Annotated in this window: 210 protein-coding genes and 8 tRNA genes (2 of these 218 only partly in view); 76 read left to right on the top strand and 142 right to left on the bottom strand. The window is 55.5% G+C overall.

Translation table 11 applies throughout. The features are described from left to right. The 4 genes in view from WFK85_RS04330 to yejF are tightly spaced (at most 2 nt apart) and all read left to right on the top strand, a layout consistent with a single transcriptional unit that may run on beyond the window. A protein-coding gene (locus tag WFK85_RS04330; protein WP_442892229.1) for an extracellular solute-binding protein crosses the window boundary here: on the top strand, positions 1–896 show its end. It extends 904 nt beyond the left edge of the window; 896 of the gene's 1,800 nt are visible here — the last part of the coding sequence; its start codon lies beyond the left edge, outside the window; the stop codon is at positions 894–896. 1 nt (position 897) lies between these two features. Further along, the gene (locus tag WFK85_RS04325) at positions 898–1,995 is read left to right on the top strand and encodes a microcin C ABC transporter permease YejB (RefSeq protein WP_166872295.1); all 1,098 of its coding nucleotides are present in this window, start codon (positions 898–900) and stop codon (positions 1,993–1,995) included. Continuing rightward, entirely contained in the window at positions 1,992–3,017 is a 1,026-nt protein-coding gene (locus tag WFK85_RS04320; protein WP_166991018.1) for a microcin C ABC transporter permease, read from the top strand. Before WFK85_RS04325 ends, WFK85_RS04320 begins: the two co-directional genes overlap by 4 nt. Before the next feature lie 2 nt (positions 3,018–3,019). After that, a complete protein-coding gene (gene yejF, locus WFK85_RS04315) occupies positions 3,020–4,609 on the top strand; it encodes a microcin C ABC transporter ATP-binding protein YejF (protein WP_166991015.1) in 1,590 nt (529 codons plus the stop codon). Between the two features lie 3 nt (positions 4,610–4,612). On the opposite strand, the gene WFK85_RS04310 is transcribed toward yejF, so the two are convergent. From WFK85_RS04310 to rsuA, 3 genes are all read right to left on the bottom strand, one after another. Further along, positions 4,613–4,957 carry a YejG family protein gene (locus WFK85_RS04310; protein WP_008459886.1) on the bottom strand — a complete coding sequence of 115 codons (345 nt, stop codon included), beginning with the start codon at positions 4,955–4,957 and terminating at the stop codon, positions 4,613–4,615. Positions 4,958–5,293: 336 nt separating this feature from the next. Beyond that, a complete protein-coding gene (locus tag WFK85_RS04305; protein WP_166872287.1) occupies positions 5,294–6,490 on the bottom strand; it encodes a Bcr/CflA family multidrug efflux MFS transporter in 1,197 nt (398 codons plus the stop codon). A gap of 15 nt (positions 6,491–6,505) precedes the next feature. Continuing rightward, positions 6,506–7,207, bottom strand: a complete 702-nt coding sequence (rsuA, locus tag WFK85_RS04300) for a 16S rRNA pseudouridine(516) synthase RsuA (RefSeq protein WP_166872284.1) — start codon at positions 7,205–7,207, stop codon at positions 6,506–6,508. A gap of 198 nt (positions 7,208–7,405) precedes the next feature. On the opposite strand from rsuA, the gene WFK85_RS04295 reads away from it, so the two are divergent. The 3 genes from WFK85_RS04295 (at position 7,406) to WFK85_RS04285 (ending at position 10,128) form a co-directional block, all read left to right on the top strand. After that, complete coding sequence (locus WFK85_RS04295; RefSeq protein WP_336706952.1) at positions 7,406–9,166, top strand: DEAD/DEAH box helicase; 1,761 nt, start codon at positions 7,406–7,408, stop codon at positions 9,164–9,166. A gap of 127 nt (positions 9,167–9,293) precedes the next feature. Beyond that, positions 9,294–9,578, top strand: a complete 285-nt coding sequence (gene rplY / locus WFK85_RS04290) for a 50S ribosomal protein L25 (protein ID WP_008459879.1) — start codon at positions 9,294–9,296, stop codon at positions 9,576–9,578. Positions 9,579–9,672: 94 nt separating this feature from the next. Beyond that, positions 9,673–10,128, top strand: coding sequence for a DOPA 4,5-dioxygenase family protein (locus WFK85_RS04285; RefSeq protein ID WP_166991005.1), 456 nt, complete (start codon positions 9,673–9,675; stop codon positions 10,126–10,128). Between the two features lie 53 nt (positions 10,129–10,181). Here WFK85_RS04285 and yejK read toward each other — a convergent pair whose 3' ends face one another. Further along, a complete protein-coding gene (yejK, locus tag WFK85_RS04280; RefSeq protein WP_008459874.1) occupies positions 10,182–11,189 on the bottom strand; it encodes a nucleoid-associated protein YejK in 1,008 nt (335 codons plus the stop codon). Positions 11,190–11,325: 136 nt separating this feature from the next. On the opposite strand from yejK, the gene WFK85_RS04275 reads away from it, so the two are divergent. The 3 genes from WFK85_RS04275 to WFK85_RS04265 all read left to right on the top strand — a co-directional run bounded on the left by WFK85_RS04275 (position 11,326) and on the right by WFK85_RS04265 (position 13,489). Next, positions 11,326–11,553 carry a YejL family protein gene (locus WFK85_RS04275; RefSeq protein ID WP_008459871.1) on the top strand — a complete coding sequence of 76 codons (228 nt, stop codon included), beginning with the start codon at positions 11,326–11,328 and terminating at the stop codon, positions 11,551–11,553. A 19-nt stretch (positions 11,554–11,572) separates the two neighbouring features. Then, on the top strand, positions 11,573–13,336 hold the full coding sequence (gene yejM, locus WFK85_RS04270; protein ID WP_336706950.1) for an LPS biosynthesis-modulating metalloenzyme YejM: 1,764 nt from the start codon (positions 11,573–11,575) through the stop codon (positions 13,334–13,336). A 76-nt stretch (positions 13,337–13,412) separates the two neighbouring features. Continuing rightward, positions 13,413–13,489: transfer RNA gene (locus tag WFK85_RS04265), tRNA-Pro, on the top strand. A gap of 111 nt (positions 13,490–13,600) precedes the next feature. Here the strand turns inward: WFK85_RS04265 and mgtE are convergent. From mgtE to WFK85_RS04235, 6 genes are all read right to left on the bottom strand, one after another. Beyond that, positions 13,601–15,028 carry a magnesium transporter gene (gene mgtE, locus WFK85_RS04260; RefSeq protein WP_166872271.1) on the bottom strand — a complete coding sequence of 476 codons (1,428 nt, stop codon included), beginning with the start codon at positions 15,026–15,028 and terminating at the stop codon, positions 13,601–13,603. A 109-nt stretch (positions 15,029–15,137) separates the two neighbouring features. Beyond that, the gene (locus WFK85_RS04255) at positions 15,138–16,784 is read right to left on the bottom strand and encodes a multidrug ABC transporter permease/ATP-binding protein (RefSeq protein ID WP_166991002.1); all 1,647 of its coding nucleotides are present in this window, start codon (positions 16,782–16,784) and stop codon (positions 15,138–15,140) included. Positions 16,785–16,867: 83 nt separating this feature from the next. Beyond that, positions 16,868–17,509, bottom strand: a complete 642-nt coding sequence (gene alkB, locus WFK85_RS04250) for a DNA oxidative demethylase AlkB (RefSeq protein WP_008459855.1) — start codon at positions 17,507–17,509, stop codon at positions 16,868–16,870. Continuing rightward, positions 17,509–18,582 carry a bifunctional DNA-binding transcriptional regulator/O6-methylguanine-DNA methyltransferase Ada gene (gene ada / locus WFK85_RS04245; RefSeq protein WP_336706946.1) on the bottom strand — a complete coding sequence of 358 codons (1,074 nt, stop codon included), beginning with the start codon at positions 18,580–18,582 and terminating at the stop codon, positions 17,509–17,511. The genes alkB and ada overlap by 1 nt, the downstream gene beginning before the upstream one ends. 73 nt (positions 18,583–18,655) lie before the next feature. Then, positions 18,656–19,702, bottom strand: a complete 1,047-nt coding sequence (gene apbE / locus WFK85_RS04240) for an FAD:protein FMN transferase ApbE (protein ID WP_166990996.1) — start codon at positions 19,700–19,702, stop codon at positions 18,656–18,658. A gap of 130 nt (positions 19,703–19,832) precedes the next feature. Further along, positions 19,833–20,930, bottom strand: coding sequence for a porin OmpC (locus tag WFK85_RS04235; RefSeq protein ID WP_166990993.1), 1,098 nt, complete (start codon positions 20,928–20,930; stop codon positions 19,833–19,835). Positions 20,931–21,767: 837 nt separating this feature from the next. Between WFK85_RS04235 and rcsD the strand changes: the two genes are divergently transcribed. Both rcsD and rcsB read left to right on the top strand, forming a co-directional pair. Further along, positions 21,768–24,431: a phosphotransferase RcsD gene (gene rcsD / locus WFK85_RS04230; protein ID WP_166990990.1), complete on the top strand. Its 2,664-nt coding sequence runs from the start codon at positions 21,768–21,770 to the stop codon at positions 24,429–24,431. Positions 24,432–24,447: 16 nt separating this feature from the next. After that, positions 24,448–25,098, top strand: a complete 651-nt coding sequence (gene rcsB, locus WFK85_RS04225) for a response regulator transcription factor RcsB (RefSeq protein WP_008459849.1) — start codon at positions 24,448–24,450, stop codon at positions 25,096–25,098. Between the two features lie 64 nt (positions 25,099–25,162). On the opposite strand, the gene rcsC is transcribed toward rcsB, so the two are convergent. Then, positions 25,163–28,018 carry a two-component system sensor histidine kinase RcsC gene (gene rcsC / locus WFK85_RS04220; protein WP_008459848.1) on the bottom strand — a complete coding sequence of 952 codons (2,856 nt, stop codon included), beginning with the start codon at positions 28,016–28,018 and terminating at the stop codon, positions 25,163–25,165. A 124-nt stretch (positions 28,019–28,142) separates the two neighbouring features. Beyond that, positions 28,143–30,779: a DNA topoisomerase (ATP-hydrolyzing) subunit A gene (gene gyrA / locus WFK85_RS04215; protein WP_336706943.1), complete on the bottom strand. Its 2,637-nt coding sequence runs from the start codon at positions 30,777–30,779 to the stop codon at positions 28,143–28,145. A 160-nt stretch (positions 30,780–30,939) separates the two neighbouring features. Between gyrA and ubiG the strand changes: the two genes are divergently transcribed. The 4 genes from ubiG (at position 30,940) to yfaE (ending at position 35,744) form a co-directional block, all read left to right on the top strand. Next, complete coding sequence (gene ubiG, locus WFK85_RS04210; RefSeq protein ID WP_166872251.1) at positions 30,940–31,659, top strand: bifunctional 2-polyprenyl-6-hydroxyphenol methylase/3-demethylubiquinol 3-O-methyltransferase UbiG; 720 nt, start codon at positions 30,940–30,942, stop codon at positions 31,657–31,659. A 355-nt stretch (positions 31,660–32,014) separates the two neighbouring features. Then, positions 32,015–34,300 carry a class 1a ribonucleoside-diphosphate reductase subunit alpha gene (nrdA, locus tag WFK85_RS04205; RefSeq protein ID WP_166990987.1) on the top strand — a complete coding sequence of 762 codons (2,286 nt, stop codon included), beginning with the start codon at positions 32,015–32,017 and terminating at the stop codon, positions 34,298–34,300. Between the two features lie 55 nt (positions 34,301–34,355). After that, entirely contained in the window at positions 34,356–35,486 is a 1,131-nt protein-coding gene (nrdB, locus tag WFK85_RS04200) for a class Ia ribonucleoside-diphosphate reductase subunit beta (RefSeq protein ID WP_008459840.1), read from the top strand. Between the two features lie 3 nt (positions 35,487–35,489). Then, positions 35,490–35,744, top strand: coding sequence for a class I ribonucleotide reductase maintenance protein YfaE (gene yfaE / locus WFK85_RS04195; RefSeq protein ID WP_008459838.1), 255 nt, complete (start codon positions 35,490–35,492; stop codon positions 35,742–35,744). Between the two features lie 42 nt (positions 35,745–35,786). On the opposite strand, the gene glpQ is transcribed toward yfaE, so the two are convergent. Together glpQ and glpT are read right to left on the bottom strand one after the other, a co-directional pair. After that, a complete protein-coding gene (gene glpQ / locus WFK85_RS04190; protein WP_336706940.1) occupies positions 35,787–36,851 on the bottom strand; it encodes a glycerophosphodiester phosphodiesterase in 1,065 nt (354 codons plus the stop codon). A 10-nt stretch (positions 36,852–36,861) separates the two neighbouring features. After that, positions 36,862–38,214, bottom strand: coding sequence for a glycerol-3-phosphate transporter (glpT, locus tag WFK85_RS04185; protein ID WP_166990981.1), 1,353 nt, complete (start codon positions 38,212–38,214; stop codon positions 36,862–36,864). A 260-nt stretch (positions 38,215–38,474) separates the two neighbouring features. On the opposite strand from glpT, the gene glpA reads away from it, so the two are divergent. The 3 genes from glpA to glpC are packed head-to-tail and all read left to right on the top strand — an operon-like array spanning position 38,475 to position 42,536. Further along, positions 38,475–40,085 (top strand): anaerobic glycerol-3-phosphate dehydrogenase subunit A, encoded by a 1,611-nt coding sequence (gene glpA, locus WFK85_RS04180; RefSeq protein WP_336706938.1) that lies wholly within the window; start codon positions 38,475–38,477, stop codon positions 40,083–40,085. Further along, the gene (glpB, locus tag WFK85_RS04175) at positions 40,082–41,347 is read left to right on the top strand and encodes a glycerol-3-phosphate dehydrogenase subunit GlpB (protein ID WP_166990975.1); all 1,266 of its coding nucleotides are present in this window, start codon (positions 40,082–40,084) and stop codon (positions 41,345–41,347) included. Before glpA ends, glpB begins: the two co-directional genes overlap by 4 nt. Then, positions 41,334–42,536: an anaerobic glycerol-3-phosphate dehydrogenase subunit GlpC gene (gene glpC, locus WFK85_RS04170; RefSeq protein WP_336706936.1), complete on the top strand. Its 1,203-nt coding sequence runs from the start codon at positions 41,334–41,336 to the stop codon at positions 42,534–42,536. The genes glpB and glpC overlap by 14 nt, the downstream gene beginning before the upstream one ends. Positions 42,537–42,539: 3 nt before the next feature. On the opposite strand, the gene WFK85_RS04165 is transcribed toward glpC, so the two are convergent. Next, a complete protein-coding gene (locus WFK85_RS04165) occupies positions 42,540–43,736 on the bottom strand; it encodes a nicotinamide mononucleotide deamidase-related protein YfaY (protein WP_336706934.1) in 1,197 nt (398 codons plus the stop codon). Between the two features lie 250 nt (positions 43,737–43,986). Beyond that, positions 43,987–44,529, bottom strand: a complete 543-nt coding sequence (locus tag WFK85_RS04160) for a YfaZ family outer membrane protein (protein WP_008459823.1) — start codon at positions 44,527–44,529, stop codon at positions 43,987–43,989. A gap of 260 nt (positions 44,530–44,789) precedes the next feature. On the opposite strand from WFK85_RS04160, the gene katA reads away from it, so the two are divergent. Next, complete coding sequence (katA, locus tag WFK85_RS04155; protein ID WP_166990966.1) at positions 44,790–46,238, top strand: catalase KatA; 1,449 nt, start codon at positions 44,790–44,792, stop codon at positions 46,236–46,238. A gap of 13 nt (positions 46,239–46,251) precedes the next feature. Here the strand turns inward: katA and menE are convergent, their stop codons facing one another. The 9 genes from menE to WFK85_RS04110 all read right to left on the bottom strand — a co-directional run bounded on the left by menE (position 46,252) and on the right by WFK85_RS04110 (position 55,081). Continuing rightward, on the bottom strand, positions 46,252–47,607 hold the full coding sequence (gene menE / locus WFK85_RS04150) for an o-succinylbenzoate--CoA ligase (RefSeq protein ID WP_336706931.1): 1,356 nt from the start codon (positions 47,605–47,607) through the stop codon (positions 46,252–46,254). Then, a complete protein-coding gene (menC, locus tag WFK85_RS04145) occupies positions 47,604–48,569 on the bottom strand; it encodes an o-succinylbenzoate synthase (protein WP_336706930.1) in 966 nt (321 codons plus the stop codon). The genes menE and menC overlap by 4 nt, the downstream gene beginning before the upstream one ends. Beyond that, complete coding sequence (gene menB, locus WFK85_RS04140; protein WP_008459804.1) at positions 48,569–49,426, bottom strand: 1,4-dihydroxy-2-naphthoyl-CoA synthase; 858 nt, start codon at positions 49,424–49,426, stop codon at positions 48,569–48,571. The genes menC and menB overlap by 1 nt, the downstream gene beginning before the upstream one ends. A gap of 9 nt (positions 49,427–49,435) precedes the next feature. Continuing rightward, on the bottom strand, positions 49,436–50,209 hold the full coding sequence (gene menH / locus WFK85_RS04135) for a 2-succinyl-6-hydroxy-2,4-cyclohexadiene-1-carboxylate synthase (RefSeq protein ID WP_336706928.1): 774 nt from the start codon (positions 50,207–50,209) through the stop codon (positions 49,436–49,438). Continuing rightward, entirely contained in the window at positions 50,206–51,876 is a 1,671-nt protein-coding gene (gene menD / locus WFK85_RS04130) for a 2-succinyl-5-enolpyruvyl-6-hydroxy-3-cyclohexene-1-carboxylic-acid synthase (protein ID WP_008459800.1), read from the bottom strand. Before menD ends, menH begins: the two co-directional genes overlap by 4 nt. A gap of 82 nt (positions 51,877–51,958) precedes the next feature. Then, on the bottom strand, positions 51,959–53,260 hold the full coding sequence (menF, locus tag WFK85_RS04125; RefSeq protein ID WP_336706926.1) for an isochorismate synthase MenF: 1,302 nt from the start codon (positions 53,258–53,260) through the stop codon (positions 51,959–51,961). Between the two features lie 111 nt (positions 53,261–53,371). Next, complete coding sequence (gene elaB / locus WFK85_RS04120) at positions 53,372–53,668, bottom strand: stress response protein ElaB (RefSeq protein ID WP_166872207.1); 297 nt, start codon at positions 53,666–53,668, stop codon at positions 53,372–53,374. A 68-nt stretch (positions 53,669–53,736) separates the two neighbouring features. Then, the gene (locus WFK85_RS04115; protein ID WP_166990946.1) at positions 53,737–54,186 is read right to left on the bottom strand and encodes a GNAT family N-acetyltransferase; all 450 of its coding nucleotides are present in this window, start codon (positions 54,184–54,186) and stop codon (positions 53,737–53,739) included. Positions 54,187–54,223: 37 nt separating this feature from the next. Next, positions 54,224–55,081 carry an NmrA family NAD(P)-binding protein gene (locus WFK85_RS04110; RefSeq protein ID WP_336706923.1) on the bottom strand — a complete coding sequence of 286 codons (858 nt, stop codon included), beginning with the start codon at positions 55,079–55,081 and terminating at the stop codon, positions 54,224–54,226. Positions 55,082–55,193: 112 nt separating this feature from the next. On the opposite strand from WFK85_RS04110, the gene WFK85_RS04105 reads away from it, so the two are divergent. Then, positions 55,194–56,096 carry a LysR substrate-binding domain-containing protein gene (locus WFK85_RS04105; protein WP_166990940.1) on the top strand — a complete coding sequence of 301 codons (903 nt, stop codon included), beginning with the start codon at positions 55,194–55,196 and terminating at the stop codon, positions 56,094–56,096. 54 nt (positions 56,097–56,150) lie between these two features. Here WFK85_RS04105 and nuoN read toward each other — a convergent pair whose 3' ends face one another. From nuoN to lrhA, 14 genes are all read right to left on the bottom strand, one after another. After that, complete coding sequence (gene nuoN / locus WFK85_RS04100; protein ID WP_166990937.1) at positions 56,151–57,608, bottom strand: NADH-quinone oxidoreductase subunit NuoN; 1,458 nt, start codon at positions 57,606–57,608, stop codon at positions 56,151–56,153. 6 nt (positions 57,609–57,614) lie between these two features. Further along, complete coding sequence (nuoM, locus tag WFK85_RS04095) at positions 57,615–59,144, bottom strand: NADH-quinone oxidoreductase subunit M (RefSeq protein WP_166872195.1); 1,530 nt, start codon at positions 59,142–59,144, stop codon at positions 57,615–57,617. Positions 59,145–59,265: 121 nt separating this feature from the next. Next, a complete protein-coding gene (gene nuoL, locus WFK85_RS04090; protein ID WP_336706920.1) occupies positions 59,266–61,107 on the bottom strand; it encodes an NADH-quinone oxidoreductase subunit L in 1,842 nt (613 codons plus the stop codon). Next, positions 61,104–61,406, bottom strand: coding sequence for an NADH-quinone oxidoreductase subunit NuoK (nuoK, locus tag WFK85_RS04085; protein ID WP_008459783.1), 303 nt, complete (start codon positions 61,404–61,406; stop codon positions 61,104–61,106). Before nuoK ends, nuoL begins: the two co-directional genes overlap by 4 nt. Beyond that, on the bottom strand, positions 61,403–61,960 hold the full coding sequence (gene nuoJ, locus WFK85_RS04080; protein WP_008459782.1) for an NADH-quinone oxidoreductase subunit J: 558 nt from the start codon (positions 61,958–61,960) through the stop codon (positions 61,403–61,405). Before nuoJ ends, nuoK begins: the two co-directional genes overlap by 4 nt. A 10-nt stretch (positions 61,961–61,970) precedes the next feature. Continuing rightward, the gene (nuoI, locus tag WFK85_RS04075; RefSeq protein ID WP_008459780.1) at positions 61,971–62,513 is read right to left on the bottom strand and encodes an NADH-quinone oxidoreductase subunit NuoI; all 543 of its coding nucleotides are present in this window, start codon (positions 62,511–62,513) and stop codon (positions 61,971–61,973) included. Positions 62,514–62,527: 14 nt separating this feature from the next. Beyond that, the gene (gene nuoH / locus WFK85_RS04070; RefSeq protein WP_008459779.1) at positions 62,528–63,505 is read right to left on the bottom strand and encodes an NADH-quinone oxidoreductase subunit NuoH; all 978 of its coding nucleotides are present in this window, start codon (positions 63,503–63,505) and stop codon (positions 62,528–62,530) included. Beyond that, positions 63,502–66,225 (bottom strand): NADH-quinone oxidoreductase subunit NuoG, encoded by a 2,724-nt coding sequence (nuoG, locus tag WFK85_RS04065; protein ID WP_166990934.1) that lies wholly within the window; start codon positions 66,223–66,225, stop codon positions 63,502–63,504. Before nuoG ends, nuoH begins: the two co-directional genes overlap by 4 nt. Positions 66,226–66,394: 169 nt before the next feature. Continuing rightward, on the bottom strand, positions 66,395–67,741 hold the full coding sequence (nuoF, locus tag WFK85_RS04060) for an NADH-quinone oxidoreductase subunit NuoF (protein ID WP_039305072.1): 1,347 nt from the start codon (positions 67,739–67,741) through the stop codon (positions 66,395–66,397). Continuing rightward, the gene (gene nuoE / locus WFK85_RS04055) at positions 67,738–68,238 is read right to left on the bottom strand and encodes an NADH-quinone oxidoreductase subunit NuoE (RefSeq protein ID WP_008459776.1); all 501 of its coding nucleotides are present in this window, start codon (positions 68,236–68,238) and stop codon (positions 67,738–67,740) included. Before nuoE ends, nuoF begins: the two co-directional genes overlap by 4 nt. A 2-nt stretch (positions 68,239–68,240) precedes the next feature. Beyond that, positions 68,241–70,052 carry an NADH-quinone oxidoreductase subunit C/D gene (nuoC, locus tag WFK85_RS04050; protein ID WP_008459775.1) on the bottom strand — a complete coding sequence of 604 codons (1,812 nt, stop codon included), beginning with the start codon at positions 70,050–70,052 and terminating at the stop codon, positions 68,241–68,243. An 86-nt stretch (positions 70,053–70,138) separates the two neighbouring features. After that, positions 70,139–70,813: an NADH-quinone oxidoreductase subunit NuoB gene (gene nuoB, locus WFK85_RS04045; protein WP_008459774.1), complete on the bottom strand. Its 675-nt coding sequence runs from the start codon at positions 70,811–70,813 to the stop codon at positions 70,139–70,141. A gap of 15 nt (positions 70,814–70,828) precedes the next feature. Next, positions 70,829–71,275, bottom strand: coding sequence for an NADH-quinone oxidoreductase subunit NuoA (gene nuoA, locus WFK85_RS04040; RefSeq protein ID WP_008459773.1), 447 nt, complete (start codon positions 71,273–71,275; stop codon positions 70,829–70,831). A gap of 631 nt (positions 71,276–71,906) precedes the next feature. Continuing rightward, positions 71,907–72,842, bottom strand: a complete 936-nt coding sequence (gene lrhA / locus WFK85_RS04035; RefSeq protein WP_008459771.1) for a transcriptional regulator LrhA — start codon at positions 72,840–72,842, stop codon at positions 71,907–71,909. A gap of 1,002 nt (positions 72,843–73,844) precedes the next feature. On the opposite strand from lrhA, the gene alaA reads away from it, so the two are divergent. Then, positions 73,845–75,059, top strand: coding sequence for an alanine transaminase AlaA (gene alaA / locus WFK85_RS04030; protein ID WP_336706916.1), 1,215 nt, complete (start codon positions 73,845–73,847; stop codon positions 75,057–75,059). A 75-nt stretch (positions 75,060–75,134) separates the two neighbouring features. Beyond that, a complete protein-coding gene (gene yfbR, locus WFK85_RS04025; RefSeq protein ID WP_166990925.1) occupies positions 75,135–75,734 on the top strand; it encodes a 5'-deoxynucleotidase in 600 nt (199 codons plus the stop codon). 82 nt (positions 75,735–75,816) lie between these two features. Here the strand turns inward: yfbR and WFK85_RS04020 are convergent, their stop codons facing one another. From WFK85_RS04020 to WFK85_RS04000, 5 genes are all read right to left on the bottom strand, one after another. Further along, complete coding sequence (locus tag WFK85_RS04020; protein ID WP_166990922.1) at positions 75,817–77,649, bottom strand: SLC13 family permease; 1,833 nt, start codon at positions 77,647–77,649, stop codon at positions 75,817–75,819. A 91-nt stretch (positions 77,650–77,740) separates the two neighbouring features. Further along, a complete protein-coding gene (locus WFK85_RS04015) occupies positions 77,741–78,436 on the bottom strand; it encodes a sugar phosphatase (RefSeq protein ID WP_205246337.1) in 696 nt (231 codons plus the stop codon). Then, the gene (locus tag WFK85_RS04010; protein ID WP_166990919.1) at positions 78,414–78,908 is read right to left on the bottom strand and encodes a YfbU family protein; all 495 of its coding nucleotides are present in this window, start codon (positions 78,906–78,908) and stop codon (positions 78,414–78,416) included. Before WFK85_RS04010 ends, WFK85_RS04015 begins: the two co-directional genes overlap by 23 nt. 95 nt (positions 78,909–79,003) lie before the next feature. Beyond that, positions 79,004–79,459, bottom strand: coding sequence for a terminus macrodomain insulation protein YfbV (yfbV, locus tag WFK85_RS04005; RefSeq protein WP_008459760.1), 456 nt, complete (start codon positions 79,457–79,459; stop codon positions 79,004–79,006). Positions 79,460–79,515: 56 nt separating this feature from the next. Continuing rightward, positions 79,516–79,719, bottom strand: coding sequence for a hypothetical protein (locus WFK85_RS04000; protein ID WP_157141428.1), 204 nt, complete (start codon positions 79,717–79,719; stop codon positions 79,516–79,518). Between the two features lie 78 nt (positions 79,720–79,797). Here WFK85_RS04000 and ackA point away from each other — a divergent pair, with 78 nt between their 5' ends. Both ackA and pta read left to right on the top strand, forming a co-directional pair. Next, a complete protein-coding gene (gene ackA, locus WFK85_RS03995; RefSeq protein WP_008459758.1) occupies positions 79,798–81,000 on the top strand; it encodes an acetate kinase in 1,203 nt (400 codons plus the stop codon). 85 nt (positions 81,001–81,085) lie between these two features. After that, positions 81,086–83,227 (top strand): phosphate acetyltransferase, encoded by a 2,142-nt coding sequence (pta, locus tag WFK85_RS03990; RefSeq protein WP_166872182.1) that lies wholly within the window; start codon positions 81,086–81,088, stop codon positions 83,225–83,227. Positions 83,228–83,291: 64 nt separating this feature from the next. On the opposite strand, the gene WFK85_RS03985 is transcribed toward pta, so the two are convergent. The 5 genes from WFK85_RS03985 to WFK85_RS03965 form a co-directional block, all read right to left on the bottom strand. Further along, a complete protein-coding gene (locus tag WFK85_RS03985) occupies positions 83,292–84,245 on the bottom strand; it encodes a transketolase family protein (RefSeq protein ID WP_008459755.1) in 954 nt (317 codons plus the stop codon). Continuing rightward, positions 84,238–85,071, bottom strand: a complete 834-nt coding sequence (locus tag WFK85_RS03980; protein WP_336706914.1) for a transketolase — start codon at positions 85,069–85,071, stop codon at positions 84,238–84,240. The genes WFK85_RS03985 and WFK85_RS03980 overlap by 8 nt, the downstream gene beginning before the upstream one ends. Then, entirely contained in the window at positions 85,071–86,462 is a 1,392-nt protein-coding gene (locus WFK85_RS03975; RefSeq protein ID WP_008459752.1) for a PTS ascorbate transporter subunit IIC, read from the bottom strand. The genes WFK85_RS03980 and WFK85_RS03975 overlap by 1 nt, the downstream gene beginning before the upstream one ends. Before the next feature lie 24 nt (positions 86,463–86,486). Further along, entirely contained in the window at positions 86,487–86,759 is a 273-nt protein-coding gene (locus WFK85_RS03970; RefSeq protein ID WP_008459751.1) for a PTS sugar transporter subunit IIB, read from the bottom strand. An 85-nt stretch (positions 86,760–86,844) separates the two neighbouring features. Further along, complete coding sequence (locus WFK85_RS03965) at positions 86,845–87,288, bottom strand: PTS sugar transporter subunit IIA (protein ID WP_008459750.1); 444 nt, start codon at positions 87,286–87,288, stop codon at positions 86,845–86,847. A gap of 256 nt (positions 87,289–87,544) precedes the next feature. Here WFK85_RS03965 and WFK85_RS03960 point away from each other — a divergent pair, with 256 nt between their 5' ends. Next, positions 87,545–88,564, top strand: coding sequence for a LacI family DNA-binding transcriptional regulator (locus tag WFK85_RS03960; RefSeq protein WP_008459749.1), 1,020 nt, complete (start codon positions 87,545–87,547; stop codon positions 88,562–88,564). Positions 88,565–88,621: 57 nt separating this feature from the next. Here the strand turns inward: WFK85_RS03960 and yfcD are convergent, their stop codons facing one another. The 3 genes from yfcD to yfcF are packed head-to-tail and all read right to left on the bottom strand — an operon-like array spanning position 88,622 to position 90,476. Then, the gene (gene yfcD, locus WFK85_RS03955) at positions 88,622–89,164 is read right to left on the bottom strand and encodes an NUDIX hydrolase YfcD (protein WP_039305105.1); all 543 of its coding nucleotides are present in this window, start codon (positions 89,162–89,164) and stop codon (positions 88,622–88,624) included. 58 nt (positions 89,165–89,222) lie between these two features. Further along, positions 89,223–89,774 carry a phosphodiesterase gene (gene yfcE / locus WFK85_RS03950; protein ID WP_336706911.1) on the bottom strand — a complete coding sequence of 184 codons (552 nt, stop codon included), beginning with the start codon at positions 89,772–89,774 and terminating at the stop codon, positions 89,223–89,225. A gap of 57 nt (positions 89,775–89,831) precedes the next feature. Beyond that, the gene (gene yfcF / locus WFK85_RS03945) at positions 89,832–90,476 is read right to left on the bottom strand and encodes a glutathione transferase (RefSeq protein WP_166992878.1); all 645 of its coding nucleotides are present in this window, start codon (positions 90,474–90,476) and stop codon (positions 89,832–89,834) included. A gap of 151 nt (positions 90,477–90,627) precedes the next feature. Here yfcF and yfcG point away from each other — a divergent pair, with 151 nt between their 5' ends. The 3 genes from yfcG (at position 90,628) to WFK85_RS03930 (ending at position 92,611) form a co-directional block, all read left to right on the top strand. Beyond that, a complete protein-coding gene (yfcG, locus tag WFK85_RS03940; RefSeq protein ID WP_336706909.1) occupies positions 90,628–91,257 on the top strand; it encodes a GSH-dependent disulfide bond oxidoreductase in 630 nt (209 codons plus the stop codon). A gap of 77 nt (positions 91,258–91,334) precedes the next feature. Further along, complete coding sequence (gene folX / locus WFK85_RS03935; RefSeq protein WP_192810979.1) at positions 91,335–91,694, top strand: dihydroneopterin triphosphate 2'-epimerase; 360 nt, start codon at positions 91,335–91,337, stop codon at positions 91,692–91,694. A 23-nt stretch (positions 91,695–91,717) separates the two neighbouring features. Then, a complete protein-coding gene (locus WFK85_RS03930) occupies positions 91,718–92,611 on the top strand; it encodes a TIGR01777 family oxidoreductase (RefSeq protein ID WP_336706907.1) in 894 nt (297 codons plus the stop codon). A 36-nt stretch (positions 92,612–92,647) separates the two neighbouring features. Here WFK85_RS03930 and WFK85_RS03925 read toward each other — a convergent pair whose 3' ends face one another. The 3 genes from WFK85_RS03925 to dalD form a co-directional block, all read right to left on the bottom strand. Next, a complete protein-coding gene (locus WFK85_RS03925; protein WP_336706905.1) occupies positions 92,648–93,925 on the bottom strand; it encodes an MFS transporter in 1,278 nt (425 codons plus the stop codon). 63 nt (positions 93,926–93,988) lie between these two features. Beyond that, positions 93,989–95,455 (bottom strand): xylulokinase, encoded by a 1,467-nt coding sequence (gene xylB / locus WFK85_RS03920; RefSeq protein ID WP_336706904.1) that lies wholly within the window; start codon positions 95,453–95,455, stop codon positions 93,989–93,991. 9 nt (positions 95,456–95,464) lie between these two features. Further along, positions 95,465–96,859 (bottom strand): D-arabinitol 4-dehydrogenase, encoded by a 1,395-nt coding sequence (gene dalD, locus WFK85_RS03915; RefSeq protein WP_166990892.1) that lies wholly within the window; start codon positions 96,857–96,859, stop codon positions 95,465–95,467. Positions 96,860–97,053: 194 nt separating this feature from the next. Here dalD and WFK85_RS03910 point away from each other — a divergent pair, with 194 nt between their 5' ends. Beyond that, entirely contained in the window at positions 97,054–98,004 is a 951-nt protein-coding gene (locus WFK85_RS03910; RefSeq protein WP_166990889.1) for a sugar-binding domain-containing protein, read from the top strand. Positions 98,005–98,132: 128 nt separating this feature from the next. Here WFK85_RS03910 and hisP read toward each other — a convergent pair whose 3' ends face one another. The 17 genes from hisP to pdxB form a co-directional block, all read right to left on the bottom strand. Continuing rightward, positions 98,133–98,906 (bottom strand): histidine ABC transporter ATP-binding protein HisP, encoded by a 774-nt coding sequence (hisP, locus tag WFK85_RS03905; protein ID WP_008459737.1) that lies wholly within the window; start codon positions 98,904–98,906, stop codon positions 98,133–98,135. Positions 98,907–98,916: 10 nt separating this feature from the next. After that, positions 98,917–99,630, bottom strand: a complete 714-nt coding sequence (locus tag WFK85_RS03900; protein ID WP_039305135.1) for an ABC transporter permease — start codon at positions 99,628–99,630, stop codon at positions 98,917–98,919. After that, a complete protein-coding gene (locus WFK85_RS03895; RefSeq protein ID WP_008459735.1) occupies positions 99,627–100,313 on the bottom strand; it encodes a histidine ABC transporter permease HisQ in 687 nt (228 codons plus the stop codon). Before WFK85_RS03895 ends, WFK85_RS03900 begins: the two co-directional genes overlap by 4 nt. A 74-nt stretch (positions 100,314–100,387) precedes the next feature. Beyond that, complete coding sequence (gene hisJ, locus WFK85_RS03890; RefSeq protein WP_008459733.1) at positions 100,388–101,170, bottom strand: histidine ABC transporter substrate-binding protein HisJ; 783 nt, start codon at positions 101,168–101,170, stop codon at positions 100,388–100,390. A gap of 191 nt (positions 101,171–101,361) precedes the next feature. Then, positions 101,362–102,144, bottom strand: coding sequence for a lysine/arginine/ornithine ABC transporter substrate-binding protein ArgT (gene argT / locus WFK85_RS03885; protein ID WP_039295568.1), 783 nt, complete (start codon positions 102,142–102,144; stop codon positions 101,362–101,364). 287 nt (positions 102,145–102,431) lie between these two features. Next, positions 102,432–103,004 carry a UbiX family flavin prenyltransferase gene (locus WFK85_RS03880; RefSeq protein WP_336706898.1) on the bottom strand — a complete coding sequence of 191 codons (573 nt, stop codon included), beginning with the start codon at positions 103,002–103,004 and terminating at the stop codon, positions 102,432–102,434. A gap of 21 nt (positions 103,005–103,025) precedes the next feature. Then, positions 103,026–103,697 (bottom strand): ArsR/SmtB family transcription factor, encoded by a 672-nt coding sequence (locus WFK85_RS03875; RefSeq protein WP_336706897.1) that lies wholly within the window; start codon positions 103,695–103,697, stop codon positions 103,026–103,028. Between the two features lie 65 nt (positions 103,698–103,762). Further along, on the bottom strand, positions 103,763–105,175 hold the full coding sequence (locus WFK85_RS03870; RefSeq protein WP_336706895.1) for an MFS transporter: 1,413 nt from the start codon (positions 105,173–105,175) through the stop codon (positions 103,763–103,765). Between the two features lie 135 nt (positions 105,176–105,310). Next, a complete protein-coding gene (gene purF / locus WFK85_RS03865) occupies positions 105,311–106,828 on the bottom strand; it encodes an amidophosphoribosyltransferase (RefSeq protein ID WP_008459723.1) in 1,518 nt (505 codons plus the stop codon). Between the two features lie 37 nt (positions 106,829–106,865). After that, positions 106,866–107,351: a colicin V production protein gene (gene cvpA / locus WFK85_RS03860; protein ID WP_008459721.1), complete on the bottom strand. Its 486-nt coding sequence runs from the start codon at positions 107,349–107,351 to the stop codon at positions 106,866–106,868. 299 nt (positions 107,352–107,650) lie between these two features. After that, positions 107,651–108,367: a cell division protein DedD gene (gene dedD, locus WFK85_RS03855; protein ID WP_213712827.1), complete on the bottom strand. Its 717-nt coding sequence runs from the start codon at positions 108,365–108,367 to the stop codon at positions 107,651–107,653. After that, complete coding sequence (gene folC, locus WFK85_RS03850; RefSeq protein ID WP_336706890.1) at positions 108,357–109,625, bottom strand: bifunctional tetrahydrofolate synthase/dihydrofolate synthase; 1,269 nt, start codon at positions 109,623–109,625, stop codon at positions 108,357–108,359. The genes dedD and folC overlap by 11 nt, the downstream gene beginning before the upstream one ends. A 64-nt stretch (positions 109,626–109,689) precedes the next feature. Next, the gene (gene accD, locus WFK85_RS03845; protein WP_008459714.1) at positions 109,690–110,610 is read right to left on the bottom strand and encodes an acetyl-CoA carboxylase, carboxyltransferase subunit beta; all 921 of its coding nucleotides are present in this window, start codon (positions 110,608–110,610) and stop codon (positions 109,690–109,692) included. 138 nt (positions 110,611–110,748) lie between these two features. Further along, positions 110,749–111,408: a DedA family protein gene (locus tag WFK85_RS03840; RefSeq protein WP_008459711.1), complete on the bottom strand. Its 660-nt coding sequence runs from the start codon at positions 111,406–111,408 to the stop codon at positions 110,749–110,751. Between the two features lie 25 nt (positions 111,409–111,433). Then, positions 111,434–112,249: a tRNA pseudouridine(38-40) synthase TruA gene (gene truA / locus WFK85_RS03835; RefSeq protein WP_008459710.1), complete on the bottom strand. Its 816-nt coding sequence runs from the start codon at positions 112,247–112,249 to the stop codon at positions 111,434–111,436. Further along, on the bottom strand, positions 112,249–113,262 hold the full coding sequence (locus WFK85_RS03830; protein WP_039305160.1) for an aspartate-semialdehyde dehydrogenase: 1,014 nt from the start codon (positions 113,260–113,262) through the stop codon (positions 112,249–112,251). The genes truA and WFK85_RS03830 overlap by 1 nt, the downstream gene beginning before the upstream one ends. Positions 113,263–113,331: 69 nt before the next feature. Continuing rightward, positions 113,332–114,468, bottom strand: coding sequence for a 4-phosphoerythronate dehydrogenase PdxB (pdxB, locus tag WFK85_RS03825; RefSeq protein ID WP_166990874.1), 1,137 nt, complete (start codon positions 114,466–114,468; stop codon positions 113,332–113,334). 114 nt (positions 114,469–114,582) lie between these two features. On the opposite strand from pdxB, the gene flk reads away from it, so the two are divergent. After that, on the top strand, positions 114,583–115,587 hold the full coding sequence (gene flk / locus WFK85_RS03820; RefSeq protein WP_166990871.1) for a flagella biosynthesis regulator Flk: 1,005 nt from the start codon (positions 114,583–114,585) through the stop codon (positions 115,585–115,587). A 56-nt stretch (positions 115,588–115,643) separates the two neighbouring features. Here the strand turns inward: flk and WFK85_RS03815 are convergent, their stop codons facing one another. Continuing rightward, a complete protein-coding gene (locus WFK85_RS03815; protein WP_008459697.1) occupies positions 115,644–116,825 on the bottom strand; it encodes an MFS transporter in 1,182 nt (393 codons plus the stop codon). A gap of 225 nt (positions 116,826–117,050) precedes the next feature. Next, positions 117,051–118,268 carry a beta-ketoacyl-ACP synthase I gene (fabB, locus tag WFK85_RS03810; protein ID WP_008459695.1) on the bottom strand — a complete coding sequence of 406 codons (1,218 nt, stop codon included), beginning with the start codon at positions 118,266–118,268 and terminating at the stop codon, positions 117,051–117,053. 158 nt (positions 118,269–118,426) lie between these two features. On the opposite strand from fabB, the gene mnmC reads away from it, so the two are divergent. Beyond that, entirely contained in the window at positions 118,427–120,427 is a 2,001-nt protein-coding gene (mnmC, locus tag WFK85_RS03805; RefSeq protein WP_336706885.1) for a bifunctional tRNA (5-methylaminomethyl-2-thiouridine)(34)-methyltransferase MnmD/FAD-dependent 5-carboxymethylaminomethyl-2-thiouridine(34) oxidoreductase MnmC, read from the top strand. Positions 120,428–120,498: 71 nt separating this feature from the next. Here the strand turns inward: mnmC and WFK85_RS03800 are convergent, their stop codons facing one another. From WFK85_RS03800 to prmB, 6 genes are all read right to left on the bottom strand, one after another. Further along, positions 120,499–120,774, bottom strand: coding sequence for a YfcL family protein (locus WFK85_RS03800; RefSeq protein ID WP_008459691.1), 276 nt, complete (start codon positions 120,772–120,774; stop codon positions 120,499–120,501). A 27-nt stretch (positions 120,775–120,801) separates the two neighbouring features. After that, positions 120,802–121,350, bottom strand: a complete 549-nt coding sequence (locus WFK85_RS03795; RefSeq protein WP_008459689.1) for an elongation factor P hydroxylase — start codon at positions 121,348–121,350, stop codon at positions 120,802–120,804. A gap of 16 nt (positions 121,351–121,366) precedes the next feature. Then, entirely contained in the window at positions 121,367–122,164 is a 798-nt protein-coding gene (locus WFK85_RS03790) for a sulfite exporter TauE/SafE family protein (RefSeq protein ID WP_008459687.1), read from the bottom strand. Next, entirely contained in the window at positions 122,165–122,989 is an 825-nt protein-coding gene (gene mepA, locus WFK85_RS03785) for a penicillin-insensitive murein endopeptidase (protein ID WP_008459685.1), read from the bottom strand. A 4-nt stretch (positions 122,990–122,993) separates the two neighbouring features. Next, a complete protein-coding gene (gene aroC / locus WFK85_RS03780; RefSeq protein WP_008459684.1) occupies positions 122,994–124,079 on the bottom strand; it encodes a chorismate synthase in 1,086 nt (361 codons plus the stop codon). 82 nt (positions 124,080–124,161) lie between these two features. After that, positions 124,162–125,094 carry a 50S ribosomal protein L3 N(5)-glutamine methyltransferase gene (gene prmB, locus WFK85_RS03775; protein WP_008459683.1) on the bottom strand — a complete coding sequence of 311 codons (933 nt, stop codon included), beginning with the start codon at positions 125,092–125,094 and terminating at the stop codon, positions 124,162–124,164. Between the two features lie 173 nt (positions 125,095–125,267). On the opposite strand from prmB, the gene smrB reads away from it, so the two are divergent. Next, positions 125,268–125,819 carry an endonuclease SmrB gene (gene smrB / locus WFK85_RS03770; RefSeq protein ID WP_008459682.1) on the top strand — a complete coding sequence of 184 codons (552 nt, stop codon included), beginning with the start codon at positions 125,268–125,270 and terminating at the stop codon, positions 125,817–125,819. A gap of 176 nt (positions 125,820–125,995) precedes the next feature. On the opposite strand, the gene sixA is transcribed toward smrB, so the two are convergent. From sixA to WFK85_RS03750, 4 genes are all read right to left on the bottom strand, one after another. Next, on the bottom strand, positions 125,996–126,484 hold the full coding sequence (sixA, locus tag WFK85_RS03765) for a phosphohistidine phosphatase SixA (RefSeq protein WP_008459681.1): 489 nt from the start codon (positions 126,482–126,484) through the stop codon (positions 125,996–125,998). Between the two features lie 179 nt (positions 126,485–126,663). Beyond that, positions 126,664–128,829 carry a fatty acid oxidation complex subunit alpha FadJ gene (fadJ, locus tag WFK85_RS03760; protein ID WP_336706881.1) on the bottom strand — a complete coding sequence of 722 codons (2,166 nt, stop codon included), beginning with the start codon at positions 128,827–128,829 and terminating at the stop codon, positions 126,664–126,666. Beyond that, positions 128,829–130,139 carry an acetyl-CoA C-acyltransferase FadI gene (gene fadI, locus WFK85_RS03755; protein WP_008459679.1) on the bottom strand — a complete coding sequence of 437 codons (1,311 nt, stop codon included), beginning with the start codon at positions 130,137–130,139 and terminating at the stop codon, positions 128,829–128,831. Before fadI ends, fadJ begins: the two co-directional genes overlap by 1 nt. 179 nt (positions 130,140–130,318) lie before the next feature. Next, positions 130,319–130,603 carry a YfcZ/YiiS family protein gene (locus tag WFK85_RS03750; protein WP_008459678.1) on the bottom strand — a complete coding sequence of 95 codons (285 nt, stop codon included), beginning with the start codon at positions 130,601–130,603 and terminating at the stop codon, positions 130,319–130,321. A gap of 377 nt (positions 130,604–130,980) precedes the next feature. Between WFK85_RS03750 and fadL the strand changes: the two genes are divergently transcribed. After that, positions 130,981–132,321: a long-chain fatty acid transporter FadL gene (gene fadL / locus WFK85_RS03745; protein WP_166990856.1), complete on the top strand. Its 1,341-nt coding sequence runs from the start codon at positions 130,981–130,983 to the stop codon at positions 132,319–132,321. A gap of 46 nt (positions 132,322–132,367) precedes the next feature. Here the strand turns inward: fadL and WFK85_RS03740 are convergent, their stop codons facing one another. The 13 genes from WFK85_RS03740 to ccmA all read right to left on the bottom strand — a co-directional run bounded on the left by WFK85_RS03740 (position 132,368) and on the right by ccmA (position 145,526). Further along, positions 132,368–134,269 (bottom strand): heavy metal translocating P-type ATPase, encoded by a 1,902-nt coding sequence (locus tag WFK85_RS03740; RefSeq protein WP_166990852.1) that lies wholly within the window; start codon positions 134,267–134,269, stop codon positions 132,368–132,370. Then, entirely contained in the window at positions 134,266–135,318 is a 1,053-nt protein-coding gene (gene hflK, locus WFK85_RS03735) for a protease modulator HflK (protein WP_008459674.1), read from the bottom strand. Before hflK (WFK85_RS03735) ends, WFK85_RS03740 begins: the two co-directional genes overlap by 4 nt. Next, positions 135,315–136,328 carry a protease modulator HflC gene (hflC, locus tag WFK85_RS03730; RefSeq protein ID WP_336706878.1) on the bottom strand — a complete coding sequence of 338 codons (1,014 nt, stop codon included), beginning with the start codon at positions 136,326–136,328 and terminating at the stop codon, positions 135,315–135,317. The genes hflK (WFK85_RS03735) and hflC overlap by 4 nt, the downstream gene beginning before the upstream one ends. Further along, positions 136,325–138,289 carry a protease modulator HflK gene (gene hflK, locus WFK85_RS03725; RefSeq protein WP_336706876.1) on the bottom strand — a complete coding sequence of 655 codons (1,965 nt, stop codon included), beginning with the start codon at positions 138,287–138,289 and terminating at the stop codon, positions 136,325–136,327. The genes hflC and hflK (WFK85_RS03725) overlap by 4 nt, the downstream gene beginning before the upstream one ends. 166 nt (positions 138,290–138,455) lie before the next feature. Next, complete coding sequence (mlaA, locus tag WFK85_RS03720) at positions 138,456–139,214, bottom strand: phospholipid-binding lipoprotein MlaA (protein WP_008459669.1); 759 nt, start codon at positions 139,212–139,214, stop codon at positions 138,456–138,458. Between the two features lie 13 nt (positions 139,215–139,227). Next, the gene (locus WFK85_RS03715; protein WP_336707007.1) at positions 139,228–140,292 is read right to left on the bottom strand and encodes a cytochrome c-type biogenesis protein CcmH; all 1,065 of its coding nucleotides are present in this window, start codon (positions 140,290–140,292) and stop codon (positions 139,228–139,230) included. A gap of 8 nt (positions 140,293–140,300) precedes the next feature. Next, on the bottom strand, positions 140,301–140,858 hold the full coding sequence (locus tag WFK85_RS03710) for a DsbE family thiol:disulfide interchange protein (RefSeq protein WP_166872115.1): 558 nt from the start codon (positions 140,856–140,858) through the stop codon (positions 140,301–140,303). After that, positions 140,855–142,810: a heme lyase CcmF/NrfE family subunit gene (locus WFK85_RS03705; protein ID WP_166990843.1), complete on the bottom strand. Its 1,956-nt coding sequence runs from the start codon at positions 142,808–142,810 to the stop codon at positions 140,855–140,857. The genes WFK85_RS03710 and WFK85_RS03705 overlap by 4 nt, the downstream gene beginning before the upstream one ends. Then, positions 142,807–143,286 (bottom strand): cytochrome c maturation protein CcmE, encoded by a 480-nt coding sequence (gene ccmE / locus WFK85_RS03700; protein ID WP_008459665.1) that lies wholly within the window; start codon positions 143,284–143,286, stop codon positions 142,807–142,809. Before ccmE ends, WFK85_RS03705 begins: the two co-directional genes overlap by 4 nt. Then, entirely contained in the window at positions 143,287–143,499 is a 213-nt protein-coding gene (gene ccmD, locus WFK85_RS03695) for a heme exporter protein CcmD (RefSeq protein WP_008459664.1), read from the bottom strand. Next, positions 143,496–144,236, bottom strand: a complete 741-nt coding sequence (locus tag WFK85_RS03690; protein ID WP_039295647.1) for a heme ABC transporter permease — start codon at positions 144,234–144,236, stop codon at positions 143,496–143,498. The genes ccmD and WFK85_RS03690 overlap by 4 nt, the downstream gene beginning before the upstream one ends. A gap of 29 nt (positions 144,237–144,265) precedes the next feature. Beyond that, positions 144,266–144,925 (bottom strand): heme exporter protein CcmB, encoded by a 660-nt coding sequence (gene ccmB, locus WFK85_RS03685; RefSeq protein WP_166990840.1) that lies wholly within the window; start codon positions 144,923–144,925, stop codon positions 144,266–144,268. Then, positions 144,918–145,526 carry a cytochrome c biogenesis heme-transporting ATPase CcmA gene (gene ccmA, locus WFK85_RS03680; protein WP_336706872.1) on the bottom strand — a complete coding sequence of 203 codons (609 nt, stop codon included), beginning with the start codon at positions 145,524–145,526 and terminating at the stop codon, positions 144,918–144,920. The genes ccmB and ccmA overlap by 8 nt, the downstream gene beginning before the upstream one ends. A 203-nt stretch (positions 145,527–145,729) precedes the next feature. Between ccmA and WFK85_RS03675 the strand changes: the two genes are divergently transcribed. From WFK85_RS03675 to WFK85_RS03635, 9 genes are all read left to right on the top strand, one after another. Further along, complete coding sequence (locus WFK85_RS03675) at positions 145,730–146,671, top strand: formate/nitrite transporter family protein (RefSeq protein ID WP_336706870.1); 942 nt, start codon at positions 145,730–145,732, stop codon at positions 146,669–146,671. A 110-nt stretch (positions 146,672–146,781) separates the two neighbouring features. After that, positions 146,782–147,633 carry a MurR/RpiR family transcriptional regulator gene (locus WFK85_RS03670; protein WP_336706869.1) on the top strand — a complete coding sequence of 284 codons (852 nt, stop codon included), beginning with the start codon at positions 146,782–146,784 and terminating at the stop codon, positions 147,631–147,633. Positions 147,634–147,856: 223 nt separating this feature from the next. Next, positions 147,857–148,288, top strand: coding sequence for a PTS sugar transporter subunit IIA (locus tag WFK85_RS03665; protein WP_336706868.1), 432 nt, complete (start codon positions 147,857–147,859; stop codon positions 148,286–148,288). Positions 148,289–148,299: 11 nt separating this feature from the next. Then, a complete protein-coding gene (locus tag WFK85_RS03660) occupies positions 148,300–148,773 on the top strand; it encodes a PTS system mannose/fructose/N-acetylgalactosamine-transporter subunit IIB (RefSeq protein WP_336706867.1) in 474 nt (157 codons plus the stop codon). A 96-nt stretch (positions 148,774–148,869) separates the two neighbouring features. Then, on the top strand, positions 148,870–149,658 hold the full coding sequence (locus WFK85_RS03655; protein WP_336706866.1) for a PTS mannose/fructose/sorbose/N-acetylgalactosamine transporter subunit IIC: 789 nt from the start codon (positions 148,870–148,872) through the stop codon (positions 149,656–149,658). Then, complete coding sequence (locus WFK85_RS03650) at positions 149,655–150,506, top strand: PTS system mannose/fructose/sorbose family transporter subunit IID (protein ID WP_336706864.1); 852 nt, start codon at positions 149,655–149,657, stop codon at positions 150,504–150,506. The genes WFK85_RS03655 and WFK85_RS03650 overlap by 4 nt, the downstream gene beginning before the upstream one ends. Before the next feature lie 11 nt (positions 150,507–150,517). Beyond that, positions 150,518–151,579, top strand: a complete 1,062-nt coding sequence (locus WFK85_RS03645) for a tyrosine-protein phosphatase (protein ID WP_336706863.1) — start codon at positions 150,518–150,520, stop codon at positions 151,577–151,579. A 123-nt stretch (positions 151,580–151,702) separates the two neighbouring features. Next, positions 151,703–151,777 (top strand) — tRNA-Arg (locus WFK85_RS03640). 156 nt (positions 151,778–151,933) lie between these two features. Next, positions 151,934–152,473: a DUF2058 domain-containing protein gene (locus tag WFK85_RS03635; protein ID WP_166862509.1), complete on the top strand. Its 540-nt coding sequence runs from the start codon at positions 151,934–151,936 to the stop codon at positions 152,471–152,473. A gap of 43 nt (positions 152,474–152,516) precedes the next feature. Here the strand turns inward: WFK85_RS03635 and WFK85_RS03630 are convergent, their stop codons facing one another. From WFK85_RS03630 to WFK85_RS03615, 4 genes are all read right to left on the bottom strand, one after another. Continuing rightward, positions 152,517–152,960 carry an NUDIX domain-containing protein gene (locus WFK85_RS03630; RefSeq protein WP_166990821.1) on the bottom strand — a complete coding sequence of 148 codons (444 nt, stop codon included), beginning with the start codon at positions 152,958–152,960 and terminating at the stop codon, positions 152,517–152,519. A 261-nt stretch (positions 152,961–153,221) separates the two neighbouring features. After that, entirely contained in the window at positions 153,222–154,271 is a 1,050-nt protein-coding gene (locus WFK85_RS03625; protein ID WP_336706861.1) for an NAD(P)/FAD-dependent oxidoreductase, read from the bottom strand. Positions 154,272–154,393: 122 nt separating this feature from the next. Then, on the bottom strand, positions 154,394–154,621 hold the full coding sequence (locus WFK85_RS03620) for a hypothetical protein (RefSeq protein WP_166990815.1): 228 nt from the start codon (positions 154,619–154,621) through the stop codon (positions 154,394–154,396). Positions 154,622–154,860: 239 nt separating this feature from the next. Further along, the gene (locus WFK85_RS03615; RefSeq protein ID WP_166872092.1) at positions 154,861–155,337 is read right to left on the bottom strand and encodes a GNAT family N-acetyltransferase; all 477 of its coding nucleotides are present in this window, start codon (positions 155,335–155,337) and stop codon (positions 154,861–154,863) included. A gap of 92 nt (positions 155,338–155,429) precedes the next feature. Between WFK85_RS03615 and WFK85_RS03610 the strand changes: the two genes are divergently transcribed. Then, positions 155,430–156,362, top strand: coding sequence for a LysR family transcriptional regulator (locus WFK85_RS03610; RefSeq protein ID WP_336706860.1), 933 nt, complete (start codon positions 155,430–155,432; stop codon positions 156,360–156,362). A 19-nt stretch (positions 156,363–156,381) separates the two neighbouring features. Here the strand turns inward: WFK85_RS03610 and WFK85_RS03605 are convergent, their stop codons facing one another. Next, positions 156,382–157,257 (bottom strand): LysR family transcriptional regulator, encoded by an 876-nt coding sequence (locus WFK85_RS03605; protein ID WP_336706858.1) that lies wholly within the window; start codon positions 157,255–157,257, stop codon positions 156,382–156,384. Between the two features lie 129 nt (positions 157,258–157,386). Between WFK85_RS03605 and gstA the strand changes: the two genes are divergently transcribed. Next, a complete protein-coding gene (gene gstA / locus WFK85_RS03600; protein ID WP_166990805.1) occupies positions 157,387–157,992 on the top strand; it encodes a glutathione transferase GstA in 606 nt (201 codons plus the stop codon). 61 nt (positions 157,993–158,053) lie between these two features. After that, positions 158,054–158,299, top strand: coding sequence for a DUF2543 family protein (locus WFK85_RS03595; protein ID WP_008459646.1), 246 nt, complete (start codon positions 158,054–158,056; stop codon positions 158,297–158,299). 24 nt (positions 158,300–158,323) lie between these two features. On the opposite strand, the gene WFK85_RS03590 is transcribed toward WFK85_RS03595, so the two are convergent. The 5 genes from WFK85_RS03590 to WFK85_RS03570 all read right to left on the bottom strand — a co-directional run bounded on the left by WFK85_RS03590 (position 158,324) and on the right by WFK85_RS03570 (position 164,451). Next, entirely contained in the window at positions 158,324–159,022 is a 699-nt protein-coding gene (locus tag WFK85_RS03590) for a pseudouridine synthase (protein ID WP_166990803.1), read from the bottom strand. 115 nt (positions 159,023–159,137) lie between these two features. After that, entirely contained in the window at positions 159,138–160,340 is a 1,203-nt protein-coding gene (locus tag WFK85_RS03585; protein ID WP_166990800.1) for a c-type cytochrome, read from the bottom strand. Between the two features lie 7 nt (positions 160,341–160,347). Beyond that, entirely contained in the window at positions 160,348–162,252 is a 1,905-nt protein-coding gene (locus tag WFK85_RS03580; protein ID WP_166990797.1) for an NAD(P)-binding protein, read from the bottom strand. A 286-nt stretch (positions 162,253–162,538) separates the two neighbouring features. Next, positions 162,539–163,012, bottom strand: coding sequence for an ester cyclase (locus WFK85_RS03575; RefSeq protein WP_336706854.1), 474 nt, complete (start codon positions 163,010–163,012; stop codon positions 162,539–162,541). A gap of 11 nt (positions 163,013–163,023) precedes the next feature. Further along, entirely contained in the window at positions 163,024–164,451 is a 1,428-nt protein-coding gene (locus WFK85_RS03570) for an aminobutyraldehyde dehydrogenase (RefSeq protein ID WP_166990794.1), read from the bottom strand. A 236-nt stretch (positions 164,452–164,687) separates the two neighbouring features. Between WFK85_RS03570 and WFK85_RS03565 the strand changes: the two genes are divergently transcribed. Beyond that, a complete protein-coding gene (locus WFK85_RS03565) occupies positions 164,688–165,407 on the top strand; it encodes a FadR/GntR family transcriptional regulator (RefSeq protein WP_312739053.1) in 720 nt (239 codons plus the stop codon). Between the two features lie 27 nt (positions 165,408–165,434). Then, positions 165,435–166,142, top strand: coding sequence for a cache domain-containing protein (locus tag WFK85_RS03560; protein WP_336706850.1), 708 nt, complete (start codon positions 165,435–165,437; stop codon positions 166,140–166,142). Between the two features lie 57 nt (positions 166,143–166,199). Here the strand turns inward: WFK85_RS03560 and WFK85_RS03555 are convergent, their stop codons facing one another. The 4 genes from WFK85_RS03555 to WFK85_RS03540 form a co-directional block, all read right to left on the bottom strand. Then, complete coding sequence (locus tag WFK85_RS03555) at positions 166,200–167,681, bottom strand: APC family permease (RefSeq protein ID WP_336706848.1); 1,482 nt, start codon at positions 167,679–167,681, stop codon at positions 166,200–166,202. Positions 167,682–167,917: 236 nt separating this feature from the next. After that, positions 167,918–168,682, bottom strand: a complete 765-nt coding sequence (locus WFK85_RS03550) for a LamB/YcsF family protein (protein WP_336706846.1) — start codon at positions 168,680–168,682, stop codon at positions 167,918–167,920. Between the two features lie 2 nt (positions 168,683–168,684). Then, positions 168,685–170,184: an MDR family MFS transporter gene (locus WFK85_RS03545; protein WP_336706844.1), complete on the bottom strand. Its 1,500-nt coding sequence runs from the start codon at positions 170,182–170,184 to the stop codon at positions 168,685–168,687. A gap of 106 nt (positions 170,185–170,290) precedes the next feature. Beyond that, positions 170,291–170,641 carry a cupin domain-containing protein gene (locus WFK85_RS03540; RefSeq protein ID WP_008459634.1) on the bottom strand — a complete coding sequence of 117 codons (351 nt, stop codon included), beginning with the start codon at positions 170,639–170,641 and terminating at the stop codon, positions 170,291–170,293. 304 nt (positions 170,642–170,945) lie between these two features. Between WFK85_RS03540 and ypdK the strand changes: the two genes are divergently transcribed. Next, positions 170,946–171,047 (top strand): membrane protein YpdK, encoded by a 102-nt coding sequence (gene ypdK, locus WFK85_RS23600; protein WP_034809579.1) that lies wholly within the window; start codon positions 170,946–170,948, stop codon positions 171,045–171,047. Between the two features lie 59 nt (positions 171,048–171,106). Here ypdK and alaC read toward each other — a convergent pair whose 3' ends face one another. Then, positions 171,107–172,345, bottom strand: coding sequence for an alanine transaminase (alaC, locus tag WFK85_RS03535; RefSeq protein ID WP_008459632.1), 1,239 nt, complete (start codon positions 172,343–172,345; stop codon positions 171,107–171,109). A 241-nt stretch (positions 172,346–172,586) separates the two neighbouring features. Between alaC and WFK85_RS03530 the strand changes: the two genes are divergently transcribed. The 3 genes from WFK85_RS03530 (at position 172,587) to WFK85_RS03520 (ending at position 176,494) form a co-directional block, all read left to right on the top strand. Next, complete coding sequence (locus tag WFK85_RS03530; RefSeq protein ID WP_336706842.1) at positions 172,587–173,828, top strand: DUF1479 domain-containing protein; 1,242 nt, start codon at positions 172,587–172,589, stop codon at positions 173,826–173,828. 234 nt (positions 173,829–174,062) lie between these two features. Then, positions 174,063–175,766, top strand: a complete 1,704-nt coding sequence (locus WFK85_RS03525; RefSeq protein ID WP_034809573.1) for a sensor histidine kinase — start codon at positions 174,063–174,065, stop codon at positions 175,764–175,766. Continuing rightward, a complete protein-coding gene (locus WFK85_RS03520; protein ID WP_336706841.1) occupies positions 175,763–176,494 on the top strand; it encodes a LytR/AlgR family response regulator transcription factor in 732 nt (243 codons plus the stop codon). Before WFK85_RS03525 ends, WFK85_RS03520 begins: the two co-directional genes overlap by 4 nt. 44 nt (positions 176,495–176,538) lie before the next feature. Here the strand turns inward: WFK85_RS03520 and glk are convergent, their stop codons facing one another. Beyond that, the gene (gene glk, locus WFK85_RS03515) at positions 176,539–177,504 is read right to left on the bottom strand and encodes a glucokinase (protein WP_008459625.1); all 966 of its coding nucleotides are present in this window, start codon (positions 177,502–177,504) and stop codon (positions 176,539–176,541) included. A gap of 202 nt (positions 177,505–177,706) precedes the next feature. On the opposite strand from glk, the gene WFK85_RS03510 reads away from it, so the two are divergent. Beyond that, positions 177,707–178,939 (top strand): ion channel protein, encoded by a 1,233-nt coding sequence (locus tag WFK85_RS03510; protein ID WP_336706839.1) that lies wholly within the window; start codon positions 177,707–177,709, stop codon positions 178,937–178,939. On the opposite strand, the gene WFK85_RS03505 is transcribed toward WFK85_RS03510, so the two are convergent. Beyond that, a complete protein-coding gene (locus WFK85_RS03505; protein WP_336706837.1) occupies positions 178,940–180,601 on the bottom strand; it encodes an alpha-keto acid decarboxylase family protein in 1,662 nt (553 codons plus the stop codon). Positions 180,602–180,770: 169 nt separating this feature from the next. Here WFK85_RS03505 and mgrA point away from each other — a divergent pair, with 169 nt between their 5' ends. Together mgrA and WFK85_RS03495 are read left to right on the top strand one after the other, a co-directional pair. Next, positions 180,771–181,760: an L-glyceraldehyde 3-phosphate reductase gene (mgrA, locus tag WFK85_RS03500; protein WP_336706835.1), complete on the top strand. Its 990-nt coding sequence runs from the start codon at positions 180,771–180,773 to the stop codon at positions 181,758–181,760. A gap of 155 nt (positions 181,761–181,915) precedes the next feature. Further along, a complete protein-coding gene (locus tag WFK85_RS03495; RefSeq protein WP_008459618.1) occupies positions 181,916–182,236 on the top strand; it encodes a DUF2502 domain-containing protein in 321 nt (106 codons plus the stop codon). Positions 182,237–182,284: 48 nt separating this feature from the next. Here WFK85_RS03495 and WFK85_RS03490 read toward each other — a convergent pair whose 3' ends face one another. Next, positions 182,285–183,541: an Nramp family divalent metal transporter gene (locus WFK85_RS03490; protein WP_336707006.1), complete on the bottom strand. Its 1,257-nt coding sequence runs from the start codon at positions 183,539–183,541 to the stop codon at positions 182,285–182,287. A 345-nt stretch (positions 183,542–183,886) separates the two neighbouring features. On the opposite strand from WFK85_RS03490, the gene WFK85_RS03485 reads away from it, so the two are divergent. Next, entirely contained in the window at positions 183,887–185,074 is a 1,188-nt protein-coding gene (locus tag WFK85_RS03485) for a NupC/NupG family nucleoside CNT transporter (RefSeq protein ID WP_008459614.1), read from the top strand. A gap of 41 nt (positions 185,075–185,115) precedes the next feature. On the opposite strand, the gene WFK85_RS03480 is transcribed toward WFK85_RS03485, so the two are convergent. The 4 genes from WFK85_RS03480 to WFK85_RS03465 form a co-directional block, all read right to left on the bottom strand. Next, positions 185,116–186,759 (bottom strand): diguanylate cyclase, encoded by a 1,644-nt coding sequence (locus tag WFK85_RS03480; RefSeq protein WP_336706833.1) that lies wholly within the window; start codon positions 186,757–186,759, stop codon positions 185,116–185,118. 32 nt (positions 186,760–186,791) lie between these two features. Next, positions 186,792–188,960, bottom strand: coding sequence for an EAL domain-containing protein (locus WFK85_RS03475; RefSeq protein ID WP_442892222.1), 2,169 nt, complete (start codon positions 188,958–188,960; stop codon positions 186,792–186,794). Positions 188,961–189,208: 248 nt separating this feature from the next. Next, positions 189,209–189,284 (bottom strand) — tRNA-Ala (locus tag WFK85_RS03470). Positions 189,285–189,330: 46 nt separating this feature from the next. After that, a tRNA-Ala gene (locus tag WFK85_RS03465) sits at positions 189,331–189,406 on the bottom strand. A gap of 230 nt (positions 189,407–189,636) precedes the next feature. Here WFK85_RS03465 and WFK85_RS03460 point away from each other — a divergent pair. Both WFK85_RS03460 and WFK85_RS03455 read left to right on the top strand, forming a co-directional pair. Beyond that, positions 189,637–189,993: a YfeC-like transcriptional regulator gene (locus WFK85_RS03460; protein ID WP_166990751.1), complete on the top strand. Its 357-nt coding sequence runs from the start codon at positions 189,637–189,639 to the stop codon at positions 189,991–189,993. Between the two features lie 48 nt (positions 189,994–190,041). Further along, entirely contained in the window at positions 190,042–190,398 is a 357-nt protein-coding gene (locus WFK85_RS03455; protein WP_008459606.1) for a YfeC-like transcriptional regulator, read from the top strand. A gap of 52 nt (positions 190,399–190,450) precedes the next feature. Here the strand turns inward: WFK85_RS03455 and gltX are convergent, their stop codons facing one another. After that, positions 190,451–191,866 carry a glutamate--tRNA ligase gene (gene gltX, locus WFK85_RS03450; protein ID WP_008459604.1) on the bottom strand — a complete coding sequence of 472 codons (1,416 nt, stop codon included), beginning with the start codon at positions 191,864–191,866 and terminating at the stop codon, positions 190,451–190,453. Between the two features lie 259 nt (positions 191,867–192,125). On the opposite strand from gltX, the gene WFK85_RS03445 reads away from it, so the two are divergent. The 5 genes from WFK85_RS03445 (at position 192,126) to WFK85_RS03425 (ending at position 193,148) form a co-directional block, all read left to right on the top strand. Beyond that, a tRNA-Val gene (locus WFK85_RS03445) sits at positions 192,126–192,201 on the top strand. 43 nt (positions 192,202–192,244) lie between these two features. After that, positions 192,245–192,320, top strand: a tRNA-Val gene (locus WFK85_RS03440). 33 nt (positions 192,321–192,353) lie between these two features. Next, positions 192,354–192,429, top strand: a tRNA-Val gene (locus WFK85_RS03435). Positions 192,430–192,431: 2 nt separating this feature from the next. Next, a tRNA-Lys gene (locus WFK85_RS03430) sits at positions 192,432–192,507 on the top strand. Positions 192,508–192,782: 275 nt separating this feature from the next. Further along, positions 192,783–193,148 (top strand): FlxA-like family protein, encoded by a 366-nt coding sequence (locus tag WFK85_RS03425; RefSeq protein ID WP_008459602.1) that lies wholly within the window; start codon positions 192,783–192,785, stop codon positions 193,146–193,148. Here the strand turns inward: WFK85_RS03425 and WFK85_RS03420 are convergent. After that, on the bottom strand, positions 193,145–194,074 hold the full coding sequence (locus WFK85_RS03420; protein ID WP_166990748.1) for a LysR substrate-binding domain-containing protein: 930 nt from the start codon (positions 194,072–194,074) through the stop codon (positions 193,145–193,147). The genes WFK85_RS03425 and WFK85_RS03420 overlap by 4 nt on opposite strands. A gap of 90 nt (positions 194,075–194,164) precedes the next feature. Here WFK85_RS03420 and WFK85_RS03415 point away from each other — a divergent pair, with 90 nt between their 5' ends. After that, entirely contained in the window at positions 194,165–195,160 is a 996-nt protein-coding gene (locus tag WFK85_RS03415; RefSeq protein ID WP_166990745.1) for a bile acid:sodium symporter, read from the top strand. Here the strand turns inward: WFK85_RS03415 and WFK85_RS03410 are convergent. The 3 genes from WFK85_RS03410 to zipA all read right to left on the bottom strand — a co-directional run bounded on the left by WFK85_RS03410 (position 195,157) and on the right by zipA (position 198,414). Then, positions 195,157–195,372: a DUF3820 family protein gene (locus WFK85_RS03410; RefSeq protein ID WP_039295779.1), complete on the bottom strand. Its 216-nt coding sequence runs from the start codon at positions 195,370–195,372 to the stop codon at positions 195,157–195,159. The genes WFK85_RS03415 and WFK85_RS03410 overlap by 4 nt on opposite strands. Further along, a complete protein-coding gene (gene ligA / locus WFK85_RS03405; RefSeq protein WP_166990742.1) occupies positions 195,373–197,391 on the bottom strand; it encodes an NAD-dependent DNA ligase LigA in 2,019 nt (672 codons plus the stop codon). A gap of 66 nt (positions 197,392–197,457) precedes the next feature. Then, positions 197,458–198,414 carry a cell division protein ZipA gene (gene zipA / locus WFK85_RS03400; RefSeq protein WP_205246335.1) on the bottom strand — a complete coding sequence of 319 codons (957 nt, stop codon included), beginning with the start codon at positions 198,412–198,414 and terminating at the stop codon, positions 197,458–197,460. A 232-nt stretch (positions 198,415–198,646) separates the two neighbouring features. Here zipA and cysZ point away from each other — a divergent pair, with 232 nt between their 5' ends. The 5 genes from cysZ (at position 198,647) to crr (ending at position 203,487) form a co-directional block, all read left to right on the top strand. Next, complete coding sequence (cysZ, locus tag WFK85_RS03395) at positions 198,647–199,408, top strand: sulfate transporter CysZ (RefSeq protein ID WP_008459591.1); 762 nt, start codon at positions 198,647–198,649, stop codon at positions 199,406–199,408. A gap of 159 nt (positions 199,409–199,567) precedes the next feature. Continuing rightward, positions 199,568–200,539, top strand: coding sequence for a cysteine synthase A (gene cysK / locus WFK85_RS03390; protein WP_008459590.1), 972 nt, complete (start codon positions 199,568–199,570; stop codon positions 200,537–200,539). Positions 200,540–200,910: 371 nt separating this feature from the next. Then, the gene (ptsH, locus tag WFK85_RS03385) at positions 200,911–201,168 is read left to right on the top strand and encodes a phosphocarrier protein Hpr (RefSeq protein WP_002913505.1); all 258 of its coding nucleotides are present in this window, start codon (positions 200,911–200,913) and stop codon (positions 201,166–201,168) included. Between the two features lie 44 nt (positions 201,169–201,212). Further along, positions 201,213–202,940 (top strand): phosphoenolpyruvate-protein phosphotransferase PtsI, encoded by a 1,728-nt coding sequence (ptsI, locus tag WFK85_RS03380; protein ID WP_045783391.1) that lies wholly within the window; start codon positions 201,213–201,215, stop codon positions 202,938–202,940. Positions 202,941–202,983: 43 nt separating this feature from the next. Beyond that, positions 202,984–203,487, top strand: coding sequence for a PTS glucose transporter subunit IIA (crr, locus tag WFK85_RS03375; RefSeq protein ID WP_008459580.1), 504 nt, complete (start codon positions 202,984–202,986; stop codon positions 203,485–203,487). A gap of 52 nt (positions 203,488–203,539) precedes the next feature. On the opposite strand, the gene pdxK is transcribed toward crr, so the two are convergent. Next, the gene (gene pdxK, locus WFK85_RS03370) at positions 203,540–204,391 is read right to left on the bottom strand and encodes a pyridoxine/pyridoxal/pyridoxamine kinase (protein WP_166990736.1); all 852 of its coding nucleotides are present in this window, start codon (positions 204,389–204,391) and stop codon (positions 203,540–203,542) included. A gap of 447 nt (positions 204,392–204,838) precedes the next feature. On the opposite strand from pdxK, the gene WFK85_RS03365 reads away from it, so the two are divergent. Then, positions 204,839–206,050 (top strand): oxalate decarboxylase family bicupin, encoded by a 1,212-nt coding sequence (locus WFK85_RS03365; RefSeq protein WP_034809565.1) that lies wholly within the window; start codon positions 204,839–204,841, stop codon positions 206,048–206,050. Positions 206,051–206,102: 52 nt separating this feature from the next. Here the strand turns inward: WFK85_RS03365 and cysM are convergent, their stop codons facing one another. The 9 genes from cysM to WFK85_RS03320 all read right to left on the bottom strand — a co-directional run bounded on the left by cysM (position 206,103) and on the right by WFK85_RS03320 (position 213,595). Then, positions 206,103–207,014: a cysteine synthase CysM gene (gene cysM / locus WFK85_RS03360; protein WP_039295805.1), complete on the bottom strand. Its 912-nt coding sequence runs from the start codon at positions 207,012–207,014 to the stop codon at positions 206,103–206,105. A gap of 70 nt (positions 207,015–207,084) precedes the next feature. Next, complete coding sequence (gene cysA / locus WFK85_RS03355; protein WP_166990733.1) at positions 207,085–208,170, bottom strand: sulfate/thiosulfate ABC transporter ATP-binding protein CysA; 1,086 nt, start codon at positions 208,168–208,170, stop codon at positions 207,085–207,087. Further along, positions 208,160–209,035 (bottom strand): sulfate/thiosulfate ABC transporter permease CysW, encoded by an 876-nt coding sequence (gene cysW / locus WFK85_RS03350; RefSeq protein WP_008459574.1) that lies wholly within the window; start codon positions 209,033–209,035, stop codon positions 208,160–208,162. Before cysW ends, cysA begins: the two co-directional genes overlap by 11 nt. After that, positions 209,035–209,868, bottom strand: a complete 834-nt coding sequence (cysT, locus tag WFK85_RS03345; RefSeq protein ID WP_008459572.1) for a sulfate/thiosulfate ABC transporter permease CysT — start codon at positions 209,866–209,868, stop codon at positions 209,035–209,037. Before cysT ends, cysW begins: the two co-directional genes overlap by 1 nt. Next, on the bottom strand, positions 209,868–210,884 hold the full coding sequence (locus WFK85_RS03340) for a sulfate ABC transporter substrate-binding protein (RefSeq protein ID WP_008459570.1): 1,017 nt from the start codon (positions 210,882–210,884) through the stop codon (positions 209,868–209,870). The genes cysT and WFK85_RS03340 overlap by 1 nt, the downstream gene beginning before the upstream one ends. A gap of 157 nt (positions 210,885–211,041) precedes the next feature. Beyond that, on the bottom strand, positions 211,042–211,941 hold the full coding sequence (locus tag WFK85_RS03335) for a Dyp-type peroxidase (RefSeq protein WP_166871987.1): 900 nt from the start codon (positions 211,939–211,941) through the stop codon (positions 211,042–211,044). Between the two features lie 130 nt (positions 211,942–212,071). Then, positions 212,072–212,647, bottom strand: coding sequence for an RpoE-regulated lipoprotein (locus WFK85_RS03330; RefSeq protein ID WP_336706815.1), 576 nt, complete (start codon positions 212,645–212,647; stop codon positions 212,072–212,074). Between the two features lie 49 nt (positions 212,648–212,696). Then, positions 212,697–213,149, bottom strand: coding sequence for a DUF2919 family protein (locus tag WFK85_RS03325; RefSeq protein ID WP_166990720.1), 453 nt, complete (start codon positions 213,147–213,149; stop codon positions 212,697–212,699). 20 nt (positions 213,150–213,169) lie between these two features. Beyond that, positions 213,170–213,595 (bottom strand): GNAT family acetyltransferase, encoded by a 426-nt coding sequence (locus WFK85_RS03320; protein ID WP_008459564.1) that lies wholly within the window; start codon positions 213,593–213,595, stop codon positions 213,170–213,172. A 216-nt stretch (positions 213,596–213,811) separates the two neighbouring features. Here WFK85_RS03320 and amiA point away from each other — a divergent pair, with 216 nt between their 5' ends. Both amiA and hemF read left to right on the top strand, forming a co-directional pair. Further along, positions 213,812–214,684, top strand: a complete 873-nt coding sequence (gene amiA / locus WFK85_RS03315; RefSeq protein WP_008459562.1) for an N-acetylmuramoyl-L-alanine amidase AmiA — start codon at positions 213,812–213,814, stop codon at positions 214,682–214,684. 5 nt (positions 214,685–214,689) lie between these two features. Continuing rightward, positions 214,690–215,595: an oxygen-dependent coproporphyrinogen oxidase gene (gene hemF / locus WFK85_RS03310; RefSeq protein WP_336706813.1), complete on the top strand. Its 906-nt coding sequence runs from the start codon at positions 214,690–214,692 to the stop codon at positions 215,593–215,595. A 161-nt stretch (positions 215,596–215,756) separates the two neighbouring features. On the opposite strand, the gene maeB is transcribed toward hemF, so the two are convergent. After that, entirely contained in the window at positions 215,757–218,036 is a 2,280-nt protein-coding gene (gene maeB / locus WFK85_RS03305) for an NADP-dependent oxaloacetate-decarboxylating malate dehydrogenase (protein ID WP_008459558.1), read from the bottom strand. Positions 218,037–218,292: 256 nt separating this feature from the next. On the opposite strand from maeB, the gene tal reads away from it, so the two are divergent. Both tal and tkt read left to right on the top strand, forming a co-directional pair. Further along, complete coding sequence (gene tal, locus WFK85_RS03300) at positions 218,293–219,243, top strand: transaldolase (RefSeq protein ID WP_336706809.1); 951 nt, start codon at positions 218,293–218,295, stop codon at positions 219,241–219,243. 18 nt (positions 219,244–219,261) lie between these two features. Next, positions 219,262–221,262 (top strand): transketolase, encoded by a 2,001-nt coding sequence (gene tkt, locus WFK85_RS03295; RefSeq protein WP_336706807.1) that lies wholly within the window; start codon positions 219,262–219,264, stop codon positions 221,260–221,262. Positions 221,263–221,320: 58 nt separating this feature from the next. On the opposite strand, the gene WFK85_RS03290 is transcribed toward tkt, so the two are convergent. From WFK85_RS03290 to napF, 7 genes are all read right to left on the bottom strand, one after another. Continuing rightward, positions 221,321–222,364 carry a DUF1176 domain-containing protein gene (locus tag WFK85_RS03290; protein ID WP_166990711.1) on the bottom strand — a complete coding sequence of 348 codons (1,044 nt, stop codon included), beginning with the start codon at positions 222,362–222,364 and terminating at the stop codon, positions 221,321–221,323. A gap of 143 nt (positions 222,365–222,507) precedes the next feature. Then, positions 222,508–223,083, bottom strand: a complete 576-nt coding sequence (gene nudK / locus WFK85_RS03285) for a GDP-mannose pyrophosphatase NudK (RefSeq protein ID WP_336706805.1) — start codon at positions 223,081–223,083, stop codon at positions 222,508–222,510. Positions 223,084–223,830: 747 nt separating this feature from the next. Beyond that, on the bottom strand, positions 223,831–224,433 hold the full coding sequence (gene napC / locus WFK85_RS03280) for a cytochrome c-type protein NapC (RefSeq protein WP_008460173.1): 603 nt from the start codon (positions 224,431–224,433) through the stop codon (positions 223,831–223,833). A 3-nt stretch (positions 224,434–224,436) separates the two neighbouring features. Further along, entirely contained in the window at positions 224,437–224,886 is a 450-nt protein-coding gene (gene napB / locus WFK85_RS03275) for a nitrate reductase cytochrome c-type subunit (protein ID WP_336706804.1), read from the bottom strand. An 86-nt stretch (positions 224,887–224,972) separates the two neighbouring features. After that, the gene (napA, locus tag WFK85_RS03270) at positions 224,973–227,459 is read right to left on the bottom strand and encodes a nitrate reductase catalytic subunit NapA (RefSeq protein ID WP_336706803.1); all 2,487 of its coding nucleotides are present in this window, start codon (positions 227,457–227,459) and stop codon (positions 224,973–224,975) included. After that, positions 227,456–227,719: a chaperone NapD gene (napD, locus tag WFK85_RS03265; protein WP_039295845.1), complete on the bottom strand. Its 264-nt coding sequence runs from the start codon at positions 227,717–227,719 to the stop codon at positions 227,456–227,458. Before napD ends, napA begins: the two co-directional genes overlap by 4 nt. Further along, a complete protein-coding gene (gene napF / locus WFK85_RS03260) occupies positions 227,709–228,200 on the bottom strand; it encodes a ferredoxin-type protein NapF (RefSeq protein ID WP_008460180.1) in 492 nt (163 codons plus the stop codon). Before napF ends, napD begins: the two co-directional genes overlap by 11 nt. Before the next feature lie 351 nt (positions 228,201–228,551). Here napF and narQ point away from each other — a divergent pair, with 351 nt between their 5' ends. Both narQ and narP read left to right on the top strand, forming a co-directional pair. Continuing rightward, the gene (gene narQ, locus WFK85_RS03255) at positions 228,552–230,261 is read left to right on the top strand and encodes a nitrate/nitrite two-component system sensor histidine kinase NarQ (RefSeq protein ID WP_336706801.1); all 1,710 of its coding nucleotides are present in this window, start codon (positions 228,552–228,554) and stop codon (positions 230,259–230,261) included. A gap of 19 nt (positions 230,262–230,280) precedes the next feature. Further along, a protein-coding gene (gene narP / locus WFK85_RS03250) for a nitrate/nitrite response regulator protein NarP (protein WP_166871949.1) crosses the window boundary here: on the top strand, positions 230,281–230,686 show its 5' portion. The gene runs 236 nt beyond the window's last position; 406 of the gene's 642 nt are visible here — the first part of the coding sequence; its start codon is at positions 230,281–230,283; its stop codon lies beyond the right edge, outside the window.

Raw genomic sequence — 230,686 nt, 5'->3', positions numbered from 1 at the left:
CCCGCTGGCTGGCGTTTAACATCCAGCGCCCCCTTTTCAGCGACCGCCGGGTAAGGGAAGCCATCGGCCTGGCCTTTGATTTCGAATGGATGAACAAGGCGCTGTTTTATGGCGCATACAGCCGGGCCAACAGCTATTTCCAGAATACGGAATACGCCGCTCGCGGTTACCCGGACGCCGACGAACTGATGCTGCTGGCGCCGATGAAAAAGGATCTCCCGCCGGAGGTCTTCACCTCAATCTATAACCCGCCGAAATCAGACGGACGCGGGTTTGACCGCGAAAATCTGCTCAAGGCGCTCAGCCTGCTTAAAGACGCGGGCTGGGCGTTAAAAGACCAGAAGCTGGTGAATGTCAGCACCGGCCAGCCGTTTGTGTTCGAACTGCTGACCGGCACGGCCGGCAACACGCAATGGATCCTCCCCTTCCAGCGCAATTTGCAGCGCCTGGGCATCACCATGAATATCCGCCAGGTCGATAACTCGCAGCTTTCAAGCCGCCTGCGCAGCCGCGACTACGACATGATGCCAAGTTTATACCGCGCAATGCCTTACCCAAGCCCGGATTTGCAAATTATCTGGGCCTCGGAGTACATCAATTCCAGCTATAACGCGCCAGGGGTACAAAGCCCGGTGGTCGACAAGCTCATTGAGATGATTATCGCCAACCAGGGCGACAAGAAAAAACTGCTGCCGCTGGGCCGTGCCCTTGACCGCGTGCTGACCTGGAACAACTACATGCTGCCGATGTGGTATATGTCGGCCGACCGCCTGGCCTGGTGGAATAAGTTCTCCCGCCCCGCCATTCATCCGCTCTACAGCACCGGATTTGATAACTGGTGGTATGACGTCAACAAAGCGGCGAAGCTGCCCGCCGACCGGCGTCAGGGGGAATAACGTGGGCGCTTATATTCTGCGGCGTTTGCTGCTTATCATTCCCACGCTGTGGGCAATCATCACCATCAACTTTTTCATCGTGCAGATTGCCCCTGGTGGGCCGGTGGATCAGGCCATTGCCGCAATACAAATGGGCCACACAACCGGCATGCCGGGCATGAGCAACGACGCTATGGGCAGCGGTCATGCCCGAACGGGCGTGGGTGACGCCACCAGCAGCCAGTATCGTGGGGGCCGCGGCCTTGACCCGGAAGTCATTGCCGATATTGTGCATCGCTACGGGTTCGACAAACCGCTACACGAGCGCTATTTCACTATGCTCGGCGACTACTTGCGTTTCGACTTTGGCAACAGCCTGTTCCGTAGCTCCTCGGTGATTAAGCTGATAAAAGACAGCCTCCCCGTTTCCATTTCCATCGGACTGTGGAGCACGCTGATTATTTATCTGGTGTCGATTCCGCTGGGGATCCGTAAGGCGGTCAGCAACGGGAGCAGCTTTGATATCTGGAGCAGCATTTTCATTATTATCGGCTACGCCATTCCGGCATTTTTGTTTGCCATCCTGCTGATTGTGCTGTTTGCCGGCGGGACTTATCTCGACTGGTTCCCGCTGCGAGGACTAACGTCGGCCAATTTTGACGCCCTGCCCTGGTACAGCAAAATCACTGACTATCTGTGGCACATCACGCTGCCGGTGCTGGCGACGGTTATCGGCGGCTTTGCCACGTTAACCATGCTGACGAAAAACTCCTTTCTCGATGAAATTCGCAAGCAATACGTGGTGACGGCGCGAGCCAAAGGGCTGGATGAGAAAAAAATTCTGTATCGCCACGTCTTTCGTAACGCGATGCTGCTGGTGATTGCCGGTTTCCCGGCGACGTTTATCAGCATGTTCTTCACCGGCTCGCTGCTGATTGAGGTGATGTTCTCCCTTAACGGGCTGGGCCTGTTGGGCTACGAAGCCACAATTTCCCGCGACTACCCGGTAATTTTCGGCACCCTTTATATTTTTAGTCTGATTGGCCTGCTGACCAACATCATCAGCGATGTCACCTACACGCTGGTCGACCCCCGTATCGATTTTGAGGGACGCGGATGAGCCGATTAAGCCCGGTAAACCAGGCGCGCTGGGCGCGCTTTCGTCAGAACCGTCGCGGCTACTGGTCGCTGTGGATCTTTGCGCTGATTTTTGTCCTGAGCATGGGCGCAGAGCTGGTCGCCAATGAGCGCCCGCTGGTGGTGAACTACGAGGGCAAACTCTGGTTCCCGGCGCTGAAGAACTACAGCGAAAGTGATTTTGGCGGCCCGCTCTCAACCCCTGCGGACTACCAGGATCCCTGGCTAACGGAACGCCTGAATGAAAAAGGCTGGGTCCTCTGGGCGCCGATCCGTTTTAGTAGCAACACCATCAACTACGCCAGCAATGTCCCTTTTCCTTCGCCGCCCAGCGCACAAAACTGGCTTGGGACCGACGCCAACGGCAGCGATGTGCTGGCGAGGATCCTCTACGGCACGCGCATTTCCGTGCTCTTCGGCCTGTTACTGACCTTTTTCTCCAGCATCATTGGCGTGCTGGCCGGGGCGGTACAGGGCTACTACGGCGGACGCATTGATCTGTGGGGACAACGGTTGATTGAAGTCTGGTCCGGCATGCCGACGCTGTTTTTGATCATCATGCTCTCCAGCGTGGTACAGCCCAATTTTTGGTGGCTGCTGGGTATCACCGTTTTGTTTGGCTGGATGGGACTGGTGGGCGTTGTGCGGGCGGAGTTTTTGCGCACCCGCAACTTCGACTATATTCGCGCGGCGCGGGCGATGGGCGTCAGCGACTGGTCAATCATGACCCGGCATATGCTGCCCAACGCCATGGTGGCTACCCTGACCTTCCTGCCGTTCATTCTGTGTGCGTCGATAACGACATTGACCTCGCTCGATTTCCTCGGTTTTGGTCTGCCGCTGGGGTCGCCCTCTTTGGGGGAATTGGTGCTTCAGGGCAAAAATAATCTTCAGGCACCGTGGCTGGGCATCTCCGCGTTCTTATCTCTGGCCATTTTACTCTCCCTGTTAATTTTTATTGGCGAAGCGGTTCGTGACGCCTTTGATCCGGCTAAGGCGCGCTGACCATGACCACTCCGCTTCTCGCTATCAACGATCTTTCTATTGCTTTCCAGCAGGGCAAAAACCTGCGGCAGGTGGTGGACTCGGTTTCGCTTCGGGTGGAAGCGGGTGAAACCCTTGCGCTGGTCGGCGAGTCTGGCTCAGGCAAGAGCGTGACGGCGCTTTCAGTGCTGCGCCTGCTGCCGTCTCCGCCGGTGGTTTATCCCTCCGGGGAAATTTTGTTTCACGGCAAAGACCTGCTAAACGCACCGGAAAAGACGCTGCGTGGCGTGCGCGGCAACAAAATCGCAATGATATTTCAGGAACCGATGGTGTCGCTCAATCCTTTGCACACCCTCGAAAAACAGCTGTATGAAGTGCTCTCTCTCCACCGGGGAATGCGGCCTGAACCTGCTCGCGCGGAGATCCTCACCTGCCTCGATCGCGTGGGCATTCGCAACCCTGCGACCCGGCTCCAGGACTACCCTCACCTGTTGTCCGGCGGCGAACGCCAGCGCGTAATGATTGCGATGGCGCTGCTGACTCGCCCTGAATTGCTGATTGCCGATGAGCCGACGACGGCGCTGGATGTTTCGGTTCAGGCGCAGATCCTGCAGCTGCTGCAAGAGCTGAAGCAGGAACTGAATATGGGCCTGCTGTTTATCACCCACAACCTGGGTATCGTGAAAAAGCTGGCGGACAACGTGGCGGTGATGCGTCACGGCAAATGCGTGGAGCAACAGCCCACCACCGATCTGTTCAGTCATCCACAGCATCCCTATACCCAACAGCTGCTGAACGCTGAACCGTCCGGCGACCCGGTGCCGCTGGCAGCAGACGTTATTCCCCTGCTCAAAGTTGAGGATCTGCAGGTTGCGTTTCCCATTCGCCGGGGCCTGCTGAAAAGAACGGTGGGACACCACTACGGGCTTAAAAATCTTAGCTTTGAACTGCGGCCAGGAGAAAGCCTAGGGCTGGTTGGGGAATCAGGATCGGGCAAAAGCACCACCGGCCTGGCGCTGCTGCGATTGATTCATTCCACGGGCACTATTTGGTTTGACGGCCAGCCGCTCCACCAGCTCAACCGTAAGCAGCTGCTGCCGCTGCGCCGCCAGGTGCAGGTGGTGTTCCAGGATCCTAATTCGGCACTGAATCCACGCCTGGATGTGCTGCAAATTGTAGAGGAAGGCCTGCGGGTGCATCATCCGGCGTTAAACGCCGCAGAACGTAAGGCCAAAGTGGTTCAGGCGCTGGAAGAGGTCGGGCTACAGGCGGATATGCTCCACCGCTACCCGGCTGAGTTTTCCGGTGGCCAGCGCCAGCGCATCGCTATCGCCAGAGCGTTGATTTTGCAGCCGCGGCTTATCGTGTTGGATGAACCGACCTCTTCGCTCGATCGCTCGGTTCAGGCTCAGATTCTGACGCTGCTAAAATCTCTGCAGGAAAAACACCGCCTGGCTTATATCTTCATCAGCCATGATTTACAGGTAGTGAAAGCACTTTGCCATCAGATGGTGGTACTGCGTCAGGGAGAAGTGGTCGAACAGGGAGACTGCAGGCAGATCTTTAGCGCCCCACAAAGCGACTACACGCGTCAGCTTCTGGCGCTCGCCTGAGATTCAGAAAGGGTTATGGCTGGAAAAAGATTCAGCGATAGCAACGCCCACGTTTTTCAGGCGACAGGTTGCCGCCAGCTCGTCCTGCAGGTTAACGAACAGGCACGGCTCGCCTTCACACTCCACGACGGAGCTGTCCACTTCAATATCGCTTAATGCCTGGCTGAGCGTATCCATGATTGGCCACGCTTTTTCCCCGTCCGGGCTAAGCAGCTTCAGGCCAATCAGGCAATCGTCATCCTGTTGCGCATTTTGCGGAATCGGTTCAACTCTGGAGCCTGCAAAACCCGTCAACCAGCGGTAGCTCTGCGGCAAACGATGCACGATGGACAGTTGTATGGTGTTCAATTTCATTTCCCCGGAAGTTCCAATCGGCAATTTATCTCAAACTCTTTACACAAAGGTTAACACAATGTTGATAAATTGCGTTTAAACGAGCATTAAAACGGCTCACATCTCATGTAGAGATTTCAAAACTAACGCTTTATTTTTGTGCTATGGCACGCGTTTCGGCGCTATATGTATCGCTTTCTGAGATCTAACTCAACCTTTTTAACTACAAAGTTGTGACTTTTTACAGTTGAGCCTTTTACATATGCGAAACATATATCCTATATCAACAGAGATTATACGGGAATTTTCGGGAAGAGTACGGGCGTTTCTGAACAGAAACGCCCGCAGTTTTCAGGCTTTCGAGTGGCGGGCTTTGCTGGCGTAGAAGTAGAACAGCACGGAGGCCGTCGCACAAATAGCAATAGACCAGATCATCGGCCACGCGGTGTTAAAGGTGGCCACCGAGAGCAGCGCCCCGGTTAACGCGCCAATGCCAAAGCGGAATGTTCCGGCCAGCGAAGACGCCGTGCCGGCCATATGCGGGAATTCATCCAGAATGACCGCCATCGCATTGGATGACACCAGCGACACGCAGCTGATAAACACCGCCACGCCAAGCACCATCGCCCAGAAGCCAAAATCCAGCTGGCTGCTGACCACCAGCCATACCGCCATAGCAAACTGAATGCATAGCCCGGTACGGAACATGTTGATCGCCCCAACCCGACGCACAAAGCGGCTGTTGATCATGGTCATGAAGAACAGAAACACAACGTTCAGCGCAAAGTAGTAGCCAAAGTGCTGCGGTGATACATGGTTTAATTCGATGTAGACGAACGGCCCGGCGCTGAGGAACGAGAACATCCCGGCAAAGCTGAAGCCGCTGGCCAGCATATAGCTCAGCACCCGCTTATGGCGGAAAAGCGTGGCGAAATTGCCCGCCGTGGTGCGCAGATTAAACTTCTGCCGCATTTCTGGGGCGAGCGTTTCGTGAATAAAGAAGAAAATCATCGCCGATGCAAGCAGCGCGGCGGCAGCCAGAATCCAGAAGATCGTGTGCCAGCTATACCACACCAGCACTGCGCCCCCGATCATTGGCGCTACCAGCGGCGCAATGGTGGTAATCAACATCACGAAGGACATCATCCGGGAGAACTCTTCCTTCGGATAGATATCGCGCATCAGGGCGTTGATCACCACGCTCGCCGCCGCGGCCGCTAGGCCGTGCAGAAAACGCATCCAAATTAGCTGATCGATAGTCTGTGAAAGCGCACAAGCAATTGCCGCCAGCGCGAACACCAGCGTGCCGCCCAGCACCACCGGCTTGCGCCCAAGGCTATCGGCCATCGGCCCGTAGAAGATCTGCCCGATGGCAAAACCCAAAATATAGGTACTGAGGGTCATTTGTGCGCTGCCCGCCGGGACATTAAAGCCCTGGGCTATCATCGGCAGCGCCGGTAAATACATATCAATGGACAGCGGCATCAGCATCGCCAGCAGGCCAAGGATTACGATAATACCGACAGAAGAGTTCTGTTTACGGCTCAAAAGTGACTCCGGTGATTAGGGCATGCCGACGCTGGCAATTTCCTGTTCGGTTAACGGACGGTACTCCCCCGGCGCCAGTTCAGCATCCAGGGCGATGTCGCCAATCCGCTCACGGTGCAGGCCAACCACATGATTGCCCACGGCGGCAAACATGCGTTTTACCTGATGGTAACGGCCTTCGCTGATGGTCAGACGCACTTCCGTCGGCGTAATCACTTCCAGCACGGCAGGTTTGGTGAGGTCTTTCTCATTATGCAGTTGAACGCCTTTGGCGAAGTGTTCCGCCGTGCCTTCTTCAACCGGTGATTCCAGCGTCACCAGATAGGTTTTCTCGCAGTGATGGCGTGGAGAGGTAATGCGGTGTGACCACTGGCCGTCGTCCGTCATCAGTACCAGGCCGGTGGTGTCAATATCCAGACGACCTGCAGCATGTAACTTGTGCGCCACCGGCTCGTCGAGGAAGTAAAGCACCGTTGGGTGATCGGGATCGTCGGTAGAACAGACGTACCCCTGCGGCTTGTTCAGCATGAAGTAGCGAGGGCCGTGCTGCTGGGTCAGTGAATTACCGTCAAACGCGACCTGATGTTCCGGCAGCAGTTTAAAAGAGGCGTCGCGCACAACTTCACCGTCAATGGTGACGCGGTTAGCACGGATTTCACGGCCAGAAATAGCACGGCTGATGCCGAGCTGCTGAGAGATAAATTTGTCGAGTCGCATTAGTGTATTGCCTGTTTCATGAAGGTGCCGACAAGTGAGCGTGCGGCAGGGGCTGGAGCCCACATTCAGGTGGAAATTGGTTTGCCTGATAATTAGTTTGCCAGTATAGCGACATCAAAAACTCTCTCAAGGTAAAACGGTGCTTTATGGCATAATCGTTGCAGTCATTTGATAACAAGGTTGAAAAACCGCCCGGCCATGTCTTTTACTCTTCGTCCTTACCAGCAAGAAGCGGTGGATGCCACCCTCAGCTACTTCCGCAAGCACCCTGAACCTGCCGTCATCGTGTTGCCCACCGGTGCGGGCAAAAGCCTGGTGATTGCGGAGCTTGCAAAAGTGGCGCGCGGGCGCGTGCTGGTGCTGGCTCATGTGAAAGAGCTTGTGGCGCAAAACCATGCGAAGTATGTCTCTCTCGGGCTGGAGGCAGATATTTTCGCCGCTGGCCTGCAGCGCAAGGAAAGCCAGGGCAAAGTCGTGTTCGGCAGCGTTCAGTCCGTGGCCCGCAACCTCGAGCATTTCCACGGTGAGTTTTCCCTGCTGATTGTCGATGAGTGCCACCGCATCGGCGACAGTGACGAAAGCCAGTATCAGCAAATTCTGGCGCATCTGCGCGGCAACAATCCCCGGCTGCGGCTATTGGGGCTGACCGCCACGCCCTTCCGCCTCGGCAAAGGCTGGATTTATCAGTTTCATTACCACGGCATGGTTCGCGGCGATGAAAAGGCGCTGTTTCGCGACTGCATTTACGAGCTCCCGCTGCGCTATATGATTAAGCATGGTTACCTGACGCCGCCGGAACGGCTGGATATGCCGGTGGTGCAGTACGATTTTAGCCGTCTGCAGGCGCAGTCCAACGGGCTGTTCAGCGAGGCGGATCTGAACCGCGAGCTGAAACAACAAAAACGCATCACGCCGCATATCATTAGCCAGATCGTTGAATTTGCCGCAGACCGACGCGGCGTGATGATCTTTGCCGCCACGGTAGAGCACGCGAAAGAGATAACCGCCCTCTTGCCTGCAAACGATGCAGCCCTGATCACAGCCGACACGCCAGGCCCTGCCCGCGACACGCTCATCGACGCTTTTAAAAATCAGCAGTTCCGCTTTTTGGTGAACGTGGCGGTACTGACCACCGGCTTTGACGCGCCGCACGTGGATCTGATAGCCATTCTGCGCCCTACCGAGTCCGTGAGCCTTTACCAACAAATTGTTGGTCGCGGCCTGCGTCTCTCTCCGGGGAAAAAAGACTGTTTGATTCTCGACTATGCCGGAAACCCACACGATTTATTCACACCGGAAGTGGGCCACGCCAAAGGGAGGAGCGACAACGTGCCGGTGCAGGTTTTTTGCCCTGCCTGCGGGTTTGCCAATACCTTCTGGGGAAAAACCACCGCTGATGGCAAGGTGATTGAACACTTTGGCCGCCGCTGTCAGGGCTGGTTTGAAGACGATGACGGCCTGCGCGAGCAGTGCGATTACCGCTTCCGCTTCAAAAACTGCCCAAACTGCAATGCTGAAAACGATATCGCCGCCCGCCGCTGCCATCAGTGTGACCACGTCCTGGTCGACCCGGACGATATGCTTAAAGCGGCGCTGAAGCTGAAAGATGCCCTGGTGCTGCGCTGCAGCGGCATGACGCTTCAGTCCGGCGGAGACGCTAAAGGCGATTGGCTTAAAATCACCTATTACGACGAAGATGGCGCAGACGTCAGCGAGCGCTTCCGTCTCCAGACGCCGGCCCAGCGCATGGCGTTCGAACAGTTGTTTATCCGCCCGCACTCGCGCGCGCCCGGCGTGCCGTTACGCTGGATCACCGTCGCGGATGTTGTGGCTCAGCAGCCGCTGCTACGCCATCCAGATTTTGTGGTAGCCCGTAAAAATGGCCAGTTCTGGAACGTCCGTGAAAAGGTTTTTGACTACCAGGGGCGCTTCCGCCGGGCCAACGAATTACGCGGTTAACGGGTACTTTTCATTGCCGGCAGAGCCGGATACGGCTATAATGCCGCCCGCTTTTGCATCCGCAAAGCAGAAAACTTTACCTGCTGCTGGGTCGCCTGTAGCAGGCTTATTTAAAGAGAAACAGTCAATGTTTACTATCAATGCAGTAGAACGTAAAGAGCATGGCAAGGGTGCGAGCCGCCGCCTGCGTGCAGCAAACAAATTCCCAGCTATCGTTTACGGTGGCGCGGAAGCTCCTGTATCCATCGAACTGGATCACGACGCCGTAATGAACCAGCAGGCTAAACCTGGTTTCTACGAAGAAGTTCTGACCCTGTCTATCGACGGTAAAGAAGTAAAAGTGAAAGTTCAGGCTGTGCAGCGTCACCCGTTCAAGCCAAAACTGACTCACATCGACTTCGTTCGCGCTTAATCGCGAGTTAAGTTCGAAAAAAACCCCGCTTCGGCGGGGTTTTTTGTTATATAAGCATTTCCGACGCCACGCCTGGCCAAAAGAGACAAATTCCATGGTTGAAAAAATCCCTGCGGGTGCATCGCGGGTACCCGCCGTAGAGAAGGATATCCAGGCTATCAGGACGATACAAAGCTACCACGCCCATATCTATTTCGAGACGCCTGAACAAAGGCTGATTGCGGAACGGATTCGGGCAGAGATTGCGCTGCGTTTTTCAGTCCTGCTGGGGCGCTGGCACGATGTGCCCGTTGGCCCTCATGCGCTGCCAATGTATCAGGTTGCTTTTATGCCGGAGGCGTTTGCTCGATTTGCGCCGTGGTTGATGCTGAACCGCTGCGGGTTAACCGTACTGCTGCATCCCAACACCGGGCAACCCAGGGCCGATCATACCGATCACGCCGTCTGGATGGGGCAAAAGCTGGAGATCCGCCATTTGCAGCAACTGCCTGAAAACGAAGGACCGGAGCCAGACTACATCCCGAATACTGCCCCGACGGTGTCGCCTTAAGCATCAGCAGGATGATACGGCCCGGCTAAAAACAGGCGGGCCGTGTTGACAGGTTATTTACCAGAGGAACGGCGTTGAAGCTGATCGCGCAGATTCGGCGGCGTCCCCTTAATAGTTAGGGTGTCGGTTGCCGGATCCCAGAAAATACGCTCCCCCAGCAGCATGGCATCGAAGTTAATCGTCAGCCCGCCGCCGCTGCCAGCGTATTTGGTCAGCTGCCGCAGCGTGCCGCGATCCGCCGGGAAGCTCTCTTCCAGCTCATAGCCTTTTTCGGCGGTGAACTGCTGGAAGTTTTTGTCGTCAACCGCCCACGGCAGCTCATCCGCCAGCGAAGAAAGTTCAATCTCTTCCCCCGCCTGAAGCTGTTCGTTGCAGTAAGCGTAAACCTGCTGGCGCGCGGCCTGGCGTTCGTTTTTGTCCAGTTGAGCTTCGTTCGTGAAGTCGTCCAGCGCCTGCAGCAGACCTTTGTTCTGCGCTTTGGCGTTCAACCCTTCGCTGGCGCCCAGGAAATCCATAAAGAAATCGGCCACTTTGCGCCCCACTCTGCCCTTCAGGAAGGTCAGGTAGCGGGTAGATTCCGGGTTGGTTTCCCACTCGGTCAAATCAATACGCGCCACGATATCCGCATGGTTGATATCGAGATAGTGAGTCGCGCTGATATCCAGCTCTTCGTTAACGCGCATGCTGCTCAGATTGTTCAACACCGCCACCAGCAGATATTCGACCGCCAAATATCGATAATGGCAGAACAGCACGATACCGCCGTCGGCAAACGGGTATTTTGCCAGCTCATCGCGAAGACGACCGGTCGCCGCACGGGTAAAGGCAAGAAAATCCTCATCGCCATTTCGCTGCAGGCGCAGCGCTTCGGCCAGTTCGCTCTCTTCGCTGAACAGGCCGTAAGCTTTATTTTTAGCGCTATATACGCGATGCAGTTCCGCCATCATCTCTTCGACGGCACCGTCAGTTGCCAGCAGCGAGTCGCGCAGCACGACGTCCAGCGTCTGCTCATCGCGCTTAATCAATTGATGCAGGGCAATCTGGTTGATATCCAGACTCATGTTAAACTCTCCTTTAAGACCGGGCGGTATTCAACCACTGCCGCTCCCGGGACGCAAGTCGTGATAAAAAAGCGGAAAAATCGTCCCTGCTACGGTAAGATAATGCCCTTTCCCGAATACGAATGATTTTTAATTTATGCCACAAACATCCCGCTACAGTGACGAACAAGTTGAAGCGATGCTGACCGAACTGGCAGCCGTGCTGGAAAAACACCACGCGCCTACCGATCTTTCCCTGATGGTATTGGGAAATATGGTCACCAATCTGATAAACACCGACGTGGCGTCCGCTCAGCGTCGTCCTTTGGCTCGCTCCTTTGCTGAGGCGCTTCAAGCTTCGGTGAGCGAAGATAAAGCCCACTAAGGAACTATCGTAACAAGTTATGGTGACTAACCGTCAGCGCTACCGCGAAAAAGTTTCCCAAATGGTCAGTTGGGGGCACTGGTTCGCCCTGTTTAATATCCTGCTGGCCATGCTGCTGGGTAGCCGCTATCTGTTTATCGCCGACTGGCCAACGACGCTGACGGGGCGAATTTATTCGTACGTGAGCGTTGTTGGGCACTTCAGTTTTTTGGTGTTTGCCGCCTATTTACTGCTTATCTTTCCGCTGACGTTTATCGTCATGTCGCAGCGCCTGCTGCGCTTTATTAGCGCGGCCCTGGCCACTGCGGGCATGACGTTACTGCTGATAGACAGCGAAGTTTTCACGCGTTTCCACCTCCACCTGAATCCCACCGTCTGGGAACTGGTGATTAACCCTGACCAGGGGGAGATGGCCCGTGACTGGCAGCTGATGTTTATCAGCGTGCCGGTGATTTTGCTTATTGAGATGCTGTTTGCGACATGGAGCTGGCAAAAACTGCGCAGCCTCGGGCGTCGTCGGCAATACGCGCGTCCTTTAGTGATTCTGTTCTTTATTTCTTTCTTTAGTAGCCACCTGATGTACATCTGGGCGGATGCTAACTTCTATCGCCCGATTACCATGCAGCGGGCTAATCTGCCGCTCTCATACCCAATGACCGCCCGTCGTTTCCTTGAAAAACACGGCCTGCTGGATGCCAAGGAATACCAGCGCAGGCTGGTGGAGCAAGGTAGCCCGGCAGCGCTGTCGGTCCAGTATCCGCTGAGTAATCTGCAATTTCGCGATATGGGTCTTGGTAACAATGTGCTGCTGATTACCGTTGACGGGCTGAATGCCGCAAACATGAGCAAAGATATGCCGGCGTTGAAGGCATTTGCCCACGATAATATCCGCTTTACTCAGCACATGAGTTCCGGGAATAACACCGATAGCGGCATGTTCGGCCTGTTCTACGGTATCTCCCCGGCTTATATGGACGGTGTGCTGTCAAACCGCACCCCTGCCGCACTGATTACGGGTTTAAATCAGCAGGGCTACCAGCTTGGCCTGTTTGCATCCGACGGCTTTAACTCGGCGATGTACCGCCAGGCCCTGCTGTCTGATTTCTCGTTGCGCCCGGCCAAAAACCAGACCGACGGCCAGACGGCAACACAGTGGATCAGTTGGCTTAACCAGTATGCTTCCGAGGACAATCGCTGGTTCTCCTGGGTCGCCTTTAACGGCACCAGCATCGACGATAACGGAAATCAACAGGGCTTTGAGCAGCGCTATTCCCGCGCAGCCGGTAATGTTGATGAGCAAATTAAACGCGTACTGGATGCGCTGGAAGCGGCAGGCAAGCTGCAAAACACGGTGGTTATCATTACCGCAGGCCACGGGATTCCGCTCGGCGACCAGCGTGACTCTTTCGCCTGGTCACGTGCGCGGATTCAGGTGCCGCTGGTGATTCACTGGCCGGGCACACCTGCGCAGACCATCACCAAACTCACCGATCATCAGGACGTGATGACCACCCTGATGCAGCGTCTGCTGCACGTTAAAACGGCAGCCAATGAGTACTCTCAGGGGGAGGATTTATTTGCCGCGACGCGCCGTAACAATTGGGTGATTGGTGCCGACAATCAAACCCTGGCCGTGACAACGCCCGAGATGACGCTGGTGCTGAATAACAACGGCAACTATCGGATGTACGATCTGCAGGGCAAACGGATCAATGAAACCAAGCCGCAGCTTGATTTGCTGCTGCAGGTGCTGACTGACGAGAAGCGCTTCATCGCCAACTAATTGTTTATTTATAAGACAGTTAGCTGCGTATTCCCTTGCAATCAACGCGGAAAAATGTACTATGATTCTTCTGCGTCGGCACGTAGCGCAGCCTGGTAGCGCACCGTCATGGGGTGTCGGGGGTCGGAGGTTCAAATCCTCTCGTGCCGACCAAATAAACATTGAAAACCAGCCTCTTACGGCTGGTTTTTTTGTGCCTGGATTTTGCCTGAACAGCCAAAAGAAAAGCCGCCTGAACTGGCGGCTTTGTGCGGTGTTTTACACTTACAACAGGAACAGCGTAGCCAGCCCCAGGAAGATAAAGAATCCGCCGGTATCGGTAATCGCGGTGATCATCACACTTGAGCCGACGGCAGGATCTTTGCCCAGTTTGGTCATCGTCATTGGAATCACGACGCCCATCAGCGCCGCGACCAGAAGATTCAGGATCATCGCCAGCGTCATCACGCCGCCCATCGCCGCGTCGTTGTACAACAGCCAGGTAATGCCCCCCATCACGCCTCCCCAGACCAGCCCGTTGATCAACGCGACGCCAAGCTCACGCAGCATCAGGAAGGAGATGTTACCCGCCTGAATATGCTGCAACGCCAGCGCACGCACAATCATGGTGATCGTCTGGTTACCTGTGTTACCACCGATGCCCGCCACGATCGGCATCAGCGATGCCAGAGCCACTAGTTGCGAAATGGTATGTTCAAATAATCCAATCACGCGTGAGGCCACAAACGCCGTACAAAGGTTAATGGCAAGCCAGGCCCAGCGGGTGCGCACGGCTTTGCTGACGGGTGCAAAAACATCCTCTTCGGTGCTCAGGCCGCCCATGCGGCGCAGGTCGTTGTCGGTTTCCTCGTACACCACGTCAACAATCTCATCCACCGTTAAGCGCCCCATCAGCTTGCCGGTACTGTCAACCACTGCGGCGCTGATCAAGTCATCGCGTTCAAAGGTACGCGCGGCCTGCTCGTCATGATCTTCCGGCGCGAAGCAGGTGGGGTTGTCGTCCATCACCTTCAGCACCGGCGTTTGCGGCGAATGCAGTAGAATCGCGGTGAGGTCCAGCTCACCCAACAGCGTTTTGTCCCGGCTGGTGACAAACAGTTTGTCGGTGTTCTGCGGTACTTTGCCGCGAATACGAAGATAGCGCTGCACAACGGCAAGCGTGACATCTGGACGCACGGTGATCACTTCAAAATCCATGATTGCGCCAACGCTGTGCTTGTCATAATGCAGGATCTGGCGAACTTGCGTGCGCTCATTCTGCGGCAGCGTGGCCAGCAAACGCCCGACCAGATCGCGAGGAAGGTACTGCGCCAGATAGATCTGATCGTCGATATCCAGCGGGCGCAGCGCATTAAGCAGCGCTTTATCGCTCATATCTTCAATCAGGTCATCCCAGACCGTCTCTGAAGCCTCAACCAGCACGCTACCGCGTCGGTCTTCGGTGACGAGGCTCCATAGCGCTAAGCGCTCTTCCGTTGGCAAGGCTTCCAGGACATCGGCGAGATCCGGCGCGGGCAATCGCCCAACCAGCGTCACTATCTCGGCGATATCCTGCTCGGCGCTCTGTGTTTCAGCGAAAGGTTCTTTGGCCAGAATACCGCTGGCGACGGCTTTGTTGGTCAACAGAATCTGCAGAATACGCGCCCTGTCCTGGTCACGCTCTTTGGTGCTGTACTTCTGAATGGCGGTCATAAAATAATTCCCTGGAAACGACGAGTTAGTTTATAGCCTGACGGGATGAAGAAAACAAAAAACCAGCCTTAATTGGCTGGTTTTTTTACTTTGTTTAGGTGGCGCTGACTCAATGACCCGTTCTTGCCACGGCATCGCGTGAAGCTTGTGCCCGCTCGTCGCCGGTCAGCTCGCTGAGTTGGCCCTGGCGCATTTCCAGAAGCCGGTCAGCGTGAATAAAGTAGTGATCGTCATGGCTGATGGCAAAGACCGTTTTCCCCATTTGCTGCATTAACGGCAGCAATACCTGGTAGAATTCACGCCGGAAATGAGGATCCTGGTCTGCGGCCCATTCGTCGAGCAGGATGATATCTCGCTCTTCCGCTATCGCCAGCAGCAGCGCCACGCGCTTGCGCTGCCCTTTCGAAAGCTTGAGGTTGAGAATGGTACCGTTGTCCAGCTCTAGCTTACTGCTCATTTTCAGCCGCTCGAGCCAGCTGTTTACCAGCTCAGAATTAGCCGGTTTACCCTGTGCCCCCAGAAGGCGGTCAAACAGCCAAACGTCGGTGAATACCGCTGAGAATAGCCGACGGTAGTCATCCTGCGTCCGGGCCTCAACGCGCTGGCCATCAAGATAAATCGCCCCGCTGACCGGCTGATAAAGTCCTGTCAGCAACATCGCCAGGGTCGATTTTCCGCTGCCGTTACCGCCAATCAGAAACAGCAGTTCCCCGCGCTTGATAGTGAGGTTCAGCGGGCCAACGCTAAAGCTATTATCCCCGTATTGAAACACTACATCGCGCATTTCAATCTGCTGCCAGTTCCCGGCGGCCTTCGAACGGGGGAACGCAGCATCGTACGGGGCGAGCTGGAACTTATTCAGCTTATTGAAGGCAACCTGGGCGCTCAGCAGCGTCGGTAACGCCCCGACGGCGGAAAGGAGTGGCGTACGCAAAAATAGCAACGTTAAAGAAAAGGTTGCCGCTACGTTGGTGTCGGACCAGCCCAGGCTATTAGCCATATAAAACACCAGCCCAATCGCACCCAGCATCATAATGTTGGACCAGTTCACGGCGCTAAGGTGGTAGGTATCTGCGCGGATAATATTGTTTCGATAATCGGCAGCGTGAGGCGTGTAGGTGTCTTCGTACATCCGCTCCGCACGTTCGCGGTTCAGGGCCAGTTCCTTACGCCCTTCGATAACGGTTTGATAATCGTGATAAAGCTGGTCTTCAATTTCACGAAGCTGGGCCATGTGTTTGTATACCCGCGCCACCAGCAGATAACCGCCCACAATGGTGATAACCAGCCATACGGTGGTCACGCCCAGCATTTTAGGTGACAGCCAGGCAAGGTAAGCTGCGGAACCGATAGCCAGAATAATGCCTTGTACCAGTTCCGGCAGGCGAACAAAGGCAATCGTAATGTTGCGCACGTCGCTGGTTAGCCCCGCCAACAGCGCAGCACTGCCCAACTGCTCGACGCGCTCTACGTCGGTGTCCATCAGGCGCTTGATAAACTCGCTACGCAGACGAAAAACAAAATGGTGTCCAAGGGTGGTTAACGCCAGCTGCGAACCCAGCGTCACGGCCATCAGCAACAAGAGTAATCCCATGAACTCTGGCAGAACCGCGAAGGTAAGATCGGGTGTCTCAATCAGACGCTGGTTAATGAACGCAATCAAGCCAATGCCCAGCGCCGCACTGGCCAGGCTTAACGCCATGACCATTACAAAAGGCCAGCGATACTGGCGATAAACCACACGAAGTAGCTCCATAATTCCCTACCGGCAAAATAAAACAGCGAGCAGTTTAAACGGCTCGCCGCCCACATCAAGAATAATTCTTATTTTTATTCGCCTTACGAAGCACGACGAAAGGTCAGGTTGTAGCGGAATTGGTCGGTGAGAGGATGAAAACCGGGTTTGAGCGGCAGAATACCGTGATAAAAAAGCCGTGACGCGCCCCCCCATACCACAACGTCACCATGCTCCAGCATGATACGTTGCAAAGGGTCTCCGCGCTGCAGGCCACCAAACTGAAATATGGCAGGCAAGCCAAGCGAAACCGAAACAATGGGCTGGCGCAAATTAGGCTCGTCTTTATCCTGATGAAGAGAGAGTTTGGTGCCTGCGGCATAGCGGTTGATCAGGCAGGCGTCGGGTTCAAAATCCAGATAACCCGCCGCGCGCGAGGCTCGGTGGCAAATGGACAGAAATACTTCCGGAATCAATGGCCAGCCCTGCCCGGTCAGCGGATCCTGTGGCGAATAGAGGTAACCATTCTGATTTGTGCTCCAGCCTAATGCGCCGCAGTTGGTCATAGCCACCGACATGGTGTAGCCGCCAGGCGTCACCATATGGCGGAAAGGCGCCTGCTGAGAAACCTGCCCAACACCGGCCAGCAGCGCGGCGGCCTCTTCCCGGGCAAAGCGCCGCAGAATTGTCGCGCCCTCGGCAAGCGGCTCTTCCCACGGAGATTCATCAGCAAACAAATCCAGCATTATTCTTTCTGCCTTCTCGTTTCGTTTTCCAGCAGCCGACGCTTGCGCTCCACGCCCCAGCGATAGCCGGACAAACCACCGTCGCTGCGGATCACCCTGTGGCAGGGAATGGCGACTGCAAGCGTATTAGCCGCGCAGGCTCCAGCCACCGCCCGCACGGCAGCAGGTTTACCGATACGTTCCGCCAGTTCGCTATAGCTAACGGTAGTTCCTGGCGGAACGGATCGTAACGCCTGCCATACCTGTTGCTGAAATGCCGTCCCGCGAATGTCCAGCGGCAGCGAAAACTCAGCCGTAGGCGATTCGATAAAACCAATGACCTGTGCCACGCGTGAAGCGAATGCCTCATCGCCCGGAGTAAGTTGTGACGAAGGAAATTCAGTTTCCAGCTCACCGATAAGCGTTTCGGCGTTCTCACCCAACAGGATTGCACAAATACCGCGCTCGCTTTCCGCCACCAGGAATTCCCCCAGTTGGCAGGTGCCAACTACAAATTGGACATGAGCACGGGCACCACCTTTACGATACTGGCTTGCCGTCATGCCCAACGCAGCATCCGCCTGATGGTAATACGCGCTCCCTGACTGAAAACCCGCATCAAAAATGGCGTTTGTCACCCCTTTCCCTTGTGCCAGGCCAGCACGTAAACGACGAGCGCGATGCGCTTTTTGCCATGCGTTTGGCGTCAGGCCCGTGACGCTTTTAAAGAGGCGGTGGAAATGAAAGCTGCTCATGGCGACCCGCCCGGCTAGCTCATCCAGGGTCAGCGGCACTTCGCTGGATTCAATAATCCGGCAAGCTTCTTCAATGCGCGCCACTCGCTGGCGCTCAGGGGCAAGCTTATCCGGCTGACAGCGCTTGCAGGCGCGAAACCCGGCCTCTAGCGCCGCTTCGGGTGTGGCGTAGAAAGCGGTATTTTCACGTAGCGGACGGCGAGCGCTGCAGGAAGGCCGGCAGAAAATACCGGTGGTTTTGACGGCAAAAACGAATTGCCCGTCGGCCTGCGTGTCGCGCTGTTCCACCGCCTGCCAGCGCTGCTGCTCTGTAATATACCCGTTTGTCTGCTTCATCATCGCGACCTCATGCTTAATTTAACGATACCATCATGGCAGCACAGGCCGGATGAAAAACTCGGGTTCTTGCTTTTTAATTTTTTTCGTCAAGCAAGAAGGTTTTGAACTGAGGCGACATCCAGCTCCGGAATCCGTCCCCTTCTTTGCTGATAAGGTAAACGGCCAGGCCTTCTTTCTCCGCAACCTGTTTGGCTTTTTCTTCCCCTAAGACCATCAACCCCGTGTCCCAGCCATCGGCTTCCATCGCCGTTGGTGCAATGACGGTAGCGGAAACTAATTTATGTTCAATAGGCCGCCCGGTCTGTGGGTTAATGATGTGGGAAATACGCTTACCGTCCAGCTCGTAATAGTTGCGGTAACTGCCTGAGGTACTGATCCCGTGGCCGTTGATATCCACCATTGCCTGCACGGCATTCTCCCGATCGGTCGGTTTCTGAATAGCCACCCGCCAGGCTTTTCCCGCCGGATTAGTGCCGCGGGTGGTGACCGCGCCTCCGACAGAAACAAGATAGCGGCTAATGCCATTTTGCTCCATCAGGCGGGCCAGATGGTCGGCGGCGTAACCCTCCCCGATGGTCGACAGATCGACATACAGGCCGGGAAGATCTTTTTGCAGCCATTGCTTACCGGCAGCATTCACCACCTTCAGATGCTGCAAACCGGTTAAGGCTTTGGCGGCATCGATTTGTGCCTGATTCGGCGTGTGCAGCGGCTGTTTATCGGGCCCGAAGCCCCACAGATTGACCAAAGGCCCGACTGTAATGTCCATCGCCCCATCGGTTTTCGCACCGATGCGCAGCGACATCGTGACAATATCACTCATCGCCTCACTCACCGGATACGGCTCAGTGCTGGCGGACTGGTTAAAAAGGGAAAGCGCCGAGTCTTTTTTCCAGGTCGACATCAGCCGATCGTCGGCATCCAGCTGATCCTGAATTTTTTTCTGCAGTGAGGCTTTCTGTGCATCATCAACGTCCGCCAGGCTCACGCGCCAGTAAGTTCCCATGGTTTTCCCCTCAAGTACCATGGCCTTTGTGGCGTCAGGCTGAGCGTTATCGCAGCCTGAGAGAGCAAAAAGAGCGACGGCAAGCCAGCCGTGACGAATAATGCGTAAATCCATGGTGTCAGTCTCCAGTTTCGGGAGCGTAAGGGTACAGCAAAAGCGGCCGGGAGAGGGAGCAAGCGGCGAGCCATTGAGGTTTGAGACATAAAAAAGGCGCCTTGCGGCGCCTTTATCTGCTTTAACAGAATTAGAACTGGTAAACCAGGCCTACACCCACAACGTCATCGGTACCGATGCCCGCATTCTGAGTGAAGGTATTTTTGTCCAACAGGTTGATTTTGTAGTCAACGTAGGTGGACATGTTTTTGTTGAAGTAGTAGGTCGCGCCCACATCAACATATTTCAGCAGGTCCTGGTCGCCGTAGCCGTTTTCCAGGTCTTTGCCTTTAGACTGCAGGTAAGCCACGGATGGACGCAGACCGAAGTCGAACTGGTACTGAGCAACCACTTCGAAGTTCTGTGCTTTGTTAGCAAAGCCCAGGCTGCCAGCGCGGGTTGCGTTGTAGGTCTGGGTGTACTGAGTAGCCAGGTAGATGTTGTTCGCGTCGTATTTCAGGCCACCGGTGTAGGTGGTTGCATCGTCACCGTGACCCAGTACGCCAGCAGCATTCTGAGCGGTAGTACGTTTAGAGCTGGAGATCGCTGAACCAACGCTGAAACCTTCACCCAGGGCGTAAGTTACAGAACCACCGAAGCCGTCACCATTCTGACGCTGGTAGTCACGACCGTTGTTGGTTTGACCTTCGCCGCTGGCGCTGCCGTTTTTACCCTGATACTGCAGAGCAAAGTTCAGGCCATCAACCAGACCGAAGAAGTCAGTGTTACGGTAGGTTGCCACGCCGTTAGCACGAGACTGCATGAAGTTATCAGAACCGTAGGTATCGCCACCGAATTCTGGCAGAACGTCGGTCCAGGAAGTGACATCGTAAACAACGCCGTAGTTACGACCGTAGTCGAAAGAACCTGCATCACCGAACTTCAGACCAGCAAAGCCCAGACGAGTCCAGGATTGGTTGCTGGAGTTTTCAGTGTTGTTCGCCTGAACGTTGTATTCCCACTGGCCGTAACCGGTCAGCTGGTCGTTGATCTGGGTTTCGCCCTTGAAGCCAAAGCGAACGTAGGTCTGGTCGCCATCAGCGGTTTTATCGTTGGAGAAATAGTGCAGACCATCAACTTTACCGTACAGGTCTAATTTATTGCCGTCTTTGTTGTAAATTTCGGCTGCATTTGCAGCGCCTGCTACCAGCAGAGCCGGTACCAGAAGGGACAGTGCTTTAACTTTCATCTTATTAACCCTCTGTTATATGCCTTATTTTATTTACCACTGCTTACTGATTAACCCTCTAATCAGTCGGCAAATTCATTGTCCAAAACAAATACTGAATAATCCAACGAGAATATGATACGAAAACTATATAGATGTTTCATTTATCAATATAGATGTATCTAAATGTAAATTAGAGGGAACTTTTTTTAGCACGAATAGCTAAAAATATAAGCATTAATAATCAAAAAATAATAACAACACAATAAAATCAATGAGTTATATCTAAAATAAAAAAGTAGCACTCAATGATAATTTTTTTATTAACTTAGGCGATAGAATCATTATCGCTATCATCATTAACTTTATTTATTACCGTCATTCGAATCTGAATGTCCGTTTACCCCTATTAGTACCGGATGCTTGCATCCGGTTTTTTTTTACTCATCTTTACACAAATTTAATATCTGTGTGCTAGCTATGCAATTTGTAACGTCTGTTAATTAATCAGCCTGCTTTTTTTCTCCATATTTCATACAGAATGCGGATTTTTCTTAAACAATTCTATTTCCCACGCCCAACATACCCTCAGAAAATATTTGTACAAATCTCGCCCAGCTGTACAAATTACCAACAAGACTTAAGGTAAATTATTATTTAAGGATTTTTCCTAATAATCAGTCACCTGAAAAAAAACGGAGAACACCTTATACTGCGTCAGATTGCTGACGACACCGCCATATAAAGGTATTCTTAGCATCTGCAAGCGCTAAACCGCTAAGGCGAAACGGCTCACTCAAGCAGTTGGGCTACCTATCATCCAGGATTGGCGAGGCTTCGCCGGGTTGCATACATACAATGAGCCAGTCTGAAAATACGCCGCTAAATAAGTTTTCACTGTTCCCCGGCAACATTACCCGCTTCTTTTTGCTGCTGATCGTCGTTCTGCTCGTCTCGATGGGCGTCCTGGTGCAAAGCGCCGTTAATGCCTGGCTAAAGGACAAAAGCTACCAGATTGTCGATATCACCCATGCTCTGCATAAGCGTGTAGAAACCTACCGCTACGCCACATGGCAAATCTACGACAACATCGCGACGGCCCCGGCAGCCTCTGGCGAAAATCTCCAGGAAACCCGTCTGCGTCAGGACGTCTATTACCTCGATAAACCGCGAAGCAAAACCGAGGCGCTGATTTTTGGCTCCCATGACAGCTCCACGCTGGAAATGACGCAGCGAATATCCGGCTACCTGGACACGCTGTGGGGAGCGGAAAGTAGCCCCTGGTCGATGTACTACCTTAATGGCCAGGACAACAGCATGATTCTGGTCTCAACGCTGCCGCTCAAGGACCTGTCATCTGGTTTTAAAGACTCCGGCGTCGGTACCATCGTGGATTCACGCCGCGCGGAGATGCTGCAGCAGGCTAATGCCCTCGATGAGCGGGAAAGCTTCTCGCCTCTGCGCAAACTTAACTGGCAAAACGGCCATTATTTCACGCTGAGAACCACCTTTAACCAGCCTGGGCATCTGGCAACCGTGGTCGCATTCGATCTGCCGATTAACGATCTTATCCCGCCCACTATGTCCCTGGACAGCTTCCAGTTGGATCCTGACGAACGCCAGCGGACAGCCGCGACAACTTCAACGGATAAAGACGATCCGGACAGCGTCAGCATTAACTTTAATAGTGCACGAATTGAAATTACGGCTCCGGTAGCGACGACGCAGCTCCAGCTGGTGTGGCAAGTTCCGTTTGGGACGCTGATGATGGACACGCTGCAAAATATTCTTCTGCCGCTGTTGCTGAACATCGCGCTGCTCGGTCTGGCCGTTTTTGGCTTTGCAACCTTCCGCCAGCAGCCTCAGCGGCAGGCGGAAAGCAATTCGGGGAATGGCGAGCTGCAAATACTGCGTGCGCTAAATGAAGAGATTGTCGCGATCCTGCCCCTTGGCCTGCTGGTTCACGACCTCGACGCGAACCGTACCGTGATCAGCAATAAAATTGCCGATCACCTGCTCCCCCACCTGAATTTGCAAAATATTATTTCGATGGCGGACCAGCATCAGGGGGTCATTCAGGCCACGGTCAACAACGAGCTGTATGAGATTCGCCAGTTCCGCAGCCAGATAGCCCCGCGCACGCAGATTTTTGTGATCCGCGATCAGGATCGCGAAATTCTGGTGAACAAAAAACTCAAACAGGCCCAGCGTCTGTATGAGAAAAACCAGCAGGGCCGGGCCGCCTTCATGCAGCATATCGGCGAAGCCCTGCAGCTTCCGGTTAAGCAACTGGCGGAACATGCCGCAGAAATTAACGACAGCAAACATCTGCAGCTGGCAAATGATGCCCAGGTCATTGTCCGTCTGGTCGACGAGATCCAGCTCCTCAACATGCTGGAAGCCGACAGCTGGAAAACCAGCGTCAGCGAGTTTTCTATTCAGTCCCTGATTGATGAAGTTGCCCTGTCGATGCTGCCGATTATCAAGCGTAAAGGGCTGCAGCTACTCATCAACAATAACCTGCCGGCCGATGAAAAACGCCACGGCGACAAAGACGTGCTGCGCAAAATCCTTGAGCTGCTGCTGCACTATTCCGTGACCACTACGCAGATTGGCAAGATCACGCTTGATATTAGCGAGGAGGAAGCCGGGCCAGATCGCCTCTTGTTCCGCGTCCTGGATACCGGTAACGGTATCGGCGGCGGTGAAATTGATAACCTGCACTTCCCGTTCCTCAACGAAACCAGCGAAGACCGCTATGGGCAGGCCAACGGGCTGGCTTTCTACCTTTGCGATCGCCTTGCTCGTAAGCTCGGCGGGCATCTGAACATCAAAACGCGCCCGGACATCGGCACACGCTATAATTTACATATCAGGATGGCCGCAGAGTCACAGGCTGATTCTCGGGATGAGAGGCTGCTGGATGACGTTGTGGCGATGCTGGATATCACCTCCAACGAGGTCCGAACGATTGTGACCCGCATGCTGGAAAACTGGGGCGCGAACTGCATTTCCCCGGACGAAAGACTCGCGAGTCAAGACTTTGATATCTTCCTCACTGATAATCCGTCTAATCTTACTGCTTCGGGCTTGCTTTTAAGCGATGATGAAAACGGGATGCGGAAGATTGCACCTGGCCAGTTCCGGGTAAACTTTAATATCAGCAACGCGATGCAGGACGCCGTTCTGCAGCTGATTGAAAACCAACTGGCGGAGGAAGACACACCCGATTCGCCTCTGGGCGGCGACGAAAACGCTCAGCTGCACGCCAGCGGTTATTACGCGCTGTTTGTCGACACGGTACCGGAAGATGTCACCAGACTGTATACTGAATCTGCAGCGGGCGACTTTGCCGCTCTGGCGCAGACTGCGCACCGCCTGAAGGGCGTGTTTGCGATGCTGAATCTGGTGCCCGGCAAACAGTTATGTGAAACGTTGGAGCACCACATTCGTGAAAGTGATGCTTCAAACATACAAAAATATATCAGCGACATTGATGCTTACGTCAAAAGTCTGCTGTAGCAAGGTAGCCTATTACATGAACAACATGAACGTAATTATTGCTGACGACCATCCGATTGTTCTGTTCGGCATTCGCAAATCTCTTGAGCAGATCGAATGGGTGAATGTTGTCGGTGAATTCGAAGACTCCACGGCACTGATCAATAATTTACCAAAGCTTGAAGCCAACGTACTGATAACCGATCTGTCCATGCCAGGCGATAAATATGGCGATGGCATCACACTGATCAAATACATCAAGCGCCACTTCCCTAACCTGTCGATCATCGTGCTAACCATGAACAACAACCCGGCAATCCTCAGCGCGGTGTTGGATCTCGACATTGAGGGGATTGTGCTGAAACAGGGTGCGCCAACCGATCTGCCAAAAGCGCTCGCCGCGTTGCAGAAAGGCAAGAAATTCACCCCTGAGAGCGTTTCCCGCCTGCTGGAAAAAATCAGCGCAGGTGGCTATGGCGATAAGCGCCTGTCGCCGAAAGAAAGCGAAGTTCTGCGCCTGTTCGCCGAAGGTTTCCTGGTGACCGAGATAGCCCGTAAGCTGAACCGCAGCATCAAAACTATCAGTAGCCAAAAGAAATCAGCGATGATGAAGCTGGGCGTCGAGAACGACATTGCCCTGCTGAATTACCTTTCCTCAGTGAGCCTGACACCGGCGGACAAAGAGTAATCTCCGCCACGGCCACCAAGAAAAAGCCCCGCATTTTCATGCGGGGCTTTTTTATGAGCTTAGTTTACGAGGCATCGCGTGTACTTCGCACTCGGGCAGCATAAACCGCCAGCGTCTGTTTAATCACATCCAGCGTGACCGGTTTAGACAAGCAGCTGTCCATACCGGATTCCAGACAGCGCTGCTTCTCTTCCGCCAGCGCGTTTGCCGTCACGCCGATGACCGGCAGCGTCAGCCCCAGTTGGCGAATGCGCTGCGTCAGGCGATAGCCGTCCATGTTCGGCATGTTGACGTCACTGAGTACGATATCGATATGATTTTTGCTGAGCACGTTCAGCGCATCGATCCCGTCATTCGCCGTTTTGCACTGATAGCCGAGCGATCCGAGCTGATCGGCCAGCAAGCGACGGTTGATCGGATGGTCATCCACCACCAGGATCATCATGTCATCGTTTCGCTCGCTTATCTCACTGGCCGCCGTCAGCGCCGGAGAACTGCCAGGCACATCCACAGTAATGCTGTAAATCCGCCCCAGCAGCGGCAGCAACTCGTGCGGCGCTGCGACGCTGTGCACCCAACGGCCAGGTTCAAATTCAACGGGAATACCGATATGGCGGCGGCAGAAGACAATTGCCGCCCGGCCGCCCCACGGCGCCACCAGATTATCATCGGTAATCAGAATATCGTCGCTGCCCGGCGTTTCACCCGACCAGGACTGCGCCTGTAGCCCGTTTTTGATCAGCAAAGATTCCAGGTAGCTACTGAGATAATCATTGCGAATAGCCAGCCAGCAGCGCTTGTCCGCCAGCCCTTCAACATTATTCTTCGGCGCAAACTGCGCTTTATACAGCGGGATACGCACCGTAAACTGGCTGCCCATTCCCGACTCGGTATCCACCGAAATATCGCCATCCATCATGCTGATTAGCTTTTCGCAAATCGCCAGCCCCAGCCCGGTTCCCTGGAAATTACGCTGCACGCCGGTCCCCACCTGGAAGAACGGGTCAAAAAGCCGGGTCACTTCTTTGGTCGGGATCCCTACCCCGGTGTCGCGCACCCGGAAGCTCAGGTAATCGCCGTTGATAGAAACATGCAGGATAATACAGCCAATATCGGTGAACTTAATCGCATTACTCAGTAAGTTGGAGATAACCTGCTGCAAGCGCATAGGGTCACCCTGCAGCGTGAGCGGTACATCATCGTCGATAAAGCAGTACAGCCCCAGTTGCTTGCGAACCACCAGCGGCAGATAGTTGGCGGTAATGTGGCTCATCACCTCGCGCGGAGAAAACTCACGCGGCTCAATTTTCAACTGCTCTGACTCGATTTTCGAGAAGTCGAGAATGTCGCTGATGATTTTCAGCAGCAGGCTGGATGAGTTGTTCATCGCCGTGACCAGCCTGTCCACGCCCTTCGGCAGCTCTTTGGTCTGCAGGAGATCCAGGTTACCTATGATGCCGTACAGCGGCGTACGCAGTTCATGGCTGACAGTGGCGAGGAACATAGATTTAGACTGGCTCGCCTGCTCCGAGGCCTGAGCCATTTCCTGCAGGGACTCCTCCATCTTCACGCGGGCACTGACGTCAACCAACACGCAAATTGCCACGTTCTCATTGCGGTAGCGCGAATGCACAAAGCTGATCTGCAGATTGGTGTGGTTGCTGGTCATGACATCGACAAAGTTGACCTGCTGGCCACAAATAATCTGCGTCAGCCGCTGCCTGTCCTCGTGCGTCAGCATATTGAGGTAATTGTGCGCCAGTTCGTTACTCAGAATATTAGTGCCGTCCTGGGTGCGCAAAATACAGATACCCACGGGTGCAGACGCGACGATCTTCCGGTTGAACTGCTCGTGCTCCTCCAGCCGCTGGGCATCGCTCTCGGCCGGAATAAAGATCCGGCGCTCATACATTCGCGCCAGGGTAAACAGCACAATGCCTACCAGGACGTTGAGTAAAACCGCATTGAGGATAAGCATTCTGATGCTTTCCAGCACCAAATCGACAGGCACAGAGTAAATCACGCTCAGCGAGGACGGCGGCAGGTTTTTCTTTAGTACCAGCGCCTTAAAGCCAGAGGTATAGCCGAACCAGGAGCGATCCTGAATCCAGCGACTTTCCGGTTCAATGCGCGATTCCGGGCCGGTCAGCGATATCAGCGGGTGCCCGTTTTCATCCAGGATAGTGACGCCAATAGGCAGCGTGCCCGGCGTCAGGAAATTCTCCATACGCACCGTTTGCTCAATCCCCAGCAGCGCCTGGAGGCGGTTCGCCAGATAGACCGGCGTCAGCGTGTAGAAATAGCCAATGCCGGGGCGCGGCCCCTGCCCAATCCAGTAAATGCTGTTCGCCCGTTCATCCTGCGGCGCGGTACGATACTTCATGATGCGTTCATGCAGCGTTTTCAGCGCGTTTTCCCGTTCCAGCGGCATATCACGCAGCCCAAAATCTGCCATGCAGAGATTATCGCCGCCAATCAGGAACACCCGGTTGAGGTCGTACGCCGCGGAGAAGTTATCGCGCCAGTAGCGCAGGAACCAGGAGAGAGACTGCAGCGAGCTTCGCCAGGTCACGCTCACTGCCGAACAGTCAGAGTCCGGGAAAAGCGGCATAAACGTTGGCGCCTCGGTTTTATCCGCGCTTTGATCGAGCGGAGGAAGCACGCCATTGGGCGCCGTGAGACGGTTTTCAGCAATGTACTTCAGCTCTTTCACCACGTCCGAAGTGCGCTGGATGTAGCGCTGGGCCTGGTCAAAGCTGATGTTAAACTCCTGGCGAATCTCCGACTCTTTATCGTGCAGCGCGTTGACGATGTAAAACACGGAAAACAGCGCGATAAGCAGCCAGAGCAGAAGCGCCAGCGCCCTGAACAGGTAGCGCGAAATTTTAAGGGTGCTGCGAAAAGAGACGAAGTATTTCAAATTGGGCCTGAAAGTACGCGAGCGAGTGAACGGAGATGCGCTTAAGGTAGCCGCAAAACCTTTGTCCCGCAACGGCAAACAAAAAGGGCCGCCAAAGCGACCCTTTATTTACGACTATTCTGGATTATTCGTCCGCTTCATCGGCAACATCATCATCGGTATCCGCTTCAGGCGCGATATCATCGTCCCCTTCCGCCACGCTACCGTCGATGCTGTCCAGCTCTTCGTCATCCACAGGTTCGGCGACGCGCTGCAGGCCCACAACGCTTTCGTCTTCCGCAGTACGGATGAGAATAACGCCCTGGGTGTTACGCCCGACCACGCTGACTTCAGACACGCGGGTACGCACCAGCGTACCGGCATCGGTGATCATCATGATCTGGTGGGTATCTTCCACCTGCACCGCCCCAACGACGCTGCCGTTACGTTCGGTGACCTTGATAGAGATAACGCCCTGTGTTGCACGAGACTTGGTTGGATACTCGGCCGCCGCGGTGCGTTTACCGTAACCATTCTGGGTAACGGTCAGAATCGCGCCGTCACCGCGAGGAATGATCAGAGACACCACTTTGTCGTCACCGGCAAGCTTGATCCCGCGAACGCCCGTTGCGGTACGGCCCATGGTACGAACGGCGTCTTCTTTGAAGCGCACCACTTTACCTGCCGCCGAGAACAGCATGGCTTCGTCGCTACCGTTAGTTAAATCAACGCCAATCAGCTCGTCACCCTCGTTAAGGTTAACGGCGATGATGCCCGCTGAACGCGGACGGCTGAAGTCGGTCAGCGCAGTTTTCTTCACGGTACCGCTTGCGGTTGCCATGAACACGTTGATGCCTTCTGCGTACTCGCGCACCGGCAGAATCGCGGTAATACGCTCGTCCTGCTCAAGCGGCAGCAGGTTCACAATTGGACGGCCACGCGCGCCACGGCTCGCTTCCGGCAGCTGATAAACCTTCATCCAGTACAGGCGACCACGGCTGGAGAACAGCAGGATCGTGTCGTGGGTGTTGGCCACCAGCAGGCGGTCAATGAAGTCTTCTTCTTTAATACGGGCGGCCGACTTGCCTTTGCCACCGCGGCGCTGCGCTTCATAATCGGTCAGCGGCTGATACTTCACATAGCCCTGGTGAGACAGGGTGACCACCACATCTTCCTGGTTGATCAGATCTTCAATGTTGATATCTGCGGTGTTGGCGGTGATCTCGGTGCGACGGTTGTCGCCGAACTGATCGCGCATCGCTTCCAGCTCTTCGCGAATCACTTCCATCAGGCGCTCTGCGCTGCCCAGGATGTGCAGTAATTCAGCGATCTGCTCCAGCAGCTCTTTATACTCGTCGAGCAGTTTTTCGTGCTCAAGGCCGGTCAGTTTCTGCAGACGCAGATCCAGAATCGCCTGAGCCTGCTGCTCGGTGAGGAAATATTTACCGTCGCGGATGCCAAACTCTGGCTCCAGCCACTCAGGTCGCGCGGCATCGTCACCCGCACGCTCAAGCATTGCAGAAACGTTGCCCAGGTCCCAGGAACGGGCTACCAGGCTCGCTTTCGCTTCGGCAGCATTTGGCGAGTTACGGATAAGTTCAATGATCGGGTCGATATTCGCCAGGGCGATAGCCAACCCTTCAAGGATATGCGCGCGATCGCGGGCTTTGCGCAGTTCGAAGATGGTACGACGGGTCACCACTTCGCGGCGGTGGCGCACGAACGCAGACAGGATCTCTTTCAGGGTCATGATCTTCGGCTGACCATGGTGCAATGCCACCATGTTGATACCGAAGGAAACCTGCAGCTGAGTCTGGGAATACAGGTTATTGAGCACCACTTCGCCCACGGCGTCGCGTTTAATCTCAATAACAATACGCATACCGTCTTTATCAGACTCATCGCGCAGGGCGCTGATGCCTTCCACGCGTTTGTCTTTCACCAGCTCGGCGATTTTCTCGATCAGGCGAGCTTTGTTCACCTGATACGGAATTTCGTGAACGATGATGGTCTCGCGGCCGGTCTTCGCGTCCGCTTCTACTTCAGCACGGGCGCGAATATAAATTTTACCGCGGCCGGTGCGATACGCTTCTTCAATACCGCGGCGGCCGTTAATGATAGCGGCAGTCGGGAAATCCGGGCCTGGAATGTGTTCCATCAGCCCTTCAACGCTGATGTTCTCGTCTTCGATATAGGCGAGGCAGCCGTTGATCACTTCGGTAATGTTGTGCGGCGGAATGTTCGTCGCCATCCCGACTGCGATACCGGATGAACCGTTTACCAGCAGGTTAGGAATTTTGGTTGGCATGACGTCTGGAATTTTTTCGGTGCCGTCGTAGTTATCGACGAAATCAACCGTCTCTTTTTCCAGGTCTGCCATCAGCTCGTGGGCGATTTTCGACATACGGATTTCCGTATAACGCATCGCCGCGGCGGAGTCGCCGTCTACGGAACCGAAGTTACCCTGGCCGTCGACCAGCATGTAACGCAGGGAAAATGGCTGTGCCATACGGACGATGGTGTCATAAACCGCGGTATCACCATGAGGGTGATATTTACCGATAACGTCACCAACAACACGGGCGGATTTTTTGTATGCTTTGTTCCAGTCATTGCCCAATACGTTCATCGCGTAAAGCACGCGACGGTGTACCGGCTTAAGTCCATCGCGGACATCTGGCAGTGCGCGGCCGACAATAACCGACATCGCATAATCCAGATACGAGCTCTTTAGCTCTTCCTCAATGTTGACCGGCGTAATTTCTCTGGCAAGGTCGCTCATGTAACCGCTATCCCTCTACTGTTTTCCCGGATTCAAAGGTCGCAAATTATAACACATCCGGCCCTGTGTGGGGAAACCTCAACGCAATTGTCGGCGCTTTATTCACGCCGTTAGCCTGATATACTGCCAGCCTTAACATCTGCAAGGAGTCACCGCTGTAATGAATGCTGAAAACCAACCGGTTACGCAGAACGTCGACCACGAGGAAATCGCCAAATTTGAAGCTGTCGCTTCCCGCTGGTGGGATCTGGAAGGTGAATTTAAGCCGCTGCACCGCATCAACCCGCTGCGTTTAGGCTATATCAACCAGCGCGCCGGTGGGCTGTTCGGTAAAACCGTGCTCGACGTTGGCTGCGGCGGCGGCATTCTGGCGGAAAGCATGGCTCGTGAAGGCGCCAACGTCACCGGCCTGGATATGGGGTTTGAACCGCTGCAGGTGGCTCGCCTTCACGCACTGGAAAGCGGCGTTAAGGTGGACTATGTCCAGGAGACGGTCGAAGAACACGCGAGCAAACACGCCGGGCAGTACGACGTCGTAACCTGTATGGAAATGCTGGAGCACGTGCCTGACCCACAATCGGTGGTTCACGCCTGCGCGCGTTTAGTCAAACCCGGCGGCCACGTCTTCTTCTCTACCATTAACCGCAACGGCAAAGCCTGGCTGATGGCCGTCGTCGGCGCTGAGTATGTGATGCGCATGGTGCCGAAAGGCACGCACGATGTTAAAAAGTTTATCAAGCCCGCCGAACTCTTACGCTGGGTGGATGAAACCCCGCTGCGCGAGCGCCATATGACCGGATTACATTTCAACCCAATCACCAACGTATTCAAGCTGGGCCCAGGGGTAGATGTTAATTATATGCTGCATACTGAAGCATAAATCGGCATATCGTATAAGGATTGATTATCGATAATTGCGCCAGAACCGTTGCGCAATTATCGATGAAGTTTAAGAAATCAGCACCCGATCAAAATTTTCATTTTTTTTGCATCCCATTGACAATTCCCTCAAGCCTTATGTGACGTGGACTTACGAAAAAAGCGCTCCGCCGAACCTCATTTTATTGACGAAATCAATACTTGTACTGAACGGATTCCTTACTAGAATACTCACCATCTAGTGACCATTTTGTCACCCACCCCCTATATATAGTATTTATCCACAGAGTTAGTCACAGGCTGGCGGATGTGTATAAATCAGGGGAAAACTCATCTCACGGACAGGTAAAACTCACATGAATCAGAGTCTGCTGGTTACAAAACGCGATGGCAGCAAAGAGCGCATCAATCTGGATAAAATTCATCGGGTACTCGACTGGGCCGCTGAGGGTCTGAACAACGTCTCCGTTTCCCAGGTTGAACTGCGTTCCCATATCCAGTTTTACGACGGCATCAAGACCTCTGACATTCATGAAACCATCATCAAGGCCGCAGCTGACCTGATCTCCCGTGACGCACCGGATTATCAGTATCTCGCCGCTCGCCTGGCAATTTTCCACCTGCGTAAAAAAGCCTACGGTCAGTTTGAGCCGCCGAAGCTTTACGATCAGGTAGTGAAAATGGTTGAGATGGGTAAATACGATCGTCACCTGCTGGAAGACTACACGGAAGAAGAGTTCGAGCAGATGAACGATTTCATCGATCACTGGCGTGACATGAACTTCTCTTACGCGGCGGTGAAGCAGCTCGAAGGCAAATACCTCGTGCAGAATCGCGTTTCCGGTGAGATCTACGAAAGCGCGCAGTTCCTCTATATTCTGGTCGCCGCCTGCCTGTTCTCCGGCTACCCGCGTGAAACCCGCCTCAGCTACGTGAAACGTTTCTACGACGCGGTTTCCACCTTCAAGATTTCCCTGCCTACGCCAATCATGTCTGGCGTGCGCACCCCGACCCGTCAGTTCAGCTCCTGCGTACTGATCGAGTGCGGCGACAGCCTGGATTCCATCAACGCCACCTCCAGTGCGATCGTGAAATACGTTTCCCAGCGCGCAGGTATCGGCATCAACGCCGGCCGCATTCGTGCGCTGGGCAGCCCGATTCGCGGCGGTGAAGCGTTCCACACCGGCTGTATCCCGTTCTATAAGCACTTCCAGACGGCAGTGAAGTCCTGCTCCCAGGGCGGCGTGCGCGGCGGGGCTGCAACGCTGTTCTACCCGATGTGGCATCTGGAAGTGGAAAGCCTGCTGGTGCTAAAAAACAACCGTGGCGTGGAAGGTAACCGCGTGCGCCACATGGACTACGGCGTACAGATCAACAAGCTGATGTATACCCGCCTGCTGAAGGGCGAAGAGATCACCTTGTTCAGCCCGTCTGACGTGCCGGGGCTGTACGACGCTTTCTTCGCAGACCAGGACGAGTTTGAGCGCCTGTACACCAAATACGAGAAAGACGACAGCATCCGCAAACAGCGCGTCAAAGCGGTGGAACTGTTCTCCCTGATGATGCAGGAACGCGCCTCCACCGGCCGTATCTACATCCAGAACGTTGACCACTGCAACACCCACAGCCCGTTCGACCCGGCGATTGCCCCAGTGCGCCAGTCCAACCTGTGCCTGGAAATCGCCCTGCCGACCAAACCGCTGGACGACGTCAACGACGAGAACGGCGAAATCGCCCTGTGTACGCTGTCTGCGTTCAACCTTGGCGTGATTGAAAGCCTGGACGATCTGGAAGAGATGGCTGTGCTGGCTGTGCGCGCACTGGACGCTCTGCTCGACTACCAGGATTACCCAATTCTGGCGGCAAAACGCGGCGCAATGGGTCGTCGTACCCTGGGTATCGGCGTGATTAACTTTGCCTATTATCTGGCGAAGCACGGCGTGCGTTACTCCGACGGCAGCGCAAATAACCTGACGCACAAGACTTTCGAAGCCATTCAGTACTACCTGCTGAAAGCGTCAAACGAACTGGCGAAAGAGCAAGGTGCCTGCCCGTGGTTCAACGAAACCACCTACGCAAAAGGCATTCTGCCAATCGACACCTACAAGAAAGACCTGGATGCTATCAGCAACGAACCGCTGCATCTGGACTGGGAAGGTCTGCGTGAGTCCATCCAAACTCACGGCCTGCGCAACTCCACGCTTTCTGCCCTGATGCCGTCTGAGACCTCATCGCAGATCTCCAACGCCACCAACGGCATCGAGCCGCCGCGCGGTCACATCAGCATTAAAGCGTCGAAAGACGGGATCCTGCGTCAGGTTGTGCCGGATTATGAAGCGCTGAAAAACAACTACGAGCTGCTGTGGGAAATGCCGAGCAACGATGGCTATCTGCAGCTGGTTGGCCTGATGCAGAAGTTTATCGACCAGTCGATCTCTGCCAACACCAACTACGACCCAACGCGCTTCCCATCAGGCAAAGTGCCGATGCAGCAGTTGCTGAAGGATCTGCTCACCGCCTATAAATTCGGCGTGAAGACCCTGTACTATCAAAACACCCGTGACGGCGCGGAAGACTCTCAGGATGACCTGGCGCCTTCCATCCAGGACGATGGCTGCGAAAGCGGCGCATGTAAGATTTAACGCTTAATCCCCTCTTACGAGGGGATTTTTCCGACGTATTACAGGATTTAACCTCATGGCTTACACTACTTTTTCACAGACGAAAAACGATCAGCTCGCCGAGCCTATGTTCTTTGGCCAGTCGGTTAACGTGGCGCGCTACGACCAGCAGAAATACGACATCTTCGAAAAGCTGATTGAAAAGCAGCTCTCCTTCTTCTGGCGCCCGGAAGAAGTGGACGTCTCCCGCGACCGCATCGACTTCCAGGCGCTGCCGGAGCATGAGAAACACATCTTCATCAGCAACCTGAAGTACCAGACGCTGCTGGACTCCATCCAGGGCCGCAGCCCGAACGTCGCGCTGTTGCCGCTGATCTCCATTCCAGAACTGGAAACGTGGGTTGAAACCTGGGCGTTTAGCGAGACCATTCACTCTCGTTCTTACACCCACATCATCCGCAACATCGTGAACGATCCGGCGATCGTCTTTGACGACATCGTCACCAACCAGGAAATCCTCAAGCGCGCCAAAGACATCTCTGGCTACTATGACGACCTGATTGAGATGACCAGCTACTGGCACCTGCTGGGCGAAGGCACACACAACGTGAACGGCAAAACCGTCACCGTGAACCTGCGTGCGCTGAAGCGTCAGTTGTACCTCTGCCTGATGAGCGTTAACGCCCTGGAAGCGATTCGCTTCTATGTGAGCTTCGCCTGCTCCTTCGCCTTCGCCGAGCGCGAGCTGATGGAAGGTAACGCCAAAATCATCAAGCTGATCGCCCGTGACGAAGCCCTGCACCTGACCGGCACCCAGCATATGCTGAACCTGATGCGCAGCGGTGAAGACGATCCGGAAATGGCGGAAATCGCCGTTGAATGCCGCCAGGAATGCTACGACCTGTTCGTGCTGGCCGCCCAGCAGGAAAAAGAGTGGGCCGACTACCTGTTCCGCGACGGCTCGATGATTGGCCTGAACAAAGACATACTTTGCCAGTATGTGGAGTACATCACCAATATCCGCATGCAGGCCGTGGGCCTTGATCTGCCGTTCCAGACTCGCTCCAACCCGATTCCATGGATCAACGCATGGCTGGTGTCCGACAACGTCCAGGTTGCGCCGCAGGAAGTGGAAGTCAGCTCCTACCTGGTGGGCCAGATTGACTCGGAAGTCGATACCGACGATCTGAGCAACTTCCAGCTGTAAACAATGGGCCGCATTACGCTCAGCATTACCGGCGCGCAGTTGATGAGCGAAGAAGAACACCCTTCGCTACTGGCGGCGCTGGAGTCACACAAAGTCTGCGTAGAGTATCAGTGCCGGGAAGGCTATTGCGGTTCATGCCGCACTAAGCTGCTGGCGGGGGAAGTTCAGTGGCTGACCGAGCCGCTGGCGTTTATCCAGCCCGGTGAAATTCTTCCCTGCTGCTGCAAAGCACGGGGAGATATCGAACTCGAGATGTAGTGATGTAAAAAAGGCCGCAAATGCGGCCTTTTTCATTAGCGATTACGGCTTATTAAGAAACCGTACGGCTTTGTCCGGGAAGTCGGTAAACAGCCCATCTACGCCCGCCTGGTTATACAGCACGTCGTACAGCTGATTCACATCGCTCACGTAGTCCGGCAACGCGTCCGCCCTCACCGTATAAGGATGCACGGTCAATTTGCTGGCGTGTGCTTCGGTCACCATATCGGTGAGCCTCACGTTCCCTTTGGTTGACGCCTTCTCCACCAGCATATGGTAGTCCGGGCCAATGCCGTCGGCATACTCGGCAATCTGCTTCATCGCGCCCGGCTTAAACATCCAGTCGTAACTGTAGTTCACCCACTTGCCGTCCGGCTGTTTTTCCTGAGTCTCATTCCAGTCGGTATAGGCGATAAGCTGCACCAGGTTAAGGTTCATGCCCATCTTCGGCTCAAGCTCGTTTTTAATGCGCTTCAGCTCGGCGGCGTCAAAGCACTGAAGATAGATCTTGTCCTGCTTGCCGGTGTAGCCGTACTGCTTCAGTACCTCAAGGGTTTTTGCCGCGATATCTTTGCCTTCCTGATGGTGGAACCACGGCGCTTTTATCTCAGGATAGATACCGATGTTTTTTCCGGTGGAATGGTTCAGCCCCTGAACAAACTCGATCTCTTCTTCAAAGGTGTGCACGCGGAAGTCGGATTTGCCCATCGGGAAACGCCCCGGATAAGTTTGCACCTGCTTGCCGTTAACGATGTCGAAGCCCTCGGTGAACTTCAGGGACTTGATTTCCGCCAGCGTAAAGTCGATGGCGTAGTAGCGCCCGTCTTTGCGCGCCCGATCCGGGAAACGCTTCGCGACGTCGGTCACCCTGTCCAGATAGTGGTCATGCAGCACCACCAGCCTGTCGTCTTTAGTCATCACCAGGTCTTGCTCAAGGTAATCCGCGCCCTGGGCATAGGCCATCGCTTTTGCCGGTAACGTATGCTCAGGCAGATAGCCGCTGGCGCCCCGGTGGGCAATCACGATTTTGTCCGTGGTCTGGGCGAAGACGCTGCTGGTCGCCACCAGCACCACGCCCGCCAGTAAAGATTTTGCCATCAGTTTCATGATGCTCTCCTTAGCCGTTTTTCAGCATTTTTTCATCGTGGTGTTTGCGCTCGCCAATCATCACCACAATCAGCAACAGCACGGCCAAAATACTGCCGCCAATCATCACGATAAAGCCGCCGTCCCAGCCGAAGAAGTCCACGGTGTAGCCGACAATCGCGCTGGCCGCGACCGAGCCGCCCAGGTAACCAAACAGGCCGGTAAAGCCCGCTGCCGTCCCTGCCGCTTTCTTAGGTGCAAGCTCAAGCGCATGCAGGCCAATCAGCATTACCGGGCCGTAAATCAGGAAGCCGATAACAATCATACAGGCCATATCCACACCCGGATTACCCGGCGGGTTGAGCCAGTAAACCACGGTAGCAATCGTCACCAACACCATGAAGAACACGCCTGTCGCGCCACGGTTACCTTTAAACACCTTGTCCGACATCCAGCCGCACAGCAGCGTGCCTGGAATACCCGCGTATTCATAAAGGAAGTAGGCCCACGAGGATTTATCCAGCGCGAAGTGTTTTACTTCTTTCAGGTAAGTTGGCGACCAGTCCAGGATACCGTAACGCAGCAAATAGACAAACACGTTGGCAATGGCGATGTACCACAGCAGACGGTTGGGGAAGACGTACTTCATGAAGATCTGCTTAGCCGTCAGCTCTTCTTCCGCTTTCTCGCTGTAATCGTCCGGGTAGTCGTTTTTGTACTCTTCAATCGGCGGCAGGCCGCAGGATTGAGGCGTGTCGCGCATCAAGCCGAAGGCAATAATTGCCACAATAATGGCGGCGAAAGCGGGCATATACAGCGCCGCATGCCAGTCGTTAAACCACGCCATCCCCAGCAGGAACAGCAGCGGAGGAATACCACCGCCGACGTTATGGGCGCAGTTCCAGACTGAAACAATGCCTCCACGCTCCTTCTGCGACCACCAGTGCACCATGGTGCGCCCGCACGGCGGCCATCCCATGCCCTGGAACCAACCGCAGGCGAACAGCAGCACAAACATGACTGCGATGCTGGACGTTGCCCAGGGCACAAAGCCCATAAACAGCATCACGGCGGCGGCAAGAATCAGCCCGGCGGGTAGAAATACGCGCGGATTCGAGCGGTCAGAGACCGAGCCCATGATGAATTTCGAAAATCCATAGGCGATCGAAATCCCGGAAAGCGCAAAACCGAGATCGCCTCGAGAGAAGCCCTGCTCCACCAGATACGGCATCGCAAGGGTAAAGTTTTTCCTTACCAGATAGTAAGCGGCGTAACCGAAGAAGATACCCATGAAAATTTGCCAGCGCAGGCGGCGATAGGTCGGATCTATCTGCTCCTCTGGCAAACGCGTCTTATGCGCGGCGGGTTTGAAGATACTTAACATACGAGCCTCCGTGGCGTTGATGTTCAGCGGGAGCAAGCGGCTCCTGCCAAATGTTCTTTTGCGAGCGCATGGTAGTTATCCGGGCGCGTATTTACTGTGAAACATCGCACACAATGTTACATTTTTATTACAGAAAGGCGAAATGGTGCATATTTTCACTAATTATTTTCGTTTATTGCTCGAATTTGCTCGCAATCAAACATTCCACACTTTCTTTGTGGCTGAATAACGGTAAATAAAAAGGGATAAAGGAGCACCATGTGAGCAGAGAAGCGGACGTGATTATCATCGGTGGAGGGGCAACCGGTGCCGGCATAGCGCGAGACTGCGCCCGCCGCGGGCTGAAAGTACTGCTGCTTGAGCGTCACGACATCGCAACCGGTGCCACAGGCCGCAATCACGGCCTGCTTCACAGCGGCTCACGCTATGCGGTCACCGATGGGGAATCCGCCAAAGAGTGCATCGAAGAAAACCGCATTCTGCGGCGTATTGCCCGCCACTGTATCGAGCCCACGGATGGCCTGTTTATCACCCTGCCGGAAGATGATCTGGCGTTTCAAAGCGGGTTTATCGCCGCCTGCCGCCAGGCCGGTATTCCTGCAGAAGCGTTGGATCCCCGAGAGGCATTACGGCTTGAGCCGTCCGCCAACCCATCGCTTCTCGGCGCGGTTCGTGTCCCGGATGGCACGGTCGACCCATTCCGCCTCACCGCCGCTAACATGCTTGATGCCAAAGAACACGGCGCAGAAGTGCTGACGGGCTGCGAGATCACCGGGCTGATTCGCGAAGGCTCACGCGTTTGCGGCGTGCGAGTCTTCAACCACCTTACCCGCCAGGCAGGCGAGTTCCGTGCACCAATGGTGGTAAACGCCGCAGGGATCTGGGGGCAGCACATCGCAGAATACGCCGATCTAAGCGTAAAAATGTTCCCGGCCAAAGGGGCGTTACTGATCCTCGGGCACCGCATCAACAACATGGTCATCAACCGCTGCCGTAAACCAGCAGACGCCGATATTCTGGTCCCCGGCGATACCATTTCGCTTATTGGCACCACCTCCACGCATATCGACTACGACCAAATCAACAACATGTGCGTCACACCGGATGAAGTGGACACGCTGATTCGTGAAGGGGAAAAGCTGGCTCCGGTGCTTGGCCGAACCCGTATTCTTCGGGCCTACGCTGGCGTCAGGCCTCTGGTTGCCAGCGACAACGATCCCACCGGGCGCAGCGTCAGCCGTGGAATTGTGCTGCTGGACCACGGGAAACGCGACGGCATGGACGGCTTCATCACCATTACCGGCGGCAAACTGATGACCTATCGTCTGATGGCGGAGTGGGCAACGGATCTGGTTTGCGAGCGTTTAGGGAATACCACCCCCTGCTCCACCGCCTCGGCGTCGCTGCCGGGCTCCGAACATACGGCAGAACAAACGCTGGGGAAAGTTATCTCCTTGCCACCGACAATTCGCGGTTCCGCCGTCTGGCGGCACGGCGACCGCGCAACGCGGCTGCTGAATAACAGCCGACTCAGCAACAGCCTGGTGTGCGAATGCGAAGCCGTCACCACCGGCGAAGTGCGCTATGCCATTGATGCCCTCGGCGTAAAAAACCTGGGAGATTTGCGCCGCAGAACGCGCGTTGGCATGGGCACCTGTCAGGGCGAGCTGTGCGCCTGCCGGGCAGCCGGTCTCCTGCAACGCTTCCAGCTCACTACGCCTGCACAATCGCTGGAGCAACTCTCTCACTTCCTCAACGAACGCTGGAAGGGCGTTCGCCCTGTCGCCTGGGGAAATGCATTGCGAGAAAGCGAATTTACCGCCTGGATTTATCAGGGACTATGCGGTCTGGACAACGGAGAACAGGGATGAAATTTGACACGATTATCATCGGCAGCGGCCTGGCCGGGCTGACAGCCGGCATAAAACTGGCGGAAAGCGGCCAGCGCTGCGCCATCGTCAGCCGCGGGCAAAGCGCGCTGCACTTCTCTTCTGGTTCGTTGGATTTGCTTTCAACGTTACCGGACGGCACTCCCGTTCACCAGCCAGAGACGGCGCTGGAAAATCTGGCGGAGCAAGCGCCTCAGCATCCTTACAGCCTGATGGGCAAAGAGCGCGTGCTGGCGCTCGCTGCAGAGAGTGAGCAACTGCTGGCCAGGGCTGGCATTCCGCTGGTGGGTCATCATCGCCAAAATCACCTCAGAATCACGCCGCTGGGCAAGCAAAGGGCCAGCTGGCTCAGCCCGCCGGAAGTGCCGCAGGCGCCGTTGCCCTGGCAAAAAGTGACGGTGATTAATATTGCTGGCTTCCTGGATTTTCAGGCAGAGCTGGTGGCGGGTTCACTGTCTGCCGCCGGCTGTAACGTGCACGTCGCCGAGCTCACCCTGCCCGTACTGGATGTCTTACGTAACAACCCAAGCGAGTTTCGCGCCGTGAACATCGCCCGGGTGCTGGATCTGCCGGAAAACCTTCCGGCGCTGGTGGATGAACTCAGGCTGCTGCTGGGCAGCGGCGAGGCTATGATTCTGCCCGCTTGCCTGAACCTGGAAGCACGAACGGTAGCCGCCGTTGAGCAAGCCCTCGGCGTGCCGGTAAAACTCCTGCCAACGCTACCGCCTTCGGTGCTTGGGATGAGGCTACACAATGCGCTCCGCCGCCGTTTTCAGACCCTGGGCGGGCTTATTATGCCCGGAGATACCGTAACCGGCGCTCAGCTTGAACAAGGGCGTATCAATGCCCTGTTCACCAAAAATCATCGTGAAGTACCGCTGCGGACCCGGCATGTCATCCTGGCCAGCGGCAGCTTTTTCAGCGGCGGGCTGGAGGCTACCCGGCAACATGTCATCGAGCCCATCTTCGGGCTGGACGTGAACATCGAGGCCGAGCGAGCCGCCTGGAGCAAAACAGATTTCTTTACGCCGCAGCCCTGGCTGCAATTTGGGCTAACCGTGAATAACCACTTCCAGCCGTTCCATCACGGGGAATACACCAAAAATCTCTACGCTATTGGCTCGGTGCTGGGGGGTTTTGATCCTATTCATCAGGGATGCGGAGCCGGCGTATCGATGCTCACGGCGCTCTGTGTGGCCAATCAAATCCTTGTTGCCGCGGAGGCTTGCCATGAACCTGCTTGATGAAACCAGCTTTGAAAGCTGTATTAAATGCACGGTCTGCACCACGGCTTGCCCGGTAAGCCGCGTTCGCCCGGAATATCCGGGGCCAAAACAGGCCGGGCCCGACGGAGAAAGGTTGCGCCTGAAAGATCCCTCCCTGTACGACGACGCGCTGAAGTACTGCACCAACTGCAAGCGCTGCGAAGTCTCCTGCCCGTCCGAAGTCAACATTGGCGATATCATCCAGCGGGCGCGGGCCAGATATGGCGAACATAAACCTTCGCTGCGCGATGCTGTTCTCAGTCATACGGATTTACTCGGTACGCTCTCCACGCCTTTCGCCCCGCTGATCAACGCCACGACCGGTTTGAAGCCCGTACGCAAGCTGCTGGATAAAACCCTCAAAATTGATTCCCACCGCGAGTTGCCCAAATATTCCTTCGGCACATTTCGCCAGTGGTATCGGCGCCAGGCCGCGCACCAGGCCAGCTTCCCGCAGCAGGTTGCTTTCTTCCACGGCTGCTTCGTGAACTACAACCATCCGCAGCTCGGCAAAGACATGGTCAAAGTGCTTAACGCGATGGGCATCGGCGTCCAGCTGTTGCAAAGAGAAAAATGCTGCGGCGTGCCGCTTATTGCCAACGGCTTTATCGAAAAGGCAAAGAAACAGGCAAGGGTAAACGCCAGCTCGCTGGAAGAGGCCGTCATACAGCGCGGGCTGCCGGTCATTGCGACCTCGTCAACCTGTACCTTCACGCTGCGCGATGAATATCCGCATATTCTTGGTATCGACACGGCCCCGGTTCGCGAGCAGATTGAACTCGCCACGCGTTATATCTGGAAACTGCTGGAAGAGGATGGCAGAACGCTACCGTTAAAAAACACGCCGCTGCGTATCGCCTATCATACGCCTTGCCATATGGAGAAAATGGGCTGGACGCTCTATTCCATTGAGCTGTTGCGCCGCATTCCCGGCGTGGAACTGGTGATGCTGGACTCCCAGTGCTGCGGCATTGCCGGGACCTATGGGTTTAAAAAGGAAAATTACCCGACTTCCCAGCAAATTGGCGCCCCGCTGTTCCAGCAAATAGAAGAGAGTGGCGTAGACCTGGTGGTGACGGACTGCGAAACCTGTAAATGGCAGATAGAAATGTCGACCAGCAAACGCTGCGAGCACCCGATCACGCTACTTGCCCGGGCGCTCGCCTGAAGGTTAGAGGCTGGCTGACTCTACGACCTTAATCCAGCCGTGTTCGCTTTCCAGCGGCTGGCCGTTGAACCAGCGGCGCAGCACGTTCAGCGCCATCATGGCGCAAACTTCCTGGCGTATTGCCAGCGCGTGGCGGCTGGTGCCAAACTTCACGCCCAGGCCAAAAGTGCCGTCTGGCGTGGAGAGCGCAAAATTTATCTGCTGACCTTCTTCGCCAGAAATCACCAGGGCCAGATCGCTCTGTTGATTCAGGCGCCATTCTGCGCTGGACGCTAATGCTTCAGCCAATGTTTCAGGTGCCTGCGGTAAAACGCGGCTCGCCCGGAGCACGGCCTGCGCCCGGTTTAACTGCAGCGTCAGCAGGCCTCCGGTGAACTGTTCGCTCACGGCCAGAGTCAGGGAGCGTTCGCCCAGGCGGCGCGCTATTTGTGCTGGAAGCCCTTCGGTGCCCTCAAAAATCAGACTCTCACCTGCCACGCGGCGGACTTCCGGCCAGACGGCCTCCATCGCTTCACGCTGGCTCGCCGGGCCGGTAAGTTTAAGCTCAATGATCGGCATCGATGAGCGATAGCCCATCACCACGCCCTTCGGCAGCGCCAGCGGATCAAGCGATTGCGCCAGCTCGCTCTCTGAGCGTCCAAAAGTCGTTAAACGCAGGCATATCGGCGGTTCAGGGAGGGTAAAACGTTCACGCAGCCGGGGCATGATTTGTTTGTCCACCATAGCCTTAAACTCTGACGGTACGCCGGGAGTGAAAAACATCAGGCAGCGGTTTAAGGTCAATGCAAAGCCGCAGGCGGTGCCGACGGGATTGTCGATCATTTCACTGTTAGCCGGGATTTGCGCCTGCTTGCGGTTACTCGGCGCCATCACACGCCCGCGCTCGGCAAAAAACTGCTCCATATAGGTTAACCATTCCGCGTGCTCGACCAGCTCAACGCCCGCCGTCGTCGCCGCCGCCAGCGCGCTTAAATCATCGCTGGTTGGTCCCAGGCCGCCGTTAACAATCAGCACATCCGCTTCGTGGCTGCGCTCTTTCAGCACGGCAACCAGGTCAGGCAGACTGTCGCCGACCGTATTGCGGCGCGACATGGGTAAACCCTGGTGAAAGAAATAGTCGGCAAGCCAGGCCGCATTGGTATCGGTAATTTGCCCGTACAGCACTTCGTCGCCGGTGGACAGCATTTCTACTTTTAACATCTTTTACTCCGCAGCAGGGGAACGCCCCACTATAGCGCAGGCACCAAAGAACGGCAGACATAAAAAACGCGGCTAAAAGCCGCGCTTAGACTACTGACCAACCTCTGGGCATAGAAAAAACGCCAAAGGATTCGTCAAAAAACGGAAAATCAATTCATTGATTTTCGGCTGATAACCGCAAAGAGGGAAAAACCACGCTTTTTTCCTCTTTGTCTGCAACATTAACGCGGCTAAAAGCCGCGTTAAGGGATTAGAAGCTGGCGCTCACGCCCACATACGGACCGTCGGCCACGGTGTCGGTACGATCGCCGTCTTTGCCGCCAAGGCTAATATAGCGGTAACCCACTTGCGCTGAAAACGGACGCATAAAGTTCCAGCTTGCACCGGCGCTGGCCTCTTTGTAGTCCTTCACGCTGCTGGACAGAGAGTCCGGGGAATAGTAGTAATCGCCAAAAATGGCAATGTCAGAAGTGATTGGCCATCTCAAACCGCCACCCGCCGCAAGCGCATAACCTTCTTTGCGATCTTTTGCGTGCAGGTAAACGCCACGACCGCCTACGGTTGCCATCATCGGCCCCAGAGGAATATTAAAACCGAGGCCAAGGCCTACGGTATCACCGTTGTCGTCGTTATGCGCATAGTTACCGGTTACCGCGATGCCGCTGCTTTCGGTGCCAAAACCCACGCCGAGGTTAGTGTATTCTTTGCCGACTTCAGCACTCACGCCAATTGCGCTGGCGCCTGCGGAAACCAGCAGCAAACCCGCGCCGCCGGCTAAAAGTAATTTATTCATTCCTTGGTTCCTGAAAAAGAAAAAGGGCTGCCCTTAAAAATGCCATTGGATGGCGTGGCGCATTATCTTATTAACGCGCTAGAAAATGCCAATATTTCCTTGATTGTAAGAAAATGAAAAGACGCCTTTTTGTGTGACAAGATCAATGCAGCCGGGTAGCGCGAAATGACACATTGAGCAGGTGAATAATAAACACAGTAAAAAAGTGGATTTAAATAAACGCTTTTTTACTGTGAAACCTGGCTCCCAAGGAGGCATTAATGAGCAAGAAAGGACTAACAACCGGCGCAGGCGCTCCCGTTGTAAACAACAACAATGTTGCTACCGCAGGCCCGAGAGGCCCGATGCTACTTCAGGACGTCTGGTTCCTTGAAAAACTCGCCCACTTTGACCGCGAAGTAATCCCTGAGCGCCGCATGCACGCTAAAGGCTCCGGCGCGTTTGGTCATTTCACCGTGACGCATGACATCACCCGCTACACCCGGGCAAAATTATTCTCAGAAGTCGGCAAAAAAACTGAGCTGTTCCTGCGTTTTTCCACCGTGGCCGGTGAGCGCGGCGCGGCGGATGCCGAACGAGATATTCGCGGCTTTTCCATGAAATTCTATACCGAGGAGGGCAACTGGGACCTGGTGGGCAACAACACGCCGGTGTTCTATCTCCGTGACCCGCTGAAATTCCCCGACCTGAACCACGTCGTCAAACGCGATCCACGCACCAACCTGCGTAACCCTACGTATAAATGGGATTTCTTCTCGCACCTGCCGGAAGCCCTTCATCAGTTGACCATTGATTTCAGCGACCGTGGCTTACCGCGCTCTTATCGTCACATTCACGGTTTTGGCAGCCATACCTTCAGCTTTATCAATAGCGACAATCAGCGCTTCTGGGTGAAGTTCCACCTCAAATCCCAGCAGGGTATTGAGAACCTGATGGATGATGAAGCCAGCCGTCTGATTGCAGAGGACCGCGAAAGCTCCCAGCGCGATCTGTACGAATCCATTGAGGCCGGTGATTTCCCTCGCTGGACGTTGTTCGTGCAAATTATGCCGGAAGCCGAAGCGTCAAAAACGCCGTACAACCCGTTTGATCTGACCAAAGTCTGGCCACACGGCGACTATCCACTGATAGAAGTGGGCGTGCTGGAACTGAACCGCAATCCGGAAAACTACTTCTCTGACGTTGAACAGGTGGCGATGTCCCCGGCCAACGTCGTACCGGGCATTGGTTTCTCACCCGATCGCATGTTGCAGGGTCGCCTGTTCTCCTACGGTGACGCACACCGCTACCGCCTGGGCGTGAACCATCATCAAATTCCGGTGAACGCGCCAAAATGCCCGTTCCACAACTACCACCGCGACGGAGCCATGCGGGTGGACGGCAACAGCGGCAATGGCGCAACCTACGAGCCAAACAGCTTTAACGTTTTCCAGGAACAGCCAGATTTCAGCGAGCCGCCGTTGAGCCTGGAAGGCGCAGCCGACCACTGGAACCATCGCGAAGATAGCGACTACTTCAGCCAGCCGCGCGCGCTGTATAACCTGCTGAGCGATGAAGAGCATCAGCGTATGTTTGTGCGCATTGCGGGTGAGATGAAAGACGTCCCGGAAAGCATTCAGAACCGTCAGATTTGCCTGTTCAGCCAGGTACATCCTGAATACGGTGCCGGGGTAGCGAATGCACTTCAGGCACTGAAGAACAATAAGTAATACCTTGCAGGGGTTATGCCCCTGCAACCCACTCTATCAGCCTGCGGCGGGAGATTTTAATCCCGCCCTGTTTTAACTCCTGAGGCAGCGCCAGCCAGCGCACGGGCCGCTGAAAACGGGGCAGTTTTCCGTCAAGCCAGGCGGCAATATCGGTAAACTCACATCCTGCATTTATCTCAACCACGGCGACCGGTCGCTGGCCAAACTCAGCGTCGTCCACCGGTACAACAAACACCTGCTTAACTGAGGGATGCTCGGCGATAACCCGCTCAACCTCTTCCGGCTGGATGCCCTCCCCGCCGCTGAAAAACTGGTTATCAAGACGCCCGACAATCGTCAGGCGGCCCGAATGCAAAACGCCCCTATCGCGGGTAGCAAACCAGCCCTGTTCATTCACCAGAGGAATAAGTTGCCCGTCCCGCCAGTAGCCGCTGGCCAGGCTATTCGCCTGTATCCACACTTCTTCATCGACGATTTTTACCTTCCGGCCTGGCAATGGAGCCCCCACATCTGGCTGACCGTCGGCGCGTTTGGCGCAAACCGTAGAGGCCAGCTCGGTGAGCCCATAACCACACCAGCAACGCACTCCACGTGCTTCCGCCTGCTGCGTCAGTTCAACGGGGATAGCCGCCCCGCCAAGGAGCACTTCACGCAACGCCAGAGGTTCCTGTTTTTCCAGCAGCCGCCACAGTTGTGTGGGCACTAATGACGCGTGGGTACAGCCATGCAACGCCTCGTTTATCGATTGCGCGCTTGATATCGCCAACTGGCCGCCGGCATACAGCCAGCGCCAAAGGATCCCCTGCCCGGAAACGTGAAACAGCGGTAAAGATAAAAGCCAGCTATCGTCGGGGCCGTAATGCATCATAGCCAGGACACCCGCCGCGCTGGCAAGGTGGGCCGAGAATGTATGCACCGCTGCTTTGGGTAACCCGGTTGAACCAGAAGTCAGCGTCATGGAAGCCAGACGCATCGGCTGCCAGCTTTCGTGCCAGGAAAGTGCACTAGTCAGCGATAATGGAACCACATCCGGCAGAGGTTCGCTGTCGGTCAAAGTTAACCCGTAGCTCAGCGTCATCGACGGTAAAAGCTGCGCCAGCAAACTATCAGGCAACTGAGGATTTAACGGCAGAATGCGCGCCCCACACTGCCATAACGCCAGCCAGGCGAGCAGCGTTTGCGGGCCATTTTTCGCTTTAAGCGCAACGCCATCGCCTTCTTTTACTCCTTGCTGGCGAAAACCTCCCGCCAGCGTATCCACGCGCTGGCACAGCGTTTGCCAGGTTAATAGTTCATCGTCGAGACGGAGCGCAACACTTGTGCTCCTGGCATCGGCCCAGTGACGCCACGGCCAGTCGGGAAAGGTCATCGAATACGCTCGAGTCCGTCCACGGTAACACACGGCAGAGGGCTGCCGGGCCAGCTGCGCTCAAGCTGAGACTGCATCAGGGATAAAGTATCCAGCCCAGGCAGGGTTCCCGGCGTGAGCCAGGCGGCGATGCGGGCCAGTTGAGTCAAACCGAGGCTGGACTCAATGGAGGAACTGATCACCGCTTTCAGCCCCAGACAATGTGCCGCCGCAACCTGCTCACGCACTTTATCCAGGCTGCCGGTAAGCGTCGGTTTAATCACCACTGCTGAAACGCCCGGCTCAGCGGTGAAAGTAAAATCAGACTCCCGCAGGCTTTCGTCCCAGGCAATTGCAATCCCCGTTTCGCGGCAGAACTCTCGGGACTGCTCGCGGGTTTTGCACGGTTCTTCGATAAAATCGATGCGCGAGCGGTGATCCGGGTTGACGTATTTAGCGAACTGCTGCGCTTTGAGCGGGGTCCAGCTGCGGTTAGCATCCAGACGCAGACGAAGTTCAGGCACGGCTTCAAGCAATAAATTAACCACCATGCCATCGCGAACGGCCTCGTACAGCCCCACTTTCACCTTCGCGATTTTTTCGCCCGACATTTCTGCCAGTGCCAGGATCAGCTCGTCGGGGTCGCCGGTGCACAGCGGGGCGGCGCGGTAGTCAGCGGCCTGTGGCAGCGTACCTTCAGCCTCAGCCAGCGCACAACTCAAGCCAAAAGCGACCGACGGCAACTCGGGTAACGGAGTCGATTCATCTGCCAGCCATTGTTCAAGCCAGCGGTCGACCTGCGCCTGAGCCTCCGCGAGTGTTTCCTGGCTAAATCCCGGCAGAGGGGAAATTTCGCCCCATCCGCTGCGTTCGCCCACTGTCAGGCGCACCAGAAGCCCATCTCTAAATTTGAGACGCTGGTCGCGAAGCACTACGCCAGCCTCCATCGGGATTTGAAAGCGCCACAGCGCCGCGCTGCGCATCACGGATTCCGTTTAAATTTGCTGAAGTCCGGCTGACGCTTCTGGTTAAACGCGTTGCGCCCTTCCTGGCCTTCTTCGGTCATGTAGAACAGCATCGTGGCGTTCCCGGCCAGTTCTTGCAGCCCCGCCTGACCGTCGCAGTCAGCATTCAGCGCCGCTTTCAGGCAACGCAGCGCCATCGGACTGTTCTGCAGCATTTCACGGCACCAGCGAACCGTCTCTTTTTCCAGATCGGCAATCGGTACAACGGTATTCACCAGGCCCATATCCAGCGCTTCTTTCGCATCGTACTGGCGGCACAGGAACCAAATTTCGCGAGCTTTTTTCTGGCCGACAATACGCGCCATGTAGGAAGCGCCCCAGCCGCCGTCGAAAGAACCAACTTTCGGGCCAGTCTGGCCAAATACGGCGTTTTCCGCCGCGATAGTCAGGTCACACATCATGTGCAGCACATGGCCGCCGCCGATGGAGAAACCCGCCACCATCGCCACAACTGGCTTAGGGCAGGTGCGAATTTGGCGCTGGAAGTCGAGCACGTTCAGGTGATGTACGCCGCTTGCGTCCTGGTAGCCGCCGTAGTCACCACGCACTTTTTGGTCACCGCCCGCACAGAAGGCTTTTTCTCCTTCGCCGGTCAGAATAATGGTGCCAATGTTGTCGTCATAGCGCGCATCGGCCAGGGCATTGATCATCTCTTTGACGGTCAGCGGACGAAACGCATTACGCACTTCCGGGCGGTTGATGGTGATTTTGGCGATACCGTCGCTGGATTTGTGGTAGCGAATATCGGTGTAACCTTCGGAGCAATCCAGCCATTCAATCGGGGCATAAAGCATTTGTTCATCAGGATAAATCATGAAAGATCCTTACAGGTCATATTGACGAAAGAGGGTTAACAGAGCGGAACTAAACGCGGCGGGGGCTTCACGGTGGGCGTTGTGTCCTGCCCCGGAAATAAGAGCCAGGGAACAGTTAAGCTCGGCGGCAACTGCGCGAAACTTTTCGTCTCGTTCACCGCAAATAAAATGAAACGGCACGGCTAGCTGGCCAAGTGGCTCACGTAAATCGGGCTGTCGGGAAAGCGACGTTGCCTCAAGCATCCGGGCTAGCGTCTCGGGATTGTTTTGCGCACGCAGGGCGACTAAGTCAGTGCGTTGCGCGCGGCTGAGGGAACGGAAAACAGGCTGCTGATACCAGTCGTTCAACACGGTCTGGATATCTTCGTGCATCAAACGCTGCGCCCAGCGGGCATCGTTCAGCGCTCTCGCCTCGCGATCTGCCCCACTTATCAGGCCAGGATGACTGCCTTCTACCACCAGACCACGCAGCCCTTTCGACTCAGCCTGACTGACGTGATACATCGCGATGCGCCCGCCCAGGGAGTAGCCCACGAGCCAATAGTGATTTATACCGTGATGCTTGAGGGTATTTCGTAACGCGTTATCAACCTCGGCAAAACTCTGCACGTGAAGATCGGTGGAACCACCGTGGCCGGGCAGGTCCATGCACAGCTGCGGCCAGTCGGAAAAGTGCGGCTTAATCGCCTGCCACTCATGATGGCTACCAAGAAAACCGTGCAGCCAGACTATGTGTGGCAGAGTTGAACGGTGGCCCGAATGCGGCGCGGCATGAAGGATCATGCCTGGCTAACCAGGGCCAGCAAATGCTGCAGCGTCTGAGCGCCGGCGGTTTCCGGCACGCTAATTTCAATCACCGTCGCGCCAGGGCGCAACCAGGCCCGACGAACGGCCTCTTCAAGCGCCTGCCAGTTTTCAGGGTTCTGATACCCCAACTCAAACATGGCGGCTGCGTGGGAGAAGTTCACGTTTTGCGGCATACAGTAAAAACGCTCACGCTCTTCGGCAGGCGTCGGCAAAAGTGAGAAGATCTGGCCACCGTTATTGTTGACCACCAGCAGCACAAACGGTGCCGAGGCGTGACGCAGCAGTGCAAGGGCATTAAGATCATAGAGCGCCGAAATGTCGCCGACTATCGCGAGCGTGGAGCGCGCCGTTGCCCGCTGAACGCCTGCGGCGGTTGACAGCAGGCCATCAATGCCGCTCGCCCCTCGATTGCTGTACACCGGATACCCCACGGGAAGCTGGGCAAAAGCATCTATCAAACGCACAATTAAACTGTTGCCAACAAACAGCTGACCGCCTTCCGGCAGCAGCTGTGACAGGCGCTGGGCAACCTGTGCCTCACCAAATTCTCGGGTTCCTTGCTCAACCTTTTCCAGCGTCTGCCAGGCCAGAGACGTTAGCGCTTCGGCCCAGGGCAGGCGTTTTTCTGCCGGATGTTTTTCCAGCCAGGCTTCAACGCTGGCAACCAGACGGCGGCCACGGTGGTTGGCAGGATCGAGACGCCCGGGCTGCTTGTCCACCAGCCAGTACTCTTCCGGCCTGCAGGCGGCCTGCCACTGAAGAACCCGTTTTCCGGTCAGACTGCCGCCAAACTGGATGACAATTTGCGCCTGTTCAAGACAAGTCACGGCCTGGCTATTGCTCAGCCACAGATCCGCACACGGCAGAGGCTGTCCGGTCTGTGAAAGCACATCGCCGATAAGCGGCCAGCCAAGCATTTGCGCCCAGGCCGCGACCTGCTCACCTTCGCTGGCAGAAAGCCGTCCGGCCACTACCACGCCGCGTTTTTGCCGCCAGAAGAACCAGTCTCTTTGCTTCGGCACGGCATTGTCGTGCACTTCACGCAGCCAGGGCGTGTTGCCTTCCCACCAGCCTTCAAGCTGGTTTTGCCAGTCGACGCCGGTATCGTCCGGCGCGCCATAAAGTGGCTCAGCAAAGGGGCAATTGATATGCAGTGCGCCCCCGTTGAGCTGGCCGACGGCGCTGTCAATGGCAGAGACCAGCCAGCTGGCGTGAATATCATGCGTTGGGCGAGGCAGATTGAGTGCAGCGGAAGGATGGGAGTTAAACAGTCCCGGCTGGCGAATCGCCTGGTTCGCACCACAGTCGATAAGTTCGGGCGGGCGATCTGCCGTCAGCAAAATCAGCTTTTCGCCGGTCAATCCGGCTTCTATCACGGCGGGATAAAGATTGGCCACGGCGGTGCCGGAGGTGACAATGATTGCCACCGGCTCGCCGCTGGCCTTTGCCAGCCCAAGCGCCAGATGGCCCAGGCCCCGTTCATCAAAGTGAGTATGGCAAATGAAACTGCGGTTTTCCGCCGCGCTGAGCGTCAGCGGCGTGGAGCGGGAGCCGGGCGCGATACACACATGCCGCACCCCATGTCGGGTTAATGCTTCGAGTATGACGCCCGCCCAGCGGCGGTTAAATGAGCTTATCGACATAATATTGTCCGCAGTCAATTTCGACTTTCGATTATAAATACTATGGCAAGGGTTAAATTGATTTGCGTCGTGAATAGCTTATTCAGTTACCACTGCCGATCAGTAACGTCTTCAAACCGGCCGCTTTGTTTTCAATTTCCTGCCACTCTTCTGCGGCAACCGAGCCGGCGACAATGCCCGCCCCGGCATAAAGACGAACGCCGGTATGGCTCACTTTTGCCGAGCGCAGCGCCACACAAAACTCCGTTTGATGGCGGGACAGATAACCCGCCGAACCTGCGTACCATTCACGCGCAAAAGGCTCATTCGCGGCAATAAATGCCCGAGCCAGCTCACGCGGTAACCCCGCCACGGCGGCGGTAGGCTGCAGCTGTTTAAGGCAAAGCGCATCGTCCTGACGCTTCAGCTGCGTCCAGATGCAGCGACGCAAATGCTGCACTTTGCGCAGCCGCATAACCTGCGGCGGCAACACATCCAGTGCACCAACCGCAGCCTGTAAGCGCTGGCAGATGTCTTCGACCACCAGCATATTTTCACGCTGGTTTTTGTCATCTTTCAGCAGCCACTGGCCTAGTGTAGCGGCCTGAGCATCGTCCGGGTGGTTAGCTACCGTTCCGGCCAGGGCCTCCGTTCGCAGCGCATCGTCGATTCTTCGCCACAGGCGTTCCGGGCTGGAGCCAAGAAAGGCATTTTTCGCATCAAACGCCATCAGGAAATGGTAGCAGTTCAGGTTCACCCGGCGGCTGGCGGCCATGAATCCTGCGGCAGAAACCGGGGAAGAAAACGCCAGATCGGTGGCCCGGGCGAGCACGACTTTATCCAGCGCTTTCTGGCTGATGGCGCCGACGGCCTGATCCACCAGGCGGTTCCATTCGGGCTGCTCCGGCAGATGGCTTTCACCCAGGCATTTGAGATTGAGCTGCGGGAGAAGTTTCGCCGGCAGAAGCTGCTCAATAAAAGCCGCAGCCGCCAACGCATCCTGCTTCAAGGAAGTTTCGCTGTACAGATGCAGCCAAAGAAACGCCTCCCCCCCTACTCGCCGCCATTCCAGCCGCGAGAGAAAAAGAAAACCGTGGGACGGATCAAAGGCATTTAATCCCCAGACGCGCAGGAAAGGCTGTTCCGGGTGGGACTGCAGAAAAGCCTGGGCGTCTTCCAACGCAGAAAAACTCAGCAATGCCCCCAGGGCAGCCACTTCTTCGTTACCGTTACGCTGCTGCCAGTAAAATTGGGGATAACGTGACTGAGCCGTGAGCCAGGCGAGAGGATCGGAGGCGTCACTCAGCGTGACCGGCACGCACAGGCGCTGAAGGCCCGGCTTATCCGCAAATTCCCCTGCTAATTCCTGCTGCATTTGCTGCAGTGCGACGGCTACTGAATTCACGTTTACCTCACGCCCCGTAAAAACCCCTGATTATACGTGGTCGTTCCCACAAAAAAAAATCCTACCCAGGGGGTAAGATTTTTTATTTGCCATTTGCAGGCGCGGTCAAGATTATCGGCGGAGCAAAAGCCCAACCACCAACCCGACTGCAGCCCCGATGCCAATACCCTGCCAGGGCTTTTCATGCACGTAATCATCGGCGCGGTAGACTGCTTTTTTGGTGCGGTAATAGTAAGTGTCGGAAGCGTTGCTGATGCGTGCTTTGACGTCATTCAGCGCCTGCTCGGCCTTTTCCTTTAGCTCAATGTACTTCTGGTCAGCCGGGTCGCCGGAGGCGCGAAGCACTTCTTCAAGCGTGTCGCTTAAAAGTGCGAGGTCATCATCGAGACGAGATTCATACGGTTGCATCACTGTTCTCCGTGTTAAAAAATTCCTCGTCCGCTAACTATAGACAACCGGAGCTGATTTCGCCTGCGTTAGCCGTTGGCCATCCCGATATGCGGGATACCATCTTCGTCATACACTTCGGTGACCGGGTAGAAGCCGAACTGGGCATAAAACGCCTGTAAATGCGCCTGAGCGCCCAGGTAAATTACACGGTCAGGCCATTGGCGCTGGCAGGCGGCAAGCGCCTGAGTCATGAGCTGTTGCCCAAGCTTTTCGCCGCGCACCGACGCATCAACAATAACCCGGCCAATGACCACCGGCTCCAGCTCGTTGTCACTCTTTAGAATGCGGGCATAGGCAATCAGTTTGCCGTCCCGCCAGCCGAGGATATGGCGGTTCTCTCCCACCAAGTCTTCACCATCAACATCCAGATATGCACAACGCTGCTCAACAATAAAGACTTCGCAGCGCAGGGCCAAAAGGGCATAAAGGTCGGTGGCGCTCAGTTCAGAATGGTGTAAATCCTGCCAGTTAAGCATTGAAAAACTCCTTTTGATTCAGGCGCCACCTGACGGATTACTGGTGCCGCTCAAGCAACTGTTTTAGCACAGTTTCCAGAGGCGTGGCACCTTTCACCGTGTCGCCGGTGAAATCAATCCAGCCTTCGTTAAAGCCGTCCAGCATCTGCATGCGTGGGAGCGGGTTTTTCATGCCCTGAGCAAGGAAATCTGCCTCCCAGTTTTCCCGCGGCACGGCTTTTACCGTTACCGGCCGCCCCAAAACTTGAGAGAACGCTTCGGCTGCCAGCTGCGGGCTGTAGCGCTGCGGTCCTTCCAGTTCCACAATCCGGGTGCCTGATTCTGGCTGAGTCAATAATTCGGCGGCAAGCTGGCCGATATCGACTGTCGCAATCATTGGGATAACGCGCTCAAGCGGCTGCAGGTGGCTGTAGATAGTCCCGGTCTCTTTGGCACTTTCTACATCCCAGAGGAAGTTCTCCATAAACCAGCCCGCGCGGAGGAACGCGACGGAATCACAAACATCCGTCAGCTCTTTTTCCATCAGGCCCAGAGCATTCAGCAGATTTGGCTGCGTTGCCTGCGCCCCGATGGTGGAAAGGCAGACCACGTGCTGCGGGCGCGCAGCCAGCAGTGCGTGCCTGATGGCCGAGATGTGGGCTCTTGGTTCAGCCATATTCCCTGAAGGATCGAACACCGGCGGCAGCAGGATAAAGACCGCTTCGGCCCCGGTGAAGGCTTTTACCAGCGCTTCGCCATCGTGCATTTCAGCCAGCGCAACGTCTGCGCCCTGCTGTGCCCAGGGCTGTCCCTTAGCTTCAGAGCGGACGACGGCCCGAATCTCATGCCCTTGAGCAAGCAATGCTTCTGCCAGTGCACCGCCAACTTGTCCGGTAATACCTGTAATTGCGAACATAATGTTTCTCCAGTTTGAGATCCCCCGCAGGGTGTGGACGGCATTATGCGGATGCAGCTATGTTGTATCGATAGCACCTAAGACAATTCACTGATGACTGCGGAGCACTAATATGATTTTTAACGATCGGACCTTTGATGGTCTGTCCGTGTTTACCGCCGTAGTGGAAAGCGGCACATTTGCCGCCGCCGCGGAGGTGATCAATATGTCACCGCCGGGGGTCAGCCGGGCGATTGCCCGCCTGGAGAAACGCCTCGGCATCCGCCTTTTTGACCGCACCACCCGCGCAGTGGCATTGACCGTTGAAGGCAAAGCGTTTTATCGTCAGATCCTTCCGCTGCTGGCCGCGCTGGAGGACGTGACCAGCACCGCGTCGCTCTCCACTAAAGCCATTACCGGCAGACTTCGGGTCAACATCGATCCGTTCTTCTCTAGCCTGATCCTGGGGCCTCAACTGGAAACTTTTATGTCCCGCTATCCCGATCTTGAACTGGATCTGGTCACAAGCGATCGGCTGGGGGATATGATTGGCGATGGTTTCGACCTGGCTGTTCGTTTTGGCGTGCCTCGAAATAGCACGCTGGTGGCACGCAAGCTGCTGGAAACTCGCATCATGACGGTTGCCACCCCGGCCTATCTGGCGCGGCACGGCAGGCCTGAAACACCACAGGCGCTATTGGGGCATACCTGCATTCATTTCCGCGATCCGGAAACCGGCAGGCCGTTTGAATGGGAGTTTCATCGTAAAGGAGAAGTGATTAAAGTCCCGGTCAGCGGGCGCCTGACGCTAAACGACGCCCGCACTTTGCATGAGGCCTGCCTGAGCGGGCACGCGATTGCCCAGATGATGACGTTTGGCTCTGACGATCTTGTGAAACAGGGACTGTTGGTGGATTTATTTCCCGACTGGCCGGACGAGCGTTTTCCGCTTTATGCTTACTACCCTTCACGTATCAATCCCGCCGCACGCACCCGCTGTTTTCTGGATTTTATCCTCGAGCTAGCCAAAAACTAAGCCCATAAAAAAACCGCCAGCAAGTGGCGGTTTTGAACTGTCTTGTTAACCCGATTACATCAGCGGCTGCGCCAGCTGCACCAGGCTGATAAGCGGCTGCGGATAAATACCGAGCAACAGCACCAGCAGGGAGGAGATCAGCACCACCACGCCGCCCGCAGTCAACGCCCAGTTAGATGGGGTGTCGCGGTTAAGCTGCTGAGGTGCGCTCAGGTACAGACTCACGGTCACGCGCAGGTAGTAGTACAGGCCGATGGCGCTGCCCAGAACCACGGCGCCGGTCAGCCACCACAGGTGAGCCTGAACGCCCACGGCAATGATGTAGAACTTGCCGATGAAGCCCAGGGTCATTGGGATACCTGCCAGGGAAAGCATCATCACGGTCATCACCGCAGAAAGCACCGGCTTGTGCCAGAACAAACCGCGGTAGGAGAACAGCGAGTCGGCATCCGGGCCACGGTACGGGCTGGACATCAGGCTAACCACGCCGAATGCACCCAGGCTGCTGAACAGGTAACCCGCCAGGTAAACGCCTACCGCTTCCATCGACATATTGCCGGTTTGCAGCGCAATCAGTGCCACCAACAGGTAACCAAGGTGCGCGATGGAAGAGTAGCCCAGCAGACGCTTAATGTTGGACTGGTTCAGCGCCATCAGGTTACCGAACAGGATTGACGCGAAGGCGATAATACCCAGCACGACGCGAACCGCTTCGCTGTTGCCCACTGGGGCGTACAGGAACAGACGCATCACTACGCCAAAGATGGCGATTTTGCTGGCGGTTGCCAGGAAGGTGGAAACCGGGGCAGGCGCGCCCTGGTATACGTCAGGGGTCCACAGGTGGAACGGCACCAAAGAAAGCTTGAAGCCAAGACCGACGATCATCAGACCCAGGCCCGCCAGCAGCAGAGGTTCGTGCAGCATGTTGTCCGCCAGGCTCTTGCCGAGGCTAACAAACGACAGGCTACCGGAATCAGCGTATACCAGCGCCATACCGAACAGCAGGAAGGACGATGCCGCCGCTGACAGAATGGTGTACTTGATGCTCGCTTCCAGAGAACGCTTCTGGCGGAAGGCGTAGCCAACCAGGCCGAACAGCGGCAGAGAGATCAGCTCAATGCCGAGGAACAGCGCCGCGAGGTGGTTCGCATTAGCCAGCAGAATACCGCCCAGGGCAGCAATCAGGACCAGCAGATAGAACTCTTCGCGGTTGTCGGTGTAGCCCTGCAGCCACGGATAAGCAAAGGTACAGGTTGCCAGGCTCGCCAGCAGTACCAGCCCGGTGTAGAGCATGGCGTAGCCGTCAACGCGCATCAGCGGGGTGACATCCATCGCCCCTGCCTGACCGACAAACCACAGTGAAATCAGCGCGGCGTTAAGGCCGATAACCGACAGCGTAGCATTCAGAAAATGGTCGCGTCGCCACGCAATGGAGAGCATCACAACCACCACCGTCAATCCGACGATCAACAGCGGTAGCAGCGCGATCAAATGTTGAGGAGTTATTGTCATGGCGAATTACGGCCTTGTAGTAGAAAGTGAACTGGTAAACCACTGCTGAATATTGCTCATCGCAGAATGCGAGGTATCCAGAATCGGCTGCGGGAAGAAGCCCAGCAGAACTAACAGCACCACCAGCAACAGAATGATAAAGAACTCGCGCATGGACATGCCAGGCAGTTGTTTATCGCTGATTTCGCTCTTAGCTTTCCCGAAGTACGCGCGATGCAGCATCGCCAGAGAGTAAACAGAGGCAAAGACCAGACCGAAGGTTGAAATCACGGTAATGACCGGCACAACGTGGAAGCTGCCGAACAGGATCATGAATTCACCGACGAAGTTACCGGTCCCGGGCATACCCAGCGTGGCAACAGCGAAGAACATCGACAGACCCGGCAGCCATTTAATTTTGTTCCACAGGCCGCCCATCATGCGCATGTCACGCGTGTGCAGACGCTCGTAAAGCTGACCGCAGATGATGAACATACCCGCCGCGGACAGACCGTGAGCGATCATCTGAATTACCGCGCCCTGGTAAGCCAGCTGGTTGCCGGTGTAGATAGCAATCAGCACGAAGCCCATGTGGGAAACGGAGGTATAAGCTATCAGGCGTTTAATGTCGGTCTGGGCAAAGGCCATCCACGCGCCGTAGAAGATGCCGATGACACCCAGCCACATGGCGATTGGTGCAAATTCAGCAGACGCTTCAGGGAACAGCGGCAGAGAGAAACGCAGCAGGCCGTAAGCCGCAGTTTTGAGCAAGATACCTGCCAGGTCAACGGAACCCGCCGTTGGTGCCTGGGAGTGCGCATCCGGCAGCCAGCCGTGAAGAGGAACCACCGGCATTTTTACCGCAAAGGCGATAAAGAAGCCCAGCATCAGCAGCCACTGTACACCGTGGGACATCGGCGTTTTCAGCAGCAGCGCATAGTTAAAGGTCCACACGCCGGTCGCATTGTAGTGCACAAACACCAGACCCAGGATAGCAATCAGCATCACCAGGCCGCTCGCCTGGGTATAGATGAAGAACTTGGTCGCGGCGGTAATACGCGTCTTCCCGTCGGAGGCTTTGTGGCCCCACAGCGCAATCAGGAAGTACATCGGCACCAGCATCATTTCCCAGAAGAAGAAGAACAGGAACATGTCGATGGCAAGGAACACGCCGATAACGCCACCGAGGATCCACATCAGGTTTAGGTGGAAGAATCCCTGATATTTTTCGATTTCATTCCAGGAACAGAGCACTGCCAGCACGCCAAGCAGGCCGGTCAGCACCACCATCAGCAGCGACAGACCGTCGAGCGCCAGGTGAATATCAATGCCAAAACGTGGGATCCATTTCAGAATGTACTCTGACTGCCACTGCGGCAAACCCGCCGACTGCGTCAGAGAATAGCCACCCTGCAACCACAATTGCAGAGACAGTGCCAGTGTCAGCCCCATGGTGATCAGCGCAATCCAGCGAGGCACTTTCACGCCGAAGCGTTCGGTCTGCCAGCAGAAGAAGCCGCCGATAAAGGGGATTAGTATTAGCCAGGGTAATAGCATGGCGTTTGAGTCCCTAAGTCAAAATAATTCTTAAACATCGCTCACTTCCCAGCGCCAGAGGAGGTATTAAGCCCCACTCCGACCCTCTCTCAACAGAGAGAGGGGGATGGAAGAAATCCTGTTAACGCAGAACCAGCAGCAGGCCGAGAACTACAACGGCACCGATGCTCATGGACGCAACATACCAGCGCAGATAACCGTTCTCGCTCACCAGCAGGCCGCGGCCAGCAAAGCGGGAGAGAACTGCCGGAATGTTCATCAAAGCATTCAGCGGGTCACGGCGCAGCAGCCACGCAATACCGAGGAATGGCTTGACGAAAATCATGTCGTACAGCCAGTCGAAGCCCCAGGCATTGAACCACCAGGTACCGAAGAAACGCCCCAGTGCGCTGTTCGCAAGCGACGTCACCAGAGTACGTTTACCCAGCCACAGGAAGGCGGCAATCAGGATACCGGCAATGGCGACGACGCCGGAGATGATCTCCAGGGTCAGCACGCTGCCGTGCGCAAGTTCAGTGGTTTCCGGCAGTACGCCGCGCAGCGGTGGCACAATCATTGCGCCAACGAAGGTGGACAGCACCAGCAGAACAACCAGCGGCAGGTGGTGGGTAATCCCCTTCCCTGCGTGAGCGTGAATTTTTTCTTCACCGTGGAACGTAATGAAAATCATGCGGAAGGTGTAGAGCGAGGTCATAAACGCCCCGACCAGGCCCGCAACCATCAGGTTGATGTGGCCGTTCGCCATCGCACCGGCAAGAATTTCATCTTTACTGAAGAAGCCTGCGGTAATCAGCGGCAGAGCGGACAGCGCCGCGCCCCCAACCAGGAAGCAGACATACACCAGCGGAATAGACTTACGCAGCCCACCCATCTTGAAGATGTTTTGTTCGTGATGGCACGCCAGAATCACCGAACCGGATGACAGGAACAGCAACGCTTTAAAGAACGCGTGGGTCATCAGGTGGAAGATTGCCGCATCCCACGCCTGCACGCCCAGCGCCAGGAACATGTAGCCAATCTGGCTCATGGTGGAGTAAGCGAGTACGCGTTTGATGTCGGTCTGTACCAGCGCGGCAAAGCCTGCCAGCACCAGCGTAACGGCACCAACGATACCCACCAGATGCAGAATTTCCGGGGTCATCAGGAACAGGCCATGGGTACGGGCAATCAGGTAGACGCCCGCGGTAACCATGGTAGCCGCGTGAATCAGCGCAGAAACCGGGGTTGGACCCGCCATCGCATCCGCAAGCCATGTTTGCAGCGGAAGCTGTGCAGACTTACCGACCGCACCGCCTAACAGCATAAGGGTTGCCCAGGTCAGCATTTGGTTGCCGGCAGCGAAGTGCTGTGGTGCCAGCTCAACCATTTCGCGGAAGTTCAGCGTGCCCAGCTCGTTGTAGAGGATGAACAGGCCGAAGGCCAGGAACACGTCCCCGACGCGAGTCACCACGAACGCTTTCATTGCCGCCGCGTTGTTCTTCGGATCGGTGTAGTAGAAACCGATCAGCAGGTAAGAACAGAGGCCCACGCCTTCCCAGCCGAGATACATCAGCAGCAGGTTGTCGGCAAGGACCAGAACCACCATGCTGGCGATGAACAGGTTGGTGTAGGCGAAGAATCGGGAATAACCCTCTTCACCGCGCATGTACCAGGAAGCGAACATGTGGATCAGGAAGCCGACGCCGGTAACCACAGAAAGCATGGTCAGGGACAGGCCGTCCAGCACCAGGTTGAAGCCGATGTTAAAATCACCGACCGCCATCCAGGTCCACAGCGGCTGAGTGAACGCCTGCTGCCCGTTGTTAAAGAAATCAACCCCAGCAATGGCGGTGACTACCGCCGCCAGACCTACAGAGCCCATCCCGATGGTTGCGGACAGGTTTTCTGACCAGCGGCCGCGGGAAAATGCCAACAGTAAAAAGCCAATCAATGGCAGAACAATGGTTAACCAGAGAAGGTTCATCCACGCATCTCACTTACTGAATCGATATTCAGATTCTGGCGACGACGATGGAGCTGCAGTAACAGCGCGAGGCCAATACTGGCTTCGGCAGCAGCTAAGCTAATCGCGAGTATATACATCACCTGACCGTCAGCCTGGCCCCAGTAGCTGCCGGCAACCACGAAGGCCAGCGCGGCGGCGTTAATCATCACTTCCAGACTGATCAGCATGAACAGCAGGTTGCGGCGGATGACCAGCCCGGTCAGTCCCAGCACGAACAGAATGGCGGCGAGGATCAGTCCATGTTGCAGCGGGATCATACGTTCTCCTCCGTTTTTCTTCTCACGGCCATGTCAGCAGGGCGATTGCTCAGCACCTCACCGGCACGGTCTTCACGACCCAGGTGGAACGCAACGACCAGACCCGCCAGCAGCAGCATGGAGGCCAGCTCCACCGCCAGTACGTAAGGCCCGAACAGCGCGATACCGACCTGCTTCGCATCGATGGACGTGCCATCAATACCCTGGTCGTTAACGGTGCGGATGGCGTAAATCAGAACCACCAGCAGGACTGCAGACAGGACGCCAGGCCCAATCCACAGCTGCGGTTTCAGCCACTCGCGTTCCTGCTGCTGAACCGCGTTACCGAGGTTAAGCATCATCACCACGAAGACGAACAGCACCATGATAGCCCCGGCGTACACGATGATCTCCAGCGCACCGGCGAAGTAAGCTCCGAGGGAGAAAAACACCCCGGAGATCGCCAGCAGCGAGATGATCAGGTACAGCAGCGCATGCACTGGATTGGTGTGAGTGATCGTCCGAAGGGTCGTCAGGACGGCCACAATGGCGCAGATATAAAAAGCGAATTCCATTCCTGACTCCTTAAGGTAACAGGCCTTTGACGTCGATAGGCTTAGCTTCATTTTCCGCTTCGCCCTTATCTTTGCCGTCGATTGCCATACCTGCCATCCGATAGAAGTTATATTCCGGATATTTGCCCGGACCGGAGATCAGCAGATCCTCTTTCTCGTACACCAGATCCTGGCGCTTATACTCACCCAGCTCGAAGTCCGGGGTAAGCTGAATCGCGGTGGTTGGACAGGCTTCTTCGCACAGGCCACAGAAGATGCAGCGTGAGAAGTTGATGCGGAAGAACTCCGGATACCAACGACCGTCTTTCATCTCGGCTTTCTGCAGGGAAATACAGCCTACCGGGCAGGCTACCGCACACAGGTTACAGGCAACGCAGCGCTCTTCACCGTCCGGGTCGCGCGTCAGCACGATACGGCCACGGTAGCGCGGCGGCAGATACACTGGTTCTTCCGGATACATGCGGGTTTCGCGCTTGGCGAAAGCGTGCATGCCGATCATCCAGATACTGCGTACCTGGGTGCCGAAACCAACCACTAACTCTTTCAATGTCATGGTTTTTTCACCCCTTATGGTGCCTGGTAAAGAATGACCGCGGCGGTCACCAGCAAGTTGATTAGCGTCAGCGGCAGGCAAACTTTCCAGCCGAAGGACATCACCTGGTCATAACGTGGACGAGGCAGTGCGGCGCGAATCAAAATGAACATCATCATGAAGAACGCGGTTTTCAGCGCGAACCAGATGAACGGTGGTAACCACGGGCCATGCCAGCCACCAAAGAACAGCGTCACAATCAGCGCAGAAACGGTGACGATGCCGATGTATTCCCCGACGAAGAACAGACCGAACTTCATACCGGAATATTCGATGTGATAACCATCGGCCAGTTCCTGCTCGGCTTCCGGTTGGTCAAACGGGTGACGGTGGCAAACCGCAACGCCGGCAATCGCAAAGGTCACGAAGCCGAAGAACTGCGGGATGATGTTCCACAGATGTGCCTGGTTGTTGACGATGTCGGCCATATTAAAGGAACCGGCCTGCGCCACCACGCCCATCAGGGAAAGCCCCAGGAACACTTCATAACTCAGGGTCTGCGCGGAAGCACGCATCGCACCAAGCAGGGAGTATTTGTTGTTACTGGACCAGCCAGCGAACAGCACGGCGTACACCGCCAGGCCCGCCAGCATCAGGAAGAACAGGATCCCGATGTTCAAATCCGCCACCACCCAGCTTGGGCTGACCGGCACAATAGCAAAGGCCAGCAGCAGCGAGGTGAACGCGATCATGGGTGCAAGCGTAAAGATCACGCGGTCAGAAAACTTAGGGATCCAGTCCTCTTTAAAGAACATCTTGATCATGTCCGCAACCAGCTGGAGTGAACCACCCCAGCCTACGCGGTTCGGTCCGTAGCGGTTCTGGAACAGACCGAGCAGACGGCGTTCGCCGAAACTCATGAATGCCCCACAGGTCACCACGACCAGTAGAATGACAACCGCTTTGAGGATGCTCAGCAGAATGTCGATAACTTCCGGTGTCAGCCAGCTCATTGCGCAGCCTCCTGCAGATTTTCAAGACGAGCACCGGCAAGCACTGGCGCAATCCCCGGCATCCCCATCGGCAAACCAACCTGCCCTGCAACCAGACCTTCGGACAGCTGCAGCGGCAGACTCAGCGTCTGGCCTTCGTAGCTGAAGGAGATCAGGCTTCCGGCGTTAACGCCAAGCTTCGCGGCATCGGCCGGGTTCAGCTTGATGTAAGGCTCAACCATACGCTTCTGGAACACAGGAGAACGCTGGGACAGCTCGTCGCTACCAAACAGGTGGTAGTACGGCGCGATTCGCCATTTGCCCTCTTCCGCGTGGAAGGTATCCGGCACGGAAGTGAAGTAGTCCAGGCCCGTTTCAGAGGCTTCGATCAGGCGCACGCCCGGATCGCCGTGGCGCAGATGACCGCCCACTTCGGCCTGGAATTTGTTCCATGCTTGCGGGGAGTTCCAGCCTGGAGCCCAGGCAAACGGAATCTGCTGACGGTCGGCCAGCGGGCTGTTGTTCCCTTCCATTGAGAAGGCAAACATCGTGTCTTTATCCTGCGGCTGACGCGGTTCGTGCACGCTGATATTGGCGCGCATAGCGGTGCGTCCGCTCGAACGGATAGGAGAACGGGACAGTTTCTGACCTTTGATACGGAAGGAAGCATCCGGCGCGGCATCTTTAATACCGGCTAACTGAGGCAATACCTTCACGCAGGCGTCAATCACATGGTCAAGCTGCGTCCAGTCAACGTCACGGCTCTGCACGGTGCTGTGCAGCGAGTGCAGCCAGCGCCAGCTTTCGAACATCGTCACGCTGGTGTCGTAGTAAGCCGGGTCATAAACCTGGAAGAAACGCTGGGCGCGACCTTCGTTGTTGATCACCGTCCCGTCGCTTTCTGCAAAGCTCGCCGCGGAAAGTACCAGGTGTGCTTTGTCCATGATGGCCGTACGCTGATGGTCAATAACCATTACCAGAGGGGCTTTACTCAGCGCCGCATCTACACGGGCAGCGGAAGCATGGCGATGGAGGTCGTTTTCCAGCACCACTACCGCATCGGCAGCGCCGCTTTCCAGCTCGCTCAGGGCCTCTTCCAAAGAGCCACCGCCGATCATGCCGAGGCCAACGCTGTTAACCGCGCGAGCAATCATGGTGACGCCGACGTCTGCACCGCGGCCTTTCAGCGCTTTAGCCACATTGGCCGCAGCCTGAATCACAGCTTCGCTACCGGCGTTCGTCCCGGAAACAATCAGGGGCTTCTTCGCACCGGCCAACGCCTGCACGATAACGTCCACTTTGTTTTTCAGGTCACGATCCAGTTCAACCGCCGGAGAGTTGCTGTCCAGCGCATTGGCAATCGCAAAACCAAGGCGAGCCTGATCTTCAACCGGCGCACGGTAAGTCCATGCGGCGATATCATCCAGGCGAGTGCTATCCACGTTGGTGACAAACAGCGGATGCTTAGCGTTCTGACCGATGTTCAGGATTGCGGCGATCTGCCAGTCAGCCACTTTCTGAGCCGCTGCCATTTCACGCGCCTTGCCTTTGACCGCCTGACGGATAGCCAGGGCAGCACGAGCGCCGGTCTGGGTAACGTCTTCGCCCAGGATCAGCACCGCATCGTATGATTCGATTTCACGCAGCGCGGGGGTGTGAATACCGCTGTCACGCAGCACTTTCAGCATCAGCTGCAGGCGAGCCTGCTCACCTGCCGCAATACCGGTGTAGAAGTTTTCAGCGCCAACCAGCTCGCGCAGAGCAAAGTTGCTTTCCACGCTTGCGCGCGGAGAACCGATGCCGATCACTTTCTTCGACTGACGCAGGATATCCGCCGCACCCTGCATTGCCTGTTCGGCGTTCAGGGTAATGAGGTCATCACCACGGCGCTGAATTGGCTGACGCGGACGGTCTTTCAGGTTCACATAGCCATAACCGAAACGGCCGCGGTCGCACAGGAAGTAGTGGTTCACGGTGCCGTTGTAGCGGTTTTCGATACGACGAAGTTCGCCGTAACGTTCACCCGGGCTGGTGTTACAGCCCAGCGAGCACTGCTGGCAGATGCTCGGTGCGAACTGCATATCCCACTTACGGTTGTAGCGTTCGGAATGCGTTTTGTCGGTGAATACGCCGGTCGGGCAAATTTCTACCAGGTTACCGGAGAACTCGCTTTCCAGTGTGCCGTCTTCCGGACGACCGAAGTAGACGTTGTCGTGCGCGCCGTAAACGCCCAGGTCTTTACCGTCTGCGTAGTCTTTGTAGTAACGCACGCAGCGGTAGCAGGCGATACAGCGGTTCATTTCATGAGAGATGAACGGACCGAGATCCTGATTGCGGTGAGTACGCTTGGTAAAGCGGTAGCGACGGAAGCTATGACCGGTCATCACGGTCATATCCTGCAGGTGGCAGTTGCCGCCCTCTTCACAGACCGGACAGTCGTGCGGGTGGTTAGTCATCAACCATTCCACAACGCTTTCACGGAACTGTTTCGCTTCGCCATCATCAATAGAGATGAAGGTCCCGTCGGAGGCCGGTGTCATACAGGACATCACCAGGCGACCGCGAGTGTCTTCCGCGTTCTGATATTGCTTCACCGCACACTGGCGGCAAGCACCGACGCTGCCCAGCGCCGGATGCCAGCAAAAATAAGGAATATCAAGACCGAGGGAGAGACAAGCTTCCAGCAAGTTGTCTGCTCCGTTGACCTCGTATTCTTTGCCGTCTACATGAATCGTAGCCATAGTCAGCATGCTTCCAGTTGGCCTGAATAACTTCAGGCGTTAATCAAAAATTCTTGTGCGAACCACCTTCGCCCTCACCCCGGCCCTCTCCCCCAGGAGAGGGAGAAAATCACCGGTCTATCCCCTCTCCCTCAGGGAGAGGGTTAGGGTGAGGGTGAAAAGCTGTCTATCACCAGCGCGTTTTTAACAGGTTCGGCTGAATACCATTAATGGCACGCAGATTTCCGTAATCCTGTTTGGCAATGCCTGCTTCGAATTCGTCGCGGAAATATTTAATCGCACTCTGCAATGGCTCAACGGCACCCGGCGCGTGGGCACAGAAGGTTTTACCTGGACCCAGATGGCGGCAAAGCTGCTCCAGGGTTTCGATATCCCCCGGCTGTCCTTCGCCGCGCTCAAGCGCGCGCAGGATTTTTACGCTCCACGGCAGACCATCGCGGCACGGTGTACACCAGCCGCAGGATTCACGGGCAAAGAACTCTTCCAGGTTACGCACCAGCGGCACCATACCAATTTCATGGTCAACCGCCATTGCCAGCGCCGTACCGAGACGGCTGCCTGCTTTACCAATACTTTCAAATTCCATCGGCAGGTCGAGATGAGCTTCCGTCAGGAAGTCGGTCCCCGCCCCACCCGGCTGCCAGGCTTTAAACTTCAGGCCATCACGCATGCCGCCGGCGTATTCTTCCAGGATTTCGCGAGCGGTTGTGCCGAACGGCAATTCCCAGACGCCAGGGTTTTTCACGCGGCCAGAGAAGCCCATCAGCTTGGTGCCGGCATCTTTACTCATGCCGCCGCCAATGCCCTGATACCACTCCACGCCGTTAGCCAGAATAGCCGGGACGTTACACAGGGTTTCGACGTTGTTTACACAGGTCGGTTTACCCCAAACGCCGCTTGATGCCGGGAACGGTGGCTTAGAACGTGGGTTCGCACGACGGCCTTCCAGGGAGTTAATCAGCGCGGTTTCTTCCCCGCAGATATAACGCCCGGCTCCGGTGTGTACGAACAGTTCGAAATCGAAACCGGAACCCAGGATGTTCTTACCCAGCAGGCCCGCTTCGGTGGCTTCGGCAATCGCGCGACGCAGGTGGTCTGCCGCCTCGATGTACTCACCACGCAGGAAGATGTATCCACGGTATGCTTTCAGCGCAAAAGCGGAAATCAGCATGCCTTCCACCAGCAGGTGCGGCAGTTGCTCCATCAGCAGGCGGTCTTTATAGGTGCCTGGCTCCATTTCATCGGCGTTACACAGCAGGTAACGGATGTTCATGGACTCGTCTTTCGGCATCAGGCTCCACTTCAAACCGGTGGAAAAGCCCGCGCCGCCGCGCCCTTTCAGGCCAGCGTCTTTTACCGCAGTCACGATTTCATCTGGCGCCATGCCGGTCAGCGCTTTACGCGCGCCTTCATAGCCGTTTTTGCTACGGTATTCGTCAAGCCAGACCGGCTGTTTGTCATCGCGCAGACGCCAGGTCAGCGGATGGGTTTCGGCAGTACGAATAATCGTCTTCATTTATACTGCTCCAGCAAGTCAGGGATGGCTTCCGGCGTCAGATGGCTGTGAGTGTCCTCATCAATCATCATGGTCGGCCCCTTGTCGCAGTTCCCCAGGCAGCAGGTTGGTAACAGGGTAAAGCGGCCGTCAAACGTAGTCTGGCCCGGCTTGATGTTCAGTTTGGCTTCGATAGCCGACTGAATGCCCTGGTAACCGGTGATATGGCAAACCACGCTGTCGCAGTAGCGAATCACGTGGCGGCCAACCGGCTGGCGGAATATTTGGCTATAGAAAGTGGCCACACCTTCTACATCGCTCGCCGGGATACCCAGCACGTCAGCAATCGCGTAGATGGCACCATCTGGCACCCAACCGCGCTGTTTCTGAACGATTTTCAGCGCTTCGATAGAGGCCGCACGGGCATCTTCGTAATGGTGTTTCTCGTGCTCAATCGCCTCACGCTCTGCCGCACTCAGCTCAAAAGCTTCAGCCTGGTTTTGTTGGTTATCGTGCATAGTTAGCGATCCACATCAGACATTACAAAATCGATACTACCCAGATAGACAATCAGGTCAGAAACCAGGCTGCCGCGGATCGCCGCCGGAATTTGCTGCAGGTGCGCAAAGCTCGGGGTACGAATACGGGTACGATAGCTCATGGTGCTAGCGTCGCTGGTCAGGTAGTAACTGTTAATCCCTTTCGTTGCCTCAATCATCTGGAAGGATTCATTGGCCGGCATGACCGGGCCCCAGGAAACCTGCAGGAAGTGAGTGATCAGGGTTTCGATATGCTGCAGCGTGCGCTCTTTCGGCGGCGGCGTAGTCAGCGGATGATCCGCTTTGAACGGGCCGGCTGGCATATTTTTCAGACACTGCTCAAGGATGCGCAGACTCTGGCGCAGCTCTTCAACTTTCAGCATAACGCGGGTGTAGCAGTCGCTGATGCCACCGCCAACCGGGACTTCGAAATCGAAGTTCTGGTAGCCGGAGTAAGGACGAGCCTTACGCACGTCGAAGTCGATACCGGTGGCGCGCAGGCCAGCACCGGTGGTGCCCCACTCCAGCGCTTCTTTCGCGGTATAGGCTGCAACGCCCTGGGAACGGCCTTTCAGAATGGTGTTGCGCAGCGCGGCTTTCTCATAAGAATCCAGGCGCTTCGGCATCCACTCCAGGAACTCTTTCAGCAGGCGTTCCCAGCCCTTCGGCAGGTCGTGTGCAACGCCGCCAATACGGAACCAGGCCGGGTGCATACGGAAACCGGTAATCGCTTCCACCAGATCGTAGATTTTCTGACGATCGGTAAACGCGAAGAAGACCGGCGTCATGGCGCCCACGTCCTGAATAAAGGTGGAGATGTACAGCAGGTGGCTGTTGATACGGAACAGCTCAGAGAGCATAACGCGGATAACTTCAACACGTTCCGGCACGACGATGCCAGCCAGCTTTTCAACCGCCAGCACGTAAGGCATTTCGTTGACGCAACCGCCGAGGTACTCGATACGGTCAGTATACGGAATGTAGCTGTGCCAGGACTGACGCTCACCCATTTTCTCAGCACCACGATGGTGGTAGCCGATATCCGGCACGCAGTCGACGATCTCTTCGCCGTCCAGCTGCAGGATGATACGGAAAGCACCGTGCGCGGAGGGGTGGTTCGGCCCCAGGTTCAGGAACATGAAGTCTTCATGTTCGCTGCTGCGCTTCATGCCCCACTCTTCAGGCTTGAAGGTCAGCGCTTCCATTTCCAGATCTTCTTTCTGTTTAGTCAGGATAAACGGATCGAATTCGGTGGCGCGCGCCGGGTAGTCTTTACGCAGCGGGTGGCCTTCCCAGGTCGGCGGCATCATGATGCGCGTCAGGTGCGGGTGACCATTAAAGGTGATGCCAAACATCTCCCAGGTTTCACGCTCATACCAGTTGGCGTTCGGGAAGAGTTTGGTCAGCGTCGGCAGGTTGAGATCGTTTTCAGACAACGCCACCTTGAGCATGATATCGCGATTGCGTTCAATGGAAATCAGGTGGTAGAAAACGGAAAAATCCGCAGCCGGTAAACCGTTGCGGTGTGTGCGTAGACGCTCATCCATGCCATGCAGGTCGAACAGCATAACGTAGGGTTTTGGTGATTTCTTAAGGAAATCGACCACTTCCAGTAACTGTTCACGCTTAACCCAAACGACGGGCACCCCGGTGCGGGTTGGCTGAACGGTAAAGGCATCCGGCCCAAAACGGTTACGCAATTCGCCAATGACCGGATCATCCAGGTGATCCCTTGTCTGCCAGGCTGGCATAGCGGCGTCTTGCGCGGTTAAATCGGTCATAGTTCTCACCATTGCAAATGGTTCTGTGGTGACTGCGTTCAGTGTCTTTGTTTTTATATTATTGATATACAAAGACGCTCACTGACCGCAGGCGCTAATTAAATCTCGTCCGGCGTCCGCAGGTTGGTGACCGCGATACGCTCGCCGCGCTTACGCTCACGCTCAGACTGCATGTTGGCGCGGTAAACGCCCTGATCGCCAACGACCCACGACAGCGGGCGGCGCTCTTTACCGATAGACTCCTGCAACAGCATCAACGCCTGCATGTAAGCCTCCGGACGCGGCGGGCAACCTGGGATGTACACATCAACCGGGATAAATTTATCGACACCTTGCACAACGGAATAGATGTCGTACATGCCGCCAGAGTTAGCGCAGGCGCCCATGGAAATGACCCATTTCGGCTCCAGCATCTGATCGTAAAGGCGCTGGATTACCGGAGCCATTTTGGTGAAGCAGGTACCGGCCACCACCATCAGGTCAGCCTGACGAGGAGAAGCACGTAAAACTTCTGCACCGAAACGCGCCACGTCATGTACAGCGGTAAACGAGGTCACCATCTCTACATAGCAGCAGGAAAGGCCAAAGTTGTATGGCCAGATTGAGTTTTTGCGACCCCAGTTCACCACATCGTGCATAGCATGCTCGAGCTTGCCCATGTAAACGCTGCGGTTAATCTCTTGTTCGAGGGGATCGGTTACGATCTCCTGCTTTTGCAGGGGGTAACGGTCATTCTCACCGTTGGGGTCTATGCGGGTGAGCGTATAGTCCATCTTATTGCCTCGCTATTACTGCGTATGACGGTTAGTGAGACTGTCTGTTTCCGGGTTGATTTTCTCACGACGCGAACGCGCAGGAGTCCAATCCAGAGCGCCAACGCGCACCAGATAAACCAGACCAGCCAGTAGCACTAAAATGAAAATTGCGGCCTCGACGAAGCCAATCCAGCCGCTTTCACGGATAGAAGTTGACCACGCGTAGAGATACAAGGCTTCCACGTCAAAAATAACGAAGAACATGGCGACCAGGTAAAACTTGGCGGAGAGACGTAGACGCGCCGTACCAACGGAGTCGATGCCCGACTCGAAGGGGGTGTTTTTGTGCCGTGCCTTAGCTCGTCCGCCAAGGAACCAGCCCCCGACAAGCATCAAACAACACAGGCCAACGGCGACAATAAGAAAGACAGCGAACGCCCAGTGATGAGCGATAACTTCAGTGGATGTTGACATACTCATTGCTTACTCATCAAAAGTGGCGCCAAAGTCTCTGCTCTTGTTGGCAGATGAACGCCACATCGATTCATGGGGAGGAACAATCAACCGTACAATAACTACCGGAAATAATACGTAGGCAGCCAATTGATGGGGTTTTTTACTCCTTTCTATAACCTTTTGTCAACTTTAACAAAAGTATCCACACATTAATTTACACCGACAGCAATTCATTAACATTTAATGCGTTAAAACTCATCAACACTCGCGTAAAGACCAGATTTAGATGAGGGTGAATCGTGTCCGTTCCGTGTGAAAAAATAAACAGCCCCTATATTTTGGCAGGAAATTACAACTATTCCTCCCCCCAAGAGGGAGTATTTTCTTGATCTGAGACACGCTTTTGTTAATCCACTTCAAAAAGAAGCAACATTGTTATGCGTTTTTTAACATTACCTGGCCTTTGCATGAAGTTTTTGCGCATAAAACGAGCGAAAATAAACATGCAACCAATATATTGAATTTGTTAGAAAAGATGAGCACCCATGTGATTTAATGAAAATCAGGTATAAAAAATGGGCCGTTGGCGTAAAAAAAACCACCAACGACCCATTTTGTATCTTTAATATTTTGTTACTAACTAGTCGACCTGCAGCTACTCAAAATCCCCTTCAACCAGCAGCGTGTCGTCCCCTTCACTTCCCACGGTGTTATAACGGTATGGGTTTTCCGGCGTCGCCAGCGCACTGAAGATCGCTTGCGCCAGCTCATTACCACTTTCGGGGTTTTTACACAGCAGATATTGGGTTTCAGGTAAAATAGGCAGTCCTTCTGACGCCCCCAGCACACGAAGTTCCGGACTCATCATTTCAACCGGCCTGGCCGTTACGCCTAATCCCGCTTTTACGGCGGCCCTGACCGCGGCAAGCGTAGAGGCGACATAAGAAATACGCCATGGCGTCTGGCTGGCATCAAGATGTTCCAGCATCATATCGCGGTACGGGCTTGGATCGTCCAGCATCACCAGCGGCAGCGCTTCCCCACTTTGAAAAACATAATCAGCGGCGCAGTACCACAGCGTAGGCGAGGTTCGCAGGACAATGGCATCAAAGTTAGAAGGGTTTGATGTCGTCACCACCAAATCGACCTCATGCTGATTAAGCATTTCGATCATAAAGGGGTTGCGTTTGACCCTGACATCCAGCGCAAGCTTGGGGTAAACCGAACTGATGCGGTTTAACAGGAACGGCAGGATGGTGTCCGCCGTTTCATCGGAGGCGCCAAGGGTAAGCGACCCTTGCAGGTTGTTAAACATCAGCGAAGAGCACGCTTCATCATTAAAGCGTAGGATTTTACGCGCATAGCCCAGCAGTTGAATGCCGTGCTCGGTGAGCAGTTTATTGCGGCCATGTCGGGCAAAAAGCTCTTTTCCAACTAATTGCTCGAGGCGCTGCATCTGTTGGCTTACAGCGGATTGAGTACGGCACACTGCCGCCGCCGCTGCCGCAAAGGTATTGAGATCGGCGACCGCAACGAATGTCCTCAGCAGATCGAGGTCGAGGTTCAGTATCGGACGATTTGCGTTAATCATAATTTATTCACTAATAGGTTGCTCTTTCGAGTCTGCCCTGGTTGTATTGCTATGATTTATCAAAGAGATAAAGCAATTCCTTTTACCGAATGTCTCCGGTAGTCTTGGCCGCATACGTTAGCGACGGTTCTGTTTGTTATTTTTGTATTCCCCGGCATGTCCCAATAATCTAAAACACACCCAAACGGGATATTAAGCAGGTCAGGATAAGAAAAAAACCACTAACTCATCGTACCAGTCGACTATTTTAAAACTGCGTTAGAAAGGTAAGTCAGCTTCAAAAAACGACTTTTAATAAGCTTTTATATGATTATTTAACGGGCTGGAGTGCAGCGGCAGGCTTAAACCGGCCAAAACACACAACCAGCTGAATAATAATGGAAATATTTTAATTTTCCGGCAAAGCCATGTCGTTGGCACAGCTACTGGCATCCAAAACCTACCATTTTTCGTAGTGTATCTTACAGTAAAACATGATGTTTTATAACACTTATTGCGAATTATCTGATCTTATTCTCTTTTTGTGGTTTCCACTCTGTTGATTATTTACAACGTTTTTTGAAGTCAGCCACACACTATAATAAAAGACACTTAATTATTGCCGAGGTATTTATCTATTACATTGACCAATCTTTTGATATACATCTCTTTAACTACCTTTTCATTAATCCCTTAATGTTTCAGGCATGAATATTAATTTTTACTTATGTTTAGCGACAACGCATTTACGTCGGCAGCACCTCTCCCTCCGCAGTGATCAAGAAGCAGTGAATACCATTGCATCACGGCGATATAATTAGCCAATAAAACCACAATAACTAAAATTCATGGTTTTTTTAACCATCAGTATTTTTAAATCGCGTTCCGTGCTTATACATTGTGCTGTAAAGATAAATTGCATTTCTTCAAGCCCCATCCTTCAAATCTCGCTTAAGCAGGAGTACATTGTGGCGGTGCGCTTCCACGGCAGGACGCGAAATTAACAACAAAGGTCGAAGCTTCATGTCCCCCATCGAAAAATCCAGCAAACTTGATAATGTCTGTTATGACATCCGTGGCCCGGTACTCAAAGAGGCAAAACGCCTTGAAGAAGAAGGCAACAAAGTGCTTAAGCTCAACATCGGCAACCCCGCGCCGTTCGGTTTCGAAGCGCCGGATGAAATCCTTGTTGATGTGATCCGTAATCTTCCAACCGCCCAGGGATATTGCGACTCCAAAGGGCTTTTCTCTGCCCGTAAAGCCATCATGCAGCATTATCAGGCTCGTGGGATGCGGGATGTCACTACGGAAGATATTTATATCGGGAACGGCGTTTCCGAACTGATCGCCCAGTCGATGCAGGCGCTGCTAAACAGCGGTGACGAAATGCTGGTTCCCGCGCCGGACTACCCGCTTTGGACAGCTGCCGTTTCTTTGTCCAGCGGCAAAGCCGTGCATTATCTGTGTGATGAGAGTTCTGACTGGTTCCCGGACCTCGACGATATCCGCGCTAAAATCACCCCACGCACGCGCGGCATTGTGATTATTAACCCAAACAACCCTACCGGCGCCGTTTACTCCAAAGAGTTGCTGTTAGAGATTGTCGAGATTGCACGCCAGCACAATCTGATCATCTTTGCCGATGAGATTTACGACAAAATCCTTTATGACGATGCCGAGCATCACTCGATCGCAGCCCTGGCACCGGATCTGTTAACCATTACCTTCAACGGCCTGTCAAAAACCTATCGCGTGGCCGGTTTCCGTCAGGGTTGGATGGTGCTCAACGGGCCGAAGAAACACGCTAAAGGCTATATTGAAGGTCTGGAGATGTTAGCCTCTATGCGCCTGTGCGCCAACGTCCCTGCCCAGCATGCTATCCAGACAGCGCTGGGAGGATACCAAAGCATTAGCGAGTTTATCGTGCCTGGTGGCCGCCTGTACGAACAGCGTAACCGTGCCTGGGAATTGATCAACGAGATCCCCGGCGTCTCCTGTGTTAAGCCTCGTGGGGCGCTGTACATGTTCCCGAAAATTGACGCAAAACGCTTCAATATTCATGACGACCAGAAAATGGTGCTGGACTTCCTGCTGCAGGAAAAGGTTCTGCTGGTTCAGGGTTCGGCATTTAACTGGCCGTGGCCGGATCACGTGCGTATTGTCACTCTGCCGCGCATTGATGATCTGGAAATGTCGATAGCTAAGCTGGGACGTTTCCTCGGACACTACCATCAGTAAGCCGTTCGGGGGCATTTGCAATGCCCCCTTTCTCCCCTCACAATGACGTCACCAAGTTGTTACCGCGAGAACGTCATGAGTCAGAGCCATTTCTTTGCCCACCTCTCCCGCCTGAAACTGATTAGCCGCTGGCCACTAATGCGGAATGTCCGCACCGAGAACGTGTCTGAACACAGCCTGCAGGTCGCCATGGTTGCCCACGCCCTTGCCGCTATCAAAAATCGCAAGTTTAACGGCAACGTAAATGCCGAACGTATTGCGCTGCTGGCGATGTATCACGACGCCAGCGAGGTGCTGACCGGGGATCTCCCCACGCCGGTAAAATACTTCAACTCGCAAATCGCACACGAATACAAAGCCATTGAAAAGATTGCGCAGCAGAAGCTGATCGAAATGGTGCCGGAAGAGCTTCGTGATATCTGGGCGCCGTTGATTGATGAGCACAGCTACAGTGAAGAAGAGAAAGCGCTGGTGAAGCAGGCCGATGCGCTATGCGCTTATCTGAAATGCCTGGAGGAGCTGTCGGCCGGGAACAACGAGTTTCTGCTGGCGAAAAGTCGCCTGGAAAAAACGCTGGCCGACCGCCACAGCCCGGAAATGGATTATTTTATGCGGGTATTTGTGCCAAGCTTCCAGCTTTCGCTGGATGAAATCAGCCAGGATTCGCCGCTTTAAACACGTCCATCTGCCGAAGCGAAATCAGGATAATGTTTTCCCCTTCTCCCTTACAGGGAGGAGGCCGGGATGAGGATAAATATCAGAACGGGAATAACATCGGTACCATCACCACGCTCACGATCATCACAATGACGGTAAACGGCACGCCGAGCTTCACGAAGTCGCTGAACTTATAGTTTCCTGGCCCCAGCACCAGCGTGTTCACTGGCGAAGAGACTGGCGTCATAAACGCCGCAGAAGCCGCCATCGCCACAATCATCGCAAACGGATACGGCGACACCCCCATTGATTTAGCCGCAGCCAACGCAATAGGCGCCATCAATACTGCCGTGGCGGTATTAGAAATAAATAACCCGATAGCCGCACACATCACAAACAGGCACACCAGCATGATATATGGGCCGTAGCCACCACCAAACTCCATCAGCCCATGAACGATCAGATCCACCCCGCCGGTTTTCTGCAGCGCTAAAGCGAAAGGCATCATCCCGACAATCAGAATAATGCTCGGCCAGTGAATCGCCTTATAGGCACTTTCCATATCAATACAGCGGAATTTGCCCATCAACAAACAGGCGATAATCGCGGCGATTGGATTGGGTATTTCGTCGGTCAGCATCAGCGCCACCATCAGCGCCAGGCAGAAAATCGCATGAGGTGCCTGGCTGTGGGCCGGGGAGGCATCCTGCTCTTCCACAGGCAGACTCAGCACCAGGAAATCACGATTCTGCTGTGAAAGCTGGTTGATCAGCTTCCAGTCACCAACCACCAGCATAATGTCGCCCAACTGGATAGGTTCATCCACCAGCAATCCTGCCATGGCTTCACCCGCCCGCCGCAGGCCAACAACGTTAAGGCCGTAGCGGGTTCGGAAAGCCATTTCTCGCAAAGTCTGCCCGGTAAGCCCTGACTCTGGCAGCAGAGAAACTTCTGCCATCCCCACATCCAGCGCCTGATCGGAAAAATACTCTCCCCGCAGGATCATTGGCTCCAGCATTTGCTCCCCGCAAAACTCTCGCAAATCAACCTCTGAGGCCGACATGTCAATCAGCAGTACATCGCGGGCGCGGAATTCCGTACCGCCGGTCACGTTGACAATAACGCGCCGAAAGCGGCGCCAGCGCTCCAGGCCAATCACGTTCGCGCCGTAGCGTTCACGCAGCTTTAAATCGTCCAGACGATGGCCAACCATCGGTGAGCCAGGGCGAATAGCCAACCGGCGAGCCCGCCCGGTCAGGCGATATTCTTTTATCAGATCGCGAAATGAACGGCGCTTCCAGCTCTCTTTGCCTGCCTCTTCGCCCAGGCCTTTGAGCGCAAAACGCGCCACCAGCATATAAAGGATGCCCAGCACCAGCACCGCCAGGCCAATCGGCGTCACGCTAAAGAACTGGAACCCCTCCAGCCCTTCACGAAGCAGTTCGCTGTTGATCACCAGGTTAGGCGGCGTCGCAACCAGCGTCATCATGCCGCTTATCAGCCCGGCAAAACTGAGCGGCATCATCAGCCGGGAAGGTGAGATTTTCATGCGCATAGAAACGCTGAGCACCACCGGAATAAAAATCGCCACCACGCCGGTGGAGCTCATAAATGCCCCCAACCCGGCCACCGTCACCATCAGCAGGACCAGCATTTTGGTTTCGCTGCTGCCCGCCACGTCCACCAGCCAGCTTCCCATCTTGGTGGCTACACCGGTGCGCACCAGCCCGTCGCCAATAATGAACAGCGCGGCAATCAGAATCACGTTGGGATCGCTAAAGCCGGAAAATGCTTCGCTGAGGCTTAATGTTCCGCTGAGCACAAAAGCGACAATCACCAATAACGCCACCGCGTCCATACGCATTTTTCCTGTGGCGAACAGCAGAACGGCAACCGCCAGTAACGACAACACCCAAATGAGTTCCGAATTCAAAACGAGTCCCTGAATGGCTGAATATTGGTGAATTGAATGTAGACGAGAATGCCATAAAAAAACCCCGCAAATGCGGGGTTAAATCATGGGATTAGTGTTTTCTTAACACTTCGACGACTCCGTCCGGGGATTTCTGGACGAGCAGTTCGGTGAGGGACGTCAGAACGTAATCCACGTGCTCAAGCCGGGGTGTATCCGCCGGGGCATTAACGGCTATCACGTGGCAACCGGCAGCCAGCCCTGAAAGCACGCCTGCTGGCGCGTCTTCAACGACCACGCACTCTTCCGGCTCCAGGCCAAGCAGCTGCGCTCCCAGCAAATAGGCATCCGGCTCAGGCTTACCGCGTGCGACGCGTTCCGCCGTCACAAACACGTCCGGCTCTGGCAGCCCACCGGCCAGGCGACGAGCGGATGCCACCGGCACGGAACCTGAGGTGACTATGGCCCACGGAATACCCGCTTCGTTAAGATGAGCCAGCAGCTCCGCAGCTCCCGGCAGCGCGACAATGCCGTCGGTATCTTCAGACTCAAGCTTCTCCAGACGCAGGAACTCTTGCTGAATCTCTTCCTCAGAAGCACCAGCCATAAAGTGGCGCAGTGAAGTAATCGCCTGCTTGCCGTGGATGAAGCCTAATACTTCTTCCGGGGAAATATTAAAACGCTTTGCCCAGTTTACCCACGCGCGTTCAACGGCGGGAAGGGAGTCAACCAGCGTACCATCCAAATCAAACAAGAAACCTTTACACTTCACTCCGCGTCTCTCCTCAGGCGTTAATGATCTGCGCAATCTCGTTGGCGCTTAAGTGATACTGACGTGGGCAGGCGTGCCACACTTTCAGCATTCGTTGGTATTTGTCCCACATTGGGGTTTGGGCGTTGAAACCGTGGGTGCCGGCATCAAAATGGGTATAGCGGCCTTCAATATTCACCATAAAGCGAACATAGCCGAGGAAGCGGGCTTCGGTGGCGGCATCAAAGCCCATAAAGGTGACGCGGCGTTCATCGATTTCTTTGCCGTCTTTCAGGTTTGTCCAGGAGACATGCATCGCGTGATACATTTCCATGATGTCGATAACGATGCGGCATGTTTCTTCTTTTAGCTCGCCAAACTCGCGATCCAGCTCGCGCATTTGCAGGCCATAGCCGCGTTCGATGATGGTCTGCAGACGACGATAGCGTTCGGCGTTATCCGGGTCCATCATCGTCATCATCTTATACTGGTTAGATAAAATCAGACGTTGCGCGTGGGTCATTTCCATTTCCTGGCTCCTTTGGTACATGGAAAAATGCAGGTTACGACGAGGATAACCTGTAAGAAAGTGTGCCTTCCTTTATATGCGCAACCGTAGGGTAATTACAAATCATCCAGGAAAGTTTTATCCAACTGCTTAAACGCGCGCTTCAGCACGTCCGCCAGCGCCTGATAGTCTGGCTTACCTTCCACCGGTGCCAGCGCCTGCCCGGCTTCCTGAAGCTTCATGCGAACGTCATAAAACCACTGTAACGTCGACGGCGGTAATGGCGTGACCGAGCGCTTACCCAGCCACCACAGCCCCTGCATCGGCAGGCTACAGGCAAAGAGTGCCGTCGCCACCGCCGGGCCAAGCTGGCCACCCAACGCGATTTGCCACGTCAGGGTAAATACTGCCAGCGGCGGCATAAAGCGGATGGCATAGCGGGTGGCGCGTATCACGCGGTTTTCGATAAATACCGGCGCCAGACGCTTATCCAGCGGCCAGGTCTTCGAGTAGTGTTGCCCACGTCCGAACAGGCTAAACCAGCTTACATGGCTATTCTGGGGTGTCGACATGGCTCATACCTCAACTCTACGTATAAAAAATAAAATAATACTGTAACTCAACAACTCTAAATGACATCGTTCAAAAAATTTTGTCTTTCCGAGCCGCTATCTGCTACCCTGTGCCGGCCTTTGATGGCCGTAGTTGGGAAACCACAAGCTGTCAAACATTCTTTTACATCGCCGTGACCTGCAGCTTCAGGAATATGGCGTAAACTCTGAGTAATTTTATTCGCCATGCCGAAAAACGCTTCCGGCATGACGTTAATCATAAATGTCCGCGTCATCATGCGCTACGCTGATAGACTCACTGACGTTTTTTTAGCAACGTATCAAAAATAGGTACTTCCATGTCGAGTAAGCTAGTACTGGTTCTGAACTGCGGTAGCTCATCCCTGAAATTCGCAATTATCGATGCTGTAAACGGTGAAGAGTACCTTTCTGGTTTAGCAGAGTGTTTCCACCTTCCTGAAGCTCGTATCAAGTGGAAGCTGGACGGCGCTAAACAAGAAGCGGCTCTGGGTGCAGGTGCCGCTCACAGCGAAGCTCTTAACTTCATCGTTAATAAAATTCTGGCAGAAAAACCAGAATTGTCCGCTCAGCTGACCGCAATTGGTCACCGTATCGTACACGGCGGTGAAAAATACACCAGTTCCGTAGTTATCGATGATTCCGTGATTCAGGGTATCAAAGATTCAGCCTCTTTTGCACCGCTGCATAACCCGGCTCACCTGATCGGTATCGCTGAAGCCCTGAAATCCTTCCCTAACCTGGCTGATAAAAACGTTGCCGTGTTCGACACCGCGTTCCATCAGACCATGCCGGAAGAATCTTTCCTCTACGCTCTGCCGTACAAACTGTACAAAGAGCACGGCGTTCGTCGCTACGGCGCACACGGCACCAGCCACTTCTACGTGACTCAGGAAGCCGCAAAAATGCTGAACAAGCCGGTTGATGAACTGAACATCATCACCTGCCACCTGGGCAACGGCGGTTCCGTTTCTGCAATCCGTAACGGCAAATGCGTTGATACCTCCATGGGTCTGACCCCGCTGGAAGGTCTGGTGATGGGTACCCGCTCCGGCGACATCGACCCGGCTATCATCTTCCACCTGCACGATGCCCTGGGCATGAGCGTAGAAGACATCAACAAAATGCTGACCAAAGAGTCTGGCCTGCTGGGTCTGACCGAAGTGACCAGCGACTGCCGCTACGTTGAAGACAACTACGCAACTAAAGAAGACGCTAAACGCGCAATGGACGTTTACTGCCACCGTCTGGCGAAATACATCGGTTCCTACACCGCGCTGATGGATGGTCGTCTGGACGCCGTTGTCTTCACCGGCGGTATCGGTGAAAACGCCGCGATGGTGCGCGAACTGTCCCTGGGCAAACTGGGCGTACTGGGCTTCGATGTTGATCACGAGCGCAACCTGGCTGCACGTTTCGGCAAGTCTGGCTTCATCAACAAGGAAGGCACCCGCCCTGCGGTGGTTATCACCACCAACGAAGAGCTGGTCATCGCTCAGGATGCATCCCGCCTGACCGCCTGATTCCCTCACCGCCAGCCTTAGCTGGCGGTGTTGTTTTCTGAGTCGAGTGAGCATATCTGCTCGCGAAAACGAAAGAGGTTATACCGTGTCCCGTACTATTATGCTGATCCCTACCGGAACCAGCGTCGGCCTTACCAGCGTAAGCCTTGGCGTTATCCGTGCTATGGAACAAAAAGGCGTTCGCCTGAGCGTGTTCAAACCTATCGCCCAGCCGCGTACCGGTGGCGATACGCCGGACCAGACCACCAGCATCATCCGTGCTAACTCCACCATCCCGGCCGCTGAGCCGCTGCACATGAGCCACGTTGAGTCTCTGCTGTCCAGCAACCAGCAGGACGTGCTGATGGAAGAGATCATCGCCAACTACCACAACAGCAGCAAAGATGCTGAAGTTGTACTGGTTGAAGGCCTGGTCCCAACCCGCAAACACCAGTTTGCGCAGGCGCTGAACTATGAAATCGCCAAAACTCTGAACGCAGAAATCGTCTTCGTGATGTCTCTGGGCAATGATTCTCCGGAGCAGCTGAAAGAGCGTATCGAACTGACCCGCAGCAGCTTCGGCGGCAGCAAGAACACCAACATCACCGGCGTCATCATCAACAAGCTGAACGCCCCGGTTGATGAGCAAGGCCGCACCCGTCCCGACCTGTCTGAAATTTTCGACGACTCCAGCAAAGCAAGCATCGCTAACATCGATCCTAAGCTGCTGTTTGCCGACAGCCCACTGCCGGTTCTGGGCTGCGTGCCGTGGAGCTTCGAGCTGATTGCCACCCGCGCAATCGACATGGCTCGCCACCTGAACGCAACCATCGTTAACCAAGGCGACATCAACACCCGCCGCGTGAAGTCCGTTACCTTCTGTGCGCGCAGCATTCCGCACATGCTGGAACACTTCCGCCCTGGCTCTCTGCTGGTTACCTCCGCAGATCGCCCGGACGTGCTGGTTGCTGCCTGCCTGGCCGCCATGAATGGCGTGGAAATCGGCGCTATCCTGCTGACCGGTGGTTACGAAATGGACCCACGCATCAGCAAGCTGTGCGAACGTGCTTTTGCTACCGGCCTGCCGCTGTTCATGGTTGAAACCAACACCTGGCAGACCTCTCTGAGCCTGCAGAGCTTCAACCTGGAAGTCCCAACCGACGACCATCAGCGTATCGAAAAAGTGCAGGAATATGTGGCCAGCCACATCGATGCTAACTGGATAGAATCCCTGACCGCGACCTCCGAGCGCAGCCGTCGTCTGTCTCCTCCAGCTTTCCGTTACCAGCTGACCGAACTGGCTCGCAAAGCCGGTAAACGCGTCGTGCTGCCGGAAGGCGACGAACCGCGTACCGTTAAAGCGGCAGCCATCTGTGCTGAGCGCGGTATCGCTACCTGTGTTCTGTTGGGTAACCCGGATGAAATCACCCGTGTTGCTGCGGCGCAGGGCGTTGAGCTGGGTGCAGGCATCGAAATCGTTGATCCAGAAGTGGTTCGCGAAAGCTACGTTGCCCGCCTGGTTGAGCTGCGTAAGAGCAAAGGCATGACCGAAGCCGTTGCCCGCGAGCAGCTGGAAGACAACGTTGTGCTGGGCACCCTGATGCTCGAGCAGGACGAAGTTGACGGCCTGGTTTCCGGCGCGGTTCACACCACCGCCAACACCATCCGTCCACCGCTGCAGCTGATCAAAACCGCACCGGGCAGTTCTCTGGTCTCTTCCGTGTTCTTCATGCTGCTGCCTGAACAGGTTTACGTTTACGGCGACTGCGCGATCAACCCGGATCCAACCGCAGAACAGCTGGCAGAAATCGCGATTCAGTCAGCTGACTCCGCAGCCGCCTTCGGTATCGACCCACGCGTCGCAATGCTCTCCTACTCCACCGGTAACTCCGGCGCGGGTAGCGACGTTGAGAAAGTGCGTGAAGCCACCCGTATCGCTCAGGAAAAACGCCCTGATCTGGTCATCGACGGTCCACTGCAGTACGACGCTGCGGTTATGGCTGACGTGGCTAAGTCTAAGGCACCAAACTCTCCTGTTGCGGGCCGTGCGACCGTGTTCATCTTCCCTGACCTGAACACCGGGAACACCACCTACAAAGCGGTACAGCGTTCTGCAGACCTGATCTCCATCGGGCCAATGCTGCAGGGTATGCGCAAGCCGGTTAACGATCTGTCCCGTGGCGCGCTGGTGGACGATATCGTCTACACCATCGCGCTGACCGCGATTCAGTCCGCTCAGCAAGCGTAAGATCACTGAGACGCAAAAAAGGCAGCCATCTGGCTGCCTTTTCTTTTTCTGTCACCTTTAACCGCTACAGCAGCTCTTTCGCCGCCTGCACGATATCTGCCGCCGTCAGGCCATACTCCTGCTGCAGGAAGTCCTGAGTCCCGACCTGGCCGTAACGCTCCTTCACGCCCACTCTGCGCATCGGCACCGGGCAGGTTTCCACCAGCACTTCCGCCACCGCTGAGCCCAGCCCGTTGTGAATACTGTGGTTTTCACAGGTCACAATTCGGCCGGTTTTTTCGGCGTAGTTCTTCACCAGCATGCGGTCGATAGGCTTGAGGGTAAACATGTCGATGACCGCCGCGCTAACCCCTTCCTGCTCCAGCTGCTGAGCCGCTTTCAGCGCTTCCGCAACCATAATTCCGTTGGCGATTAGCGTGATATCCGTTCCCTCACGCAGCACATTACCTTTGCCGATGGTGAAGGTTGAACCTGCCTCATAAACCGTCGCCGCCTGCTTGCGAATAGTCCGCACCCAGTAGAAGCCTTCCAGCTCGATTAACTGACGCAGAATGTCTTTAAACATCACCGCATCAGTCACTTCCAGCACAACAGAATGCGCCAGCCCGCGAACAATGCCCATATCTTCAAACGACATATGGGTTCCACCGTTATGGCAGGCCGTCACCCCGGCGTCGGAAGCAATCACCTTGACGTTATTCCGCTGGTAATCCAGCGACATAAACAGCTGGTCAAAGCAGCGGCGGCTGGCGAAGGCGGTAAAGGTGTGGACGAACGGTTTGCGGCCGGTCAGCGACAGCCCGGCCGCCACGCCAATCACGTTGGCTTCCATGATGCCGCAGTTAATCACATGCTGCGGGTTATCTCGCTGCACGCCATCCATCGCCATCGAACTCATCAGGTCAGCTTCCAGCGCAATGATCCCGCTGCCTTCGCCAATCTGCTGCTGAACAAACCCGGCGTAGACTTTACGCATCTCAACGGCGTCCTGGCCGCCGCTCTGACTTACCTTAATCATGTGCCGCCTCCAGTTGCGCGATGGCCTGCTCCAGCGCCTGTTTTGACTGCTCCGTCAGGCGGAGATGGTGGGAGTTCCCCAGTTGCTCAAGGTACGGCACCCCCTGCCCTTTAATGCTGTCGAGGATCACCAGCAAAGGGCGCTGTTCGCCGCTGCGAACGGGTTTCACCGCCGCCAGCAAACCGGGAATGTCATCGCCTTTCACCTGCACCACGTCAAACCCGAAGGCGCTAAACTTCTCTGCCAGATCGAAAGCACAGATGATTTCGTCCAGCTCGCCGTCCAGCTGCTGTTTGTTCCAGTCCACAAACACCGTCAGATTGTTAAGACGGTGATGAGCAATAAACTGGAAAGCCTCCCAGCACTGCCCCTCGTTCAACTCGCCGTCGCCGACAATGCTGAAGACCCGGTTGCGACGCTGCGCCAGTTTGTGGGACAGCGCCATGCCGGCAGCAATCGAAATCCCTTGCCCTAACGAACCTGTGGTCGCATCCACACCGCGCGTTTTCAGGCGATCGGGGTGGCTGGGCAGGCTGGTACCGTTCTGGTTTAGCGTGGCCAACTGCTCCGCAGGAAAATACCCTTTCAGCGCCAGCGTGCTGTACAGCGCCGGGCCAGCATGCCCCTTCGACAGCACAAAGTAGTCGCGTTCAGCCCAGTCAGGGTCGCCCGGATCGATATTCATCACGTCGCCGTACAGCACCGCCAGCGTCTCGACCACCGACATGCTGCCGCCGTAATGGCCAAACCCCAGTTGGGTGAGCGCTTTCAGCGTCTCTACCCGGATGTCGCGCGCAAACCGCGTGACGTCAGCCAGTTCATTCATTATTTAGCCCCCGTCTTGTCTTCAGTATGTACGGCAGGAGTGCCTTTTCCTTTGCCCAGATAGTTGAACCCGACCAGTACCGCAAACACGGCGACCACTACTGCGGTAATCGCCGCAGGTGACAGGAAGCGTGCAAGGTTGCCGAGGATAATCCCCACCACGCCAAAATCGGCGTCGGAGAAGGTTGTGTTGGCGAAGCCCAGCGCGCCCAGAACAGGCAGCAGCAAGACCGGCAGGAAGGTGATCAGCAGCCCGTTGGCAAAAGCCCCCACCATCGCGCCGCGACGGCCGCCAGTAGCGTTACCAAACACGCCCGCTGTCGCCCCGGTAAAGAAGTGAGGCACCACGCCCGGCAAAATCAGCACCAGCTTCATCTGCCCTAAAAGGAACAAGCCCACCAGACCGCCGAGGAAGCTGAACAGGAAGCCCACCAGCACGGCATTCGGCGCATAAGGGTAAACCACCGGGCAGTCCAGCGCCGGACGTGCATTAGGTACCAGCTTCTCAGAGAAACCGGTAAACGCCGGGACGATTTCCGCCAGAATCAAGCGCACGCCCTGCAGGATGATGAACACCCCGGCCGCAAAGGTAATCGCCTGAATAATGGAGTAAACCAGGAAGTTCTGGCCGCCGCTGAGTTTCTCTTCTACATAAGCCTGGCCTGCACAAATCGCGAGGATCATGTAGATGACAATCATGGTCAGGGAGATGGAGATTGAACTGTCACGCAGGAAGCTGAGGTTCTTCGGCAGGTTCATCTCTTCCGTTGAGCGCGAACCTTTCCCGCACTTGCTGCCGATCCAGCCGGACAGGACGTAACCCAGCGTACCGAAGTGGCCAAAGCCGATATCATCGGTGCCGGTGATGCGGCGCATATAGCGCTGTGCAATGGCCGGGAAGAACGCCATTATCAGCCCGAGGATCAGCGACCCGGTGAACACCAGCGCCACGCCTTCAAAGCCCGCCACGGTCAGGATGACGCTTATCATGCACGCCATGTAGAATGTGTGGTGCCCGGTCAGGAAGATGTACTTCAGGCGGGTAAAGCGAGCCACAATGATGTTCGCCACCATCCCGAAGGCCATGATCAGCGCCGTGGATGCCCCGTATTTCTCCAGTGCGATAGAAACAATCGCTTCATTATTCGGAATAATACCCTGGATATTAAAGGCGTGCTCAAACATACCGCCCAGTGGATTCAAAGACCCCACTAATACGGTGGCACCGCCGCCCAAAACAATAAAACCTAATACGGTTTTAATTGAGCCTTTCACCACATCAGAAAATGACTTCTTTTGCGCTACCAGACCAATTAAGGCTATCAGCCCGACGAGAATGGCCGGGACCTTCAGAATATCAACAATAAAATTCAGCGTGCCAAGGATAAACATATCCGCCTCCGCTTATTATTATGATTAACGACCGGCGAAATAAGCGCTCAGCTTATTTTCCAGCTCATTGATATCGATGATGTTGTTGATCACCACCAGTTGGCTATCCGGCAGGCGCGCGCTGGCGGCAATATCTTTCGCCATCACAAACACATCCGCCGCGTCCGGCGTGGCGGAAGATAAATCCGAGTGTTCAACCTCTGCCTCAATATTGAGTTTTTTAAGCACCTTTTTAATATTCATTTCAACCATAAAACTACTGCCGAGGCCGGAACCGCAGATTGCCATTATCTTCATTTTGTGTACCTTATATTTTTAGTAGAGTAAGAGCGCATCGCATTTTTCAATGCAACGTAAAAACCTATGGTGTTAAATTAAAAAATTAGAATCGATTAATGATTTTTTGTATTTCCTCCAGGTTATTGGCCTGATGCAGTAACGCCATGTCCTCGTCGCTGGAAAATAGCTCAGCGAGCGCAGAAATCATTTCAATATGGCTATGGCTGTCCGGGGCCGCCAGCATAATAATGACGTCCACCGGGTCGTTTCCCTCAGAATGAAAGCTCACGCCCCGCTTCAGCTTCAGCAGCGACAGGCCAAGCCCGGTCGCGCCCTCTTCCGGACGCGCATGCGGCATCGCCAGGCCCGGTGCCAGCACATAGTACGGCCCAAGCTTTTGGTGCTGCTGCATAATGGCCGTCAGGTAATGGGGGGCAATAATCCCCGCGTCCAGCAGCGGCCGGGCGCTAATCTCCAGCGCCTGCTGCCAGTTTGCGACCTCGTCCTGAAGCTGAATAGTCTGCGGATGCAGCCATTGGTTGAGCACGATAACCTCTCGAAATCGACATTGATGATGGGCAAACTTTATTCAACGGCCCTGGGTTTAACTGTGATTGATATCACAAAGATAGCGCTACCAATAACTATCACTCGATTTTGTGATAGCGCTATCAAATTGCAATCATTGTGTTAAATCGCATTTAGGCGCACGATTTCAGGCGTATACTTGAACGATATTTCCCCTTCTTTTTCAGGGGCCAACGTCAGCCTGGCGTTTTTCAGGTCGAGAATCAGGAATCACAATGTCCATAACCCGAAAGCGGCGAAGTACCGGTAAGGTGACGCTTGCAGATGTGGCTCAGCTCGCCGGAGTCGGTACTATGACCGTTTCGCGAGCGCTAAGAACCCCGGAGCAGGTTTCCGACAAATTACGCGAAAAAATCGAAGCGGCGGTTTCCGAGCTGGGTTATATGCCCAACCTTGCGGCAAGCGCGCTGGCCTCCGCCTCCTCGTACACCATTGCAATGGTGGTCCCAAGCCTGGCAGAATCCGGCTGCAGTGAAATGTTTGCCGGCCTGCAGCAGGTGCTGCAGCCTGCAGGGTATCAGATAGTCCTGGCAGAATCCCAGCACCGGCTGGAGCAGGAAGAGAAGCTGCTGGAAACCCTACTGGCGTCCAATATCGCCGCGGCGATCCTACTGAGCGTGGAACACAGCGACACGGTGCGAGGCTGGCTGAAACACGCCAGCATTCCTGTGCTCGAAATCGGTGCCACCCGCGCCGATCCGCTGGACATGAACATCGGCATTGATAACGTCGCCGCCATGTTTGAACTGACGGAAATGCTCATCCACCGAGGCTATCAGAATATCGGGCTACTGTGCGCGAACCAGGAACAGTGGATTTTCCAGCAGCACCTTCAAGGCTGGTACAAAGCGATGCTGCGCCACCATATGTCGCCCAACAGGGTGATCAACGCTGCCGCGCCGCCGAATTTCTCCACCGGGGCCGCACAGCTACCCGAGTTTTTGCTGGCCTGGCCGGAGCTGGATGCGCTGGTTTGCGTGTCGGATGAGCTGGCCTGCGGCGCGCTGTACGAATGCCAGCGCAGGCGCATCAAAGTGCCTGACGACTTAGCCATCGTCGGGTTTGGCGACAGCGACGTGAGCCGCGTGTGCCAGCCAGCGCTGACCACCATTGCGGTACCGCATCGTAAGATTGGGATTGAAGCCGGGCGAGCGCTGTTGGCAAGAATTAACGAAGAAGAATGGGACAGAAGCCCGACTATCGCGTCATCGCTGTGTATGCGGGAGAGCTGCTGATTTTCCCTCACCCAGGTCCCCTTCTTGCTGGAAAAGGATCGGGGTGAGGGCCAACAATTACTCGCTTTCTTCGCTTTGTGACTCGTTTTTGGCGTTGCGGGTCATCCACAGCGCCAGCGCCTTCAGCGAATCAGGGGTAAATTCGTCACAGCGCGCGGTGATCTCTTCCGGGGACATCCAGCTCACTTCGCTGACTTCTTCTTCCTGCAGCGCGAAAGGCCCGTGGGACACGCAGCTAAAAAGCCCGCCCCAAACGCGGCAGCTATCGTCTTCGAAGTAGAACTGCCCGTGTTCCGCGAACGGCACGCCGGCAATACCCAGCTCTTCTTCCGCCTCGCGGCGAGCTGACTCGAGCATTTGTTCATCCGCCTGTACTACGCCGCCTGCGGTAGCATCCAGCATGCCCGGCATGAAGTCTTTAATTTCGGTGCGACGCTGCACCAGAATTTTGCCCATGCCATCGTGAACAACAATATAGGTCGCGCGATGACGCAGCCGCTGCGCACGCATTTGCTCGCGGCTTGCCTGCGCGATGACCTCATTGTCCTCATTAACAATATCTACCCATTCCGTGCCGACAAAATGACTCTGTTCCACCATCAGGGAAACCTTATTCAGGGGCGCTCTTACGGCGCGTTATTGGATTAACCTGTCAACGTTACGGGGTAATACGCACCTGTGCAATAACCCCATCACTCTCCAGCGTGCGAACGGTCAGAACACCATCATCCAGCATCCCGTAACTGGCCTCAAAACCGCCCTTCGGTATGCTGACAGAGCCTGGATTAAACAAATAGATCTGTTCGTGCTTTTCTGCAACCGGAAGATGCGTATGGCCGAAAATCAGAACATCGCCAGCGGACAGCGGCGGCAAATGCCCAGGATGATAAAGATGCCCGTGGGTCAGAAAAAGCCGCTGCTCCGCCAGCAAAACCTGCTGCCAGGGCGCGGTAATCGGAAACTGGAGCAGCATCTCGTCCACTTCGCTGTCGCAGTTTCCGCGCACCGCGATAATCTTATCGGCAACGCTATTCAGGCACTGCGCCACCGCCGAAGGATTATAGCCTTCGGGCAACGCGTTCCGAGGACCGTGATTCAGTAAGTCGCCCAGAATAACCAGCCATTTCGCGCCGCTGTGTGCAAAACGTTCCAGGACTTTTTTCGTAGCGGGTAGCGAACCGTGAAGGTCCGAAGCAAACATCAGTTTCATTTATCCCTGGCTCCAGTAATGACAATCCGCTAATGATAACGAATTCCCCGCCCGCTATCAGCCTGCGTTTTTGGCCGACTGTGCCAGCCAAAGCTGCACCGACGCGCGCTGCCACTGAAAGCTCGCATACTCTTTCAGCCGCTCAGGCACTTCATCCCCATTCAGGATCAGACGGTTGAGCATCAGCGCCAGGTCGGTGTCGGCGATAGACCATTCACCAAACAAATTCTGCTGCCCTTGCGGGAGCAAATGCTCTGCGGTAGCGATTAACTTCTCTGCAGCCTGTTGGCCCGCCGGGCTTAGCGCCGGTTTTTTCTCACCGGCAAAGACCACGGCCGTGGAGCGCTCTTCCCGAATGGGCATTAAGTCGCTGCGCAGCCACGCCTGCACCTGCCGCGCCCGGGCGCGTTTTTCAATGTCATGAGGATAAATGCGTTCCCACGTCGGCGGCGCAAAACGCTCTTCCAGATATTCATCAATGGCGGAGGATTCGCTGAGCACAAAATCGCCAACCGCCAGCACCGGCACGCGGCGAGTCAGATCAAACCCCTTCCAGCCAGGCTTTAAATTCTGGCCACTGGCGAGGTCGATGGTTTGCAGCGCAAAGGCGAGTCCTTTCTCTTTCAGCGCAACAAAAACGGAAAGCACATAGGGGCTGAAACACTGGCTATCGGTCCACAACGTAATGGCAGGCTGGCTCATCATATCCTCACTTATTCGCGCGACAGGTTATTGAACATAGAGCGAAAAAAGCGTTTTGTCATCCGCTTAAAACGCACCATTGCGGTGCAGAAATAGCAATAACTTCTATACTCGAAACATTTGCCAAAATGGACTAACCCCTGGAGTGACCATGATCGAACTTTATTATGCGCCTACCCCAAACGGCCATAAAATTACCCTGTTTCTGGAAGAGGCCGGCCTGGAGTACAAAATCCACCGGGTCGATATCGGCAAAGGCGAACAGTTTCGCCCGGATTTTTTGGCTATCTCGCCGAATAACAAAATTCCTGCCATCGTGGATAACAAACCGGCCGACGGCGGCGAGCCTTTAAGTCTCTTTGAGTCCGGCGAAATTTTGCTTTATCTGGCGGATAAAACCGGGTTACTCCTCAGCAAAGAACTGCGCGCCCGCCATGCCACGCTGCAGTGGCTTTTCTGGCAGGTCGGCGGCTTCGGCCCGATGCTGGGCCAGAATCACCATTTCAACCACTTTGCTCCGCAGCCCGTCCCTTATGCTATCGAGCGCTACCAGGTTGAAACCCAGCGTCTTTACGGCGTACTCAATAAACAGCTGGAGAAAGCCCCGTGGCTTGGCGGCCACGATTACAGCATTGCGGACATCGCGACTTATCCCTGGGTGGTGTCCCATGAGCGCCAGCGCGTTGACCTCGCCAATTTCCCGGCGGTAAGGAACTGGTTTGAGCGGATCCGCACCCGGCCTGCCACCGTGAAGGCTTATCAGCGGGCAGAGAAGGGATAATCCCCGGTTCAGGTTTTTTCCCGCGCTGGTGTATCCTGTGGCGGGAAAAGACTAATAAGGAACCTGCAATGTCATCCATGCAACCAGACGCCATTATTCGCATTAAAAACCTGCGCCTGCGGACTTTTATTGGTATCAAAGAAGAAGAGATCGCCAACCGGCAGGATGTCGTGATTAACGTCGCTCTCCACTACCCAGCGGGCAAAGCCAGGGAGAGTGAAGACATCAACGACGCGCTGAACTACCGCACCGTGACCAAAGACATCATCCAGCTGGTTGAGAATAACCGCTTCTCCCTGCTGGAAAAATTAACTCAGGATGTGCTGAACATCGCATGCGCCCACCCGTGGGTGACATATGCTGAAGTAGAGATCGATAAACTTCACGCGCTCCGCTACGCCGACTCGGTATCCATGACCCTGAGCTGGCGGCGATAAGCGCGTCCAGGTGGGAGGAAAGTATGGAGATCCTGATTACCGGCGGCAGCGGGCTGATTGGCCGCCACCTGACAGCTCGCCTGCTCGAGCTGGGCCATACTGTTTCGGTCGTCACGCGTGCGCCGGAAAAGGCCCGCAAGCGGCTGAATAATCGCGTCGTACTGCTCAAAGGGCTCGACGGCTTACAGAATCTCGACGCCTTTGACGCGGTCATCAACCTGGCCGGGGAGCCGATCGCCGATAAGCGCTGGAGCGAGGAGCAAAAGCAGCGCCTGTGCCAGAGCCGCTGGCAAATCACCGAGCGGCTGGTCGAGCTGTTTAAAGCCAGCCAGCAGCCGCCCAAAGTCTTCATTTCCGGGTCAGCCACCGGCTATTACGGCGACCTTGGCGAAGTGGTCGTTACCGAAGACGAACCTCCCCACAACGAATTTACCCACAAGCTTTGCGCCCGCTGGGAGCAAATCGCCTGTGGTGCGCAAAGTGAAAAGACGCGAGTTTGCCTGTTACGTACCGGCGTTGTTTTAGCCCCCAAAGGCGGAATTCTGGCCAAAATGCTGCCGCTGTTCCGGCTGGGGCTCGGCGGCCCCATCGGCAATGGCAGGCAGTATCTGGCGTGGATCCACGTCGACGATATGGTAAACGGCATTCTCTGGCTGCTGGATAACGACCTGCGCGGGCCGTTTAATCTGGTTTCCCCTTACCCGGTTCGTAACGAACAGTTTTCCCATGCTCTCGGCCATGCCCTCAAGCGCCCGGCGATACTTCGCGCCCCGGCCACGGCCATTCGTCTTCTGATGGGGGAATCTTCGGTGTTAGTGCTCGGCGGGCAGCGGGCGCTGCCTAAACGCCTTGAGGAATCCGGCTTTGGCTTCCGCTGGTTTGATTTAGATGAAGCTCTGGCGGATGTGATTCGCTAACGGCAAAAAGCCGGGTTTATCCCCGGCTTTTTCATTTTACTGCTCTACAGGGCTCATTTTCCCCGCGTCAGCTTTATCCTTCACCCTTTTCGGCTGCGGAACTTTGATGATAAACGTCAGCACGCCCGCGAACAGATACAGCCCGGTGTACGCCCAAACTACGCCCACAATGTCGAAAAACGGCAGGATCAGTGATGCAATAGCCGGTGCCACAAAGTTGCTCATCCCCGCCGACAGATTATAGATGGAAATGGCCGCCCCGCGATGATGCGGCTCCAGGGTTGGAAACACCGCCGTCATCGGCACAAACGCCGCGACAAAAGTGCCGAGCATGACCGCCGGGATCAGCGCCACCCAGAAGTTATGCCCCACCCACACCGGCAGGTAATAAAACGTCAGGCTGGAGATCGCCATACCTAAACAGCCGAACCAGCGAACCTGGCGGATCCAGCCGATGTACTCCCCCATGATTCCCCAAAAGATATTGGTGAAAATGGTGACGAAGAAGAACACCGCCCAGATTTGCAGCCATTCTGAAATCGTAAAACCGAGACGGTCAACAAACAACAGCGGCATCACTATCGCAAAGCCAAACAGCGACAGCGTGTTAATAATGCGGATAAGACAGGCGTAAAACACGTCACGGTTGCTGAACAGAATGGTCACGGCCCGCGACATCTCCGTCATTTTCTCTTTCAGCGGCAAATTAACCCGCGAACGGTCAACCGGTACATTACGCAGGCTGAAGAAGGCGATAAGCCCCCCGCCCGTGACCCAGGCAATGGCCATCCACAGCGTCCCCGTTTCGCCAAATGCCGGGATAGTCAGGCTGGGCAGATAGCTCCCTACCACGCCGATGCCGATAGAGTACATCGCCCAGAACCAGCCCGTTGCCGCCGCCAGCCTCTCACGCGGTACCACCTGCACCAACATCAGCATGAAGGAGTAGATAAACAGCGGATAAGCCAGGCCGCGAATGCCGTAAAACAGAAGCATCAGCGGGTAGTTACGCATCCCGAGGCCAAGCGTCATAAACAATGCATGCATCACGACCCAGGTCACAAAACCAATCAGCATTGCTTTTTGCGGGGTGATAAGCTCAGCGACTACGCCGGAAGCCCAGGCCGCCAGACCTGCCGCAAGGCCATACAGAGTAAACACCATCGCTGATTCCGCGGGCGTAAAGCCCATGTCGGTAATGTGTTTAGACAAAAACGCCATCTCGAAACCATCGCCGCTCATAAAAATAGCGATGGCGACAAATCCCCACAGCAGATGTTTAGGTAAACCAAACCAGTAGTGTTTAGATTGCATCACACTCTTCCTCGTTCACGGGTACAGGGGTTTCCGGCGGCAGAGAGGCCGCCGGAAGGGCCGTCAGGGCAGCAGCTTACAAGCGGCTTTTTGTTGTTGGTAAAGCAGATGGAACACGGACAACCGCTGCTGCAGCACACTTTGCAGTTTTTTACGCGGCGTGAAGCGCTGTTGAACAGGAGGCTTGCGGCAAACAACTTCTTCTACGCCGCCGTCGGCCAACCAGCCAAGGCGAGCAGCACCGAGCGCTCCGGAGGAACTCGCCGGATGGGTCACAATCGGCACATCCAGCACGTCGGCAATCAGCTGCGCCCAGATAGCGCTACGCGCCCCTCCGCCGGTCAGGCTGCATTGGGTAATCTGGCTGCGGGACGTCTCCAGCACCGCCATGCCGTCCGCCATGCCAAAAGTCACGCCCTCAATCACCGAATACCCCAGTAAGGCACGGCTGGTTTCATGGTTGAGTGCGAAGAAACTCCCCATGGCGTGAGCATCGTTATGCGGCGTGCGCTCCCCAGACAGATAAGGCAGGAAAACTGGCGCATGCTTTTTCTGCTCGTCGCTCAGATCTGCCATTTCCTCCATAAGCTGGCTTTCGGTGACCGACAGCAGATTGCACACCCAGCGCAGGCAGCTGGCGGCGCTGAGCATTACGCTCATCTGGTGCCAGCGCTGAGGTAGAGCGTGGCAAAAAGCATGCACGCCGGATTCAGGGCGGGTTTGCAGCTCGTCGTTTACCACGAAGATAACGCCAGACGTGCCGAGCGAAATAAACGCATCGCCGCTGTTCACCGCGCCAACGCCCACTGCCGAGGTAGCATTATCGCCACCGCCACCGGCGATGTTGACGCCGGAGCTAAGCCCCCACTCGGTCGCCAGGGCGGAACGTAAAACGGCGCTGACTTCGCTGCCCTCTACCAGGCGCGGCATCTGGCTGCGGGTTAGTCCGGTCGCCGCCAGCAGTTTGTCTGACCAGTCACGTTTTGCCACGTCCAGCCACAGCGTTCCGGCGGCGTCCGACGGGTCAGAAACGAACGCGCCGCTCAGCCGCCAGCGCAGGTAGTCTTTCGGCAACAGCACCTTATCCACGCGGGAAAAGATTTCCGGCTCGTGCTCCGCCACCCAGCGTAGCTTCGGGGCGGTAAAACCGGGCATCACCAGGTTGCCGCTGATGGTCAGAAATTCAGGGTGTTCTGCCGTGAGCCGAGCGCATTGTTCGGCGCTGCGCGTGTCGTTCCACAGAATGCAGGGACGCAGCACTTTTCCCTGGTCGTCCAGCAGCACCGCGCCGTGCATCTGCCCGGACAAGCCAATAGCGCGAATTTTCGCCCAGGCATCAGGTATTTGCTGGCGCAGCGTAGAGACCACCTGCTGCGTCGCCTGCCACCAGGCCTCAGGATCCTGCTCCGCCCAGTGCGGATGCGGGCGCTGAACGGTTAATGCCGCGTGAGCAGAGCCTAAAATTTCACCCTGCCCGTCAATCAGCAAAGCCTTTAGTTCAGAGGTGCCGATATCGATACCAAGATACATAGCGCCTCCTTAAGCTGCTGCCAAAGGCGATTGAGGAGACTTGATCCACGCCTCAAGGCGAGTGACCGTCCGCGCCATCAGCTCATGGAAAGCGGAGGAATGCGCGAGTTCAGCAAACAAAGTTTCGTCGCTGACAAAGGCTTTGAGCGGCTCAGGAGCGGCGAACAAGGCCCGAATCGCGTCGTCCTGCATGACGCCATCCTGGTACTCATAAGGCAGTTGACCTTGCACCCAGCGCTGCAGGAAGAGGAAGAACAGTGCGGGCAGAACCGCCGTGGCCGCAGGCTCCTCACCTCGCTGATAGCACTCCATCAGCGTCGGGGTAATAAAGCCAGGGATCTTGGACAGGCCGTCGGCCGCTACGCGCTGGTTGGTGTCTTTGATATAGGGATTACTAAAGCGGGCCAGCACCACATCCCGATACTCAGCCAGATCCAACGGGCTTGGCGACAGTGAAGGAATAACATCCTCCGTGACGTAGTCCCATGCCATCTGCCTAATCGGCTGCTGCACGGTACTTTCATCAATGTAGTTCAGCCCGGTCAGCGTCCCCGCCCAGGCTATGCAGCTGTGGCTGGCGTTCAGAATGCGAATTTTTGCCTCTTCATACGGCAGCACTGATTTCACCATTTCGACGCCAACGTTCTCAAGCGGCGGGCGACCGTTGATAAAGTCGTCCTCGATAACCCACTGAATAAAAGACTCCCCCATCACCGGCACCTTATCGTCGAACCCCGTCGCCGCTTTCACCCGTGGAGCAATGTCTGCCGTAGGGCGAGGGGTAATACGGTCAACCATGGTGTTAGGCGACACGGTGTGGGTGCTCACCCAGTCAAACAGCGCGTGGTCGCCCTTCGCCTTCAGGAACGACAGAAAGCCGTGGCGGAAGCGTTCGCCGTTGTGGCGCAGGTTATCGCAGTTGAGCAGCGTTACCGGCTCACCGCCGTTGCTCATACGCCGATGCAAAATGCGGCTGAGCGCGCCGTAAAGCGTGGTCATACCCCCGGCAAGATCGGCTTTGACATCCGGCTGATGAACGTCCAGCTCGTGCTGCGGCGTGAGATAATACCCGGCTTCGGTGACGGTGAAGGCGATCACGCGGGTCGACGCTCTGGCCCCCTCTTCAACCAGGGCTGTAATCTCTTTATCCCACGGCAGCACTTTTCGGATAGAGGCAATCTTTTCGTAGGCTCGGACACCTTCCGGCGTAACGGTTTCCAGCACGTATTCGCCGTGCTGCGCCGCCAGTTGACTCAGCAGCTCGCCGGCATCATCGCGGATGTTGCCCAGCGAAATACTCCAGCCGTCATCGCCCTGCTCGCGCAGCTGGTTGAGATACCACGCCTGATGGGCACGGTGGAAAGAACCTGCGCCAATATGCATCCATACCGATTTCGTCGTCATGATTCACCTCAGAATTAAGCATTTGTCATTTTCATGGGCATTTGCCCGATTGTTATAGTCTAGTTGCGGCAGGTGCCGTCTTTCTGAGATCAAACTCACACAGACAACATTTGCCCATCAAAATGACTTTTGCCCAATTACCAACGAAACGCGCGCGGAGTAGAATGTGTTTCAAAGAGTCATAAGGTGTCGCCATGAGCAGAGAAGAGAAAAAACAAGAGCAAGCCGCACGCGTTGCCTGGATGTATTACGTGGCAGGTATGACGCAGCAGGATATTGCCCGCGAACTGGGCATTTCCCGTCAGGTCGCTCAGCGGCTGGTTTCTTCCGCACGCGAGCAGGGTATGGTAACGGTGAAAATTGCCCATCCGGTCGCCCGCTGCCTGAAGCTGGCGCAGCAAGTCCAGGCGCGTTTCGGCCTGGAAATCTGCCGCGTGGTGCCTTCGGAAGGGCTGGATGACGAAGCTATCCAGCAGATGCTGGCGGTGGAAGGTGCCGAAGTGATGTCACAGTTTATCGCCGACGAGCAGCCGCAGGTTTTCGGCATCGGCTCCGGGAAAACGCTGCGCTCAATCATCGACGTGCTGCCGTGGATCGAACGCCCGCAGCACCACTGCGTCTCAATGATTGGGGCGATTGCGCGCGATGACTCGGGTACGCGCTATGACATGCCGCTAAAAATGGCGGAAAAAATGCAGGGCAAATATTATTTCATCCCCGCCCCTCTGTACGCCGACAGCGAAGAAGACAGAGACATGTGGTGCCGGCATAAAGTGTACCAGCGAGTAACAGACCGGGCGCTGGCGGCCAATGTCGCGTTCCTCGGTGTTGGCGAGGTGGACATCGGCTGCCCGCTGAACGCCGAGGGTTTTATTACCGACGAGCAGGTCAACATGCTGCACCGCCAGGGCGTTGCCGGTGAAATGCTGGGGCATTTCTTTGACCACGGTGGCCAGCGCGTTTACAGCGAGCTGGATGCTCTGCTGACCAGCGTGCCGCTGCAAAGCGATAACCCACGTAAGATCATCGCTTTTTCCGGTGGAGCGCGAAAATTTGCCGCCATCAAAGCAGCATTGACCGGTCGCTGGATGTCAGGCCTGGTAACGGATGAGAGTACGGCGGTAAGGTTGTTGGCTGAGAGGTGAGGCGTTATTCACCCTGACCCCGGCCCTCTCCCAGAGGGAGAGGGGGAAAACAATGAATGCCCACTCCGATTCGGAAGGGAGAAAACCATCAGTCCCCTCTCCCTTTGGGAGAGGGTTAGGGTGAGGGATTACTTCAACGAACCAGAAAGGAACTGCTGCAGGCGAGCGCTCTTAGGGCTGCCAAACAGCTCGGCTGGCGGGCCTTCTTCTTCAATGCGCCCTTGATGCAGGAAGATAACGTGGCTGGAAACATGCCGGGCAAAGTCCATCTCGTGGGTGACCACGACCATGGTTTTCCCCTCCTCCGCCAGCTTCTGCATAATGCGCAGGACTTCGCCCACCAGCTCCGGGTCAAGCGCCGAAGTAGGCTCGTCAAACAGCAGCACTTCCGGCTCCATCGCCAGCGCACGGGCAATGGAAACGCGCTGCTGCTGGCCACCGGACAGATGCACCGGGTATTTAACGTACTGACGCTCGTCGATGCCGACTTTGGCCAGGTACTTAATCGCCCGTTCTTTTGATTCCTGCTTGCTCAGCCCAAGCACCTGAATAGGCGCTTCCATCACGTTTTCCAGCACCGTCATGTGGCTCCACAGGTTGAAGTGCTGGAACACCATCGTCAGGCGAGTGCGCAGCAGGCGCAGCTGGTTTTTGTCGGCGACTTTGAGCTGACCGTCTTTATCCCGCACCAGATTGATGTTCTGGTTGCTGACCACAATCGTGCCTTCACTTGGTTTTTCAAGGAAATTAATGCAGCGCAAAAAGGTACTTTTGCCCGAGCCAGACGAACCGATGATGCTGATCACGTCCCCGGCGTTAGCCTTCAGAGACACTCCTTTGAGCACTTCATGTTCGCCGTAGCGTTTGTGCAGATCCGTTACGTTTAATTTAATTTCAGCCATCAGAAGTCACTCAGTGCGAAGCGGGTTTAACGTGCTGCAGCCAGCGTTTTTCCGCTTTGCGGAACAGGCTTATCAGCACATAAGAGATAATCAAATACAGCACGGCCGCGATGCCGAACGCGGTAAACGGCTGGTAGGTTGCGGAGTTGATATCACGGGCAATCTTGAGCAGATCCGGCACCGTGGCGGTAAACGCCAGCGCCGTAGAGTGCAGCATCAGGATCACTTCGTTGCTGTAGGCCGGCAGCGCAATACGCAGCGCGGAAGGCAGAATAATACAGCGGTACATTTTCACTTTTGAGAAGCCGTAAGCGCGCGCCGCTTCAATATCACCGTGCGGAACCGAGCGAATAGCACCGGCGAAAATCTCCGTGGTGTAGGCGCAGGTGTTGAGCGTCAGCGCCAGTACGGTACAGTTCAGGCCGCTGCGGAAGAACGCGTTCAGCAGCTCCGTCCCTTTGACTATCTCCAGCGTGTACATCCCGGAATAGAACACCAGCAACTGCACGTAGAGCGGCGTGCCGCGAAATACGTAGGTAAAGAGCCAGATGGGGAACGAAATAAATTTGTTGCTGGACACGCGCCCAATGGCGAGGAACAGCGCCAGAATCCCGCCCATCACCACCGACGTAATCAACAGCCACAGCGTAATGGCGACGCCCGTAAAGCGGTAACCGTCCGTCCACAGCAGCGACTGCCAGTAATCGTGAATAATATCGATCATAGCTCGGCCCTCTTGACGCCAACGGAATAGCGGCGTTCAAGCCAGAGCAGCACTCCGTTTGAAACCGTGGTAAAGACCAGGTAGATAATCCCGGCGACAATCGCAAAGTAGAACGGCTGCCAGGTGCTTTTCCCGGCGAGCTGCGTGGCTTTCACCACGTCTTCCAGGCCAAGCAGAGAAACCAGCGCGGTGGCTTTGAGGATCACCTGCCAGTTGTTACCTATCCCCGGCAGCGCGTAGCGCATCATGGCCGGGAACAGAATACGGCGGAAAGTTTGTGACCCGGTAAAGCCAAAGGCGGTGGCCGCCTCAATATGGCCCTTCGGCACGGCAAGATAGGCCCCACGGAAGGTTTCGGTGAAATAAGCCCCGTAGATAAAACCGAGCGTGATGATCCCGGCGATCATTGGGTCGATATCAAACTGCGCCATTCCCAGCGCATCTGTAATGCTGTTGAGCAGCATCTGCAGCCCGTAGAAAATTAACAGCATCAGCACCAGATCAGGCACGCCGCGAATCAGCGTGGTGTAGCCTTCAAATAGCAAAGCGAGTGGGCGATTTTTGGACAGTTTTGCACCAGCACCGGCAAGCCCAATCAGCACGGAAAGGACAACCGAGGCGAGCGCCAGCTCAAGCGTAACCAGAGCCCCTTTGAAAATTACTTCGGAAAAGCCATACAACATGGTGCGTATCCTGTCGTCAGTGTTTGCTGCTTATTGGGCCCCGTCTGACGCGGGGCCTTTGTCACCGGTAAGGCTTATTCACCATACACATTAAAATCAAAGTACGGCTTCGCTAATTTGTCGTAAGTGCCGTCTTTACGCATCTCCGCGAACGCCTTGTTCAGCGCCTCACGCAGTTCGTTATCTTCTTTACGCAGGCCCATGCCGGTGCCTACGCCAAACAGCTTGTCGTCTTTGATGGACGGGCCACCGAACTGATAGTTTTTGCCCACCGGCTGCTTCAGGAAGCCTTCGCTGGCGGCGACTTCATCCTGGAAGGCGGCGTCAATACGTCCGGCAGCCAGGTCGGCGTAAATGGAATCTTGTCCCTGATAGGAGACAATTTCGATGCCTTTTGGCGCCCAGTGTTCATTGCCGTAGGTTTCCTGCGTGGTGCCCTGCAGCACGCCGACGCGCTTGCCTTTCAGCGACTCAAGGGTCGGCTGAATCGGGGAACCTTTGGCCACCACCAGACGAGAATCTGCCGCGTACAGCTTGTCGGTAAAGGCGATTTCCTGCTGGCGTTTTTCGGTGATGGACAACGAAGACATGATGGCGTCGATCTTCTTCGCTTTCAGCGACGGGATCAGCGCATCCAATGGGTTTTCAACGAAGGTACATTGGGTGTTAATGCGCTTGCAGAGTTCTTTCGCCAAATCGATATCAAAGCCGATCAGCTGGCCCTGAGCATTTTTGGATTCAAATGGCGCATAGGTTGGGTCCGTGCCAATCCGCAGGGTTTTCGGAATGGCAGCGAATGCTGTGGTCACGCTGGAAAACGCCAGCACCAGAGAAAGAGACAAAACCAGCTTTTTCATAATTATCCTCAATAGACTGTCCGTTACTTAAGGCTCACACCCACTACAAACAGGGAAAACTTACGCAACACGTTGCGAACAAACCGTTTTCGCACCATAACGGTGCAGCCGGAACGGGACTGCACCACTGCATAGTTATCCTGCCCGGTTAAGAATATATTCAAAACCGGGCTACAGACTAAGGGATAAACTTATTCGCCGTAAACATTAAAGTCGAAGTACTTTTTCGCCAGTTTGTCGTAAGTCCCGTCTTTACGCATTTCAGCCAGCGCTTTGTCGAACGCGGCCTTCAGCTCGGTGTCATCTTTACGCAGGCCGATCCCGGTGCCATCGCCGAAGTATTTTTTGTCCTTCACGGACGGACCGGCAAAGGCATAGTCTTTCCCGGCAGGCTGTTTCAGGAAGCCTTCGCTCCCGGCAACTTCGTCCTGGAATGCCGCATCCAGGCGCCCTGCAGCGAGGTCAGAGTAAATCAAATCCTGGTTGGCGTAGGCCACCACATCAACGCCTTTCGGGCGCCATTCAGCGTTGCCGTAGGTCTCCTGAATGGAGCCCTGCAGCACCCCAACGTGCTTGCCTTTCAGCGATTCGAGCGTCGGCTGAATCGGGGAACCTTTGGCCGCGATCAGGCGGGAATCCGCCGCGTACAGTTTGTTGGAGAAAAGGATCTCCTGCTGGCGTTTTTCGGTGATCGACAGAGACGAGATAATGGCGTCAATTTTCTTCGCTTTCAGCGACGGGATCAGGGAATCAAAGTCGCTGCCAACCCAGGTACATTTGGTCTGAATGCGCTTGCAAAGCTCGTTACCCAGATCGATATCAAACCCAACAAAATCGCCTTTCGCGTCTTTCGAAGAGAATGGCGCGTAGGTCGCGTCGGTACCAATGCGGACGTTTTGCGGAATCGCTGCAAACACGCTGGCTGCGCTGGACAGGCCGAGCAGTAAAGACAGTGCAAGAACCGACTTCTTCATACGATACCCTCAAGTTTGGCTTTCTTATTTGTGATGTCTTGTTGTGTGGTAATGCCTTTGCATACGGAGAGTTGCAGTTCTCATGCCACTTTTCCCTGCGTGGAAAAAAGCCGCTGATTTATGTTAATAAAACGTTGCAACTTCGCGCTAGTTTGAAAGATAGCAGGTCTGGGAAGCGGGACTAGAGGGGAAGGCGGTTTTCGAGGATTAAATCTTCTAAAAGCGATCGGCGTTGCAGAATTGCCCCATAATGAGGCAATCATTTTGTGATGCACCGCAGCAGTGCATTACTTGTGTTCACCCCAGCGAACGAACAGATCTTTGGGCAGCTCAAGGTCAAACTGATCCAGCACCCGGTTGACCGTCTGGTCGACAATATCCTGCAGCGTTTGCGGGCGATGATAAAAAGCCGGCACTGGCGGCATGATCACCGCGCCCAGCTCAGACGCCTGGGTCATCAGGCGCAGGTGCCCGAGGTGCAACGGCGTTTCGCGAATGCAAAGCACCAGCGGGCGACGCTCTTTCAGCACCACGTCCGCCGCACGGGTCAGCAGCCCGTCAGTATAGCTGTGCACGATGCCGGACAGCGTTTTAATCGAGCACGGCAGCACCGCCATCCCCATGGTCTTAAACGAACCAGAGGAGATGCTGGCGGCGATATCCCGTGAGTCGTGCACAACATCCGCCAGGGCCTGCACATCACGCAGCGAGTAATCGGTTTCCAGCGCCAGCGTCTGGCGCGCCGCATTGCTCATCACCAGGTGGCTTTCCACCTCCGGCAGCTGCTGGAGGATCTGCAGTAAACGCACCCCGTAAATGGCGCCGCTTGCGCCGGAAATACCGACAATCAGTCGTTTCATTCATCACCTTTTCTCACCCTTTCAGGATGACCATTTCGACTCAACTCGCAACCCGGCCGCCTGCCAGCCAGGAAAACCATCATCCACGCGCTGCACCCTAAAGTCTTTCTGGCGCAGAAACGCCACTGCCTGTCTGGAAAGTACGCAGAAACGCCCGCCGCAGTAGGCCAGAATTTCCCTGTCGCGAGGTAAATCAGACAGGTGCTGCTCCAGCTTCTCCAGCGGAATATTCAGCGCACCGGGAATATGGCCGGCGGAATAATCTTCCGCGGAGCGAACATCCAGCAACAACGCGCCCTGCTCCAGCCTGGCCAGCAGCGCTTCAATGGAAACCCCCTCCAGCCGCTGCGGGTTGTAGAGACTCTCCGTCGCAACGCGCTGCATTTCGCTGTGCTGCCAGGTATTAAAATTGTGCAGAGCAGAAAGCACGTTTGCCACCGGCCCTTCCCCTTCGCGGTAAAAAACCTGCTTCCCGACGCGCCGCGACTGTACGAACCCGGCCCGCCTGAGCTGCTGTAAATGCTGGGAGGTATTGGTCACGGAAAGGCCGGTTGTCTCTGCCAGTTGCTCAACTGAACTTTCGTGCTGAAAAACGGCCTCCAGCAAGGCAAGACGATGGGGATGCGCCATCGCGCGAGCAAGACCTGCCAGTATTTCTAGTTGGCCCTGCGGGCTCCCCATCACTTTTTTCATCCACGCTGCCCGTTATCCGCCAAACGCCGCCGATGTTAGCATTGCCGCCCCTAAAGTGACAGATATCACCTGGCCTGCCGACTCAGACGTATTGCTAAAAGCGTCGCACCGGCCGGCGCCAAAGCGAAGGCGCCAAACAACGCCATACTGGCCGCGCTGGCCCCTTCAACCCCTCCGGGTGAGGTGATGCCGGCCCCGTTAGTAATAACCCCGGCCAGGGCGGCGGCGAGCGCCGTCGCGTAAAGCTGCACGGTGGTAATGGAGGCCGACGCCAGCGTTTCTTCCCCGGGCGATGCCGCCTGAAATACCTTCGTTAAAAGATGAGGCCAGGCAAGACCAATCCCGAACCCAACGCCCGCCAGCGCCGTACCGCAGGCAACCACGCCCGCCGGGCCGTTAAAAGGTGTCGGCATAATAATGGACAGCGTGACCAACGACACAAGCACCACCAGCGGCCCGACGCAGATTATCCGCTGCGACATTTTTGAACTGACTGAAGCGCTACAAAGCGCCGCCAGCGTCCAGCCACCGGCCATCATTGCCGTCAAATAACCGGCAGACAACGGGCTGAATAGATGGATGAGCTGCAGAAAGTATGGCACGTAAATTTCCGTCGTCAGGCCAATGACCAGCAGCGCCATCATCGCATAAAGCAGGCCAATACCGCGCGTCGGGGAATAAGCGCCGCGAGGCAGCAATTTTGCCGCGTCCGGCCTGCTGTCCAGGCGAGCGATGAGCCACCCTAGCCCCAGACCAACAGCTATTCCGGAGATATTCAGGGCCAAAGAACCGCCCAGCCCGGCGAGGGAAATGGCTAGCACAGACAGGACCAACAGCGAGATGGTGAGTACGGGCAATCGTGCCTCACCGGCTTCAGGCTTCGACATGCTTCTAAATTGCACCATCACAATCAGGGCAAGCACGGCGGCTATCGTCAGCAACGCCCAAAACGCAAGGCGCCATTCGCCGATCTCCGCGAAAACACCGCCGATCGCCGGGCCGCATAGGGTTGCGATGCCCCACATGCCGGAAACCAGCGCCATAGCCCGGGACCATAGCGGAGCCTCAAAGGCGACGCGGATCAGCGCGTAGCTCAGCGCAAACAACACACCACCTCCGAGTCCCTGCACCACTCTCCCCAGGAGCATGACCGGCATGGAGGGTGCCAGCGCGCAGATTACCGCCCCGCAGGAAAACAGCAGCAGGGCCGACAGGTAGGCCATCGCCGCGCCCTGCCGCGCAATCAGCTTCGCAGAGATGGCGGAGCCTACAATCGACGCGGCGACAAAGAGCGTGGTGTTCCACGCATACCAGGCCAGGCCGCCAATCTCCTGAATGACGGTCGGCAAAATCGTGGTGACGATATAAATATTAATGGCATGCAGCGCCACACCGCCGGCGAGGGCCAGGGATCGCAGCCCGTTATGGCCGCTAAGCAGCGTGGCCCAGGAGGCATTTTGACTCGTAATGTCTGACATTCACTCTTCCATCTATCATTCCATAAAGTAATGGAATGATAGAATGAAAAACCAACCACAATTTGTCTCTCTGTGCATCGGGCATAAAAAAGCCCACGGGGTAAACCGTGGGCCTGTAAACGAGGGCGGCTTAGCTTAGCCTTCGTTGTGCATCTCTAAGTTTTCCACTTCGTTCTGACGCGCCAGCGCTTTGGAGTCGTCGTTACGCAAGGATTCGAGATACTGCAGGTATTTGTGGTCAACGTCTTTCGTCACGTAGATGCCGTTAAAGACGGAGCATTCGAACTGGGTGATGTCCGGGTTTTCCACGCGTACCGCCTCGATCAGATCGTCCAGATCCTGGAAAATCAGGCCGTCGGCGCCGATGATCTGGCGAATTTCATCCACTTCGCGGCCGTGAGCAATCAGCTCGTTGGCGCTCGGCATATCAATGCCGTACACGTTAGGGAAGCGAATTTCCGGCGCAGCGGATGCCAGGTAAACCTTTTTGGCACCGGCTTCACGTGCCATCTCGATAATCTGCTCAGAGGTGGTGCCACGCACGATGGAGTCATCCACCAGCAGCACGTTCTTGTCGCGGAATTCAGCGCGGTTGGCATTCAGCTTACGGCGCACGGATTTACGGCGCAGCTGCTGGCCTGGCATGATAAACGTGCGGCCCACGTAGCGGTTTTTCACAAACCCCTGGCGGTACGGCTTCTCAAGAATGCGGGCGATTTCCAGCGCGATGTCGCAGGAGGTTTCTGGAATCGGAATGACCACGTCGATATCCAGGTCTTCCCATTCACGGGCAATTTTTTCGCCAAGCTTTTTCCCCATCTCAACGCGCGCGCTGTAGACGGAAATCTTGTCGATGAAGGAGTCCGGGCGAGCAAAGTACACGTACTCGAACAGGCAAGGATTGCTGACCGGGTTGTCGGCGCACTGGCGGGTGAACAGCTGGCCTTTCTCAGTAATGTAAACTGCTTCGCCCGGCGCGATATCACGCAGGAATTCAAAGCCCAGAGTGTCCAGCGCCACGCTCTCGGAGGCCACCATGTATTCGGTGCGGCCATCGCCCAGATCGCGTTTGCCGATCACCAGCGGGCGGATGCCGTTCGGGTCGCGGAAGGCAACCATGCCGTGGCCGATAATCATCGCCACGCAGGCGTAAGCGCCGCGAATCTGGCGGTTAGTGGCGGCGATAGCAGCAAAAATGTTGTCTGCTTCCAGCGGATAATGGCGGAAGTTATCCAGCTCGCTGGCAAAGATATTGAGCAGGATTTCAGAATCAGAAGTGGTGTTAATGTGGCGGCGCTTTTCTTCGAACAGTTTTTTGCGCAGCTCGTGGGCATTGGTCAGATTACCGTTATGCGCCAGCGTAATCCCGTAAGGCGAGTTGACGTAGAAAGGCTGAGCTTCAGAAGCGCTGGAACTGCCGGCTGTGGGGTAACGCACGTGGCCAATACCCATATTCCCCTGCAGACGCTGCATGTGACGGGCTTCAAACACATCGCTCACCAGGCCATTCGCTTTACGCAGACGGAAGCAATTTAACGCGTCGATGGTGACGATGCCTGCGGCATCCTGGCCACGGTGCTGAAGCACCGTTAACGCATCATAAATCGACTGGTTTACCGGCATGAAACCGGCGATACCGACAATACCGCACATGTTGTCTTTTCCTCATTAAGCCACATCCCCACTACGATTAGCGGGGCAAGAAACTTGACGAGCTTTGCAGATAGTCAAAGAACCATCTGATGATGAAACTGAATTGTGGGATAAGCTGCGACTTTTGCCAGTCATCGCTTTTCGAAAAACCGGTAAAGGTATCCAGGAAGAACAGAATGGCGGAGACGATCAGTACGCCACGCAAGGCGCCAAAACAGATCCCCAACACCCTGTCTGTACCCGACAGGCCGGTTTTTTGCACCAGCGCGCTAATCACATAATTGACTATCGCACCAACAATCAGCGTCGCGATAAACAGCACCGCGATAGCTATCCCATTACGTACCAGTTCGTCTTCAAAGCCAGTGAACCAGACTGACAGATAAGTGTAGTAATGACTGGCGACAAAGAAAGCACATCCCCAGGTCACAAGCGATAACGCTTCCTTCACAAACCCACGTATTACGCTTACCAGACAAGAAAAACCGATAACCGCAATGATGGCGTAATCTATCCAGATCATGAAAAAATCTCGTGATAAATTGCCCTGACGTCCAGTTCGGGGCGAATTCTAACAGAAAAAGAAAACGTTTGCGTAGGGATTTCCTTCCCCCGCGTAAATAAATAATGGCGTTGAAAAAAGCATCAACGCCATTAAAAAAGTGCCTGTTTTGCCTTCACTCCGTTGGGGGGAAGCGACGATGTACCGTCGTTTTTCCCCTCACCCTAACCCTCTCCCCAAAGGGGCGAGGGAACAGTATGGTGCGATATTTTTCCCCCTCTCCCTTCCAGGGAGAGGGCCGGGGTGAGGGTCACCGGCGACTACCTTGGCGAATAATTCATCACCACGCCGTTCAGACCAGAAAGCGAATTCAGTTCGCCCAGCGAAGACTTCAGCTTATCTTTCGAGGCATCCGGCCCGACCAGAATACGGGTAATTTTCCCCTGCACAGGCGTGGTCGGCGAGGTGTAAACCTTGAACCCGGCCCCGCGCAGTTTACCAACAATTTCATTCACTTTGTCCGCATTTTTCAATGCGCCAAGCTGCACCACATAGGCTTGCCCGGTCGGGGCTTTGTCGGCAGTTTTTTCCGCCTTCGACGGCTGTTCGGAGGCCATCGCAAGCTGCTGACCAGTGTTATCATCAGCGGCAGGTTTAGGCTGCGGTTTTTCCACCGGCTTAGGCTTTGGTTTTTCCTGCACGGGCTGCGGCTTAGGCTGTTCGCGCGCGACAGGCACTTCGTCAACGCCCGCAGAGCCTTCGTTCGGGATAGCCCCGCTGTTCAGCCCCGGCGGTACGGAAGCGCCCGCCCTTACCTCTTCCGCCGCGCCTTCCGGCGGCTGCGCTGGCAAAGCCTGAGTAGCCGCCGGCAGCATATCGGGCTCGTCGCTGTCTCCAGGTTTTGGCACCAAAGGAATGGCCGCGAACTCATCCTGATAATGTTTTTTCTGCCCGTCCAGCAGACCCGGCAGCACAATCACGCCCAGTGCGACCAGAATAATGGTTCCGACTAATCGGTTTTGAAACTTACTCGCCACCTGCTCTCCCCGCGTCCAGTACTTCCATTACATGGGCCACCGTGTGGAACGAACCACACACCAGCACGGTATCTTCGGCCGTTGCTTCCGCCATGGCGGCATGCCATGCGTCCGCCACGGTTGCAAATGCTTTGCCGTGACCAAGATGGGCCATAAGCTGCTCTGCGCTTGCGCCTCGTGGCCCCTCCAGCGGAGCACAATACCAGCTATCGACCTGAGGCGACAAACAGGCAAGCGTTCCGGCTATGTCTTTATCGTGTAGCATGCCAATCACCGCCAGCACACAACCCTGTTTTGGTAGCGCCGCCAGGCGACCCGCAAGGTAAGCCGCCGCGTGAGGGTTATGGGCAACATCAAGAATCACGCGCGGTGCCTGAGACACAATCTGGAAACGCCCCGGCAGCGTGGCATGTTCGATGCCATAGCGTATCGCGTTTTCACTCACGTTCAGTTTGCTGGCACGTAAAGCGGCCAGCGCCGTGGCGGCATTGGGCTGTGGAACCAGCGGCAGCGGCAGATCTTTAAGCTCGCCGTTAGCGTCCCGGAACGTCCAGCCTGTGCCTTTAACTTCATAATCCCAGTCAACGCCGCGGCGCAGTAATTGCGCGCCCTTCTCCTGCGCCACATCGGCAATCGTCTGCGGCATATCTGGCTCGCCCACAACCGCAGGGTTATCTCTGCGGAAGACGCCGGCTTTTTCACGGCCAATGCTCTCACGGTCCGGGCCAAGCCAGTCGGTGTGATCGAGCGCAATGCTGGTGACCACAGCCACATCGGAATCCACAATATTGGTGGCATCCAGACGCCCGCCAAGGCCAACCTCAAGAATCACCACGTCTACCGCCTGCTGCTTAAACAATAGCAAGGCCGAGAGCGTTCCGTATTCAAAATAGGTTAAGGAAATATCTCCGCGAGCGGCCTCAATTTCGGCAAACGAGGCGGTATGCAGGGCTTCAGGCAACTCTTCACCCTGAATGCGCACGCGCTCGGTGTAACGCACCAGATGCGGAGAGCTATAAACCCCTACTCGATAGCCGTCGGCCATCAGCGCGGTTTCAAGCGTACGGCAGGTGGTGCCTTTCCCGTTCGTGCCGGCCACGGTAAAAACCGTTGGCGCAGGTTTCAGCACATCGAGCTTGCGCGCAACGTTGCTGATGCGCTCAAGGCCCATATCGATAGTGGTGGAATGAAGGTTTTCAAGATAGCAAAGCCACGTGGCCAGGGGCGACGTGGCTTGAGGAATAAGGTCTTTGTCCATGATGCCCACTTAACATGCACATAAAGAAAAGGGCAGAACCTGCTGGCCTGCCCTTAGTTGCGAATCAGGCCTCTTGACCCTGTTCCGGTGCTGGCGGAACCACGATGGGCTCACGCGGGGCTTCCGGGTTTGGCGCTGGCAGATTCATGAACTTCGCCAGGATGCTCGCCAGTTTCAGGCGCATTTCCGGACGACGAACGATCATGTCGATAGCGCCTTTTTCGATCAGGAACTCACTGCGCTGGAAGCCCGGCGGCAGTTTTTCACGAACGGTCTGCTCGATAACGCGTGGACCGGCAAAGCCAATCAGCGCTTTCGGCTCGGCAATGTTCAGGTCACCCAGCATCGCGAAGCTTGCGGAAACGCCGCCCATGGTTGGGTCAGTCAGCACGGAGATGTACGGCAGACCGCGTTCCTGCATTTTTGCCAGCGCAGCGCTGGTTTTCGCCATCTGCATCAGCGACATCAGCGCTTCCTGCATACGCGCCCCGCCGGAAGCGGAGAAGCACACCATTGGGCAGTTGTCTTCCAGCGCCTGCTCAACGGCACGAACAAAACGCGCGCCAACTACGGAGCCCATTGAGCCGCCCATAAAGGCGAACTCGAAGGCCGCAGCCACAACAGGCATACCGTGCAGGGTGCCTTTCATGACAACCAGCGCGTCTTTCTCGCCGGTCTCTTTCTGCGCGCTAACCAGACGATCTTTGTACTTCTTGGAGTCACGGAACTTCAGCAAATCTTTTGGCTCAAGCTCGCTCCCCAATTCCACCATTGTGCCTTCATCTAACAGGCTATGCAGGCGATCGCGGGCCGACATACGCATGTGGTGATCGCACTTAGGGCAGACACCAAGATTGCGTTCCAGCTCGGCGCGGTACAGGACCTGGCCGCAGCTGTCGCACTTGGTCCACACCCCTTCAGGGATGCTCGCCTTGCGGGTGGGAGTAATATTGCTCTTATTGAGAATTCGTTCAATCCAGCTCATTGATGACCTTTCTGCTTGAACCTGGTCGATACCAGCTTTTCTGCGGCAGTTTTCCCTGCCCCAGACCATAAATGGTGCTCATTAAAACACAACGGCCCGCTACTTTGGATAAAAAAGTGGTCGAACCGCTGCCACGTATTATTTTGACTGCCGCGACGCCGCGCGTTTGTGGCGAATAACTTCCACCACGCCAGGCAAAATCGACACCACGATAATTGCCACAATCAGCAGCTTCAGGTTTTCCTGTACCACCGGCAGGTTACCGAACAGGTAGCCCGCGTAGGTGAACAGCAAGACCCACAGCAGTGCGCCGACGACGTTATAGAACGCAAAATGGCGATAGGACATGTGCCCCATCCCGGCGACAAACGGTGCGAAGGTTCGCACAATCGGCACGAAGCGCGCGAGGATAATCGTTTTTCCGCCGTGACGCTCGTAAAAAGCGTGAGTTTTATCGAGATAACTGCGGCGGAAGATTTTTGAATTCGGATTACTGAACAACTTCTCACCAAACAGCCGCCCGATAGTGTAGTTCACCGCATCGCCGATGATGGCGGCAATCACCATCAAAATGACCATGTAATGCACGTTCAGGTCGTTGGTTTCCAGCGACGCCAGCGCGCCCGCCACAAACAGCAGTGAATCACCCGGTAAAAACGGCGTAACTACCAGCCCGGTTTCGCAGAACAAAATCAGGAACAGAATAGCGTAAACCCAGACACCGTATTGTGCCACTAGCTCGGCCAGATGCACGTCGATATGCAAAATGAAGTCGATGATAAAACGGATGAAATCCATCAAAGTATCCTTTCTTAAGCAGCAATCAATCGGCTAAAAAAAGCGGCCCCATCGGCAGACGCGGCAGCGCAAAGTGGTCGGGGTAATCCACCGACACCAGGTACAGCCCTTCCGCCTTCGCGGTGGCAGCGGCCTTAGTGCGGTCCTTCATTGCCAGCAGATCGGCCATCCAGGTTTCAGCCTGGTTGCCGCAGCCGACTTCCATCAGGCTACCGACGATGTTGCGCACCATGTGGTGCACAAAAGCGTTGGCCTTAATGTCCACCACGATGTAAGCGCCGTAGCGGTTTACCGTAATGTGCATCATATTGCGCCATGGGGTGCGGGACTGGCACTGCACCGCACGGAACGAGGTAAAGTCATTTTCCCCCAGCAGGCTCTGCGCGGCGCGGTGCATTTTATCCGCATCCAGAGGCAGATGAAAATGGGTTACGCCCTGCTGCAGAATGGCCGGACGCAGGCGGTGATTATAAATCACGTAGCGATAGCGGCGAGCCGTGGCGCTAAAGCGGGCATGGAACTCAGACGGCACATCTTTTACCCAGCGCACGGCGATGTCACCAGGCAAATTCGTATTGACGCCCATCGTCCAGGCCGCATCTTTGCGCACCGCGCTGGTTTCAAAATGCACTACCTGGCCCGTGGCGTGAACGCCCGCATCGGTACGCCCTGCGCAAAACACGTTAATCGGCTCATTGGCCACCTGAGACAGCGCTTTTTCCAGTTTTTCCTGCACGCTGCGCACTTCGTTTTGGCGCTGCCAGCCGTAATATTTACTGCCGTCGTACTCAATGCCGAGCGCGATTTTATGAAGCGGAATTTCGCTTAGCACTTCGGACATCAGTACATATACTCCTGCACCAGTTTCTCAGCGGTTTTTATCGCCATCAGCGCGCCGCCAAAGCGAACGTTATCGGCGACTGACCAGAACTGGATTTGCTCCGGCATACCGTAATCGTTGTGTACGCAGCCAATAGAAAGATGGCCGCTACCGGACGCATCCGCCACCTGAGTCGGGAATTCTCCCTCTTCAGACAGCTCAATATCTTCTGCCTGAGCAAACGCATCGCGGGCTTCTTCTGCCGCCAGCGGGCGCAGCGCTTCAAAGTTGACGATTTGGGCATGGCCATAGAACACCGGCGACTGCACAAGGCTGGCGGAGATCATTAAGCCATCGTCCTGCAGCACTTTACGCACTTCATTCACCAGGCGACGCTCTTCCCGCACGCTGCCTTCGGCGTCCGGCACCAGCGGCAGCATGTTGAACGCCAGCTGGCGGCCAAACAGGTCTTCTTCATCAATAGGAATGCCGTTCAGCAGACGGGCGCTTTGCCCGGCCAGCGCGTCTACGGCCACTTTGCCGCGCGCAGAAGCAGACAGCAGACTGGTCACCTGAATACGTGACAGGCCACCCTGCTCAATCAACGGTTTCAAAGCGCTCAGCAGTTGGCTGGTCAGGCTGTCCGCCACGGCCACCAGATTACGGTTACGGTAATCACTCAGCACGAACGGGTTCACATCCGGCACAACCAGCGGCACGTCCGGCTCCAACGAGAAAAGACCGCTTGAGTCAATCACCAGACAGCCCGCGTTGGTCGCTTCTTCCACATAGCGAGCGGAGGCTTCAACGCCCGCGACGAAGAACGCCAGCTGAGCCTGCGTCCAGTCAAACTCTGCCGCGTCCTGCACCAGGATAGTTTTGCCTTCATAACGCAGATTTTCACCGGCGCTCTCGCCGCGCGCCAGGGCATACAATTCACCAACCGGGAACTGACGTTCAGCAAGCAGTTCAAGCAAAGCTGAGCCTACGGCACCGGTGGCGCCTAAAATGGCAATATTCCAGCCTTCGGACATGTTGGTTTACTCCAGAAAATAGAACAGATGCTCCCCGGGACGTCGCCCCAGGGAGCCAGAAGATATTGCTTAGCGAAGCGGGTGATGTGCCGCGCTAAAGCCAAGTTTTTGCAGCATGCCTGCCGCGTCGGCATCGTCACACTGCACATACAGCGATGACCACTCGCGGCGCTCCAGGTAGTTCTTACGCAGCTTGTCGAATTCACCAGGCTGACCGGCTACCTTTCGCAGCGGCGCGTTGTCGCGGCGCACATCATACACCAGATGCACCAGTCTTTTGAGCGTGGGCTGATCGAGCGGGCCTGCCAGCGTGATGCGGCCAAACTCCGGCGGAGGCAGAAGTGAATCCAGCGCCACTTTTTGAGAATGGCCGATAAAATCGCTAAAGGCTTCAAAGACCTGAGTAGTACCGCGAGCCTTACCTTCAAGCGTATAGCCCGCAATGTGCGCCGTGCCAATGTCGACCTTGTCGAGCAACTCGACGTTGAGATCCGGCTCCGGCTCCCAGACGTCCAGCACAACGCTGAGATTCTGCCCTGCTTTTAAGCATTTCAGCAATGCGTTGTTGTCCACTACCGGGCCACGACAGGCATTAATCAGAATAGCGCCAGGCTTCAGGCGGCTAATCAGCGCCTCGTCCGCCAGATGCAGCGTTTTATACTCGCCGGATTTAAACAGTGGCGTATGGAAGGTGATGACGTCGGCTTCCTGCACCAGCGTTTCCAGCGAAACGAAATCGCCTTCATCACCGCGATTGGCTCGCGGCGGGTCGCACAGTAAGGTACGCACGCCCCAGGCTTCCAGACGCGCCTGAAGACGGGCACCAACGTTACCCACGCCGACGATGCCGACTGTCCGGTTTTTCAGCTCAAAACCATCACGTTCGGCCAGCATCAATAAGGAGGAGAACACATACTCAACCACGGCAATCGCGTTGCATCCAGGAGCGGCAGAGAAAGCCACCCCGGCACTTTGCAAATACGCTTCATCAACGTGATCGGTTCCGGCCGTGGCCGTCCCGACAAATTTGATCCCTTTACCGTCCAGCAGTTCGGCATTCACTTTGGTGACCGAACGAACCATCAACGCGTCAGCATCCGTTAACGCATCCACCGGAATCGGACGTCCCGGCACGGCAGTCACCTCGCCCAGGCGGCTGAAAAGTTCGCGGGCATAGGGCATATTTTCATCAACGAGGATTTTCACCTGAGTACCTGTCTGTTAATCGTCGAGATAAGGCCGGATAGTGTGCCATAATCTGACGTCCGGGCATAACGAACTACTTGCGAATGTTTTGTCGCACTTAAGGATCATTTAATAATGCAACCCATTCAGGGCGCCACGCCGCGTCCTCCGGGGGAACCTCCCTCCGCACCGTCTGCCGCCGGCGAACAGCCGCTTTCCACCCAGCAACGTACCGTGCTGGAGCGCCTGATCACCCGGATCATTGCGCTTAGCCAACAGCAGAGCGCTGAAGTGTGGGCGGGCCTTAAGCACGATCTGGGACTCAAAAGCGAGACGCCGCTGCTGTCTCGGCATTTCCCCGCCGCTGAGCAGAACCTGAATCAGCGCCTGACCAGTGCGCAAACCACGCTGGCAACGCGTCAGATCATTCAGCAACTGAGCGATTTGCTGCCCCAGGGCAATAACCGCCAGGCGGTGAGCGACTTTATCCGCCAGCAGTTTGGCCAGACGGCGCTGAGCCAGCTCACGCCGGACCAGCTCAAAACCGTGCTGACGCTGCTGCAAAACAACCAGCTCGCCATCCCTCAGCCGCAGCAGCGCCCGGCCACCGACCGCCCGCTGCTCCCCGCCGAGCACAACAGCCTGAACCAGCTTGTCACCAAACTCGCCGCGGCAACGGGCGAGTCCGGGAAACAAATCTGGCAGTCAATGCTGGAGCTGTCCGGCGTGAAAACCGGTGAACTCATTCCGGCTAAGCACTTTGCTTTGTTGACAACCTGGCTCCAGGCAAGGCAAACGCTGAGCCAGCAGTCTGCGCCTACTTTGCACAGCGTGCAGGCGGCCCTAAAGCAGCCGCTTGAGCCGCAGGAGTGGAAAGAGATGGTGGATTACAGCCAGCAGCGCTTCCAGGCCACGCCGCAAACGATACTGACGACCGCGCAGGTACAGGACATTCTCAATCAGGTGTTTTTAAAACGCGCCGAGCGACAGCCAGCTACGATTGAAGTGCGTGATATTCAGCCGATCTACAACCCGATGTTTAGCGCAATTATCGAGCCGATAAAGGCGCTGAGCGCGAGGCCTGGTCTGGCGTTGATCGCGCTGGTCGTGGTGGTGATTTTGCTCTGGCTGGTGATCTAGTTCCTCACCCCAACCCTCTCCCAAAAGGAGAGGGAAAAAACGGGCAACAAGCAAACCTACTTCCTGAACGCCACCAGCGTCACGGCAATCCCCAGCACCGCAGAAACGGCCCCGGCCATAAACACCGACGAATAGCCCATAGACGTTGCCAGAATTCCGGTCAGCGGCCCGGTGACACCGTATGAAATATCCTGGAAAGCAGCATAGCCGCCCAGCGCCGTGCCGCGCACCTGAGGCGGAACACGCTTAACCACTTCAACGCCAAGCGCGGGGAATATAAGCGAACAACCGCAGCCGGTCAGCGCCGCACCCAGCAGCGCGGTCCAGGCTCCAGGCGCGTGCCAGAGCAGCAGCAAGCCCACGGTTTCAACCGCAAGGGAAAACAGCGCCACGCGCACGCCGCCGTAGCGATCGGGCATCCAGCCAAACAGCACGCGCACCAGTACGAAAGCGCCGCCAAAAGCCGTCAACGTGAAGCCTGCATGGGCCCAGCCGTTTGCGGCAAAATAGAGCGAAACAAAGGTGCCGATAACCGCAAAGCCGACGCCCTGCAGCGCGAGACCCAGCCCCGGCTGCCAGATAAGTCCGATCACAGTCAATAACGAAGGCCGCTCGCCTTTATGGGCCGGGACAGGTTTCACGGTGCCGTTAAACAGCAGCCCAATCAGCGGCAAAGCAATGGTTGTCACGCCCAGCGCCACAAAACCCCACTGGCTGTTAAGCATCAACCCCAGCGGTGCACCGGCAGCCAGCGCGCCATAAATCGCCATCCCATTCCAGGACATCACCTTACCCGAACGCCCAGGGCCAACCAGCCCCAGTCCCCAGGTCAGGTTGCCGGTCAGCAGCTGGCTTTCGCCGAAGCCAAGAATCAACCGCCCAACGATCAGCAAGGCAAACTTCACCGCTGGCTCTACCGGCAATAGCGCGGCGAGCAGGTAGGCAGCGCCCGCCAGTCCGCAGGCAAACATCCCTTGCAGGACGGAGCGTTTAGCGCCCATCTGGTCGGCGAGTCGCCCCGCGTAACCCCGGGTCAATACGGTGGCGAGAAACTGAATGCCCACCGCCACGCCAACCATCATGTTGCCGTAGCCCAACTGCTGGTGAACAAAAAGCGGGATAACGGGCAGCGGCAGGCCCACCGTCATATAGGTCAGAAAGACCGCAAAAGTAATTCTGAAAAGCGACGTATTTGCCGATTTCGACGTTTTAAGAGTGGAATCAGGTACTGCAGACATACTGCTTACTCCATAAATTCAGAGCAAGGCGCAAGTTACCCCGCGCCCTTTCCTCTGAGTGTTCAGATGACAGGGTGCGTTGGTTAACGTTAAACGCTTACGCATTATCAATAATGATAATGGAGGGGAATGCATAGTGCCTTTCGGTTAACCGACTGTCAATGCTGAACAATGGGCAAAAAAATGGGGCCCCCGCAGGTGCCCCATTCCGAATGATTATGGCGATTAAGCGTTCAGCTTACGCATCACCAGCGTGGCGTTAGTGCCGCCGAAGCCGAAGCTGTTGGACATCACGGTGGTCAGCGCTGCATCCGTCGCTTTAGTGACGATGTTCAGGCCAGCAGCCTGTTCGTCCAGCTCTTCCACGTTAATGCTTGGCGCGATGAAGCCGTGTTCAAGCATCAGCAGAGAATAGATGGCTTCCTGTACGCCCGCGGCGCCCAGAGAGTGGCCGGTCATGGCTTTGGTCGCAGAGATCGCCGGGCTGCGATCGGCGAACACTTCACGAATCGCACCCAGCTCTTTCACGTCGCCTACCGGAGTAGAAGTACCGTGGGAGTTCAGGTAGTCGATTGGGGTATCAACGCCGTGCATCGCCATCTTCATGCAGCGCACCGCGCCTTCACCGGATGGGGCAACCATGTCCGCGCCGTCAGACGTTGCGCCGTAGCCAACGATTTCAGCATAGATGTGTGCGCCACGAGCCAGAGCGTGTTCCAGTTCTTCAACCACAACCATACCGCCGCCGCCTGCAATGACGAAGCCGTCGCGGTGCGCGTCATAGGTACGGGAAGCTTTTTCTGGCGTTTCGTTGTACTTGGTGGACAGCGCGCCCATCGCATCAAACTCACACGCCATTTCCCAGCCCAGCTCTTCGCCGCCGCCGGCAAAGACGATGTCTTGTTTACCGAGCTGAATCTGCTCTACCGCGTTACCGATACAGTGGGCGGAAGTTGCACAGGCGGAGCTGATGGAGTAGTTCACCCCATGAATTTTGAACGGCGTTGCAAGGCAAGCGGAAACCGCAGAGCCCATGGCTTTGGTCACCACGTAAGGACCCACGGCTTTCAGGCCACGCGGGCTACGCATGGCGTCAGCACCAAAGACCTGCGCTTTAGAAGAGCCGCCGGAACCGGCAATCAGACCAACGCGTGGGTTGTTCTGGTAAACCTCTTCGCTCAGGCCTGCATCGGCAATCGCTTCACGCATGGAGAGATAGGCATAGATAGAGGCATCGTTCATGAAACGAACCACTTTACGGTCAATCAAACCAGTGGTATCCAGCTTGACGTTACCCCAGATGTGGCTACGCATTCCCGCGTCTTTAAACTCTTCCGAGAAAGTGATCCCTGAGCGTCCTTCTCGCAGAGATGCCAGGACTTCCTGCTGGTTATTACCAATGCTGGAAACAATGCCCAGGCCAGTAATCACTGCACGTTTCATTCAAATACCTCGTTCACTGCACTATGTAGGATTTCGTGTCGCACAATAGCGTACAGTTGTAAGCCGAACAAGTCCGATCAGCCAAATTGTGCGGAAATTTGCGCCGCTCCGCTCACGCCGTTATGATCGTGCCACTGCCTGTCAGACGAGCAACTTACGTGAAACATTCCCCTATACAATCCGCCAACCTCGGTTTTAACGAAGAAGGTACACCTGTATCCCGAGATTTTGACGACGTTTACTTCTCTAACGATAACGGACTGGAAGAGACGCGATACGTCTTCCTCGGCGGAAACCATCTCCCTGAACGCTTTGCAACCCACGAAAGACCGCTTTTTGTGGTCGCAGAAAGTGGGTTTGGTACCGGCCTTAACTTTTTGACTTTATGGCAGGCGTTCGATGAATTTTGTGTGAAACGTGAAGATGCCTGCTTAAAACGGCTGCATTTTATCAGTTTTGAAAAATTTCCCCTGACCGCCGCCGATCTGGCGCTGGCCCATCAGCACTGGCCAGAGCTCAGTCGCTTCGCCACCGAGCTTCAGCAACAATGGCCGCTGCCGATTCCCGGCTGCCACCGCCTGCTGCTGGACAATGGCCGCATCACGCTTGACCTGTGGTTTGGCGATATTAACGAGCTGATATCTCAGTTAGATGACACCCTTAATCAGCAGGTCGATGCCTGGTTCCTGGATGGCTTCGCGCCCTCCAAAAACCCGGATATGTGGACGCAGCAGCTCTTCCAGGCCATGGTTCGCATGGCTCGCCCTGGGGGCACGCTGGCGACCTTTACTTCCGCAGGCTTTGTACGCCGTGGCTTAATTGAAGCGGGCTTCACCGTGACACGCAGCAAAGGGTTTGGCCGCAAACGCGAAATGCTAGTTGGATCTCTACAACAGCCCGTGGATACTCCTGCCCGCACCCCCTGGTACGCTCGCCCTGGCACAAGTGAACGTGAAACCGCGATTATTGGCGGCGGCATTGCCAGCGCCCTGCTCGCCCTGGCGCTGCTGCGTCGAGGCTGGAAGGTCACCCTGTATTGCGAGGATGAAGCCCCAGCCCAGGGCGCATCCGGCAACCGTCAGGGCGCACTTTACCCGCTGCTAACCGCGCATGATGCGGCGCTAACCACCTTTTTCCCGGCGGCCTTCACCTTCGCGCGCCGACTGTACGATGCCCTTCCGGTAACTTTTGATCATGCCTGGTGCGGCGTAACCCAGCTCGCCTGGGATGAAAAAAGCGCCCATAAAATCGAACAGATGCTCGGCCTGAACCTGCCAGACTTACTGGCGAAGGCGGTGGATGCTGAAACGGTGGCGGAAACCTGTGGCGTTGACACGCAGTGCGGTGGCATCAGCTATCCGCTGGGCGGCTGGCTCTACCCGGCACAGCTTACCGCCGGCGCTCTTGCGCTAGCCGAACAGCAAGGGTTGAAGATTCATTATGGATACCGGGTGACCGACTTAACGGCCGCGAAAGGCGGCTGGAAGATAGATTTTGCTCAGCAGGATACCGCCCAGCATGCCGCCGTCGTGCTGGCCAACGGACATCAAATAAGTCAGTTTTCTCAAACTCAGAACCTGCCTGTTTACTCGGTCGGCGGCCAGGTTAGCCATATTCCTACCACGCCGGGATTAAGCCAGCTCCGCCAGGTGCTGTGCTACGACGGCTATCTGACGCCGGTCAACCCGCACAACCAGCAGCATTGTATTGGCGCCAGCTATCACCGTGGCCAGGATGAAATGACCTGGAATGCAGAAGATCAGCAGCATAATCGCCAGCGCCTGCTCGACTGTCTGCCGAATGCAGAATGGGCAAAAGAAGTGGACGTTTCAGCCAACGAAGCCCGCTGCGGCGTGCGCTGCGCTTCACGCGACCACCTTCCAATGGTGGGCAGTGTGCCAGATTATGACGCCACGCTTGAGCAATATATCGGGCTGGCCGAGGATCGTGCAAACGCAGAGCCTGCACCGGTTTACGGCAATCTTTATATGCTGGGTGCATTGGGCTCACGCGGGCTGTGTAGCGCGCCGCTGGCTTCTGAGATTCTGGCAGCGCAGATGAGTGAAGAACCTATTCCGCTGGATGCAGTCACGCTCGCGGCGCTGAACCCGAATCGGCTTTGGGTAAGGAAGCTATTGAAAGGAAAAGCGGTGAAGTGATGTTCCCCTCATCAGCTTCTCTGTAACGCTTTTATCCCCTCTCCCTTTTAGGGAGAGGGTTAGGGTGAGGGTTAAAACTTCGCCTTCTCGAAAAGCGTTTCCCACATGCCCAACACCAGCGCCTGGTCGCGCGGGGAAAGCTCACCGGCCTGAATCGCCTTTTGCAGGCTATCGCTCACCACCACATGCAGCGCGTCTGGCGTATGGTCGTCGCCGTTTTCCAGTTCGGCTACCGCCAGAGTCAGGTGCCCACGCAGATAACCGCTGGCAAACAGGTCGTCGTCACTGGCGTGCTCCACCATCTCATCAATCAACGCCAAAATACGTGACTCAAATTCCGCGATCATCATACATCCTCTTCATACAGGTGATTTTTAGTTTAGGTCTTCTGGCCAGGCAAACTGCCCGGCTTCGAGCGCAGGGGTGCCATAATACGCCCTTAGCGCGTCAATCAAACGAGCCGGGCGCTCGGGGATCCCGTCTTTCAGATAAGTCATAACCTGGGCATGAACCCGGCGCTGAAACGCAATGCGGTCAGGCTCAAAATCGCCGCTCAGGTTGTCGCAGCTGACGTTAAACGGGAAGCCCGCGGCGGTGCTGAGCATCCACTCCAGCGCCTGCGGCTTCACTTCCACATCTTCGAACTTGCCCTGGGTTTCGGCGTCTCGCCCGTCCGGGCAATACCAGTAACCGAAGTCCACCAGCTTGCGGCGCTCTGCGCCCGCCACGCACCAGTGAGAAATCTCATGCATTCCGCTGGCGTAATAGCCGTGCGCGAAGACGATGCGGTTATACGGCAATTCGTCATCCGCAGGCAGATAAATAGGCTCGTCATCGCCCTTGATCAAGCGGGTATTAAACTCTGCCAGGAAGCAGCTATCGAACACGTCAATCAGTTCCTGGTAATGGTGTTGTTTGCTCATAGTGACATCATTCATTTCAGGCTATCCCTAACCAATGGAGAATTTCCGGTCCGTGGCTGTCATACAGCAGCTTGGCGCTCATTACCGCCGAAACAACGACAATCATTGGGCGAATCAGCTGCTGCCCTTTACTTAAGACGAGGCGCGAACCCGCCCTCGCCCCTAAAAATTGCCCGGCCATCATCACAAAGCCGGTGCCCCAAATCACCTTGCCGCCGATGATAAACAGCAGCAGCCCGCCAAGATTGGAGGTGGCGTTCAGGACTTTCGCGTGGGCGGTGGATTTGGCGAGGTTGAAGCCGCAAAGCGTCACAAAGGCCAGCGCGTAAAACGACCCGGCGCCGGGGCCAAAGAAGCCATCATAAAAACCGACGCAGCCCCCGGCAATTAACGCGAACGGCAAACCGTGCAGGCGGCGCTGCCGGTCTTCTTCTCCGAGCTTTGGCATCAGCAGGAAATAGAGCCCGATGCCGATAATCAGCAGCGGCAGGATCTGGCGCAAAATATCGGACTTCACGTGCTGCACCAGCAATGCGCCGCACGTAGAGCCGATAAAGGTCATCAGAATATTGAGCTTCTGATCGGCAAGGCTGACCACCTTGCGGCGAATGAAATAGAGAGAGGCTGAAACCGAGCCGCCGCAGGCCTGTAGCTTGTTGGTTGCCAGGGCCTGAGCCGGAGACATGCCTACCGCCAGCAAAGCAGGGACCGTCAGTAACCCGCCGCCGCCCGCAAGGGCATCAATAAACCCGGCCAGCATGGCGACAAAAAACAGCGCCAGCAGCAGCAGCGGGGAAACCATAAACCATTCCATTTACAGAGCGTGCTCATCCAGTAATGCCTGACAGGAGGCGGGTAGCGGCGGTGGCGTTGTCTTTTTCGGCGGCGTGCTGCCCGGTGCAGGCGGCGCGAACCAGCTTTGCAGCTCGGCCCCGCAGCCGTCTCCCGGAGGAGGCAGAGGCTGATCCTCACACTCAAGGCTGTTAGCCGGGCAGCGCAGGCGAACGTGCATGTGGGCGCGGTGGGCAAACCACGGGCGCACCTTACGCAGCCAGTCGCGGTCAGCGCCCGCATCTTCGCAAAGCCGCTGCTTAATAGCCGGGTTCACGAAGATGCGCGTCACCTCGTTATCTTTAGCCGCGAGCTTAATCAGGCTGTCGATTTCCGGTTTCCACAGCGAAGGCACCACGCGCTTGCCGTCGGCAGCAACCAAATCCAAAGCCTGAGGGCGCAGCAATTGCGCCGACGTCCAGCGAGTTTTTGGCAGTTGCAGGAAAATGTCGACATCAAGCCCGGTCTGATGGCTGGCGTGGCCGGAGCTAAAACGCCCGCCTGCCGCCATGCCCATGTCACCAATCAACACTGTCCCCAGGCCGAGCTGATTTACCTGATTACTCAGGCGCTGAATAAACATCACCAGATCGGGATGACCAAAGTAGCGACGCTGATCCGGGCGCATCACCTGGTAGCGGGCGTCCTCAAGCGGCAACGCGTGAGCCCCGACGATGCAGCCGTTGGAAAACGCGCCAATAGACTGCGCGCTACCGGCAATCGGGTGGTCGATTTTTTGCCACGGCGTCGCCGCTAGAGCCTGGGCGCTGGCGGCCAGCGCCAGCATCCCGATCAGGAGTTTGTTCATCGTCTTACCAGCGAGGCAGCGGGGAAGAAACGTCAGCGTTCTGAGCGCGCTGGCGCAGCAGGTGATCCATCAGCACGATAGCCAGCATTGCTTCTGCGATCGGCACAGCGCGGATCCCCACGCAAGGATCGTGACGCCCGCGGGTGATCATCTCCACTTCTTCGCCTTCGCGATTAATGGTTTTGCCCGGCACGGTAATGCTGGAAGTTGGTTTCAGGGCCATGTTAGCCACGATCTGCTGACCGCTGCTGATGCCGCCCAGAATGCCGCCCGCGTGGTTGCTCTGGAAGCCTTGCTGGGTGATTTCATCCCGGTTCTGGCTGCCGCGCAGGTTCACCACGCCGAAGCCTTCGCCAATTTCCACGCCTTTCACCGCGTTGATACTCATCAGCGCGTGGGCAATGTCTGCGTCCAGGCGGTCAAAGACCGGCTCACCGAGGCCCGGCGGCACGTTGTCAGCCACAACGGTCACTTTCGCGCCGATGGAGTCGCCCTCTTTTTTCAGGCCTCGCATCAGCTCGTCCAGCGCGTCGATTTTATCCGGGTCCGGGCAGAAGAACGGGTTCTGCTCAACCTGATCCCAGTCTTTGATTTCCAGCGGAATATCGCCCATCTGCGTCAGGCAGCCGCGAATTTTAATGCCGAATTTCTGCTCAAGGTATTTCTTGGCAATGGCGCCCGCTGCAACGCGCATGGCGGTTTCACGGGCAGAAGAACGGCCGCCGCCGCGGTAGTCGCGCAGGCCGTATTTTTGTTCGTAGGTGTAATCCGCGTGTCCCGGACGGAACACGTCTTTGATGGCGCTGTAATCCTGGGAACGCTGATCGGTATTTTCAATCAGCAGGCCAATGCTCGTGCCGGTCGTCACGCCTTCAAACACGCCGGAGAGAATTTTGACCTGGTCAGGCTCACGGCGTTGAGTGGTGTAGCGCGAGGTGCCCGGACGGCGGCGATCGAGATCGTGCTGCAGGTCGGCCTCCGTCAGCGGGATGCCCGGCGGGACGCCGTCAACAATGCAGCCCAGCGCGATGCCGTGAGATTCACCAAATGTCGTTACGCGAAAAACCTGTCCAATACTGTTACCAGCCATCACGGCTCCTTAATCACCGTTCTAGTTATTGTGTTGTGCGCGGGAAGTAAAACGAGCCCGAAGGCTCGTCTACGTTCGGCAATTAATCTTTGTAGATACTGAAGTACTCGCGAGCGTCAATCAGCTGCGCTTTAGTCAGCATAAATACGCCGTCGCCGCCGTTGTCGAACTCAAGCCAGGTGAACGGCACCTCCGGGTACTGTTCCATCAGGTGTACCATGCTGTTCCCCACTTCACAAATCAGGATCCCGCCGTCGGCCAGGTAATCCGGCGCGCAGCCAAGAATACGACGAGCCAGCTTCAGACCATCGCTGCCGGCCGCCAGGCCCAGCTCAGGTTCGAAGTGGTATTCGCCCGGCAGATCCGCCATGTCTTCTTCATCAACATACGGCGGGTTCGTCACAATCACGTCGTACTGCACTTTAGGCAGGTCGCGGAACAGGTCAGAGCGAATCGGCGTGACGTTGTGGTCCAGGCCGTGCTCGGCAATGTTCTGCTCGGCCACGGCGATAGCGTCAGGGGAAATATCAACAATATCCACTTCCGCATTCGGGAATTCATAGGCGCAGGCAATCCCGATGCAGCCGCTGCCGGTGCACATATCCAGAATGTGCTGCGGCTCGTGGTCGATCATCCCGGCAAAGCGGTTGTTAATCAGCTCTCCAATCGGCGAGCGCGGCACCAGTACACGTTCGTCCACGTAGAACTCGTGGCCGCAGAACCAGGCTTTATTGGTCAGGTAGGCAACCGGAATACGTTCGTTGACGCGGCGAATCACGCGTTCGACGATGCGGTGACGCTCGCTTGGGGTCAGACGCGCGGTGCGCATGTCTTCAGGAATATCCAGCGGCAGGTACAGACTTGGCAGAACCAGCTGAACGGCTTCATCCCATGGATTGTCGGTGCCGTGCCCATACCAGATGTTGGCGGCGCTAAAGCGGCTGACCGACCAGCGCAGCATGTCCTGAATGGTATGCAGCTCGTTTACTGCCTCATCGACGAAAATTTTATCCACGTGCCCTCCGCAGGCGACTCACGCTAGTTCAATAATAATCGGCTAGTTTGCCATGAAGGAGGCGACAAATCAGCATTCATCGACGCCGGGAAGCCGCGAAATTTGCGTTTTCTTTATTGCTGCCGGGTAAAGCAGGTAAACTGGCCGCAAAGCGAATGCGAGATGAGAGAAACATGAAAAAAAAATCACCGCTCAGTTCCGAAGATGAGGCGCTGTTTCGCGGCCTGATGGGCGGCACGAAAAAACTGGCTCAGGACACGATTGTCCACCGCCCGGTGCGCAAGAAAATAACGGAAGTGCCCGTGAAGCGTCTGCTGCAGGAGCAGGCTGATGCCAGCCACTATTTTTCCGATGAGTTTCAGCCACGCCTGGCGACCGAAGGGCCAATGCGCTACGTGCGCGAAGGCGTGAGTCATTTTGAACTGAAGAAACTGCGTCGCGGGGATTATTCTCCGGAGCTATTTCTTGATTTGCACGGTCTGACCCAGCTTCAGGCCAAACAGGAGCTGGGCGCGCTGATAGCCGCCTGCCGCCGCGAGCATGTTTTTTGTGCCTGCGTGATGCACGGCCACGGTAAACACGTCCTAAAGCAGCAAACGCCGCTCTGGCTGGCGCAGCATCCGCATATTGTGGCGTTTCATCAGGCACCGAAAGAGTACGGCGGCGATGCCGCGCTGCTGGTGCTGATTGAGATTGAGGAGTGGCAGCCGCCGGAGCTGCCATAAGCTCAGCGCAAGGGATTCCCCTCACCCCGGCCCTCTCCCATAGGGGGAGGGGGAAAACGATCGGGAGCAGTCCCCTCGCCCCTTTGGGGAGAGGGTTAGGGTGAGGGGGAAAATCCTGAGCACCTTAAAAGCAAAAAGAGCCGCGTTCGCGACTCTTTTTTTCATGCTCACAGCAATCAGATAGCCTTAGCCACCTTGAAGTTGCAGGGGCTCATCTGCCAGTTAAACACACCTTTACCGGAATCCGGGTCCAGCGTGACGTTGGCAATGGCCGAAGTCGTAAACATCGGCGGAGCCTCTTCCGGGCAAAGCTCGGAAACCAGATAACCCACGAGCGGCAGGTGGGAAACCACCAGCGCAGATTCAACACCTTGACTTGCCAGCGCCAGCAGGTAATCCCCCACCAGGCCTACATCACCGCAGGGCCGCAGCTCTGGCAGGATGTCTTCTTTTTCCGGGAGGTTCAGCGCTTCCCGCACCACGTCCAGGGTCTGTTCAGCTCGCAGGTAAGGGCTCACCAGAACACGTTCGATACTTGCCACTTGACCCGTTAACCAGGTCGCCATCAGACGGGATTCATCACACCCACATTGGGTTAAGGGACGAACCGAGTCGCTGGCAGCATCGAGTGCTGCGTCGCCGTGACGCATGATAAAAACTTGCATATTGCACCGCTTTTGTTAACCAGGAACGCCTGAACCCGCACGCTGAAAAAGTGGGGTTCACGGCAGCCGGGCATTGTGCCTTATCCGTACATCGAATGAAACGCTGTCTTTTACCTCAATGCTGCAAGTATAGTCAATATCTGTTTACAAAATGACCTTGCAGCGTACATTTACCGGTTTTAGCTCAGCGCTTCGTCAAGCTCGGTCACCGGCTGCGACGTCAACGCGGACCAGAAACTAAGGTGTTGTTCAGCCATAATAATCAGCCTTTCACAGGGGCTGAACCGCTCCCCGTACTGGCTCGCTAAACGCTGTAATTTTGCCACCACATCGGCGGCCCCCAGGCTGTCCATATACCTGAACGGCCCGCCTAAAAACGGCGGAAAACCAATGCCGAAAACGCCGCCAATATCGCCATCACGTGCGCTTCTGACCACACCTTCATCGAGGCAGCGAGCGGCCTCGTTGAGCATCATCATGACGCAGCGCTCGGCGATGTGTTCCGGGGTCTGACGCCCGTTCGGCGTCACGCCTAATAGCGTGTAAATCGCTGTGTCAGGCTGTTTCTTGCTTTTACGCCCTTTTGCAGGATAAAGATAGAAACCGCGACCATTTTTTCTTCCTTTGCGATCGTCCTTCAAGATTGCATCCACGGTATCAGGCGCGGCAAAGCGATCGCCGAAAGCCTGCTGCAGAATCGGGATAATCTTCGTGCCGACGTCTATCCCAACCTCATCCAGCAATTGTACCGGCCCCACCGGAAAACCGAACTTCACCAGCGCATCGTCAATACGCTCGATCGGCTCACCTTCCGTGAGGCAGCGCAGCGCTTCATTAACATAAGGCGCCAGAATGCGATTGACGTAAAACCCGGCGCTGTCGCCTACCACAATCGGCGTTTTGCCCTGTTTTTTCGCCAACTGCACGGTCGTGGAAATGGTTTCCGCGCTAGTCCCTGCATGAGGAATCACTTCGACCAGCGGCATTTTGTCTACAGGGCTGAAGAAATGCAGGCCAATAACCTGCTGCGGGCGCGCTGCCTGAGCGGCAATATCGGCAATCGGCAGCGAAGAAGTATTCGAGGCAAAAACGGTGTGCGGTGCGGCATACTGTTCAACCTCAGCCACCATTTTTTGCTTCAGCGCCAGATCTTCAAACACGGCTTCCACCACAATATCTCTCTGGCTAAAGCCGTGGTAATCGGTTCCACCGGAGATACGTGCCAGTTCGCGCTGGCGCTCAGCAGGCTTCATATGGCGACGACGAACTTTCTTCTCCAGCAGATCCCAGCTGTATTTCAGCGCGTGGTTAATGCCTTCGTTGTTAATGTCCTTAATGCGCACCGGAAGCTTGCCTTTGGTGGCCGTCACATAGGCGATCCCGCCGCCCATTAATCCCCCCCCCAGCACGCCGACAGAATTTAGTTTGCCGGGCTTTGCTTCACCGCCATACTCTTTTTTCAGCTCCGTACTGGCAAAGAACAGGCCGCGCAAAGCGGCAGATTCGGGAGACATGGCCAGCTCACCAAACGCTTTGGCTTCGGCCTCATAGCCGCTTTTGCTCCCTTGCTCCAGCCCGGTGCGGATAACCTGGATAATGCGGCCCGTTGCCGGGTAATTGCCCTGCGTCTTCTCTTCGGTCTTCTTGCTGACCATGCTGAACAAGAGCGAGCGCCCCAGCGGCCCGGCGAGTACGCGTTCTTTTACCGGCAGTTCACGCGAAGGTTTCCGCCCTTTAAGCGCCAGCTCAACAGCGGCCTCAAGCAAAATAGATTCGGGCACCACGTCATCCACCAGCCCCAGCTTCAGGGCCTGACGCGGGCGCAGCTGCTTGCCGGTCAAAATCATGTCCAGCGCATTGCTGACGCCTATCAGGCGAGGTAAACGCTGAGTGCCGCCCGAGCCCGGCAGCAGGCCCAGTTGCACTTCCGGCAGGCCAAGCAGCGTTTTAGGTGAATCGGTACAGATGCGGACATGGCAGGCAAGCGCCATCTCCAGGCCGCCGCCCAGGCAGGCGCCGTGAATCGCGGCCACCACCGGGATCGGCAGCGCGGCGATTTCTGCCATGATCTGCTGCCCCTGCCTCGCCAGCTCTTGGGCTTCTTCAGCCGTTTTGCAGCCGCCTATCATGTTGATGTCGGCCCCGGCGATAAAGTTGTCCGGTTTGCCGGAGATAAATACCAGCCCCTGCACGCTCGGGTTGTCGCGCAGCTTTTTAATAATGCTGTGTACCTGCGCCCCAAATTCGGCCTTCAGGGTATTCATTTTTTCGCCCGGAACGTCGATGGTCACTACGGCAACGTTATCCAGTCGGATGTGTAAATCGAATGCGCCTTGCTGTGCCATCACTCCACCTCCAGAACCATTGCCGCACCAAGCCCACCGGCCGCACACGCGGTAACGAGGCCAAAGCCTCCCCCGCGGCGACGCAGTTCATGCAGCGTCTGGGTAATCATCCTTGCGCCCGTCGCCGCAAACGGATGCCCGTAGGCGATCGACCCTCCCAGCACGTTAAATTTCGCGTCATCGACTTCGCCCGTGGCGTGAGCCCGGCCCAGCACATTGCGGGCAAAGTTTTCACTGGAAAGCATTTTCAGGTTGGCTAACGTCTGCGCGGCAAAGGCTTCGTGCATATCAAACAGGGTCAAATCATTCAGCGTAATGCCCGCGCGCTCAAGCGCCAGCGGCGTCGCCCACGCCGGGCCAAGCAGCATATCCTGCCAGACATCAATGGCGGTGAACGCGTAGCTGCGCAGGAAACCGAGCGGCTTGAGGCCAAGCTCTTTTGCCCGGGATTCGGTCATCAGGATCACGGCCGCAGCGCCGTCCGTCAGCGGCGTACTGTTAGCCGCGGTCACGGTGCCGTGCTTGCGGTCAAACGCCGGACGGAGTTTTGCATAATCGGCGAGGCTGGAGCCTTTACGCACGTTGTTATCTTCAGCGAACGGCTGACGATAGGGAGGAATAAACGCCGTCATCACTTCATCGGCCAGCTTTCCTTCCTGCCAGGCCTGGGCGGCACGCTCGTGGGAACGATGTGCCAGCGCGTCCTGCTGTTCGCGAGTGATGCCGTGAGTTTTCGCCATCTGCTCAGCGGTATCCCCCATACGCAGACCGGTAGAATATTCAGCCACGGCGGGAGGAACTGGCAAAAGATCGCGAGGACGTAATTTGGAAAACAGTTTCAGCCGCTGCCCAAGCGTGCGCGCTTTGTTCACGTCCACCAGCGTACGGCCCAGCTTTTTGCTGACGCCAATAGGCAGCACGGAAGAAGAATCTGCGCCACCTGCAATCCCGGCGCGAATGGTGCCGGCCATCAAACTTTCGGCTACGTTTGCAACGGCCTGGAAACTTGTGGCGCAGGCACGGCTGACGCTGTAGGCATCGGTATGGACGCTCATGCCGGTCGCCAGCACGATTTCACGGGCAATGTTTGGCGCTTCCGGCATTTGTACCACCTGGCCAAAGACCAGTTGCTCAATCGCCTCGGGCGGCACTTCGCTGCGGGCCATCAGCTCGCTCACCACCATATTGCCGAGATCGACGGCGGGAATACCATGAAAAGCCGTGGCCTGACGGGCAAACGGCGTGCGTAAACCACTGACAATGGCAATACGATCGCCCTGACGGGTAATCAACGGCAGTGCCTGACTCATAACGCTCCCCTGCTAAAAAAAGTGAATACAGACAAAAAGTGGTCTGACCTGATCACAGTCTTAACTAAAAATTCACATCCAGCCAACCAGCGGGCGAGAAAAATGGGAGAAGCGACACGAATTATTACATAACGAAATGAACGCCCCCGCTTTACACGGGGGAATTAGAGAGCGGGAATTTAACGCAGGCCGAGCTGGAAAATCATCGTTTCAGCCTGGCAGCTAAACTGGAAATCGATATCCAGCTGCACGCCGTCGGCGACTTCGGTGTAGCGCGGTGTAATCTGGCAAGGTTCAGACTCAACGTCACGGGCTTTAGCCGTTAACGCAGCCAGCACTTCATCGGCTTCTGTTTTGCTAGTAAATACACGGCTGTAGGAGGCGATGCAATCTGTGTTGTCGATAATAGAACCGACATCAATGCAGCAGCAAACCGGGGTTTCATCGGCGGTATTTTTACTCATCACGCTTTCCTCTGTAATGCGGCTTAAAATAGGAGAATGGTTAAAATAATTGTGGCTATTTTACGCCCGCCGTTGCATCTGCTCCAGTTGATAATCCTCACAAAACCGACAAGTGACGGAAATCACACTTAAAAATGATCTAAAACAAATAACATCCCCGCTTTGATGAGAAGTTCCCCCCAATTTTGCCACTCAGATCCCGTTTTCAAGATCAAACATGAAAAACTTTAGAAACAAACTTGCAACATCCTCGCTGGTCAGACCTATACTCTCGCCACTGGTCTGATTTCTCTGTACCCGATCAGTCCCTACTATTCGCGCTCCTGTTACGGTATGTAACATTGTTTGCATAAAAATAAATCAATGAGGTTTTGGTCATGAGCCAGAAAAACCTGTTTACAAAGTCAGCCCTCGCGGTTGCAGTGGCAATAGTCTCCTCCCAGGCGTACGCCGCCGGCTTTCAATTAAACGAGTTCTCTTCCTCTGGCCTTGGCCGAGCGTATTCGGGGGAAGGTGCAGTTGCGGATAATGCGGGTTCAGCAAGCCGCAACCCCGCTACCATCATGATGTTCGATCGCCCTTCTTTCTCCGCTGGTGCTATCTTCGTTGACCCGGACGTTGATATCTCTGGCCGTTCGCCGTCAGGCAAAAGCCTGGATGCGAAAAACATCGCGCCAACCGCATGGGTCCCTAACCTGCACTTTGTGGCGCCGATCAACGACCAGTTTGGCTGGGGTGCGTCCGTCACCTCCAACTACGGCCTGGCCACCGAGTATAATGACAGCTACGCAGCGGGCTCGATGGGCGGTACCACCGACCTGACGACCCTGAACATGAACCTGAGCGGCGCCTACCGCCTGAACAGCAACTGGAGCTTCGGCCTCGGTTTCGACGCGGTGTATGCTAAAGCGAAGATTGAGCGCTATGCGGGCGATCTGCCACAAATTCTGGCGGCAAATCCAAAAGTTCCAGCAGCTTATAAAGGTCTGCTCGGATCTATCCCTGCAGATACCCAAATCGCCCATCTGAAGGGTGACAAATGGGGCTTCGGCTGGAACGCTGGGATCCTGTATGAAATTGATAAAGACAACCGCTACGGCTTCACCTACCGCTCTGAAGTGAAAATTGACTTCGACGGCGACTATAAGAGCAGCCTGCCACCATCAAGTGCTTTGCCACCGGCACTCTCCGGTATCCTGTCCGCAAACAACATTCCTGTCGGCACGGGCGGTGCGACTATTCCAGGCTCTCTGAACCTGTATCTGCCTGAGATGTGGGAACTGTCCGGTTATAACAAAGTGGCGCCTAAATGGGCCATCCACTATAGCCTGACCTACACCAGCTGGAGCCAGTTCCAGGAGCTGAAAGCGAAAGACAGCAACGGCCAGAAGCTGTTCTATAAAGATGAAGGCTTCCGGGATGCTTACCGCATCGCGCTGGGTACCACCTACTATATGGACGACAACTGGACGTTCCGTACCGGTATCGCGTTCGATGACAGCCCGGTGCCGGCTAACAAGCGTTCTATCTCCATTCCGGACCAGGACCGCCTGTGGCTGAGCGCCGGTACCACCTATGCGTTCAACAAAGACGCGTCTGTGGACGTAGGCGTTTCCTACATGCACGGTCAGAAAGTGAACATTGAAGAGTACCCGTACTCCTTCAAATCTGAAGGTAAAGCCTGGCTGTACGGCGCTAACTTCAACTACGCGTTCTAAGTTACTGCCCCGAAAAGTAAAGCGCCTTCATCAGAAGGCGCTTTTTTTATGCCTGCTCGTTTAGCTTCTCTTCAAACCGCAGTAATCTTCCCGCATTGCCGAGCACCAGCAGCGTGCTGAGATTATGCAACAGCGCAGCGATAACTGCGCCAGAAGCGCCAAGCCAGCCAAAAGCCGCCATCGCGACAATGGCCAGCGTCCAGCCCAGGCCGATAAATACGTTGACCTGCAAAGTCCGGCGGCAGCGGCGGCTCAGGCGCACGCAGGTGCCCAGCCGGCGAAGATCGCTGCCGATCAAGACAATATCCGCCGAAGACATCGCGATGTCGGACCCACCGGCCCCCATTGCCACGCCCACCACGCCAGCCTTTAGTGCCAGCGAATCGTTGATACCATCGCCGATAACCATAGGCCGGTAGCCGCTGTCGATTTGCCGTTTCACCTGCGCCAGCTTGTCCGCGGGCAGCGCCCCGGCCACTACGTCAGCGATCCCCACCTGGTGCGCAATTTTGTCCGCAACCGACTGGCGATCGCCGGTCAGTAAAAGCTGTCGGTTTAGCCCAAGATCGCGCAGCTCGGCCATCGCCGTTGCCGCCTCACTTCGCAGACTATCGGCCAGCAGCAGCCAGCCAAGAAAACGGCCATCCAGCGCCAGCCCGACAATCGGGCCATCGTGCTCAGGGGCTGCAGGTAAGTCGCTCAGAGTGGAGGCTAACAGCTCACGCCTGCCAAGCACCGCTTCTCCCTGCGGTGTAGAGGCGGAAACGCCTAGCCCCTGATGCTCACGCACATTTTCGAGAGGCAGCCAGGCTTCCCGCGAAACAATCTCGCTTACCGCGCGGCTGACCGGGTGATTGCTGGTCGCGCCCAGGCTGGCCGCCAGGGTTTGCAGCAAAGTGGGATCGGTGTCGCCATAAGGCGCCACGGCCTGCAGGTGTAGCCTGCCGTGGGTTAGCGTACCGGTCTTGTCGACCACCACGGCGTTGATCTCCGCCAGCTCCTCAAGAAAGGCCGCGCCGCGAATTAAAATGCCGTGGCGGGCGGCCACCGTCAGCCCGGCAATAGATGATGCCGGGGCGGAAAGCACAAGCGCGCAGGGACAGGCTGCCACCAGGACGGCCAGCATCGCCTGGGCATCCTGCGTCAGGAACCAGGTGCTGGCGGCAATCATCAGCACCAAAAGCAAATAACGCGCCGCGTGGCGCTCGAGCAAACGCGTTATCGGCGGGCTTGCCTGTTCCGCGCTTTGCATCAGGGCGATCACGCGCCCCAGCGTCGAGGTCTCTCCGGTACGCGTAACCCGGATGCGCAGCAGACCATCCAGATTTATCGCCCCGCCAAAAACTTCCGCACCCGGCACAACTTCCTGCGGTACGGACTCCCCGGTAATCGGTGCCGTGTCCAGGCTGGCTTTGCCTTCCAGCACCAGGCCGTCGGCAGGAATATGGTCCCCGGCACGCACTTCAACCACATCGCCAGGTTCGAGATCGTGGTTGTCAATATCCTGTAATTCACCGTCCGCGCTTAAGCGCCGCGCCCGGCTGCGCGTGAGTTTGCTCAGCGCGGCAATAGCTTCCTGCGACCCAATCACGCTGCGCTCTTCGAGAATATGCCCGACGATCATGATCAGCGGCAGCAGCGCGGCGGTCAGAAGATCCCCGGTCGCCCAGGCACCCAGCAATGCCAGCGCGATAAGCTGGTCGGTCAATCCGTGCAGGCTGGGGTAGCGCAGGCTATGCAGCGCGTGACGCAGCACCGGAACAGCCACAACAACCGAGGCTGCGCCCAAAAGTAAATCGCCAACGGCAACCTGCTGAGGCGCCAGCCACCGCCAAAGCAGCCCCAGAATCAGCGCCCCGCTGGCCACCAGCGCCAGCATCAACTGGCGGGTAATATGCCGCTGCTCCTGGCGGGTCAGCGCCCCACCGGCTTGTACAGAAGAAGTCATGGTTTCGTCGCCTCTTGTTGCGCTACACCCTGCAGGATCAAATGCGCATCATCCTGCGGCGACACGGTGATTACCGACCCGGCCTGGGACAGGATCCCGGCTATTCTCTGGCGATAAATACGTCCCAGCAAATCAGGATCGTCATGGTTGCTGGCCAGACGGGCAATTGTCGCCGTGTCCGACTGCGCCTTCGCCACGCTCTCCTGCGCTTTTGCCTGGGCAGTTTGCAGCATCTGGTCGGCCTGTTGAACCGCCTTTTGCCGCGTTAATGAGGCATCGCTTTGCGCCGTCGCGATCGCTTTCGAGGCCTGCTGGCTGGCGGTTAAGACCGCATTGAATGCCGCCACGGTCGTCAGCGGTAAAGCAGACTGCACGGTCACCCGCTCAAGAGTAATCCCCGCATCGCTCCCCGACTGCTGAAGCCGCAGCAAATTCTGTTCGATATTCCGCTGCACGTCGCTCCGCAGCTGTTCGCGCTGCTGAGCCACGTTCATATCGTTGCCGGGCATTTCGGGCCGGGCAACCAGAATGGTATCCAGATCGCGGGAAGCACAAACCGCGACCGCCGCGCGCTCGACCAGCCGGTCCAGCAGCGGCAGGACATGCTTGTCCTGTAAGACGTAAGCAGTTGGCGTTCTGACCCGGTAAAATACGCTAATATCCAGTTGCACAACGCCCGCATCACCGGTGAGCAAGAAACCAGAGCCCGAAACAGCATCATTGCCGGGGCCACCGTTGATATCCAGGCTTTGCGCTTCGGACGAGCGCAGCAGCGCGGTCACCCGGTGTTCAATCACCCGATCCGGTCCTGGCACCATCACTACTTCATTTACCGGCGCGGGCCAGGCAAGCAGCAAGCCAGGCTCGGCCACGCGCTGCTCAGCGCCGAAGCGCAGCACCACGGCCCTGCTGCCCGGCGGAATTTGCCGGACATTCGACAGCAACCACGCCCCGGCGGCAAACAGCGTCAGCACAAAGATCGCGATAAACGCCAGCCGAATCGACTGCGTCCACGGCCCACCGGGCTCAAGTTTTTGCCGTTCAGTCATGGTTTTTTATCCGCCGCTTTATCCATTTGCGGCCCGTCAACCAGCAGGCTGAACGGTTTGGCATCGGTACGCAGCACCAGTCGGGTTTGCGCATTCACCATGCCGCTAAGCGCGTCAATCTGGCGCAGCAGGCTATAAAGCTGCGGGGCGCTGGCATAAGCTTTACCGTAAATGGACGCCGTTTGTACCTGGGCCTGGGCTTCGATATCCGCCGCTTTCACTGAGGCCTGAGCTTCGGTGATGCGAGCATCGCGATCGGCGGCGGAACGAATCTCTGCCGCCGCGCGCTTACCTTCCGCCGTGCGCTCAATCGCAATGGTTTCACGCTCTGCTCGCATACGGTCAACCGTGGCGTTGAGCGTCACGGCCGGCAACGTCAGGCGTTCGGTGCCCATCTGCACCAGCCTGATGCCGTAACTTTGCAGCAGCGGCTGGCTGATTTGCTGCTGAAGATGCGATTCAAACTCCGCCAGCTGAACCTGCTTGCCGTCGGTGTTCACCAGTTGAGAAAGCGTGAAGCCGCTGGCGGTGGTTTCCAGCGCTGAGCCTAAGTAGGTGCGAATTTGCCGGGCCGCTTCATCCGGCTGGTTTTGCACCGCCCGCATAAACCGCTGCACGTGTTCAGGCGTGCTGTCCACTTCCCATACCGCGTAGGACTGAACGATGATCCGCAGACCATCGCGCGTGCCGACATCCTGCAGCCCGCTGGACGTCGTCCGCAGGCGCAGATCCACCACCGTTGCCGTTTCAAAAGGGGCAGGCAGGCGCCAGGCAAGCCCCGGCTCCAGCAGCACGCGGACGGGTTTGCCGAAACGGGTGATCACCAGTGATTCACCGGATCTCACCTGCACGAGGCTCGCAGCCGCAAGCAGAATAACGACTAAAACAACGGCGGCGGTAATACGCTTCCAGGCGCCTTTTTTACCCCCTTCCGGGACGGAAGAGTGGCCATGACTGCAGCCGTGGCCGTGGTGGTGATCATGATGTCCATGAGAGTGGGAATGGCTCACCGGGAAAGCTCCTGTGCGGGTTTAGCGGGCGCGTCACGCCGCGCTGCATCGGTAGAAGTAGGGAAATCACGCAGATCGAGCGTGGGCGGCGAACCGGCACCAATTCGCTGGTCAATGACCAATAATGGGCGGCCGCTGAGGGCCTGCTGAAGCTGTTTAAACCAAAGCTCGTCGATAAAGACCTGCCCTGCCTGCTGGTAAGCATTCTTCTGCGCGGCAAAGCGGGTGGCCGTTGCCTGAGCTTCGCTTAGCGCTTCGGTAGCATTAACCTGCGCCGTGTTTTCGCGCACTGCAGCATTGGTCGCGGCAATCGCGGCTTTTTCTGCCGCACTTCCCTGCTCTCTCAGAATCAGAGACTGCGCGGCAATCTGCGCGGCCTGTACACCATGAAAAGCGTCGGCCGCCCCGGCAGGCGGATGAATCGCCTCCACGACGGTAGAAAGGATTTCCACGCCGCTGTGCAGGTTATCCAGTTGCTGCTGCACGGCCTGGTTAATCTGCCCGGCCAGGTCGTCACGCCGCTCGCTCAGGACATCATCCAGCGTTAAAGACGAGAACTGATGTACCAACACCTCATTTGCCGTGCTGCGCACCAGATCAGACAGGTTCACTGCCCGGTAGGTTGCCGCCAGCGCGGCGTTATCAGTCAAGCCAATACGCCACATAAAGCGCACGTCGCTGTTAACGATCTGCAGGCTTTGCCGATCCCCGCTCTGGCTGGCGATGATTTGTGCTTTGTCGAAGTTGTGGGTGGCATCCCAAAGCCTGTCGGCGCTGGCGGGCGCGGGGCCTTCGGCATCGGCGCGTTTTACAGGAGGTTGGCTGGCTGGATCTTCCCCGGCAGCCAGCTCATGCACCTGCCCATTTTCGGTCAACTGCACCCGACCAAACGGCCAGGGCAGCCCCAGATGCAGCCCCGGCTCAAGCACTGCCACAGAGCGGCCAAAGCGCTCATACACGCCTCGTTCGGTGGCTGAGATTTGCTGCAGCCCGGTCAACAACCAGCCGCAGATCACCATCAGGGTCACCATCGGGATAAACGCGCGCTTCAGAACGCTGAAGGCCCAGACCTGGCGAAGATCGATGCCAAACCGCTGGTGCAGCTCCTGCTGTAAAAATCCGAGCGGGCGCGGCGGCCAGGTTAGCTGGGCGGCAAGCTGGCTTTTGGGGATAAGCCTGGGCTCTGTCGTGCCGTCTCCGGGGGGTGCGAACAGAGAAAACAGCCCGCGCAGCATAAACTCGACGGCAACCAACAGTACCAGTGCAGCGGGCAAGTTTATCGCCAGTGCACTGCTGAGCTGTGGCCAGACAAGTCCCGGTAAACTCAGCACCTGTACCGCCATCACCAGGCGCAGCAGCGGCGCTATCGACCCGGCTTCCGGGGAAGCTTCTTTCGATACCGCACTGAGATGCCGTTCGGCCACCAGCAGCACAAAGACGGATCCTGCCAGGCACGCTACAGCTATCCAGCGGTTATTATTGTCCAGCAGCGGAACGTAGCGGCTACTCCAGCCAGAAAACGCAATATAGAACGCCAGCGCGGCAAGCGCCCCGGACCAGATGCCTTCTGCCTTAAACAAAGCTTCAGCCCGGGCAAAATTTAACGGCACCAGGCCCGTAAGCCAGCTTAAAAGAGGATTCCTGGGCGCTTCTTCCTCCTGAACCGAAGGCTCAATCGGTGGGGAAAACTTAAAGCTTCGCCACTGGCAAATACGCTGCGTCGCGTGCAGCGAAACAACCAATAACAAAAGCGCTGCGGCATTGCTGCAGAGTAAAGCGACCCAGCGGGAAGCTGGCTCCAGGATACTGACCGTCAGCGCCAGCAGGAGCATCATAAACAGCAAGAAGGTTAAGGCGAACACCGCACGCGCGGCGAATCGGGCCTGCGCGCCGGCCAGCGAATAGCGAGCGGGCAGCGCCTGAGGCAGCAGTTCAGCTTCGGGTAACCGGGTAGGTGGCATGATGTTTTAAGCGTGAGGTGCGCAAGAGTTGCGCAGTATTTTTAGATTGTTATTTTATAACATACCAACACAAAATGCTGGCGAGTAAAGATGTGTCATTTTATGTCAGTGTTATGACAATAAAAAAGCGAACATCAATGTTCGCTTTTTCACATCCAGGTAGCACTTACTGGGAGTCGATATCTTTCAGGTCATCCTGAATCGCCGCCGCGTTCGGGTTCGCCTCTGGCTTAAGCTGGCCGCCGTTAGCCAGGAAGTCATGGCGCTGGAAGTAGGCTTCACGCACGGTGATATAAGGATCGGCTGACTGGCGCAGCAGGCCGTCGGAATCCAGCAACTGGGCGCGCGTTTCGACACCTTCGACCGCCCATTTACCGATGGACATCGGCCAGGTCAGCCAAGAAAGCACCGGATACAGCGTATCGACAAAATCACCGCCGTCTTCGCGCAGCGTGAAGCTGCCATAGCCCGGTAACATCACATAAGGACCGTAGCCTACGTCGTAATGGCCCAGCGTGCTGCCGAAGCGGTGAGGCTCGACGCGCTGAAGTTTAGGGTTAGCCATCCCGGCCACGTCGATGAAGCCCCCCATCCCCAGCAAGGTGTTCAGGAAGAAGCGCGTAAAGTGCACCATCCCCTGGTACGGGTCGCCCTGCACGAAGTAGTTCACCATCGTGGCGGGCTCTTCGAGGTTGCTGGTGAAGTTGCTCAGGCCGTTGCGCGCGGGCACCGGCACATAGTCACGCCACGCTACGGCCACCGGACGTAATACATACGGGTCCAGCACGTTGTAGTTGAAGTTGAACATTGAACGGTTGAACCCTTCGAGCGGGTCCGAACGCCCCTGAGGCTGCTGGCTACCAGAACTGGCACATCCCACTAATACCGTTGTTGCCAGAGCAAGTCCGGTCAGGCGGAAATTCATTAGCGTCTCCCTATTATTGTTTGTCTGCGCTTTCAGTGGTGCCCGGTTCAAGCTGGGCCCTCGCCTGATCGATGCTGCGCTCAATGACGGCGCGGCGCTGGTCGTTTGCCGGTAAAATTTTCAGCATCATGTCCCACGCCCCAATCGCCTCACGGTAGTTCTGGCGCTCAAAAGCATTGAACGCCAGCAGGCTGAGCACGCGAATATTCGTGTGGTCATCTTTTAACATTTCGCGGAGCAGAAGCCCACCAAGCTGGTTATCCTGCGCGTCGGCAGAGCGGGTCAATACTTCAGCATAGCCCAGCTTTGCTTCGCCGTTTGTGGGCGCAAGTTTATAGGCGTGAGCAAAAGCCTGTGTCGCCGTTGTGGCGTTATTCAGCACCATGCCAATGCGCCCAAGCATCATCCAGCCTTCAAGATTATCAGGCTGTTGCTGCAATCGCGTGCGTAATCCTAACCCAAGACGCGCCATCTCTTCCATAGTCAGCGGCGCGGCCTGCGGGTCAAGAACACGTTTTAACAATGCTGGCGTCTCGGCCGTCGCCTGCCGCCAGGCCTGCACCTGCGCCAGCCCGGACGTTTTCAGATAACTGCCAGCGCTGACCGCCAGCAGCAGCACGCCCCCCGGCAAAAAGACCCATAGCGAGATTTTCCCTGCGGTTATCCCGCCGTTCAGCGCCGGATTTTCTTCCGTGAGCGAAATCTTTTGCCGCCTGCGGCTGCGCAAGACAATCACCGCCGCACCACCGACAATAAACAGCCCCGGCAACACCCAGAGGATCACCGTGGCTGGCGTCAGCGGCGGCTCATAGGTCACAAAATGGCCGTAACGCTCCACCATATAGTCCACAATCTGTTGCTTGCTTTTGCCCTGCTGCATCAGCTCGTAAACTTTAAGCTTCATGTCTGAGGCAATCATTGCGTTGGAATCCGCAATACTGTTGTTCTGGCATTTCGGGCAGCGCAGCGCCTCGGTTAGCTGACCGAACTGCTGCTCCTGCGCTTCATCTTTAAAAGTGAAGGTATCAATGGCCGCCGCCGCATTTAGGCTAAACAGCATCCCGAGCAAAAAGAACATTGCGCGCATCATGAGCCCGCCTCCTGGCTGTATTTCTCCCAAAGCGGCTTCAGCTCCTGCTGCCAGACGCGATCGTTCAGATCGCCCGCGTGGCGGTAGCGGATGATCCCCTTGCCGTCGATCAGGAAGGTTTCCGGCGCGCCGTACACGCCGAGATCCAGCCCCAGCATGCCGTTGCCGTCAAACAGGCTTAGCCTGTACGGGTTACCGAGATCGCGTAGCCAGGTAATCGCTTTATGGCGATCGTCTTTATAGTTCATGCCGACGACGCGGACGCCCTGCGCGGCAAGCCCGTTAAGAAACTTGTGCTCGGCGCGGCAGGTTGGGCACCAGGTCGCCCAGACATTCAGCAGCAGCGGCTTGCCGTCCGCCAGCACTTCCCGCCCCCACTCTTTACCCGGCTCATCGAGCGATTCCAGACGAAACACCGGCACAGGCTTACCAATCAGCGCCGACTCCAGATCCGTGGGCGCTTCGCCCTGGGCATTGCGCGCCAGCTGCCAGAGCAGCAGCGAGGCCAGCAGCAGAAACAGCGCCAGCGGAATAAACAGATAGCGGCGCTTCATGCTGCGGCCTCCGGCTTAACTTTACGGCTGCGATAACGCGGGTCACACAGGCAGCAAAGCCCGCCGAGGGCCATCAGCAGCCCGCCCGCCCAAATCCAGCGCACGAAAGGTTTGTAATACAGGCGTACCGCCCAGCTGCCATCGTCCAGCTCTTCGCCCAGCGCGGCATAAAGGTCACGAGTGAAACCGCCGTCGATGGCCGCCTCGGTCATCATCGCCCGGTTGCTGTTATAGAAACGCTTTTCGGCGTGCAGCGTGGCTTCCGGCTTGCCGTGGCGGGTGACGTCAATCACGCCCACACCGCCGCGGTAGTTAGGGCCGGTGATGTCCCGCACTTCCCGGAACACAAAGTGGTACTGATGAATATCAATGCTGTCGCCGGACTTCATACGCACATCGCGCTCGACGCTGTAGCTCTGGCTAAAGGCGATGCCAACCACCGTCACCGCCAGGCCCAAATGCGCGGAAACCATCCCCCAGTGGCTGGCAGGAATTTTGCGTACCCCATCCCAGAAGCCGTGGCGATGCGTGGCGCGCTGATAAACCTCCATCAGCGCCAGCACAAAGACCCAGATGGCCATCAGCAGGCCGACCACCGTCATCGCCTCTACGCGATCCTGCATCAGCCACGGTAAAAGCAGCGACAGCATCAGCGTGATAACCACCGCCGCCAGCAGATGCTTGCGCAGCTTGCCCGGCTCGTCGCGCCGCCAGCGAACCAGCGGCCCAATGCCGAGCATCAGCGCAAACGGGGCCATCAACGCAGTAAACATCGTATTGAAGAACGGCTCCCCGATGGAAATGCTGCCGAGGCCAAGCTGCTTATGCACCAGCGGCAGCAGCGTGCCCAGCAGAACCACCAGCATGGCGGCAATCAGCAGGACGTTGTTGCCGAGCAGGAAAGACTCGCGCGACCAGAGATCGTTGCTCACGCGGGAGCGGACTTTGCTGCCTTTGACCGCATACAGCAGCAGCGAACCGCCGATAACGACCACCAGGAAAGCCAGAATAAACATGCCGCGCGCCGGATCGGACGCAAAGGAATGCACCGACACCAGCACGCCGGAGCGAACCAGGAACGTCCCCAGCAGGCAAAGCGAGAAGGCGCTTATCGCCAGCAGCACCGTCCAGGCTTTAAAGCTGCCGCGTTTTTCGGTAACGGAAAGCGAGTGGATAAGCGCCGTGCCCGCCAGCCACGGCATAAACGAGGCGTTTTCTACCGGGTCCCAGAACCACCAGCCGCCCCAGCCCAGTTCGTAATAAGCCCACGCCGAACCCAGGACAATCCCCACGGTCAGGAAAGCCCATGCCGCCAGCGTCCACGGGCGAGTCCAGCGCGCCCAGGCGCTGTCCAGCCTGCCGCCCAGCAGCGCCGCAATCGAGAAAGCAAACGCCACAGAAAAACCTACATACCCCATATACAGCAGCGGCGGGTGCAGAATCAGGCCGATGTCCTGTAGCAGCGGGTTTAAATCTCGCCCTTCCAGCGGGTAGTCCGGCAGCGTGCGGATAAAAGGATTGGAGGTGAAAATAATAAACAGCAGGAAGCCGAAGTTAATCATCCCCATGACAGCCAGCACGCGGGCGTGATCTTCTTTAGGCATGCTGCGCCCGGTGAGAGCAACGGCAAACGTCCAGCCGCTCATCATCAGCACCCACAGCATCAATGACCCTTCGTGCGCCCCCCAGGTGGCCGCCACGCGATACCAGACCGGCAGCTCGGTATTCGAGTTGTTGGCGACGTAAAGCACGCTGAAGTCGTTCACCACGAAGGCGTTAACCAGTATCAGGAATGATGCGCAAAGGGTGATAAACAGCGCCCAGCTAAACGGCCGCGCGGAGGCCATCAGCCGCTGGTCACCGCGCGCCACGCCCCAGAGTGGATAAACGCTTAATAGCAAAGACCAGCCGAGCGCCAGGCTTAGCAGGAACCCACCGATTTCCGGCATCATGAGGCGTTATCCTTATACACTTCCGGAGCCTGCTGGTGATTTTGCTCCATCGCCGCTTTTACCTCCGGCGGCGTGTAGTTTTCATCGTGTTTCGCCAGCACTTCTTTGGCGTGAATAAGCGTGGCACCTTCCATCACGCCCTGGGCAACCACGCCCTGCCCCTCGCGGAACAAATCCGGCAGAATGCCCTCGTAGGTCACGTCCACCACACCGCGCGCGTCATACAGCTTGAAGCTGACCTTCAGGCTTTGGCTGTCGCGCTTCACGCTGCCCGGCATCACCATGCCGCCGATCCTCAGGCGCTGCCCGGTTTCCGGCATTAAATGACTTTCGCCTTTGCCGTAGATAATTTCGCCGGGGGTATAAAACAGGTCGATATTGCTGCGTAGGGCGTACAGCACGAGCGTTATTGTCAGCCCAAGACCGGCCAGCACCGCCACGGCCAGATAAAGCCGGTTTTTACGACGCGGATTCACTTAAACTTCCTCCTGGCGCTGACGAGCGACACGAATACGCTGCTCTCTGGCCTGCTGGCGCGCCACCGCCCGCAGAATGGCGCGGTGCTGGTAGCGGGTATGAAAAATCAGCCCAAGCAGCGGCAGAAGCGTAAAAGCCACCGCCAGCCAGACGTAAAAGGCGTAGCCGCCCATGGCGAAAAACTCGCCCCAGTGTGTGAACGCCCACGTCATGATTTTGCTCCTTTGCCGTTAGCAAGCGCTAACACCCACGGACGGCGGCTTTCCTGTAACAGCAGCAGGTTACGAAGGCGCATCAGGGTGAGCGTGATAAACAGCGCGAGGAAGCCGAAGATAGTCCAGCGCAGCGGCGTACGCATGGAAGGGTCGATGGACTGCTGCATATTGGTCGAGCCCTGATGCAGCGTGTTCCACCACTCCACCGAGAAGTGAATAATCGGCAGGTTCACCACGCCGACCAGCACCAGAATCCCGGCGGCACGGCCCGCAAGACGGCGATCGTCAAACGCGCTGTACAGCGCGATGGCTCCCACGTAGAGGAACAGCAGCACCAGTTCGGAGGTCAGCCTCGCGTCCCAAATCCACCATGTGCCCCACATTGGCTTCCCCCAGGCGGAGCCGGTGACCAGGGCGATAAAGGTAAACGCCGCCCCGACGGGAGCCATCGCCATCACCGCCAGATCGGCGGTTTTTATCTGCCACACCAGGCCAATAAAGGCGGCAATCGCCATGCTGGCGTAAATGCCCATCGACCACATCGCCGCCGGGACGTGAAGGTACATGATCCGGTAGCTTTGCCCCTGTTGGTAGTCCGCCGGGGCAATACCAAAGCCCCAGACGCAACCGACCACCAGCAGCACCGCGCTGAGGATAGCCAGCCAGGGCAGCAGGCGGCCACAAAAGTGGTAGAGCCGCTCGGGTTTAGCCAACTGATGTAATGTTTTCCACATAGGTTTTGCTCACAAAACAAAAAATAAAGTTATGCAACGCTTACCCGCAGCGCCGCCGCCGTAGCGAACGGGCTTAGCGTGGCGCTGCCGGCCAGCAGCGCGCCAAGAATTGCCATATAGCCCTCCACCGGCAGATGCATCGAGGCGGCATCCATCGCGGCGGTGGCAAAAATTAAAAGCGGGATGGTTAGCGGCAACACCAGCAGGCTGAGCAGCACCCCGCCCCGCTTCAGACCAACCGTTAACCCCACGCCGGGCGCGCCGAGAAAGCTCAGCGTCGGCGTCCCCAGCAGCAACGTGGTGGCCATCACCTGCCAGCCATAAAAATCCAGCCCGAGCAGCAGGGCCGCCAGCGGTGAAAGCAATAACAACGGCAGCCCGGTCACCACCCAGTGAGCGGTCACTTTCGCCAGTACCACCAGCGGCAAAGGCACCGGCAGCAGCATCAGCTGTTCCAGCGAGCCGTCCTGAAAGTCATCCCGGAACAGCCTGTCCATCGCCATTAAAGAGGCCAGCAGAGCCGCCACCCAGATAACCCCCGGCGCAATGCGCGCCAGGAGCTGCGGCTCCGGGCCAATGCCGAGCGGAAACAGGGTTATCACAATCAGGAAGAACCACAGCGGGTTGGCGATTTCAGCCCCGCGACGAAACACGACCTGCAGTTCGCGCCAGAAAATGCGCCTAATCATAAACAGCTTCCTGCAAATGAATCTGCCGTATAGCGCAACTTAGCGGCTGATGGCTGGTGAGAATTACTATCCCGCCAGCTTCGGCGTGCTGCTGCAGGCGCAGGGTCAAGCGCTCAATGCCGGCGGCGTCCAGGGCGGTAAACGGTTCATCCAGAAGCCAAAGCTTTGCCGTGGAAAGCCACAGACGAGCGAGCGCGGCGCGGCGCTGCTGCCCGGCGGAAAGCTGGTTGACGGATAAATCTTCGAAGCCGAGCAGCCCGGTTTGCCCGAGCGCAGCCCACAGCTGTTCTTCAGCTACATCGGCATGAAAAAAGGTGAGATTTTCAAAAGGGGTGAGAACGGATTTGATCCCCGGCTGATGGCCAATCCACAACAGGTCACCGTGGAAATTATCGCGTTGGCGGCGAAGTGGCTGATTTTGCCAGAAGACTTCGCCCTCATCGGCCTGCGCCAGTCCGGCCAGAATACGTAAAAGCGTGGTTTTCCCCGCGCCGTTTTTGCCCGCCACCTGCACCATTTCTCCCGGCTCAACGCTAAACGACAGCGCGTTGAACAGCGTGCGATCGTCACGCTGGCAGGTCAGTTGTCGGGCTTCTAGCATCAGGAGGCGCTCCTTGTCTCGGGTGACGCTAAGCATATCATATCGCCCTGTTTTCTTCAGGTTACCCCCGACGCCTTCGGCTACTCCATTAGGGTTAATTGGCTTATTCAGATCAAATCTTGGGCGATTATTCCCATTCGTCAAAAACGTGGGATAAAAACCGCTACGCTTAAGTGAACATTTTCCGACCTGGAACCGCCCTGATGGACAAGATCGAGCCCGATGAAATAGCTAAGAACGATGAGCTGGCAGTGGACAGCGATGAGAAATCGAGCGGCAAGAGAATAGAAGTGGACGAGGATCGCCTGCCCTCCGGCGCGATGGCGATTCACGAGCACATTCGCCAGGACGGGCAAAAAGAGCTGGAGCGCGACGGCATGGCGCTGTTCTGGTCTGCCGTGGCGGCGGGTTTGTCGATGGGCGCCTCGCTGCTGGCGAAAGGGATTTTTCACGTTAACCTGGTCGGCGTGCCCGGCAATTTTCTGCTGGAAAATATTGGCTACACCTTTGGTTTTATCATCGTCATTATGGCGCGCCAGCAGCTGTTTACTGAAAACACCGTCACCGCCGTGCTGCCGGTGATGCAGCACCCGACCACCAGCAATTTGGGGCTGCTGATGCGGCTGTGGGGCATTGTGCTGTTCGGGAATATTGTCGGCACCGCGATGGCGGCGCTGGCCTTTGAATTTATGCCGATATTCGACGAAACCACTCGCAAAGCCTTCGACGATATCGGCATGAAGGTGATGGCAAACCCGCCCGGTGAGATGTTCGCCAATGCCATTATCTCCGGCTGGATCATCGCCACCATGGTGTGGATGTTCCCTGCCGCGGGCTCGGCAAAAATCTTTGTTATCGTGCTGATGACGTGGCTGGTTGCGCTGGGTGATTTAACCCATATCGTGGTCGGCTCGGTCGAAATTCTTTATCTGGTGTTCAACGGCACGCTGCACTGGAGCGAGTTCTTCTGGCCGTTTGCCCTGCCCACCTTAGCCGGGAATATCTGCGGCGGAACGTTCATCTTCGCGCTGATCAGCCACGCGCAGATCCGCAACGACATGAGCAATAAGAAGAAGGCCGAGGCGAAGCGGAAGCAGGAGGAAATGAGCCGAAACTCAGCGAAGAGCGGAAAATGTGACGGGTAAATTGTTCATCTTCCAGGCAAACGGACTAAGCCAGTACGTATTTGATAACCCCAGTGCGAGATTGTACTATGAGCGACGAAATAACATTCTTATCCGATGAAAGGTGTTAGATGTTTGACCTAAAATTGCGCGAAGTTAATGACGGATTATCCGCTAAAGAGCGCGGCGTCGCGGCTTTCATTATTGCGAACAAGCAATCATTGAAAAATATGAGTATCCAGACGCTGGCGAAAGCCAATGAGGTCAGCACTACCACTATTCTGCGTCTGTGTCACAAATTAGGCTACCAGGGTTTTAGCGACCTTAAAATTGACTTAATGACGTCTTCAGCGACAAAACATCATGAGTCCGTTTTACAAGAAGATATTAATATTGATGATTCGCTGGAAGCCGTAAACGCAAAAATTCATCTGATAGAAAAATCATCCATCGATGAAACCCACGCGATGATGAATCCAGAGCAGCTCGAACGCGCCTGTCGGTTAATCAGGAAAAGCCAAAAAATTGCTATCTACGGAGCCGGAAGCAGTGGTCTGGTGGGCAAAGAGCTGGAATATCAGCTGATAAAAATAAAAAAAGATGTCAGTTGCCACCTCGATTACAGTATTCAATTCAATATCGTAAACACCTTAGATCAGGACGATCTGCTGATTATTATTTCGCACTCCGGTGATAATCATGAAGCAGTGAAACTCCTGACACTGGCTCAGCAACTCGGCGTGCCCTCTATTGCAATTACCCGCATGGGGCAAAGCCGTGTGTCCGCTCTGGCGGAGCTCATCCTGCATACCATATCTACTGAGAGCATTTCCCGACTCATTCCAATTCGCTCCAAAATGTCACAGCTTTCGGTGATCAATATGCTGGTGACTAACCTGTTTATTCAGCAATACGACAAACGCTTGCTAAAACAGATCCAAACCCGTGCTGAACGTTTTTACAATCTGAACAATAAACCCTAGTCCATTCACCCTAGTGCTTCATACCTCTCTCCTGTTCTCCCTCCATAGCACGATGCTCTGGCGGACTGGAAACGCTGTCGATATTTAAAAAGTGATCCGTTTCCCAAAACGAAGACGATGCGCTTCTCATTCCGCCCTTTTCTCGATAAAAGTAACAACATTACTTTAAATTAATAAAATTTAAGTAATATTGTAACTTACAATCAATTTCAGGGAGAAATTAATGCTAACCGAGATCCCCGTCATCTTAGTCAGTCACGGTCCCTTTGCTCAGGGGGCGCTGACCTGTGCCGAAATGCTTGTAGGCAAGCAAACCAGCGTTGCGGTGGTATCAATTCAGGAAGATACTCCAATTGATAACGCTCGCACCTCGCTACGAGAAACCTACCAGTCGCTTAATCAGGGTAATGGCGTACTTATTCTTGTCGATATGATGGGCGGGTCACCGTGTAATTTAGCCAGCGAACTTCTGTTAACTCAGGATGATATTTTTTTATTCTGCGGTTTCAATATTCCTACCCTGCTGGAGGTGTTTAACAATCGCAGTTTACCGCTTAATGAAATCGCAGCCCTCCTTGAAGAAATGTTTCCTGATAGCGGCTTCAACGTCGGAAATTTATTAAAAGCCGAACGGGAATCGTCAACCGAACTTTAAAAGGACATACCATGCCTATTAATCTCGCCAGAATCGATGACCGCCTTATTCACGGTCAGGTTATTACCACCTGGGTTAAAAATCACGATATTGAACAAATACTGATCGTCAACGATAAAGTGGCGAGCGACTCCGTGCAGCAGTCTGTTATCAGCATGTCGGCGCCTCCAGAATTAAAAGTCCAGATTTTTGGCGTGCAAAAGTTTATTGATATCATGAAAAAAACTGAGATTAAAAGACGGACAATGCTGCTGTTCACAAACAGTGTCGACGTTAATGCCCTGGTCGAAAATGGCCTGGATATTAAGAAATTAAACGTCGGCGGCATGAGAATGCATGAAGGGCGTAAAAGTCTGTCACGCGCCGTTGCCGTTACACCAGAAGAAGATCAGGCCTTTAAATCACTCATTGCCAGGAATATTGCAGTAGAAATACAAATGGTGCCCAAAGACACCATTGTTGAACTGAAATCATTATTGGATTAATAGCATCACGCAAAGCCCTGAAATCGTTCAATTGCAGCTAACAGCCCTGCAATTTTAAGTATGACAGGTATAACGCCATCACCGGGAAGTAACATTATGTTAATTGAAGCCATTCTGGTTGCCATCTGGGCAGGTATTTGCTCAATGGACGACGTGGGACCGCAAATGCTACGGCGTCCTCTGCTTACAGGAACCGTGGCCGGTATTATTATGGGCGATATGGTTCAGGGGCTTGCCATCAGCGCCACCCTTGAATTGGTCTGGATGGGCATTGGCAACGTGGGAGCCTACTCCGCGCCCGATATTATTGCCGGCTCAATCATTGGCGTTGCGCTGGGTATTGCCTCCAAAGGCGGGATTGCCGCCGGGATAGCCCTTGCCGTGCCGGTTTCGATTTTGTGCCAGCAGCTTTTGATTATCTGGCGCTCTTTTGCCAGCTTCTTAAACGTTTGGGCTGAAAGATCGATCCTCACCGGAGATTATCGGGGACTGGTTAAAATCCACTATTTATCTACCCCTCTTTGGTTCCTGATTAGAGCGGTTCCCTGCTTCCTGGCTATCTATTTTGGCAGCGGCCTGGTGAGCAAAGTGCTAGATGCCATTCCAGCCAGTATTTTAACCGGGATGGGTGTGGCATCTAAAATGATCCCCGCTATCGGCGTCTGCATTTTATTGCTGATGCTGCTGAAAGGAAGAATGTGGTTCTTTTTCCTACTCGGTTTTATGTTAACCACTTATTTAAAATTGCCAATTATTCCAATAACCTTTATCGCCCTGGCCTTCGCCGTACTTTACGACATGGCCTGGACCAATGGCATCAACAATAAACAGACTGACAATAATAAACCGGCTAAAATCGAAACCGAAGAGGAGTACGACCTGTGAGTGAAATAACATCCTACAATAACGTTGAGCGTACGACCTCGGATAAAAAGCTGACAAAAACCGATCTCAATCGTATTTTCTGGAATATACAGAGCATGTCCTTTTCATATAACTATGAAAAGCTACAAACTATCGGCTTTGCGCACTGCATGATCCCGGTACTCGATAAGCTCTATGAAAATGCCGATCCGGAAACCCGTGCTCGAGCTATGCAACGGCATTTAAAGTTCTATAACTCCCAGATCAATACCGGGGCACTGATCCTCGGCGTAACGGCCGCACTGGAAGAAAAAACCACGGAAGAAGAGAAAGAGGCCGTTATTTCCGTCAAGGCCGGGCTAATGGGCCCGCTGGCCGGACTAGGCGATAGCCTGCTGAAGTTTACCTGGCTGCCTATTTGCGGCAGCATCGGTGCGGCATTTGCACTTCAGGGAAATATCATAGGACCAATATTGATGTTCATTCTCTTTAATATCGTAAATGTCGGCTCAAAATACTTGTTTATCCATTACGGCTACAACAAAGGCGTTGATTTAATCGAACAGTCAAAGAACTCGAATATTATTCAACGTATATCAAATGTCGCCAACGTCGTCGGGGTAATGGTGCTTGGCTCGCTCATTGCCACTACGGTGAAGATCTCGACGCCGTTGGTTATCTCCGTAGGTGAGCAGTCAATTCCGGTACAGGAGATGTTCGATAAGGTTGCACCTAATCTGCTCACTCTGCTCTTTTCACTGGGTGTATTTTTCCTGGTGAGAAGGCTAAAAGGGAAATACACAGTGTCTCTCATCATTGCCATGATGGTCTTCGGTGTTATTTGCTCAACATTTGGCATATTAAGTTAAAGGGATGATGAATGAAGACTCAAAGACAACTTTCCGTAAGCAGAAAAAACCAGACGCAGCTTGAAATTCATTTTTCTGACGTCGAAGGGCCAATATCGTTGTACTGGACTCCCGAAAATGACGTTAATACATCTGCCCGAACTTTAATTTCCCGTAATGCCGTTAGCCCTTACCGGATTAATGATCCACTCAATGCCAGTCAACGCATCTACTTCATTATTGAATGCAATGGTCAATCCCAGCTTTTTGCCGAGAGAACGCTGCCGGTTTCTGGACTCAATAACTTCCGGGATTTCGGCGGCTACATCGGCGCAGGGGGGAAAAGAATAAAATGGGGGATGCTGTATCGCTCCAACCATTTGCATCAGCTTAATGCACAGGCTCAAGCCTATATTCAATCACTAAATATTCAGACGATCATTGACTACCGCAGCACGAGAGAAATAGCCAAAAGCCCCAATACCTTTGTCGGCGAAAAACAGACCGTTCATCTGGATGCCGTGGCGCAAACCGCAGAACTGGCGGCACAGTTTTCGGCGGACGCCAGCCACGAAGATCAAATGCTGATTGAGAGCGTGATACATGACATTCCCACCGAGCTGGTCAACGGCCACGGCGAGCAGGTGCTGGAGCAATACCGAAACTTTGTCACCAGCGAGAAGTCCAAACACGCCTTCACAGCAATGATCCGCACCGTACTGGATAAGAAAAATAGCCCACATATCCAGCACTGCCGAGGAGGCAAAGACCGAACCGGTTACGGCGTGGCGCTGATTTTGTTTATGCTCGGCGTCTCAGAAGAGGATGTTATTGCCGACTATATGCTCACCCAGGCCAACCGGCTAGAGCGAAACGAAATTAAAATGGCCGCCTACCGCCGTATCACCGACGACAATAAGGTGCTGGATTACCTGCACACACTGATTGATACCCGCGAAGCATTTATTATTGCGGCTATCAACGCCATGAAAGTGCAGTCGGGCAGCGTGACCGGCTACATTAAAGAGGCATTGGGCTTCACCGACGCCGACTTTGTGACGATGCAGAATAATTTTTTAACCAACCATCTCTGAGCCCTCAGGGTCGAATGCAGGCGCTTTCACAGGATAAAATCAGCGAAAACCGCTTAGATTCCAGGCAAACGGCCCGCCAACCCCTTAACCTGTCTCGAAAAGCGGGTATACTACGCCCGCCGCGTTCCCTTAGTTAAATGGATATAACGAGCCCCTCCTAAGGGCTAGTTGCAGGTTCGATTCCTGCAGGGAACGCCATTAGATTTCACCTTTCTGCTCTGCCTTTCTTTCAGACTCGTCATTAAAAATACCTTCTGCTATCAATGCGGTGAGCTTTGCATATCCACAGCATGGAATCACCGGAAGCATTAAGGATATAATCCCTTCAACGATCTCTCAGCCGTCGAAAAGAACATGACAAAACTTACGTTACAAGAGCAGATGCTCAAAGCAGGCCTGGTCAGCAGCAAAAAAGTGGCTAAAGTGCAGCGCACCGCGAAGAAATCACGCGTGCAGGCTCGTGAAGCTCGTGAAGCCGTGGAAGCCAACAAACAGGCTCAGGTTGAGCGCGATAAAGAACTCAGCGAACAGCAAAAGCAGGCCACTTTAGCCAAAGAATATAAAGCGCAGATCAAGCAGCTGATCGAAATGAACCGCATTGTTATTTCGAAGGGTGATATCGGCTATAACTTCACGGACAATAACTTAATTAAAAAAGTCTACGTCGATAAGGTAACCCAGACTCAGTTGATTAAAGGCCGCCTGGCCATCGCCCGCCTGATTTCAGATAAAAATCCCGAAGGTGAATACGCCATTATTCCCGCAGGCGTTGCCGATAAAATTAAACAGCGCGATGCCAGTTTTATTGTGCTGAGCAGCGACCTGGCGCCAGAAGACAAAGACGAAGACGATCCGTATGCGGACTTCGTGGTGCCTGATGATTTGATGTGGTAACGATTCATTGCGTTAAGTCGGCCTGGTTTTCTGGGCCGCCTGGTTAACTTTTTTCAATCATATTGAGGATCAAATCAAGCGGGAAGATGATTTCACTGGTCTGCCTGAGTTCTTCCGTTGTCCACCAGCGGTGCTCCCGAATGACTTTCTTTTCGTTGTCAGTCCACCTCGCACGGTCAATATCTGATTTATCCACATGAAGGGTAAAGAAACGCTCTGCCGCAAGAACCGTTTCACCGCTGGGCAGCATCATTTCGAAGTTTCTGGCTGCTACCTGCTGCCCTGCCGTGATTCTTGTTAACCCCGTTTCCTCAAAGAGTTCTCGCAAAGCGGCCTGTTCATATGATTCACCGTGTTCAAGTCCTCCGCCCGGCGTTGCCCAGTATGATTTTCCACGCAAAGCATCCTCTGTATGGCAGAAATTAAACAGCAAGACATGATTTTCTGGGGAAATAACTATCCAGCGAGAGGATGGTCGAATACGCACAAAACCCCCTGATACAGGTTATTCATCATTATTTGAAAGTGGACTTAGAATCGTGCATAGATTTACGGCAATATAATATCAGAAATGAGGAAGTTAGCCGGAAATCATCCCGCTCCCCCCGCCCTTACATATTTTTTATATCCAGTGATTTTACTGTTACGGCGGTCTGCTGACTGAATACCTCTTTCTGCATAAAGCGGGGGAAAGCACTGCCGGACGGAATCAAAGAGGCAGATCCGCACCCGGTCGTTTTAAAATTGACTACAAAACCTTATGGTTGAAGCGAGCAGGACGATAGCTTGCAGGAATCTCTTCGCGCCTGCCGTCGCGTATTTCTTCAGCAACCAGTCGTCCTATTGTCGCCGCGCAAGTCACCGCCGGATGCATAACAGCGACATACACTCCCCGGCTCTCGTCAGTAAAACCAAGCACTGGATTCCCATCCTGAGGCACAGGGCGCTCTCCCACCGAGTAATGCATCAAAGAGGCCGATTCTGCCCCCCGGAGATGCTTTCTGACTGAGGCCTGAGCGGCGCTCACGGTTTCTGTCACCAGGCCGCTTTCCGGATAATCCTCGGCGGCCAGGAGATCTCCGTTGTGGGCATGCCTGACTTCTATCTCGTCCCCGGCGATTAGCGTGTTGACTACCCGTTGAGGGACGGCAAACCGCAGCAATATAGCGGGGGATGTCAGAACGGGGACGGGAATTCCCACCCGCTGAGCCAGCGTGGGAATACCCGCTCCACAGGCCAGCACCACACAATCTGCCTCCCATTGTCCCTGACTGGTCTGAACGCCTGTGACTTTACCTTCGGTGGTGCAGATAGCCGTCACGGTCGTTTGCTTGTGCAGGACGACGCCCATCCTACAGGCATGTTCCAGTATGGCACGCGTCGCCTCGGCGGCATCCACGGTTCCGTCTTTTGCTGCATAGCGGGCTTCCGGGGGAGGACATACCATCGCAGGTTCAAGGCTGGCTATTTCAGACCTGTCGACCAGGCGTTCGCCCGGTAAGCAGGCCTGAGGGGCTGAGTCGTATTTCAACGAACCACTCCAGCTAATCTGCAGGTCAGGAATTTGGGCCTGCAGTCTGCACCAGTCGGCAAATGCGGCTCGCCGGAGAAACACATCCGCCGCATCATCACTGACCGCACCGGTCAGCCAGCCAAACGCGCTGCCTGTCGCCCCGGAGGCAGGCTCATTTTGTTCAATCAGAGTGACGTCAAATTCAAGACGGGCCAAATGCCATGCGATTGAAGTCCCGACGATCCCGGCTCCCACTACAACTATTCTTTTTTTGCTTCTGACCAAGCCGGCCTTCTCCTGGGGGTAAGTAATTCAGGCCATGATGCGAAATTTAGGGGGTACGGGCAAGCTACCAGAATTGCGGCCCGTTATCCTCGAGATAAACCGGGCCTGAAAACAACAGCAGATTAAAGATTCGCGCTACGTAAAGCGGTGCAAAAAGCGCAGTTGCAGCCCGCAATCGGGATGATTTTGGTGATGTCGTAGTTGGCTTCGGAGGGAATCGCATGCCCATTGGCGGCGCTATTGTTCACACTAGCCGTCTGTTCAGGGTGAACCGAGGAATTAGAAACGAATGCCGAGGCATGGAATGAGGTCGCTAACAATGTCGCCCCCACGATACTTAATACTTTCATTTTGTCACCCACGCTAAAAACCAGACCATCACTCTAACGTGGGCAGATTTTGAACACCAGATGCCACGACTTAAATAAAGTGTGCATATTTATGTCTAAACGCCCAGCCCTGCACCAGGCCTATTAATGTCATTAATATCAATTAATTACTATAAAAAACAGCCCATCACATTTCTGCAAATAAGCGCTGTCAGCTGCGTAAATCCCGCCGCAGCAGGAGTTTTAATATCATGCTGTTTTTATTCGGCAAATTTCAATAATGCCTCACCATCCAGGCGGTAGCGAACCCATTCCGATTGCGGCAACGCCCCGATGCTCAGATAAAAATCAATCGCGGGCTGGTTCCAGTCCAGGACAGACCATTCCAGGCGGCCACACTGCCGCTGCACCGCGCACTGCGCGATATATTTCAGTAACGACCTTCCCGCTCCCCTGCCGCGATACTCAGGAGAGATGTATAAATCCTCCATGTAGATACCGTTCCTCCCAAGCCAGGTCGAGTAGCTGGTGAAGAAAACGGCGTAACCGATAATTTTGCCTTCTGTCTCGCAGATCAACGCTTCAGTTTTACTGCCTGCGTCAAACAGCGTCGCCCGGATCTCCTCTGGCGTGGTGATCACTTCCTGGGGGGCTTTTTCATACACGGCCAGCTCATAGATCATGTCGTAAATAGCCTGAGCGTCTTCCGGGCGGGCCTGACGAATCGTCATACTCATTGGTTTTCCTGTTATTTCTGGATGGCGTTAACGTTGCTGGCCCCAAGCATAAAGGTTATTGTCAGGCGAATTAAGTGCAATGAAATCACCAGATGATGAATACTATGCATCCAACCTTAAGGCGTCTCGATTTAAACCTTTTGCCTGTTTTTGACGCGATTTATCGCCATCGTTCCGTCCGCCTGGCGGCCGATGAACTGGCGATGAGCACCTCGGCGCTTAGCCACGCGCTGTCGAGACTGAGAGCCTCGCTCAATGACCCGCTGTTTTACCGGGAAGGGCACCGGATGTGTCCCAGCGTGTATGCCACGCAGCTCGCCCCTTCTATTGCTTCGACGTTGAAATACCTGGATCAAGAGCTGACTCAGCAGCCGGAGTTTGACGCATCCCGGACGACAGAGCGCCTGCAGATAGCGATTACGGATTTTACCGCTTTTTGCATTTTCCCTGCCCTGATGCACAAACTGCAGCATGAAGCGCCCGGCCTGAGCTTCGAGTTACTTTACTTGCCTCATACACCGGCACTGACGGAGCTTCTGGCGGGCGAAGTGGATTTGGCGCTGGGGTTCAGTACCTCAGAAGATATCCGGCATCCGGAGCTGGAAGAAATTGGCTGGTTTACAGATGAGTATGTCGTCATCAGTCACCCAAGCTGGACACGGCTGACATTTGAGGATTATCTCGCCGCAAGGCACATCGTTGTCACGCCGTGGAATGAGAAGCAAGGTGTGTTGGACAGGCAGCTTGAGCAAATGGGTTACACGCGGCAAATAGCCATCAAGACGCCATCTATGCTTAGCGCGCCGTTTATTGTGGCAGAAAGCAACCTGCTAATGGCGCTGCCGCGCTTTGCCGCTGAAAAACTGATGCCGGCCACGAATATAAAGATTTTTTCATTACCGTTCGAAATACGTCCGTTTGAAATAAAAATTTATTCACACAAACGAAGCGGGAAGCGGAGCGCGACCAACTGGCTGAAATCGAGGCTGCAAACGCTGGCGAAGGAGATAAACACCGGGCAGTGAAAGCTGTTCGGCGTTTAGCTCATCCCGCTTTACGCAGTCGGGTTACCAGGGCCTGAACCGCCGGAGACGTTTTTCCTGCCGAAGAACACACCAGGCCAAACTCGCGATGAAGCCCCGGCGTCAGCGGCACCACGCACAGGCCGCGCATATCTTCAGGCAGCGTGGACGCAGGCACTATTGCCACACCCATGTCTTCGCGCACCAGCATACAGGCGCTGACCCAGTCCCGGACCGTGACGCGTACGTCAGACAAGCGCAAACCGGCCTCTGCCATTAAACTGCCGCCATTTACCACACAGCCTCCAGTCGCCAGCACGAAGGGCTGCCCCGCCAACGCTTCAAGGGTTATTCCCCGGGATCTGGCCCCACGCGCCATGGCGTGGCTGGCAGGCAACACCGCCATCCAGGCATCCTGCCCGAGAATAACGTCAGCCCGGCCGGGAACGGGGTTCATCACCACACCCAGTTCGACGGTATCTGCGGCAATCCACTGCTCGACTTCTTCATCAATGCCTTCGAGTACCACGACCTCAATGCCGGGATGCAAACGCCTGAAGTCACGCAGCAGGCCGGGCAGCAGCGTCGATGTCACCGACGGGAAGCTGCCGAGGCGAATACGGCTCCCGCTTAAGTCCCGACACGACTCGGTCAGCGAGCGGATCGCCTCGAGATGCAGCTGCATACTCCTGGCATGAGCGATAACCTGCTCCCCCAGCGCGGTAACGCCAATGTTCCTGCGCTCGCGGGTAAAAACCGGGAACCCCAGGGAAGCTTCCAGCTGCGCGATGGCCTGGCTGGCGCCTGACTGAGTCATGCCCACCTCCTCCGCCGCACGGGAAATGTTGCTGGCATCGGCCACCGCGACCAGCAATCGCCAGTGCAAAAGGTTCATCATCGTTATCAGTAGCTCAACTAATAGTTATTTAATGAATGATTAATTTTACAGAGATTCCGGGCTAAATCATAGTGCATCCAGGTGCCGGGTCGCGCACTGTACACCTGTTTCCCCATTTTTGGAGATGCCATGAAACTGTATTACGCCCCAAAAGCTTGTTCGCTCTCGCCTCACATTATCCTGCGTGAATTAGAGCTGGAATTCGAACTCATCAAAGTGGATAACAAAACTAAACTCACCGCCGACGGGCGAGACTTTTTCACCGTCACGCCCAAAGGCTATGTTGCCGCGCTGGAGCTGGACAACGGGGAGATCCTGACGGAAGGCACGGCTATCGTGCAATACCTGGCCGATCTCCAGCCGGAAAAAGGGCTAGCGCCTCTGGCAGGAAGCTGGGCGCGGGTGAGATTGCAGGAATGGCTGAACTTCATCACCAGCGAACTTCATACCGCGTCTGCCCCGCTGTTCAACGCCTCGCTGCCGGAAGAGGTTAAAACCATCTTCCGTGAAAAATTCTTCAAGCGGCTCGATTTTGTTCAGGATGCGCTCTCGAAAACTGTGTACCTGACCGGCTCTACTTTTAGCGTGGCTGATGCCTATCTTTATACCGTCCTGAGCTGGGGCAAAATGTTATCAATCGACCTTAACCAGTGGCCCGCTATTACCCGTTATATGACGGCGATAAACGCGCGGCCAGCGGTGCAGGAAGCGCTGCGTGTGGAAGAAACTCACTGATCCCTTTTGCCCGCTGAACAGTGTTATCATCCGGGCCAGGCTAACCAACCCAGAGATAACCATGAACAACGAAATCGACCTGAAATATTACGACATCGCGGACGAGTACTCGACGGAAGCGGCAAAGCCCGTTGCCGAGGATGAGCGTGATGCCGTGGCGCACTATTTCCAGCTGCTGATTACCCGCTTAATGAATAACGAGGAAATCAGCGAGGAAGCGCAGGGTGAGATGGCCGTTGAGGCTGGCCTTGCCGAACAGCGCATTGACGAAATCGCTGAGTTTCTGAATCAGTGGGGCAACGAGTAATGTCTGCCACAACACGTTTCCCCGTCAGAACGGGCTGTCGCACCTGGCCGCCACCGGTTCGCCGCTGACGGGGTGAACAAAATGCAGTTCGCTGGCATGCAGCATCAGCCGAGGCGCTCGTTCGGTGCACGGCAACGCCAGCCCGCCATACAGATCGCAGCCCAGAATCGGGTGGCCAAGATATTGCGCATGGATGCGCAGCTGGTGGGTCCGCCCGGTTTCAGGCGCAAGCTGTACCCTCGTTAACGGCAGCCGAGCACCATTTTCAAGTTCCCGATAAATCCGCTCAATCACCGTGTAACGCGAGCGAGCAGGTTTGCCGCTGACGGCGCAAATCGACATCAGTGGAAACAGCGCCGGATCTTTGGCAATCGCCGCGTCGATCATTCCTTCCTCTTTTTCAAGATGCCCGCACAGCAGCGCGGTATACACCTTGGCAACAGAACGCTGGCTGAACTGCTGGCAGAGCAACGCATTGATCGCCTTATTCAGCGCAATCACCATCAGCCCGGAGGTGCCGAAATCCAGGCGATGCACCAGCGTGCAGCCGGGGAATATCTTCACCAGCCGATGATGCACCGAGTCAAGATTCTGCGGGTTTTTCCCTGAAAGGCTGAGCAAGCCGGAAGGTTTATTGATCAACGCCAGATGCTCGTCCTGATAAAGAATTTCTATCTCATCAAAACAAGGCGGGGCAATAAACGTATCAATAATCGTAGACATTGGGCTGCCCGGCTGGAGAGTGGAGCCGGATGATAGCGAATTTCACGAGGCCAGGCGAATCTAACCCCGAAAAAGAGGGGCCATCAAGGCCCCTGTTTAAACTTATCTGGCTGAACTATTTGCCCTCGCCGGTTATCTTCTTCACCTCAGCTTCGGTTGCCGCAGGCGCACCGTTACCCCAGGAACCACGCACGTAGTTCACCACATCGGTCATCTCTTTGTCCGACAGCACGCCTTTATAGCCGGGCATCATGAACGGAATAGTGCCCTGGGTTTGCGGCGTGTGCGCCCCGTCGGCGATCACGCGGATAAGCGAGGACGGATCTTTCGCCATCACCGCCGAGTTGCCCACCAACGACGGCACGTTAAAGTCAGTCCCCTTCCCGTCCGGGCTGTGGCAGGTTGAGCAGTAGCGCATGTAGAGGGTTTTACCGTCGGACGGCTGAGAAACCACGGCAGCATTCACCGGCGTGGCGGCTGTTTTTTGCGGCTTGAAGTTGGCGATATACAGCGCGATAGCTTCCAGGTCGGCATCCGTCAGGTACTGGGTACTTTGGGTGACCACTTCCCCCATTGGCCCGGCAATAGCGTGATGCTGGCTGCGGCCTTTGCTCAGCAAGTCTTTCACTTCCTGGGTGGACATATTCATGCCGCGCAGGGAAGGCGCATACCAGCCGTCGATCATCGCCCCGCTCAGGAATTCCGGGCTGGAATCATCGTAGCCTTTCTCCTGCATCGCCATGCCGCGTGGAGTATGGCAGGCGCCGCAGTGGCCCGGCCCCTGCACCAGATAAGCCCCACGTTTAATTTTCTCCGCGTTATCGCCGCGGGCCTCAACCACCACGCCGCCGGATTTCACGTCATCCACGAACAGGCCGTTCCACACGCGCAGCGGCCAGCGGGCCGACAGCAGCAGCGGAATATCATTCTCTTTATTGGCGATCGCCGCCGGGGCAACGTCCTTCATAAAGTAGTCGTACAGCGCCTTCACGTCTTCATCGGTCATTTTGGCGTAGGAAGGATAAGGCATCGCCGGGTAAAGGGCGTGGCCATCTTTGGCTATCCCCTGGCGAACCGCCTTCTCGAAATCTTCGTAGCTGTAATCGCCAATGCCGTGGGTTTTGTCCGGCGTGATGTTGGTGGAGTAGATATCCCCCACCGGCGTAGAAAACTTTTTGCCTCCGGCCATCGGCTGGCCGCCGTCTACGGTGTGGCAGGCGACGCAGTCTGACGCGCGCGCCACATACTCACCTTGCGATACGGCAGCGTAGCCGCTGGCAGAAAAGAGGATCGAGATAGCCGCTAAAATACCTTTCATTTCCTGGTTACCCCATCGCCACAAGTTCGTTGACCGCACGCCATGCCTGGTCGATAGCCGCGTGGGCGTAAGCGCTCCAGTCTGAGTCAGAGTTAGCAATCGTGATGCGGCCTATCGGCTGGCGGGCACGGTTGATAAGTTCCGGCATTTTCTCCATGTCATCGCTCAGGGCGTTAGCATAGTAGGCATAGCCGTGCGCCCAGCGGTTGACCGTGATGGCCGCAATATCGCGTTCGTGGTCAAAGCCGGTGTGGCCCAGCATCTCCTGCAGCTGAGAGCGGATCATCTGCTCGTGGGCTTCAAAGGTAGATCCCAGCAGGAATGCACGGCCCCGGCGGAACTGCTCGCGCGGAGACATGTTGCTGCCCGGATAAGTCGGCACATACACCATGTGGATACACATCGGGTCGTCCGGCGTTTGCGGGTGATGGTAGTCGCCCATGCTGACCGGGTAATCAAGCTTCACGCGGCTGTACGGCGCTGCCGGGGAATAGAATTCATGCACGCCGGTGTTTTTGAAAGCACGCCAGTTGTTGACCACCACGTTGGTGTAGACCAGCGGCGCTTTGACGTTGAGGCGCAGATCTTCTTTCTGCTGCTCCGGTGCCTCCGGCACGATGTACGGGATCATCATGTTGTAGCCCGCCATAATGGCGTTGCGGCTCTTCACGCGGCGCAGCTTGCCGCTCTGATTGTTGATATAGCTCACCACCACGCCGTTATCGGCATTGGCGGCGTTAATCACGCTGCTGTTGAGCCGAATGCGGGTACCGTTTTCCGGCCTGTCCAGCAGCTCGTAGTGCAGCCTTGCGGTGACGGAATCTTCCATCGTACTGCCCGGCAGCGCGTCAGGAATCAGTTTTCGCACCATCAGGCGCGTCAGCCCGGCGTTGCCGTCCGGGAAGTGGTAGGTGTACGGCTCTTCAAGGTCGGCCAGCGCTTCGCCATCCAGCGGCGGCAACCCCATTGCCTCCATGCCCGGCAGCGCACAGGCGCGCGCGTCGCTGCAGCTCACGCCTTCAATCCCGATGGCAAAAAAGTCGTTGGTACGCTGCTGGAAGTACATCAGCGCCATTTTGCTTAAGCCGACTTTCTGCTCGAGGAACTCATGATAGCTGTGGACATCCAGCCATTCACTTTTCTGCTCGACCGTCATGCCCGGCAGGTAATCGGCAGGGTTGACGTGCAGATCCAGCAGCGCCTTGCGGTCTGCCTCGCTCAGCGGGAAGTCATTGATAAAGGCTTCGATGCTGCGGCCATTGAGCCTGTCTGGCGGAATATCGTCCGACACCGCGCGACCCGGGTCGCCGCTGACGATTTTGGTTTCACCGAAGTTCTTTTTGTCGAAGAACACGCCGCGGCTCAGGTTCTGGTCCGGGTAGAAAGTAGCGTCAAAGCTGCTTTTCATTCGCGTGATGCTGACGCCCAGGGAATCCATCAGGCCGTGAACCACCGGGCTGAAGTTGCTGTTCGGCGACTGGAATGATTCGCTGCCGCCGTAGCCCAGCAGCGTTTTGCCGCCGACGTTGAACTGGTTGCGCTTGGCGTGCCCGCCGAAGTCGTCATGGTTGTCGAGGATCAGGATTTTGGCCTTCTTCCCCATTTTTTCGCGCCAGAAGCAGGCTGCCGCCAGGCCGCTGATCCCGCCTCCAACCACCACCAGGTCGTACTCTTCTTCTACCGGCAGCTTACCGAAGTCGAATTTTTCGTGCTCGCGCCCAAGGGCGTGCGCCATTTCGAACGAGCCAGGGTGGTTGCCGCGCAGACCAGTTAGCCCCGGCGGGTAGTAATCTGCATTTATCACGGCGCTGCCGGGTGCTTTGCCGTTTGCCCTCACCAGTTCCAGAGGCGTTAAACCAGAGACAATTGCAATTGCCATCCCGTTAAGAAAGTCACGTCGGGTAATAGACATAGATAACCTTTTTTATCAGTCCTTTATACCCGTCATACTTCAAGTTGCATGTGCGTGACCTGCATCCGCTCACCTCAGTCACATAGTTATCTATGCGCCTGAGGATTCACGGCCTTGGTGCCTTCATGCAACTCGAATTATTTAGGGTATAGACATATTGTTAACCAAATGATAACAAACTCCCTGCCGCTTCGCTACGCGATAAGCCTGTTAACTATAGTGTCTTTTCTGGTAACGGGTTGCCGGTGCGGCCGCGGGTAACGACCAGTAAGCGGCGTGCTGCGGGCTATTGCCGAGGTTTGAGCTCTTCGTCGAGTTTCTTCGAGTCGTAGTAATCGCCCTGCCAGGTAATTTTGTCGTGGCTGACTTTGATAAAGCTCACGCCTTCAAACTTGATCGGGTTGTTGGTTGCCGGGCTGCCGCCCCACTCGCCGCTGTTGGTGCCGGTGAACGTCCAGCGGAAAGCGATAGTGTCGTGGTTATAAACCGGCTCGCTGGTCATCTGCCAGTGCAGGTCCGGCACCGCTTTAATAAACGCGCCAATCACCTCTTTCTCGGCTTTCTCTTTCCCTTCAACCGGTGTGCCGACGGCGGCGTCGTAATAAACCATATCGCTGGCAAGATACTGGGCCGCCTGCCCGGCCTGGTGGGCATTCCACGCAGCCATATAATTTTTCACGACGGAAAGCGGAGCGCTTTCGGCCAGCGCCAGGGTTGAAAAGAAAAACAGCGACAGCGCAACAGCATTAACTCTTTTCATCGCAGGGATCCTTATTCAGTGATATCGCACATAATGTGTTTGAGGCGGGTGTATTCGTCGAGGGAGTAAGACGAAAGGTCTTTGCCGTAGCCAGACTTTTTAAATCCGCCATGGGGCATTTCCGCGCACAGCGGGATATGGTTGTTGATCCACACGGTGCCGAAATCGAGACGGGTGCTAAAGCGCTGCGCCCGGCTGTGGCTGCTGGTCCAGACGCTTGCCGCCAGGCCGTATTCCACGTCGTTGGCTCTGCTGAGCGCCTCTTCTTCGCTGCTGAAAGACTGGATAGTCATCACCGGGCCAAAAACTTCATGCTGGATGGCCTCATCGCGCTGCTTCAGCCCGGAAATGATCGTCGGCTCAAAGTAGTAGCCGGGGCCCGCGCCCTTTTTGCCGCCGGTTTCAATTTTTGCATGGGCAGGCAGCCGTTCAATAAAGCCCGTCACCTGCTCCAGCTGGTTGCGGCTGTTGAGGGCGCCATACAAAGCCTCGCGATCGTCCGGCTCGCCGAAGGTGATTGATTTGGTTTTCTGAATCAGCTTTTCAAGGAAAGCGTCGTAGGCGGAGGCTTCAACGATGATACGCGTGGCAGCGGTGCAATCCTGCCCGGCATTAGAGAAACCGGCGGCGGTAATCACCTCGACCGCTTTGTTCATGTCCGCATCGGCAAACACCACCACCGGTGCCTTGCCGCCTAATTCGAGATGCGCTTTGGTCAGGTTGGCGGCAGCAGAGGCGGCAACCTGCAGCCCGGCGCGAACGGAACCGGTAATCGACACCAACGAGGCTTCCGGGTTGGATACCACCAGCGAGCCCGTCCCCGCTTTGCCCAGCACCACGTTGAATGCGCCCTGTGGGAACAAAGGTGCCGCAATTTCGGCCAGAATCAGCGTGCTGATAGGCGTCGTATCGCTCGGTTTCAGCACCACGGTGTTGCCCGCCGCAAGCGCCGGAGCGATTTTCCAAACGGCCATCATGAATGGGTAGTTCCACGGCGTCACCTGCCCGACAATCCCCAGCGGTTCACGGCGAATGGTTGAGGTAAACCCGGCGGCATATTCCCCGGAAGCTTTCCCCTCAAGGCAACGGGCCGCCCCGGCAAAAAAGCGGATAGCGTCGCAGGACGCCGCGATTTCATCGCGCTCGATAAAGTGTTTAAGCTGCCCCGTTTCCTGACTTTGCACCTCCACAATCCGCGCGGCATTACGTTCAATTTCATCGGCAAGTTTCAGCAAGGCACGCTGCCGCTCGGACGGCAGGGAATGTTTCCATACCGCGAACGCCGCTTTTGCCGCCGCGTAAGCCTGGTTAACTTCTTCCGCGCCGCCGTCAGGGGATTGCGCATAAACCTCGCCGTTGACCGGGCTGACCAGGTCAAACAATGTGGCTGGCTGGCCCGCCACATAGTGCCCGTTGATAAAATGCTTTAGGGTTTGCATCGCCTTTTCCTCAGATTAAACATAAACAATATTATGTAATATCTTTTGAGTGGCGACTTTTCAATCTGCGCTTGATAGCAACATGATCAACCCCACAATTTAACAATATTTTTACATTGCGATGCCGGGCAAGCGGTGAAAACCGCCGTTTCTGGTAGCCTGTCGATGCCTTTCTTAAAGGCCCGGGCTGTGCTATCAATAACCGTTGATTCAGGGAATTTTAATCAGAGAGCACTATGATTACTCACGCAGTAATATTCGCACCTATAGGACAGGCAAGTCGATCCGATCAAATTGTGCAGCGGCTTTCAAATGCAATTATTACTGGTTTGCTTGAGGCAAATGAGCAGCTTCCTAATGAAGCCGACCTTGCCAAAATGATGGGCGTTTCCCACATAACAATACGCGAAGCCTTAAATACTCTGCGGGCGAATAATTTAATCCACACCGTTCGTGGGCGAAATGGCGGCAGCTTTGTTTGCGAAAATAGCGGCGAATTTCAGACGCCGCTCCACCCTTTTAAGACCATCAGCTCAGACTATATTTCTGACCTCGGCGAAATGCATTGCGCCATAATTAGCCACAGCGCCAAACTGGCCTCCAGACGCATGACCAGCGCGGATATCACCCGGCTACGGGAGTTTGTTGAGGCGCTGAAATCGGCCAGCACGCCGGAGCTAAAAACTCAGGCAGATATGCGCTGCCTGCTGGCACTTTCCGCCAGTTCTCAGTCCGCAAGGCTTGCCAACCAGGAACTGCTGCTGCAGGCCGAATGGGCTTCACTGGTGGCCATTCTTTACCGTGATGAAGCCATTCATCGGGAAGTGATTGATGTTTATACCGAATTGATCGCCGCGCTAGAAACCCATCACGAGCAGGAGGCGGTGCGATTAGCCACGCAACTCATCGACACCTTCACCTTCTATCTCATTGAAAGCAAATTAAAATATAAATAAAACTGACACAACAACACGGGCATCGCCATGAATGTACCTGCAAGCCTCATCCCTTTTACCCGTAAGATTGACGACATCCTTACCACCACCATCCAGGCAACCATTGCGCTTGCCGGGCAGGTTGAGTCCACGCTGGCAGCGTTTCACGGCGGCGATCATAAATTGCTGCTGGATCCCGCGGTAAAGCGAGCCATCCAGGAACATATCAAAGAGACGCTGAACGAAACGCCTTATTGCTCAGGCTCTGGCTTTGCCAGCCACATTGCAGGCAGCACGGAAGAGAAAGAGTACTGGCTGCTGGAGTGGTGGTACAAAAAGGCCGACGGCGTGAAAAAGGTGAATCTCGACCTGGATCAGGCCACCCAGCAGCGGCTGGATTTCAGGACCTTTGAGTGGTTTAAAGATGCTCAGGAAAACGGCCAGGCGTATATTCACGGCCCTTATGTCGATTACGTTTGTAATACGTCTTATACCTTAACCTCTGCGATGCCGATTTATTTGCACCAGCGTTTTATTGGCGTGGCGGCAATTGATGTGCTGGTCAGCGAAGTAGAGGAAGAATTACTTCCGCTGTTCAATAACCACAGAGTTATGCTGACTAATTTAGATAAGCGGATTATTTTCTCTACTTATCCTAAATACCGCGTGGGTGAATTACTGAATACCGCTGAGGCAGTTGAAGTCTATAACACAGAATACTGCACGTTATATGAGCTGATTAAAAAAGGGTCATAAGACCCTTTAATATTGTGGATAAATGCATACAAAAAAAGGGCCATAAGGCCCTTTGGATTAATACTCGCGGGAAAGATTTAGCCGTTTGGCGTATTCAATGGCGTCATTTTCAGGCGCATCAGAATGGCCGAACGGTCTGGCAATCGTCATGTAAACCAGCCCCGAGCCGATGACCAACGCCAGGCCAATCAGCACCGTCCAGCGGTCAATAAAGGTTGCGCTGTCCGCAGGCTGGGCCAACAGCCAGATCCCGCCGATACCGTAGGCCAGCGCCAGCACATTCACCAGCGTGCCCCATGCCCCCAGCGTCCATTCTCCCGCAGGCTTCCAGCCCTTAAGGCGCTGGCGCAGCGCGGCCAGAATCACCATCTGGAAGGAGACGTATATCCCTATCACGGCAAACGCGGTGATGCGAGCAAGGTTATCCGGCTGGAAGTAGACCCAGACGCAAATCACCATCGGCAGCAGGCAGCTCACCAACATCGCGTTGTCCGGCACGCTATGCTTCGAGATCTTCGCCATCCACTCGCTGCCCGGCAGCATTTTGTCGCGGGAGAACGAGAAGATCAGGCGGCTCAGCGCGGCCTGAAGCGAAAGGATGCAGGAGAGCATCGCCACAATGGCAATCACGATAAACAGCGTGGCGCCCTTCTCGCCCAGCGCATCGTTCAGAATCGCCGGGATCGGATCGGCTATTTTGCCGTTCACAATGTTCATCAGGTCCGGGGATGACAGCAGGTAACCCAGAATGGAGATCACCGCAGAGATCGCGCCGAAAACGATACTGAGGATCATCGCCACCGGGATCTTACGCCCCGGGTTTTTCACCTCTTCCGCCACGTTGCCGCAGGCTTCGAAGCCGAAGAACATAAACAGCCCCATCAGCGACGCCGACATAAAGGCCGTGCCGTAGCTGCCGTCTTTTGCCAGCGCGCCCATGGCGTCAAACACCACGGAGAAAGGCTGATTGCGGTGGAAAATCAGCAGGTAAATGCCGAGCGCAATCACGCTGATAATTTCGCACCAGAAGCCGAAGCGGGCGACCCTCGCCAGGTTTTTCGTCCCGGACATGTTGACGCCCATCATGATGGTGAGCAGCACCACGGAAGTGAGCAGCATCGCAATTGGCGTATCGCCGTAATGGAAAAGCGAGGCGACGAAGGTGGAGGTGTATTCCACGATAGACGTAATGGTCACCACCAGCGCCCAGAGGTAAATCCACGCGGCAATCCAGGCGTATTTCTTCCCCCACAGCCTTCTGGCCCACGGATATAGCCCGCCGGTGATGGGATACTGCGAAGCCACCTCGCCAAACACCAGGGCAACCAGCAGCTGCCCGCAGGCGGCAATCAGGATCCACCAGATGGCTGGCGGCCCGGCGAGGGTTATCGCCAGCGCAAACAGGGAATACACGGCGGTCAACGGCGAGAGGTAGGTAAAACCGAGCGCAAAGTTAGACACCAGGCCGATGGAGCGGTTGAACTGCTGGCCCTTCTCCGGCTGGGAATCGATACTTTTTGTAGCAGATGTCTGTTCCATATGTCTTTCTCTTTAGGGGGCATAGTTGCAGGCAATGGCTACATTTTATAAAACATATTAAGTTATATGTATATTGTGCTTTGTCACAATTTTGTTAGATATAATGTTATTGTATTGTTAATAACAAAAAGCAAAAGAAGAGCGAATGAAAGCAATTTCAGAGGAGGAAAAAACGCCAGCCACACTGTTCGCGGAGAGCCGGTCACCCCGCACTCCGCCTGCAGCGCAAAACGCGTTTATCTGGCAAAAGCCTGTACCTCTATTTCCTGAGAAATAAACAGATTGCGGATTGCCTGCGCCATAGCAAGCGCCCCCGCGCTATCGCCGTGCACACAAATGGAGTCGGCCTGGATGGGGGTAAATGCGCCTTCGATTGACTCCACGCCACCCTCAGTAATCAGCTGCAGCATACGTGCGGCAACCTGCCCGGCATCGTGTAACACGGCACCAGGTTCACGTCTTGACACCAGAGAACCATCAGCGTGATAGGCCCGGTCGGCAAAGGCTTCGCTGACGGTCGCCACCCCTTTTTGCTGCGCCCATGCCAGCAGGGGCGAGCCCGCCAGCACCACCAGCGGCAAGGAGGCGTCAAACGCCAGAATGGCATCCAGCACCGCTTCGGCCTGGCGCTTGTCATGCGCGATGGTGTTATACAGCGCCCCATGCGGTTTCACATACCGGACGCGCGTTCCCACTGCCTGTGCCAGCCCCTGTAGCGCGCCAATCTGGTAAATGACGTCCGCCGTCAGTTCGTCGCTGGCAATATCCATATTGCGCCGGCCAAACCCGACGAGATCCGGATACGCCACGTGCGCGCCCACGGCAACGCCCTGAGCTTTTGCGGCGCGAAGTGTTTCGAGCATGCCCGCAGGCGATCCGGCGTGAAAACCACAGGCCACGTTGACACTGCTGACAATTTGCAGGATCGCGGCATCATCCCCCATTGTCCACTGCCCGAAGCTTTCACCTAAATCACTGTTTAAATCGATGTTTTTTTTCATAGTCAGCCTTTACGCAGCGGCTCATTTTTCATCAGCAGCGCGAGGACAAAGCCCAGCACCACAACGCCAGCCGAAATTATAAACACGGAATGAATCGCTGAGCCAAAAGCCTGCAGATAATCGTTACGGATCGCCACGGGCAGTTCGTGTACCGCCTGCGCGCCAGGCTGGCGCGGCAATTGAGTCCCCTCCGGGATCAGCGTCTCAAGATTACTGCGCAGCACGGAGGTAAAAACCGCGCCAAACGCAGCCACGCCAATTGAACCACCGATGGAGCGAAACAGCGTCGCGCTTGAGGTCGCTACCCCAATAAGTTTTATTTCCACGCTGTTCTGCACGGCCAGCACCAATACCTGCATCACCATGCCGAGTCCCAGCCCTAAAAGACCAACGTACAGATAAAGCGTGGTCAGCGGCGTCTCCAGCTTTAGCGTACCGAGCAGCGCCATCGCGATAAAACTTAACAGCGTTCCGATAATGGGAAAAATGCGGTAGCGGCCTATTTTACTGATGATGCGCCCGCTGATGATTGAGGTCAGGATAAGTCCACCCATCAGCGGCAGCATTTGCATCCCCGCCTGGGACGGCGTTGAGAACTTTACCACCTGCAGATAAAGGGGCAAAAAGGTCATCGAGCCAAACAGCGACATGCCGATAATAAACCCAATCAGGCAGCTCAATAAAAAAGTACGGTTGCGGAACAGGTGCAGCGGGATCATCGGCTCAATCGCCAGTCGCTCTTCATAAATAAAGCCAATGAGCGCCACGACAAAGAACGCAAAGATGCACCACAGCTGCGGATCAGTCCACGCCATGACCGTGCCGCCTTCGCTGGTGAATAAAATCAGGCAGGTCAGAGAAATTGTCAGGTAGCCCGCGCCAAGAAAATCAATTTGATGCCTAATTCGCGCCGTCTGGGATTTCAGCACCGCGCCGATAACCAGCAGGGCAAAAATCCCCAGCGGCAGGTTGATATAGAAAATCCAACGCCAGGAAAAATGTTCAACCAGAAAACCGCCAATCAGCGGGCCAATGACCGTCGCCAGGCCGAAAACACCGCCAAAAAGCCCCTGATATTTACCGCGTTCGGCGGGCGGGATCACGTCGCCCACCGCCGCCATGGTGACCACCAGCAGCCCGCCGCCGCCCAGTCCCTGCAGCGCGCGCATTAAAATAAGCTGCGTCATGTTTTGCGCGAGGCCGCACAGCGCGGAGCCAAGAAGAAAGACCACAATCGCCGTTTGCAATACAACTTTGCGCCCGAGCAGGTCGCCAAACTTGCCGTAGAGCGGCACGACTATAGTGGAAGCCAGTAGATACGCAGTGACAACCCAGGAAAGCCTGTCCAGGCCGCCCAGTTCACCCACGATAGTCGGCAAAGCCGTAGAAACGATGGTTTGATCCAGCGCGGCAAGCAGCATGACGAGCATAAGCGCCGCGAACAGCAGGCGGACGGAGGTTGTTTGCGGCGAGCCAGATGAAGCAGTTTCGGTCGTTGTCATGGTCGTTTTCATTAAGGGGAATAAGTTCGCCCTGGCGATTTGCTGAGAGTATAAAGATACCTGCTTAACCGCCGCCTGAATTGCATCCAAACTCTGAAAAGCGCGATTAATCCGTTACTGGCAAATTCACCCTGTCGCCTCGGGTCGTTGGCTGCGAGATAACAAGAAATTCAACCTCGTTATCGGAATCATTGCGAGCCTGATGTTTTGCCTGCGGCGGAATCGGGATCCCCTTCCCCGCGGGCACAACGTAGCGCTCTCCTTCCAGCTCCATCGTCAATGCCCCGGTTAACACAAAAAAGAATTGCTGCGCCACGGAATGGTAGTGCCTTTGTTCCGTCCGCCCCGGCGGCATACGTTCATGAATCACGCTCAAAGCAGGATCTTTTAACAGATGCCATCCATCACAGTCTGTTCCCCACAAATAGTGTTCCGCATTTTCTTTTGAAACGATCATCTTTCCCCCCTGTTCAGCGAAAAAAATTAATAAAATTTAGCGTAAGCAAAAATACTTATTTTTAGACCTAAAATATCACTAAAAATGCGATATATCTTAATGTTTTTAATGAAGTAAATAAGGGAGCACCCACACCTAATTAAAGTTCAAAAAACAGACAACTGTCACAATTTTGAGACACTTGTTTTCATTTTTAATTTGGGAGTACATTAGCGCCGTCCGGGTAAGGTTTTACCTCCGAATACCAGATGAAGCGGCACCCTAAAAGCAGTTTGCGGCTTCAGCTTATTATGTACCTGTTGAGATGCGCGTCAGCGCGGAGCGATGTGAAGTGAAATATTTTCTGATGGGTATTTCTGTGATTGTTGTGTTGTGGGCCGGCACCTTCTTCCTGATGGTTGAATAAGCCTTCACAAACAGCAGCGCAAAAAGAACAGGAGCCAAAGGGCTCCTGTTTTCGTTTCATTATTCGGCGTTTTCCGCCGCGTTTTTCGGCAGCGGTGGCAGCAGCCCGTCAGCCCTGAACATCGCCTTAATACCGCGCACGGCCTGACGGATACGATCCCGGTTTTCAATCAGCGCGAAGCGAACGTGAGTGTCACCGTAGTCGCCGAAGCCAATCCCCGGTGAAACGCAAACTTTCGCTTCCTGCAGCAGCTTTTTGGCGAACTCCAGCGAACCCATCGCCGCGTAATGTTCAGGAATTTTTGCCCAGACGTACATGGACGCTTTCGGGCATTCCACCATCCAGCCCGCTTCATGTAACCCTTTTACCAGTACGTCCCGACGGCGTTTGTATTGCTCTGCGATATCACGCACGCACTGCTGATCGCCTTCAAGGGCAGCAATCGCCGCTACCTGCAGCGGCGTAAAGGTGCCGTAATCGTGGTAGCTCTTGATACGCGCCAGCGCGCTGACCAGTTCCTGGTTACCGACCATAAAGCCGATCCGCCAGCCCGCCATGTTGTAGCTTTTTGACAGCGTGAAGAACTCAACGGCCACGTCGCGCGCGCCGGGCACTTCCATAATGGAAGGCGCTTTCCAGCCGTCATAGACAATATCGGCGTAGGCCAGATCATGAATCACCAGCACGTCGTACTGCTTCGCCAGGGCAACAACCTTCTCGAAAAACGCCAGCTCCACGCACTGGGCGGTTGGGTTAGACGGAAAGCCGAGGATCATCATCTTCGGTTTCGGGTAACTTTCGCGAATCGCCCTCTCCAGCTCGGCAAAGAAGTCCACGCCTTCCACCAGCGGCACGGAGCGAACCTGCGCCCCGGCGATCACCGCCCCGTAAATATGAATCGGGTAGCTTGGGTTCGGCACCAGCACGGTATCCCCGTGATCCAGCGTCGCCAGCATCAGGTGCGCCAGCCCCTCCTTCGAGCCAATGGTCACAATGGCTTCGCTTTCCGGGTCGATATCCACGTCGTAGCGATCTTTGTACCAGCGAGAAATGGCGCGGCGCAGACGAGGAATGCCTCGCGAAGTGGAATACCCGTGCGTGTCTTCACGCTGGGCCACGGTGCAAAGTTTCTCGACGATGTGCGGCGGCGTCGCCCCGTCCGGGTTGCCCATGCTGAAATCAATAATGTCTTCGCCGCGGCGTCGCGCAGCCATTTTCAGCTCGGCAGTGATGTTAAAAACGTAAGGGGGTAAGCGATCGATACGCGAAAAACGACGTTTTGGACTGGAGTCAGCCATAAATTCCTCAGAGTAACGTGAGCGCCCGGACCGTCCGAGCGACGCTGCCACGTGATGTGGCCTGTTTTGAAAATAGCCTGAATAAAAATCGCCTGTCGAGGGGGAAATGAAAATATTTTTTCCGCGGCACAAAACGGGAAGTTTCGAATGAAACACATCACTATTTCATTTAATAATTCAGGCATACATTAACCAGGTAGCAACAACTCAGTAACTTATTTTCTGAAAGAGGGCGTCACCTATGCACCTGGACATTAACGATCTGCCAAAAGCTATCCGCGAGATAAAACAAAAGCTGCGCCGCGATCTGCCCCACTATCAATCGGCGTTTACCGAACTTGAAGCCAATATTCGCCAGCAAATCGAAACGATCCGCGAAGAAATGGCGCGCGGCGAGAACCCTGTTCCGCAGCTCGACGCCGACGACATTCTTCAGGGCCACGTGAGCGAGCAACAAAAAGCGCTGATTCGCCAGCGCGGCTGCTGCACGATCCGGGGCGTTTTCCCGCAGGAACAAGCTCGTGGCTGGAATGAAGAGATCGGCAATTATCTGGCACGAAATCATTTTGTCGAACGCCTGAAAAATGCGGCGGAAGACAACTATTTCGGCACGCTTGCCGACAGTAAGCCGCAGATTTACGGCATTTACTGGTCTAAACCACAAACCGAAGCCCGCCAGCATGAGCGTATGAAAGCGGTGCAGGTGTTCCTCAATAATCTGTGGCAAACGGAAAGCCACGGCAGGCAACACTTCGATCCAAATCGCGTCGTTTCTTACGCGGATCGCACTCGCCGTCGCCCGCCCCGCTCAAGCTCGCTGGGGCTTTCTCCGCACGTTGACGGCGGATCGGTTGAGCGCTGGCTGGACGAAAACTTCCGCCACGTTTACCGCCACGTATTTTCCGGTAACTGGAAAGATTACGATCCGTTTGCCGCCGAAGGCAGAACGGAAGTAAGGGAGTTCCCGTCCCCTGCGGTCTGTTCGATGTTCCGTACTTTCCAGGGCTGGACGGCGCTCACGCCCCAGCGCAAACACGGCGGCACGCTGAATTTGCTGCCGGTGGCGAATGCCATGGCCTGGATCCTGCTGCGGGCGCTGCAGGACGATGTACCAGAGGAATCGTTGTGCGAAGCTAAGCCAGGCAGAGCATTATCCATTAACAAAGAGTGGCATCCCCTTTTACTGACTGGGATTTCCTCAATTCCCGATATGGAGCCGGGCGATACCGTTTTCTGGCACTGCGATGTGATTCATGCCGTAGAGAACGAGCACCTCGGTGAGTTCGATAGCAACGTGATGTACATCGCCGCCGCGCCGTGGTGCGAGAAGAATGCCGGGTACCTGCCGCGCCAGTGGGACGCATTTGTTGAGGGTAAAACGCCGCCGGATTTCGCCGCCGATGATTTTGAGGTGGATTTTGCTGGTCGTGCGACCACGCAGGATTTGACGCCTGCTGGGCGGGAACAGCTTGGCGGGAAGTAATGATCCTCACCCAGGCCCTCTCCCTGGAAGGGAGAGGCAATCAACCATGTTCCTCGTCACCTATTTTCCCCCTGCCCCTTTGCGGGGAGGGAGTAGACTGCATGCTGTTGTGACCTGGTATTTTCGCCCTCGCCCCCCAGGGGAGAGGGTCGGGGTGAGGGGTGTCCTCAACTGGAAACCCCCGCCAAATTTCCTTATCATTGGCGCTTCCCCTCTGAGCCACGCGAGTGACCCGTGCACGAAATTTTTACTATGCTGCTGGCGGTGTTCGATCGCGCGGCGCTGATGCTTATTTGCCTTTTCTTCCTGATTCGAATTCGTCTGTTCCGCGAATTGCTGCACAAAAGCGCCCATACGCCTAAAGAGCTGCTGGCGGTCACCGCTATTTTCTCAATGTTTGCGTTGTTCAGTACCTGGTCAGGCGTGCCGGTTGAAGGCTCGCTGGTCAACGTGCGTATTATCGCGGTGATGTCCGGTGGGATCCTGTTTGGCCCCTGGGTGGGGATTATTACCGGGCTTATCGCCGGGACACACCGCTACCTGATTGATATCGGCGGCATCACCGCTATCCCCTGCTTTATCACCAGCATCCTGGCCGGGATAATGTCCGGCTGGATCAACCGCAAAGTGCCGAAAGAGAAGCACTGGCGAGTCGGTATCATCGGCGGCATGCTCTGTGAAACGATGACCATGATTCTGGTGGTGCTCTGGGCGCCAAGCACCGCGCTGGGCCTTGATATCGTGTCCAAAATCGGCGTGCCGATGATCCTCGGCTCGGTGTCAATCGGCTTTATTATCCTGCTGGTGCAAAGCGTCGAGGGCGAGAAAGAGGCCAGCGCCGCCCGCCAGGCCAAGCTAGCGCTGGATATCGCCAACAAAACGCTGCCGCTGTTCCGCAAGGTTAACAGCGAGTCGCTACGCCAGGTTTGCCAGATTATTCGCCACGATATCGATGCGGATGCGGTGGCCATTACCGATACCGAAAAAGTGCTGGCCTACGTCGGGCTGGGGGAAAATAACTATCACGAGAACGACCAGGCTTTCAGCCCGCGCACCCGTCAGGCACTGAAAGAGGGGCGCATCATCATTCGCAACGATGACGAAGCCTGGCGAACGCCGGAAATTCACTCCTTAATCATCATCCCGCTGTGGGAAAAAGGCGTGGTGACCGGCACCCTGAAAATCTATTACCGCCATGCCCACCAGATCACCTCCACGCTGCAGGAAATGGCGGTTGGCCTGTCGCAGATTATTTCTACCCAGCTTGAGGTTTCCCGCGCGGAGCAGCTGCGCGAAATGGCCAACAAAGCCGAACTCCGGGCGCTGCAAAGCAAGATAAACCCGCATTTCCTGTTCAATGCGCTGAATGCGATATCCTCCTCAATCCGTATGAACCCGGACACTGCCCGCCAGCTTATCGTCAACCTGTCACGCTACCTGCGCTATAACATCGAGCTGAACGACGACGAGCAGATTGATATCCGCAAGGAGCTGTATCAAATCAAGGATTACATTGCCATTGAGCAGGCGCGCTTTGGCGACAAGCTGACGGTGATTTATAACATTGATGAAGAGGTCAACTGCCGCATTCCCAGCCTGCTTATCCAGCCTCTGGTGGAAAATGCCATTGTGCACGGCATTCAGCCCTGTAAAGGTAAGGGTGTGGTGACGATAAGCATTGAAGAGAGCGGCAACCGGGTGCGCATTGCCGTGCGCGATACCGGCCACGGGATCGATCCTAAAGTGGTCGAGCGCGTGGAGAATAACGAAATGCCGGGGAATAAAATTGGCCTGCTGAACGTGCATCACCGAGTGCAGTTGCTCTACGGCGAAGGGCTGATCATCCGCCGCCTGGAGCCGGGGACCGAAATCGCCTTTTACGTGCCGCGCTATGTCCCCACCGCCGCGCCGCGCCCACTGGAAGGGAGAGAAGCATGAAGGTCATTATCGTAGAGGATGAGTTTCTGGCGCAGCAGGAGCTGAGCTGGCTCATCAAAAACCACAGCGACATGGAGATTGCCGCCTCTTTCGACGATGGTATGGATGTGCTGAAGTATTTGCAGCATCATGAAGTGGACGCCATTTTCCTTGACATCAATATTCCGTCGCTGGACGGCGTGCTGCTGGCGCAGAACATCAGCAAATTTGCCCACAGGCCGTTCATCGTGTTTATTACCGCCTGGAAAGAGCATGCGGTGGAAGCTTTTGAGCTGGAAGCGTTTGACTACATTCTGAAGCCGTATCAGGAGTCACGCATTATTGGCATGCTGCAAAAACTCGAGGTGGCTTATCAGCAGCAAACCTCTCAGCCTGCCGCCAGCCATGAAAACCGCGACGCCACGACGATTAACCTGATCAAAGACGAGCGAATTATCGTCACCGACATCAACGATATTTACTACGCGGAAGCTCACGAGAAGATGACCTTCGTCTATACGCGCCGTGAGTCTTACGTCATGCCGATGAACATCACCGAATTCTGCAGCCGCCTGCCGGAGAGCCATTTCTTCCGCTGCCACCGCTCTTATGTGGTGAACCTGAGCAAAATCCGTGAAATAGAGCCGTGGTTTAACAATACCTATATTCTTCGCCTGCGAGATCTCGATTTTCAGGTGCCGGTGAGCCGCAGTAAGGTGAAAGAGTTCCGGCAGCTAATGCGCCTGTAGAGAAGGGAAACTGGCGGGCGCAATCGCAGTGCGCCCGCGCGGTATTACAGGACGTGGCCCAGCGTCTGACGCAGGTGAGCCCCGGCGCCCAGCAGCCCAGGCTGATCGTGCACGATGAGATAAACGGGAATATCCTTCACGAACGCTTTGAAGCGGCCTTTGTCTTCAAACCCGCCGCGGAAGCCCGAAGCCTTAAAGAACTCCAGGAAGCGCGGCACGATACCGCCGGCGATATACACGCCGCCAAACGTACTCATGTTCAGCGCAAGGTTGCCGCCGAAACGCCCCAGGATCACGCAGAACAGCGACAGCGCGCGGCGGCAGTCGGTGCAGGTATCGTCCACGGCTTTTTCGGTGATGTCCTTCGGCTGGTAGTTTTCCGGTTCACGGCCATCGGCCTTAACGATGGCGCGGTAGAGATTCAGCAGACCTGGCCCGGAGAGAATGCGCTCGTTGGAGACGTGCCCAAGTTCATTGCGCAGCTGCTCCAGGATAATGCCCTCTTCTTCGCTGTTCGCCGCGAAATCTGAGTGGCCGCCTTCGCCCGGCAGACTGATCCAGCGTTTGTCGACGTGCACCAGGTGAGAAACGCCCAGCCCGGTGCCCGCACCGTACACCACCACCGGTTTGCCTGCCACAGGCTCGCCACCGCCGAACTGAATCAGATGCTCTTTTTTCAGCGCCGGGATGGCCATGGAAACGCCGGTAAAGTCGTTGATAATTTCCAGATGATCGAAGCCCAGGTTTTGCTTCATTTCGGCGGTGGAAAATGCCCAGGTGTGGTTGGTCATTTCCACCCAGTCCCCGTTTATCGGGCAGGCAATCGCCACGCAACCTGACTGCACGCTGATGTTATGTTCTTTGAGGTAGTGCTGAATCACCGCTTCCAGGCTTGGAAAATCAAGACCGGAGTAAGTCTTTGCCTGTGAAATATCACCCGTGTTCAAATCGCATAGCGCCAGACGTGCATTGGTGCCGCCGACATCTCCCACCAAAGCATATTTTGTCATTCTCAAACAGCTCCGCTAAAGTCAGAATAAGTTCTGGCAACACTGTAAAATTAGCCAGCCGAAACAACAACGACCATCATCCAGGTGCGGCGCGATTGTTGAACCAGGTCACATTCTGGCTTTACCGTTTCAGCTCTATTTGCAATGCGGCTTAAGACTTTCCGTTTTTGCGCCGTGCGACTTCCTATTGTAAGGATTGACTATGCTCCATCCGCGAGCCAGAACCATGCTGGTACTTTCCATTCCGGCTCTGATTATCGGCGTCTTATCCAGCCTGGTATTAATTGTCGTTATGAAGGTTGCCGCTGCGCTGCAGGAATATCTGTGGGCCACGCTGCCAGCGGCGCGCGGGTACGATCCCCAGTCCCCGTTTTGGATACTGCTTATTTTGACCCTGACCGGCGTCGCGGTTGGGCTGGTTATCCGCTATTTGCCTGGCCACGGCGGGCCCGATCCCGCGACCGAACCGCTTATCGGGGCGCCCGTGCCAACGATGGCTATTCCGGGCCTGGTGATGGCGCTGGTGATTGGCCTTGCCGGTGGCGTGAGCCTGGGGCCGGAGCACCCGATTATGGCGGTGAATATTGCGCTCGCGGTGGCGCTTGGCGCCCGCGTTTTGCCGAAGGTCAGCCCGCTTGACTGGACTATTCTCGCCGCGGCGGGCACCGTCGGCGCTTTATTCGGCACGCCGGTGGCCGCGGCGCTGATCTTTTCGCAAACCCTGGGCGGAAATAATGAAGTCCCGCTGTGGGACAGACTGTTCGCGCCATTGATGGCCGCATCCGCCGGGGCGCTGACCACCAGCATTTTCTTTCAGCCGCACTTTGCACTGCCGGTTGCCAGCTACCCCGAAATGCACATTGAAGACCTGTTCAGCGGGGCGGTTGTCGCGGCTATCGCCATTGCGATGGGCATGGTGGGCGTCTGGTGTCTGCCAAGGCTGCACCGCCTGATGCACCAGCTCAAACATCCGGTGCTTATACTCGGTGCAGGCGGTTTTTTGCTAGGCCTGCTGGGGGTAATCGGCGGTGAGGTGACAATGTTTAAAGGCCTGGATGAGATGCAGCAGCTGGCTATCGCCGATTTCTCCGTGTCGTCGCTGCTGCTGTTTGCCGTGGTGAAGCTGGCCGCGCTGATTATCGCTGCCGCCAGCGGTTTCCGGGGCGGGCGTATTTTCCCGGCGGTGTTTGTGGGCGTGGCGTTAGGCATGATGCTGCACCAGCACGTTGAGGCGGTCCCTGCCGCGATTACCCTCTCCTGCGCCGTCCTTGGCATGGTGCTGGTGGTCACGCGCGACGGTTGGCTGAGCCTGTTTATGGCGATGGCCGTGATACCGGACGTCAAACTCCTGCCCTTGCTGTGCATCGTGATGTTGCCCGCCTGGCTCCTGCTGGCGGGTAAACCGTTGATGATGGCCGGGCGGCCAAACCGCTAATTAATGTTCCATTTCCGAGTTGCGTTTACCCAGCGAGGTGGTGACCGCTCTGAGCAGCTCGGGAATGTCCTGCTTAGGAAGCACCACTTCCACCAGCGCCAGCCTCTCCGGGCTGGCCAGCTTTTCCAGCACGGCAGCAAGCTGTGATGTTTCCGTGACACGCCAGCATTCGGCCAGGCTATCCACGTTCATTGCCTGCGGCAGGCGGGTCCAGTCCCACGCGGCAATGTCGTTGTAGCGCTGTTCCGGGCCATGGATCGCGCGCTCAACCGTGTAGCCATCGTTATTCAGCACCATGACCACCGGCTTCTGGCCGTCACGCTGCATGCTACCCAGTTCCTGAATAGTCAGCTGGGCGGAGCCGTCGCCTATCAGCAAAAGCACACGCCTGCTCGGCCATGCGGTTTGTGCGCCAAATGCAGCAGGCAGCGTAAAACCAATCGATCCCCACAGCGGCTGGACGATAAAGGTCACACCTGCGGGCAGCGTTAAGGCCGCGGCACCAAAGGCCGCCGTGCCCTGGTCGGCCAGAATGATATCGCCGGGCTGTAAGGCGTCCTGCAGGGTTTGCCAGAAAGCGTGCTGGTCCAGCCGGTCGCTGTCGCAAACGGGAAGCTGCGGTGGCCTTTGCGTGGCCTCCGGCCAGGACGCAGCCTGTTGAGCACACAGCGGCTGCAAAATGGCTATGGCCTGCGCCATCGGGATCCCGCTAAACCAACGCTCGCCTACCCGCACCGCCTCCGGCTGAACCTCAATTGTCTGCTGCTGACTTAGCTTCTGGCTGAAACCGGCGGTGATGGTATCGGTAAACTTCACACCCACGCAGATAACCAGCTCCGCGCTCTCAATCCCCTGCTTCACCTGCGGCAGGCTGGCCGCCCCGCTGTAGGTGCCCAGAAAACCAGGCTGGCTTTCATCGAACAACCCTTTCCCCATCAGCAGTGAAGCGTGAGGGATGGGCGTGCTCGCCATCCACTGCTGGAGCGTTTTTTGCTGCCCATAACGCAGGGCCAGAAAATCGGCCAGCAGCGCTACGCTTCGGCTTTCGGCAATTTTTGCCTGCGCACAATGACGAAATGCTTCCAGCGTTGCCGGTTCAGCCACCGTTTCAGAAGCCATTAGTCGTTTTGAAGGCCGCGTTGCTGGCGCCTCCGCCACATCGCTCGGCAATAACAGATAACCGGGGCGCTGCTGCTTGAGCGCTTCAAGAATTACGCGATCAATTTCGCTGCAGGCATTGGCGGGGGTGAGCGAAGCCTGTGCCACGGAAACTTCTTCGGCAATACGCAGGAAATGGCGGAAATCCCCGTCGCCTAATGTGTGATGAAGCAGTTCACCACGCTGCTGGGCGCGGCTATTGGGCGCGCCAACAATATGAATGACAGGAAGATGTTCGGCATAGCTGCCCGCTACGCCATTCAGCGCGCTCAGTTCGCCCACGCCAAACGTGGTCAGCAGCGCCGCCGCGCCTTTGCAGCGGGCATACCCGTCGGCGGCGTAGGCCGCGTTGAGTTCGTTGGCGCAGCCCACCCAGGCAAGCCTCGGATGCGCAATCACGTGATCCAGGAAAACAAGGTTGTAGTCACCGGGGACGCCGAAGAGGTGCTCGATCCCGCCTTCGTTAAGCCGGTCAACAAGATAGTCTGCCACACAGTAGCGCATAGGATTTTCCTTCTATGAGGGCTTGCTGTGAGTATTAAGTAACCGGGATCGGTGTCGAGAATATATCCGATTTAAGGGGTGGCACGTGGAATTTACAGTGAAATACGGCGTATTCTGGGCTGTGAAAGCGTATACACTGATTTCTCTGTTACCTGTAAGGATGACAATAATGACCTGGCAGCCCAACCCTGAACGCTATTCGTCTATGGAGTACCGTCGCTGCGGCCGCAGCGGCCTGAAACTGCCCGCCATCTCCCTTGGCCTTTGGCATAATTTTGGTGATGAAACGCTGCTGGAAACCAGCCGCCAGCTGCTGAGAAAGGCTTTCGATCTGGGCATTACCCATTTTGACCTTGCCAATAATTACGGGCCACCGCCTGGGTCAGCTGAAGCCAACTTTGGGCGCATTTTGCGGGAAGATTTCCAGGCCTGGCGCGACGAGCTGATTATCTCCACCAAAGCAGGTTACACCATGTGGGACGGGCCTTATGGCGACTGGGGTTCACGCAAATATCTGATTTCAAGTCTCGACCAGAGTCTGAAGCGCATGGGGCTGGAGTATGTCGATATCTTTTATCACCACCGCCCGGATCCTGACACGCCGCTGGAGGAGACCATGCGCGCCCTCGACCATGTGGTACGCCAGGGCAAAGCGCTGTATGTCGGGATCTCAAACTACCCGGCCGATCGGGCGGAGAAAGCTATTGATATCCTGAACGATCTCGGTACGCCTTGCCTGATCCACCAGCCGCGTTATTCCCTGTTTGAGCGCTGGGTCGAAGGTGGCCTGCTGGATCTGCTGCAGGAAAAAGGCGTAGGCAGCATCGCTTTTTCCCCGCTTGCCGGGGGCCAGCTAACCGACCGCTATCTGAGCGGCATCCCTGGGGATTCACGCGCTGCCAGCGGCAGCCGTTTCCTGAACCCCGATCAGATTACGGCAGAGAAGCTGGCAAAAGTACGGCAGCTCAACGCGCTGGCGGAGAAACGCGGGCAAAAGCTGTCGCAGATGGCGCTGGCCTGGGTACTCCGCGATGAAAAAGTGACTTCGGTGCTTATTGGCGCGAGTAAAACCAGCCAGATAGAGGACGCCGTGGGTATGCTAAGCCAGCGCCATTTCAGCGAACAGGAACGAGCAGAAATCGAGGCGATCTTAGTGTAAACGTTTAACTTTCCCTCCGGGTTCACGCCAGTGACTTGTGCAATAAGTGCTATGGCCGATGATTTAGGAATTGTGTAATTCATCAGCCCGGTTGTCGGTTTGTAAGATTGTGTTAACAAGCCGCAACACGGCTCTGAGAACCAGGGAGAGAAAGTATGTTCAGGTCACTAATGCTTGCCCTTGCCTTACTGGCCGCGGCGCCGATGGTCGCAAACGCGGGTGAAATCACCCTGCTGCCGTCGGTGAAATTACAGATTGGCGATCAAGATTATCGCGGTAATTACTGGGACGGCGGCAGATGGCGCGACCGTGATTATTGGCACCGCAATTATGAATGGCGCGATCGCGGCTGGCATCGCCACCGTGGCTGGGATCGAGGCTGGGACCGCGGACGGAATAGCTATGAACGCGGCTATCGCGAAGGCTGGAACGACCGCGACGACCATCGCGGCAGAGGCCACGGACACCGTCATTAAATAAAAAAGGGCTGGATAATCCAGCCCTTCGCACTTTCTTTGGCAAGATTAGTTGCCAAACAGCGAACTAAAAATTAACCACAGGTTGAGCGCCACCACCACCGCGACTATCGCCCAGCCAACCAGCTTAACCCAGCGCACGTTAACCAAATCACCCATCAGCTTTTTGTCGCTGGTAAACACCAGCAGCGGCACCAGCGCCAGCGCAATCCCGAAGCTCAACAGCACCTGGCTCATGACCAGAATACGCGTTGGGTCGAGCCCCATCATGATGACCACGAAGGACGGCGCCATGGTAATCGCCCGGCGAACCCACAGCGGAATATAAAAACGGACAAACCCCTGCATCACCACCTGCCCGGCAAGCGTGCCCACCACCGTGGATGACAAACCGGCCGCCACCAGGCTAAGCCCGAAAATCGTGGCTGCGGCATGGCTCAACAGCGGTTCCAGCGTTTTATAGGCATCTTCCAGCTCGGCAACGCCGGTATGCCCGGTGAAGTGAAACGCCGCTGCGGCGGTGGCCATCATCGCCAGGTTGACGAAGCCGGCAATCGTCATCGCTATCGCCACGTCCCATTTAGTGGCGGAATAGCGCTCTGCCCGGTTGCCCGCATGCAGGTGCTGAGTCAGAGAAGAGTGCAGGTAAATCACGTGCGGCATGATTGTCGCGCCCAGAACGCCAGCAGCAAGGTAGACCGCCTCGGACGTCGGCAGACTTGGGATCAGCATCCCTTTGCCCAGCTCAGCTACCTTCGGCTGGGAAAAAATAAGCTCAACGATGTAGGCCGCCGCCACAAACAGCAGCAGCCCGCCGATAACTTTTTCCAGCGGCTTTTGCCCGCGGCTTTGCAGCATCAAAATCAGGAAAGTGGCTATCCCTGTCAGCACCGCTCCCTGGAGCAAAGAGACGCCCAGAATCAGCTTGAAGCCAATGGCCGCCCCGATAAACTCCGCGAGGTCCGTCGCCATGGCAATAATTTCCGCCTGAACCCAGTAAATCCACACCAGCGGGCGCGGGTAATGATCGCGGATTTGCTCGGCGAGGTTCTTGCCGGTAGCGATCCCCAGCTTGGCGGAGAGTACCTGAATCAGCGCCGCCATCAGGTTTGCCCACACCACCACCCACAGCAGTTGATAGCCATAACTCGCCCCGGCCTGGATATTGGTCGCGAAGTTACCGGGGTCGATGTAGCCGATAGCGGCGATAAACGCTGGCCCCATCAACGCCAGCCGCAGCTTACGCGCGGTACGTCCGGTATTGCTGTCAATGCGACTGCTTGTCATCTTCTGCCTCTGAGATATAGCCTTTGCTATGTTTTATGCTATCAAAATGAGAATGGTTATCAAGTTCATTTAGTGCGGGGAAATTGATTTCTCTGATAGCTGAAAACGATGTGCAGGAGGCGTGAGATAGTGAATCTGGATGCCGGTTAACGGATTAACATTTGGCCAACGTGTAAACTGTCGATGAGCCATCTTAACGTAACTTTTAGCTTCTTTACTTAACATAGCAGAAATGTATGGTGGATCACTATTTTTGCGTTCCGTCACAGCTCATCACTATAGTGTGGAATTGATCTCGTTTTCTTATTGCTTGTTACATAGAATGTGCAACGAAATTAAACCTGCCTCATATTTGGAGCAAATATGTCCCGCGTTTTGCACTTTGTTTTAGCGCTTGCTGTGGTCGCGCTGCTGGCTTTGCTGGTTAGCCCTAACCGCAAGCAAATTCGTATTCGCTTTGTCATTCAGCTGTTGGTGATCGAAGTGTTACTGGCCTGGTTCTTCCTGACCTCCGACGTCGGCCTGGGCTTCGTAAAAGGTTTCTCCGAAATGTTCGAGAAACTGCTCGGTTTCGCTAACGAAGGGACAAACTTTGTCTTCGGCAAAATGAACGATGAAGGCCTGGCTTTCTTCTTCCTGAAGGTGCTGTGCCCTATCGTGTTCATTTCTGCGCTGATCGGTATTCTGCAGCACATTCGCATTCTGCCGATTGTTATCCGCGCTATCGGTACCGTGCTTTCTAAAGTCAACGGTATGGGTAAGCTGGAATCCTTTAACGCCGTAAGCTCGCTGATTCTGGGACAGTCAGAAAACTTCATCGCCTATAAGGATATTCTCGGCAAGATGTCGCGCAACCGCATGTACACCATGGCGGCGACCGCTATGTCTACCGTGTCCATGTCAATCGTAGGTGCGTACATGACGATGCTGCAGCCAAAATACGTGGTTGCCGCGCTGGTACTGAACATGTTCAGTACCTTTATCGTGTTATCGCTGATCAACCCGTACCGCGTGGATGAGAAAGAAGAAAATCTGCAGATGACTAACCTGCATGAAGGTCAAAGCTTCTTCGAAATGCTCGGCGAGTACATTCTGGCAGGTTTCAAAGTGGCGATTATCGTTGCCGCCATGCTGATCGGCTTCATCGCCCTGATTTCTGGCCTGAACGCGCTGTTCGCTGCCGTGCTGGGTATCTCCTTCCAGGGCATTCTGGGCTATATCTTCTACCCGGTTGCCTGGGTGATGGGCGTGCCGTCCGCAGAAGCGCTGCAGGTCGGCAGTATCATGGCGACTAAACTGGTGTCTAACGAATTCGTTGCGATGATGGATCTGCAGAAGATTGCCGGCAGCCTGTCGCCGCGCGCGGAAGGCATCCTGTCCGTGTTCCTGGTCTCCTTCGCTAACTTCTCTTCTATCGGTATTATCGCCGGGGCCATTAAAGGCCTGAACGAAGAGCAAGGCAACGTGGTTTCCCGCTTCGGCCTGAAGCTGGTTTACGGCTCTACGCTGGTGAGTATCCTGTCGGCATCTATCGCCGCGCTGGTTATCTAATTTTTGCGTATTAAAAAGCCGGTGCTGGTCACCGGCTTTTTTTATGCCTGCGATTCAGCCTCGCCGCCCCAACACACTCTGTTTCTCCCCTGCTGTTTCGCCCTATACAGGCGAATATCCGCCTGACTCTGGATGTGTTCCAGGTCACCGTCTGGGGCTTCTTCATGGGAAGCCACGCCCAGCGAGGCCGTCACCAGCAGTTCAGACTCGTCCTCCAGCCTGAGCGGCGTGTTCACCAGCATTTTGCGCACCCGCTGCGCCACGGCAATCGCCGCATGCAGACCGGTATTAGGCAGGTAGACACAAAACTCTTCGCCGCCGATACGCCCGACAATGTCCTGGCTGCGGATCGCCTGCTGGATGCAGCGCGTGGCGTGAATAAGCACCCGGTCGCCAACCTGATGCCCGAAGCGGTCATTCACTTTTTTGAAATGATCGAGATCCAGCTGAATCAGAGAGTAATCCACATACTGCGGGCTGATACGCCCGGTTGTTTCAAAGAAGCCACGGCGATTTAGAACGCCGGTCAGATCATCGTGCAGCGCATGCCGGTGCATTTCCTGCTGCAAATGGCCCATGTTGCGAATCAGCCGGCAAATCATGCGGTGTGAACCAAACAGAATAAGGATCACCGTCAGCCACATCACTACCAGCAGCACGCTAAAACGCCCAAAGTCCTCGTGTAGCCCCTGCCGGATGGTCTGGACGCTGACAAGGATTGCCCCCGTCCCCGTGACATGGCCGAAAGTGGCATAAGCATAGCCAAAACGTAAGGTGCCCCGGGATTCATCGACCAACTTTTCAAGAATTGCCTGTCGCTGCTTCTCGCTGAGGCGATAGCCATTCTGCGAGCCAACGGGGCGAGTCAGAGGGTTCATCTGCTCATCAAAAAGCAGATAGGCGCTTTGCGTGTCCTCCGGCAAAGCGCTGGAGAGAAACAGCCGAAGCGTTTCGGTGGTGACCGCGATACCAAACAGCCCAATCCACCGATCGTCAAAGTCCACCGGAAGAGAGCCATTAATCAGCGTTTTGCCGGAATCTGCGATATTTTGCCGGGTCCAGAACGGATCGCGGCGCGGGTTCAACAGCGGAGAGCCAAGCACAAACGATCCCTGCATCGCCAGAGGGTTAGCACTTTCGATAAGCAGTTTGTTCACATCGGGGGAGAGCGACGCAATAAATGCCCCGGAGCGCGACATGTAATAAATGTTCGAAGAGAGACGGTTGCTCCCGCCTGCCAGCGGAAAGAGATCCTGAATGTCGCGCAGGGCCTGATATTCCCGCTGCGTGAGTTTTTCCCTTTCTTCTTTCGGCTTGTTTTTAAAAGGTTGCACGCTATCGGGGATCGGCAGGCTCTGGATATGCAGCGGCGACAGCGTCTCTTTATTGCTGGCCCGGGAAGCCAGCTGCGAGATCGGCGTGAACTGCGGCTCATTCAGCGTTTCAATGAACATGCGGCGGAGATAGCGCAGGTTGTCCATCTGATATTCAGATTTGCTTTCAAGCCTGGCGATCACGCTTTCGAGGTGGCTAAGCTGGCTGGTGCGATAGCCGTGGTTGAACAGCTCCCCCTGCTGCCAGAAAAGAAAGGTGATCAGCAAAAAGAGCGACAGAAAGCACACATGGGTGATGCGCAGTGTTTTTACCATCGGCAGACGAATATGGCTAATCAGCGACGTGCTCACGGTGATTCCTTTTTAGGGTGCAAAGGAGAGCGTCAGTGCTTAAGCTGCTGCAAAGGCTTGGGGCTCCCCACCAGATACCCCTGCAGGTATTGGACGCCAAGCTGCAGCAGGATGTCGCGCTGCTCTTCCGTTTCGACATACTCTGCGACGACGCTGAGCTCTCTGGCCGCCGCCAGTTCGCAAATGGACTTCACGATAAGCTTATCCATCACATCGCCGGTGATATCGCGGACAAAGCAACCATCTATCTTAATGATATCCGCCTGCAGCTTCTTCAGGCGCTCATAGTTAGCGTAGCCTGTTCCAAAGTCATCAATAGCAATCTTAAAACCTTTCTCACGCAGCAGGGCAATATTTTGGTTAGAGGTTTCTGAGTTTGAAAATGCCTGCTCTTCCGTCACTTCAATGACGACCGCGCTGGTCGGCACCTTGTAAACGTCAAACTGGGCAATAATCTGCTGGGCAATCTCTTTTTGCATTAGCGTGAGCGGCATCAGATTGACCGAAAAGCGCGTCTGCTGCACGTTGCCTGGGTGCTTTGCAAGCCAGGTCAGCAGCATCTTCATCACCATCATGTCAAAACGGGTGCTGAGGTTAAATTCGGCAACAATCGGAATAAATTTATCCGGGGTGATGTGCTGCCCATCAATCACCAGGCGGCTGAGGATTTCGTGATAGCCCTTCCCTTCGCAGTCGACAATGGGCTGCGCGTAGAGCTGAAAGGCTTCTTCGTCTATTGCCTGCTTAATCTTTTGCAGCAGCAGCACCCGCTCGGTTGTTTGCCCGGAGACCGCCTGCAGCCTGGCATCAAGGCCAAGTACGCGCTGCGTGTCGCTGGCTTTTTCAGCCAGATAGCTTAATTGCCCGAGCATGCGCTGCAGCTCTTTCGGTGAATCCACAATGCCCCAGGAAGCCCCATATTCAATTTCAAGGGTAACATTGTGCCAGGGGATTTTCTTATTATTCAGGTGTTCAACAAAATAGGTAAGCCGGGCTTCTGTTTCGCCTTCCCGTAAAAACAGAAGCAGCTCACTGCCCGGCAGCTGAAATATTTTTTCCCCTTCCAGCAGCCAGGGTTGTAATTCTCTGGCAATGGTTTTCTTGCAGTAAACACGCATCATCATGCCATAATGTCGGCTAAGAAACTCAAAGTTCGCCATTCTCAGGCAGCAAAGTGCACCGGTTTGAAAGGTCTGAATATGTTCTTCAAGCGCGCGTAAATTAGGTAATTGCGTTAATGGATCTGTCTGCGCCTGGAGATGATAAACACGCTTCATCCATTCATTTTTATGGTATGAAGTGGCCATATACAACAGACATACGGTAAAGGAGATAAAAACTGACAGAATAAAGGAAAGAGCATATTGCGTATTTACGCCCTGCAAAAAACCCGTGTTGTAAGTCAATAATACCCATGCCGAAATCCCCCACAACAGAGAAACAGGCCTCGCACCAAGGCGACGGATCCCCAGGGTAAACAGCACAAAGACCAGCGGAACCAGATAGCCGGCAATCAGTTCGCTATGCCACGGCGAACACATCAGCAGCAAATACACCATCCAGACAACCAGCCAAAACGGCGTATAGAAACGGTTTTTATCCTGCCTGTAGTGCCGGACACAGCGCCGCCAGAAACCGACCGCAAAATGCGGGTTCAACAGCATACGCAGCGGGTAATAGAAAAGCGTGGTGAAGATAAGCGAGGCCACGACAAGGTTCAGCACATCAACAATCATGTAGATAACGGAACCGCCACCGAAGAATGGCGCCAGTTCAGGTGGGTACTCAATCAGATTGCCAGTGAGGTACATCAGCAGTTTGATGGTAAACGGGGCGACAAAACCAAGCCAAAAAATACGCTGCCCCATGCCTCTATTGGGCAGCCCAAAACGCCAGCGATGGCCTACGTAGTGGCGGGTAATTAAACTGGCAATCAATAAGGGGAATAGCAGACAGAAAATAAAAGCAACCAGCGGCACAACGGCTAAATCAAGCAGCCAGCTGTAAACAACCAGCGACCCTAGCGTGAGCGGAATAATCGCAGACCGGCCATAAATAATAATCATTGCCATTATAAAGCTGAGCGGCAGATAGGCGAGGTAGGTTTTATGTCCATCAACAACGGTTGTCGGTGAAATATAACGAGAAAAGGGAATGAGAAGTAAACACAGCGCCAGGGAAACCGCTATTTTTTTTATCATCTTGTAAATAATCATAGGCCCTGGTGTTAATTTTATGTGATTGCTTAAAAAGGGTTTTTCGCTGGCAAGGTTACGTTTATTTATTGAGCGAATCAAGTTTCAGGCCTGCACAAAAGCAGAACTTACCCTACAGCAGAAATAATAGAACAAGCGGACATAAGTTGAGGTTTTTTTACCGAGGGTAGCCAAAAGCAGGTGTGTTGGAGTCTGAAAAACAAAAACCCCCGCCGAAGCGAGGGTTCAAATTTTGGTGGAGCTAAGCGGGATCGAACCGCTGACCTCTTGCATGCCATGCAAGCGCTCTCCCAGCTGAGCTATAGCCCCACTGACAGGTGCTGATTTTACGGTACCAAATCTGCTGGTGAAGATTTGGTGGAGCTAAGCGGGATCGAACCGCTGACCTCTTGCATGCCATGCAAGCGCTCTCCCAGCTGAGCTATAGCCCCAAACCGTAAAGACCTTGTCGTGTTGACGGGCGGCATAATATGAAACCCCACATAGCGTGTCAACGGCAATTTGTTCTTCCGCGATCAATCGCCTAAAAAGCCATCGCCTTCGGCAATTCTCGGTTGCATATCATCCCGTTGTAGTTAATTCTGTCACAGTTTCGCGTTAGTCAGTTCAATAAAATGAACCACTAATAAAGCCGTTTCGGTCGCAATGAAAAGGAATCACTGTGCTCAAGGAAAGAATGACACCAGAAGAACTGGCCGTGATCACCGGCTACAGCCGCCAGACCATCAATAAGTGGGTGCGTAAAGAAAATTGGGAGACCTCACCTAAACCCGGCGTTCAGGGAGGAAAAGCGAGGCTTATCCATATAGATGAGCAGGTCAGGGAATTTATCAATAGCACCCGACGAGTGACGGAAAATACAGCCCGCTACAGCACAACGGACGCCACCCTGGAAAATCTACTGCTCAACTCAGTGCAGCAAATGTCCGACAGCGAACAGAAAAAGATGTCTGCCATGCTGCTGCGGGACGGGATTGCCGGTTTACTTGCGCGGTTGGGGATCAGCGATAACGAATAATTGCCCGGCTATTGTCCTGTCGGCGTCAGGAAAAATAAAGGATTACTGATGTTCAAGGAAAAAATGACCGCCGATGAACTGGCGGAGATGACGGGTTACACCCGCCAGACAATTAATAAATGGGTACTAAAACATAACTGGGAAACCAGTAAAAAACGAGGCGTACCGGGTGGTAAAGCAAGATTTGTTTATATCTCCGAGCCTGTGAAAACGTTTCTCTCCAACACCAGCAAAATGAGTGAGAGAGTGGCATCTTATAGCGTCCTTCGAACGCCGCTGGAACAGCTGATGCTAAACACCCTGCGTACCTTATCCGAAGAAGAACAGCATAAAATGACCGAGATCCTTGAGAGTGAAGGCAGCGAAGGTTTGCTCAAGCGACTCGGAATTCAAAAGAATAAGTAAATAAAAAAGCCGGTGACTGAGCACCGGCTTTTTGCATCTACATTTGCGATGTTTACTGCTGAGCTTCACGCTCGCTGATGAAATCGAGCGCTTTATTAATGCGCGCCACGGAGCGCTGTTTGCCAATGGCATGCACGGTGACATCAAGGCCAGGAGACTGACCAGCCCCGGTCACGGCGACACGCAGCGGCATCCCCACTTTCCCCATCCCAACTTCCAGTTCATCAGCAGTAGCCTGTATAGCGTGATGAACGTTTTCTGCAGTCCAGTCGCTCAGCGCTGCCAGCTTGTCTCGCACCACTTCCAGCGGCTGACGCGCTACCGGACGCAGGTGTTTCTTCGCCGCATCGGCATCAAACTCGCTGAAATCTTCGTAGAAGTAGCGGCAGGTCTGCGCCATCTCTTTCAGGGTTTTACAGCGTTCGCCCAGCAGTTTCACCAGCTCAGACAGCTGCGGGCCGTTACGGGTATCAATATTTTCCTGCTCGATGTGCCATTGCAGGTGCGTTGCCACGTACTCTGGCTCCAGCGTATTGATGTAATGGTGGTTCAGCCACTGCAGCTTTTCAGTATTGAAGGCGCTGGCAGACTTGCTTACCGCGTTCAGGCTGAACATCTCAATCATCTCTTCGCGAGAGAAGATTTCCTGGTCACCGTGGGACCAGCCCAGACGCACCAGATAATTGAGCAGCGCTTCCGGCAGATAGCCGTCGTCGCGGTACTGCATCACGCTCACCGCCCCGTGACGCTTAGACAGTTTTTTACCGTCGTCGCCGTTGATCATAGAAACGTGAGCATAAAGCGGAACCGGCGCGTTCAGCGCCTTCAGGATGTTGATCTGGCGCGGCGTGTTGTTGATATGGTCTTCACCACGGATCACGTGGGTGATCTCCATATCCCAGTCGTCCACCACTACGCAGAAGTTGTAAGTTGGGGAACCATCGGTACGGCGAATGATCAGGTCGTCCAGTTCCTGGTTACTGAATTCGATCGGGCCACGGATCTGATCATCAAAGATGACGGAACCTTCCTGCGGGTTGGCGAAACGCACAACGCAAGGTTCGTCATCAGCATGATGCTCATGGCTATGGCGGCAGCGACCGTCATAACGAGGTTTCTCGTTATTGGCCATTTGCTCTTCACGCAATGCCTCAAGGCGCTCTTTAGAGCAATAGCACTTATACGCCGTGCCCGCAGCAAGCATTTCGTCGATGGCCTGGTTGTAACGATCAAAACGCTTGGTCTGATAGTACGGGCCCTCATCCCACTGCAGGCTCAGCCAGTTCATCCCGTCCATAATCGCTTCGATGGCTTCCGGGGTTGAACGCTCGAGGTCGGTGTCTTCTATACGCAGCACGAACTCGCCTTTGTTATGACGAGCAAACAGCCAGGAGTAGAGAGCAGTACGGGCACCGCCAACGTGCAGATAGCCTGTTGGGCTTGGCGCAAAGCGAGTTTTGATTTTCATTAAACGGCCTTAGTTACACATATTTGCCGGCAAAGCGGCAATTGCCAGGGAAAATTAACAGGCAACATTCTATCACTGTGCGCTAATTCCTCAATGTTGATGCCTGTAGATAGCGGTAAAGCAGAGAATTTGATGATAAATCAAACGCCAATGCCTGTTTCTTGATCGCATCGTTTAATTTTAAGACGAACGAATAAAAACTTTAGAAAATGCGTTGACTCATTTTCAACTGTCCCTATAATGCGACTCCACAAACCGGGGGTGATTAGCTCAGTTGGTAGAGCATCTCCTTTACACGGAGGGGGTCGGCGGTTCGAGCCCGTCATCACCCACCACTCTTTAGAGTGACCCGGAATGTGAAGTAAGAGATTTAGAGATGGGTGATTAGCTCAGTTGGTAGAGCATCTCCTTTACACGGAGGGGGTCGGCGGTTCGAGCCCGTCATCACCCACCATCTCCTCTTATGAAATTAGCAGTACCGAAGTTTGGGTGATTAGCTCAGTTGGTAGAGCACCTCCTTTACACGGAGGGGGTCGGCGGTTCGAGCCCGTCATCACCCACCATCGGGTCGTTAGCTCAGTTGGTAGAGCAGTTGACTTTTAATCAATTGGTCGCAGGTTCGAATCCTGCACGACCCACCAATGTGGAAAGGCGCCCTAAAGGCGACTTTTTGCTATCTGCGATTCGGGCAGGGTTCGAGCCTGCAGCAGGTTCGACAAAATCGCTTTTGATTTTGCGCGTCGCTTGCGTCGAGCCCGAAGGGCAATACCATCCTGCACGACCCACCAATGTGGAAAGGCGCCCTAAAAGCGCCTTTTTGCTATCTGCAGTATCTGAGAATCCCATCGTCAAAAAATTATCAACTTCCTCGCCGCCAGGCCGATAACTCCCTTACCATTCCATCAAAGGAGTTATGATGACTACAATATCCAGTAATGCTCTTCAGGGCTCTCAGCTGACCACCGGCACAGCTACCGGGTCCTCTTCTGCCTCCGGCGGCACTGATAACAGCACAGCCTCGCAGATTGCCCAAATCAGCAAAAAAATTACCCAGCTGACGGAGAAACTGAGAGAAGTCTCCAGCACGCCGGATCGTCCAGCTGAAGAGAAAAAGAAACAGGTCGAGTTACTTCAGACCGAGATTAAAATGCTGCAGGCCCAGCTGGCTCAGCTTCAGCGCAAGCAGGCTGAGGAAGCCCAGCAGAAGCAGGAACAGCAGCAGATCAAGGCCACCGGCGTGAACAAACCTTCCGACGATCACCAGATTGATATTTATATCTAGTCGTCCATAAATAGCGGGTCGCCAATCCGGGCCAGGGTTAACAGCCTGGCCTGTTCCCGCACCTCCTGCCAGATAGCTTCAGCCGCACGGGAAAGCGATCGGTTCTTTCGCCTGACCAGCATCAGCTGTCGGTTTATGACCGGCGTTAACCGCTTCACCACCAGCGGTCTCCCTTGTGGCAAAGGCAGCGCCAACGCGGGCAACACGCTTAAACCAATCCCAGCTTCTACCATCGGGTACAGCGTTGCGGGGTGCCCAATCTGCTGAACAACGCTCACCTCTATCCCCTGCCGGACAAAAGCCTCATCAATCAACGGGCGGCTGCCCGAGGCATAATCTTGCAGCACCAGCTTTTGCCCCTGTAGCGCCAGCCAGTCAACCTGTTCCACTTTAGCAAACGGATGATCGCTGCGGCACAGCAGCAGAAAAGGCTCAGACAACACCGTTTCACACTCCAGATCGCTAGCCTGAACCGGATCGATAACTACGCCAAAATCAACTTCGCCCTGGCGGATACTCTGCAAAACCCACTGCTGGGAAGCATCATGCAGCATAAATCGAATATTCGGATAAGCCTCCGCACTGGCAGCGATAGATTGCGGCATCAGGTGCGCGGATAGCGTCTGGCTGGCGGCCACGCGAACCGTGCCGCTAAGCTGATGCCCAACCACGCGAGCATCCAGCAACGTTGTGGTCAGCTCTTCCAGCAGCCGCTCAAGGCGAGGAGCCAGCAACTCTCCCGCAGGCGTAAGCACCACTTCCCTGGTAGTACGGTCAAGCAGCTTCACGCCCAGCTCGGCTTCCAGCTCCTTCAGGCTGTGGCTTACGGCTGACTGGCTAAGACCAATACTCTCCCCTGCCCGACTGAAACTGCCGGCATGGGCTACGGCCACGAACACGCGAAGCTGACGCAGGGAATAATTCATCTATTTTCTTCATCAATGCATTTAATAAATCAATTTTATTTCTGAAATTAGCAGAAACACAATAGCGCCCTTCACCTTTGAGGAATGGCTATGAAATTGCTCCGCATTGTCGACCCCTTTACGTTAACGCTGGTTTGTACCGTCCTGCTGGCCTCTTTCTTCCCGGCACAAGGCAGTTTTGTCGGTTTCTTCGAGGGGCTGACCACCGCCGCCATTGCCTTATTGTTCTTTATGCATGGCGCCAAACTGTCTCGCGAGGCGGTGATCTCCGGCGGCGGCCACTGGCGGCTTCATCTGTGGGTGATGTGCAGCACATTCGTCCTGTTCCCGGTGCTTGGCGTGTTGTTTAGCTGGTGGAAACCGGTCAATGTCAGCCCCGAACTTTACAGCGGGTTCCTTTATCTTTGTATTTTGCCCGCCACGGTACAATCGGCCATCGCTTTTACCTCTATTGCCGGGGGCAACGTCGCGGCGGCTATTTGTTCAGCCTCGGCATCAAGCCTGCTGGGCATTTTTCTTTCGCCATTGCTGGTTGGCCTGGTGATGCACGTTCAGGGTGCAAGCGGCAGCCTGCATCAGGTGGGCAACATTATGCTACAACTCCTGGTGCCGTTCGTGGCCGGGCATCTGATGCGGCCCTGGATTGGTGCCTGGGTGGCAAAAAACAAGAAATGGATCGGCAAAACTGACCAGACTTCGATTCTTCTGGTGGTCTATTCCGCCTTTAGTGAAGCCGTGACGCACGGCATCTGGCATAAGGTTGGCGCGGGTTCGCTGCTGTTTATCGTAGCTTCCAGCCTCGTGCTGCTGGCCATTGTGATAGCGGTAAATATCTTTGTGGCGCGGCGCTTTGGCTTTAGCAAAGCGGATGAAATTACGATTGTTTTCTGCGGATCGAAAAAGAGCCTGGCCAACGGGATCCCGATGGCTAATATTCTATTTCCGGTTGCTGCCGTGGGAATGATGGTGCTGCCGCTGATGATCTTCCACCAGATCCAGCTGATGATCTGCGCCGGTATGGCCCGGCGTTACCAAAGAAAAGCGGCTGCAGCCGGTGAAAAACAGGCCGCAGCCATCAGAACCTAGTGCCGCTTGAGGGGCCGGACCAGGTTGTCCAGCCCTTCCACTTTAATCAGCAGCGTCAGGGCCATCAGCTCACCGAGATGGCCCGCGGGGAACTCCCCTTTGCGGGAAAACCACAGCAAATACTCTTCCGGTAAATCAATCAGCATCCGGCCTTTGTATTTACCAAAGGGCATGGCCGTGTTGGCTATCTCAATGAGCTGTTCTTTGTCCATTTAGTCCCCCAGCAAACGAATCATTTCCGCTTCGTCAATAACCTGAATGCCCAGCTCCTGCGCCTTGACAAGCTTGGAGCCGGCCGCTTCCCCGGCTATGACAAGATCGGTTTTTTTCGACACGCTTCCGGCCACTTTTGCACCGAGCGCGGTCAACCGGTCTTTGGCTTCGTCACGGGAAAGAATGCTCAGCGAGCCGGTGAGCACCACGGTTTTCCCGGCAAACGGGCTGTCGATCTCTTCCGCTTTGACGACCACTGGCGCAGGCCAGTGGACCCCGGCCTCTTCGGTAAGCTGACGGATAACATCCCGGTTGCTCTCTTCGGCAAAGAAGTTAAAGGTATGCGTCGCCACAACAATGCCGACATCCGGCACTTTTTGCAGCTCCTCAATGCTGGCCGAGATAAGCGCATCCAGCGTGCCGAAGTGCGCGGCCAGCCCTGCGGCGGTGGCTTCTCCGACTTCACGAATACCTAAGGCATACAGGAAGCGAGCAAAAGTTGTCTCTTTGGCTTTTTCCAGCGCATCCACAACGTTTTGTGCCGATTTAGGCCCCATGCGATCCAGCCCGGTAAGCTTACCCGCCGTCAGCTTGAACAGATCGGCTGGCGTGTGAACGTACTCTTTCTCCACCAGTTGATCGATGATTTTGTCGCCCATGCCGTCAACGTCCATCGCACGGCGGGACACAAAGTGCTTCAGCGCCTCTTTGCGTTGGGCACCACAAATCAGGCCCCCGGTACAGCGGGCAACAGCTTCGCCTTCCACACGCTCAACGTCTGAACCGCAAACCGGGCACTGCGTTGGGAAGACGATTGCCTGAGTGTCTTCCGGGCGTTCAGACTCCACCACGCCAACAACCTGTGGGATAACATCCCCAGCGCGACGGATCACAACTCTGTCACCAATGCGCAGGCCAAGACGCTCTATCTCATCGGCATTGTGCAACGTCGCGTTGCTTACCAGTACCCCAGCAACCTGCACCGGTTCCAGACGAGCGACGGGCGTAATTGCGCCGGTACGCCCTACCTGGAACTCCACGTCTCGCACGGTGGTCATCTGTTCCTGCGCCGGAAACTTAAACGCAACGGCCCAGCGCGGCGCTCTCGCCACAAAGCCCAGCGTTTCCTGCAGCGCAAGCGAGTCAACTTTGATAACCACGCCGTCAATATCAAAGCCCAGCGTTGGGCGATCGGCCTCTACCTGATGATAAAACGCCAGCACTTCTTCCGGTGTGCTGCACAGACGGATGCGGTCGCTGACCGGCAATCCCCAGGCCTTAAACTGTTGCAAACGCGCCATGTGGCTGCCTGGCAGCTCACCGCCTTCGAGCAGCCCAACACCGTAGCAGAAGAAGGTCAGCGGGCGTTTAGCGGTAATGCGCGGATCTAACTGGCGCAGCGAGCCTGCCGCCGCATTGCGAGGGTTGGCAAACACTTTCCCGCCAGTACGGCGAGCTTCTTCGTTGATTTTTTCGAATCCTGCCTGCGGCAAGAAAACTTCGCCACGCACCTCAACACGACGAGGAATATTATCCCCGTGAAGTTTAAGCGGTATCGCGCGAATGGTTCGGACGTTAGACGTGATATTTTCACCGGTTGTGCCGTCACCGCGCGTTGCAGCCCGCACAAGCACCCCATCTTCATACAGCAGGCTTACCGCCAGACCATCCAGTTTTAGTTCACAGCAAAACGTCAAAGCATCGCTGCTTTTGAGCCTGTCCAGAACCCGCTTGTTAAACGCCAGGTAGCTTGCTTCATCGAAAACGTTATCGAGGGACAGCATCGGCACTTCATGGCGTACCTGGGTGAACTCGCTCAGCGGCGCAGCACCGACACGCTGGGTCGGTGAATCCTGGGTAATCAATTCCGGATGCGCTTCTTCAAGCGCACGGAGTTCGCGCATCAGCCTGTCGTATTCCGCATCGGGAATTTCGGGATTATCCTGCACATGGTACAGATATTCATGATGGCGAAGCGTGGTTCGCAGGTGGTTAAGTTGTTGTTCGATTGAGTCCATATCGCACCATCAATGATAAAAAACCCCCGACAGGCGGGGGTTTAGGGGGAAGATTCAGGCCGGGATTCAGGCGTTGGCTTCAACAACCTCGCGGATCCTGTCCTGGTACTCGCGCAGCTTTTGCGGAGTCATCATGCGACGCTGATCGTCGAGCACCACGCCACCGACTTCATCGGCGATGTGCTGCGCAGACTGCAGCATCAGCTTAAAGTTTTGCGCTGCATTGCCGTAGGACGGCACCTGCATAAAGATGGTCACGCCTGGCGTGGCGAAATCCGCCATGTTCTCAGGGTCGAAAGACCCAGGTTTAACCATATTCGCCAGGCTAAACAGAACTGGACCGCTGCCATCAGGGCTAAGATGGCGGTGGAAAATATTCATTTCACCAAACTTGAAACCGGCCTGCTGAATGCTGTTCAACAGCAACTCGCCGTTTAACATCGTGCCCGCGTGGGCAGCGACGTTCATCACGATCACCGTCTCTTTTTTCACCGGTGCAGGCTGCGGCACTGGTTCAGCAGCCACAGGCTCTGGCGTTGGTTCCGCAGTGAGCTGTGGTGCAGGCTGAACGGGAGCGACCGGCTGTGGCTCAGGCACTGCCGCCGGAGCTGGCGCAGGAGGTGCGACAGGACGCACTGGTTCAACATGCTGAGGCGCGGGCTCAACGTGGTGCGGGGTAACCGGCTCAGGCTGGCGCGATTGCGGGGCAGGACGAGGTTCTGCTGACGCATACGGCGGCTCATAGTTGTGCTGAGGTGCCTGAGGCTGACGTGACGCATTCGCTTCACGAGAGGCAGATTCCGGCACGGGCGCAGTACGACGCACGCGCACTTCACCGACGCCTTCTTCTTCCTCATCATCCTCTTCTTCGTATTCGTCACGCTTCGACTTCATACGTTTCAAAGGGCGATCGCGGAACACGGACGAGCGTTCCTTACGACTGGTCCACAGACCGTGAACCAGTAAGGCTATTATGGCGATTGCGCCAACAATGATTAATATCAGACGCAAATCCTGCATCATTATATTCTCTGTTGTTCTAACACCTTGCCACCGCGGCAAACATTTACTCACTAAGAGTATTTGCCCATCTGCTCAAGTGCAAGTGCGAGCACGGTTTTCTCACCATAAAGATAGCGTAAGCGCACCTTTTAGCTGATTTTTCGACCAATTCCTGGCAAGTTTTTCTGAATGCAGTCAGTTATGATAGCGAAGCAGCTAACTGCATTGACCTGATAAGGAGTCTGCTCAGATTATGGTTTCATCTTCCGGAACCCCGCCGCGCAGTGGCGTGTATTATTTTTCCCAGGGCTGGAAACTGGTCCGCGAACCCGGCATCAAGCGTTTCGTCGTGCTGCCGCTGTTGGTCAATATCATCTTGCTTGGTGGCGCTTTTTGGTGGTTATTCACGCGTCTTGATGTCTGGATCCCGTCGATGATGAGCCACGTGCCAGACTGGCTACAATGGCTGAGTTACGTACTCTGGCCACTGGTAACGCTCTCGGTGTTATTGGTGTTTGGTTACTTCTTTTCGACAATCGCAAACTTGATTGCCGCGCCGTTTAGCGGCCTGCTGGCAGAGCAGCTTGAAGCTCGCCTTACGGGCGCAACGCCGCCGGATACGGGCGTGCTCGATATAATGAAAGATCTGCCACGCATCATGAAGCGTGAGTGGCAAAAGCTAGCCTGGTATCTGCCGCGCGCGCTAGTCCTGCTTCTGCTCTACTTTATTCCCGGCATTGGCCAAACTGTCGCCCCGGTCTTGTGGTTCTTATTCAGCGCATGGATGTTGGCGATTCAATACTGCGACTATCCTTTTGATAACCATAAAGTGCCGTTCAAACAGATGCGAGTGGCGCTTCGCGAGCAAAAGATCGTCAACATGCAGTTTGGCGCGCTGGTGAGCCTGTTCACGCTGATCCCGGTTCTGAACCTGTTTATCATGCCGGTTGCCGTCTGCGGCGCGACGGCCATGTGGGTGGACTGCTATCGGGCAAAACACGCCATGTGGAAATAATGCTCTCAGGAAGGGAAGCGGCTTATGCCATGGCTTATTCCATGTTGCATTGGCTTATTTCCCTTCCACATATAGATATGCTATTTCCTTACTTCCGCATATTTCCTGAGCGGGTATGCTGGACCGGTATCCCAAAATTCAGACAGTTAAGGACGAGCCATGAGCAAAATTTATGAAGACAACTCCCTGACAATCGGCCACACGCCGCTGGTTCGCCTGAACCGTATCGGCAACGGACGCATTCTGGCTAAGGTGGAGTCCCGTAACCCAAGCTTTAGCGTCAAATGTCGTATTGGTGCCAACATGATTTGGGATGCCGAAAAACGCGGCGTGCTGAAGCCTGGCGTGGAGTTAGTCGAACCTACCAGTGGCAACACCGGTATCGCTCTGGCCTATGTCGCGGCAGCGCGCGGCTACAAGCTGACGCTGACCATGCCGGAAACCATGAGCATCGAACGCCGTAAGCTGTTAAAAGCGCTGGGTGCAAACCTGGTGCTGACCGAAGGCGCTAAAGGCATGAAAGGTGCCATCCAGAAAGCCGAAGAAATCGTCGCCAGCGACCCGGCTAAATACTTACTGCTTCAGCAGTTCAGCAACCCGGCAAACCCGGAAATTCACGAAAAAACCACCGGCCCGGAAATCTGGGAAGATACCGATGGTGAAGTGGATGTGTTTATCGCCGGCGTCGGTACCGGCGGTACGCTGACGGGCGTCAGCCGCTACATCAAAAATACCAAAGGCAAAACCTCGCTCATTAGCGTGGCGGTAGAGCCAACGGATTCTCCGGTAATTACTCAAGCGCTGGCGGGTGAAGAACTGAAGCCTGGTCCGCATAAAATTCAGGGTATCGGGGCCGGATTTATCCCTGGTAACCTCGATCTGAAGCTTATCGACAAAGTGGTCACTATCAGCAACGACGACGCCATTGCGACCGCTCGCCGCCTGATGGATGAGGAAGGTATTCTCGCGGGTATCTCTTCCGGTGCCGCCGTGGCCGCCGCGCTGAAACTTCAGGAAGACGAAGCCTTTACCAATAAGAATATTGTGGTTATCCTTCCGTCCTCCGGGGAGCGCTATTTGAGTACTGCTTTGTTTGCCGATCTGTTCACTGAGAAAGAACTGCAACAGTAATGCCAGTATTTGATATATGCTTAAAAAAGCACCCGTGAGGGTGCTTTTTTGTGGCCTGCATCAAACTTTCACCCTCATCGGCATTGCGCTTACCCCCGCAGGTCTGGTATTTAACCAGCAATTATTTTGATGCGCGAAATTAATCAAGCTGTGAGATGCGCCTGCTGAATCGATTTAACGATTTGGTGCCTATCTGGTTTTCACGGCATAATGATGAAGAATCTGTGAAACGCTGTTGGCGTTTTTTTCACGATTCCCATGCATCCAGTGCCTCGTTCCTTTGACGATGGCGCTAACGATACAGGCTAAAGTGTGGCCGCCAGGCTAGACTTTAGTTCCACAACACTAAACCTATAAGTTGGGGAAATACAATGTTCCAGCAAGAAGTAACTATTACCGCTCCGAACGGTCTGCATACCCGCCCTGCTGCTCAGTTTGTTAAAGAAGCTAAAGGCTTCACTTCCGAAATCACTGTGACTTCCAACGGCAAAAGCGCCAGCGCTAAGAGCCTGTTCAAACTGCAAACTCTGGGCCTGACTCAGGGTACCGTAGTGACGCTCTCCGCCGAAGGTGAAGATGAGCAGAAAGCCGTTGAGCATTTAGTAAAACTGATGGCTGAACTCGAGTAAGTTCTGGGTTCTTCGTAAATATCAGTCACAAGTAAGGTAGGGTTATGATTTCAGGCATTTTAGCATCCCCGGGTATCGCTTTCGGCAAAGCACTTTTGCTGAAAGAAGATGAAATTGTCATCGACCGGAAGAAAATTTCTGCCGACAAAGTTGAGCAGGAAGTTGAACGTTTCCTCAGCGGGCGCGCCAAAGCATCCGAGCAGTTAGAAGCGATCAAAATTAAAGCTGGCGAGACCTTCGGTGAAGAAAAGGAAGCTATCTTCGAAGGCCACATTATGTTGCTGGAAGACGAAGAGCTCGAGCAGGAAATCATAGCCCTTATCAAAGACAAGCTGGTCACGGCGGACGCTGCGGCGTACGAAGTGATTGAAGGCCAGGCAACGGCTCTGGAAGAGCTGGATGACGAATACCTGAAAGAACGTGCGGCTGACGTACGTGACATCGGTAAGCGTCTGCTGCAGAACATTCTCGGCCTGAACATTATCGATTTAAGCGCAATTAAGGATGAAGTTATCCTGGTTGCCAAAGATCTGACCCCGTCTGAAACCGCACAGCTGAACCTGAAAAAGGTGCTGGGTTTCATCACCGACATCGGCGGCCGTACCTCCCACACTTCCATCATGGCGCGCTCCCTTGAGCTGCCAGCGATTGTGGGCACCGGTAGCGTCACCTCCGACGTGAAAAACGACGACTATCTGATCCTCGACGCGGTCAACAACAAAGTTTACGTTAACCCAACCAACGAGCAGATCGAAGAGCTGCGCGCCGTTCAACAGCAGGTTGCCTCTGAAAAAGCAGAGCTGGCTAAGCTGAAAGACCTGCCAGCCATCACCCTCGACGGCCACCAGGTCGAAGTGTGTGCCAACATTGGTACCGTGCGTGACATCGACGGTGCTGAGCGTAACGGCGCTGAAGGTGTGGGTCTGTATCGTACCGAATTCCTGTTCATGGACCGTGACTCACTGCCAACCGAAGAAGAGCAGTTTGCCGCGTACAAAGCCGTGGCTGAAGCCTGTGGCTCTCAGGCGGTTATCGTCCGTACCATGGACATCGGCGGCGACAAAGAGCTGCCGTACATGAACTTCCCTAAAGAAGAGAACCCGTTCCTGGGCTGGCGTGCTATTCGTATCGCCATGGATCGCAAAGAGATCCTGCGTGACCAGGTTCGCGCTATCCTGCGCGCCTCTGCTTTTGGCAAGCTGCGCATTATGTTCCCGATGATCATCTCTGTTGAAGAAGTGCGTGCCCTGAGAAAAGAGATTGAGATCTTCAAGCAGGAACTGCGTGACGAAGGCAAAGCATTCGATGAATCTATCGAAATCGGCGTGATGGTCGAAACCCCTGCGGCCGCGACGATTGCTCGTCATCTGGCCAAAGAAGTCGACTTCTTCAGCATCGGCACCAACGATTTAACTCAGTACACCCTGGCAGTTGACCGCGGTAATGATATGATTTCACATCTTTACCAGCCGATGTCACCGTCCGTACTGACTCTGATTAAGCAAGTTATTGATGCTTCTCATGCAGAAGGTAAATGGACCGGTATGTGTGGTGAGCTTGCGGGCGACGAACGTGCTACACTTCTGTTGCTTGGGATGGGCCTGGACGAATTCAGTATGAGCGCCATTTCTATCCCACGTATCAAGAAGATTATTCGTAACACGAACTTCGAAGATGCGAAAGTGTTAGCAGAGCAGGCTCTTGCTCAACCGACAACGGACGAGTTAATGACGCTGGTTAACAAGTTCATTGAAGAAAAAACAATCTGCTAATTCACGAGATGCTGCCCAAATTACTGCTTAGGAGAGAAGGCTAATGGGGTTATTTAGTAAACTGTTCGGTGACAAAGGCAATAGCGACACCGGAACCATTGAGATCGTTGCTCCACTGTCTGGCGAAATCGTTAACATTGAAGACGTGCCGGACGTCGTGTTTGCTGAAAAAATCGTTGGTGATGGCATCGCTATCAAACCAACCGGCAACAAAATGGTTGCTCCGGTTGACGGCACCATCGGTAAAATCTTTGAAACCAACCATGCCTTCTCTATCGAATCCGATAGCGGCATTGAGCTGTTTGTTCACTTTGGTATCGACACCGTTGAGCTGAAAGGCGAAGGCTTTAAGCGCATCGCTGAAGAAGGCCAGCGCGTGAAGAAAGGCGACGTGGTTATTGAGTTCGACCTGCCGCTGCTGGAAGAGAAAGCCAAGTCTACCCTGACACCGGTTGTTATCTCCAACATGGACGAAATCAAAGAGCTGATCAAACTGACAGGTAGCGTGACCGTGGGCGAAACCCCGGTTATCCGCATCAAGAAGTAAGATTCATGCAGAGAAAAAGGCACCCTGGGGTGCCTTTTTTATTGGCTGCGATTCAGCGAGGAAGAATCAGTTCATCTGAGCGCTGCCCCTGAGTCCAGGTCATCACTTCAAACACCCGATGCGCAGCTTCTCCTGCGGCAACCGCCACCTGCTTGCCTGCAAGTATTCGGCTTACCAGCTCGGCGCAGAACAAATCCCCGGTGCCTTTCAGGTCGGTCATCACGCGAGCGTGGCTGGTCACATCGGCTTCATCAGCGGTCACCGTCACCACGGAAATAGTATCCGCGCAGTTCCCCGGCGCACTGGTTATTACCACCCAGCGCAGCGTTTCAGAGAGAAGACTTCTGGCCGCCATCACCGCCTGCTCCAGCGTATCGCAGGGCATTCCGGTCAGAATATGCAGTTCAAAGAGATTAGGCGTGATCCCCTGTGCATGAGGCAGCAGCGCCGTGCGATAAGCTTCAGGAATACCCGCCTTGACGTAAACACCGCTGTCGGTGTCCCCCATTACCGGGTCGACAAGTATCAACAGCTCAGGATGGCTTTTGCGTCTTTGACGCAGCCACTCCGCCAGCAGATGGATTTGCTCCGCACTGCCCATGTAACCCGTCGTCACGGCCTTCAGTTCGCGCAACGCATCCCGTTCTTCGAGCGCTCGCAGATAGCCGCTAAACCAGTCCGCCGGGATCACGCCGCCATAAAACGTATCGTAATGCGGCGTGTTGCTGAATAACACCGTTGGCACCGCCATCACCCGCCACCCATGCTGCTGAATCGCCGGAACCGCGATACTGTTCCCGACGCTGCCGTAAACGACCTGAGATTGTACCGCCACAATATCGGCCTGCAGCGCCCGGCCTGCATCGTGAAACAGTACAGACTGTATATCGTTATCCTGACTCATATTTTCCCCTTGCCCGCCAGACAGCTAAGGTCTGAACTGCGAAGCGGCCATTATAGCCAGACCCGGGCGGTACAACCATGCTAAGAGCGCCCTCTTTATTCCGGCAATAGCAGAGATACAGCTACCATCCTTCAGATTTATCAAATCAACGACAAAAGTAATATTTTCTTTCAGCCGTTACACCTTGAAAATGTATCACCTGAATGATGAAGAAAACATTATTACCGATTAGTGCTGGATACCTGGAAATTAATAACTACCACTTAAACATCACATCAACAAAATATCCATTACATCATAAGGATATATCTTCTCCACCCGCTGTTTACATTGTCGACTCATGCCTGTCTTACAATTCCACAAGGTCAAACTCCATAATTTCACCTATAACAAAAGTTCCCTCCGGAGAATAAACCTCACTCTGCATGAATATAAGGAAGCTATTATATGAAAGATATATCCAGAAGAAGCTTCATGGCTTTTGCCGCAGGCGGTACCGTCGTATTAGCCGCCGGGCAGGCCCATGCCCACGATGACAAAGTAAAATCCTATCCGGCAAGCGTGCGCGATCCGGGCCCTCACGACCCCATCCGGGAAGCTGAAAACCCTGACATTGTTAACCCGCCCGCTACCGACAGCGGCACGTTGCCGAACCTGCGCTACTCCTTCAGCGATGCCCATGTCAGAAAAGGCACCGGCGGCTGGACCCGACAAGTCACCAAGCGGGAGCTGGGGATTTCAACCACCATCGCCGGGGTAGACATGCGCCTGAATGCCGGAGGCATCCGCGAACTTCACTGGCACAAAGAGGGTGAATGGGCCTACATGACCTACGGCAATGCGCGGGTAACGGCCTTCGATGCAAAAGGAGGCTGGTTTGTGGATGATATCGGCGTCGGTGATTTATGGTATTTCCCGCCGGGTATTCCTCACTCCATTCAGGGTATCGGGCCTGACGGCTGTGAGTTTCTTTTGGCCTTCGACGACGGCGGATTTGATGAAGACAGTACGTTCCTGTTATCCGACTGGTTTAAACATATCCCTCCGGAGATATTAGCAAAAAACTTCCAGGTGCCCGTGTCTACATTTTCTAAACTGCCTTCACCTGCTGATGAATATATTTTCGCGGGTACAGTACCCGGCAGCCTTGCCTCAGACAGTATTAATGGCGCAGCTAAATCAGAGATTAATTTCACCCACCATATGCTGGCTCAGGATCCGATCAAAGCCCCTGGCGGCACCGTCAGAATAACGGATTCATCTAATTTCCCGGTGTCGAAGACTATTGCGGCAGCCCTGGTGGAAATAGAGCCCGGCGGGCTGAGAGAACTTCACTGGCACCCAAATAACGATGAATGGCAGTACTATCTTGAAGGGGAAGGCAGAATGGGCGTTTTCGCCTCTTCGGGTCAGGCCAGAACCTTTGATTACCGCGCCGGGGATGTCGGCTACGTTCCCTTTGCGATGGGGCATTATATCGAGAATACCGGCACCACAACCCTGCGTTTCCTGGAACTGTTTAAAAGCGACTATTACGCGGATATTTCGCTTAACCAGTGGCTGGCCAGCACGCCGCCTGAGCTGGTGAAACAGCATTTACAGCTTGATGATACCTTTATGAAGGCGTTGAGCCTGCATAAAAACCCGGTTGTGAAGTAAGCCTGTTCTCAGGAAAAGATCGCCTCAGGCGACCTTTTCCTGGCTTACAGCGTCAGATGCCAGCGCCCTGAACGTAGCTCTCTTCCCCGAACACGCCGGTAGAAAGATAGCGATCGCCTCTGTCGCAAATAATAGCGACCACTACGGCCCCCGGATTTGCTTTGGCTACGCGCAACGCACCCGCCACTGCCCCGCCGGAACTTACGCCGCAGAAAATCCCCTCTTCCATCGCCAGGCGGCGCATCGTCTGCTCGGCTTCGGTCTGCGCCATGTCGATGACTTCATCCACCAGTGTCGGGTTGAAAATTTTCGGCAACCACTCTTCTGGCCAACGGCGGATCCCCGGGATGCTGCTGCCCTCTTCCGGCTGCAGCCCGACAATTCTCACCGGCTTGCTTTGCTCGCGCATAAAACGACTCACGCCGGTTATCGTGCCCGTCGTGCCCATGCTGGAGACAAAATGCGTGATTCGCCCTTCGGTCTGCCGCCAGATCTCCGGCCCGGTCGTCGTGTAATGCGCCAGCGGGTTATCCGGGTTATTAAACTGATCGAGGATCTTGCCTTCGCCACGGTCGGCCATTTGCTGAGCAAGCTCACGCGCGCCTTCCATGCCCTGAGCTTTGCTGACCAGAATCAGCTCGGCGCCGTAAGCCTGCATCGCCGCCTTGCGCTCCATGCTCATGTTGTCCGGCATCAGCAGCTTAATACGGTAGCCTTTGAGCGCAGAGATCATCGCCAGCGCAATGCCGGTATTGCCGCTGGTTGCCTCAATCAGCGTATCGCCGGGTTGTATTTCCCCTCGCTTTTCCGCCTGAACAATCATCGACAGCGCCGCGCGATCTTTAACCGACCCTGCCGGGTTATTCCCTTCGAGTTTGACCCAAATCTCGCTGCCGTTCGTCAGCCCGCTGCGCTGCAGCCGGACCAGAGGAGTATTACCAATAGTGCTTTCTAAAGTGATCACTTGCCTGCCCGCAATAAATGAAAAAGCGGCCTCGGTGGGCCGCTAGTGCGTGTCCTGTCGGGGTAAATTATCAGGCGGACTGCGCCAGGTCTACACCCTGAATACGGTTGGCACCTTCATACAGGCGCGCGTTTTGTAATCCCACAAACAGACGCTCACCGCGCTGCGGAATTTGCTGTTCCTTCAGAACCACCGTCAGCGGTTCGTCATACCAGCCCAGCGGCTGCACAACCAGCTGCATGTAATGCCCGCGAGGGCTTACTTCCAGCACCTGCACCGGCAGAGGTGAATCTAGATTCGTGCGGCGGCTGACGTCCACTTCCCACGGACGCAGGAACAAATCAACATCCCCCTGATAGGCCGGCGTGAACCCCAGCGGCCAACGATGCGCGCCGACGTGGAACTGGCTCCCACGGATCACGCCTTTCAGGCGGTTAACTTCGCCGAGGAACTCCAGCACGAAGCGGGTCGCGGGCTCACGCCAGACCTGCTCAGGCGTATCGACCTGCTCGATATTGCCCTGGCTCATCACCACCACGCGGTCGGCAACTTCCATCGCTTCTTCCTGATCGTGCGTCACAAACACGCTGGTGAACTTTAACTCTTCGTGCAGCTCGCGCAGCCAGCGGCGCAGCTCTTTACGAACCTGTGCGTCCAGAGCGCCAAACGGTTCATCCAGCAGCAGGATTTGCGGCTCCACCGCCAGCGCACGCGCCAGGGCAACGCGCTGCTTCTGCCCGCCGGACAACTGCGCCGGGTAGCGGTCGGCCAGATGGGAAAGCTGCACCATTTCCAGCAGTTTCGTCACTTTCTGTTTGATCGCAGAGGCGGAAGGCCGTTCGCGACGCGGCAGCACCGTTAAGCCAAAGGCGATATTGTCGAATACCGACATATGGCGGAACAGCGCATAGTGCTGAAACACAAAGCCGACTTTGCGATCGCGGGCATGCATCCGGCTGACGTCGGTGCCGTGGAAGCTGATGCGACCGCTGTTCTGGTGCTCCAGCCCGGCAATAATACGCAGCAGCGTAGTTTTACCAGAGCCGGACGGACCAAGCAGCGCCACCATCTGACCAGAAGGGATATCCAGCGAGATATCGTTCAGCACCTGGGTGCGTCCAAATGACTTCTTAATATTGGCAATATCAATGCTCATGATTTTCCTCCTGCTTCAGGCGTTTTTCCTGATTATTCAGACGCCACTGCACCGCACTCTTTAAGAACAAGGTCAGGACTGCCATCAGGGTCAACAACGCCGCGGCGGTAAACGAACCAACGGTGTTGTAATCCTGCTGCAGTAACTCAATCTGTAACGGCAACGAGAACGTCTCGCCGCGAATCGAACCGGACACCACCGACACCGCGCCAAATTCACCGATGGCGCGGGCGTTGGTCAGCACCACGCCATAAAGCAGGGCCCAGCGAATATTGGGCAGCGTCACGCGGCGGAACATCTGCCAGCCGGAAGCGCCCAGTAAAATCGCGGCTTCATCTTCCTGGCTGCCCTGGCTTAGCATCACCGGCACCAGCTCACGCACCACAAACGGGCAGGTGACGAAGATAGTCACCAGCACCATGCCCGGCCAGGCAAACATGATTTGCAGGTTGTGGGCATCGAGGAACCCCGCCAGCGGGCCGTTAGAACCATAAAACAGCAGGTAAACCAGGCCCGCAACCACCGGGGAAACGGCAAATGGGATATCCAGCAGCGTCAGCAACAATTGGCGGCCAGGGAAGTTAAAACGCGTCACCAGCCAGGCCAGCAGCGTGCCGAACACCAGGTTTACCGGCACGGTAATCAGGGCAATCATCACCGTCAGCCAGATGGCGTGCAGCATGTCCGGGTTAGCGATATTTTGCAGCGCGGGCATCAGCCCTTTGGAAAAGGCTTCTACAAAAATAGACGCGACCGGCACCACCAGAATCAGGAAAGAGACGAGCACACCGATGGCGATCAGCGCCCATTTTCCCCAGTTAATGCGGGAGCGGGTATAGTTTTTCAAAGCAGTGACGTCCGTCATCAGTGACCTACCACGCGTCGACCAAAGCGACTCTGCAACGTGTTAATGGTGAACAGCAGCAGCAGCGACGCCGCCAGAATCACTGACGCAATGGCGCTGGCCGCCGGGTAATCAAACTCCTGCAGGCGCACGAAGATCATCAGCGAGGTCACTTCCGTCTTCCAGGCGATGTTTCCGGCGATAAAGATAACCGCGCCAAACTCCCCCAGGCTGCGGGTGAAGGAAAGCGCTACGCCCGCCATCAGTGCCGGAGAAAGCTCCGGCAGCACTACGCGGCGGAAACTCTGCCAGCGAGTCGCGCCGAGCGTTTCAGCGGCTTCCTCGTATTCTGGCCCCAATTCTTCCAGCACGGGCTGAACGGTGCGCACCACAAACGGAATGCTGGTAAACGCCATCGCGACGGCAATACCCAGCCAGGTGTAAGTCACCTTAATGCCAAACTGCGCCAGCCACTCGCCGTACCAGCCGTTGACAGAAAACAGCCCGGCGAGGGTTAAACCTGCCACCGCGGTGGGCAGCGCAAAGGGTAAATCCATCAGCGCATCTAGCAGGCTGCGCCCCGGAAACTGATAACGCGTCAGGATCCACGCCATTAACAGGCCGAACACGCCGTTAAACACGGAAGCCAGCGCGGCGGAAAGCAGCGTGACTTTATAGGCGGCCACCACCTGCGGGTTGGTAATCACGTCCCAGTACTGGGAGAACGACATTTGCGCCAGCTGCATCACCAGCGCGCTCAGCGGCAGCAGCAGGATCAGGCAAACAAACAGCAGGCTGGTGCCGAGGCTAAGCGTAAACCCCGGCAATACGCGTTTTGAACGGCTGGCAAACATTAACTACGCCCCGTCGCTAACAGCTTGTCCAGCTCCCCGCCGGTAGCAAAATGCGTTTTCATCACTTCCGGCCAGCCGCCGAACGCATCTTCCACGCGGAACAGCTCGGTCTGTGGGAATTTATCTTTCAGCTTATCCATTACCTGCGGGTTATTCACGCGGTAGTAGTAATCGGTAATGATGGTCTGCGCCTGAGGGCTATAGAGATAGTTCAGGTAGGCTTTGGCCGCTTTTTCCGTGCCGTTGGCCTTCACGTTTTTATCCACCCAGGCAACCGGGAACTCGGCCAGAATGTTGACCTTCGGCACTACGACTTCATAACCGTCTTTGGCGTACTGGTTGCGGATATTGTTCACTTCTGATTCAAAAGAGATCAGCACGTCGCCCAGCCCACGCTCGACAAAGGAGGTTGTCGCCCCGCGGCCGCCGGTATCAAACACTTCGACGTTTTTCAGGAATTGCGTCATGAACTGCTCGGTTTTGGCTTTATCGCCGCCGTCAGCTTTGTCTGCCGCCCCCCAGGCTGCCAGATAGGTATAACGAGCGTTACCAGAAGTTTTCGGATTCGGGAAAATGAGCTTCACGTCCGGGCGCACAAGATCGCTCCAGTCGTGGATGTTCTTTGGGTTGCCTTTGCGCACCAGGAAAGCCATGGTGGAGTAGAAAGGCGAGCTGTTGTTGCCCAGACGGCTCTGCCAGTCCGCCGGGATCAGGTTGCCTTTGTCGTGCAGGATCTGCACATCGGTCACCTGGTTATAAGTTACAACGTCAGCTTTTAAGCCCTGCAAAATGGCCAGCGCCTGTTTTGATGACCCGGCATGAGATTGTTTTATCGTCAGCTTGTCGCCGTTATTCTCCTGCGCCCACTGTTTTTCAAACGGCGGGTTAAGCGCGGCAAACAGCTCGCGGGACACATCATAAGAGCTATTCAGCAGCTCGGTTGCATGGGCAGAGCCTGCCAGCAGCAAAGAGACAGCGAGCGCGTTCCATACTTTTTTAACTGACCTGATTGCCATGCTTCGCCCTTATAAATGTGATGAATGCCATAAAGTCATGACAGTCAGTGTATTTATAACGAGCGATAAAGCTGTAACGCTTTTATATACCGTTTGGCGATTTACAAGAAGAAAGGGATATAAGAAAGCGGCGTAGCAAACGCTACGCCGGAGGGGATTACAGGCTCAGTAATTTATCGAGCGACGGCGCAAAGTAGTAACCGCCGGTGACCGGCTTAGTGAAGCGCAGCATACCGTCACGCTTCCCGTCAGCGTCGCCAAACATGCTCAACAGCTGCTGTTCAATGTTATGCAAACGCGCGCAATAGGCGATGAAATAGAGACCGTGCACGCCGCTGGCGGTGCCGTAAGGCAGGCTCTGACGCACAATTTTCAGCCCCTTGCCGTCTTCTTTCAGATCGACCCGGCTCAGGTGAGAAGTGGCTGGCCGCGCGTCGCCGTCAATTTCTTCGTTTTCCTGTTTGGTACGGCCGAAGATCATCTCCTGGTCGTGCACGCTCAGGCGGTTAAGCTGCTTGAGGTTGTGTTCCCAGCGCTGAACCAGCACGTAGCTGCCCCCGGCATCCACGCCTTCGTTGATCACCGCCACCTGGCGACGATTCTCTTCGCCCTGTGGATTTTCGGTCCCGTCAACGAAGCCGCTGAGATCGCGCTCTTCTACCCAGCGGAAACCGTGAATCTCTTCTTCAATTTTCAGCGCATCGCCAAACGCGGCCAGCGCGGCCTGAGCCACGGAGAAGTTCACGTCATGGCGCAGAGAAAGAATGTGGATCATCACATCGTGCTGGGTCGCGGGCGCCAGGCCTTTGCCTAGTGGCGTAAAGTTTTTCAGCTCTGCGGCACCTTCGCCTTTGCTGAGGTCGCGCCACAGGTCGTGCCCGAAGCCAACGGTCGCCCCCAGCATCGCGTCAGGGAATTGTTCCTGGAAAGCATTCAACGCTTCAATAAAGGTTTTGCACCCTGCGCTCAGCGCGCTGAAGTCGCCCTGGACAGAAGCTTCCAGCCAAACGGCGGCACGACAATGTTCCGGCAGAATGCCGCTTTGAACCCGAGACATGATTCCTCCTGAAAAAAATGCCACCAAAGGTGGCACATAACTATGATGACTCCGAACGGAGGCATTTATCGGGCTATTCTAACCTGATTTATTCACGCCGACTTGCGACGGCGCAAACCCGGCGCAAATTTTATCGACGCCAGATAATTTTGTTAAGCGTCCATTTTTTCAGCGTATCATCCGACGGCATCAATCCTTCCGGCCCGTGCCACTCGCCTGTAAACAGATAGCTGATGTGCTGGCTGTTCGGCGCCTGGCAGAGAACGCCTGCCGCATCGTCGCCGGTCGCTTTTTCGCAGACCCCAAACGCTTTCTGATACAGATCGCTGAAAGGCGTGCCGATTTTCACGCCGCTGGCGGTTTTGATGTCAGCATCCATCACATCTACGCGACTCACGGTGCCTTTTTCGCCGTTCACCACCAGCTTAACGTCTTTGTCTTTCATCGCCTCAAAGTAGCGCACGATGGTGCCGTTTTCAGTTTTCATGCCGCTGCGCAGACGATAATTGTCATTCAACCCCTCGCTCACGGCCTTCTCATCCATCGCGGTGGCTGAAGTCAGTTTCCCCACGCCCTGCTCGCTCACCTCAACGGAAGAGCCAAACCAGTTCCACGGATAAGCCGCAGACCAGTTAACGGAGGACAGCGTGGAACACCCGCTCAGAACCAGCGGCAGGCCTAGCATCATCAGGCGCAGAGATTTCATTGATCATTCCTTTTCAAAAAATGGTAACGGCCTTTGGAGTACGGGGACGTCAAAAAGTGCCGCTTAACTCGTTTTTCAGGGCAAAGTAATCCCGCAGCCGGCGGTTAGTCAGCAGCCACCAAAGCGCGAACAGATCGATAATCAGCAGAACAACGGTGGTACCGGTCAGCGTTTCATCCCCGGCCAGCAGCGCCAGTTGCCACGCCAGCAGCCCAACCTGGGCGGCAATCAATATCCAGCGAAACGCCCGCCAGAACCGGGGCCAAAGGTGGCGACGTCCGCTGAGCAAAAAGGCCAGCGCAGCCGGAATACCGGGGATCAGCCCCAGCCAGAAGTTATCGCGATCGGGATAAAACAGGCCCAGCAGCGCATCGCCCTGCTGACGAGAAGCCCCCGCCAGCACCAGCAAAACCCAGGTGCGGGCCTGTAACAACAACACCGCCCAGAACAGCAGCGGTGCTTTTAAGTTGCCCTGTGAATCATAATCAGCAGGCAAATACATGGCATGAACACATTTGAAAATTAATATTCCTGATCTTCTATCAGCCGTTTGCCGAGCAAAATGGTGTCCTGATGCTCGTAATCGAGCTTTTCATAAAGGCCGATAACCAGATCGTTCTCTTCGCGCACCATGATGTGGATCTTCGGGCAACCGCGGGCAATCAGCTTCTTTTCCAGCCGGTTCAGCAAGGCGTTAGCAATGCCGCGGCCCCGAAACTCCGGGTGCACGCCCAGGTAATAGGCTGAACCCCGATGGCCGTCATACCCGCCCATCAACGAACCGACGATCTCGCCACCCACCTCAGCGACTAAAAACAGGTCCGCATCGTGATGCAGCTTACGTTCAATGTCCATTTCCGGGTCATTCCATGGGCGCAGTAAATCGCAGCGCTCCCAAAGGGTAATGACCTCTTCGAAATCTTCCTGGCGAAAAACGCGAATTTCCATGGTATTAGCCACCTTAAGCCGTAAAAGGTTGATTATGGCGTTAACCGTCCGTTAAGCCAATAACTGCCGCAAAAGCGCGAAAAAAATGGCATAATCTCCGACCAGTCATGAAATGAAACGAATGGATATACATTTCTGACGCCAGAGTGTCGTTTGCATGAAGCCGATACGTTATAACTTCCCATCTGGACTCCATAAGATAAATAATTCATCCGCATGAGCAAAATTAAATCGCTAACGCAACTTACGACGCGCCGCCAGGTCCTGCTCACAGGTTTAGCAGCGTTGACGCTAACCGGTATGAACCAAGCGCTGGCAAAGGAAGAAGCCAAATCGCTGAAAACCACCAATTCCCACAGTAAAGTGGCCAAAAAATCCGGGGCAAAACGCATTGTTATGCTCGACCCGGGCCACGGTGGGATTGATACTGGCGCCATCGGCCACAACGGCTCGAAAGAAAAACACGTGGTGCTGGCCATTGCCAAAAACGTGCGCAGCATCCTGCGCAGCAACGGGATCGATGCCAGGCTGACTCGCACCACGGACGAATTTATTCCGCTGTACGATCGCGTTGAAATCGCCCACCAGCACGGCGCAGATCTGTTTATGTCGATCCACGCGGATGGCTTCACCAGTCCAACCGCCGCAGGTGCCTCCGTATTCGCCCTGTCTAACCGAGGCGCAAGTAGCGCTATGGCGAAATATCTTTCAGACAGAGAGAACGCCGCGGATGACGTAGCGGGTAGCAAAGTGAAAGACAAAGATCACTACCTGCAGCAGGTGCTGTTTGACCTGGTGCAGACCGACACGATTAAAAACAGCCTGACGCTCGGCTCGCATATTCTGAAACAGATAAAGCCGGTGCATAAGCTGCACAGCCGCAACACGGAACAGGCAGCCTTCGTCGTTCTGAAGTCGCCGTCCATTCCGTCCGTGCTGGTTGAAACCTCGTTCATCACCAACCCGGGCGAAGAAAAGTTGCTCGGCACCACCGCCTTCCGCCAGAAGATTGCCACCGCCATCGCCTCCGGCGTGATGAGCTATTTCAACTGGTTTGATAACCATAAAGTCCACGGTAAGAAGCGTTAATTTTTATGACTGAGCCCGATATCCACGCCGTAAAACAGTTCCTGCTCTCCCTGCAGGATACGATATGCCAGCAGCTTTCCGCCCTTGATGGCGCCGTCTTCCAGGAAGACAACTGGCAGCGAGAAGGCGGCGGCGGCGGGCGCAGTCGAGTTTTGCGCGGCGGCGCGGTGTTCGAACAGGCTGGCGTGAACTTTTCTCACGTTCACGGCGACGCCATGCCGGCGTCTGCCACGGCCCACCGCCCGGAACTGGCGGGCAGAAGCTTTGAGGCCATGGGCGTTTCGCTGGTGGTACACCCGAACAACCCTTATGTGCCGACCAGCCACGCCAACGTGCGTTTCTTTATTGCCGAAAAACCTGGCGCCGATCCGGTCTGGTGGTTTGGCGGCGGCTTCGACTTAACGCCTTACTACGGCTTCGAAGAAGATGCGGTGCACTGGCACCGCACGGCGCGTGACCTGTGTCAGCCGTTTGGTGACGACGTTTTCCCGCGTTATAAAAAGTGGTGCGATGACTACTTCTTTATCAGACACCGCAACGAGCAGCGCGGCATCGGCGGGCTGTTTTTCGACGATCTGAACAAGCCAGACTTTGACTACGGCTTCCGCTTTATTCAGGCCGTCGGACAAGGATTCCTGGACGCTTATCTGCCGATTGTTGAACGCCGCAAGGATCATCCCTTCGGCGAACGCGAGCGTGACTTCCAGCTCTATCGCCGTGGGCGCTACGTTGAGTTCAACCTGGTGTGGGATCGCGGCACGCTGTTTGGCCTGCAAACCGGCGGGCGTACCGAATCGATTTTAATGTCGATGCCGCCGCTGGTGCGCTGGGAGTATGACTATCAGCCTGAAGAAGGCAGCCCGGAGGCTGCGCTGTATCGTGATTTCCTGCCAGTGAAGGAGTGGGTGTAGCTTTCGCGTTTTTGCCCTCACCCTAACCCTCTCCCTAAAAGGGAGAGGGGATTTTTAGTGCTCGCTGTCCCCCATATCCCTTTGGGGAAAGATGACTCTATTATCCGCTTTACTCGGTTTTCCCCCTCGCCCCTCCGGAGAGAGGGCGAGGGGGAGTTCAATCACAGCGGTGCGGTTTGCGCCTCCACAACCGCCAGCGCCACCATATTCACAATGCGGCGCACAGAAGCAATCGGCGTCAACACGTGAACCGGCTTCGCCACGCCCATCAGGACCGGTCCAACGGTCACCCCTTCAGAACTCGACACGCGCAGCAGGTTGTAGCTAATACGCGCCGCCTCAACGTTCGGCATGATCAAGATGTTAGCAGAGCCTTTCAGCGGGCTGTCCGGCATACGCTCATGGCGAATACTTTCAACCAGCGCGGCGTCTCCGTGCATCTCCCCGTCAATTTCCAGGTCAGGCGCACGCTCGCGCACCAGATCCAGCGTTTTGCGCATTTTGCAGGCGGCTTTGCTGTTGGAAGAACCGTAGTTGGAGTGGGAAAGCAGCGCGACTTTCGGCTCAATGCCGAAGCGGCGCACCGTTTCCGCCGCCAGCAGCGTGATTTCCGTCAGTTCTTCCGGCGTAGGGTCATCGTTCACATAGGTATCCGCGATAAAGGTGTTGCCGCTCGGCAGCAGCAGCGCGTTCATCGCCCCGGCAGCCTTCACGCCTTCGCGGTAGCCAAACAGCTTCTCTACCACGTCAAAGTGCTCGTGATATTCGCCGATTGTCCCGCATATCAGCGCATCCGCTTCACCACGATGCACCATGATCGCCCCGATCACAGTCGTGTTGCTGATCACCGCCCGCTGCGCCTGCTCCTGAGTGATCCCACGGCGCTTCATGATGTTGTAGTACTCGTGCCAGTACTCTTTGAAACGCGGATCCGATTCGTTATTCACGATCTCAAAATCTTTGCCCGGCTGAATTTGCAGGCCCAGCTTTTTGATACGCATTTCGATAACGCTTGGGCGACCAATCAGGATAGGCTTCGCCAGCCCCAAAGTGATCAGCTCCTGTGTGGCATGCAGCACGCGCGCTTCTTCCCCTTCGCTTAACACCACACGCTTCGGCTCTTTGCGCGCCTGGGAGAAGATCGGCTTCATAAACAGGTTGGTTTTGTAGACAAACTCTTCCAGCTTCTCGCTGTAAGCATTGAAATCCTGAATCGGGCGCGTGGCCACGCCGGAGTCCATCGCTGCTTTGGCTACCGCCGGGGCAATTTTCACGATCAGGCGCGGGTCAAATGGCTTAGGAATAATGTATTCCGGGCCGAACGTCAGTTCCTGCTCGCCGTAGGCGGAGGCCACCACATCGCTTTGTTCAGCGTGAGCCAGCTCGGCTATCGCATGCACCGCAGCCAGCTTCATCTCTTCGTTAATTGCCGTGGCGCCCACGTCCAGCGCGCCACGGAAGATGAACGGGAAGCACAGCACGTTGTTCACCTGGTTCGGGTAGTCCGAACGGCCGGTACAGATAATGGCTTCCGGACGCACTTCTTTCGCCAGCGGCGGCAGAATTTCCGGCTCAGGGTTAGCCAGCGCCAGAATCAGCGGCGCTTTGCCCATTTTCTTCACCATTTCCTGGGTCAGCACTTTCGGGCCGGAACAGCCGAGGAAGATGTCCGCGCCTTCAATCACGTCGTCCAGCGTCCGCTTGCCGCTGTCTTCTACGGCATAGGCGGCTTTGGTTTCGGCCATGTTCTCTTCGCGGCCTTTATAAATAACGCCCTTCGAGTCGCAAACCACGATGTTGTGTTTTTGCATTCCCAGCGCGACCAGCAGGTTCATACAGGCGATTGCCGAAGCCCCCGCGCCGGAAACCACCAGCCGTACATCGGTAATGTTCTTTTCAACCACGCGCAGGCCGTTCAGCACCGCGGCGGTACAAATAATCGCGGTGCCGTGCTGGTCGTCGTGGAACACCGGAATGTTCATGCGCTCGCGCAGCTTCTGCTCTATGTAGAAACACTCCGGTGCCTTGATATCTTCCAGGTTAATGCCGCCGAAAGTGGGTTCCAGCGCGGCCACCACGTCGATAAGCTTGTCCGGATCCATCTCATCAATTTCGATATCGAAGACGTCGATACCGGCGAATTTTTTAAACAGGACGCCCTTACCTTCCATGACCGGCTTGCCTGCCAGCGCGCCGATATTGCCTAGCCCGAGCACCGCGGTACCGTTAGAAACCACGCCCACAAGGTTGCCACGCGCGGTGTATTTGTAGGCGGCGAGCGGGTCCTTTTCAATTTCAAGGCAAGGTGCCGCTACGCCCGGCGAATACGCCAGCGCCAGGTCACGCTGGGTAGCAAGGGGTTTGGTCGGAGAAACCTGGATTTTCCCCGGAATTGGAAACTCATGGAAATCGAGGGCACTTTGCTTCAGTTGTTCATCCATTGCATCGTTCCTTTTTGGGTCTTCTTTATTGTTACGTCAGCCGCCTAGTATCACGCGGGCACGTTTCGCAAACTTTGAAGGTAGCCATACTATTAAGATTAGGCGTGATTATTGTTAGCTAACTATAGAACCGATGTTAGCGGCTGCCCCGTCATCGCCCCCATCTGCTATGCTTTTGGGTTATGCAAAGCGTAAGTTTTCACGGCGAGCGACACGGAACGCTCAGGTAAGACGTTGCTTTTTCAAGGAGATAGTAATGAATCAGTTAGACAGCATTAAACAGTACACCACCGTGGTTGCAGACAGCGGTGAAATCGACTCTATTCGCCACTACCAGCCTGAAGACGCCACCACCAACCCTTCATTGTTGTTAAAAGCCGCGGGGCTTGAGCAATATCAGCCGCTGATTGATGACGCGCTGGCCTACGGCAAACAGCGCGGCGGCAGCAGGGAACACATTGTGGCCGAAGCCAGTGACAAACTGGCGGTCAATGTCGGTGCGGAAATTCTGAAAAGCATTCCAGGTCGCGTGTCTACCGAAGTGGATGCCCGCCTCTCCTACGACAAAGAAAAGAGCATCAGCAAGGCTCGTCGCCTGGTGGACCTGTACGCCGAACAGGGGATCGATAAATCCCGCATTCTCATCAAGCTGGCGTCAACCTGGGAAGGCATCCGCGCGGCGGAAGAGCTGCAAAAAGAAGGCATCAACTGCAACCTGACACTGCTGTTCTCTTTTGCTCAGGCGCGTGCCTGTGCGGAAGCGGGCGTTTTCCTGATTTCCCCGTTCGTGGGCCGTATTTACGACTGGTATCAGGCGCGTAAACCGATGGATCCCTATATCGTTGAAGAAGATCCGGGCGTGAAATCCGTGCGCAATATCTACGACTACTTCAAGCAACATAACTATGAAACCATCGTCATGGGCGCCAGCTTCCGTCGTAAGGAACAAATCCTCGCCCTGGCGGGCTGCGACCGGCTGACCATCGCCCCTAACCTGCTGCAGCAGCTGCAGGACAGTGAAGAAGAAGTTATCCGTAAACTGATCCCATTCTCACAGGGCTTCCGCCGTCCGGCCCCCATGAGCGAAGCGGAATTCCGTTGGGAACATAGCCAGGATGCCATGGCCGTGGAAAAACTGGCCGAAGGGATCCGCCTGTTCGCCATAGATCAACGCAAACTGGAAGACCTGCTCGCCGCCAAACTTTAACAAGACCTGGAGTGAAACATGTCATCACGTAAAGAGCTTGCCAACGCCATTCGCGCCCTCAGTATGGATGCGGTCCAGAAAGCCAATTCCGGCCACCCCGGAGCGCCCATGGGCATGGCCGATATCGCCGAGGTGCTGTGGAATGATTTCCTCAGCCATAACCCGTCTAACCCGCACTGGGCCAACCGCGACCGCTTCGTGCTGTCGAACGGCCATGCGTCGATGCTGCTTTACAGCCTGCTGCACCTGAGCGGCTATGACCTGCCGCTGGAGGAGTTGAAAAACTTCCGCCAGCTTCACTCCAAAACGCCCGGCCACCCGGAAGTGGGCTATACCCCCGGCGTGGAAACCACCACCGGCCCGCTGGGCCAGGGGTTAGCCAACGCCGTGGGGATGGCGATTGCCGAGCGCACGCTGGCCGCGCAGTTTAACCAGCCGGGCCATGACATCGTTGACCACTACACCTATGTGTTCATGGGCGACGGCTGCCTGATGGAGGGCATTTCCCATGAGGTATCTTCCCTTGCCGGGACGCTGGGTTTAGGCAAGCTGATCGGCTTCTATGACCATAACGGGATTTCCATCGACGGGGAAACCGATGGCTGGTTTACCGACGACACGGCCAAACGCTTCGAGGCCTATCACTGGCACGTGATCCATGAGATTGACGGCCACGATCCGGCAGCGCTGAAAAAAGCCATCAAAGAAGCCCAGAGCGTGAAGGACAAACCGTCCCTCATTATCTGCCGCACCGTGATCGGTTTTGGTTCGCCAAACAAAGCGGGCAAAGAAGAGGCTCACGGCGCACCGCTGGGTGAAGAAGAAGTCGCCCTGGCGCGCAAGCAGCTCGGCTGGAAATACCCGCCGTTTGAGATCCCAAAAGAGGTCTATCACGCCTGGGACGCCAAAGAGGCAGGCGAAAAAGCGGAGGCCGCCTGGAAAGAGAAGTTTGCCGCTTACGCAAAGGCTCACCCTACCCTGAGCGCCGAATTTAAACGCCGTACCGAAGGTAAACTGCCGGATAACTGGCAGAAAACAGCCCAAAGCTACATTGAACAACTGCAGGCGAACCCGGACAAAATCGCCACCCGCAAAGCTTCGCAGAATACCCTTAACGCCTTTGGTCCGTCGCTGCCGGAACTGCTTGGCGGCTCCGCCGACCTGGCCCCGAGTAACCTGACCATCTGGAAAGGCTCGAGATCGATTAAAGAGGACACCGCCGGGAATTATATCCACTACGGCGTACGCGAATTCGGTATGACCGCCATTGCCAACGGCATCGCGCTGCACGGCGGTTTTATCCCTTACACCGCCACCTTCCTGATGTTTGTGGAGTACGCCCGTAACGCGGCGCGTATGGCGGCGCTGATGAAAGCGCGGCAGATCATGGTTTATACCCATGATTCCATCGGCCTTGGGGAAGATGGCCCGACACACCAGGCCGTCGAGCAGTTAGCCAGCCTGCGCCTGACGCCTAACTTCAGCACCTGGCGGCCTTGCGATCAGGTTGAGGCCGCCGTGGCCTGGAAATCTGCGCTTGAGCGCCAGACCGGCCCAACTGCGCTGATCCTGTCTCGCCAGAATCTTGCGCAGATGGATCGCACCCCTGAGCAGCTGAAAGCCATCAGTCGCGGCGGGTATATTCTGAAGGACAGCGACGGCAAACCGGATCTCATCCTCATTGCCACAGGCTCTGAGATTGAAATCACCGTCGAAGCCGCGGCCGCATTGAGCAAAGAAGGGCACAAGGTGCGTGTAGTGTCGATGCCGTCCACCGACGTTTTCGATGCTCAGGATGAGGCGTACCAGGAGTCCGTTCTGCCTTATGCCGTCCGTGCCCGCGTAGCGGTAGAGGCCGGTATTGCCGACTACTGGTATAAATACGTCGGTCTCAAAGGCGGGATTGTGGGTATGACAACCTTCGGCGAATCCGCCCCTGCCGGGAAACTGTTCCCATTCTTTGGCTTCACGGTAGAAAACATCGTAGCCGTAGCGAAAAAATCACTCGGCAAGAAATAGCCCACGCTGCCAGCCCTCTCCTTGCGGGGAGAGGGTCTCTTTTATTCAGTGAATCCAACTATTTGGTGACCCACAGCGTCGGCCAGCCGCCCGCTTTATGCCAGCTATCACAGGCAGATTCAGCGGCATAACGCACAAGCCGGAAGCGCTGTCCGTCATAGCGCCAGCGCGTGGCCACGCCGCAGTCGCCAGGCCCACGCCCTTTCGCCAGGGTGGTTAACACTTTATCGTGCTCATCAAATCCCGCGTTCATTAGCTCCAGCTCAGCGCTGCCGCCGTCCGGTATAAAGGGTAATCGCAGGTGAATCGTCCTGGCGACAAACGGCTTTTGCCGGGAGATGACCCAGGCCAGATAAACCACGTTATAGGCACCTGCTTCACAGCTGGTAAGCATCAAGGCTTTATCGTCAGTCAGAGGGAAAACGCGCACTTCCCGGCGCTGCGGATCGAGCGAGCACTGGCTGTTATTCATCCGCCATGTGCCGTAATCCAACAGGTCGTTCAGTTCATCGTGTGAAAGTGGCGTTGTTGGTGCCGTAGCTGCAGCCACTTCTTTGAGCGGTGGAGCCGGAGGCACGCTGAGCGGAGGCCCGTCGCCTTTTTTAATCCATGCGGTTTCGCTGCCGATACGCTTTTGCTGGCTGTCGATAAAGAGTAGCGCCGCTTTGAGCCCGCTGAGTGAAATGATGCCCCTGCCATCGGCAAGGGTAATTTTATCGCCGTTCATAACAGCGTCTAGCAGACCGTTAATCGCCTCCGGATTATTGGTCATCAAATGATGAGGCGACACTTTCCACTCGCTGGGCTGGATAGCAAGCGGCGCGTCGTCAAACCGCAGCCTCGGTGCTACAGGCGAGACTGTAACGTCCGCACTCTCCATATTCCCCAGGTCGATGCGCAAACTGGCGTCAGTGCGAGCCCCGGCACCCCGGGTAATCGTCATCACCAACCCCTGATGCAGTCCGGTATTACGGGTGCTGCAAAAGTTCTGGTTATTGCAGGTTACCTGCCAGTCGGAAAACTGCTTTTGCGCTGGCGCGGCAAATGCAGCATTGGCTACCAGCAATGCAAGCATAAGCAAGGAGGATGTCCGATAGAACATTGAAGGCTGCCCTAAAAAGCGAAGCGTGAAAAACGTACGATGGTGCGACGTATCTTCGGCCCACGAGACAGCCTGCTCAATCGGATTTGTCGGATAGCTTTATATCAATATTAAAAATCGCAATAACATGATTTTATGGAGTTTTACCCCATAATATTGCGCAACTGTAGCTGTTGAAGCAGTATCACTGTCTTCCCGTCGCGAATTTCCCCATTCTTCACCATCGCCATTGCCTGGCTAAACGGGATTTCCAGCACGTCGATATCTTCATCTTCCACGCCGCCGCCGGCGCCTTCTCGCTGAGAATCACTGTATTCTGCCAGATAGAAATAGACGATTTCGGTCACGCCGCCGGGAGACATATACAACTCAAAGACTTTCTCAACCTCTCCTACCTGAAAGCCCGTTTCTTCCATCGCCTCTTTGCGGGCGCAGACTTCCGGCTCGTCGGCATCCAGCAGCCCAGCACAGGCTTCTATCAGCATGCCGTCTTCATTCCCGTTAACCCAGGTCGCGACGCGGAACTGGCGTGTTAGCACCACACTTTTCTTTTCGCGGTTATAAAGCAGAATGGTCGCCCCGTTGCCCCGGTCATAAACTTCGCGCTTATGACGCACGCTTTCGGCCCCGTTACGAGACAGGTCATAGGTAATATTGCGCAGGATGAAGTAGTTATCAGACAGGACTTTATCTTTGATGACTTCGATACATAACGACATACGGTCTCCACAAGGCGGTAAGGGAGCCGACAATCATATGCCGTTCTGTGAGCGTTGTCGCGTGGCGTTAGGTTTGTTTTTGTATGGGTGTTGAAACGAGAAGGAATATTTTAGTTCGCAGTTTTTCCGTTCACCGTAGCATCATTTATTTCTGCCACTTCCATAAATAGTGAACGTGTCAGGGGGCATTACGCCATGCCCCCTGACAACCCCCGGCGCCCGGCGAGCTCATCGCCGCTGAAGCGGTAAACCCACCGGCTATCACCCAAACATTCGGGGTCGTTCGCGATTCGTTCCCGACGATCGCTCTCTTTCGCTGTTCCCGACAGCTCAACCCCGCCTGAGTTGGGTCATAACCGGGGGCGATGAGAGCCGGGGACAACGGCATGGCTGTAAGACCTGAAGCGACTGTTAATTTCTGTTTGGCTGTGAATTTAAAGCGAGGCACGGCTCCGGCTTAAATCGCCTGCGTTTTCTCTCCGACTGGCCAGGGTCCGGACGTCGGGAACGGCCGGAGGCTGAGAGCGTCGGGAACGCATCTCAGCCGACCCAGGGCTGGGAGATAAAACGGAGGTCTGCCGCTTCAGCGGTCGATTTATTTGGCCGGGAGTCCGGGGTCTCGGGGGAGTGACGGTGACTCCCCTGAGCCGTTCACTAACTCGATGGTGACATATTAAACAGGTTTGGAAGTGAACGGGGCCTTAGCTGATCCTTCATAAGCAACCCTCATCAGATCCTCTGACTCGATCAAAACCCCGCCTCAACCTCTCGCATATCCGGCAGCTTATGCGCTATGCCTTTATGGCAATCAATACAGGTTTTTCCGTCTTTGATCGCCTCATCATGCATTTTGGCCGCCACGGTTTTCTGTGCGGTGAAATCCATATAGTCGAAGTTATGGCAGTTTCGACACTCCTGGGAGTTATTGTTTTTCATCCGCCGCCACTCGTTTTGCGCCATCGCCAGGCGGTGATCGTCAAACTTCTGCGGCGTGTCTATCAGCCCAAAGGCCTTGGCGTACAGCTCCTTGCTGGCCTGAATTTTACGGATCATTTTCGGCACCCATTCGTGCGGCACATGGCAATCCGGGCAAGTCGCACGCACGCCACTGCGGTTGTTGTAATGCACCGTGCCCATGTATTCCTCATACACGTTATTACGCATTTCATGGCAGCCGATGCAGAACTCTTCGCGGTTGGACATTTCCATCCCGGTGTTGAAACCGCCCCAAAAAATTATCCCGGCAGCAAAGCCAATCAGCAGCAACGTGCCTAGCGCTAACCGGCTCGGCCTGCGCCACCACTGCCACACGCGTTTAATGATGCCGGGTTGACGAGTTGATTTATCCATAACTTATTTCCCAAACCCTTTGGATGGCTCGAAGGTATTTTCAACAATCGGGGCAACATCCGCCTGGGGCACGTGGCATTGCAGGCAGAAATAGCGGCGAGGCGCCACGTTCGAAAGCACCTTGCCGTCGCTATCCATAAAGTGCGTTGGGCTGATGCGCGGAGCCCCCGTGGTGCGGTAGCTTTCAACGCCGTGGCACTGCAGGCAGCGGTTGCTGGTCGGCGTGACCTGGTAACCGTCCACGCTGTGCGGGATCATCGGCGGCTGGTTAACGTAGTTCAGCGCCATCCGTTGCTGCTGCTTTGGCATCAGCACAGCCCCTTCCGGGGTGCCGGACACTTCAGGCGATTGCTTAAGATCCACGCCAGTTGCCGCCCAAAGCGCACCGCTGACAACCAGAGTGAATGCCGCTCCCCATTGAAACAACGCCTTCATCAGGCCTTGGTTATTCATGATTTAGCTCCCAGGCTCCATCGAATTGTTATTCTGAAAATACCCTCCGGGCACTTAGCGATGCCGCGACCGAAGGGCATTGCGCGTTACACCTTCGCCAGCTTTACGGCGCACTTCTTGAAATCCGCCTCTTTGGAGAGCGGGTCGGTGGCGTCGAGCGTCAGGTTATTCACAAGCTGCGCGGCGTCGAAGAACGGCATGTAAACCAGGCCTCGGGGCGGCTTATTGCGGCCACGGGTTTCGACGATGGAAACCACTTCACCACGGCGAGAAATCACCTTCACTTTGTCGCCACGGCGCAGACCGCGCGCCTGGGCATCCAGCGGATGCACAAACGTGACGGCCTCGGGGAAGGCACGATGCAGCTCCGGCACGCGGCGCGTCATACTGCCGGTATGCCAGTGCTCGAGCACACGCCCGGTAGATAGCCACAGGTCGTACTCCTGGTCCGGGGCTTCTGCCGCCGGCTCGAACGGCAGCGCGAAGATCACCGCTTTCCCGTCCGGTTTACCGTAGAACTTGAAGCCTTCCCCGGCCTTAACGTACGGATCGTGGCCCTCGCTGTAGCGCCACTGGGTTTCTTTCCCGTCGACCACCGGCCAGCGTAAGCCCCGGGCTTTGTGATACTCGTCAAACGGGGCCAGATCGTGCCCGTGCCCGCGGCCAAAGCTGGCGTATTCCTCAAACAGGCCTTTTTGCAGGTAGAAGCCCAGCTCGCGGGATTCGTCGTTTAGCTGCTCTGCTGCCAGTTCGGTCACCGGGAACTTGCGGACCGCATCGCTGGCAAACAGCACATCGAACAGGGTTTTGCCCCGGTATTCTGGTTTTTTCTCGAGAAGCTCAGCAGGCCAGACATCCTCGACCTTGAAGCGTTTTGCGAAGGTCACAAGTTGCCAGAGATCGGACTTCGCCTCGCCCGGCGCGCTCACCTGCTGACGCCAGAACTGCGTACGGCGCTCGGCGTTACCGTAGGCGCCCTCTTTCTCAACCCACATTGCCGTCGGCAGGATCAGATCCGCCGTTAACGCGCTGATGGTCGGATAAGGATCGGAGACGATGATGAAATTACGCGGATCGCGCCAGCCCGGCATACGCTCTTCGGTGATATTCGGCCCGGCCTGCATGTTGTTGTTGCACATCACCCAGTACACGTTGAGCTTGCCGTCTTTCAGCGCCCTGTCCTGCGCCACTGCGTGCAAACCCACTTTGGCTGGAATAGTGCCGGCGGGCAGCTGCCAGGTTTTTTCGACGATCTCCCGGTGCTTTTCGTTGGTGACGACCATGTCTGCCGGTAAGCGGTGTGCAAAAGTGCCCACTTCACGCGCGGTGCCGCAGGCGGACGGCTGCCCCGTCAGCGAGAATGGCCCGCAGCCTGGCTGAGAGATTTTCCCGGTCAGAAGATGCAGGTTGTAAACCAGGTTATTCGCCCAGACGCCGCGCACGTGCTGGTTAAAGCCCATCGTCCAGTAGGAAATCACTTTCTTATTCGGGTCAGCGTAGAGCTTCGCGAGCGCTTCAAGCTGGTCTTTCGGCACCCCGCTCATTGCAGCGGTTTTCTCCAGCGTGTACTCGGCGACAAACGTTTTGTATTCGTCGAAGCTCATCGGCTCGGAAGCGTCAGATCCCGGATTCTTCGCAGCCTTTTCCAGCGGGTGCGTCGGGCGCAGCCCATAGCCAATATCCGTCACGCCACGGCGCAGGTTAACGTGCTGCTTAAAGAACGACTCGTTCACCGCGTTGTTCTGAATGATGTAGTTGGCGATGTAGTTCAGGATCGCCAGATCGCTTTGCGGCGTGAAGACCATACCGTTGTCCGCCAGCTCGAAGCTGCGGTGCTGGAAGGTCGAAAGCACGGCAACCTTGACGTTTTCATCGGTCAGGCGGCGGTTAGCGATGCGTGACCAGAGCACCGGATGCATCTCCGCCATGTTGGAGCCCCAAAGCACAAAGGCGTCCGCCTGCTCAATATCGTCATAGCAGCCCATCGGCTCATCCATGCCGAAGGTGCGCATAAAGCCCACGACGGCAGACGCCATGCAGTGACGCGCGTTCGGATCGATGTTGTTCGAACGGAAGCCTGCCTTGAACAGCTTCGCGGCGGCGTAGCCTTCCCACACCGTCCACTGGCCGGAGCCAAACATGCCGATGCCGTCCGGGCCTTTCTCTTTCAGGGCGTTCTTGAATTTATCTTCCATCACGTCGAAGGCTTTTTCCCAGCTTACCGGCTGGAACTCGCCCTCTTTGTGGTACTGCCCGTCTTTCATGCGCAGCAGCGGCTGGGTGAGACGATCTTTTCCGTACATGATTTTTGGCAGGAAGTAGCCCTTAATGCAATTCAGCCCTCGGTTGACCGGCGCTTCCGGGTCGCCCTGGCTTGCGACGACGCGGCCGTTTTGGGTCCCCACCAGCACGCCGCAGCCGGTACCGCAGAAGCGGCACGGCGCTTTGTCCCATTTAATGGCATCGGGTTTGCCGACCACCGCACGAGCCACGCCCGGTGCGCTGAGGCCCGCCGCCGCGGCAGCTGCGGCAACGGCATTCGCTTTCATAAAGCTACGACGACTGAGTTTCATGGTGCTTCCTCACCTTGTTCATTCTGCTGGTGATAAACCAGCGACACCGCCAGCACGCCGGAGATATTGCGTGCCCGCTCAATTTGTTCCAGCAGCGTGTTGCTTTCGGCGGCTTCAATAACCACCGCAAGTTTGCCGCTGTCGATATCGTCAACCGCAACCTCGCTGCCGGGCAGCGAGTTGATCGCGCTGCGTACGGCAGCAACATGTTCAGGTCTGGCCTGAACTACCAGGCCGCATACGTGCCAGTCAGTGTGCATTTTGTGGCCTCAGGGTGATGGCTGACGTTGGGCACCCGGCAACACAAGCGCCGCAGCCGTGACAGGCAGACAAAGAAATCTGTGGACGGGAAACGTCCTGCAGAGTGGGGATGAACCGGATGGCCTGCGGTTCACAGGCATCTTCGCAGCTGCGGCATTCCACCTGATGCCAGGCCAGACAGGTTTCGGCGAGCTGTAAAGTCAGTGCCCAGGGTTGCGCTGATTGCGGGGCAAAAAGCCGCTGAGGGCAGGCGTCCGCGCACGCGTAGCAGAAAGTGCACTCCCCCCGGCTAAAGTCGATTTCGGGGTAGCCGCCCTGGCCACGGCGAAGCACCCGGCTCTGACAGGCGGTCACGCAGCTATCGCAGCGCGTGCAGTCCAGAAGAAAATGGTTTTCATCGCCGCTCCATGGAGGGCGAACAGCGGGAGTAGAACTGTGCCAGCCCCCGGTCAGCAGGCCGCGACGGGTCAGTTTAGCCATTGGGCAGATCCTTGCTCAAAATGCCCGGCCAGGTCGCCACCGGGTAGAAACGTTATTCTTTTTATCCGCGTATTATCTGCGGTTTTTACGGCACTTAAGGTATGTGATGAGGGGTTACAAAAGCATCCCCATAAAGGGGTAAATGCCGTTGTCGGATCAAAGAGGTGCACGGTTTCGGCGTGACGAGGAGGAATCAGCAGATGTAAGGCAGACGTTATGCTGTCGCAAAGCTTGCGTTAAATACGGCTGCATTTTTCGCGCTGGGGCGAAAAAGTCACCGCCAGGCGTTTGCGTCTCAGGCAGATTCTGGTAGGTTTCGCTCCACCGCATACTTTAAAGGGTTATTCCCCCGTGACAGTCAAACGCTCGGTCTCCACCAGCCTTGCCCGCGCTTTCTTTTCGATTGTTTTGCTGTCATTGCTTTCCACCGGCATCGCGATGCTGACGCTCGCCAGCAGCCTGAAAGACGCAGAAGCGGTGAACATTGCGGGCTCGCTGCGTATGCAGAGCTACCGTCTGGGCTACGATCTTCAGAGTAACCCCAGGGCTATTGCGGCACATTTACAGCAGTTTCAACAGTCGCTGAACGCCCCAACATTGCTGCAGCTTAACCGGTTTTGGGTGCCTGCTGAGGTGCAAGCTCGCTATAACGCTCTGCAGCAGGCCTGGCAGCAAATGCAACAGCATATTCAGAACGAAGACATCGACTGGTACCGCTATAACATTGCCGCCTACGTGGAACAAATCGACCTGTTTGTGCTGGCGCTGCAGCATTATGCCGAGCGAAAAATGATGCAGGTTGTCGCGGCTTCGGTGGTCGGTTTTATCGCTATTTTTACCCTGGTATTCTTCACTTTGCGCCGCATCCGCCAGCAGGTGGTCATGCCGCTCAATACCATGGTGGAAGCGAGTAAAGCTATTGAGCGGGGCGAATTTACCCTCCCGAACCTTGACCGCTCTCTGCCCAATGAGCTGGGTGCCCTGGCACAGGCTTTTATCCGCATGGCGGATGAGCTGCAAAAACTTTATCGTTCCTTAGAGCAGCAGGTGGAGCAAAAGACCCTGCGCCTGCAGGAAGCCAACCGCATGCTCGAAGTGCTGTACAGCTGCTCCCAGGCGCTGAACGTCAGCACCATCAATCGCGACTGTTTCATGCAGATCCTGCAAATCATCCACCAGCATGAGGCGGTCAGCGCCCTGGAAATGCAGGTGGGTGAAAACTGGCGGCTGACGGAAGGCTCCCCGGTCCCGGACGAAAAATGGCATACCCTGCCGCTGGTTCAGCAGGACAGCGCTTTTGGCACGCTGCGCTGGCAGTCACCGGATAAAGCCCCTTCCCAACAGCTGATGAAAAGCGTGGCCACCATGCTGGGGCGAGGTGTGTACTTTAATCAGGCACAAAAACACTACCAGCAACTGCTGTTAATGGAGGAACGGGCTACGATTGCCCGCGAGCTGCATGACTCTCTGGCCCAGGTGCTCTCATATCTTCGTATCCAACTGACGCTGCTCAAGCGCGCGGTGCCCGAGGAAAACCTGCCCGCACAGCGAATTGTCGGGGATTTTTCCCAGGCCTTAAACGACGCCTATCGCCAGCTACGTGAGCTGCTCACCACCTTCCGCCTGACGCTGCAGCAGGCAGATTTACCCGCCGCGCTGCAGGAGCTGCTTGAACCGCTGCGCGAGCAAACCCAGGCAGACATTAGCCTGAAATGCAGCATGCCGACTCAGGTTCTGGACGCTTCGCAGCAAATCCACCTGCTGCAAATCATCCGGGAGGCGGTACTGAATGCGATTAAACACGCCAATGCGAGCCATATTGAGGTGGTTTGCCGCTCAGAAAGCGGCGGCGAGCATTTCGCTTCGGTATTTGACAACGGGCACGGGATCGCCAGCCTTGAAGAGCCGGAAGGTCACTACGGGCTGAATATCATGCACGAACGCGCAGGCCGACTTGGCGGCCAGCTGACAATATCCCGTCCGCCAGAGGGCGGAACGCGAGTAGAAGTCCACTTTACCTCTGCGCCTCCGGCTGACGCCGGGAGTCATAACAATAATTAGCTTTAGTCAGGAGTTAGCAATGTCTGAGAAAACGGTATACCAGGTTTTAATCGTGGACGATCACCCGCTGATGCGGCGCGGAGTACGCCAGTTGCTTGAGCTGGACAGCACGTTTACGGTCGTCGGTGAAGCCAGCAGCGGTGCGGAGGCCATCAGTTTAGCGAATCGCCTGTCGCCGGATTTGATTCTGCTCGACCTGAACATGAAGGGCCTGAGCGGCCTCGATACGCTCAACGCCCTGCGCCGGGACGGGATCAGCGCCCGCGTGGTTATCCTGACCGTGTCCGACGCCCGCAGCGATATCTTTACGCTGATTGATGCCGGGGCCGATGGTTACCTGCTGAAAGACAGCGATCCGGAGGTTTTATTGCAGGACATTCACCGCTGCCTGACGGGTGAAAAAGCATTTAGCGAGCAGGTACGCG

Source organism: Cedecea sp. VD22 (genome assembly GCF_037150195.1).
Lineage (GTDB): Bacteria > Pseudomonadota > Gammaproteobacteria > Enterobacterales > Enterobacteriaceae > Cedecea.
The sequence above is the reverse complement of the archived record's forward strand: the minus strand, read 5'-3'. Positions and strand labels throughout refer to the sequence as shown.

Bases quoted from the DNA above. Each gene is read 5' to 3' on its own strand.
- WFK85_RS04320 (WP_166991018.1), top strand. From the start codon at position 1,992: ATGAGCCGATTAAGCCCGGTAAACCAGGCGCGCTGGGCGCGCTTTCGT.
- yejF (WP_166991015.1), top strand. From the start codon at position 3,020: ATGACCACTCCGCTTCTCGCTATCAACGATCTTTCTATTGCTTTCCAG.
- rsuA (WP_166872284.1), bottom strand. From the start codon at position 7,207: ATGCGACTCGACAAATTTATCTCTCAGCAGCTCGGCATCAGCCGTGCT.
- WFK85_RS04295 (WP_336706952.1), top strand. From the start codon at position 7,406: ATGTCTTTTACTCTTCGTCCTTACCAGCAAGAAGCGGTGGATGCCACC.
- rplY (WP_008459879.1), top strand. From the start codon at position 9,294: ATGTTTACTATCAATGCAGTAGAACGTAAAGAGCATGGCAAGGGTGCG.
- WFK85_RS04285 (WP_166991005.1), top strand. From the start codon at position 9,673: ATGGTTGAAAAAATCCCTGCGGGTGCATCGCGGGTACCCGCCGTAGAG.
- yejK (WP_008459874.1), bottom strand. From the start codon at position 11,189: ATGAGTCTGGATATCAACCAGATTGCCCTGCATCAATTGATTAAGCGC.
- WFK85_RS04275 (WP_008459871.1), top strand. From the start codon at position 11,326: ATGCCACAAACATCCCGCTACAGTGACGAACAAGTTGAAGCGATGCTG.
- yejM (WP_336706950.1), top strand. From the start codon at position 11,573: ATGGTGACTAACCGTCAGCGCTACCGCGAAAAAGTTTCCCAAATGGTC.
- mgtE (WP_166872271.1), bottom strand. From the start codon at position 15,028: ATGACCGCCATTCAGAAGTACAGCACCAAAGAGCGTGACCAGGACAGG.
- WFK85_RS04255 (WP_166991002.1), bottom strand. From the start codon at position 16,784: ATGGAGCTACTTCGTGTGGTTTATCGCCAGTATCGCTGGCCTTTTGTA.
- alkB (WP_008459855.1), bottom strand. From the start codon at position 17,509: ATGCTGGATTTGTTTGCTGATGAATCTCCGTGGGAAGAGCCGCTTGCC.
- ada (WP_336706946.1), bottom strand. From the start codon at position 18,582: ATGATGAAGCAGACAAACGGGTATATTACAGAGCAGCAGCGCTGGCAG.
- apbE (WP_166990996.1), bottom strand. From the start codon at position 19,702: ATGGATTTACGCATTATTCGTCACGGCTGGCTTGCCGTCGCTCTTTTT.
- WFK85_RS04235 (WP_166990993.1), bottom strand. From the start codon at position 20,930: ATGAAAGTTAAAGCACTGTCCCTTCTGGTACCGGCTCTGCTGGTAGCA.
- rcsD (WP_166990990.1), top strand. From the start codon at position 21,768: ATGAGCCAGTCTGAAAATACGCCGCTAAATAAGTTTTCACTGTTCCCC.
- rcsB (WP_008459849.1), top strand. From the start codon at position 24,448: ATGAACAACATGAACGTAATTATTGCTGACGACCATCCGATTGTTCTG.
- gyrA (WP_336706943.1), bottom strand. From the start codon at position 30,779: ATGAGCGACCTTGCCAGAGAAATTACGCCGGTCAACATTGAGGAAGAG.
- ubiG (WP_166872251.1), top strand. From the start codon at position 30,940: ATGAATGCTGAAAACCAACCGGTTACGCAGAACGTCGACCACGAGGAA.
- nrdA (WP_166990987.1), top strand. From the start codon at position 32,015: ATGAATCAGAGTCTGCTGGTTACAAAACGCGATGGCAGCAAAGAGCGC.
- nrdB (WP_008459840.1), top strand. From the start codon at position 34,356: ATGGCTTACACTACTTTTTCACAGACGAAAAACGATCAGCTCGCCGAG.
- yfaE (WP_008459838.1), top strand. From the start codon at position 35,490: ATGGGCCGCATTACGCTCAGCATTACCGGCGCGCAGTTGATGAGCGAA.
- glpQ (WP_336706940.1), bottom strand. From the start codon at position 36,851: ATGAAACTGATGGCAAAATCTTTACTGGCGGGCGTGGTGCTGGTGGCG.
- glpT (WP_166990981.1), bottom strand. From the start codon at position 38,214: ATGTTAAGTATCTTCAAACCCGCCGCGCATAAGACGCGTTTGCCAGAG.
- glpB (WP_166990975.1), top strand. From the start codon at position 40,082: ATGAAATTTGACACGATTATCATCGGCAGCGGCCTGGCCGGGCTGACA.
- glpC (WP_336706936.1), top strand. From the start codon at position 41,334: ATGAACCTGCTTGATGAAACCAGCTTTGAAAGCTGTATTAAATGCACG.
- WFK85_RS04165 (WP_336706934.1), bottom strand. From the start codon at position 43,736: ATGTTAAAAGTAGAAATGCTGTCCACCGGCGACGAAGTGCTGTACGGG.
- WFK85_RS04160 (WP_008459823.1), bottom strand. From the start codon at position 44,529: ATGAATAAATTACTTTTAGCCGGCGGCGCGGGTTTGCTGCTGGTTTCC.
- katA (WP_166990966.1), top strand. From the start codon at position 44,790: ATGAGCAAGAAAGGACTAACAACCGGCGCAGGCGCTCCCGTTGTAAAC.
- menE (WP_336706931.1), bottom strand. From the start codon at position 47,607: ATGACCTTTCCCGACTGGCCGTGGCGTCACTGGGCCGATGCCAGGAGC.
- menC (WP_336706930.1), bottom strand. From the start codon at position 48,569: ATGCGCAGCGCGGCGCTGTGGCGCTTTCAAATCCCGATGGAGGCTGGC.
- menB (WP_008459804.1), bottom strand. From the start codon at position 49,426: ATGATTTATCCTGATGAACAAATGCTTTATGCCCCGATTGAATGGCTG.
- menH (WP_336706928.1), bottom strand. From the start codon at position 50,209: ATGATCCTTCATGCCGCGCCGCATTCGGGCCACCGTTCAACTCTGCCA.
- menD (WP_008459800.1), bottom strand. From the start codon at position 51,876: ATGTCGATAAGCTCATTTAACCGCCGCTGGGCGGGCGTCATACTCGAA.
- elaB (WP_166872207.1), bottom strand. From the start codon at position 53,668: ATGCAACCGTATGAATCTCGTCTCGATGATGACCTCGCACTTTTAAGC.
- WFK85_RS04115 (WP_166990946.1), bottom strand. From the start codon at position 54,186: ATGCTTAACTGGCAGGATTTACACCATTCTGAACTGAGCGCCACCGAC.
- WFK85_RS04110 (WP_336706923.1), bottom strand. From the start codon at position 55,081: ATGTTCGCAATTACAGGTATTACCGGACAAGTTGGCGGTGCACTGGCA.
- WFK85_RS04105 (WP_166990940.1), top strand. From the start codon at position 55,194: ATGATTTTTAACGATCGGACCTTTGATGGTCTGTCCGTGTTTACCGCC.
- nuoN (WP_166990937.1), bottom strand. From the start codon at position 57,608: ATGACAATAACTCCTCAACATTTGATCGCGCTGCTACCGCTGTTGATC.
- nuoM (WP_166872195.1), bottom strand. From the start codon at position 59,144: ATGCTATTACCCTGGCTAATACTAATCCCCTTTATCGGCGGCTTCTTC.
- nuoL (WP_336706920.1), bottom strand. From the start codon at position 61,107: ATGAACCTTCTCTGGTTAACCATTGTTCTGCCATTGATTGGCTTTTTA.
- nuoK (WP_008459783.1), bottom strand. From the start codon at position 61,406: ATGATCCCGCTGCAACATGGACTGATCCTCGCCGCCATTCTGTTCGTG.
- nuoJ (WP_008459782.1), bottom strand. From the start codon at position 61,960: ATGGAATTCGCTTTTTATATCTGCGCCATTGTGGCCGTCCTGACGACC.
- nuoI (WP_008459780.1), bottom strand. From the start codon at position 62,513: ATGACATTGAAAGAGTTAGTGGTTGGTTTCGGCACCCAGGTACGCAGT.
- nuoH (WP_008459779.1), bottom strand. From the start codon at position 63,505: ATGAGCTGGCTGACACCGGAAGTTATCGACATTCTGCTGAGCATCCTC.
- nuoG (WP_166990934.1), bottom strand. From the start codon at position 66,225: ATGGCTACGATTCATGTAGACGGCAAAGAATACGAGGTCAACGGAGCA.
- nuoF (WP_039305072.1), bottom strand. From the start codon at position 67,741: ATGAAGACGATTATTCGTACTGCCGAAACCCATCCGCTGACCTGGCGT.
- nuoE (WP_008459776.1), bottom strand. From the start codon at position 68,238: ATGCACGATAACCAACAAAACCAGGCTGAAGCTTTTGAGCTGAGTGCG.
- nuoC (WP_008459775.1), bottom strand. From the start codon at position 70,052: ATGGTGAGAACTATGACCGATTTAACCGCGCAAGACGCCGCTATGCCA.
- nuoB (WP_008459774.1), bottom strand. From the start codon at position 70,813: ATGGACTATACGCTCACCCGCATAGACCCCAACGGTGAGAATGACCGT.
- nuoA (WP_008459773.1), bottom strand. From the start codon at position 71,275: ATGAGTATGTCAACATCCACTGAAGTTATCGCTCATCACTGGGCGTTC.
- lrhA (WP_008459771.1), bottom strand. From the start codon at position 72,842: ATGATTAACGCAAATCGTCCGATACTGAACCTCGACCTCGATCTGCTG.
- alaA (WP_336706916.1), top strand. From the start codon at position 73,845: ATGTCCCCCATCGAAAAATCCAGCAAACTTGATAATGTCTGTTATGAC.
- yfbR (WP_166990925.1), top strand. From the start codon at position 75,135: ATGAGTCAGAGCCATTTCTTTGCCCACCTCTCCCGCCTGAAACTGATT.
- WFK85_RS04010 (WP_166990919.1), bottom strand. From the start codon at position 78,908: ATGGAAATGACCCACGCGCAACGTCTGATTTTATCTAACCAGTATAAG.
- yfbV (WP_008459760.1), bottom strand. From the start codon at position 79,459: ATGTCGACACCCCAGAATAGCCATGTAAGCTGGTTTAGCCTGTTCGGA.
- WFK85_RS04000 (WP_157141428.1), bottom strand. From the start codon at position 79,719: ATGATTAACGTCATGCCGGAAGCGTTTTTCGGCATGGCGAATAAAATT.
- ackA (WP_008459758.1), top strand. From the start codon at position 79,798: ATGTCGAGTAAGCTAGTACTGGTTCTGAACTGCGGTAGCTCATCCCTG.
- WFK85_RS03985 (WP_008459755.1), bottom strand. From the start codon at position 84,245: ATGATTAAGGTAAGTCAGAGCGGCGGCCAGGACGCCGTTGAGATGCGT.
- WFK85_RS03980 (WP_336706914.1), bottom strand. From the start codon at position 85,071: ATGAATGAACTGGCTGACGTCACGCGGTTTGCGCGCGACATCCGGGTA.
- WFK85_RS03975 (WP_008459752.1), bottom strand. From the start codon at position 86,462: ATGTTTATCCTTGGCACGCTGAATTTTATTGTTGATATTCTGAAGGTC.
- WFK85_RS03970 (WP_008459751.1), bottom strand. From the start codon at position 86,759: ATGAAGATAATGGCAATCTGCGGTTCCGGCCTCGGCAGTAGTTTTATG.
- WFK85_RS03960 (WP_008459749.1), top strand. From the start codon at position 87,545: ATGTCCATAACCCGAAAGCGGCGAAGTACCGGTAAGGTGACGCTTGCA.
- yfcD (WP_039305105.1), bottom strand. From the start codon at position 89,164: ATGGTGGAACAGAGTCATTTTGTCGGCACGGAATGGGTAGATATTGTT.
- yfcE (WP_336706911.1), bottom strand. From the start codon at position 89,774: ATGAAACTGATGTTTGCTTCGGACCTTCACGGTTCGCTACCCGCTACG.
- yfcF (WP_166992878.1), bottom strand. From the start codon at position 90,476: ATGAGCCAGCCTGCCATTACGTTGTGGACCGATAGCCAGTGTTTCAGC.
- yfcG (WP_336706909.1), top strand. From the start codon at position 90,628: ATGATCGAACTTTATTATGCGCCTACCCCAAACGGCCATAAAATTACC.
- folX (WP_192810979.1), top strand. From the start codon at position 91,335: ATGCAACCAGACGCCATTATTCGCATTAAAAACCTGCGCCTGCGGACT.
- WFK85_RS03930 (WP_336706907.1), top strand. From the start codon at position 91,718: ATGGAGATCCTGATTACCGGCGGCAGCGGGCTGATTGGCCGCCACCTG.
- WFK85_RS03925 (WP_336706905.1), bottom strand. From the start codon at position 93,925: ATGCAATCTAAACACTACTGGTTTGGTTTACCTAAACATCTGCTGTGG.
- xylB (WP_336706904.1), bottom strand. From the start codon at position 95,455: ATGTATCTTGGTATCGATATCGGCACCTCTGAACTAAAGGCTTTGCTG.
- dalD (WP_166990892.1), bottom strand. From the start codon at position 96,859: ATGACGACGAAATCGGTATGGATGCATATTGGCGCAGGTTCTTTCCAC.
- WFK85_RS03910 (WP_166990889.1), top strand. From the start codon at position 97,054: ATGAGCAGAGAAGAGAAAAAACAAGAGCAAGCCGCACGCGTTGCCTGG.
- hisP (WP_008459737.1), bottom strand. From the start codon at position 98,906: ATGGCTGAAATTAAATTAAACGTAACGGATCTGCACAAACGCTACGGC.
- WFK85_RS03900 (WP_039305135.1), bottom strand. From the start codon at position 99,630: ATGATCGATATTATTCACGATTACTGGCAGTCGCTGCTGTGGACGGAC.
- WFK85_RS03895 (WP_008459735.1), bottom strand. From the start codon at position 100,313: ATGTTGTATGGCTTTTCCGAAGTAATTTTCAAAGGGGCTCTGGTTACG.
- hisJ (WP_008459733.1), bottom strand. From the start codon at position 101,170: ATGAAAAAGCTGGTTTTGTCTCTTTCTCTGGTGCTGGCGTTTTCCAGC.
- argT (WP_039295568.1), bottom strand. From the start codon at position 102,144: ATGAAGAAGTCGGTTCTTGCACTGTCTTTACTGCTCGGCCTGTCCAGC.
- WFK85_RS03880 (WP_336706898.1), bottom strand. From the start codon at position 103,004: ATGAAACGACTGATTGTCGGTATTTCCGGCGCAAGCGGCGCCATTTAC.
- WFK85_RS03875 (WP_336706897.1), bottom strand. From the start codon at position 103,697: ATGAAAAAAGTGATGGGGAGCCCGCAGGGCCAACTAGAAATACTGGCA.
- WFK85_RS03870 (WP_336706895.1), bottom strand. From the start codon at position 105,175: ATGTCAGACATTACGAGTCAAAATGCCTCCTGGGCCACGCTGCTTAGC.
- purF (WP_008459723.1), bottom strand. From the start codon at position 106,828: ATGTGCGGTATTGTCGGTATCGCCGGTTTCATGCCGGTAAACCAGTCG.
- cvpA (WP_008459721.1), bottom strand. From the start codon at position 107,351: ATGATCTGGATAGATTACGCCATCATTGCGGTTATCGGTTTTTCTTGT.
- folC (WP_336706890.1), bottom strand. From the start codon at position 109,625: ATGGACAAAGACCTTATTCCTCAAGCCACGTCGCCCCTGGCCACGTGG.
- accD (WP_008459714.1), bottom strand. From the start codon at position 110,610: ATGAGCTGGATTGAACGAATTCTCAATAAGAGCAATATTACTCCCACC.
- WFK85_RS03840 (WP_008459711.1), bottom strand. From the start codon at position 111,408: ATGGATTTCATCCGTTTTATCATCGACTTCATTTTGCATATCGACGTG.
- truA (WP_008459710.1), bottom strand. From the start codon at position 112,249: ATGTCCGAAGTGCTAAGCGAAATTCCGCTTCATAAAATCGCGCTCGGC.
- WFK85_RS03830 (WP_039305160.1), bottom strand. From the start codon at position 113,262: ATGTCCGAAGGCTGGAATATTGCCATTTTAGGCGCCACCGGTGCCGTA.
- flk (WP_166990871.1), top strand. From the start codon at position 114,583: ATGCAACCCATTCAGGGCGCCACGCCGCGTCCTCCGGGGGAACCTCCC.
- WFK85_RS03815 (WP_008459697.1), bottom strand. From the start codon at position 116,825: ATGTCTGCAGTACCTGATTCCACTCTTAAAACGTCGAAATCGGCAAAT.
- fabB (WP_008459695.1), bottom strand. From the start codon at position 118,268: ATGAAACGTGCAGTGATTACTGGCCTGGGCATTGTTTCCAGCATTGGT.
- WFK85_RS03800 (WP_008459691.1), bottom strand. From the start codon at position 120,774: ATGATCGCGGAATTTGAGTCACGTATTTTGGCGTTGATTGATGAGATG.
- WFK85_RS03795 (WP_008459689.1), bottom strand. From the start codon at position 121,350: ATGAGCAAACAACACCATTACCAGGAACTGATTGACGTGTTCGATAGC.
- WFK85_RS03790 (WP_008459687.1), bottom strand. From the start codon at position 122,164: ATGGAATGGTTTATGGTTTCCCCGCTGCTGCTGCTGGCGCTGTTTTTT.
- mepA (WP_008459685.1), bottom strand. From the start codon at position 122,989: ATGAACAAACTCCTGATCGGGATGCTGGCGCTGGCCGCCAGCGCCCAG.
- aroC (WP_008459684.1), bottom strand. From the start codon at position 124,079: ATGGCTGGTAACAGTATTGGACAGGTTTTTCGCGTAACGACATTTGGT.
- smrB (WP_008459682.1), top strand. From the start codon at position 125,268: ATGAAAAAAAAATCACCGCTCAGTTCCGAAGATGAGGCGCTGTTTCGC.
- sixA (WP_008459681.1), bottom strand. From the start codon at position 126,484: ATGCAAGTTTTTATCATGCGTCACGGCGACGCAGCACTCGATGCTGCC.
- fadJ (WP_336706881.1), bottom strand. From the start codon at position 128,829: ATGGCACAGCAAGGCGCATTCGATTTACACATCCGACTGGATAACGTT.
- fadI (WP_008459679.1), bottom strand. From the start codon at position 130,139: ATGAGTCAGGCACTGCCGTTGATTACCCGTCAGGGCGATCGTATTGCC.
- WFK85_RS03750 (WP_008459678.1), bottom strand. From the start codon at position 130,603: ATGAGTAAAAATACCGCCGATGAAACCCCGGTTTGCTGCTGCATTGAT.
- fadL (WP_166990856.1), top strand. From the start codon at position 130,981: ATGAGCCAGAAAAACCTGTTTACAAAGTCAGCCCTCGCGGTTGCAGTG.
- WFK85_RS03740 (WP_166990852.1), bottom strand. From the start codon at position 134,269: ATGACTTCTTCTGTACAAGCCGGTGGGGCGCTGACCCGCCAGGAGCAG.
- hflK (WP_008459674.1), bottom strand. From the start codon at position 135,318: ATGACTGAACGGCAAAAACTTGAGCCCGGTGGGCCGTGGACGCAGTCG.
- hflK (WP_336706876.1), bottom strand. From the start codon at position 138,289: ATGCCACCTACCCGGTTACCCGAAGCTGAACTGCTGCCTCAGGCGCTG.
- mlaA (WP_008459669.1), bottom strand. From the start codon at position 139,214: ATGAATTTCCGCCTGACCGGACTTGCTCTGGCAACAACGGTATTAGTG.
- WFK85_RS03715 (WP_336707007.1), bottom strand. From the start codon at position 140,292: ATGTTCTTTTTGCTCGGGATGCTGTTTAGCCTAAATGCGGCGGCGGCC.
- WFK85_RS03710 (WP_166872115.1), bottom strand. From the start codon at position 140,858: ATGAAGCGCCGCTATCTGTTTATTCCGCTGGCGCTGTTTCTGCTGCTG.
- WFK85_RS03705 (WP_166990843.1), bottom strand. From the start codon at position 142,810: ATGATGCCGGAAATCGGTGGGTTCCTGCTAAGCCTGGCGCTCGGCTGG.
- ccmD (WP_008459664.1), bottom strand. From the start codon at position 143,499: ATGACGTGGGCGTTCACACACTGGGGCGAGTTTTTCGCCATGGGCGGC.
- WFK85_RS03690 (WP_039295647.1), bottom strand. From the start codon at position 144,236: ATGTGGAAAACATTACATCAGTTGGCTAAACCCGAGCGGCTCTACCAC.
- ccmB (WP_166990840.1), bottom strand. From the start codon at position 144,925: ATGATTAGGCGCATTTTCTGGCGCGAACTGCAGGTCGTGTTTCGTCGC.
- ccmA (WP_336706872.1), bottom strand. From the start codon at position 145,526: ATGCTAGAAGCCCGACAACTGACCTGCCAGCGTGACGATCGCACGCTG.
- WFK85_RS03675 (WP_336706870.1), top strand. From the start codon at position 145,730: ATGGACAAGATCGAGCCCGATGAAATAGCTAAGAACGATGAGCTGGCA.
- WFK85_RS03670 (WP_336706869.1), top strand. From the start codon at position 146,782: ATGTTTGACCTAAAATTGCGCGAAGTTAATGACGGATTATCCGCTAAA.
- WFK85_RS03665 (WP_336706868.1), top strand. From the start codon at position 147,857: ATGCTAACCGAGATCCCCGTCATCTTAGTCAGTCACGGTCCCTTTGCT.
- WFK85_RS03660 (WP_336706867.1), top strand. From the start codon at position 148,300: ATGCCTATTAATCTCGCCAGAATCGATGACCGCCTTATTCACGGTCAG.
- WFK85_RS03655 (WP_336706866.1), top strand. From the start codon at position 148,870: ATGTTAATTGAAGCCATTCTGGTTGCCATCTGGGCAGGTATTTGCTCA.
- WFK85_RS03645 (WP_336706863.1), top strand. From the start codon at position 150,518: ATGAAGACTCAAAGACAACTTTCCGTAAGCAGAAAAAACCAGACGCAG.
- WFK85_RS03635 (WP_166862509.1), top strand. From the start codon at position 151,934: ATGACAAAACTTACGTTACAAGAGCAGATGCTCAAAGCAGGCCTGGTC.
- WFK85_RS03620 (WP_166990815.1), bottom strand. From the start codon at position 154,621: ATGAAAGTATTAAGTATCGTGGGGGCGACATTGTTAGCGACCTCATTC.
- WFK85_RS03615 (WP_166872092.1), bottom strand. From the start codon at position 155,337: ATGAGTATGACGATTCGTCAGGCCCGCCCGGAAGACGCTCAGGCTATT.
- WFK85_RS03610 (WP_336706860.1), top strand. From the start codon at position 155,430: ATGATGAATACTATGCATCCAACCTTAAGGCGTCTCGATTTAAACCTT.
- WFK85_RS03605 (WP_336706858.1), bottom strand. From the start codon at position 157,257: ATGATGAACCTTTTGCACTGGCGATTGCTGGTCGCGGTGGCCGATGCC.
- gstA (WP_166990805.1), top strand. From the start codon at position 157,387: ATGAAACTGTATTACGCCCCAAAAGCTTGTTCGCTCTCGCCTCACATT.
- WFK85_RS03595 (WP_008459646.1), top strand. From the start codon at position 158,054: ATGAACAACGAAATCGACCTGAAATATTACGACATCGCGGACGAGTAC.
- WFK85_RS03590 (WP_166990803.1), bottom strand. From the start codon at position 159,022: ATGTCTACGATTATTGATACGTTTATTGCCCCGCCTTGTTTTGATGAG.
- WFK85_RS03585 (WP_166990800.1), bottom strand. From the start codon at position 160,340: ATGAAAGGTATTTTAGCGGCTATCTCGATCCTCTTTTCTGCCAGCGGC.
- WFK85_RS03580 (WP_166990797.1), bottom strand. From the start codon at position 162,252: ATGTCTATTACCCGACGTGACTTTCTTAACGGGATGGCAATTGCAATT.
- WFK85_RS03575 (WP_336706854.1), bottom strand. From the start codon at position 163,012: ATGAAAAGAGTTAATGCTGTTGCGCTGTCGCTGTTTTTCTTTTCAACC.
- WFK85_RS03570 (WP_166990794.1), bottom strand. From the start codon at position 164,451: ATGCAAACCCTAAAGCATTTTATCAACGGGCACTATGTGGCGGGCCAG.
- WFK85_RS03565 (WP_312739053.1), top strand. From the start codon at position 164,688: ATGATTACTCACGCAGTAATATTCGCACCTATAGGACAGGCAAGTCGA.
- WFK85_RS03560 (WP_336706850.1), top strand. From the start codon at position 165,435: ATGAATGTACCTGCAAGCCTCATCCCTTTTACCCGTAAGATTGACGAC.
- WFK85_RS03555 (WP_336706848.1), bottom strand. From the start codon at position 167,681: ATGGAACAGACATCTGCTACAAAAAGTATCGATTCCCAGCCGGAGAAG.
- WFK85_RS03550 (WP_336706846.1), bottom strand. From the start codon at position 168,682: ATGAAAAAAAACATCGATTTAAACAGTGATTTAGGTGAAAGCTTCGGG.
- WFK85_RS03545 (WP_336706844.1), bottom strand. From the start codon at position 170,184: ATGACAACGACCGAAACTGCTTCATCTGGCTCGCCGCAAACAACCTCC.
- WFK85_RS03540 (WP_008459634.1), bottom strand. From the start codon at position 170,641: ATGATCGTTTCAAAAGAAAATGCGGAACACTATTTGTGGGGAACAGAC.
- ypdK (WP_034809579.1), top strand. From the start codon at position 170,946: ATGCGCGTCAGCGCGGAGCGATGTGAAGTGAAATATTTTCTGATGGGT.
- alaC (WP_008459632.1), bottom strand. From the start codon at position 172,345: ATGGCTGACTCCAGTCCAAAACGTCGTTTTTCGCGTATCGATCGCTTA.
- WFK85_RS03530 (WP_336706842.1), top strand. From the start codon at position 172,587: ATGCACCTGGACATTAACGATCTGCCAAAAGCTATCCGCGAGATAAAA.
- WFK85_RS03520 (WP_336706841.1), top strand. From the start codon at position 175,763: ATGAAGGTCATTATCGTAGAGGATGAGTTTCTGGCGCAGCAGGAGCTG.
- glk (WP_008459625.1), bottom strand. From the start codon at position 177,504: ATGACAAAATATGCTTTGGTGGGAGATGTCGGCGGCACCAATGCACGT.
- WFK85_RS03510 (WP_336706839.1), top strand. From the start codon at position 177,707: ATGCTCCATCCGCGAGCCAGAACCATGCTGGTACTTTCCATTCCGGCT.
- WFK85_RS03505 (WP_336706837.1), bottom strand. From the start codon at position 180,601: ATGCGCTACTGTGTGGCAGACTATCTTGTTGACCGGCTTAACGAAGGC.
- mgrA (WP_336706835.1), top strand. From the start codon at position 180,771: ATGACCTGGCAGCCCAACCCTGAACGCTATTCGTCTATGGAGTACCGT.
- WFK85_RS03495 (WP_008459618.1), top strand. From the start codon at position 181,916: ATGTTCAGGTCACTAATGCTTGCCCTTGCCTTACTGGCCGCGGCGCCG.
- WFK85_RS03485 (WP_008459614.1), top strand. From the start codon at position 183,887: ATGTCCCGCGTTTTGCACTTTGTTTTAGCGCTTGCTGTGGTCGCGCTG.
- WFK85_RS03475 (WP_442892222.1), bottom strand. From the start codon at position 188,960: ATGATAAAAAAAATAGCGGTTTCCCTGGCGCTGTGTTTACTTCTCATT.
- WFK85_RS03455 (WP_008459606.1), top strand. From the start codon at position 190,042: ATGTTCAAGGAAAAAATGACCGCCGATGAACTGGCGGAGATGACGGGT.
- gltX (WP_008459604.1), bottom strand. From the start codon at position 191,866: ATGAAAATCAAAACTCGCTTTGCGCCAAGCCCAACAGGCTATCTGCAC.
- WFK85_RS03425 (WP_008459602.1), top strand. From the start codon at position 192,783: ATGACTACAATATCCAGTAATGCTCTTCAGGGCTCTCAGCTGACCACC.
- WFK85_RS03420 (WP_166990748.1), bottom strand. From the start codon at position 194,074: ATGAATTATTCCCTGCGTCAGCTTCGCGTGTTCGTGGCCGTAGCCCAT.
- WFK85_RS03415 (WP_166990745.1), top strand. From the start codon at position 194,165: ATGAAATTGCTCCGCATTGTCGACCCCTTTACGTTAACGCTGGTTTGT.
- WFK85_RS03410 (WP_039295779.1), bottom strand. From the start codon at position 195,372: ATGGACAAAGAACAGCTCATTGAGATAGCCAACACGGCCATGCCCTTT.
- ligA (WP_166990742.1), bottom strand. From the start codon at position 197,391: ATGGACTCAATCGAACAACAACTTAACCACCTGCGAACCACGCTTCGC.
- zipA (WP_205246335.1), bottom strand. From the start codon at position 198,414: ATGATGCAGGATTTGCGTCTGATATTAATCATTGTTGGCGCAATCGCC.
- cysZ (WP_008459591.1), top strand. From the start codon at position 198,647: ATGGTTTCATCTTCCGGAACCCCGCCGCGCAGTGGCGTGTATTATTTT.
- cysK (WP_008459590.1), top strand. From the start codon at position 199,568: ATGAGCAAAATTTATGAAGACAACTCCCTGACAATCGGCCACACGCCG.
- ptsH (WP_002913505.1), top strand. From the start codon at position 200,911: ATGTTCCAGCAAGAAGTAACTATTACCGCTCCGAACGGTCTGCATACC.
- ptsI (WP_045783391.1), top strand. From the start codon at position 201,213: ATGATTTCAGGCATTTTAGCATCCCCGGGTATCGCTTTCGGCAAAGCA.
- crr (WP_008459580.1), top strand. From the start codon at position 202,984: ATGGGGTTATTTAGTAAACTGTTCGGTGACAAAGGCAATAGCGACACC.
- pdxK (WP_166990736.1), bottom strand. From the start codon at position 204,391: ATGAGTCAGGATAACGATATACAGTCTGTACTGTTTCACGATGCAGGC.
- WFK85_RS03365 (WP_034809565.1), top strand. From the start codon at position 204,839: ATGAAAGATATATCCAGAAGAAGCTTCATGGCTTTTGCCGCAGGCGGT.
- cysA (WP_166990733.1), bottom strand. From the start codon at position 208,170: ATGAGCATTGATATTGCCAATATTAAGAAGTCATTTGGACGCACCCAG.
- cysW (WP_008459574.1), bottom strand. From the start codon at position 209,035: ATGACGGACGTCACTGCTTTGAAAAACTATACCCGCTCCCGCATTAAC.
- cysT (WP_008459572.1), bottom strand. From the start codon at position 209,868: ATGTTTGCCAGCCGTTCAAAACGCGTATTGCCGGGGTTTACGCTTAGC.
- WFK85_RS03340 (WP_008459570.1), bottom strand. From the start codon at position 210,884: ATGGCAATCAGGTCAGTTAAAAAAGTATGGAACGCGCTCGCTGTCTCT.
- WFK85_RS03335 (WP_166871987.1), bottom strand. From the start codon at position 211,941: ATGTCTCGGGTTCAAAGCGGCATTCTGCCGGAACATTGTCGTGCCGCC.
- WFK85_RS03330 (WP_336706815.1), bottom strand. From the start codon at position 212,647: ATGAAATCTCTGCGCCTGATGATGCTAGGCCTGCCGCTGGTTCTGAGC.
- WFK85_RS03325 (WP_166990720.1), bottom strand. From the start codon at position 213,149: ATGTATTTGCCTGCTGATTATGATTCACAGGGCAACTTAAAAGCACCG.
- WFK85_RS03320 (WP_008459564.1), bottom strand. From the start codon at position 213,595: ATGGAAATTCGCGTTTTTCGCCAGGAAGATTTCGAAGAGGTCATTACC.
- amiA (WP_008459562.1), top strand. From the start codon at position 213,812: ATGAGCAAAATTAAATCGCTAACGCAACTTACGACGCGCCGCCAGGTC.
- hemF (WP_336706813.1), top strand. From the start codon at position 214,690: ATGACTGAGCCCGATATCCACGCCGTAAAACAGTTCCTGCTCTCCCTG.
- maeB (WP_008459558.1), bottom strand. From the start codon at position 218,036: ATGGATGAACAACTGAAGCAAAGTGCCCTCGATTTCCATGAGTTTCCA.
- tal (WP_336706809.1), top strand. From the start codon at position 218,293: ATGAATCAGTTAGACAGCATTAAACAGTACACCACCGTGGTTGCAGAC.
- tkt (WP_336706807.1), top strand. From the start codon at position 219,262: ATGTCATCACGTAAAGAGCTTGCCAACGCCATTCGCGCCCTCAGTATG.
- WFK85_RS03290 (WP_166990711.1), bottom strand. From the start codon at position 222,364: ATGTTCTATCGGACATCCTCCTTGCTTATGCTTGCATTGCTGGTAGCC.
- nudK (WP_336706805.1), bottom strand. From the start codon at position 223,083: ATGTCGTTATGTATCGAAGTCATCAAAGATAAAGTCCTGTCTGATAAC.
- napC (WP_008460173.1), bottom strand. From the start codon at position 224,433: ATGGATAAATCAACTCGTCAACCCGGCATCATTAAACGCGTGTGGCAG.
- napB (WP_336706804.1), bottom strand. From the start codon at position 224,886: ATGAATAACCAAGGCCTGATGAAGGCGTTGTTTCAATGGGGAGCGGCA.
- napA (WP_336706803.1), bottom strand. From the start codon at position 227,459: ATGAAACTCAGTCGTCGTAGCTTTATGAAAGCGAATGCCGTTGCCGCA.
- napD (WP_039295845.1), bottom strand. From the start codon at position 227,719: ATGCACACTGACTGGCACGTATGCGGCCTGGTAGTTCAGGCCAGACCT.
- napF (WP_008460180.1), bottom strand. From the start codon at position 228,200: ATGGCTAAACTGACCCGTCGCGGCCTGCTGACCGGGGGCTGGCACAGT.